Origin of the sequence: Gordonia sp. Swx-4, from assembly GCF_030316175.1 — a bacterium.
GTDB lineage: Bacteria > Actinomycetota > Actinomycetes > Mycobacteriales > Mycobacteriaceae > Gordonia > Gordonia alkanivorans.
In genome coordinates this window covers 1,204,838-1,435,523 of sequence record NZ_CP128197.1, presented here as the reverse complement: position 1 = coordinate 1,435,523, position 230,686 = coordinate 1,204,838, and the positions used below count along the sequence as shown (strand labels likewise).

Annotated in this window: 196 protein-coding genes, 1 tRNA gene, 3 rRNA genes, 6 pseudogenes and 1 riboswitch (2 of these 207 cut by a window edge); of the genes and pseudogenes, 90 read left to right on the top strand and 116 right to left on the bottom strand. The window is 67.5% G+C overall.

What is annotated here, in order from left to right:
• The 9 genes from PWF70_RS06560 to PWF70_RS06520 all read right to left on the bottom strand — a co-directional run.
• Positions 1-1,286, bottom strand: the 5' portion of a protein-coding gene (locus PWF70_RS06560) for a cell division protein PerM (RefSeq protein ID WP_051406017.1). It extends 310 nt beyond the left edge of the window; 1,286 of the gene's 1,596 nt are visible here — the first part of the coding sequence; it begins with the start codon at positions 1,284-1,286; the stop codon falls past the left edge of the window.
• 146 nt (positions 1,287-1,432) lie between these two features.
• Positions 1,433-2,536, bottom strand: a complete 1,104-nt coding sequence (locus PWF70_RS06555) for a DUF5336 domain-containing protein (protein WP_286352907.1) — start codon at positions 2,534-2,536, stop codon at positions 1,433-1,435.
• Between the two features lie 213 nt (positions 2,537-2,749).
• A complete protein-coding gene (locus PWF70_RS06550) occupies positions 2,750-4,717 on the bottom strand; it encodes an acetoacetate--CoA ligase (RefSeq protein WP_035755603.1) in 1,968 nt (655 codons plus the stop codon).
• Entirely contained in the window at positions 4,714-6,369 is a 1,656-nt protein-coding gene (locus PWF70_RS06545) for an AMP-binding protein (protein WP_035755602.1), read from the bottom strand. Before PWF70_RS06545 ends, PWF70_RS06550 begins: the two co-directional genes overlap by 4 nt.
• Before the next feature lie 81 nt (positions 6,370-6,450).
• Entirely contained in the window at positions 6,451-7,365 is a 915-nt protein-coding gene (locus PWF70_RS06540) for an HpcH/HpaI aldolase/citrate lyase family protein (protein WP_005201196.1), read from the bottom strand.
• Between the two features lie 5 nt (positions 7,366-7,370).
• The gene (locus tag PWF70_RS06535; RefSeq protein WP_035755601.1) at positions 7,371-7,871 is read right to left on the bottom strand and encodes a MaoC family dehydratase; all 501 of its coding nucleotides are present in this window, start codon (positions 7,869-7,871) and stop codon (positions 7,371-7,373) included.
• Positions 7,868-9,013 carry an acyl-CoA dehydrogenase family protein gene (locus PWF70_RS06530; protein ID WP_005201192.1) on the bottom strand — a complete coding sequence of 382 codons (1,146 nt, stop codon included), beginning with the start codon at positions 9,011-9,013 and terminating at the stop codon, positions 7,868-7,870. The genes PWF70_RS06535 and PWF70_RS06530 overlap by 4 nt, the downstream gene beginning before the upstream one ends.
• 85 nt (positions 9,014-9,098) lie before the next feature.
• The gene (locus PWF70_RS06525) at positions 9,099-11,159 is read right to left on the bottom strand and encodes an acetyl/propionyl/methylcrotonyl-CoA carboxylase subunit alpha (protein ID WP_035755600.1); all 2,061 of its coding nucleotides are present in this window, start codon (positions 11,157-11,159) and stop codon (positions 9,099-9,101) included.
• Positions 11,160-11,218: 59 nt separating this feature from the next.
• Positions 11,219-12,796, bottom strand: a complete 1,578-nt coding sequence (locus PWF70_RS06520) for a carboxyl transferase domain-containing protein (protein WP_035755599.1) — start codon at positions 12,794-12,796, stop codon at positions 11,219-11,221.
• Between the two features lie 213 nt (positions 12,797-13,009).
• On the opposite strand from PWF70_RS06520, the gene PWF70_RS06515 reads away from it, so the two are divergent.
• A complete protein-coding gene (locus PWF70_RS06515; RefSeq protein WP_035755598.1) occupies positions 13,010-16,588 on the top strand; it encodes an indolepyruvate ferredoxin oxidoreductase family protein in 3,579 nt (1,192 codons plus the stop codon).
• Between the two features lie 66 nt (positions 16,589-16,654).
• Here PWF70_RS06515 and PWF70_RS06510 read toward each other — a convergent pair whose 3' ends face one another.
• From PWF70_RS06510 to PWF70_RS06470, 8 genes and pseudogenes are all read right to left on the bottom strand, one after another.
• Positions 16,655-17,473, bottom strand: coding sequence for a class I SAM-dependent methyltransferase (locus PWF70_RS06510; RefSeq protein ID WP_051406013.1), 819 nt, complete (start codon positions 17,471-17,473; stop codon positions 16,655-16,657).
• The gene (locus PWF70_RS06505; protein WP_035755663.1) at positions 17,454-18,146 is read right to left on the bottom strand and encodes a DUF5336 domain-containing protein; all 693 of its coding nucleotides are present in this window, start codon (positions 18,144-18,146) and stop codon (positions 17,454-17,456) included. Before PWF70_RS06505 ends, PWF70_RS06510 begins: the two co-directional genes overlap by 20 nt.
• 257 nt (positions 18,147-18,403) lie before the next feature.
• A pseudogene (locus PWF70_RS06500) lies at positions 18,404-19,642 on the bottom strand (HNH endonuclease).
• Positions 19,643-19,693: 51 nt separating this feature from the next.
• Positions 19,694-20,933, bottom strand: a pseudogene (locus PWF70_RS06495) (ISL3 family transposase).
• Between the two features lie 347 nt (positions 20,934-21,280).
• Positions 21,281-22,516: an acyl-CoA dehydrogenase family protein gene (locus PWF70_RS06485; RefSeq protein WP_286352906.1), complete on the bottom strand. Its 1,236-nt coding sequence runs from the start codon at positions 22,514-22,516 to the stop codon at positions 21,281-21,283.
• Positions 22,513-24,174, bottom strand: coding sequence for a class I adenylate-forming enzyme family protein (locus PWF70_RS06480; protein ID WP_006359776.1), 1,662 nt, complete (start codon positions 24,172-24,174; stop codon positions 22,513-22,515). Before PWF70_RS06480 ends, PWF70_RS06485 begins: the two co-directional genes overlap by 4 nt.
• Before the next feature lie 39 nt (positions 24,175-24,213).
• On the bottom strand, positions 24,214-25,194 hold the full coding sequence (locus PWF70_RS06475) for a cyclase family protein (protein WP_006359775.1): 981 nt from the start codon (positions 25,192-25,194) through the stop codon (positions 24,214-24,216).
• A gap of 281 nt (positions 25,195-25,475) precedes the next feature.
• Positions 25,476-26,315 carry a TetR family transcriptional regulator gene (locus tag PWF70_RS06470; RefSeq protein WP_286352905.1) on the bottom strand — a complete coding sequence of 280 codons (840 nt, stop codon included), beginning with the start codon at positions 26,313-26,315 and terminating at the stop codon, positions 25,476-25,478.
• A gap of 97 nt (positions 26,316-26,412) precedes the next feature.
• Between PWF70_RS06470 and PWF70_RS06465 the strand changes: the two genes are divergently transcribed.
• Positions 26,413-28,044, top strand: a complete 1,632-nt coding sequence (locus tag PWF70_RS06465) for a class I adenylate-forming enzyme family protein (protein ID WP_280073129.1) — start codon at positions 26,413-26,415, stop codon at positions 28,042-28,044.
• Here PWF70_RS06465 and PWF70_RS06460 read toward each other — a convergent pair whose 3' ends face one another.
• The 10 genes from PWF70_RS06460 to PWF70_RS06415 all read right to left on the bottom strand — a co-directional run bounded on the left by PWF70_RS06460 (position 28,045) and on the right by PWF70_RS06415 (position 34,886).
• Positions 28,045-28,686 (bottom strand): TetR/AcrR family transcriptional regulator, encoded by a 642-nt coding sequence (locus PWF70_RS06460; protein WP_279939826.1) that lies wholly within the window; start codon positions 28,684-28,686, stop codon positions 28,045-28,047.
• Positions 28,687-28,703: 17 nt separating this feature from the next.
• On the bottom strand, positions 28,704-29,324 hold the full coding sequence (locus PWF70_RS06455; protein WP_035754793.1) for a nitroreductase family protein: 621 nt from the start codon (positions 29,322-29,324) through the stop codon (positions 28,704-28,706).
• Between the two features lie 80 nt (positions 29,325-29,404).
• On the bottom strand, positions 29,405-29,644 hold the full coding sequence (locus PWF70_RS06450) for a hypothetical protein (RefSeq protein WP_231380974.1): 240 nt from the start codon (positions 29,642-29,644) through the stop codon (positions 29,405-29,407).
• Positions 29,645-29,706: 62 nt separating this feature from the next.
• Positions 29,707-30,003, bottom strand: a complete 297-nt coding sequence (locus tag PWF70_RS06445; RefSeq protein WP_035754861.1) for a hypothetical protein — start codon at positions 30,001-30,003, stop codon at positions 29,707-29,709.
• An 11-nt stretch (positions 30,004-30,014) separates the two neighbouring features.
• Positions 30,015-31,370 carry a hypothetical protein gene (locus tag PWF70_RS06440; RefSeq protein ID WP_052362786.1) on the bottom strand — a complete coding sequence of 452 codons (1,356 nt, stop codon included), beginning with the start codon at positions 31,368-31,370 and terminating at the stop codon, positions 30,015-30,017.
• The gene (locus tag PWF70_RS06435; RefSeq protein ID WP_042376631.1) at positions 31,367-31,681 is read right to left on the bottom strand and encodes a hypothetical protein; all 315 of its coding nucleotides are present in this window, start codon (positions 31,679-31,681) and stop codon (positions 31,367-31,369) included. The genes PWF70_RS06440 and PWF70_RS06435 overlap by 4 nt, the downstream gene beginning before the upstream one ends.
• Before the next feature lie 89 nt (positions 31,682-31,770).
• On the bottom strand, positions 31,771-32,169 hold the full coding sequence (locus PWF70_RS06430) for an NUDIX hydrolase (protein ID WP_006359766.1): 399 nt from the start codon (positions 32,167-32,169) through the stop codon (positions 31,771-31,773).
• Entirely contained in the window at positions 32,166-33,635 is a 1,470-nt protein-coding gene (locus tag PWF70_RS06425; protein WP_042376629.1) for a carboxyl transferase domain-containing protein, read from the bottom strand. The genes PWF70_RS06430 and PWF70_RS06425 overlap by 4 nt, the downstream gene beginning before the upstream one ends.
• A 94-nt stretch (positions 33,636-33,729) precedes the next feature.
• Positions 33,730-34,206, bottom strand: coding sequence for an RDD family protein (locus tag PWF70_RS06420; RefSeq protein ID WP_006359764.1), 477 nt, complete (start codon positions 34,204-34,206; stop codon positions 33,730-33,732).
• Positions 34,203-34,886, bottom strand: a complete 684-nt coding sequence (locus PWF70_RS06415) for a hypothetical protein (protein ID WP_230461914.1) — start codon at positions 34,884-34,886, stop codon at positions 34,203-34,205. Before PWF70_RS06415 ends, PWF70_RS06420 begins: the two co-directional genes overlap by 4 nt.
• A 160-nt stretch (positions 34,887-35,046) precedes the next feature.
• On the opposite strand from PWF70_RS06415, the gene PWF70_RS06410 reads away from it, so the two are divergent.
• Complete coding sequence (locus PWF70_RS06410; protein WP_042376627.1) at positions 35,047-36,090, top strand: GmrSD restriction endonuclease domain-containing protein; 1,044 nt, start codon at positions 35,047-35,049, stop codon at positions 36,088-36,090.
• A 75-nt stretch (positions 36,091-36,165) separates the two neighbouring features.
• On the opposite strand, the gene sucD is transcribed toward PWF70_RS06410, so the two are convergent.
• Positions 36,166-37,068 carry a succinate--CoA ligase subunit alpha gene (gene sucD, locus PWF70_RS06405; RefSeq protein ID WP_035754800.1) on the bottom strand — a complete coding sequence of 301 codons (903 nt, stop codon included), beginning with the start codon at positions 37,066-37,068 and terminating at the stop codon, positions 36,166-36,168.
• A gap of 14 nt (positions 37,069-37,082) precedes the next feature.
• Positions 37,083-38,246 carry an ADP-forming succinate--CoA ligase subunit beta gene (gene sucC / locus PWF70_RS06400; RefSeq protein ID WP_006359760.1) on the bottom strand — a complete coding sequence of 388 codons (1,164 nt, stop codon included), beginning with the start codon at positions 38,244-38,246 and terminating at the stop codon, positions 37,083-37,085.
• 446 nt (positions 38,247-38,692) lie between these two features.
• Here sucC and PWF70_RS06395 point away from each other — a divergent pair, with 446 nt between their 5' ends.
• Positions 38,693-39,841: a M23 family metallopeptidase gene (locus PWF70_RS06395; protein WP_035754802.1), complete on the top strand. Its 1,149-nt coding sequence runs from the start codon at positions 38,693-38,695 to the stop codon at positions 39,839-39,841.
• A 145-nt stretch (positions 39,842-39,986) separates the two neighbouring features.
• Here PWF70_RS06395 and PWF70_RS06390 read toward each other — a convergent pair whose 3' ends face one another.
• Positions 39,987-42,497: a UvrD-helicase domain-containing protein gene (locus PWF70_RS06390; RefSeq protein WP_006359758.1), complete on the bottom strand. Its 2,511-nt coding sequence runs from the start codon at positions 42,495-42,497 to the stop codon at positions 39,987-39,989.
• Between the two features lie 194 nt (positions 42,498-42,691).
• On the opposite strand from PWF70_RS06390, the gene PWF70_RS06385 reads away from it, so the two are divergent.
• Positions 42,692-44,248 carry a hypothetical protein gene (locus PWF70_RS06385; RefSeq protein WP_286352904.1) on the top strand — a complete coding sequence of 519 codons (1,557 nt, stop codon included), beginning with the start codon at positions 42,692-42,694 and terminating at the stop codon, positions 44,246-44,248.
• A 1-nt stretch (position 44,249) separates the two neighbouring features.
• Here PWF70_RS06385 and PWF70_RS06380 read toward each other — a convergent pair whose 3' ends face one another.
• The gene (locus PWF70_RS06380; protein ID WP_286352903.1) at positions 44,250-46,052 is read right to left on the bottom strand and encodes a hypothetical protein; all 1,803 of its coding nucleotides are present in this window, start codon (positions 46,050-46,052) and stop codon (positions 44,250-44,252) included.
• A gap of 65 nt (positions 46,053-46,117) precedes the next feature.
• Between PWF70_RS06380 and PWF70_RS06375 the strand changes: the two genes are divergently transcribed.
• Both PWF70_RS06375 and pgi read left to right on the top strand, forming a co-directional pair.
• On the top strand, positions 46,118-46,477 hold the full coding sequence (locus tag PWF70_RS06375; RefSeq protein WP_006867808.1) for a chorismate mutase: 360 nt from the start codon (positions 46,118-46,120) through the stop codon (positions 46,475-46,477).
• Positions 46,478-46,550: 73 nt separating this feature from the next.
• A complete protein-coding gene (gene pgi / locus PWF70_RS06370) occupies positions 46,551-48,248 on the top strand; it encodes a glucose-6-phosphate isomerase (RefSeq protein ID WP_286352902.1) in 1,698 nt (565 codons plus the stop codon).
• 15 nt (positions 48,249-48,263) lie between these two features.
• On the opposite strand, the gene PWF70_RS06365 is transcribed toward pgi, so the two are convergent.
• Genes PWF70_RS06365 through PWF70_RS06335 form a run of 7 tightly spaced genes read right to left on the bottom strand, consistent with a single transcriptional unit; the run spans position 48,264 to position 54,611 of the window.
• Positions 48,264-48,797 carry a hypothetical protein gene (locus PWF70_RS06365; protein WP_241549063.1) on the bottom strand — a complete coding sequence of 178 codons (534 nt, stop codon included), beginning with the start codon at positions 48,795-48,797 and terminating at the stop codon, positions 48,264-48,266.
• A gap of 20 nt (positions 48,798-48,817) precedes the next feature.
• Complete coding sequence (locus tag PWF70_RS06360) at positions 48,818-49,336, bottom strand: hypothetical protein (RefSeq protein WP_127963563.1); 519 nt, start codon at positions 49,334-49,336, stop codon at positions 48,818-48,820.
• 34 nt (positions 49,337-49,370) lie between these two features.
• On the bottom strand, positions 49,371-50,120 hold the full coding sequence (locus tag PWF70_RS06355; RefSeq protein WP_286352901.1) for an SDR family oxidoreductase: 750 nt from the start codon (positions 50,118-50,120) through the stop codon (positions 49,371-49,373).
• 30 nt (positions 50,121-50,150) lie between these two features.
• Complete coding sequence (locus PWF70_RS06350) at positions 50,151-51,185, bottom strand: pyridoxal phosphate-dependent aminotransferase (RefSeq protein WP_127963565.1); 1,035 nt, start codon at positions 51,183-51,185, stop codon at positions 50,151-50,153.
• Complete coding sequence (locus tag PWF70_RS06345) at positions 51,182-52,207, bottom strand: 3-oxoacyl-ACP synthase III family protein (RefSeq protein ID WP_127963566.1); 1,026 nt, start codon at positions 52,205-52,207, stop codon at positions 51,182-51,184. Before PWF70_RS06345 ends, PWF70_RS06350 begins: the two co-directional genes overlap by 4 nt.
• Entirely contained in the window at positions 52,204-52,869 is a 666-nt protein-coding gene (locus tag PWF70_RS06340) for an SRPBCC family protein (RefSeq protein WP_127963567.1), read from the bottom strand. Before PWF70_RS06340 ends, PWF70_RS06345 begins: the two co-directional genes overlap by 4 nt.
• The gene (locus PWF70_RS06335) at positions 52,866-54,611 is read right to left on the bottom strand and encodes a thiamine pyrophosphate-binding protein (protein WP_286352900.1); all 1,746 of its coding nucleotides are present in this window, start codon (positions 54,609-54,611) and stop codon (positions 52,866-52,868) included. The genes PWF70_RS06340 and PWF70_RS06335 overlap by 4 nt, the downstream gene beginning before the upstream one ends.
• Before the next feature lie 151 nt (positions 54,612-54,762).
• Between PWF70_RS06335 and PWF70_RS06330 the strand changes: the two genes are divergently transcribed.
• On the top strand, positions 54,763-56,229 hold the full coding sequence (locus tag PWF70_RS06330) for a sensor histidine kinase (protein ID WP_286352899.1): 1,467 nt from the start codon (positions 54,763-54,765) through the stop codon (positions 56,227-56,229).
• Here the strand turns inward: PWF70_RS06330 and PWF70_RS06325 are convergent.
• Both PWF70_RS06325 and PWF70_RS06320 read right to left on the bottom strand, forming a co-directional pair.
• Entirely contained in the window at positions 56,214-56,882 is a 669-nt protein-coding gene (locus PWF70_RS06325; RefSeq protein ID WP_127963570.1) for a response regulator transcription factor, read from the bottom strand. The genes PWF70_RS06330 and PWF70_RS06325 overlap by 16 nt on opposite strands.
• Positions 56,883-56,885: 3 nt before the next feature.
• Positions 56,886-57,776, bottom strand: a complete 891-nt coding sequence (locus PWF70_RS06320; protein WP_127963571.1) for a DNA-formamidopyrimidine glycosylase family protein — start codon at positions 57,774-57,776, stop codon at positions 56,886-56,888.
• Positions 57,777-57,801: 25 nt separating this feature from the next.
• Between PWF70_RS06320 and PWF70_RS06315 the strand changes: the two genes are divergently transcribed.
• Together PWF70_RS06315 and PWF70_RS06310 are read left to right on the top strand one after the other, a co-directional pair.
• On the top strand, positions 57,802-58,542 hold the full coding sequence (locus tag PWF70_RS06315) for a 3'(2'),5'-bisphosphate nucleotidase CysQ (protein WP_127963572.1): 741 nt from the start codon (positions 57,802-57,804) through the stop codon (positions 58,540-58,542).
• 10 nt (positions 58,543-58,552) lie between these two features.
• Positions 58,553-59,302 (top strand): ABC transporter permease, encoded by a 750-nt coding sequence (locus tag PWF70_RS06310; RefSeq protein WP_286352898.1) that lies wholly within the window; start codon positions 58,553-58,555, stop codon positions 59,300-59,302.
• A 6-nt stretch (positions 59,303-59,308) separates the two neighbouring features.
• On the opposite strand, the gene PWF70_RS06305 is transcribed toward PWF70_RS06310, so the two are convergent.
• The 4 genes from PWF70_RS06305 to PWF70_RS06290 all read right to left on the bottom strand — a co-directional run bounded on the left by PWF70_RS06305 (position 59,309) and on the right by PWF70_RS06290 (position 62,887).
• Complete coding sequence (locus tag PWF70_RS06305; RefSeq protein ID WP_286352897.1) at positions 59,309-60,919, bottom strand: HNH endonuclease signature motif containing protein; 1,611 nt, start codon at positions 60,917-60,919, stop codon at positions 59,309-59,311.
• 146 nt (positions 60,920-61,065) lie between these two features.
• Positions 61,066-61,833: a precorrin-6A synthase (deacetylating) gene (cobF, locus tag PWF70_RS06300; protein WP_035754814.1), complete on the bottom strand. Its 768-nt coding sequence runs from the start codon at positions 61,831-61,833 to the stop codon at positions 61,066-61,068.
• A gap of 2 nt (positions 61,834-61,835) precedes the next feature.
• The gene (locus PWF70_RS06295; protein ID WP_286352896.1) at positions 61,836-62,645 is read right to left on the bottom strand and encodes an SDR family oxidoreductase; all 810 of its coding nucleotides are present in this window, start codon (positions 62,643-62,645) and stop codon (positions 61,836-61,838) included.
• A 26-nt stretch (positions 62,646-62,671) separates the two neighbouring features.
• A complete protein-coding gene (locus tag PWF70_RS06290) occupies positions 62,672-62,887 on the bottom strand; it encodes a hypothetical protein (RefSeq protein WP_127963577.1) in 216 nt (71 codons plus the stop codon).
• An 82-nt stretch (positions 62,888-62,969) separates the two neighbouring features.
• Between PWF70_RS06290 and PWF70_RS06285 the strand changes: the two genes are divergently transcribed.
• Entirely contained in the window at positions 62,970-63,932 is a 963-nt protein-coding gene (locus PWF70_RS06285; RefSeq protein WP_127963578.1) for a GlxA family transcriptional regulator, read from the top strand.
• A 44-nt stretch (positions 63,933-63,976) separates the two neighbouring features.
• On the opposite strand, the gene PWF70_RS06280 is transcribed toward PWF70_RS06285, so the two are convergent.
• Positions 63,977-64,052: transfer RNA gene (locus PWF70_RS06280), tRNA-Arg, on the bottom strand.
• 253 nt (positions 64,053-64,305) lie between these two features.
• Between PWF70_RS06280 and PWF70_RS06275 the strand changes: the two genes are divergently transcribed.
• Positions 64,306-65,598: an acyltransferase gene (locus tag PWF70_RS06275; RefSeq protein WP_006359732.1), complete on the top strand. Its 1,293-nt coding sequence runs from the start codon at positions 64,306-64,308 to the stop codon at positions 65,596-65,598.
• Between the two features lie 35 nt (positions 65,599-65,633).
• Here the strand turns inward: PWF70_RS06275 and PWF70_RS06270 are convergent, their stop codons facing one another.
• Positions 65,634-66,857: an oxygenase MpaB family protein gene (locus tag PWF70_RS06270; RefSeq protein ID WP_286352895.1), complete on the bottom strand. Its 1,224-nt coding sequence runs from the start codon at positions 66,855-66,857 to the stop codon at positions 65,634-65,636.
• A 150-nt stretch (positions 66,858-67,007) separates the two neighbouring features.
• Between PWF70_RS06270 and PWF70_RS06265 the strand changes: the two genes are divergently transcribed.
• Together PWF70_RS06265 and PWF70_RS06260 are read left to right on the top strand one after the other, a co-directional pair.
• Positions 67,008-67,700 (top strand): TetR/AcrR family transcriptional regulator, encoded by a 693-nt coding sequence (locus PWF70_RS06265; RefSeq protein WP_006359730.1) that lies wholly within the window; start codon positions 67,008-67,010, stop codon positions 67,698-67,700.
• A gap of 55 nt (positions 67,701-67,755) precedes the next feature.
• Positions 67,756-69,387 carry an MFS transporter gene (locus PWF70_RS06260; RefSeq protein WP_042376612.1) on the top strand — a complete coding sequence of 544 codons (1,632 nt, stop codon included), beginning with the start codon at positions 67,756-67,758 and terminating at the stop codon, positions 69,385-69,387.
• Between the two features lie 7 nt (positions 69,388-69,394).
• On the opposite strand, the gene PWF70_RS06255 is transcribed toward PWF70_RS06260, so the two are convergent.
• Positions 69,395-69,835 (bottom strand): SRPBCC family protein, encoded by a 441-nt coding sequence (locus tag PWF70_RS06255; RefSeq protein WP_042376611.1) that lies wholly within the window; start codon positions 69,833-69,835, stop codon positions 69,395-69,397.
• 139 nt (positions 69,836-69,974) lie between these two features.
• Between PWF70_RS06255 and PWF70_RS06250 the strand changes: the two genes are divergently transcribed.
• From PWF70_RS06250 to PWF70_RS06240, 3 genes are all read left to right on the top strand, one after another.
• A complete protein-coding gene (locus PWF70_RS06250; RefSeq protein ID WP_042376610.1) occupies positions 69,975-71,348 on the top strand; it encodes an MFS transporter in 1,374 nt (457 codons plus the stop codon).
• A 16-nt stretch (positions 71,349-71,364) separates the two neighbouring features.
• Positions 71,365-73,356 (top strand): gamma-glutamyltransferase family protein, encoded by a 1,992-nt coding sequence (locus PWF70_RS06245; RefSeq protein WP_042376608.1) that lies wholly within the window; start codon positions 71,365-71,367, stop codon positions 73,354-73,356.
• Positions 73,357-73,547: 191 nt separating this feature from the next.
• Positions 73,548-75,719 (top strand): glutamine synthetase III family protein, encoded by a 2,172-nt coding sequence (locus PWF70_RS06240; protein ID WP_006359725.1) that lies wholly within the window; start codon positions 73,548-73,550, stop codon positions 75,717-75,719.
• 121 nt (positions 75,720-75,840) lie between these two features.
• Here the strand turns inward: PWF70_RS06240 and PWF70_RS06235 are convergent, their stop codons facing one another.
• The gene (locus tag PWF70_RS06235) at positions 75,841-77,448 is read right to left on the bottom strand and encodes a PucR family transcriptional regulator (protein ID WP_006359724.1); all 1,608 of its coding nucleotides are present in this window, start codon (positions 77,446-77,448) and stop codon (positions 75,841-75,843) included.
• A 75-nt stretch (positions 77,449-77,523) separates the two neighbouring features.
• On the opposite strand from PWF70_RS06235, the gene pruA reads away from it, so the two are divergent.
• Complete coding sequence (gene pruA / locus PWF70_RS06230; protein ID WP_006359723.1) at positions 77,524-79,176, top strand: L-glutamate gamma-semialdehyde dehydrogenase; 1,653 nt, start codon at positions 77,524-77,526, stop codon at positions 79,174-79,176.
• Positions 79,173-80,123 (top strand): proline dehydrogenase family protein, encoded by a 951-nt coding sequence (locus PWF70_RS06225; RefSeq protein ID WP_286352894.1) that lies wholly within the window; start codon positions 79,173-79,175, stop codon positions 80,121-80,123. The genes pruA and PWF70_RS06225 overlap by 4 nt, the downstream gene beginning before the upstream one ends.
• A 54-nt stretch (positions 80,124-80,177) precedes the next feature.
• Here PWF70_RS06225 and PWF70_RS06220 read toward each other — a convergent pair whose 3' ends face one another.
• The 5 genes from PWF70_RS06220 to PWF70_RS06200 form a co-directional block, all read right to left on the bottom strand.
• Positions 80,178-81,773, bottom strand: coding sequence for an oxidoreductase (locus tag PWF70_RS06220; RefSeq protein ID WP_006359721.1), 1,596 nt, complete (start codon positions 81,771-81,773; stop codon positions 80,178-80,180).
• Positions 81,770-82,657: an FAD:protein FMN transferase gene (locus PWF70_RS06215; RefSeq protein ID WP_081474354.1), complete on the bottom strand. Its 888-nt coding sequence runs from the start codon at positions 82,655-82,657 to the stop codon at positions 81,770-81,772. The genes PWF70_RS06220 and PWF70_RS06215 overlap by 4 nt, the downstream gene beginning before the upstream one ends.
• A 26-nt stretch (positions 82,658-82,683) precedes the next feature.
• A complete protein-coding gene (locus PWF70_RS06210; RefSeq protein ID WP_006359719.1) occupies positions 82,684-83,190 on the bottom strand; it encodes an FMN-binding protein in 507 nt (168 codons plus the stop codon).
• Positions 83,191-83,250: 60 nt separating this feature from the next.
• Complete coding sequence (locus tag PWF70_RS06205) at positions 83,251-84,963, bottom strand: substrate-binding domain-containing protein (protein ID WP_006359718.1); 1,713 nt, start codon at positions 84,961-84,963, stop codon at positions 83,251-83,253.
• Positions 84,964-85,050: 87 nt separating this feature from the next.
• The gene (locus PWF70_RS06200) at positions 85,051-85,488 is read right to left on the bottom strand and encodes a type II toxin-antitoxin system Rv0910 family toxin (protein WP_006359717.1); all 438 of its coding nucleotides are present in this window, start codon (positions 85,486-85,488) and stop codon (positions 85,051-85,053) included.
• Between PWF70_RS06200 and PWF70_RS06195 the strand changes: the two genes are divergently transcribed.
• Positions 85,466-86,107, top strand: a complete 642-nt coding sequence (locus PWF70_RS06195; RefSeq protein WP_006359716.1) for a DNA-3-methyladenine glycosylase — start codon at positions 85,466-85,468, stop codon at positions 86,105-86,107. The genes PWF70_RS06200 and PWF70_RS06195 overlap by 23 nt on opposite strands.
• Positions 86,108-86,111: 4 nt before the next feature.
• Here PWF70_RS06195 and PWF70_RS06190 read toward each other — a convergent pair whose 3' ends face one another.
• From PWF70_RS06190 to PWF70_RS06180, 3 genes are all read right to left on the bottom strand, one after another.
• On the bottom strand, positions 86,112-86,351 hold the full coding sequence (locus PWF70_RS06190) for an antitoxin (protein WP_006359715.1): 240 nt from the start codon (positions 86,349-86,351) through the stop codon (positions 86,112-86,114).
• A 71-nt stretch (positions 86,352-86,422) separates the two neighbouring features.
• Positions 86,423-88,909 (bottom strand): HAD-IC family P-type ATPase, encoded by a 2,487-nt coding sequence (locus PWF70_RS06185; RefSeq protein WP_006359714.1) that lies wholly within the window; start codon positions 88,907-88,909, stop codon positions 86,423-86,425.
• Positions 88,906-90,090 carry an MBL fold metallo-hydrolase gene (locus tag PWF70_RS06180; RefSeq protein ID WP_035754900.1) on the bottom strand — a complete coding sequence of 395 codons (1,185 nt, stop codon included), beginning with the start codon at positions 90,088-90,090 and terminating at the stop codon, positions 88,906-88,908. The genes PWF70_RS06185 and PWF70_RS06180 overlap by 4 nt, the downstream gene beginning before the upstream one ends.
• Before the next feature lie 174 nt (positions 90,091-90,264).
• Here PWF70_RS06180 and PWF70_RS06175 point away from each other — a divergent pair, with 174 nt between their 5' ends.
• The 3 genes from PWF70_RS06175 to PWF70_RS06165 are packed head-to-tail and all read left to right on the top strand — an operon-like array spanning position 90,265 to position 93,519.
• The gene (locus PWF70_RS06175) at positions 90,265-90,924 is read left to right on the top strand and encodes a TetR/AcrR family transcriptional regulator (protein WP_230461911.1); all 660 of its coding nucleotides are present in this window, start codon (positions 90,265-90,267) and stop codon (positions 90,922-90,924) included.
• 49 nt (positions 90,925-90,973) lie between these two features.
• Positions 90,974-92,200, top strand: a complete 1,227-nt coding sequence (locus PWF70_RS06170) for an alanine racemase (protein ID WP_006359711.1) — start codon at positions 90,974-90,976, stop codon at positions 92,198-92,200.
• Complete coding sequence (locus tag PWF70_RS06165; RefSeq protein WP_042376604.1) at positions 92,188-93,519, top strand: D-arabinono-1,4-lactone oxidase; 1,332 nt, start codon at positions 92,188-92,190, stop codon at positions 93,517-93,519. The genes PWF70_RS06170 and PWF70_RS06165 overlap by 13 nt, the downstream gene beginning before the upstream one ends.
• A gap of 2 nt (positions 93,520-93,521) precedes the next feature.
• On the opposite strand, the gene PWF70_RS06160 is transcribed toward PWF70_RS06165, so the two are convergent.
• Both PWF70_RS06160 and PWF70_RS06155 read right to left on the bottom strand, forming a co-directional pair.
• Positions 93,522-94,631 carry an XdhC family protein gene (locus PWF70_RS06160; RefSeq protein WP_042376602.1) on the bottom strand — a complete coding sequence of 370 codons (1,110 nt, stop codon included), beginning with the start codon at positions 94,629-94,631 and terminating at the stop codon, positions 93,522-93,524.
• A gap of 121 nt (positions 94,632-94,752) precedes the next feature.
• Positions 94,753-95,484, bottom strand: coding sequence for an enoyl-CoA hydratase (locus PWF70_RS06155; RefSeq protein ID WP_006359708.1), 732 nt, complete (start codon positions 95,482-95,484; stop codon positions 94,753-94,755).
• A 54-nt stretch (positions 95,485-95,538) separates the two neighbouring features.
• Here PWF70_RS06155 and PWF70_RS06150 point away from each other — a divergent pair, with 54 nt between their 5' ends.
• The 5 genes from PWF70_RS06150 to PWF70_RS06130 all read left to right on the top strand — a co-directional run bounded on the left by PWF70_RS06150 (position 95,539) and on the right by PWF70_RS06130 (position 99,805).
• Positions 95,539-96,675: an NAD(P)-binding domain-containing protein gene (locus tag PWF70_RS06150; protein ID WP_006359707.1), complete on the top strand. Its 1,137-nt coding sequence runs from the start codon at positions 95,539-95,541 to the stop codon at positions 96,673-96,675.
• Positions 96,676-96,754: 79 nt separating this feature from the next.
• The gene (locus PWF70_RS06145) at positions 96,755-97,069 is read left to right on the top strand and encodes a helix-turn-helix transcriptional regulator (RefSeq protein ID WP_006359706.1); all 315 of its coding nucleotides are present in this window, start codon (positions 96,755-96,757) and stop codon (positions 97,067-97,069) included.
• Positions 97,066-97,686 carry a hypothetical protein gene (locus PWF70_RS06140; protein ID WP_035754851.1) on the top strand — a complete coding sequence of 207 codons (621 nt, stop codon included), beginning with the start codon at positions 97,066-97,068 and terminating at the stop codon, positions 97,684-97,686. The genes PWF70_RS06145 and PWF70_RS06140 overlap by 4 nt, the downstream gene beginning before the upstream one ends.
• Entirely contained in the window at positions 97,683-98,579 is an 897-nt protein-coding gene (locus tag PWF70_RS06135; RefSeq protein ID WP_035754854.1) for an ABC transporter ATP-binding protein, read from the top strand. Before PWF70_RS06140 ends, PWF70_RS06135 begins: the two co-directional genes overlap by 4 nt.
• On the top strand, positions 98,576-99,805 hold the full coding sequence (locus PWF70_RS06130; protein ID WP_035754856.1) for an ABC transporter permease: 1,230 nt from the start codon (positions 98,576-98,578) through the stop codon (positions 99,803-99,805). The genes PWF70_RS06135 and PWF70_RS06130 overlap by 4 nt, the downstream gene beginning before the upstream one ends.
• Positions 99,806-100,012: 207 nt before the next feature.
• On the opposite strand, the gene rrf is transcribed toward PWF70_RS06130, so the two are convergent.
• The 7 genes from rrf to PWF70_RS06095 all read right to left on the bottom strand — a co-directional run bounded on the left by rrf (position 100,013) and on the right by PWF70_RS06095 (position 109,996).
• A 5S ribosomal RNA gene (gene rrf / locus PWF70_RS06125) occupies positions 100,013-100,129 on the bottom strand.
• A 111-nt stretch (positions 100,130-100,240) separates the two neighbouring features.
• Positions 100,241-103,372, bottom strand: a 23S ribosomal RNA gene (locus PWF70_RS06120).
• Positions 103,373-103,843: 471 nt separating this feature from the next.
• A 16S ribosomal RNA gene (locus PWF70_RS06115) occupies positions 103,844-105,364 on the bottom strand.
• Together the 16S, 23S and 5S rRNA genes form the textbook arrangement of a ribosomal RNA operon.
• A 567-nt stretch (positions 105,365-105,931) precedes the next feature.
• On the bottom strand, positions 105,932-107,218 hold the full coding sequence (locus tag PWF70_RS06110; protein WP_035750968.1) for a cryptochrome/photolyase family protein: 1,287 nt from the start codon (positions 107,216-107,218) through the stop codon (positions 105,932-105,934).
• A gap of 14 nt (positions 107,219-107,232) precedes the next feature.
• The gene (locus tag PWF70_RS06105; RefSeq protein ID WP_005198205.1) at positions 107,233-107,601 is read right to left on the bottom strand and encodes an FKBP-type peptidyl-prolyl cis-trans isomerase; all 369 of its coding nucleotides are present in this window, start codon (positions 107,599-107,601) and stop codon (positions 107,233-107,235) included.
• A 73-nt stretch (positions 107,602-107,674) separates the two neighbouring features.
• A complete protein-coding gene (locus PWF70_RS06100; RefSeq protein WP_006361229.1) occupies positions 107,675-108,997 on the bottom strand; it encodes a citrate synthase in 1,323 nt (440 codons plus the stop codon).
• 60 nt (positions 108,998-109,057) lie between these two features.
• Complete coding sequence (locus PWF70_RS06095; RefSeq protein ID WP_006361230.1) at positions 109,058-109,996, bottom strand: carbohydrate kinase family protein; 939 nt, start codon at positions 109,994-109,996, stop codon at positions 109,058-109,060.
• 58 nt (positions 109,997-110,054) lie between these two features.
• Here PWF70_RS06095 and PWF70_RS06090 point away from each other — a divergent pair, with 58 nt between their 5' ends.
• The 6 genes from PWF70_RS06090 to PWF70_RS06065 all read left to right on the top strand — a co-directional run bounded on the left by PWF70_RS06090 (position 110,055) and on the right by PWF70_RS06065 (position 113,777).
• The gene (locus PWF70_RS06090) at positions 110,055-110,723 is read left to right on the top strand and encodes a 5-oxoprolinase subunit B family protein (RefSeq protein ID WP_006361231.1); all 669 of its coding nucleotides are present in this window, start codon (positions 110,055-110,057) and stop codon (positions 110,721-110,723) included.
• Positions 110,720-111,592, top strand: coding sequence for a 5-oxoprolinase subunit C family protein (locus tag PWF70_RS06085; RefSeq protein WP_035750965.1), 873 nt, complete (start codon positions 110,720-110,722; stop codon positions 111,590-111,592). Before PWF70_RS06090 ends, PWF70_RS06085 begins: the two co-directional genes overlap by 4 nt.
• 71 nt (positions 111,593-111,663) lie before the next feature.
• Positions 111,664-112,059 carry a phage holin family protein gene (locus tag PWF70_RS06080; RefSeq protein ID WP_035750963.1) on the top strand — a complete coding sequence of 132 codons (396 nt, stop codon included), beginning with the start codon at positions 111,664-111,666 and terminating at the stop codon, positions 112,057-112,059.
• The gene (locus PWF70_RS06075; protein ID WP_006361234.1) at positions 112,060-112,317 is read left to right on the top strand and encodes a DUF3618 domain-containing protein; all 258 of its coding nucleotides are present in this window, start codon (positions 112,060-112,062) and stop codon (positions 112,315-112,317) included.
• A gap of 23 nt (positions 112,318-112,340) precedes the next feature.
• On the top strand, positions 112,341-112,610 hold the full coding sequence (locus tag PWF70_RS06070) for a DUF4235 domain-containing protein (RefSeq protein WP_006361235.1): 270 nt from the start codon (positions 112,341-112,343) through the stop codon (positions 112,608-112,610).
• A gap of 45 nt (positions 112,611-112,655) precedes the next feature.
• Positions 112,656-113,777: an oxygenase MpaB family protein gene (locus PWF70_RS06065; RefSeq protein WP_286352893.1), complete on the top strand. Its 1,122-nt coding sequence runs from the start codon at positions 112,656-112,658 to the stop codon at positions 113,775-113,777.
• 103 nt (positions 113,778-113,880) lie between these two features.
• Here PWF70_RS06065 and PWF70_RS06060 read toward each other — a convergent pair whose 3' ends face one another.
• The 3 genes from PWF70_RS06060 to pdxH form a co-directional block, all read right to left on the bottom strand.
• Positions 113,881-114,954, bottom strand: a complete 1,074-nt coding sequence (locus tag PWF70_RS06060) for an isopenicillin N synthase family dioxygenase (protein ID WP_035751328.1) — start codon at positions 114,952-114,954, stop codon at positions 113,881-113,883.
• Positions 114,955-114,998: 44 nt separating this feature from the next.
• Positions 114,999-116,267: an MFS transporter gene (locus PWF70_RS06055; RefSeq protein ID WP_035750961.1), complete on the bottom strand. Its 1,269-nt coding sequence runs from the start codon at positions 116,265-116,267 to the stop codon at positions 114,999-115,001.
• 89 nt (positions 116,268-116,356) lie between these two features.
• Positions 116,357-117,052, bottom strand: coding sequence for a pyridoxamine 5'-phosphate oxidase (gene pdxH, locus PWF70_RS06050; RefSeq protein WP_281430958.1), 696 nt, complete (start codon positions 117,050-117,052; stop codon positions 116,357-116,359).
• 166 nt (positions 117,053-117,218) lie between these two features.
• On the opposite strand from pdxH, the gene PWF70_RS06045 reads away from it, so the two are divergent.
• The 8 genes from PWF70_RS06045 to PWF70_RS06010 all read left to right on the top strand — a co-directional run bounded on the left by PWF70_RS06045 (position 117,219) and on the right by PWF70_RS06010 (position 126,716).
• Positions 117,219-118,346, top strand: a complete 1,128-nt coding sequence (locus PWF70_RS06045) for a citrate synthase 2 (RefSeq protein WP_075863655.1) — start codon at positions 117,219-117,221, stop codon at positions 118,344-118,346.
• A 299-nt stretch (positions 118,347-118,645) separates the two neighbouring features.
• The gene (locus tag PWF70_RS06040) at positions 118,646-118,969 is read left to right on the top strand and encodes an invasin (protein ID WP_081724778.1); all 324 of its coding nucleotides are present in this window, start codon (positions 118,646-118,648) and stop codon (positions 118,967-118,969) included.
• 238 nt (positions 118,970-119,207) lie between these two features.
• Positions 119,208-121,331 carry a TPR repeat domain-containing protein gene (locus tag PWF70_RS06035; protein ID WP_279941283.1) on the top strand — a complete coding sequence of 708 codons (2,124 nt, stop codon included), beginning with the start codon at positions 119,208-119,210 and terminating at the stop codon, positions 121,329-121,331.
• Between the two features lie 197 nt (positions 121,332-121,528).
• Positions 121,529-122,212, top strand: a complete 684-nt coding sequence (locus PWF70_RS06030; RefSeq protein WP_231380815.1) for a hypothetical protein — start codon at positions 121,529-121,531, stop codon at positions 122,210-122,212.
• A gap of 168 nt (positions 122,213-122,380) precedes the next feature.
• Positions 122,381-123,298, top strand: coding sequence for a type IV toxin-antitoxin system AbiEi family antitoxin domain-containing protein (locus PWF70_RS06025; RefSeq protein WP_042378529.1), 918 nt, complete (start codon positions 122,381-122,383; stop codon positions 123,296-123,298).
• Between the two features lie 168 nt (positions 123,299-123,466).
• Complete coding sequence (gene serC, locus PWF70_RS06020) at positions 123,467-124,612, top strand: phosphoserine transaminase (RefSeq protein ID WP_075863653.1); 1,146 nt, start codon at positions 123,467-123,469, stop codon at positions 124,610-124,612.
• A 232-nt stretch (positions 124,613-124,844) separates the two neighbouring features.
• Positions 124,845-125,942, top strand: coding sequence for a septation protein SepH (sepH, locus tag PWF70_RS06015; protein ID WP_035751322.1), 1,098 nt, complete (start codon positions 124,845-124,847; stop codon positions 125,940-125,942).
• Positions 125,943-125,945: 3 nt separating this feature from the next.
• Positions 125,946-126,716 (top strand): DUF6928 family protein, encoded by a 771-nt coding sequence (locus tag PWF70_RS06010; protein WP_035750952.1) that lies wholly within the window; start codon positions 125,946-125,948, stop codon positions 126,714-126,716.
• A gap of 36 nt (positions 126,717-126,752) precedes the next feature.
• Here the strand turns inward: PWF70_RS06010 and PWF70_RS06005 are convergent, their stop codons facing one another.
• Complete coding sequence (locus PWF70_RS06005) at positions 126,753-128,054, bottom strand: DUF222 domain-containing protein (protein WP_230461908.1); 1,302 nt, start codon at positions 128,052-128,054, stop codon at positions 126,753-126,755.
• Between PWF70_RS06005 and PWF70_RS06000 the strand changes: the two are divergent.
• The 3 genes and pseudogenes from PWF70_RS06000 to PWF70_RS05990 all read left to right on the top strand — a co-directional run.
• Positions 128,053-129,023, top strand: a pseudogene (locus PWF70_RS06000) (IS3 family transposase); the annotation flags it as partial. The gene PWF70_RS06005 and the pseudogene PWF70_RS06000 overlap by 2 nt on opposite strands.
• Positions 129,024-129,159: 136 nt before the next feature.
• A complete protein-coding gene (locus tag PWF70_RS05995) occupies positions 129,160-130,509 on the top strand; it encodes an IS30 family transposase (RefSeq protein WP_462433825.1) in 1,350 nt (449 codons plus the stop codon).
• A 1-nt stretch (position 130,510) separates the two neighbouring features.
• A pseudogene (locus PWF70_RS05990) lies at positions 130,511-130,852 on the top strand (integrase core domain-containing protein); the annotation flags it as partial.
• A gap of 5 nt (positions 130,853-130,857) precedes the next feature.
• Here PWF70_RS05990 and PWF70_RS05985 read toward each other — a convergent pair.
• Positions 130,858-131,235: pseudogene (locus PWF70_RS05985) on the bottom strand (HNH endonuclease); the annotation flags it as partial.
• Between the two features lie 131 nt (positions 131,236-131,366).
• Between PWF70_RS05985 and PWF70_RS05980 the strand changes: the two are divergent.
• Positions 131,367-132,602 (top strand): ISL3 family transposase, encoded by a 1,236-nt coding sequence (locus PWF70_RS05980; RefSeq protein ID WP_040003908.1) that lies wholly within the window; start codon positions 131,367-131,369, stop codon positions 132,600-132,602.
• Between the two features lie 216 nt (positions 132,603-132,818).
• On the opposite strand, the gene PWF70_RS05975 is transcribed toward PWF70_RS05980, so the two are convergent.
• Entirely contained in the window at positions 132,819-133,118 is a 300-nt protein-coding gene (locus tag PWF70_RS05975; protein WP_006360677.1) for a DUF2537 domain-containing protein, read from the bottom strand.
• Complete coding sequence (locus tag PWF70_RS05970; protein ID WP_035753036.1) at positions 133,115-133,969, bottom strand: TrmH family RNA methyltransferase; 855 nt, start codon at positions 133,967-133,969, stop codon at positions 133,115-133,117. Before PWF70_RS05970 ends, PWF70_RS05975 begins: the two co-directional genes overlap by 4 nt.
• Before the next feature lie 96 nt (positions 133,970-134,065).
• Here PWF70_RS05970 and PWF70_RS05965 point away from each other — a divergent pair, with 96 nt between their 5' ends.
• Positions 134,066-135,316: a GNAT family N-acetyltransferase gene (locus PWF70_RS05965; protein ID WP_035753038.1), complete on the top strand. Its 1,251-nt coding sequence runs from the start codon at positions 134,066-134,068 to the stop codon at positions 135,314-135,316.
• Between the two features lie 2 nt (positions 135,317-135,318).
• On the opposite strand, the gene PWF70_RS05960 is transcribed toward PWF70_RS05965, so the two are convergent.
• A complete protein-coding gene (locus tag PWF70_RS05960) occupies positions 135,319-135,783 on the bottom strand; it encodes a MarR family winged helix-turn-helix transcriptional regulator (RefSeq protein WP_035753039.1) in 465 nt (154 codons plus the stop codon).
• A gap of 98 nt (positions 135,784-135,881) precedes the next feature.
• On the bottom strand, positions 135,882-137,480 hold the full coding sequence (locus tag PWF70_RS05955) for an NCS2 family permease (protein ID WP_035753041.1): 1,599 nt from the start codon (positions 137,478-137,480) through the stop codon (positions 135,882-135,884).
• Between the two features lie 24 nt (positions 137,481-137,504).
• On the opposite strand from PWF70_RS05955, the gene PWF70_RS05950 reads away from it, so the two are divergent.
• Positions 137,505-137,753 (top strand): DUF2530 domain-containing protein, encoded by a 249-nt coding sequence (locus tag PWF70_RS05950; protein ID WP_035753043.1) that lies wholly within the window; start codon positions 137,505-137,507, stop codon positions 137,751-137,753.
• 18 nt (positions 137,754-137,771) lie between these two features.
• On the opposite strand, the gene PWF70_RS05945 is transcribed toward PWF70_RS05950, so the two are convergent.
• Positions 137,772-138,374, bottom strand: a complete 603-nt coding sequence (locus PWF70_RS05945; protein ID WP_035753044.1) for a TetR/AcrR family transcriptional regulator — start codon at positions 138,372-138,374, stop codon at positions 137,772-137,774.
• Positions 138,375-138,427: 53 nt separating this feature from the next.
• Between PWF70_RS05945 and PWF70_RS05940 the strand changes: the two genes are divergently transcribed.
• Positions 138,428-139,399 (top strand): oxygenase MpaB family protein, encoded by a 972-nt coding sequence (locus tag PWF70_RS05940; RefSeq protein ID WP_035753046.1) that lies wholly within the window; start codon positions 138,428-138,430, stop codon positions 139,397-139,399.
• A gap of 3 nt (positions 139,400-139,402) precedes the next feature.
• On the opposite strand, the gene PWF70_RS05935 is transcribed toward PWF70_RS05940, so the two are convergent.
• The 4 genes from PWF70_RS05935 to PWF70_RS05920 form a co-directional block, all read right to left on the bottom strand.
• On the bottom strand, positions 139,403-140,476 hold the full coding sequence (locus PWF70_RS05935; RefSeq protein WP_035753048.1) for a phosphotransferase family protein: 1,074 nt from the start codon (positions 140,474-140,476) through the stop codon (positions 139,403-139,405).
• Between the two features lie 48 nt (positions 140,477-140,524).
• The gene (locus tag PWF70_RS05930) at positions 140,525-141,775 is read right to left on the bottom strand and encodes an acyl-CoA dehydrogenase family protein (RefSeq protein ID WP_035753050.1); all 1,251 of its coding nucleotides are present in this window, start codon (positions 141,773-141,775) and stop codon (positions 140,525-140,527) included.
• A 35-nt stretch (positions 141,776-141,810) separates the two neighbouring features.
• Positions 141,811-144,300, bottom strand: a complete 2,490-nt coding sequence (locus PWF70_RS05925; protein ID WP_075862746.1) for an outer membrane protein assembly factor BamB family protein — start codon at positions 144,298-144,300, stop codon at positions 141,811-141,813.
• A gap of 62 nt (positions 144,301-144,362) precedes the next feature.
• Positions 144,363-144,944: a phosphatase PAP2 family protein gene (locus PWF70_RS05920; RefSeq protein ID WP_006360655.1), complete on the bottom strand. Its 582-nt coding sequence runs from the start codon at positions 144,942-144,944 to the stop codon at positions 144,363-144,365.
• Positions 144,945-145,170: 226 nt separating this feature from the next.
• Here PWF70_RS05920 and PWF70_RS05915 point away from each other — a divergent pair, with 226 nt between their 5' ends.
• Positions 145,171-145,893, top strand: coding sequence for a hemerythrin domain-containing protein (locus tag PWF70_RS05915; protein ID WP_075862747.1), 723 nt, complete (start codon positions 145,171-145,173; stop codon positions 145,891-145,893).
• A gap of 126 nt (positions 145,894-146,019) precedes the next feature.
• Here PWF70_RS05915 and PWF70_RS05910 read toward each other — a convergent pair whose 3' ends face one another.
• Positions 146,020-147,159, bottom strand: a complete 1,140-nt coding sequence (locus tag PWF70_RS05910) for an acyl-CoA dehydrogenase family protein (protein ID WP_035753056.1) — start codon at positions 147,157-147,159, stop codon at positions 146,020-146,022.
• 109 nt (positions 147,160-147,268) lie between these two features.
• On the opposite strand from PWF70_RS05910, the gene PWF70_RS05905 reads away from it, so the two are divergent.
• The 5 genes from PWF70_RS05905 (at position 147,269) to PWF70_RS05885 (ending at position 152,919) form a co-directional block, all read left to right on the top strand.
• A complete protein-coding gene (locus PWF70_RS05905) occupies positions 147,269-147,847 on the top strand; it encodes a TetR/AcrR family transcriptional regulator (RefSeq protein WP_042378064.1) in 579 nt (192 codons plus the stop codon).
• Between the two features lie 226 nt (positions 147,848-148,073).
• Positions 148,074-149,294, top strand: coding sequence for an ABC transporter substrate-binding protein (locus PWF70_RS05900; RefSeq protein ID WP_139319419.1), 1,221 nt, complete (start codon positions 148,074-148,076; stop codon positions 149,292-149,294).
• 33 nt (positions 149,295-149,327) lie between these two features.
• On the top strand, positions 149,328-151,346 hold the full coding sequence (locus tag PWF70_RS05895; protein WP_042378066.1) for an ABC transporter permease: 2,019 nt from the start codon (positions 149,328-149,330) through the stop codon (positions 151,344-151,346).
• Complete coding sequence (locus PWF70_RS05890) at positions 151,343-152,194, top strand: ABC transporter ATP-binding protein (RefSeq protein ID WP_042378067.1); 852 nt, start codon at positions 151,343-151,345, stop codon at positions 152,192-152,194. The genes PWF70_RS05895 and PWF70_RS05890 overlap by 4 nt, the downstream gene beginning before the upstream one ends.
• Positions 152,191-152,919, top strand: coding sequence for an ABC transporter ATP-binding protein (locus PWF70_RS05885; RefSeq protein WP_035753068.1), 729 nt, complete (start codon positions 152,191-152,193; stop codon positions 152,917-152,919). Before PWF70_RS05890 ends, PWF70_RS05885 begins: the two co-directional genes overlap by 4 nt.
• Here PWF70_RS05885 and PWF70_RS05880 read toward each other — a convergent pair.
• The 5 genes from PWF70_RS05880 to PWF70_RS05860 all read right to left on the bottom strand — a co-directional run bounded on the left by PWF70_RS05880 (position 152,886) and on the right by PWF70_RS05860 (position 158,531).
• Positions 152,886-154,454, bottom strand: coding sequence for an MFS transporter (locus PWF70_RS05880; RefSeq protein WP_052362809.1), 1,569 nt, complete (start codon positions 154,452-154,454; stop codon positions 152,886-152,888). The genes PWF70_RS05885 and PWF70_RS05880 overlap by 34 nt on opposite strands.
• 17 nt (positions 154,455-154,471) lie before the next feature.
• Positions 154,472-155,401 carry an alpha/beta hydrolase gene (locus PWF70_RS05875; protein ID WP_042378068.1) on the bottom strand — a complete coding sequence of 310 codons (930 nt, stop codon included), beginning with the start codon at positions 155,399-155,401 and terminating at the stop codon, positions 154,472-154,474.
• 52 nt (positions 155,402-155,453) lie between these two features.
• Positions 155,454-155,936: a DoxX family protein gene (locus tag PWF70_RS05870; RefSeq protein WP_042378070.1), complete on the bottom strand. Its 483-nt coding sequence runs from the start codon at positions 155,934-155,936 to the stop codon at positions 155,454-155,456.
• 56 nt (positions 155,937-155,992) lie between these two features.
• On the bottom strand, positions 155,993-157,465 hold the full coding sequence (locus PWF70_RS05865) for an aldehyde dehydrogenase family protein (RefSeq protein WP_042378071.1): 1,473 nt from the start codon (positions 157,463-157,465) through the stop codon (positions 155,993-155,995).
• An 85-nt stretch (positions 157,466-157,550) separates the two neighbouring features.
• The gene (locus tag PWF70_RS05860) at positions 157,551-158,531 is read right to left on the bottom strand and encodes a cyclase family protein (protein WP_035753079.1); all 981 of its coding nucleotides are present in this window, start codon (positions 158,529-158,531) and stop codon (positions 157,551-157,553) included.
• Positions 158,532-158,645: 114 nt separating this feature from the next.
• Here PWF70_RS05860 and PWF70_RS05855 point away from each other — a divergent pair, with 114 nt between their 5' ends.
• The 3 genes from PWF70_RS05855 to PWF70_RS05845 are packed head-to-tail and all read left to right on the top strand — an operon-like array spanning position 158,646 to position 162,022.
• Positions 158,646-159,815, top strand: coding sequence for an acyl-CoA dehydrogenase family protein (locus PWF70_RS05855; protein ID WP_042378075.1), 1,170 nt, complete (start codon positions 158,646-158,648; stop codon positions 159,813-159,815).
• 42 nt (positions 159,816-159,857) lie between these two features.
• Complete coding sequence (locus PWF70_RS05850; protein ID WP_075862752.1) at positions 159,858-160,838, top strand: acyl-CoA dehydrogenase family protein; 981 nt, start codon at positions 159,858-159,860, stop codon at positions 160,836-160,838.
• Positions 160,835-162,022, top strand: coding sequence for an NAD(P)/FAD-dependent oxidoreductase (locus PWF70_RS05845; RefSeq protein WP_052362810.1), 1,188 nt, complete (start codon positions 160,835-160,837; stop codon positions 162,020-162,022). Before PWF70_RS05850 ends, PWF70_RS05845 begins: the two co-directional genes overlap by 4 nt.
• 81 nt (positions 162,023-162,103) lie before the next feature.
• Here PWF70_RS05845 and PWF70_RS05840 read toward each other — a convergent pair whose 3' ends face one another.
• The 3 genes from PWF70_RS05840 to PWF70_RS05830 form a co-directional block, all read right to left on the bottom strand.
• A complete protein-coding gene (locus tag PWF70_RS05840; RefSeq protein ID WP_042378078.1) occupies positions 162,104-162,409 on the bottom strand; it encodes a hypothetical protein in 306 nt (101 codons plus the stop codon).
• A gap of 4 nt (positions 162,410-162,413) precedes the next feature.
• Positions 162,414-163,568: an amidohydrolase family protein gene (locus PWF70_RS05835; RefSeq protein WP_042378079.1), complete on the bottom strand. Its 1,155-nt coding sequence runs from the start codon at positions 163,566-163,568 to the stop codon at positions 162,414-162,416.
• A 189-nt stretch (positions 163,569-163,757) separates the two neighbouring features.
• Entirely contained in the window at positions 163,758-164,402 is a 645-nt protein-coding gene (locus PWF70_RS05830) for a TetR/AcrR family transcriptional regulator (RefSeq protein WP_052362811.1), read from the bottom strand.
• A 224-nt stretch (positions 164,403-164,626) separates the two neighbouring features.
• On the opposite strand from PWF70_RS05830, the gene PWF70_RS05825 reads away from it, so the two are divergent.
• Entirely contained in the window at positions 164,627-165,904 is a 1,278-nt protein-coding gene (locus PWF70_RS05825) for a cytochrome P450 (protein ID WP_158037458.1), read from the top strand.
• 196 nt (positions 165,905-166,100) lie between these two features.
• On the opposite strand, the gene PWF70_RS05820 is transcribed toward PWF70_RS05825, so the two are convergent.
• The 4 genes from PWF70_RS05820 to PWF70_RS05805 form a co-directional block, all read right to left on the bottom strand.
• Positions 166,101-167,213, bottom strand: a complete 1,113-nt coding sequence (locus PWF70_RS05820) for a Zn-dependent alcohol dehydrogenase (protein ID WP_035753097.1) — start codon at positions 167,211-167,213, stop codon at positions 166,101-166,103.
• Between the two features lie 55 nt (positions 167,214-167,268).
• Positions 167,269-168,258 (bottom strand): cyclase family protein, encoded by a 990-nt coding sequence (locus PWF70_RS05815; protein WP_035753099.1) that lies wholly within the window; start codon positions 168,256-168,258, stop codon positions 167,269-167,271.
• A gap of 87 nt (positions 168,259-168,345) precedes the next feature.
• Complete coding sequence (locus PWF70_RS05810; RefSeq protein WP_155225088.1) at positions 168,346-169,821, bottom strand: aldehyde dehydrogenase family protein; 1,476 nt, start codon at positions 169,819-169,821, stop codon at positions 168,346-168,348.
• Positions 169,822-170,089: 268 nt separating this feature from the next.
• On the bottom strand, positions 170,090-171,268 hold the full coding sequence (locus PWF70_RS05805) for a thiolase C-terminal domain-containing protein (RefSeq protein ID WP_035753103.1): 1,179 nt from the start codon (positions 171,266-171,268) through the stop codon (positions 170,090-170,092).
• A 116-nt stretch (positions 171,269-171,384) separates the two neighbouring features.
• Between PWF70_RS05805 and PWF70_RS05800 the strand changes: the two genes are divergently transcribed.
• Positions 171,385-171,849 carry a Zn-ribbon domain-containing OB-fold protein gene (locus PWF70_RS05800; protein WP_230461905.1) on the top strand — a complete coding sequence of 155 codons (465 nt, stop codon included), beginning with the start codon at positions 171,385-171,387 and terminating at the stop codon, positions 171,847-171,849.
• Between the two features lie 39 nt (positions 171,850-171,888).
• On the opposite strand, the gene PWF70_RS05795 is transcribed toward PWF70_RS05800, so the two are convergent.
• Positions 171,889-173,067 (bottom strand): thiolase family protein, encoded by a 1,179-nt coding sequence (locus PWF70_RS05795; RefSeq protein ID WP_042378080.1) that lies wholly within the window; start codon positions 173,065-173,067, stop codon positions 171,889-171,891.
• 126 nt (positions 173,068-173,193) lie between these two features.
• On the opposite strand from PWF70_RS05795, the gene PWF70_RS05790 reads away from it, so the two are divergent.
• The 5 genes from PWF70_RS05790 to PWF70_RS05770 all read left to right on the top strand — a co-directional run bounded on the left by PWF70_RS05790 (position 173,194) and on the right by PWF70_RS05770 (position 178,196).
• The gene (locus tag PWF70_RS05790) at positions 173,194-173,964 is read left to right on the top strand and encodes an SDR family NAD(P)-dependent oxidoreductase (RefSeq protein ID WP_042378081.1); all 771 of its coding nucleotides are present in this window, start codon (positions 173,194-173,196) and stop codon (positions 173,962-173,964) included.
• Between the two features lie 67 nt (positions 173,965-174,031).
• Positions 174,032-175,600 carry an AMP-binding protein gene (locus PWF70_RS05785; protein WP_042378098.1) on the top strand — a complete coding sequence of 523 codons (1,569 nt, stop codon included), beginning with the start codon at positions 174,032-174,034 and terminating at the stop codon, positions 175,598-175,600.
• Between the two features lie 35 nt (positions 175,601-175,635).
• On the top strand, positions 175,636-176,421 hold the full coding sequence (locus PWF70_RS05780; RefSeq protein WP_035753111.1) for an enoyl-CoA hydratase-related protein: 786 nt from the start codon (positions 175,636-175,638) through the stop codon (positions 176,419-176,421).
• Positions 176,422-176,505: 84 nt separating this feature from the next.
• Positions 176,506-177,357 carry a mycofactocin-coupled SDR family oxidoreductase gene (locus PWF70_RS05775; RefSeq protein ID WP_042378082.1) on the top strand — a complete coding sequence of 284 codons (852 nt, stop codon included), beginning with the start codon at positions 176,506-176,508 and terminating at the stop codon, positions 177,355-177,357.
• Positions 177,354-178,196 (top strand): NAD(P)-dependent oxidoreductase, encoded by an 843-nt coding sequence (locus tag PWF70_RS05770; protein ID WP_035753114.1) that lies wholly within the window; start codon positions 177,354-177,356, stop codon positions 178,194-178,196. Before PWF70_RS05775 ends, PWF70_RS05770 begins: the two co-directional genes overlap by 4 nt.
• Positions 178,197-178,226: 30 nt before the next feature.
• Here the strand turns inward: PWF70_RS05770 and PWF70_RS05765 are convergent, their stop codons facing one another.
• Positions 178,227-179,087: an acyl-CoA thioesterase gene (locus PWF70_RS05765; protein ID WP_042378086.1), complete on the bottom strand. Its 861-nt coding sequence runs from the start codon at positions 179,085-179,087 to the stop codon at positions 178,227-178,229.
• 86 nt (positions 179,088-179,173) lie between these two features.
• On the opposite strand from PWF70_RS05765, the gene PWF70_RS05760 reads away from it, so the two are divergent.
• Positions 179,174-180,277, top strand: a complete 1,104-nt coding sequence (locus PWF70_RS05760) for a hotdog family protein (RefSeq protein WP_155225086.1) — start codon at positions 179,174-179,176, stop codon at positions 180,275-180,277.
• 21 nt (positions 180,278-180,298) lie between these two features.
• Here the strand turns inward: PWF70_RS05760 and PWF70_RS05755 are convergent, their stop codons facing one another.
• From PWF70_RS05755 to PWF70_RS05740, 4 genes are read right to left on the bottom strand one after another with little or no spacing between them, the layout of a single operon-like run.
• A complete protein-coding gene (locus PWF70_RS05755; protein ID WP_052362814.1) occupies positions 180,299-181,081 on the bottom strand; it encodes a FadR/GntR family transcriptional regulator in 783 nt (260 codons plus the stop codon).
• A 35-nt stretch (positions 181,082-181,116) separates the two neighbouring features.
• Positions 181,117-181,308, bottom strand: coding sequence for a ferredoxin (locus PWF70_RS05750; RefSeq protein ID WP_042378514.1), 192 nt, complete (start codon positions 181,306-181,308; stop codon positions 181,117-181,119).
• Between the two features lie 26 nt (positions 181,309-181,334).
• Positions 181,335-183,014 carry an AMP-binding protein gene (locus PWF70_RS05745; RefSeq protein WP_052362813.1) on the bottom strand — a complete coding sequence of 560 codons (1,680 nt, stop codon included), beginning with the start codon at positions 183,012-183,014 and terminating at the stop codon, positions 181,335-181,337.
• A gap of 35 nt (positions 183,015-183,049) precedes the next feature.
• Positions 183,050-185,350: an acyl-CoA dehydrogenase family protein gene (locus PWF70_RS05740; protein WP_139319420.1), complete on the bottom strand. Its 2,301-nt coding sequence runs from the start codon at positions 185,348-185,350 to the stop codon at positions 183,050-183,052.
• Positions 185,351-185,491: 141 nt separating this feature from the next.
• On the opposite strand from PWF70_RS05740, the gene PWF70_RS05735 reads away from it, so the two are divergent.
• Genes PWF70_RS05735 through PWF70_RS05725 form a run of 3 tightly spaced genes read left to right on the top strand, consistent with a single transcriptional unit; the run spans position 185,492 to position 188,354 of the window.
• Positions 185,492-186,232, top strand: a complete 741-nt coding sequence (locus tag PWF70_RS05735) for an enoyl-CoA hydratase/isomerase family protein (RefSeq protein ID WP_196222032.1) — start codon at positions 185,492-185,494, stop codon at positions 186,230-186,232.
• Positions 186,233-186,258: 26 nt separating this feature from the next.
• Positions 186,259-187,410, top strand: coding sequence for an acyl-CoA dehydrogenase family protein (locus PWF70_RS05730; protein ID WP_035753120.1), 1,152 nt, complete (start codon positions 186,259-186,261; stop codon positions 187,408-187,410).
• Positions 187,411-187,412: 2 nt separating this feature from the next.
• Positions 187,413-188,354 (top strand): acyl-CoA dehydrogenase family protein, encoded by a 942-nt coding sequence (locus PWF70_RS05725; protein ID WP_051405924.1) that lies wholly within the window; start codon positions 187,413-187,415, stop codon positions 188,352-188,354.
• A gap of 79 nt (positions 188,355-188,433) precedes the next feature.
• Here PWF70_RS05725 and PWF70_RS05720 read toward each other — a convergent pair whose 3' ends face one another.
• The gene (locus PWF70_RS05720) at positions 188,434-191,220 is read right to left on the bottom strand and encodes a sacsin N-terminal ATP-binding-like domain-containing protein (protein WP_075862756.1); all 2,787 of its coding nucleotides are present in this window, start codon (positions 191,218-191,220) and stop codon (positions 188,434-188,436) included.
• A 17-nt stretch (positions 191,221-191,237) separates the two neighbouring features.
• Complete coding sequence (locus tag PWF70_RS05715) at positions 191,238-192,026, bottom strand: DUF3027 domain-containing protein (protein ID WP_006360650.1); 789 nt, start codon at positions 192,024-192,026, stop codon at positions 191,238-191,240.
• Positions 192,027-192,112: 86 nt separating this feature from the next.
• On the opposite strand from PWF70_RS05715, the gene PWF70_RS05710 reads away from it, so the two are divergent.
• Both PWF70_RS05710 and PWF70_RS05705 read left to right on the top strand, forming a co-directional pair.
• Entirely contained in the window at positions 192,113-194,083 is a 1,971-nt protein-coding gene (locus tag PWF70_RS05710) for an MFS transporter (protein ID WP_035753122.1), read from the top strand.
• Positions 194,080-194,613, top strand: a complete 534-nt coding sequence (locus tag PWF70_RS05705; RefSeq protein ID WP_006360648.1) for a DUF2771 family protein — start codon at positions 194,080-194,082, stop codon at positions 194,611-194,613. Before PWF70_RS05710 ends, PWF70_RS05705 begins: the two co-directional genes overlap by 4 nt.
• 37 nt (positions 194,614-194,650) lie before the next feature.
• Here PWF70_RS05705 and PWF70_RS05700 read toward each other — a convergent pair whose 3' ends face one another.
• On the bottom strand, positions 194,651-195,064 hold the full coding sequence (locus tag PWF70_RS05700) for a cold-shock protein (protein ID WP_006360647.1): 414 nt from the start codon (positions 195,062-195,064) through the stop codon (positions 194,651-194,653).
• 241 nt (positions 195,065-195,305) lie between these two features.
• On the opposite strand from PWF70_RS05700, the gene PWF70_RS05695 reads away from it, so the two are divergent.
• The 5 genes from PWF70_RS05695 (at position 195,306) to PWF70_RS05675 (ending at position 198,525) form a co-directional block, all read left to right on the top strand.
• Positions 195,306-195,515 carry a hypothetical protein gene (locus tag PWF70_RS05695; RefSeq protein WP_006360646.1) on the top strand — a complete coding sequence of 70 codons (210 nt, stop codon included), beginning with the start codon at positions 195,306-195,308 and terminating at the stop codon, positions 195,513-195,515.
• A 7-nt stretch (positions 195,516-195,522) separates the two neighbouring features.
• Positions 195,523-196,068 (top strand): flavin reductase family protein, encoded by a 546-nt coding sequence (locus tag PWF70_RS05690; protein WP_035753382.1) that lies wholly within the window; start codon positions 195,523-195,525, stop codon positions 196,066-196,068.
• Between the two features lie 13 nt (positions 196,069-196,081).
• Positions 196,082-197,170: a GTP 3',8-cyclase MoaA gene (moaA, locus tag PWF70_RS05685; RefSeq protein ID WP_035753126.1), complete on the top strand. Its 1,089-nt coding sequence runs from the start codon at positions 196,082-196,084 to the stop codon at positions 197,168-197,170.
• A gap of 10 nt (positions 197,171-197,180) precedes the next feature.
• Complete coding sequence (locus tag PWF70_RS05680) at positions 197,181-197,429, top strand: MoaD/ThiS family protein (protein ID WP_035753127.1); 249 nt, start codon at positions 197,181-197,183, stop codon at positions 197,427-197,429.
• Positions 197,430-197,683: 254 nt separating this feature from the next.
• Positions 197,684-197,883, top strand: a riboswitch (cyclic di-AMP (ydaO/yuaA leader).
• Between the two features lie 6 nt (positions 197,884-197,889).
• Positions 197,890-198,525, top strand: a complete 636-nt coding sequence (locus tag PWF70_RS05675) for a transglycosylase family protein (RefSeq protein WP_006360642.1) — start codon at positions 197,890-197,892, stop codon at positions 198,523-198,525.
• 111 nt (positions 198,526-198,636) lie between these two features.
• Here the strand turns inward: PWF70_RS05675 and PWF70_RS05670 are convergent, their stop codons facing one another.
• Positions 198,637-199,488, bottom strand: coding sequence for a helix-turn-helix domain-containing protein (locus PWF70_RS05670; protein WP_006360641.1), 852 nt, complete (start codon positions 199,486-199,488; stop codon positions 198,637-198,639).
• Between the two features lie 53 nt (positions 199,489-199,541).
• On the opposite strand from PWF70_RS05670, the gene PWF70_RS05665 reads away from it, so the two are divergent.
• Together PWF70_RS05665 and PWF70_RS05660 are read left to right on the top strand one after the other, a co-directional pair.
• A complete protein-coding gene (locus PWF70_RS05665; protein ID WP_196813034.1) occupies positions 199,542-200,369 on the top strand; it encodes an SDR family NAD(P)-dependent oxidoreductase in 828 nt (275 codons plus the stop codon).
• Between the two features lie 126 nt (positions 200,370-200,495).
• A complete protein-coding gene (locus PWF70_RS05660; protein WP_286352892.1) occupies positions 200,496-201,488 on the top strand; it encodes an IS481 family transposase in 993 nt (330 codons plus the stop codon).
• Here PWF70_RS05660 and PWF70_RS05655 read toward each other — a convergent pair.
• Genes PWF70_RS05655 through PWF70_RS05640 form a run of 4 tightly spaced genes read right to left on the bottom strand, consistent with a single transcriptional unit; the run spans position 201,485 to position 203,223 of the window.
• The gene (locus tag PWF70_RS05655; RefSeq protein ID WP_035753129.1) at positions 201,485-201,916 is read right to left on the bottom strand and encodes a molybdenum cofactor biosynthesis protein MoaE; all 432 of its coding nucleotides are present in this window, start codon (positions 201,914-201,916) and stop codon (positions 201,485-201,487) included. The two genes, PWF70_RS05660 and PWF70_RS05655, sit on opposite strands and share 4 nt — an antisense overlap.
• Positions 201,917-201,954: 38 nt before the next feature.
• The gene (locus PWF70_RS05650; RefSeq protein ID WP_035753131.1) at positions 201,955-202,458 is read right to left on the bottom strand and encodes a MogA/MoaB family molybdenum cofactor biosynthesis protein; all 504 of its coding nucleotides are present in this window, start codon (positions 202,456-202,458) and stop codon (positions 201,955-201,957) included.
• Positions 202,451-202,987: a cyclic pyranopterin monophosphate synthase MoaC gene (gene moaC, locus PWF70_RS05645; protein WP_035753133.1), complete on the bottom strand. Its 537-nt coding sequence runs from the start codon at positions 202,985-202,987 to the stop codon at positions 202,451-202,453. Before moaC ends, PWF70_RS05650 begins: the two co-directional genes overlap by 8 nt.
• A gap of 5 nt (positions 202,988-202,992) precedes the next feature.
• On the bottom strand, positions 202,993-203,223 hold the full coding sequence (locus tag PWF70_RS05640; RefSeq protein ID WP_006360636.1) for a hypothetical protein: 231 nt from the start codon (positions 203,221-203,223) through the stop codon (positions 202,993-202,995).
• Between the two features lie 88 nt (positions 203,224-203,311).
• On the opposite strand from PWF70_RS05640, the gene PWF70_RS05635 reads away from it, so the two are divergent.
• Together PWF70_RS05635 and PWF70_RS05630 are read left to right on the top strand one after the other, a co-directional pair.
• Positions 203,312-205,510, top strand: a complete 2,199-nt coding sequence (locus PWF70_RS05635; RefSeq protein WP_155225084.1) for an RCC1 domain-containing protein — start codon at positions 203,312-203,314, stop codon at positions 205,508-205,510.
• A 141-nt stretch (positions 205,511-205,651) separates the two neighbouring features.
• Positions 205,652-208,021: a protein kinase domain-containing protein gene (locus PWF70_RS05630; RefSeq protein ID WP_035753138.1), complete on the top strand. Its 2,370-nt coding sequence runs from the start codon at positions 205,652-205,654 to the stop codon at positions 208,019-208,021.
• A 24-nt stretch (positions 208,022-208,045) separates the two neighbouring features.
• On the opposite strand, the gene PWF70_RS05625 is transcribed toward PWF70_RS05630, so the two are convergent.
• Positions 208,046-208,807 carry an IclR family transcriptional regulator gene (locus PWF70_RS05625; RefSeq protein ID WP_035753140.1) on the bottom strand — a complete coding sequence of 254 codons (762 nt, stop codon included), beginning with the start codon at positions 208,805-208,807 and terminating at the stop codon, positions 208,046-208,048.
• 150 nt (positions 208,808-208,957) lie between these two features.
• Here PWF70_RS05625 and PWF70_RS05620 point away from each other — a divergent pair, with 150 nt between their 5' ends.
• Both PWF70_RS05620 and PWF70_RS05615 read left to right on the top strand, forming a co-directional pair.
• Complete coding sequence (locus tag PWF70_RS05620; protein ID WP_035753142.1) at positions 208,958-210,232, top strand: DUF6986 family protein; 1,275 nt, start codon at positions 208,958-208,960, stop codon at positions 210,230-210,232.
• 56 nt (positions 210,233-210,288) lie between these two features.
• Positions 210,289-211,101, top strand: coding sequence for a bifunctional allantoicase/(S)-ureidoglycine aminohydrolase (locus PWF70_RS05615; protein WP_241549264.1), 813 nt, complete (start codon positions 210,289-210,291; stop codon positions 211,099-211,101).
• A gap of 168 nt (positions 211,102-211,269) precedes the next feature.
• On the opposite strand, the gene PWF70_RS05610 is transcribed toward PWF70_RS05615, so the two are convergent.
• From PWF70_RS05610 to PWF70_RS05590, 5 genes and pseudogenes are all read right to left on the bottom strand, one after another.
• The gene (locus tag PWF70_RS05610; RefSeq protein ID WP_006360630.1) at positions 211,270-211,560 is read right to left on the bottom strand and encodes a type II toxin-antitoxin system RelE family toxin; all 291 of its coding nucleotides are present in this window, start codon (positions 211,558-211,560) and stop codon (positions 211,270-211,272) included.
• Positions 211,557-211,832, bottom strand: a complete 276-nt coding sequence (locus tag PWF70_RS05605; RefSeq protein ID WP_035753144.1) for a type II toxin-antitoxin system Phd/YefM family antitoxin — start codon at positions 211,830-211,832, stop codon at positions 211,557-211,559. The genes PWF70_RS05610 and PWF70_RS05605 overlap by 4 nt, the downstream gene beginning before the upstream one ends.
• A gap of 228 nt (positions 211,833-212,060) precedes the next feature.
• Positions 212,061-212,231, bottom strand: a pseudogene (locus tag PWF70_RS05600) (type II toxin-antitoxin system Phd/YefM family antitoxin); the annotation flags it as partial.
• Positions 212,232-212,311: 80 nt separating this feature from the next.
• Positions 212,312-213,034 carry an aspartate/glutamate racemase family protein gene (locus PWF70_RS05595; protein WP_035753146.1) on the bottom strand — a complete coding sequence of 241 codons (723 nt, stop codon included), beginning with the start codon at positions 213,032-213,034 and terminating at the stop codon, positions 212,312-212,314.
• A 20-nt stretch (positions 213,035-213,054) separates the two neighbouring features.
• Complete coding sequence (locus PWF70_RS05590) at positions 213,055-214,608, bottom strand: NCS1 family nucleobase:cation symporter-1 (protein ID WP_035753147.1); 1,554 nt, start codon at positions 214,606-214,608, stop codon at positions 213,055-213,057.
• A gap of 249 nt (positions 214,609-214,857) precedes the next feature.
• On the opposite strand from PWF70_RS05590, the gene allB reads away from it, so the two are divergent.
• From allB to PWF70_RS05570, 4 genes are all read left to right on the top strand, one after another.
• Positions 214,858-216,252 (top strand): allantoinase AllB, encoded by a 1,395-nt coding sequence (gene allB, locus PWF70_RS05585; RefSeq protein WP_006360625.1) that lies wholly within the window; start codon positions 214,858-214,860, stop codon positions 216,250-216,252.
• Positions 216,253-216,304: 52 nt separating this feature from the next.
• Entirely contained in the window at positions 216,305-218,653 is a 2,349-nt protein-coding gene (locus PWF70_RS05580; RefSeq protein ID WP_035753149.1) for a helicase-associated domain-containing protein, read from the top strand.
• A 199-nt stretch (positions 218,654-218,852) separates the two neighbouring features.
• A complete protein-coding gene (locus tag PWF70_RS05575; protein ID WP_006360623.1) occupies positions 218,853-219,776 on the top strand; it encodes an oxygenase MpaB family protein in 924 nt (307 codons plus the stop codon).
• A 55-nt stretch (positions 219,777-219,831) separates the two neighbouring features.
• Positions 219,832-221,502 (top strand): DNA repair helicase XPB, encoded by a 1,671-nt coding sequence (locus PWF70_RS05570; RefSeq protein WP_329602405.1) that lies wholly within the window; start codon positions 219,832-219,834, stop codon positions 221,500-221,502.
• 128 nt (positions 221,503-221,630) lie between these two features.
• Here PWF70_RS05570 and PWF70_RS05565 read toward each other — a convergent pair whose 3' ends face one another.
• Both PWF70_RS05565 and PWF70_RS05560 read right to left on the bottom strand, forming a co-directional pair.
• Complete coding sequence (locus PWF70_RS05565) at positions 221,631-223,358, bottom strand: serine/threonine-protein kinase (RefSeq protein ID WP_035753156.1); 1,728 nt, start codon at positions 223,356-223,358, stop codon at positions 221,631-221,633.
• A gap of 130 nt (positions 223,359-223,488) precedes the next feature.
• On the bottom strand, positions 223,489-224,043 hold the full coding sequence (locus PWF70_RS05560) for a hypothetical protein (RefSeq protein ID WP_006360620.1): 555 nt from the start codon (positions 224,041-224,043) through the stop codon (positions 223,489-223,491).
• A 101-nt stretch (positions 224,044-224,144) separates the two neighbouring features.
• Between PWF70_RS05560 and PWF70_RS05555 the strand changes: the two genes are divergently transcribed.
• The gene (locus PWF70_RS05555; RefSeq protein ID WP_035753159.1) at positions 224,145-225,311 is read left to right on the top strand and encodes a pyridoxal phosphate-dependent aminotransferase; all 1,167 of its coding nucleotides are present in this window, start codon (positions 224,145-224,147) and stop codon (positions 225,309-225,311) included.
• A 248-nt stretch (positions 225,312-225,559) separates the two neighbouring features.
• On the opposite strand, the gene PWF70_RS05550 is transcribed toward PWF70_RS05555, so the two are convergent.
• Entirely contained in the window at positions 225,560-226,543 is a 984-nt protein-coding gene (locus PWF70_RS05550; RefSeq protein WP_035753161.1) for an LLM class F420-dependent oxidoreductase, read from the bottom strand.
• Between the two features lie 98 nt (positions 226,544-226,641).
• Here PWF70_RS05550 and PWF70_RS05545 point away from each other — a divergent pair, with 98 nt between their 5' ends.
• The 3 genes from PWF70_RS05545 to PWF70_RS05535 are packed head-to-tail and all read left to right on the top strand — an operon-like array spanning position 226,642 to position 230,472.
• Entirely contained in the window at positions 226,642-227,223 is a 582-nt protein-coding gene (locus PWF70_RS05545; protein ID WP_035753163.1) for a TetR/AcrR family transcriptional regulator, read from the top strand.
• Entirely contained in the window at positions 227,216-228,754 is a 1,539-nt protein-coding gene (locus PWF70_RS05540) for a flavin-containing monooxygenase (protein WP_286352891.1), read from the top strand. Before PWF70_RS05545 ends, PWF70_RS05540 begins: the two co-directional genes overlap by 8 nt.
• Complete coding sequence (locus PWF70_RS05535) at positions 228,751-230,472, top strand: GMC oxidoreductase (RefSeq protein ID WP_279957375.1); 1,722 nt, start codon at positions 228,751-228,753, stop codon at positions 230,470-230,472. The genes PWF70_RS05540 and PWF70_RS05535 overlap by 4 nt, the downstream gene beginning before the upstream one ends.
• A gap of 57 nt (positions 230,473-230,529) precedes the next feature.
• On the opposite strand, the gene PWF70_RS05530 is transcribed toward PWF70_RS05535, so the two are convergent.
• Positions 230,530-230,686, bottom strand: the final stretch of a protein-coding gene (locus PWF70_RS05530; protein WP_006360613.1) for an alpha-ketoglutarate-dependent dioxygenase AlkB. Its footprint extends 473 nt past the window's final position; 157 of the gene's 630 nt are visible here — the last part of the coding sequence; its start codon lies off the right edge, out of view — the gene reads right to left on this strand; its stop codon occupies positions 230,530-230,532.

Here is a 230,686-nt window from a genome sequence, read left to right as displayed (position 1 = left end):
ACGATGACGTACTCGTCCTCGAAGCCGAGGTCGTCGAAGTACTCGTCCCCGACCGCGGCGCGGGCGGCCCGGGTCGAGGGCAGGAAGGCGTAGACGATCGCGAGGAGGATGCCGATCACCGCGATCCAGCCGAGCGTGAACACGCCGGCCGCGGAGACGGTGACCGCGACGTCGCCGAATTCGCCCAGCGTTCCGCCGGCGGCCGCGGTCAGGATCGCCATCGCCGAGGCGGCAACGGCGGCTGCGACCCCGATCGAGCGCACGTGCGCGACCGGATTGAGGTCGCGGCAGCGCCAGCCCACGAAGCCCGCGACGGCGGCGGGGGCGATCAGGCCGAGGAAACCCCAGCTGCCCGCACCGGTTCCGTCGGGTAGGACCGCGAGTGCGGGGACGGGCGGCACCGCTCCCCCGCGGACGGTGAACAGGTCGACGGTCATCGCGCCGATCTGGACATCGGAACCGACGAGGATCGCGGTCGCACCGATCATCAGGTTCGGCAGATACATCAGCGACAGCAGGCTGAGCCCGAGGAAACCGTCGAAGTCGTAGCCGGTGTCGATCAGCTCGCCGATCTCGCCGTGCCGCATCAGCATGCGCAGACACACCAGCACCGCGCCCGCGACCACCAGGGCAAGCACGGCGACGAGGCCGTACCGGAAGCCGCGGCGGTCGGCGTAGGACATCCCCCACCGGGCCGCGAAGTCGTGCCGTCGTACCCATGTGACCCCGGCCAGCGCCGCACCGCCGTGGATGCCGATCGTGTAGGCGAAGGCGAGCAGCGCGTTGGGCGTCTGCACCGGCAGCACCGATCCGCCGTCCATCACGATGGCCAGCGACATCGCGGTGATCAGCAACGGGCCGACGATCGCCGAGCACACCACCGCTCCGACGTCGAACAGATCGTGCGCGGATCGTTGCGTGGGGCCGCTGCCGCCGATCGCGCGGGCCGTGAGGCGGGCGGTGCCGATCGCGACGACCAGGGTCGGCAGCAGCGGCAGGACACCGATCGTGACCCCGCTGATGGTGACCGGCACCTGGTGGATCGCCAGCCAGCTCGAGGCGATCGCACTGGGCAGGCCGGTGAGTCCGCTGCCCGCGAGCAGCAGCACCGTCAGCATCACGACGATGAGCGTGACCAGGGCGAGAGCGGGGACGGTGAACGCGACCACGGCCAGCTGCCGGGCCGACCCCTCGACGTCGTTGCGCTGGGCACGACGGGATCGTCGCAGTGCACGCAGCTGCGACGCCAGGTTCTCCGCGGTCGAGTCGGGCCTGAAGGTGGGCATCGTCATGAGCGTGGCATGGTCGGCCGCCGGGCCGTCGGAGACGCGCCGCGATGAGACGGAAAGCGTCTCACGTCACCGACCGCTGTGCCGAGAGACGACGGTGCCCCGCCGACGTGTGTCGGCGGGGCACCCCGGAGATACTTCGATTAGCTACCGCTGCTGGTGGGCGGTTCGGGCTTCTGGAAGACCGTGGTCGAGTGGTCGGCGGCCGGGCCGGCCTCCGACTCGGACGCACTCGCGGATGCGCCACCCGATCCCGCGCCGCCGGAGGCACCCGCCGAGTACTGGCCGGGGTTGTAGGCGCCGTAGCCGGACTCACCGGGCGCCGACGCCTGACCCGACTGAGCGCTGGAGTAACCGCTCTGACCGGTGCCGGACGTCTGCGAGTACGCGGACGGGTCGTAGTTCGCCGAGGACTGCTGGCCGTACTGCGACTGTCCGCTGTCTGCGCCATAGGCGGTGGCCTGGGCGTCGCCGTGGGCCTGGCCCTGTCCGGCGGCCTGCTGGCCCGCCGAGGCCTCGGTGCCCGACGTCGCGGCCGTGATCGGTCCCGTGGCCGATGACGGGGCCGCGAGCGCGGGCGCCACCTTGACGACGTCGGCTTCGACGAGCAGCCACACGATCGCGAGGAGCGCCGACAGCAGCGAGAAGATCAGCAGGACGATGGCGCCGGAGGCGTTGTTGTCCACGCTGAGGAACAGGAACAGCGTGATCAGGAAGGCCGGAATGGTCAGCGCTGCGACGATCGGAGCCGCCGCGACCTTGACGCCCGGGATCAACGAGATGAGCGCCAGGACACCGGCGACGGCGACGAGCGCGTACGGGGCGTTGAACGGCGTCTGGAACAGCTCCACCGAGAAGTCATAGGCCCGTGCGGCGGCGAGGAACCCGGAGAACAGCACGACGAGACCGAACAGACCGATGACACCGGCCAGGATCGTCGGGGTGATCGCGGGCAGACCCTGGCTCGGCGGCTTCGCCGGCTGCTGCTGGCCGTAGCCGTACTGTCCGTAGCCCTGCTGCTGGCCGTACTGCTGCTGTCCGTAACCCTGCTGCTGTTCGTAGCCCTGCTGCTGTCCGTACTGCTGGCCATAACCCTGCTGCGGATTCTGGCCGTACTGCTGTCCGTAGCCCTGCTGCGGATTCTGGCCGTAACTCTGCTGGCCGCCCTGCGGGTACTGCTGGCCGTACTGGCCGTGGGACTGGCCGGACTCGGGCTGCTGCCCGTAGCCCCCCGTTGGATACGTCATGGCGATCTCCTGGTCGGCTCGTCTGGGTTATCTGGCTCAGGTCGCGCGCCGGTGATGACAGCCTCGGCCGTCACCGCCCCGACGGGCACAACACCCGGCCCACGGTAGTACATGTGACCGGCGGGCCACATGGACCGTTCGGCGCCTGCCGTCGACGACACCGTCCACGCTAGGTCATGCGCGACGATGCCGTGGTGCGGCCGTGCACAGCCGTCACCAGCGATGAGCTCGGCCCTGTTCGGCGTACCAGTCGACAAGCGAATAATCGTCCACCGACTTCGGATCGATGTTGACCTCCGACCGGCCGGCCAGAATCGCCGTGACCGGAACCTCGAGCTTCTTCCCGGTGCGCGTGTGCGGGATACCCGGGGCCTCGATCACCTCATCGGGCACATGGCGTTTCGACAACCGGTCGCGGACCGCTGCGGCGATCCGCGCGGTGAGGGCGTCGTCGAGGACGGCACCGGGGACGAGGGTGACGAACAGCGGCATCCAGTAGGCGCCGTCGGGTCCGTCCACGCCGAGGACGAAGGCCTCCGCGATCTCGTCGAGCGCCTCCACGACCTCGTAGATGTCGGCTGATCCCATGCGGATTCCGTGACGGTTCAACGTCGCATCGCTGCGGCCGTGGATGACCAGGGAACCGCGTTCGGTCACGGTCACCCAGTCGCCGTGACGCCACACCGGCCCGTCGGGATGCGCTGTCGGCCCTTCCCACTCGTGGTCGAAGTAGGCGGAACGGTAACGCGCGCCGTCCCGATCGTCCCAGAAGTGCACCGGCATCGACGGCATCGGCGCGGTGACGACCAGCTCGCCGACCTCGCCGACGAGGGGCGTACCGTCCGGCGCCCAACTCTCCAGCGCGACACCGAGATAGCGCACCGACAGCTCACCGGGTACCACCGGCACCCCGACCGATCCGCCGGCGAAGGCCGACACGATGTCGGTGCCGCCGCTGATCGACGAGATCGGCAGTCCCTGCTTCACGTGGTCGTCGACCCAGGTGAACAGGTCGGCGGCGAGCGAGGAACCCGTACTGCCCAGGGCGCGAAGCGGAGCGAGGTCGTCGTCGCGGCCCGGTTCGAGCCCGGCCTTCCGCGAGGCCTGCAGCTGCCCGGGCGAGGTGCCGAAGTAGGTGACCTTCTCGTCGGCGACGATCTGCCAGAGCCTGTCGGCGTCGGGGTAGAGCGGCGAACCGCTGTAACAGACGATCCGCGCCCCGCAGAGGAGACCGGCGACCTGGTAGTTCCACATCATCCAGCTGAGCGCGGTCTGCCAGAAGAAGACGTCGTCCGACGACAGGTCACCGTGGAGCGCACCGGCTTTGAGGTGCTCGACGACGACGCCGCCGTGCCCGTGGACGATGCCCTTCGGGCGGCCGGTGGTGCCCGAGCTGAACAACACCCAGAGGGGATGGTCGAAGTCGACGAGCACAGGTTCCGCGTCGCCGGCCTCCGCGGTGAGCGCGTCGGCGTAGTCGATCCGCGTCGTGCTGTCCGCCGTCGGGTCGCCCGCGTCGCCGCCGATCGTGATGTGCGCGACGAGTTCCGGCAGCAGGCTCGCGAGTTCGGCGCTGTCCGAACGCTTGTCGATGTCCTTGCCGCCGTATCGGTATCCCGCGGCGCTGAACAGGATCTTCGGCCGGAGCTGCCCGAGCCGGCTCGCGGCGCCCTGCGGCGCATAGTCCTGGCCGCAACCCGACCAGATGGCGCCGAGGCTGGCGGTGGCGAGGAAGGCGACGACCGCCTCGGGGATGTCGGGCAGGTAGGCCGCGACAACATCGCCGGTTCCGATCCCCTGTGCCCGAAGCGTCGCGGCCAGGGAGGCGACCAGGCCGGGGAGTTCCGACCAGGCGATCTCGGTCCGTGCCCCGGCCTCGTCGAGTCCGACGACGGCGGCGCCCGGAAGGTCGGCGTGGCGCAGGATCTGGCTCACGTAGTTCAACCGGACACCCGGGAACCACTGGGCGCCGGGCATCCTCGGATCGGCGAGAACGGCTGCGTCACCCTCGGCGAGGGGTTCGGCGGCCAGGGCGTCGAGGTCGAAGAACTCCCACACCGCTCGCCAGAACTGCGCGGGCTCTCGTACCGACCACTCCCACAGCTCGTCGTAATCCGCGGCGGCCGTGCCGAACCGGTTCTCGACGTGCCGGCTGAACCGCTCGATCGCGGCACCGGTCATCGCAGGTCCTCCAGGATGTGCGTGGCCTCTTCGCGCATCGCGACCTTGCGCACCTTCCCGGTGACGGTCATCGGGAATTCCTTCACCACGTGGACGTATCGAGGGATCTTGTGCCGAGCGATCTTGCCGTCGGCGAAGGCTCGGACGTCCTCGACCGTGAGGTCGGTGGCGTGATCGCGGAGCCGGACCCACGCCATCAGTTCTTCGCCGTACTTCTCGTCGGGGACGCCGATCACCTGGGCGTCGAGGATGTCGGGATGGGTGTAGAGGAATTCCTCGATCTCTCGCGGATAGATGTTCTCGCCGCCACGGATCACCATGTCCTTGATCCGGCCGGTGATGCGCACGTACCCGGCGTCGTCCATCTCGGCGAGGTCGCCGGTGTGCATCCACCCGTCGGCGTCGATGGCCTCGGCGGTCTTCTCCGGATCGTTCCAGTAGCCGGTCATCACCGAGTAACCGCGCGTGCACAGTTCGCCGGTCTCGTTGCGGCCGAGGGTCTCCCCTGTACCGGGTGCGACGATCTTGATCTCGAGATGCGGACCGACCTGACCCACGGTGGTGACCCGGAGTTCGAGCGGGTCGTCGACCCTGGTCTGGGTGGACACCGGCGACGTCTCGGTCATGCCATAGCAGATCGAGACCTCGCTCATGTGCATCCGATCGACCACCTGACGCATCACCTGCTCCGGGCACGGCGAGCCGGCCATGATGCCGGTACGCAGCGACGACAAGTCGGGTGCGTAGCCGTCCGGGGCGGCGTCGAGCAGTGCGAGTTCGGCGATGAACATCGTCGGCACGCCGTAGAGGCTGGTGCAGCGGTACTCGGCGACCGCGTCGAGCGTGGCCTTCGGGTCGAAGGCGGGACCCGGGATCACCATGGCCGCACCGTGACTCGTGGCGGCGAGGTTGCCCATCACCATGCCGAAGCAGTGGTAGAACGGCACCGGCAGGCAGATGCGGTCGTCAGCGGTGTAGTCGAGCAGCTCACCGACGAGGTAACCGTTGTTGCCGATGTTTCGATGCGACAGAGTCGCGCCCTTGGGGAATCCCGTTGTGCCCGAGGTGTACTGAATGTTGATCGGGTCGTCGGCGGACAGCGAGGCGGCGATCTCGGCGACCCGTGCCAGTTCCTCGTCGGACGGGGCCGCGGTCAGTTCGGTCCACGCCGCGGACTCGAACGTCACCACCTCCCGCAGATCCGGACAGTCCGGACGGGCCTCCGCCAGCATCGACGCATAGCCGGAGTCCTTGAACCGTTCGGCCGCGAGGACGACGCTCGTGCCGGACTGTTTCAGGGCGTAGGAGACCTCGTTCTGCCGGTAGGCGGGGTTGAGGTTGACCAGGATCGCGCCGATCTCGGCGGTGGCGTACTGGACGAGCACCCACTCGAAGCGGTTGGGCGCCCACAGTCCGACCCGATCCCCCTTCTTCACGTCCGACCGCAGCAGACCCGCGGCCAGCGCCCGCACGTCGCGGTGGAACTCGACGTAGGTCCACCGACGCCCCGAGGGGGCGTCGATGAGCGCGACGCGATCGGCGTACTTCTCGACGGTCCGCGCCAGGGTCACGCCGATGGTGTCCGTCAGCAGAGCAGGACTCTGCGGCCCGTGGGTGTGGGCGAGGTTCTGGGGGTGAGCGTCATTGCTCATGAGCGGGCTCCGGTCTCTCGGTGGTGTCGGGGGAACGAGGGGTGTCGGAAAGCGTTTTGGCGCAGCGGGATCAGGCGTGGATCAGGCGTCGGCGTCGGCGGGGCGTTCGGCCACGCGGGACAGCACGACCTCCGCCTGCCGGAGCACCGGGCCGTCGATCATCTGACCGTCGAGGCTGAAGACCCCGCCACCGTGTTCGGCGGAGCCGTCGATGACCTTGCGCGCCCACGCGATCGACTCCTCGGACGGCTGGTAGCCGGCGCGGATGTGCTCGACCTGCGACGGGTGGATGCACGCGGTCGCGGTGTAACCGAGGGCCACCGCGTCGCGAACCTCGGCGACGAGACCGTCGACGTCGTCGATGTCGAGATGCACCGAGTCCACGGCGAACTTGCCGTGCGCCGCGGCCGCGATGCGGACCATCGACCGGACCCAGGCGGCGACGTCGCGGTACTCGCCTGCGCGCGGCTCCCCGGGCCCGAACCGGCTCGACGTCCCGCCGAGTCCGGCGACCAGGTCCTCGGCGCCCCACATGAGGCCGATGCAGTTCGACGTGGCGGCGATGTCGTTGGCGCGGGTGGCACCCAGCGGCGTCTCGATCAGCGCGATCGTCTGGAACGCGGTGTCGAGGATCGACGCCACGTCCTCCGACTTGGCCTGCATGACGACGCGGTAGTTCGTCTCCGAGACCGCGGCGAGGTCGCGGCGGTAGTCGCCGGTACCGGCCGGGTTGATCCGCACGATGGTGCGGTCCGGGTCGATCGGGTTGGCGATCAACGCTTCCCGTGCGGCGGCACGATTCTCCGGCGAGACCGCGTCCTCGAGGTCGAGGATCACGACGTCGGCACGGTCAAGGGCCTTCTGGTAGCGCTCGGGCCGGTCCGCGGGGCAGAACAGCAGTGCGGGCCCGGCCGGCAGCCAGGCGTTGGACAGCTGGGAATCGCCCAGGCTCGATCCGCTCACGAGCGAATTGTCGGCGGGTCCGTCGAAGAACATCGTCGTCACTCCGTAGGTTTCTTGCGCACCAACGTGGCCCGCGCGGCTCGCGCGACGACCTCGCCGTGCTGATTGCGTCCGATGTGGGTCAAGTTCACCACGCCCTCCCCCGGCCTCGACCGGGATTCGCGTTTACCGGTGCACAGTGTCTCGGCGTAGAGGGTGTCGCCGGCGAACAGCGGCGCGGGGAACGCAACCTCGGAAAAACCGAGGTTGGCCACCAGTGTGCCCTGTGTCAGCTGGCTGACCGAGAGACCCACGATCGTCGACAGCGTGAACATGGAGTTGATCAGTCGCTGTCCACCGAAACCGGGCTGCTGTGCCGACCACGCGGCGTCGAGGTGAAGCGCCTGGGTGTTCATCGTGAGCGTCGTGAACAGCACGTTGTCGGCCTCGGTCACGGTGCGTCCGGGACGGTGCTCGTAGAGCGTTTCCTCGGTGAACTCCTCGAACCACAGGCCGCGCTGAACGACCCGGTTCACGGGTGCCTGTTCGTTCTCGCTCATGCGAAACCCAGCTCACGGGCGATGAGCATGAGCTGCACCTCGGTGGTGCCCTCACCGATCTCGAGGATCTTCGAGTCGCGGTAGTGACGGGCGACGGGGTACTCGTTCATGAAGCCGTAGCCGCCGTGGATCTGCGTGGCGACGCGCGCGTTGTCCATGGCCGCCTCGCTGGCCACCAGCTTGGCGATCGACGCCTCCTTCTTGAAGGGCTTGCCCGCCAGCATCTTCGCGGCCGCGTCGTAGTAGGCGGTGCGGGCGACGTGGGCCCGGGCCTCCATCCGCGCGATGGCGAAGGACACCGACTGGTACTCCCCGATCGGCTTGCCGAACGACTGACGCTCCTTGGCGTACTTGACGCTCTCGTCGACGCAACCCTGCGCGGCACCGGTTGCGAGCGCCGCGATCGCGATGCGGCCCTCGTCGAGGATCGACAGGAAGTTGGCGTAGCCGCGGCCGCGCTCGCCGAGCAGATTCTCCTTCGGCACGCGCACATCGGTGAACGTGAGCGGGTGGGTGTCCGAGGCGTTCCAACCGACCTTGTTGTAGGCCGGTTCGGCGGTGAACCCGGGGGTTCCCGACGGCACGATGATCGTCGAGATCTCCTTCTTGCCGTTCTCCTTGACCCCGGTGACCGCGGTGACGGTGACCAGCGAGGTGATGTCGGTGCCCGAGTTGGTGATGAACTGCTTGCCGCCGTTGATGATCCACGAGTCACCGTCGTCGCGAGCGGTGGTCGCGGTGGCACCTGCGTCGGAGCCGGCCCCAGGCTCGGTCAGGCCGAAACCGGCAAGCGCGGTACCGGCGGTGAGGTCGGGCAGGTACTGCTGCTTCTGCTCCTCGGTGCCGAACCGGTAGATCGGCATCGCACCCAGGCTCACGCCGGCCTCGAGGGTGATGGCGACCGACTGGTCGATCTTACCGAGTTCCTCGAGCGCGAGGGCCAGCGCGAAGTAGTCGCCGCCCATGCCGCCGTACTCCTCGGGGAACGGCAGCCCGAAGAGTCCCATCTTGCCCATCTGGGCGATGACCTCGTACGGGAAGGTGTGGTCGGCATCGTGTTTCGCGGCCACCGGTGCCACCACCGTCTGCGCGAAGTCGCGCACCGTCTCGATGAGGTCTGTGTACTCCTGCGTGAGTTCCATGAGAGTCCTGTTCACTCTTGTAGCTTCGATTCGATTGGTAGCAAGCCTCCGCTCCCTGAGGAGGCCCGGAGCTTGCGGAGGGCCGTCACGAAGGGGCGGGAACGGGCTCCCGGCTCTCCGCGGGGGTGACCACGGCGAGGATCTGTCCCGCATCCACTTTGTCACCCACCTTCACCGTGATGTCGACGGTTCCGTCGACGGGTGCGGTCAGCGCGTGTTCCATCTTCATCGCCTCGACGACCACGACGGCCGCGCCGCTGCTCACCGCATCGCCGGACGCTGCTCCGACGGCGACCACGGTGCCGGGCATCGGGCTGGCGATCTCACCGGCACGATCGTCGGCGGCCTCGTCGAGCAGCGGACGGGCGAGGTCGAGGACCCAGGTGCCGGACGGTCCGGACACCCACCAGGATTCGCCGATCAGCGTCGACGACCAGGACTGGCTGATCCCGCCGACGATGAGACGGTCGGATTCGCGGCCGTCGCCCGATTGTGCGGGGAGGTAGACCACCTCGGCCGTCCAGGACTCGCCCTCGGCTCCGTCGCCACCCTCGGTGACCACGGTCGCCGAGGCCGAGATCGACTGCGCATCAGTGTGTTCGACGCTGATCGACACAGCGGAGTGGTGTCCGCCGCTCACGAGCCTGGTGATCACCGGAGCCGGTTCGCCGACGCGCCAGCCGACCGCCGACGACCAGACGTCGCCGCGGTCCCGGACCCCGATTCGGGCGAGGCCGACGAGGGCCTGCGCCTCCGGGGAGGGTTGCGGCACCACGTAATCGGCGACCAGGCGGTCGAGCAGTTCGGTGTCGAGTTCGGCGTCGACGACGGCCTGCTGCCGGAGCACGAAGCGGCAGAAGTCGATGTTCGTGACGACCCCGAGTACGCGGGTGTGTGCCAGCGCCTGGTCGAGGCGTTCGAGGGCCTCCTCGCGGTCGCTGCCGTGCGCGATGATCTTGGCGAGCATCGGGTCGTAGTCGCTGCCGACGCGCAGTCCCTCGAGCATGGCGGAGTCGACGCGGATGCCGCTGCCCGACGCCGTGTCCGGGTGGACGAGGTGCTCGATGGTGCCGCCCGTGGGGAGGAAGCCGCGGGCGGGATCCTCGGCGTACACGCGGGCCTCGACGGCGTGGCCGGTGAGCGTGATGTCGTCCTGGGCGAAGCCGAGGACCTCGCCGCGGGCGACGCGGATCTGCTGCTCCACCAGGTCGATTCCGGTGACGAGTTCGGTGACCGGGTGCTCGACCTGCAGTCGGGTGTTCATCTCCATGAAGAAGAACTCGTCCGGCTTGTGGGCCGAGACGATGAACTCGACGGTGCCGGCGCCGGTGTAGCCGACGCTGCGGGCGGCGTCGCAGGCCGCCTCGCCGATCCGGGCACGGGTGACGGCGTCGAGCAGCGCCGACGGTGCCTCCTCGATGACCTTCTGGTGCCGGCGCTGCAGCGAGCACTCGCGTTCGCCGAGATGGATGACGTTGCCGTGTGTGTCGGCGAGGACCTGCACTTCGATGTGGCGCGGGGTGTCGACGAAGTGCTCGAGGAACAGGGCGTCGTCGCCGAATGCGGCGCCCGCCTCTCGTCGTGCACGTTGGAGAGCCGCGGGCAGTTCGGCCGGGTCGGCGACGCGGTGCATGCCCTTGCCGCCGCCACCCGCGCTCGGCTTGATGAGGACCGGGAAGCCGATGTCGGGGGCGGCCGCGATCAGGTCCTCGTCGGTGAGACCGGGACGCGAGAGGCCAGGGACCACCGGCACGTCGCGCGCGGTGACCGCGGCGCGGGCGGTGATCTTGTCGCCCATCGTCGCGATGGCTTCCGCTGGCGGACCGATGAAGACGATGCCCGCCTCCGCCAGTGCGGCGGCGAATTTCTGGTTCTCCGAGAGGAATCCGTAACCGGGGTGGACGGCGTCGGCACCGGTCTTGCGGGCCGCGTCGACGACGGCGTCGATGTCGAGGTAGCTCTGGGCGGCCGCTGCCGGTCCGATCCGGACCGCGACGTCGGCCTCGCGGACGTGACGGGCCTGCGCGTCGGCGTCGGAGTAGACGGCGATGCTGCGGATTCCCAGGCGGCGCAGGGTGTCGATCACCCGGCAGGCGATCTCGCCGCGGTTCGCCACCAGGACGCTGCGAATGGGTCTGGTGCTCACGGTCTGGAGGTCCTCTGTCGTCGTGGGTGAACTCGGGGATGGCATGTCGGTCTCCGCTCTCACATCCGGAAGACGCCGTAGCGCACGTCGGCCAGCGGTGCGTACCGCGCGGTCTCGAGGGCGAGCCCGAGCAGCGTGCGGGTCTGGGCGGGGTCGACGATGCCGTCGTCCCAGAGGCGTGCGGTCGAGTAGTAGGCGTCGGACTGCCGCTCGAATTGTTCGCGGATGGGTGCCTTGAACGCCTCTTCGTCCTCCGCCGCCCAGGTGTCCCCGGATCGCTCGATCTGGTTGCGGCGCACCGTGCCCAGCGTGTCGGCGGCCTGCGGGCCACCCATCACGGAGATGCGAGCGTTGGGCCACATCCACAGGAACCGCGGCGAGTAGGCCCGGCCGCACATCGAGTAGTTGCCGGCGCCGAACGAGCCGCCGACCATGACGGTGAACTTCGGGACCCGCGCACACGCGACCGCATTGACCATCTTGGCGCCGTTCTTGGCGATGCCGCCCTGCTCGTAGGCCTTGCCGACCATGAACCCGGTGATGTTCTGCAGGAAGACCAACGGGATTCGGCGCTGATCGCAGAGCTCGATGAAATGCGCACCCTTGAGGGCGGATTCGCTGAAGAGGACGCCGTTGTTGGCGATGATGCCGACCGGGTGGCCATGGATGTGCGCGAACGCGGTCACCAGGGTCGTGCCGTAGTTGGCCTTGAACTCGGTGTATTCACCGGCGTCGCACATGATCTCGATGACCTCGCGCACGTCGTACGGGGTCCTGGAGTCGGTGGGCACCACGTCGTAGATGTCGGTCTGCGGACGGAGCGGCTCCCGCGACGGGATGGTCTCCCACTGCGGCGCCTCCCGCGGGCCGAGCGTGGCGACGATCTCACGGACCTTCGCCAAGGCCTGCTGATCGTTGTCGACAAGGTGGTCGGTGACGCCGGAGACCGACGAGTGCATCGCGCCGCCGCCGAGGTCCTCGGCCGAGACGTCCTCGCCGGTCGCGGCTTTCACCAGCGGCGGTCCGGCCAGGAAGATGGTGCCCTGGTTGCGGACGATGACCGTCTCGTCGCTCATCGCCGGGACGTAGGCGCCGCCGGCGGTCGAGGAACCGAGGACGGCAGCGATCTGCGGGATGCCCGCGGCGCTCATGTTCGCCTGGTTGTAGAAGATGCGGCCGAAGTGGTCGCGGTCCGGGAAGACCTCGTCCTGCTGAAGCAGCATCGCGCCGCCGGAGTCGACGAGGTAGATACACGGCAACCGGTTGGCGGCCGCGATCTCCTGCGCGCGCAGGTGCTTCTTCACCGTGACCGGATAGTAGGTGCCGCCGGAGACCGTGGCGTCGTTGGCGACGATCATGCATTCCCGGCCGGCCACGCGGCCGACACCGGCGATGACGCCCGCGGACGGCGCCTTGTCGTCGTACATCCCGAACGCGGCGAGCGGCGCCACCTCGATGAACGGTGAGCCGACATCGAGGAGGCCGTCGACGCGATCACGCGGCAGCAGCTTGCCGCGCGATACGTGGCGCTCACGCGCCTTGGCCCCGCCGCCGGCGGCCACGGTCGTCAGGCGCTGGTGGAGCAGGTCGAGATTCTGCTGGTGCGTGGCCCGGAAGCCGTCGAGCGTGCTGGTCACCGTCGACCCTTCAGTTAGTTGGGATTAACTGAACGGAATGGTACGCCATCGAGTGGCGCGTGTCACGCCCACGACTCGTGACCAGTCTGCGTGACGCGCGTCACGCCATCTCGTAGGGTGGTGGCAGGCCCACCACCCCCGGGCTCTCACAACCGATGCGTCGATCCGGCACGACCGGAGAAGGCCACCGCACATAGAAGGCCAGGTAATCCCATGACCCTCGCAGACGACCGCGCACGCTTCCAGCAGGTGCCGACCGCACAAACCGGCTTGTCAGCAACACGCTCGTCCGAGCCCCTTCCTGACGACTTCTCGCTCGACGATCGCTACGCCCGCGAGTCGGGCACCATCTACCTCTCCGGCATCCAGGCCCTGGTTCGCATCGTCCGCGACCGCGCTCGCGTCGACCGCCGCCAGAACCTGAACACCGCCTCGTTCATCTCCGGCTACGAGGGCTCTCCCCTCGCCGGTTACGACCTCGAACTCGCCCGGCGTCGCAAGCTGCTCGCGCCCTACGACATCACCCACCGGCCCGGCCTGAACGAGGAGATCGCCGCGACCTCGGTGATGGGCTCGCAGGTGGCCGCACAGGTTGCCGACCTTGCTCCCACCACCGACGGCACGCCCCGCGACGGCGTCGTCGGCTACTGGTACGGCAAGGCCCCCGGCCTCGACCGCGCCACCGACGCGATCCGGCACGCCAACCTCGTCGGCACGCATCCGTCCGGTGGCGCCGTCGCACTGGTCGGCGACGACCCCGGCGCCAAGTCCTCGACGGTGCCGTGCGCGTCGGAGATGGCCCTGGCCGACCTCTACATCCCGATCCTCTACCCCGCGGACTCGCAGGACATCCTCGACCTCGGCGTGCACGCGGCGATCATGAGCCGCGTCAGCGGACTATGGACGTCGCTGAAGATCTCGGCCCATGTCGCCGACGGCGCGTCGACCGCACACGTCCATCCCGACCGCGTCATCCCCACCTATGGCGACCTCGGACGCAGTCCGCACGTCCCGAGCGGTCGACTCCTGGGCGCCAATCTGATGGAGCTCGAACAGAATCAGCTCACCACGCGCATCCCCCGCGCGCTGGAGTACGCGCGGCTCAACGGGATCAACAAGATCGTGGTGTCGACCCCCGACGACCGGATCGGCATCGTCGCCGCGGGGAAGACCTACCTCGATCTCCGAGAGGCATTGCGCCTGATGAACATCGGCGACGACGACCTGCGGCGTCTCGGCATCCGCATCCTCAAGCTCGGGATGGTCTACCCGATCGAGCGGGACATCCTCGATCGCTTCATGTTCGGCACCGCGCGCGGTGATCTCGACGAGGTCATCGTCATCGAGGAGAAGCGCGACTTCATCGAGACGATGATGCGCGACATCCTCTACCGGCATCCGCGTGCACCGCGGATCGTCGGCAAGGTCCACGAGGACGGATCGACCCTGTTCTCCCGCTTCGGCGAACTCGACGTCGACGCCGTCACCCGCGGTCTCGCGGATCGTCTGGCACGCCATCACGTCGACGCGGCGCAGGCGTGGATCGACAAGAAGTCGCGGCGTCGTACCCGCATCGAACTCCCCCTCGCCGTGCGCACGCCGTACTTCTGCTCGGGATGCCCGCACAACAGCTCGACCAAGGTGTCCGAGGACACCCTCGTCGGCGCCGGAATCGGTTGCCACGCGATGGTTCTCCTGATGGACCCGCGCCAGGTCGGCGACGTCGCCGGGGTGACGCAGATGGGCGGCGAGGGTGCGCAGTGGATCGGCATGGCTCCGTTCGTCTCCGCCCGGCACTTCGTGCAGAACATCGGTGACGGCACATTCATGCATTCGGGCTCGCTGGCCCTCCGGGCCGCCGTCGCGTCCGGCGAGAACATCACCTACAAGCTGCTCTACAACGGCACCGTCGCCATGACCGGCGGCCAGGACCCGGTCGGTGAGATGGACCTGCCGCGGCTGACCTCCCTCCTCGTCGACGAGGGCGTCAGCAAGATCGTCGTGACCTCCGACGATCCGAAACGTACGCGCGCGCTGGGCCTTCCCAAGAAGGTGGAGGTCCGCCACCGCGACGAGTTGGTCGAGGTCCAGACCGAACTCGCCGGCGTACCCGGGGTGACGGTCCTCGTCCACGATCAGCACTGCGCCGCGGAGAAGCGCCGGAAGCGCAAGCGCGGCACCATGCCCACCCCCACCACGAGGGTGATGATCAACGAACGCATCTGTGAGGGTTGCGGCGACTGTGGCGAGAAGTCGAACTGTCTGTCCGTGCACCCGGTGCAGACCGAGTTCGGGCGCAAGACCCAGATCGACCAGAGTTCGTGCAACCTCGACTACTCGTGCCTGAAAGGCGACTGCCCGTCGTTCGTCACCGTGACCCCGGGAACGACGCGGACCAGGGCCCGCGCCACCGACCTCCCCGGCGCACTGCTTCCGGAACCAACGCTGCCCGCCGTGCGGGACACGTTCTCGCTGCGGGTCACCGGCATCGGCGGCACCGGTGTCGTGACCGTGTCGCAGGTGCTGGCCACGGCGGCGGTCCTCGACGGCCATGCCGCCCGCACCGTCGACATGACGGGCCTGGCACAGAAGGGCGGTGCCGTCGTCAGCGACATCAAGGTCGCGCCGCACGAGGTCGAGCAGGCCGCCAAGGTCGCCTCCGACGACTGCGATCTCTATCTCGTCTGCGACCCGCTGGTCGGCACCGATCCGGTCAATCTGAAGGTCGCGGCACCGGAGAAGACCGTCGCCGTGGTGTCCACGACGCAGGTTCCCACCGGGCTCATGGTCATCGACACCTCGGTGGGCTTCCCGGCGGAGACCGCGATCCACTCCGCGATCGACGCGAAGGTGACCCGCGGCCTCTACCTGGATTCCGGGGCGCTGTCGACCGCACTCTTCGGTGACGAGCAGTTCGCCAACATGCTCATGGTCGGTGCGGCGTATCAGGCAGGCGCACTGGCGATCTCGGCCTCGTCGATCGAGCGCGCGATCGAACTGAACGGCGTGGCGGTCGACGCCAACGTGCAGGCCTTCCGGCGCGGACGTCAGGCGGTGGCCGACGCCGATGCCGTGTCCGCGACGATCGCCTCGCTGCACGGCGCCGCGTCCACGGAACCGGAGCCGTCCGACCACGCGATGAGCGTGGTCCGTGCGAGCGGTTTCGGCGACGAGCTCACGCGTACCGTGGCACTCCGCTACGACGAGCTGATCGCCTACGCCGACGAGCGTTACGCGCGTGAGTATCTCGACGTCGTCGAACGGGTGCACCGCGGCGCGGACAACGACGCGTTGACCGATGCGGTCGCGCGCAACCTGTACAAGCTGTTGGCCTACAAGGACGAGTACGAGGTCGCTCGCCTGACGCAGGATGCCGCTTTCGCGGCGAAGGTCGCCGATCAGTTCGGTGAGGACGCCGGGGTCTCGATCCGGCTGCATCCGCCGACACTGCGCCAGATGGGCATGCGGGAGAAGATGTCCCTCGGTGCCTGGGCGAACCGTCCGATGAGCACGCTCGCGAAGATGAAGAAGCTTCGCGGAACACCGCTCGACCCGTTCGGCCGCAACGAGATCCGTCGTACCGAACGTGCGCTGATCGTCGAGTACCGGGAGATCGTCGACCAACTGCTGGCCGCCGTGCAGGGCGGACGCGTCGGCGACGCCGAGATGCCGGCCGTGGTGGAACTCGCCGGCCTCCCCGACATGGTGCGCGGCTACGAGAGCGTGAAGATGCGCAACGTCGAGAAGTACCGGGCGGAGGTCAGCCGGCTGCGGGGCGGCCTCGGAATCTGACACCCCGCCCCGGAAGCCACCCGTCGCTGAACACCGCTCCTGGAATCGGCTCTCCAGGAGCGGGTTTCAGCGATGCCGCCGGAAGCGCGCGACGACGGTCTGGCCGTCCTCGCCGGGGACGGCGTCGATCACGAACGGCGACGAGTGACCATCGCGGGAGGCGACGGCGTCGAACTGCCCGACGTTCATCTCGATGAGCAGGACCCCGTCACCGGACAGCCATGTCTGGGCGCCGGTGATCAGTGCGTCGACGTGATCGAGGCCGTCCGCTCCCCCGGTCAGGGCACGCCGGGGCTCGTGGTCACGCGCTTCCGGCGCGAGCAGTCCGAAGGCGTGATCGGGAACGTACGGCGGGACGGCTGCGATCACATCCACGCGACCGCGGAGTGACTCGGGAACGGCGTCGAAACCGATGCCGTGATGGATCTGCGCGTCGACGGGCAGGTTCCGCCGGGCGTGGACGAGCGCATCGGCGGCGATGTCGGCAGCGTGCACCTGCACACCATCGACGGCTGCGGCGACTGCGGAGGCGATCGGCGCCACTCCGCAGAACGCCTCGAGGACAACGGCTCCGGGCCGCCCCGTCGCGGCGTCGACGGCTTCCTGCGCCAGCAGCAGGGATCGCTGCCGCGGCACGAACACACCGAACCCGACGCTGAGCCGGAGGTTCCCGAACTGGACCCACCCCAGCAGATGTTCGAGTGGCTCACCCGCAATCCGGCGTGCGCACAGGTCGGCGAGTTCGTTTGGACCGGCGGCGTGCCGGCTTAGCAGCTCGGCCTCGTCCTCGGCGAACACGCAGCCCGCACGACGAAGAGCATCCGCCAGCGGGTCTCCGAGAAGTCCGGCCGGCTGCACGTGTACGTCAGGAGATTGCGGCGTCATCCTTCTTGAGACCGTACAAGAACGATGCGGTCATCAGGAGCGCCACCTGCACGAATCCGAAGATCAGCCCGAGAATGGCGCCGGCCCCGAGTTCGACGGACGGCGGCATGATCAACGCCGAGGCGAACAGTGCCAGCCACCCGGCGAGCGCGATCACGGCGAGGAAGGGCAGGGCCTTTCGATATCGGGGAACCAGCATGAACGTCGTCGCGACCCCGACGACGCCGAGCACGACGAAGAACTTGCCGGGGTTCAGCACGATGTCGTCGGAGAAGAACCCGGGGATACTGTCCCGCCCTTCCATGAAATCGCGTTCCCACGAATCGAGCCCCTGCTGCGCCCCGGGCAACGCGGTGATCCAGCTGACGAAGCCCATGCAGTAGGTGACGATCCCGGCGACCGCCGCACCGAGGGCAAAGATCACCGACCGATCGGGCCGCGGCCCCATTCGCTGAGGACCCATGCCGGACGCGGGACCCCAACCACCTGTCGAGTGCTGGTACGCCGGTGGATTTTCACCCCACTGCTGGCCGGGAACCCCTCCGGTGGGCCGTCCGCCCTGGAACTGCCCGGTCTCACCGTGATTGCCGGGGAATCCGCCGGTCTGCGGCTGCCCGGGTGGGGCCGGTGACCGCTGAACGCCCTGCTGCTGGTTGGGATCGCCTGAATTCACGGTGCACTCCTCGTCCTTCACCCCCGAACGATCGCGCCTCGTCGTCGCGACCTGCGGGCCAGGGTAAGCCGACCAGAACCCCGATGCACCTGCGGCGACGAGATTCATTCGACCGGTCGTCGCACGGAACCAGACCCCGCTCGTGCCGATGGCCACGGATCGGAGATTCGGTGTTCACACTGTGGACTTGTCACGGGACGGATGCGGTCCCGGTTGGTGGCCGGGGCGCGGAAGGTGCTGCGCGAAAGTCTGCTGTGTCAGGCGGCGTCGTCGAGTCGCATGGTGCGGCGGTTGTAGGCGGGTAACGGGCGGCGTCGGGGGTCGATGTCGGCCGGTGGGATCAGCCACGGGTGTCGGTCGAAGCCCATCATGATGTCCCAGCCGTTGTGGTGAACCTGGGTGTGGCAGCGTTGGCAGAGCAGGCAGCCGTTGTCGAGGTCGGTGTCGCCGTCGTCGGACCAGTGCTCGATGTGGTGCACCTGCGTGTGCGATGGTGGCGCGCCGCATTTGATGCAACTCTGGTCGCGGATGATGATCGCTTTGCGTAGGTGCGGTGGGAAGAGTCGTCGTTCGCGACCCATCTGTAGCGGCACGGTATCACCGTCGATGACGATCTCGGTCAGGGTTCCGTCGCAGGACAGTTGTCGGGCGATGGCGTGGGTGGTCGGGCCGGTCCAGGGCAGGGATGCGGGGTCACCACCGTCGGCGGGGATGGTCAGCAATATCTGGGCGCGTGGTGTGCCGATGGTGTCCATCGCAGCGCCGACTGCGGCTTGATCCAACAGCACCTCCATTGCGTCGGCACGGATCTGGGTTGCTGAGCGTCGGTCTGGGGAGCCGTCGGGTTCGGGGCACGGCACCGAGCGTTCGTCGATCATCGCGATGAACTTCTCGCCGACGGCCTGGGTGACGTTGGCGTTGATCTCCACGCGGCTGTCATCGGTCACCCGGTGCGACAACGTATCCAGTGACCGGTCGTCGCACGCGGGGATACCGCCCTCGTCGTCGGCGATGGTGTTGCCGATCGTCTGCGCGTGCTTTTGTATCTCGGCGGGTGTGGCACCTGACAGGGCTTGGGCGAGGAGTCCGCTCTCGTAGGTGCCACGGTCGTTGCCGGAAAGCGCGGCGGGTGAACGCTTCTCGATGATTGTCATGCCACGGACAATGGCGTCGGCGACCTCTCCCGAGAGGTTTCCGTCGGCCGCGCAACTCTCGAGCCTGCTCAAGGTGCCGATGCTGTCGGCGATACGAATCGCCCGAGTGGCGACCACCGGCGGGAATCACATCTCGATCAGCAGCTTCTTGGTGGTCGACCCTGCCTTCTCCGCGACACGCAGATCATCGAGATCGCCTGCACAAGTGGCGATTCGGTGATCAGCCAGATTCCGGACCTTTCTCCAGAGCTCCAGTTCGGAAATTGTCGTGCGACCAGTGGGATCGTCTGTGGGTGGAGTGATTCCCGCGAGCTGGTCGAGGAGGGATTCGAGCGGTGCCATGACGCCATGGTAATCGAACATCCGTGGTCCTCCTGACGGTTTCGTGGGTCACTACTGGTGTGGCAGAACAGGACACGCCCCTCCTCGCGTGAGTGAGTGTCGACATCGCGATGAGTGCTTCTGGTGAGTGGAATCCGTAGGCCCGCTTGGTCAGTGCCCTCAGATGCGTGTTGGTGGCCTCCACCCGGGCGTTCGATAGGCCCACGACAACGGAGTTGTAGATCTGAATCTGTTGCTGTCGTACCGATCTGGAGAGACCGACGAGTTCGATGATTCGACTACGATCAGCTCGATGTAACCAGTGCTCGAGCCGTCGCCACGTGCCAGAATGCTCCCCGGTAACGATGTGGCGGAGTTCCTCTTTCAGTTGATACGCGCGAGCGAGTTCACTATTGGCGCGTTTGACGATCAGCTCACGGGTCCGCTGTTGACCTGGGGTGAGGTTCTCAGGGTTCTTCAACAGTGCCCACCTCAGATTCCTACGATCGTCGTTGGACAGACCGTGGATCCGGTTGAGGACCCGGCTACGACAACGGTCCACGGCACGGGTGGCCCACTGGACGACATGAAACGGATCCATGCATCGAATGGCATCCGGAGCACGTTCTGCAACAACCGTTTCGATGTACTGACCCGCGTCGGCGCTCACATGGGTCAGCTGTGCACTGCGCGTGGCGCCGAGCTCGTCGAAGAACTGGCGAAGCGTCTTCTTGGTTGCACCCTCACGCGCCCACACCAACCTGCCGGTGTCGTGGTCGACGATCACCGTCAGATATCGCCGACCTTTTCGGTAGGCGATATCATCGATACCAATCCTGCGCAACCCATCCATTCGGTCGGCCTGTCCGGTGTGATCGGCAACGACTCGAGCGATGATGCGTTGCACTGTTCGCCACGACACCCTCATGTACTCACACACCGCGGATGATGGACTGTGCGCGGCGAGCCAGGCGACCGTGTCGTCGAATCGGCGCGTCATCTTTGCTGCCGGCCGTGCCCACGGCACATGTTCGGTGACGACGCCGTGCAGGCTGCAGTCAACCCGTCCAATGTGTCCTTGCAGGTAGCAGCGCATCCCGCCCAGGTCGAGGTGTCGCCAACGGCGCGGATGGTGTGGACGGTCATAGCCTGGTCGACGCCGTCGGCAGTGTGGACACCGCGAGTCCTGCCTGCGTTTCGCACGGACCGAGACGACCAACAACTGGCCGTCATCGTCGTCTTCAATGGCGACATCAAGAACCACCAGGTTCTCGATCTTCAGCAACTTCTGCAGTAGTCTAGTAGCGCGCAACGCCCTGCTCCTCGGTTTAGTCTTCGCAAACCAAACCTTAAGTGAGACAGGGCGTTGCGCGCTTCAGGCGCACCGGGAGGCACCCACAGAACCGTCAAGAGTGCCACATCCGTTTGAGTACTGTAGGTATTCCACAGCAGTTTTCGGTGATTTGTCAGTGGCGGCAGGATAGTTCGCGACCCTGAGAACTGGAGGTTTGCAACACATCTCCCCCCGTCACCCCGCTAACCAAGGAGCGAGCGCCACGAAGGGCTGGCGACATCTGCTCACCAGACCTTCGTGGCTCGTCGCTTGCGCTCCTCGCACCTCAGGCAGCAAGGGTGAAGGAAACCGCTACGCGGCAACCATCACCGACGCAGCTCCGACTTCGCGATCGTGCGGAGATGCACCTCGTCCGGACCGTCGAAGATGCGCATCGCGCGGTGCCATCCGTACATCGCGGCCAGCGGCACGTCGTCGCTGACGCCGGCGCCGCCGTGGACCTGGATCGCCCGGTCGATGACCTCGAGCGCCACGCGCGGTACCGACACCTTGGCGGCCGAGACATACGGCGCGGCGGCCTTGTTGCCGAGTTCGTCGATCGTCTTGGCGGCCAGCCGGCACAGCAGGCGGGCCTGGTCGATCGCGACACGGGACTCGGCGATCTGCTGCTGGACGACACCTTGCTCGGCCAGCGGCTTGCCGAAGGCGACGCGCCCCTTCGACCGCTGGACCAGGTGGTGCAGGGCGCGTTCGGCAGCGCCGAGCGCGCGCATGCAGTGGTGGATGCGGCCGGGGCCGAGCCGCGCCTGCGCCATGGCGAACCCGCCGCCTTCCTCACCGAGCAGGTTCTCGACGGGCACCCGGACGTTCTCGTAGACGATCTCGACGTGGCCGTGCTGGTCGTGACGACCGAACACCGGCACGTCGCGGACAACGGTGACGCCCGGGGTGTCGATCGGGACGAGCACCATCGACTGCTGCCGATGGGTCGCCGCCCCGGGATCGGTCTTGCCCATGACGATGAGCACCTTGCAGCGCGGGTCGGCTGCGCCGCTCGTCCACCACTTCCGGCCGTTGATGACGTAGGAGTCGCCGTCGCGTTCGATGCTGGTCTCGATGTTCGTCGCATCCGAACTGGCGACGTCCTTCTCGGTCATCGAGAACGCCGACCGGATTCGGCCGTCGAGCAGCGGTTCCAGCCAGGTCTGTTTCTGCTCGTCGGTGCCGAACAGGTGCAGCAGCTCCATGTTCCCGGTGTCAGGTGCCGCACCGTTGAGGGCCTCGGGCGCCAGATGCAGGCTCCACCCGGTGATCTCGGCCAGACCGGCGTAGTCGAGCTGGCTGATCCCGGATTCCGACGGCAGGAAGAGATTCCACAGGCCGCGTGCGCGGGCCCGCTTCTTCAGCTCCTCGACGACGGGCGGCACGTCGTGATCGTCGGGTCCGGCGAAGCCGCGCTCCTCTTCGTAGCGTTGCTCCGCCGGGAAGACGTCGGAGTGCATGAACGCGATGAGCTCCTCGCGCAACTCCGACGCCTTCGCCGACGGCCGGAGATCGAGCGTCTCGTCCGGGATGCGGCCGGTCAGATCTGGCTGGATCACTGTGCCACCGTCCGCAGTTCACGACGCAACAGTTTGCCCGTGGCGGTCTTCGGGATGTCGCCCATCACCACCACCTCACGCGGGTACTTGTAGGCAGCCATCCGCGTCTTGCAGTGGTCGATCAGCTCCTCCGGCGTCGCCTCGGTTCCCGGCCGCAGGCTCACGAACGCCTTCACGGTCTCGCCGCGGTAGGAGTCGGGCACGCCGACGACCGCTGCTTCCCGCACCGAAGGATGCTCGTACAGAACGTCTTCGACCTCGCGTGGCCACACCTTGAAACCGCTGGTGTTGATCTGGTCCTTCTTCCGATCGACGATGTAGAACCATCCGTCGGCGTCCATGTAACCGACGTCGCCGGTGTGCAGCACGCCGTTCGGGATGCCCTTCGCGGTCGCCTCCGGCTTGTTCCAGTAGCCGGCGACCACCTGTGGGCCGGCCGTGACCAGCTCGCCGACCTCGCCCGCGGGCAGGTCGTTGCCCTGCTCGTCGACGATCCGGACGACCGTGTCGTACACCGGGATTCCCACCGAGGTGGCCCCGGTCTCCTCGTCGGCCGGGGCCGTCACGCCGAACGGCACCGCATGCGACGGGGAGGTGGTCTCGGTCAGGCCGTACACGTTGTGGATGTAGTGACCGAACCGCTTCTGGAACTCGGCGATCGTGCTCGGCGGGATCGGCGCGCCGCCGGAGTAGATCTTCGACAGACTCGCCAGCGACGCCGGGTCGATGTCCGGCACGTTCATCAGGGCGATGAACACCGTGATCGATCCGACCGTGAACGTCGCCTTCTCGCGGGCGATCGTCGCGATGGTGTCGGCCGGGTCCATCCGGTACATCAGCACGAGCGGCGCCCCGGTGAGTTCGGCCAGCGCGATGTGCGCGATGAGACCGGTGATGTGGAACAGCGGTGCCACGCCGAGGATCACGTCGTCGCTGTCGACGCCGACCCAGTCGCGGTAGGTCTGCGCGTTGAACACGACGTTGCGATGGGTGGTCATCGCACCCTTGGGCGGCCCGGTGGTTCCCGACGTGTAGGTCAGGAAGGCGACGCTGTCCCCGGTGAGATCGGCCTTCGGCGGACGCTGTCCCCGGTAATTCGCGAGCATCGTCGCCAGGTCGACGGTGCCCGGGCAGTCGATCTTCTCGACGCCCGCCAGGGTTCCGCTGTTCGCGGTCTGGTACTCCAGCTCCGAGGTGGTAATCACGGTCCGCACCGCGGTCTTGTTGTCGCGCAACGCCTCCTGCGCGACGTCCCGGTACAGCGACTGCATCGCGACCAGTACCGTGGCGCCGGAATCGACCAGGATCTCGGCGAGTTCGCGGCTGCGGTACATCGGGTTGGCCGACACGGCGATGCCGCCGGCCTTCCAGATACCCAGCTGGGCGATGACGAACTGCGGGATGTTCTGGGCGTAGACCACCGCGCGATCGCCCGGGGTGAAGCCCAGGTCCAGGATGCCGACCGCGAACGCGTCGGTCAGCTCGTCGAGCTCACCGGCGGTGACCGATCCGTCGAAGTAACGGATCAGGTCGGCATCCGGGGTGCGCGCAGCGGTGGCCGCGAACATGTCCAGCGCGGTGTCGAATTCGATGCTCCGCGGCGCGAGATCCTGCTCGCGGTAGTGGCTGCGCCACACCTTGTCGTCGTAGACACTCATGTCTGACGTTCCTCTTTCGGCGAATGACTCGTGGGCGAGTCAGCGGATGACGACGGGGTTCACCGGCGCACCGGTGCCGCTGACGACCTTGAGCGGGGCCGCGACGTACAGGAAGCTCCAGCGGTTGTCGGCGGCACACGCCTCGGCCAGCTCCTCGAGCCAGACGATCTCGGTGAACACGACACCCAGGTTGCGCATGAGCGCGTTGTGGAGCGGAAGCGCCACACCGGATTCCGGGTCGGTGGTGACCTCGTTGGCGATAGTGTCGGTGACCAGGTTCGGGATCTCCTTGTCCTGGAACCACTGCACGAGTTCACGCGAGTAGGTCAGGCCGGGCTCGCAGAAGCCGTCGTAGAACTGTTCCGGGTTGTTCAGCTCGTACCAGTAAGTCAGCCAGCCGGTGCGGATGATCAGGATGTCGTGCGGTTCGATGGTGACACCCTGTGCGGCGGCCGCGGCTTCGAGATCGTTGTGGTCGAAGGTCTCACCCTTCTCCAGGTACTTCTTGCCGCGGTAACGGGCCATGTCGATCAGCACGCCGCGGCCGACGACACCCTTCTCGGCGATCGGCAGGACCGACGCCTTGTCCAATGCGTCGACGGTGCTGCGGGCGTCGTAGCCGTTGTAGAGCTTGCCGTCATACCAGACGTGGCCGAGGGCGTCGTACTGCGTGGAGCCCTGCAGGAAAATGTTCGCGGTGTCGTCGGCATAGTGCAGGCCACCGGGGAACTGCGGTGCGCCCTCACCGTCCCACGACGACTCGTCGAGGATGTTCTTCCGGTTGATGCCCTCGCGGCCCGGCCACAGCGGATCGCCGGGGCTCTCCGTGCGCCCCATCTCGATCTGGAGGGTGAAGGTCTCCCCCGACTTGATGTGGCCGACACCGCGCAGAACCTCACTCGCGTCCAGGTAGTTCAGGGCACCCACCTCGTCGTCGGGCCCCCACTTGCCCCAGTTCGACGGGGTGTCGGCGCCCAACAGGTCACCCATGGACGGCGCAGCGGTCTCGATCTCGGTCATCTCGTCTCCTTTGATTCGATCCAGAGCGGAACCGACGGTTCCGGGTCGCACACTGAACGGTGCGAACTGAATTTCTCGACTGAACTTTGTGAGCGCTCGCTCGGTAGGTTCATTGTGACGAGCATCGCACTCGTTCGCAGCGCCGTCAAGAGGCGAAATCGGTGATGTCTCAGCATTTGTCAGCAAGAGAAGGGAAAGCCCAGTACACACGGCAGGTTCAGCAAAGCTGAACTTCCCCTGTCCAGGGGTAGGCCGCCTGGACGCGCCGAAGGTCGGGGGGCCTAGCGGTCGGCCCGGAAACCCACCATGCCGAGAGCGAGATTCGCGTACTCGCGAGCGATGCGACGTCCCTGAGCGGCGTCGGAGTCATCGGTCCAGGTCGGGACGGCCAGGCACATCGTGACGATCGCCTTGGTCGCCACGGACAGGTCACCCGACCGGAAGGCGCCGAGTTCGGCGGCGCGCCGGGCCGTGTCGAGCAGGCGACCCTCGATCTGCGCCATCGACGCCTGCAGGTGCGTGCGGTTGGGTTCCTCGAGGCGCCGGAGCTCCGCCGCCAGGACGAGCGCCAGCGCGCGACGCTCGACATGGAAGAGCGTGAGCGCCTCCACCATGTTGGCGAAGGCGGTCACCGCGTCGACGCCGTCGCCGGCTGCGTCGAGACGTCGCGCCAGGTCAGCGTGGGCGATGTTGACCAGCGCGACGAGCAGGTGCTGCTTGCTCGGGTAGTGGTGATAGATGCCTGCGACACTGATGTCGGCGCCGGCGGCGATGAGGCGCATCGTCGCACCGTGATAGCCGAGTTCCTCGAAGACGTCGATCGCCGACTCCAGCACCGGGTCGAGGGTCAGCGGGGCGAACACACGCCAGTCCGTCGGGTCCCCGGCGGCCTCCGCCTTCTCCGGTTGCGGCGACTCGAGGAAACGAGCGACGGGCACGTCCAGGCACTGCGCGATCTGGCGCAACCGGTCGACGGTGAGCCCGACCTTCCCGTTCTCGATGGCGCTCATGGTCCCGACGCTCACCCCGATACCGGCCGCCAGCCCACGCAGCGTCACGCCCGCCTGCTTACGCAACTCACGCACGGCGGCGCCGCTGTCGGTCACCGGTTGTTCGACCACGCTGAACAGCTTATGGGGAGCCGCGCATTTTTCGTAGACTCATCCTCGTGGTCCACAACCTGCCGCCTCGCTCGCGTCACCCCGAACGCTCGTACGCATGAACGCCTACGAGAGCCGTCCCTGGCTGGCCCACTACCCGTCCGGACTCTCCGAGCACCTCGACGTCGAGTTCGGATCCCCACTCGAGATGTTCGACGCCGCGCTCGCCGCATCCCCCGACGCTCCGGCCGTCCACTACTTCGGCGCGACGCTGAGCTGGGCCGACCTCGACGCCGCATCCGACGCCCTCGCCCACGCATTGCAGGAACACGGCTTCGCGGTCGGCGACCTGCTGGGCATCGCCGTCCAGAACGAGCCCGCGATCGTGCTCGGGCTCCTCGCGGCCTGGAAGGTCGGCGGTGTCGCCGCCCTCATCAGCCCCATGTACAAGCGCGGCGAATTCCGCAGGGCCCTGGACGATTTCACTCCGGCCGCCCTCCTCGTGCTCGACGAGGTCCACGCGGAGGTCGCCGACGAGCTCGGGTCGATCGGACTCGTCGTCACGGCCTCGCCGCTCGACTTCGCCGGCAGCGACGATCTGCAGCGCGTGTTCGACGTGTCCCGGGTTTCCACGGCAGGCACCGTCGAACTCCTCGACCTGATCGGCACCGGCTCGCGTGCGGTCACCCGGCACGCACCCGCACCGGATGATGTCGCGGTGCTGGCACCGACGTCGGGAACCACCGGTCCACCCAAGGGCGCCAAGCTGACGCACCGCAATCTGACGTTCAGCGCGCAGGCCTATCGCACCTGGACGGGCCTGCAATCCGGCGAGCCGATCCTGTGCATGTCGCCGATCTTCCACGTCACCGGCCTGGTGGGCTCGGTGATGCTGGCGCTGTCCCTGCGCTCGCCGCTCATCCTCACCCACCGATTCGACGCCGGCCTGGTCCTCGACGCGGTGCGCGCCTGGCGTCCGGCCTTCTCCGTCGCCTCGATCACCGCCTACATCGCGCTCGCCGACCACCCCGACGCGTCGCCCGAGGCGTTCGGATCACTCCGACTCCGCTATTCGGGCGGCGCACCGGTCCTCCCCGACGTCGCCGAACGGATCTCCGAACGTCTGGGCGGGATGATCCACAACGTGTACGGGCAGACCGAGTCCACCTCGCCGACCCATATGGTGCCGCCCGGTGTCCTCGCGCCCGTCGATCCCGAAACCGGCGCCCTCTCAGTGGGTCTGCCGATCTTCGACACGATGGCGCGGGTCGTCGACGAGCGCGGCGAACCGCTGCCGCCGGGGACGTTCGGCGAGATCGTCACGGCCGGACCGCAGATCGCCGCCGGCTACTGGGGTCAGGTCGACGACGGCTCGGCGCTGCGTAACGGTGAGATGCGCACCGGCGACGTGGGTTTCATGGATGCCGACGGTTGGTTCTACGTCATCGACCGCAGCAACGACCTGATCAACGCGTCCGGGTACAAGATCTGGCCGTTCGAGATCGAGCAGGTGCTGCAGTCGCATCCGGCGGTACTCGAGACGGCAGTCGTCGGAATCCCCGACGACTACCGCGGCGAGTCGACCCGCGCCTACGTCGCCCTGCAACCGGGTGCGGAGGTGACGCCGACCGAACTCATCGAGTACTGCCGGGATCGGATGGCGGCCTACAAATATCCGCGCGAGGTCGAGATCGTCGGCGCACTGCCGCGCAGCGCGACCGGCAAGCTGCTGCGTCGCGAACTGCGCTGATCAGACCGGGCAGCCGAGCGCGGCCAGGGCCATCGCGGTGAGCAGACGCCGCAGTTCGGACTCGTCGTAGGCGGGCAACCGGGGCGAGGAGTTCAGCAGGCCGAACGTCGCGTGCACGCGGACGCGGGCCTCGGCCCGGTCGAGTGTGCGGCCCTCCTGCTCGTAGACGGCGATCACGACGTCGACCCAGCGTTCGACGTAGCGCCGCTGCAACAGTCGGACGCGGTGATTGGCCTCCGGCGTCATCGACGACAGATCGCGATCCTGGACGACGATCAGATCTGGTTTCGTGACGAGGACGTCGATGTGAAACCCGATGAGCGCCAACAGGGTCTCGGACGGCGGCCCGCCGCGGTCGACGACCTCGGCACCGCCGTCGTGCAGCCGCTGGCTGATGTCGACGAGCATCTCGTCGAGCAGTTCGGTCTTCGACGCGAAGTGCCGGTACATGGCCGGTCCGCTGATCCCGACCGCGCGCCCGATGTCCTCGAGACGCACACCGGCGAAGCCGCGTTCGGCCATCTGCCGCGCGGCCGCGGTCAGCAACTCGGCGCGCCGAGCGGCTTTCGCCTGGGTGCGACGGGTCGGCGGGCGGGGAACGTCCCCCGTCTCGACCGGTGGGGTGTCACTGGTGGCGGACATGGTGATCCGCACTCTACTCACCAGCCGTCGATGTGGAGCACCGAGTCGAGGGGCTTGCGCGGAGCCGGCTTGAAGTCGGTGCCGGTGTAGTAGGCCACCGGCAGCAGCACACCCTGGTGGATGCCCGCGGGGATGCCGAGCAGCTCGGCGATCTCCTTCTCATAGGCCAGGTGCAGCGTGGTCCACGCGGACCCGAGGCCGCGGGCACGCAGCGCGAGCTGCAGACTCCAGGCGCCCGGCAGCAGCGAGCCCCAGACGCCGGCCTGGTTGCCCTCGGGCAGGTCGCCGCCGGTGTAGATCGCGCCGATGACCAGCACCGGGACCTGTCCCATCGTGTCGGCGAGGTACTGCGCACTCGACGCGACCCGCTTGCCGGTCTCGTCGCGCGGCTGCTGGGCGGCGTAGTACTTCGAGAAGGACTGCGCGTAGTAGTCGGCGACCTTCTGCTTGAGTTCGGGGTCGGTGAGCACGATCCAGTGCCAGGTCTGGCTGTTGCTCCCGGTCGGCGCCTGCAATGCGACCTCGAGCGCTTCCTTGACCACGTCGAGCGGGACCGGGCGGTCGTAGTCCAGACGTTTGCGCACCGAGCGCGTCGTCGTGAGCAGCTGGTCGGGATCGAGCGGCAGGAGTTCGGTCATGTCCCCCATCTTCCACACGTCGGGCGGTGGGCACCACCAGCCGTGGTCAGGTCACGCGCGGACCGGGCGGCTTCATCGGTTCAGGCGATGGCCGATCCGAGCGCGGCCCCGGCCAGGAGAACAGGTATCGAGATGATCGCTCCGGCGCCACCCGCCACAAGTCCCGTTCCGACCCGCCGTACCGATCGCACGCCCCGAACAGGTGCCGTGCTCAGCGCGAGCAGAACCAGCCCGGTCAGCGGCGGCCCGATGATCAGCCATAGCGCCTCTCTGGAGGCCAATCCGGTGTAGGGCAACGACATCAGGAGCATACCGATCACCACTGCACCGAACGATTCCGGCCCGAACCAGTCCTCACGTCGATACCTCGTCGACGGCGTCCTCACCACAGTGTCACCAACGCGACATACGCGACCACCACGCTCGCGGCCAAGACACCCAGAGCTGCTCCCGCACACCGCGGCGTTCGGCGCCACCACAGGCCGACAGCGATCGCTAGAAGGATCACGCCTGCAATGCCTATCACCACACCCAGCGACGACGACCACTCCGGATTCAGGCGGTCGGTGATCCCGGCCAGAATCATGAAGACGAAAATGGCGAATACCACCGACACCGGTACGGCCACGGTGGCTGCCTGCCAGAACCGGGAATCCGCGAAGAGCGCACGATGCTGCATCGGCCGCGACACTATCGCACCATGACAACGGTAGGGGGACTGTCCGGATCTCCGAGGTTCGTCGGTCTGTTCCGTTCCCAGCCCGCGTCGTCGAAGTCGGCCTTGAAGGGGTCCATCATCGCTCGGCCCCCGCCGACCTCGTGGTAGCCCGGCAGGTTGAACAACGGCCCCACTGCACTGCCGGAGTCGGCCGCGTCGACCAGCACGGGGCGGCTCTGTCCGGCCGAATTGTCCTGGTAGATCTCGACCGACGGATAATCGGTGATCTCACCGCCGGCGATGATCCGAGCAGTGCCGGGGTTTCCGCTGGTCGGTTGAAGGACAAGCGAGCCGTTGACGGTGTGGCCGGTGACCGAGGCACCGGGCGGCGCGAACGGATTGACCGCGTCGTACTGAATCATGATCGACCCATCGGGTCGCTGCTGCGCCTGAACCTCGGGCTCACCGACTCGGACCTGACCAGTGGAGTCGACCGAGGGATTCTGTCTCGTGACAATCAGGCCGTTCTCGTAGTCCACGTACATGACCACACGGGCATGCTCCGGGTCGAAGGTGGGAGCCTCTGCCCGATTGTCCCCCAGGTCGTAGTGCGGTGCATTGAACACCTCGACCGCTGGTATATACAGTGCCGCGCGGACAACACCTTGCCCGGGCACAGGTTTGATGCGCGCAACTTTGATTCCGGGTTTCACGCCTTGGTATTTCGGGTCGTAACTGTTCGGATTCAACGCCTCGGCAGTCTTCCAGTCGACCGGGCCAGATGGCTCGCGCCCGAAAATCTCCTCGAAGGCAGCCGCAGAGGCACGCAGGCGCTCAGGTTCTGCGCGCGGACTCTGACGTTTGGAGTCCGTGATCACCGCGAGCGCAGACATCAGCGCTTGCTCTGGCGCCATGGTCGCGAGAGTCTGGTTCGCCTCGGCGACCTCGGCACCCCAGGCGGCGTCGGCGCCAATGAGAACGGACACCAATCCGCCGAGCCGAGCGAGCTGCCGTCCTGCCTCGGAACTCCAGTCCTCGACGCCGTCGACGACCCACGAATCCGACAGTGTGACAGGGGGAATCACGTAGTTCTGAATGATCGAACGAATCTCGGAAACAGGATGCGACATCGCACTATGCGCGCCGGCTGCGGCGGCGGAGAGCGCGTCGTAGCCGGACGCCACCGCGCCGATCTGTTCTCTTTCTCGCTCGGCCCGGTCTTCAGCAGCACGTCGCCCATCGCCTGTCCAGGCAAGTTCATAGATCGTGTCTCGCATCGTCTTTGACGTTCCGACCATTGCATCGGCGATCGCCGCGGCCCGTGTGGACAACTCTCGCAGGGAGTCGATGTTCCAACTCAGAACGTCACTTGGGGTGGCCACACTCACCCACCGCTTGTCGCGGAGTTGATGTCGGGGACACCCGCGATGCGAGCTGCGGCCTCTGCGTCAGAGTCGCCGTAGGTGTCCGCCGACAGCGACAAGAGACTTGCGAACTGGTCATACCTCACCTTGAGCACCTGCTTGGCGCAGGTACTCGCCGTATTCGATTCACCCAGTGCAGAACCCACATTGCTGCCAACTAGTTGTGCGGCGACTTCGACGGCGCCCAGGAAAGGAGCCGAATCGACATCTCCAGAAAGCTGAGCCAGCGTGCCCGACGCCACTCTCAGGCTGTCCGGATTCACTTCAACCGACAAGACAATCCCCTCCCCGCGCCCTGATTCGGAAGAATATACCGCTGGACGTATCGGCACTGTCGCAGCAGTCCACACCCGACCGAGGCTCCCTAGCCCAACACTCCGTGCTTGCGAAGGTGCTTCAGCAACCCGCGGGTCACCGGGAGTTCGGTCAGGTCTTCAGCCGTGAACCAACCGGCGTCCACGGCGTCGTCACCGGCGCACAGGGTGCCGGACACGATCCGCGCGGCGAAGTCATGGACCTCGAACACCACGTCGTCAGGGCCGGGGATGTCGACGGTCCACAGCAACTCCCCCACTTCGACGTGAAAGCCGGTTTCCTCCAGCATCTCCCGCGCGACTGCCGCCTCGATGGACTCGCCGGGTTCGACCTTTCCGCCCGGCACGGTCCACTTCCCGGCCTGCGGCGGGTTTCGCCGTTGGATGAGCAAGACGCGTCCCTCGCCGTCGGTCAGCACAGCACCGACCGCGACGATGCGCGTGGTCATCGGACGTCCGCCGCGGGCACCCGGGTGCGCGCCCGCGGATCCGGCGCCGGCGAACTTGCGAGATACCGGCCGATCGCCTCGCGGATCCGGTCCAGCGCGTCCGCATCGGAGTCCGCGTCGACGATCACGTCGACCATGCCCTGAACCGCGAGCCGGCCGGCGAGAATGCCCTGGCGCGTGGCCATCTCGCCGGCATGTTCGAGGTCGCGGTGGACGATGAGACTCGCCCCCTCCGGCGGTAGCGGCGACAACCACGCGTCCGCGCGGGCCACCCGCAGGTCGGCCGGGAACAGCGCCAACGCCGCACCGCCGGCACCCTGGCCGAGCATCACCGAGACGGTCGGTACCGGCACCGTGATCAATTCGACCGTGCAGCGGGCGATCTGGGCGGCGAGTCCGCCCTCCTCGGCGACCACCGACAGCTCCGCCCCCGGCGTGTCGATGACGGTGACCACGGGCAACCCGAGATCGCCTGCCGCGATGATCGCCCGGCGCGCCTCACGCAGATGCCGGGGACCGGGCAGCTCGCCGTTGTCCTGGGACACCCTGTCGTAGCCGACGACCATCGCCACGCGGCCGCCGAAGTCGCTGAGTGCGAAGCGAAGTGGCCCGGCGTCGGACAGCGCTGCCGAATCCCCTTGCGAGAGGAACTCGATCAACCCCGCCCGACCCGGTTCACGGGTCGCGAGGACGCTGGCCCAGGCGTGGTGCGCCGGCGTGCCCGAATCGTCGGGCGCGGTCTGCGGAGCCTGCGTCGGCGGCGCGCCACCGTGCAGGGTGAGCAGTCGCAACACCGCCGCGAGCCGCCCGGCCAGAGCGTCCGGTTCCACCACATCGTCGACGACCGTTGTGCGGAAGAGATTCTCGGCCGTCTGTACCCCGTCGGGAAACGGTTCGCCGTAGAGTCCTTCATAGACACGGGGCCCGAGGAACCCGACGAGCGCGCCGGGTTGCGCCCACGTGACGTGACCGAGCGACCCCCAGGAGGCGAACACCCCGCCGGTCGTGGGGTGCCGCAGATAGACGAGGTACGGCAGCCCGGCCGCCTTGTGCGCGGTGACGGCTCCGGTGATCGCGACCATCTGGAGGAACGCCGCGGTCCCCTCCTGCATGCGGGTGCCGCCCGACGCGGGCAACGCAATCAGCGGAATCCGTTCCCTTGTGGCCCGGCCGATCGCCTCGACGATGCGCGCGCCGGCATCACGGCCGATAGACCCGCCGAGAAAGCCGAACTCGCTGAGGACGATCGCCGCGCGGTGACCGCCGATCAGACCGGCGCCGGTGATCACCGATTCGTCGGAATCGCTACGCACCCGGGCGCGGGCCAGGTCGTCGGCGTAGGCACGGTCGTCGCCGTCAGAGGTGACCGCGGGGCGGACGATCGCGGTGTCCCACGACTCCCACGACCCGTCGTCGACGATCATCCCCCGCAGCTCCACGGCCGACAGCCGTGCCCGTTCACCCATGCCTCACACCGTATCCCGCTCGTGCACTGCCTCCCGGGAGATCAGCCTCCAGAGGAGAGAGCCGATGAACTCCGTCTGGCCCTGTTGAAGTCGGTCAGCGAGAGTAGATGACGCGGGTGCGCAGGACGACGTCGGCGACCGAGCGTCGTCGGCGATCGACCACCGCCCACGCCAGTCCGATCGCGAAGAGCGTGCAGATCAGCGCCCGCAGAACCGCGACCGCCGGCCGGATGCGCTCGCCCTTGCTGTTCACCACGCGGAGTCCCATCACCACCGAGCCGAGCGTGCGCCCCGACACCTCCCAGCACGTGGCCAGGTAGAGCACCGAGGTGACCACGAAACCCGTTGTGGTGAAAAACAGATTGACCTCGGGAAACCGGTACTCACTGACCGAGACCACGAATTTCATCAGCGCGAGTCCCGCGTAGCAGGCTCCCAGGATCGTCCAGACGACGAGCAGGTCGAGGAATGCCGCGATTCCGCGACTCACGATCCCGGCGTTCTTGTCCCGGTCCTGCACGGCATGCGCCCGATGGACCGCCGGGTGAGCAGGTTTGGGTTCAGCGGTCATTCGGTCGCCCCGTCCTGCCTGGTGGCCTCGACCGCCTCGGCACCACGGCGACGCAGGAAGCGGTTGACCGCGTTGGCGACCGCGTCGTCGGCACGTTCACTGGTGCTGCGCACGTCTGTCATCACGTCGGCGGTGACCGAGGTGCTGGCCTCGCGGATGATGTCGGGGAGGTCGACGCCGTCGATGATCTCCTCGGCCAGCTCGACGAGGTCGACACGGTCGAGGACCGCGTCGATGTCGAGTTTGGCGGCCACCGCGTCGAGGTCGACCTTCCCGATCACCTCGTCGAGGTCGACCAGGTCGATCGCCTTCATCAGATCCACCTGCGCGACAGCACGATCGAGGTCGACGGTTTCGATCACGGCGTTGAGGTCGATGACCGCGAGGACCTCGGCGATGAGCCGCTCGAGATCGACGTGGTTCAGCACGAGGTCGGTGAGATCCACCTCTTCGGTGAGCACCTCGACGACCTCGCGGATGACCGCACCGAGGATCGTTCGGGTCGTCGTGGCGACCCAGGCGCGGGTGTCGACGACGAACTCCTGCACGCCGGTACGCGCCGAGCCGACCACTCCGCCCACGACCGGTAGACGCTCGGCGACGTCGATGACGACACCCGCGAAATGCAGCGACTCCCTCGTCAATTGGGATAGCGCGCTGCGCCGCGCCTCGGGGTTCACCGACGAATTATCGCACGAGGGGATGAGCCCCGACCGTCGCAATCGTGTCACGTCGAGTGTCATGTAACGGCACCGGTTCAGGACCGATATGGTGCCCGAGGCCCGTCGAGACAAGTGCGCGTCATGATGGTGATCAGTCCTATGAGAGGTTTGCTCGACGATGCCCGAATCCGTACCCCCACGCGCGCACCCGGTGTCCCGATGGCTGCTCGCGGCCCCCGTCGCGGCGTTCACACTCGTCGTCGCCGGTTGCGGCATCAGCCAGCAGACCGCGGCGACGCCGCCGACGCCCGAGATCACCTCCGCCGTGGCGGCGCCGACCACCGACGCACCGCTGCCCACCCCCTCGCCCGTGATCACCGTGGCCTCGGCACCGGCTGCGGACGACGCACTGAGGACGCTCAACACCCTGGCCGTCAAGGGTCGCGCACCCAAGACCGGATACGACCGCGACCTGTTCGGCCAGGCCTGGTCCGATGACGTCACCGTCGACGGCGGGCACAACGGGTGCGACACCCGCAACGACATCCTGCGTCGCGACCTGACCGGCATCACCCTCAAGCCGGGGTCCAACGGCTGCGCCGTCCTGTCGGGCACGCTCGACGATCCCTACACCGGCACGACGATCCGGTTCGTCCGCGGTCAGGGGACGTCCTCGGCGGTCCAGATCGATCACGTCGTCGCACTCTCGGACGCGTGGCAGAAGGGCGCGCAGCAACTCTCCCCGCAGCAGCGCATCGACTTCGCCAACGACCCGCGCAACCTGCAGGCCGTCGATGGTCCGACGAACCAGAAGAAGGGTGCCGGCGACGCCGCGACCTGGCTGCCGCCGAACAGGGGCTACCGGTGCACCTACGTGTCCCGTCAGGTCGAGGTGAAGGCGGCCTACCGGCTCTGGATGACCCAGGCGGAGAAGGACGCGATCATCCGTGTCCTGTCCTCGTGCGGCGCCACGGCACCGACGACCACCGAGCGCACCGCGACGCGCACCTCAACGGCGACCCCGGTCCCCGAGACGACCTACACGCCCCCACGGCTCTACGCCCCGCCGGCCGAGACGACGCCGCCGGTGGACGCGCCGTCCTCGGCGTACTACGCCAACTGCTCGGCGGCCCGTGCGGCCGGAGCGGCCCCGCTGTACGCGGGTCAGCCCGGTTACCGCGCCAAGCTCGACCGTGACGGCGACGGGGTCGCCTGCGAGTAATCCCGCTCAGAACGACGAACGCACGAAAAAACCCGAGCGGATGATCCCGCTCGGGTTTTTCGGTGTCGAGACGACTTACAGGGCCTCGTAGAGCTCCCGTGCCAGCGCCGCGGTCTCGGACGGCGTCTTGCCGACCTTCACGCCTGCGGCTTCGAGGGCCTCCTTCTTGGCCTGTGCGGTGCCGGAGCTACCGGACACGATCGCACCGGCGTGACCCATGGTCTTGCCCTCCGGCGCGGTGAAGCCCGCGACGTAGCCGACGACCGGCTTGGAGACGTTGGCCTTGATGTAGTCGGCGGCCCGCTCCTCGGCGTCGCCACCGATCTCACCGATCATCACGATCAGCTTGGTCTCGGGGTCCTTCTCGAACGCCTCGATGGCGTCGATGTGGGTGGTGCCGATGACCGGGTCGCCGCCGATGCCGATGGCGGTCGAGAAGCCGAGGTCGCGCAGCTCGTACATCATCTGGTACGTCAGGGTGCCCGACTTGGAGACCAGACCGATCGGGCCCTTGCCGGTGATGTTGTTCGGCGTGATGCCGACCAGAGCCTCACCCGGGGTGATGATGCCGGGGCAGTTCGGACCGATGATGCGGGTCTTGGCGCCCTTCTCCACGTTGTAGGCCCACGCGTAAGCGCTGTCCTGTACCGGGATGCCCTCGGTGATGACGACCAGCAGCGGGATCTCCGCGTCGATCGCCTCGATGATGGCGTCCTTGGAGAACTTCGGCGGGACGAAGGCGATCGAGGTGTCGGCCCCGGTCTCCTTCATGGCCTCGGCGACGGAGGCGAACACCGGCAGTTCGACGTTGTTGCCGTCGGCGTCGACATGCGAGACCGTGGTGCCGGCCTTGCGGGCGTTGACGCCACCGACGACGTTGGTGCCGGCCTTGAGCATCAGGGCGGTGTGCTTGGTTCCCTCACCACCGGTGATGCCCTGGACGATGACCTTGTTGTCCTTGTTCAGAAAGATCGACATATTCCGTGGCTCCCTTACTTGCTCGCCAGCTCGGCGGCCTTGTCGGCGCCCGAGTCCATGGTTTCGGCGAGCGTGACCAGCGGGTGGTTCGCATCGGCCAGGATCTTGCGACCTTCGTCGACCTTGTTGCCGTCGAGGCGGACGACGAGAGGCTTGTTGGCCTCCGACCCCAGCTTCTCCAGGGCGCCGACGATGCCGTTGGCGACAGCGTCACACGCGGTGATGCCACCGAAGACGTTCACGAAGACGCTCTTGACCTGATCGTCGTTGAGGATGACGTCCAGGCCGGCGGCCATGACCTCGGCCGAGGCACCGCCACCGATGTCGAGGAAGTTGGCCGGCTTCACACCGTTGTGCTTCTCACCGGCGTAGGCGACGACGTCGAGGGTCGACATGACCAGACCCGCACCGTTACCGATGATGCCGACCTGTCCGTCGAGCTTGACGTAGTTGAGGTCGTTCTCCTTGGCCTTGAGCTCGAGCGGGTCGGTCGCCTCGATGTCGGCGAACTCCGCATGGCCGGGCTGACGGAAATCGGCGTTCTCGTCGAGGGTGACCTTGCCGTCGAGGGCCAGGATCTGATCGTCCGGCGTGCGGACGAGCGGGTTGACCTCCACCAGGGTGGCGTCTTCGGCGACGAAGACCTCCCACAGCTTCTGGATGGTCACGGCCGCGGCGTCGAGGACCTCGGCAGGCAGATGGCCCTGCTCGGCGATCGAGCGGGCGGTCTCCAGGTCGACACCCTTCACGGCGTCGACGGCGACCTTGGCGAGACGCTCGGGCTTGGTCGCGGCGACCTCTTCGATCTCCATGCCGCCCTCGACCGAGCACATGGCCAGGTAGGTGCGGTTGGAACGATCGAGGAGGAAGGAGATGTAGTACTCCTCCGCGATGTCGCTGGCCTCGGCGACCAGCAGCTTCTTCACGACATGGCCCTTGATGTCGAGGCCAAGGATGTTGGAGGCGTAGGACTGCGCGTCGTCCGGGGTAGCGGCGTACTTCACGCCACCTGCCTTGCCACGTCCGCCGGTCTTGACCTGCGCCTTGATCATCACAGGCCTGCCGATTTCCTCGGCAATCGCCCGCGCGTCGGCGGCATCATCGGTCACCCGACCGGGTGTGGTGGGAACCCCGTGCTTGGCGAACAGTTCCTTCGCCTGGTATTCGAAGAGATCCATTCAGCTCACCATCTCGTAGATTTGCCCGCCTAAGGGTGTAACGCGGGCCATATCGGACTTTAAACCCGTGCTTTATCGCCCCTTCGCGCGCACCCTGCCCATGTGCGACAGATCACTCGCTCGGTACGAACCTACTCCCGAGTACGTCTCGATACCTCTCACCTGGCAGATTCGCCGGACGCCGGACCCGGCCGGACACGCCCGCGGCCCGGGGTGTTGAATCGATCGCGGCGACAAACCCGGGGAAGCCACGCATCCAGGTCGGCAAACCCAAGATTCGACGGTTTGACGAAGTTGGAAATATCTTGTGACTCAGCTCACAAATTTCCGATTAGCGGCTTTCTACGGTTGGACTTGCCGCAATCATTTCGTTACCGTCGGCTCTCAGAGTTGGTCACAGAAGGATTACGGACATTACGTCGGATCCGCGGTAGCGAAGAGATGAGGTGGACGATTTGGCGGGACCCGGAGTCTCACGCGGATCGAGCCGCGTCCGATCGGGCGGGTTGGTCGACGACCTCACAGCAGAGGAGATGACCACCATCATCCCCTTCGTCGACGACGACACGGACTACGACCTCAGCGATTACGACTTCGGCTACGAAGCCCCCCGCTCGTCTGCTTCCACCACCCGGACACCGTCCGAAGAGACCACCTGGACCCCCTCGTCCTGGAAGGGCTACTACCGCCCGACCCACTCGGAGATCACCCAGGACATCCTGATCCCCGAGCACGAGTTCGATCAGTACGAACACGACGAGCCGTTCGACGTCGAGGGCGCCGAGCTCGACATTCTCGTCGACGACGAGAACGAGTCCGACTCCGACCTCCGTCCGTTCCGCACCAATCCGGCCGGCCAGCGCGTCCGTCGCCGCGGCAAGCACCGCATCGCGGCCCCGCCGAACGCCCTCAAGGGTGGGCGCGCCGCCCTGATCGCCATGGCGGCCGGCGCAGCCGTTGCCGCGGTCTCCCAGGTGGGTGCCACCGACGACCCGTCGACCACCACCGCCACCACCAACGCCGCAGCTGTCAACGACGCCACGGCCCCCGTCGACCTCGGCCCGGGAGTGGCCACCGCGTCGCCGGTCACCGACCAGATGAACGTCTTCACCGACCAGCTCGGCGTCGGCGCCAAGATGGCCGCCGACGAGGCGCAGCGCGAGGCCCTGGCCCGTCGCCCACTCTTCACCTCGCCGATCCCGCTCGGCAAGTACGACTTCACCTCCGCCTTCGCGATGCGCTGGGGCACCATGCACGGCGGCATCGACATGGCCGCCCCGCTCGGTACCCCGATCCACGCGGCGACCGACGGCGTCGTCATCAAGGCCGAACCGGCCTCCGGTTACGGCCACTGGGTTCAGATCCGCGCCGACGACGGCACGGTGACCATGTACGGCCACATGTCCTCGTCGGGCGTCCTCGTCAGCGCGGGACAGAAGGTCACCGCCGGCGACGTCATCGCACTCGTGGGCAACGAGGGCTTCTCGTTCGGCCCGCACCTCCACTTCGAGGTGTGGAAGGACGGCAACACCAAGATCGATCCGGTGCCGTGGCTCGCCGCCAAGGGCGTCAAGCTCTCCGGCTACACCGGCTAGATCCTCTCTCCGCCATCTGAGGCGTGCGACGCGCTCACGCCCGCCCCGTCGCTCCCTGAAATCACTGCCGGCACGATCACATTGCGATCTGTCCCGGATCAGACCATCCCGGCATGCGGGACCAAACGCAACGTGATCGTGCTGCTCAGAGCTTTTCTCCCGGGATGCCACCTGCGGTCAGCAAGGTGACGCGTCCGGCACTGCCGCCGTAGTCGATGGTGACGCGTTCGGTGGCGCCACTGCCCTCCTTGGCCACGACCTTGCCCATGCCGTACTTGGGATGGTTGTGCCGGTCGCCGATGTCGAGGTGGACCTGCTTGTTGCGTCCGCGGGCCGGGTCGGAGGAGTACGACGACCGGCCGCGACCGAACGACGAACCGCCGCCACTGCCCGAGAACGAGTCGTCGCGACCGAACACGCCGCCCGACGATCCGCCGAAGCCACGTACCGAACGACGCGGCTCGGTGCGCCGCCAGTCGATCAGGTGCTGCGGGATCTCCGGCAGGAAGCGGGATTCCGGATTCGACACCGGCTGCCCCCATGATGCACGGGTCACCGATCGGGTCAGGTACAGACGCTGCTTGGCGCGGGTGATGCCCACGTAGGCGAGGCGGCGTTCCTCACTCAGTTCGTTCGGGTCACCGAGTGCACGCATGTGCGGGAAATGCCCGTCCTCCCAGCCTGTCACGAACACGACCGGGAACTCCAGGCCCTTCGCGGTGTGCAGCGTCATCATCGTGACGACGCCGTCACCCTCGTCGGGCACCTGGTCGGCATCGGCGACCAGCGAGACCCGCTCGAGAAATGCTGCAAGAGAACCGGGTTCGGGTTCACCCTCGCGGTCCACCTCGATGGACGGATCATCGTCCGCCTCCAGATCGACCTGGGCGGCATCGGCGCTGAACTCCCGTGCGACGGCGACGAGTTCGTTGATGTTGTCGAGCCGGGCGCCGTCCTGGGGATCGTTCGACGCCTCCAGCTCGGACCGGTAACCGGTGCGTTCGACGATCGCGTCGACGAGTTCACCGATGTCGGCGGACTCCTCGGTGGCGTCGAGGAAGGCGGTGTCGGCGTCGTCGGTGTCGGATTCGCCGAAGTGCGTGAGGAAGTCGGCGCGCAGGCCCTCGATGAGTTCGACGAAGCCGCCGATCTGCTTGACCGCGCGTGTGTTCAGTAGCGCGACCTTGCCCTCGGCGGCGTCGACGAGCGACTCGTAGAAGCTGCGGCCGGTGTTCTCCGAATGCACGGCGACACAGGCCTCGGCGCGATCGCCGATTCCGCGTCGGGGGGTGTTGAGGATGCGCCGCAGGCTCACCGAGTCGTCGGGGTTGGCGACCACCCGCAGGTAGGCGACCACGTCCCGGACCTCTTTGCGCTCATAGAACTTGGTGCCGCCGACCACCTTGTAGGGGATGCCGTGGCGGACGAACACCTCCTCGATCGCACGGGAGCCGGTGTTGGTGCGGTAGAAGACCGCGATGTCGGAGTACTTGTAGCTCGATGACCCGCCGATCGAGTAGTCGGTGAGTTCCTCGATCTCCTTGGCGATGAACGTCGACTCCTCACGATCGGAGTCGGCGACATAGCCGACGATGAGCTCGCCGTCGCCGGAGTCGGTCCAGAGCTTCTTCTCGCGACGGCCGGTGTTGCGCGCGATGACCGCGTTGGCAGCCGACAGGATCGTCTGCGTCGAGCGGTAGTTCTGTTCGAGCAGAACTGTTTCGGCGTTCGTGAAGTCACGCTCGAACTCTTCGATGTTGCGGATGGTGGCGCCGCGGAAGGCGTAGATCGACTGATCGGCGTCACCGACGACGCACAGTTCGGAGGGTTCGAGGCCGCTCGCGGTGGTCTGCTCCCCCACCAGTTCGCGGATGAGGACGTACTGGGCGTGGTTGGTGTCCTGGTACTCGTCGACGAGGACGTGCCGGAAGCGGCGCCGATAGTACTCGGCGACCTGCGGGTGACGGTGCAGCAACGCGACGGTCTCGCCGATCAGGTCGTCGAAGTCGAAGGCGTTGGCCGCCCGCAGCCGGCGCTGGTACTCGGCGAAGATCTTCGCGATCGTCGCCGCGGTGAAGTCGTCCTCGTTTACCGAGGCCGCGGCCGCGTCGGGCGAGATCAGCTCGTTCTTGAAGTTCGAGATGGCCACCGAGACGCCGCGCGGACTGAACTTCTTCGGGTCCAGGTCGAGGTCGCGGATGATCATGCCCAACAACCGCTTCGAGTCGTCGGCGTCGTAGATGGAGAAGTTGGAGTTCATCCCCTCCAGCAGGCCCGACTGCGCCCGCAGGATGCGGACGCACGTCGAGTGGAAGGTCGAGACCCACATGTAGGCGGCCCGCGGCCCGACCAGGTCGATGACACGCTCGCGCATCTCGGCGGCGGCCTTGTTGGTGAAGGTGATGGCCAGGATCTGCCCGGGCGTCACGTCGCGGGCCGCCAGCAGGTAGGCGATGCGGCGAGTCAGGACCGAGGTCTTGCCCGAACCCGCGCCGGCGACGATCAGCAGCGGCGCGCCCGCGTGGAGGACCGCGGCGCGCTGCTGCGGGTTGAGGCCCTCGAGCAGGCGGGCGACACGGTCGTCGGCGGCAGTCGTCCCCGAAGACGAGGAAGACGTGCGACCGGCGAGGAGAGGGGCAGAAGAAGAGCTGTTCATCGGTAGTCCAGGCTACCCGCCCGCCCCGACACCGCCCCGTCGGCCTTGGGCCGGATGCCCGTCGTCCGATCGCTCGACCGCCCCGTGCGTTGGCACCCGAGACGCAGGGTCCCGCGGCTACGATGACCCGGTATCACTGGTTCGGGGCACCCGTCGATGCGGTTGACAAGCCTCGGCGACCGAAAGAGGCAACCATGAAGAGACCGTCGATTGCCCCCGCCGCCATCGTCCTCGGTGTCGGAGCGCTGGCTCTCGTGGTCGCCCTGATCCTGTCGTTCGTGCCGTTCAGCAGTGCGGGCACGGTCGAGCCCACCGCCGCGTTCCGCGCCCAGAAGAGCCTCGACGAGGTCCTCTTCAAGATGGCGACGAGCCCCGCGGCCAAGTACACCGGCAAGGTCGCCTACAAGTACGACGACGCCCGCGGCGAGGGCACGGTCGAGTTCAGCGATCTCATCGTGACGACGTCGAACTCCGCCGAGGGCACGGTGTCGTTGGGTTCCGAGCAGGGCGAGTACCGCCAGATCAGCAACAACCCGTACATCAGCGCGCCCACCTCACTGTGGAACGAGCTTCTCGTCGCCGACGAGAAACTGAATCTCGACATGGCACCGCTGGACAACAAGTGGGCGTCGACGCGGTTCACCAGCCTCCCCCGCTTCGGCACCATCCTCGGCCCGGACAACCTGGCCGGCGACATCGGCAACGTCGAATCCGATTCCGAACCGCAGCTCGGCGTCGAACTGCCCACCCCGAACAAGGGCACCCCCGACGCCCGCCGCTGGCCGACGAGCGATCCACCCATCGAGTTCATCGGCGACAACAAGGTGAAGATCGGCAGCTGGGAGGTCACCTTCGACCCCGAGTCCAAGAACGTCACCAACGTCAAGGGTCAGTCCAAGCAGGGATCGGCGACCTACGACATCGACACCTCGGTGAGCCTGCAGCCGGCCGACCAGGCGCAGAAGGTGTTCGCCAATCAGCGCGCCCTCGTCGGCGACCTGCAGTCGGCACCGGCGCCGGGCCTGTGGGCCAAGCAACCGGTCGTCACCCCGCGACTTGTAGGCGAGTGCACCACCGCGGCCTGCGCCTACGACTTCACCGTCTCCGGCATCCCGTGGGCCGACGACGTCACCGGCCACTTCAACTACGGCATGACCCTCAACTTCGCCGTCGGCGGTCGTCCCGCGGGCGCGCTGGGCGGCGAGTGCAAGCCGGTCGTGCGCGTCGACTTCGGCCGCACCGCCACGACACGATGCACGGCGACCAACCTGCCGGCGAACTCGTCGATCGGACCGCGGTCGGCCTACACGTACCTGGCCTTCCTGGACACCACCGAGGCCGATCTCAACAAGCTGATCGACGACAACGAGAAGCAGACCAACACCGAGGTCGTGTACGTCCGCACCGGCAACAAGAGCCCCGACCAGGCCCGCTACGGCGCCGGGATCACCGGCCTCCCCAGCTACTACGCGGTGAAGCGCGGCGAGTACCTGTTCGACGGCATCGGCACCGACGGGAATCTGCACATCACTTTCGGTCCGGGCTACTCCGAGCACATCAGCGGAGGCAGCTTCGACCCGAGCTGGGAGGGCACCGAGGTGCTCAAGAAGCAGATCGGCGAGCAGGTCAAGGCCGCCGGCGACGTGAAGGTCGTCTACTTCGTCAACGAACCGCAGGCCGCTTCGGCACTGCGTGCGCTGATCGCCTCCGAGGGGCAGACCGACAACGTCAGCGCCTACTTCTACGAGTAGGTCAGCCCCCGGCGAAGCGCGCCTCGACGGCCTCGCCGACCCGGCCGGCACCGGTGTGGAGTCGTAGGCCTGCGGTCACCGGGCGCACCGAGATCGCGTCGCCGCCGCCGTCGAGGCGGACGTAGATGGAGCCGAGACCCGACCGGACCGGTACGCGCACGGCCTTTCCGCCGTCGAGCTTCATCTCGACCTCGCCGTCGCGGGTGGCGCAGTAACTGAGTGCGACGGTCCACGGCCACGGGAACAGCGGGCCGTCGAGTGCCAGGCGCGTCGGCCCGGAGATCTCCGGCCGGGCGCAGTTGCCGAGTCCCGCCCCGACGAGCCGCCGCTGGGTCACCCCGCCGGGCACCGCATTGCCTGCGGTGTCGAGGACGAGGAGCCGGTCGGTGCTGGTGCCGAACTCCGGCCGCGAGTCGACGCGACCGAAGATGCGGCTGATCTGGTTGTCCGGGTAGACCACCGGTTGCAGGATCTCCAGCGGAACCGACTGGTCCAGCAGCGTTGCGTCGGCGTTGTCGTGCAGGGTCGCGACCGCTGTCTTCAGGTAGTCGCCGGTGGGATTGTCCCGCCACGACGCGGAGAACGACACGAGCGAGACCACCGCCGACACCATCGCGAGCGCGGCGACGACCGGCAGGAGCAGCACGGCGGGCGACTTCTCCTCGGCGGCGTGGCCGCGTTCCGATGCGGGCGCGGTCGTCGACCGGGCACCGACCAGCAGCGCGATCGCGATGGCGAACACGAGCGCGGTGTCCGGGAGGTACCGCATGTGCTGGGCGAGGGCGACCGCGGTCTCCGGGCTCGACCGGTTCCACATCACCGGGATCTGGGCGGCCACCGCGTACAGCACGGCGAACGCGATGATCGGCACCGCTCCACGCCTGCGGGTGACCGCCCACCACGTGACCGCCGTCAGCACCAGCCAGCCGGCGACGATCATCCAGGTCGCGGGAAAGCCGGTGGGCGGGCTCGGCGTCCACCGGTCCCACTCCCACGGACCACCCACCAACGAGGGCACGATGGCGTGGTTCACCGACCGCCACACCAGTCGCGCGGTCTGGCCGACCGAGTGGTTGCCCGCGAACGGATCGGCGGTGACGAAGTACACCACGACCCAGAACGCGGTCACCGTCGCGAGCGAGGTCCACAGCTCCCGACCGGCGCGCAGGGTCGATGTCAACGCGGTCCGTCCGGCGCCGCTCGCCAGCACCGCGGCGACGAAGGCGACCGGGAGGATGAACAGCGACTTCTCGAAGAAGGCCAGCGCGACCACGAAGACCACCGTCGACCGAATCCACACCGCGCGGCGTCGTGCCGGGTCGATGTCGTCCCGCGCGAGTCCCACGGCGTCGGCGACGATCCAGGCCAGTGCCGCCTGCATCGGCAACGTGTTGAGGCCCGATGCCCACCATGCGAAGGCGGGCACCGTCATCGGGCTGAACAGATAGAACGCCAGCGCCACCAGAGCACCGCCGCGGGCCGCGGGTGCGATGACGCGGATCATCCGCCACACCGCGACCGACGCGATCGCCTGCAGCGCGATCAGCGTCAGCGCCGGCAGCACCCAGTTGACCGGCGCCAGCCACGTGGCCACTCCGGCCAGCAGGAAGGCCGCCGGCATGAAATGGCCGTCGTGGCTGTGCCCCAAGTACTCCCAGGACAAGATCGGATTCGACGAGGCCCGGGCGATCAGCACCAGATCGTCCCAGTAGAAGTCGCCGGTCGCGACGAGCCACCCCCGGATGATCAGCTGTCCGGCGATCAGGGCCACCGCGATCATCGACATCATGCGCGCGTTGAGCATGCGCTCCAGTGTCCATGTCGTGGGCACCGGCGGGCCGGGGAGGTGCACCGTGGCAAAATCAGGCCGTGACCGATCGCAGCCCGAGCTCCGGATCCGACGAACCCCAGCAGTCGACTCCGACTTCCTTCGAGAACACGATCGATCTCGAGAAGTACCAGCTGACCTCCGACGTCGACGACCTGCCGGACGACATCGACGAGCTGCGCCTCGAGATCGACCGGCTCGATGCCGTCATCCTCGGTGCGATCAAACGACGCTCGGCGGTCTCGAAGAAGATCGGCGCCGCGCGCATGGCGTCGGGCGGTCCGCGACTCGTGCACAGCCGCGAAGTGAAGGTCATCGACCGGTTCGCCGAACTCGGCAAGGAGGGTCACACCCTCGCGATGCTCCTCCTCCGACTCGGGCGGGGCCCCCTCGGTCGCTGACGCGATCGCGAAGTTGTGCCGACGGTGTGACGAGCGTCGCGGCGGAGACGCCGACCACATAGGGTTGGGTGTCATGAGCACGCAGGCACCCGGCAGCGACTTCACCGGCACCGACCACGGCGACATCACCGCAACGCAGTCCTGGCAGGCTCTCGCCGCGCACCAGCCGCATGTGTACGCGATGCATCTGCGCGAGGTCTTCGCGATCGATCCCGAACGCGGCCGCGAACTGACCGTCGACGTCGGCGATCTGCACATCGACTACTCCAAGCACCGGGTGACGCGGGAGACGCTCGAACTGCTGATGAGCCTGGCGCGCGAGGTCGGGCTGGAGGAGAGCCGCGACGACATGTTCGCCGGCGCGCACATCAACACCTCCGAGGACCGCGCCGTGCTGCACACCGCTCTTCGTCTTCCCGCCGATGCGACGCTCACCGTCGACGGACAGGACGTCGTCGCCGACGTGCACGAGGTCCTCACCCGGATGGGCGAGTTCACCGACCGTCTCCGTAGCGGAGAATGGAAGGGCCACACCGGAAAACGCATCACCGATGTGGTGAACATCGGCATCGGCGGATCGGATCTCGGACCCGTCATGGTGTACCAGGCGCTGCGCCACTACGTCGACGCCGGCATCCGGTGCCACTTCGTCTCGAACGTCGATCCCGCGGACATGGTCGGCACCCTCGACGGTCTCGACCCCGAGACCACCCTGTTCATCATCGCGTCGAAGACCTTCACCACGCTCGAGACGCTGACCAACGCGGCCGCCGCGCGCAGCTGGCTGCTCGAGGCCCTCGACGCCGGGACCGAGGCGGTGGCAAAGCATTTCGTCGCGGTGAGCACCAACGCCGATGAGGTGGCGAAGTTCGGGATCGACACCACCCACATGTTCGGCTTCTGGGATTGGGTCGGCGGACGCTACTCCGTGGACTCGGCGATCGGCCTGTCGGTGATGGCCGCGATCGGCAAGGAGCGCTTCGCCGAGTTCCTCGACGGCTTCCATCTCGTCGACGAGCATTTCCGCACCCAGCCGCTGGAACAGAACGTGCCGGTCATCCTGGGCCTGATCGGGCTCTGGTACAACAACTTCTGGGACATCGCCACCCGGGCGGTCCTCCCCTACAGCAACGACATGGCCCGCTTCGCCGCCTACCTGCAGCAGCTGACCATGGAGTCGAACGGCAAGTCGGTGACCGCGAGCGGGCACCACGTCACCACCGACACCGGCGAGATCTTCTGGGGCGAGCCAGGAACCAACGGGCAGCACGCCTTCTATCAGTTGCTGCACCAGGGCACGCGGATCGTCCCGGCCGACTTCATCGGGTTCGCCGAGCCCACCGACGACCTACCCGCCGGACCCGACGGGTCGGGGTCGATGCACGACCTGCTGATGAGCAACTACTTCGCGCAGACCAAGGTGCTCGCCTTCGGCAAGACCGCCGACGAGATCGCCGACGAGGGGGTGCCCGCACAAGTGGTGGCTCACAAGGTCATGCCGGGCAACCGTCCCAGCACCTCGATCCTCGCTCCCCGTCTCACGCCGTCGGTGATCGGTCAGCTGATCGCGCTGTACGAACACCAGGTCTTCGTCGAGGGCGCCATCTGGGGGATCAACCCGTTCGACCAGTGGGGTGTCGAACTCGGCAAGACCCAGGCAAAGGCGCTGCTGGGCACCATCACCCAGTCCGACGCACCCCAGGACGACGACGATTCGTCGACGAACGAGCTGGTCGCCTGGTATCGCAGGCACCGGGGTCGCGCGGTCTGATCTCAGGTACGGGAACTACTTCCAGTAGTCCTCGTCGAACACTTCGTCGGGGATCTCGTCGCCCGGTTCGACGCCGAGTTTCTCGAGTCGTCCCATGATCGCGGCGGCGGTGGCCACGAAGGTCACGAGATCTTCTGAGTCGACCGATCTTTCGGCCGGATCACCGCCGAGGAACTCGTACAGCGCCGGCGGTACGCAGGCGCCCATGTCGAGTGCGCGGGTTCCCGTGGCGGTCCGCCAGGCGTCGAAGCTCGCCACGTCGACGGCTTCGGCGACCTCGCCCGTCCGAACCGCGGCCAGGACGTCGTCGAGGGTCGCCAGCTCACCCGACGATCCGCTGGACGCGTCGAACCCGAGTACCGTTTCGGCGTCGACGGACTCGTCCTCGGCGAGGGTGAAGTAGACGACCCCACGCCAGTCCGAGGCCAGCGCCTCGATGTCGGTCCGTCCGAAGATGTCGCCCAGCAACTCGCTGACCTGCTCGCGACGGCGACTCCCGAACAGCTGGAATGCGCCCGACGCCACGATCTGTCCCTGCTTGTTCGCCACAGACCGTCACCTTACGCACGTCAGTCGTCGATGCCGAGCACGACCACGCGGCCTGTCGACGGCGACAGATACACGGTCGCCCGCCACTCGTCCGACGAGAACGCGTCGTCGAGGTGCGGGCCGCCGACGAGGTCACCGGTGGGTACGAGGTCGCGCACGTCGGCGGCCACCGACACGGGCGCCGGCACCGGTTCCGCGTGGTACTCGTCGGCCCAGGCCGTGGCACGGCCGGGTCCGACGTCGACGACGGCGTCGAACCAGTACGTCGTGGGGCCGGGCACCCGCTCCGAGGCGCCCGGCGCGGACCCGAGGGTTCCGGCGGCCCAGCCGTCGACGTTCCCGTCGGCCAGCAACGGGAAGCGGCGCGCAACCGGTTCGATGTCCCGGCCGGGACCCGCGGTCACGACCTTGGCCCCTTCGGACGCGGTCGTACTCGGTCGACGGTCGACGGGCGCGTCGGCCGAACAGCCGGCCATCGTGAAAGTCACCGCGGCGACGGCGAATACAGCCGCCGAACGTCGGATGAGGCGCGGGAGCATTCCGCCACGCTAACCCGCAGCATGGCCCCGGGGCTCAGATCATCCGTCGACTGATCGACCCCGGCAGGTACTTGAGGGCCGCCGCGATCGGCGTCCACGGCCAGGCGGGGACCGGTGCCCAGGCCTTCTCGGCCTCGATCGCGGCGACCATGGCGTCGACGCCCTTGTCGGTGTCGACCATCAGCGAGGTCTTCACGCCCCGGTTGATGTCGGTCTCGATGTAGCCGGGCGCGACGATCGAGACCGAGATCGGTGAGTTCGCGAACTCGGCCTGCAACCCCTGCCCGAGCGCGGTGAGACCGGCCTTCGACGCCGAGTACGCCGCCTGGGCCTTGGGCATGCCGCGAACACCCGAGATGGAGCTGACGAGCACGAGGTGACCGCTGTTCTGTTCGCGGAAGATCTCGAGCGCGGCTTCGGCCTGCGCGAGCGCGCCGACGAGGTTGGTCTGCACGGTCTCGACGTTGGCGGCTGCCTTACCGGTGCCGATCGGTGCGCCCTTGCCGAGGCCGGCGTTGACGACGACGCGATCGAGGCCGCCGAGTTCGTCGGCCAGTGCGCGGAAGACGACCGGTACGGCGTCGAGGTCGGTCACGTCGAGCTGTGCGATCGCGACCTGAGCCGCCGACGGGCGGAGTTCGGTGGCCAGGGCTTCGAGGTTGTCGAGGCGTCGCGCGGCGAGCGCCAGCGAACGCCCCTCGGCGGCGAATCGTCGGGCCATGCCCTCGCCGAGTCCCGAACTCGCACCGGTGATGAGGATCTTCTGCCGTGTCGTCGCGGTCATGGACCCGAACCTACCGGCATCGGCCCCCGGCTACGCGGACCGCGACGTCAGGCGCAGTGCGCCGAGGACCTGATCGGTGCCGGAGCGGTCGCCCACGGTGATGCGGGTTCCGGCCGCGCCGCACTCCTTCACCGCGACCCCGATCCCCCGGAGTATCCGTCCGACGGCCACGCCCTCCGCGCCGGGGAGGAAGACGAAGTTGGCGTGGCTGGGCACGACGCGGACGCCCAGGTGCGCCAGCAAGGCGGTCAATCGCTCCCGCTCACCCCTCATGGAGCGGACTCGTTGTGCCAGCTCGAGTTCCGCGTCGAGCGCGACCGGAACCGCGGCCATCGCGGCGCGACCGACCGCGAACGGCACCTCGTGGCCGCGCAGCTCGGTGATCAGTTCGGTGGAGCCGATGCCGTATCCGACGCGGAGCGCCGCCAGACCGTACGCCTTCGAGAAGGTCCGCAGCACCACGACGCCGGGGTTCCGGATCAGCCGGTGGAGATCGGACGCCGTCTCGCTGAACTCCACATACGCCTCGTCGACGACGGTCATCACGTGAGGTGGCACCGCTCCGAGAAATCGGTTGAGGTCGCCCCCGTTCACCACGGACCCGGTCGGGTTGTGCGGCGAGCAGATCACCACGACCGCAGTCTCTGGTGTGATCGACGCGAGCAGTCGGTCGAGGTCGACCGCGCCGGCGTCGTCGAGGTCGACCGCGTCGAATCGCATCCCGACCATCCGCGCGAGGATCGGATAACCGTCGAAGGTCGGTGTGGAGGTGAGCAGTGCGGGTGTCGCGATGCCGGCGTCCGCGGCCCGACGGACCGCACACTGCAACGCCGACAGTGCAACTCCGGTGGCACCCGGCCCCACCGTGACCCGTTCCGGTACGACCCCGAGATGGCAGGCGATCTGCCCGCGCGTCCGGTCCGGCAGGAAGTCGGGATACCGATGGGACTCGAGGATCTCGTGCTGCAGGGCTGCCGCGACCGACGGCAGCGGCGGGTAGGCCGATTCGTTGAGATCCAGGCGGAGACTCGGCCAGGTCGCCCCGCCGGCGAGCGGCGGGCTCATGGCCGGCCGGCCCATCTCATCGCGGCCGCCCCGGAGAAGTCGCCGGCGTGGGCGAAGGCGGCCATCATCACGACGTCGCCCTCGCCGATGCGTCCGTCGGAGATGGCCGCGTCGAGCGTGACCGGGATGGCGACGGCGAACAGGTTGCCGCATTCGTCGAAGGTGTCCGGGTGATGGCTGTCCGGGAGTTCGAGTGCCTCACGCCAGTTGCGCAGGAAGATCCGGCTGGGCTGGTTGGTCACGAACCAGTCGAGGTCCGACGGCGAGATGCCGACCTCGTCGGCGACCTCGATGGCGACCTCGGGCACCATGCGGTTCCCTCGAGCGAGCACCTTCGCGATCTTGGAGTCGGTGAACCCGATGTGCATCTGGCCCGATCCGGCCTCCCAGTACTTGCGCGGCGGGTCGGAGACGCCGGTCATGTCACCGGAGTACTGGCCGAACGAGTGGCAGCGGAGACCCAGGATCGGACTCGCGTCGACGTCGTCGATGGTCAGGACGGCCACCGCCGCACCGTCTCCCGGGATGGCGGCCTGCGCCTTGCCGCGGACCTGCTCCTGGGTGAACACCTGGCCCGCGCTGTTCTGCGCCAGCCCCAGCAACGCCTTGTGACCTCCCCCGGCCCGCAGCAGGGCTTCGGCGATCTGAATCATGAAGATGAACGCGGCACACCCTCCGTTGTGCACGTCCAGCACCGTCGACGGCCGGATGCCGAGCCGGTGGGCCAGCTCCCCGCCGCATCCGCGCACAGGTACTTCGGGCAGCTGGCTGTGGGTCAGGACCACGTCGACGTCGTCGAGGAAATCGTCGCCGTGCCGCTCCAGCAGATCGCGCGTCGCCGAGATCATCATGTCCGCCGACGTCTCCCCGTCCGCCGCGTGATGACGGAATGCCGGTGCGCGGAACATCACGTTGTCCGCGAGGGTGTCGTCTTCCGCGTACTGCGCGTAATACGCTGCGGGAACGACCTTCTCGGGTAGATAGGTGGCGAGGTCGACGAGGCTGACCGGGTTCGGTGTCATGATCGCATCCATTCTGGGGTGAGCGGGAGTCCGTTGCGGTGCCGGTATTCGGCGATGGCGGTGAGGTTGTCGAGTTCGATCTGGTGGCCGGGGGCGAAGGTGTCCCAGAAGTCCCCCACCCACACCGGGCGATCGGGCGGGGCGGTCTCCGGGAAGGGGTTCTCGTCGTAGAACGGGTGATGGCAATTCACCCACAGCACAACCGAACCGGGCTTGTCGAAGACGACCTGCGCGTCGACGACCCGCATCAGGTAGATCATCCACAGGTGACGACCCTGGTCCCATGCGCAGTGGTAGTCGACCGTCATCGCCTCGGGCGAGGCGATCGTGCGGACGTAGATCTCGGTGTCGGCTCCCAACCGGTCCTGCGCGACCCACAGTCCCGGTTCCTCGGTCTCGGTGAATCCGCGGAGGCTGTAACTCCATTCCTCCAGCGACCGGGTGTGGGAGAGCCAGTCGAACACTTCCCGGGGCGGGGCGTCGACGTAACCCTGTATCGGGCAGAAGTCACCGTAGATCTGGTCGTGCGGGTACACGGACCGCAGCTTGTCGAGGACGAGGGGCGTCGCGATCGGCCGCGGATGCGATTCGATGCGGACGAGACCGGCGAGGGTCGAGGCATCCTCGCCGAGGTCGGAGAGGGCGGTTGGTAGCACTGTCATGACTGTCCTTTCGGGATGAGCGGGGCGAACGGTGGGATCTCGTCGGGATCGACGTCGACGACGAGACAGTTGGGGCCCGGCTGCGACAACAGCTCGATGGCCGCCGTGCGCACGGACTCGGGATCGGAGGTACGGGCGACGAGGAGGCCGTCGAACATGGCGGCCAATCCGCCGGCCAGGTCACTGGGTCGAAACCTGTTGACGCTGGGCGTGTTCGGGAAGAAGAGGTGTTCCCGGGTGATGCACATCGCGTGCGCGTTGTTGTTGAGCAGCACGAGGGTGACGGGGGCGTCGTGTTCGACGGCCGTGTGAATCTCCATGCCGTGCATGAAGAAGGCGCCGTCACCGGCGATCACGACGGTACGTCTCGGCTGTCCGTCGGTCATCGTGGAGCCCACCGCCTCGCGGATGGCATTGCCGACACCGGCCGCGATCGCGTATCCCATGCCGCCCATGCCCAGCGCCACCACGAACCGGCCGTGACCGAACGGGAGATGATGGATGGCTGCGGCTCCGGCGTTGCCGGCGTCGGCGAAGACCGGGGTGTCCGGTGGCAACGCGCGCCCGATCTCCTCGATCGCGGTGCGCATGTCCAGTCCCGATCGGCCTGCCGGCACCGTCAGGTGGGTCACCTCGACCGCCTCACACGGACGGTCGTGGCCGAGGCGTCGTCGAACCTCACCGGCGAACCGTGCGATCGCGGCCGCGAGGTCGGTGCACCGCACATGGTCGACGTCGCCGGGCATCCGCGGCGGCTCGGACCCGAGGTGGACGATCCGGAGCTGCCCCAACGCCTCGTCGAGGCCGGCGCGATCGGTCATCGTCATCCGACACCCGAGGACGAGGCAAAGATCCGCGTCGGCGACGGCACGATGCGCCGACGGATGCCCCATCACCCCGGTGACGCCCGCGCATCCGCCGCCGTCCCGGAGCAGGTCACGGCCGCCGGGAGCTGCGACGACGACCGCACCAAGCGCGGCGGCGAGAGCCTCGACCTGCGGACCGACGCCCGCGCGGGAGGCCTCGTCACCCACCCAGATCACCAGCCGGGCATCGGATTCCGCGAGCTCGCACAGGCTGTCGGTCAGGGCGAACAACGCCGGCCCCGGTGCCTCGACGTCGTGGTGTACCCACTCCCCTGGATGCAGCTGCCGCAGTTCGGGGGCCGGCGCGGACTGGATGTCCTTGGGCAGCAGGACGGCCGCCGGCAGGCCCCGGTGGAGCGTGGCGAACGCCGTCGCCAGCGCGGCGGGCACCTCACCGGCGTGGCCGACGACCGAACACGAACCCGTGACGGCCGACAGGACACCCTTGATGTCGACCGTGTCGGGCGGCGCGAGCATGTCCTGGAACGCTCCCCGACCGACCAACGACGATGGCGCGGTCCCGATGAGTGCGAGAACCGGCACCCTGCTGTCGTATGCCTCGGCGAGGGCGGGGACGACGTTCATCGCCCCGCCACCCGAGGTGGTCATCACGATTCCGGGCGTACCGGACATCCGGGCCGTCCCGTCGGCCATCGCACCGGCGGCGAACTCGTGTTTGGCGACGACGGCCGTCATCCCCGGAGCCCGCGTCGCGGCGTCGTACAGGTCTTCGATGTTGGCTCCGTGCACCCCGAACGCGACGCTCATCGACGACGAGATGAGCTGTTCCACAATGTATTCGGCCACGGTAGGGGTGGCGGCGCGTCCGGTGCCGGCGGGGGCTCCCCGGTGCCTGCGATCTGCGGTCAAGGTCATGCCGACAACTCTGCGACCCCGAACCTGAAGAACCGCTGAAGTAGTACACCGATCGAACACTTCTCCGACGACCCCGTGACAACCTACGCTGAGTGATCAGCAGGTGCTGTCGCCGGATGGCTGTCGCTGTACGCACCGGCGAGGAGTTGCGATGTCCGGTCTTCCACGCCCCGCTCTTCTACGACGCAACCAGGGCGTCCGCATCCGGTCCACGATCGTCGGGACACTCCTCGTCACCATCGCCCTCCTGATCGGCGGCGCGGTGATGCTGTTCATGCTGAATCGCGCCGACAGCAGGACCATGTACGACGAGACCGGCTACCGGGCGTATGAGATCGCGGCCGAGATCCGGGAGGGCGGGATCGCGGCGATCTCGCCGGAGTCGTTCGGGATGGGTTACGGCGCCGACATCGTGCAGGTGATCGACGGGAACGGTCGGGTGGTGACGTCATCTCCCGGCGCGGCCGGCGATCCGGTGACGTCCGAGCGTCCGGCGATCTGGGCGTCGACGCAGGTCCAGGACCGGTTGGTCCCCGGCAGCGAGGTGGAGTTCTGCGCGACCGTCACCTCCACCTCGCACGACGGGGCCGTGTACACGGTGGTCGTCGCGGTCTCGGCGGACGCGTATCGGCAGAGTCTGATCAACACCGCGCTCGTGCTCGCCGTCGAACTCCCCGTCCTGGTGCTGCTGTCCGCGGTGGCCATCTGGTTCTTCGTGGGTCGCGCGCTGCGACCGGTCGGGCGGATCACCGAGCAGGTCACCGCGATCACCGCGTCCGATCTGTCCCGCCGGGTGCCGGTCCCGTCCACCGACGACGAGGTGACGCGCCTGGCCACGACGATGAACTCGATGCTCGAACGTCTCGAACAGAGCCGGGCCGCGCAGCTGCGGTTCGTCGGCGATGCCTCCCACGAGATGCGCAGTCCGCTGACCACGGTGGTCGGCCTGCTCGACCTTGCCGACGACACCGACTCCCCGATCGATGTGCGAACACTTCGCACGCTGCTGCTCCCTGAGGCCCGCCGACTCCAGAACATGGTCGACGACCTGCTGCTTCTCGCCCGCTCCGACGAACACGGTGTGCCGCTGCACGTCCGGGACATCGACCTCGACGACATCGTCGCCGGCGAGGCGCGTCGCCTGCGGTCGCTGGGTCTGGCCGCGGTCGCCACCACGATCATCCCGATCCGGATGGCCGGCGATCCGGAGAAGCTGTCGCGAGCCATCCGGAATCTGGCCGAGAACGCCGTCCGCTACGCGGCGTCGACGGTCCGGTTCGACATGTCCTTCGATCCGACGACCGGCGTCGCGTCGATCGCGGTGACCGACGACGGCCCGGGGATCCCGCGCGACCTTCGCGACATCATCTTCGACCGCTTCACGAGGCTCGACGGGGATCGCCGCAATCGCGGCGGTTCCGGACTCGGACTGTCCATCGTCCGCGAGATCGTCCGAGCGCACGGAGGTTCGGTGTCCGTGCAGGACCCGCCCGCGCGGTTCGGACACGGCGTCACCTTCGTCGTCTCGCTGCCGACGGCGCGTCGCCTACCCGACGGCGCAGGTGACGGTGCGGTCAGCACGGCGCTCGCGATGCCGCCGCGTCAGCCGATGCGATAGCCGACCCCGCGGACGGTCTTGATACTGCGCACGCCGAAAGGCTGGTCGATCCGCTTGCGCAGGTAGGCGATGTACACCTCGATGATGTTGGGGTCGCCCTCGTAGTTCTCGTCCCAGACCGAGTGCAGGATGTCGGCTTTGGAGACGACGGTGCCGGCGTGACGGATGAGGCACTCGAGCACCGCGTACTCCCGCGGGGTCAGGGTGATGGGTGTTTCACCGCGCCGCACGAGATGTTCCGCCGGGTCGAGGGAGAGGTCGCCGACGCACAGGGTCACCGGACGCTCGGGCGCACCGCGACGCACCAGCGCACGCAGCCGTGCTTTGAGGACGACGACCGAGAACGGTTTGACCAGGTAATCGTCGGCGCCGCAGTCGAGTGCCTCCGCCTGGTCGTACTCGCCGTCCTTCGCGCTCAGCATCATGACCGGTGTCCAGATCTCGCGTTCCCGAAGGCTCTGCAGCACGCGGTACCCGTTCATCCCGGGCATCATGATGTCGAGCACGATCACGTCGTAGCTGCCCTCGGTGGCCCGCCACAGCCCGTCCGGACCGTCGAAGGCCACCGTGACCGCCCACCCGTCACTGACGAGCATCCGGCGGACGGTCTCAGCTGCCCTGATGTCATCGTCGACGACGAGCGCGTGCACCATCGCTCATTTCAGTAGCCGTGACATCCGGCGGTCGGCAAGGACCTTGCCACCGGTCTGGCAGGTCGGGCAGTACTGGAAGGACCGGTCGGCGAAGGAGACCTCGCGGACGGTGTCGCCGCAGACCGGACACGGCAGTCCGGTGCGCGCGTGCACGCGGAGTCCGGTGCGTTTCTCCGACTTCAGCCGGGCGACGGTCTGCCCTTCGAGGCGGCCTGTGGCGTCGGTGAGTACTCCGCGCATCGCGTCGTACAAGGCGCTGACCTGATCCGGTTTGAGGGTTTTCGACGACGCGAACGGCGACAGTCGCGCGGTGTGCAAGATCTCGTCGGAGTAGGCGTTGCCGATCCCGGCGATGGTGTGCTGGTCGGTGAGCACGTTCTTCACGCGTCCGGTGGTGCCGGCGAGGATCTCGGCGAACTGTTCCCCGGTCAGTTCCAGGGCGTCGGGGCCGAGTCCGGCGATGCGGTCGATCTCGCCGGGGTCGCGTACGAGCCACACCGCCAGGCGCTTCTGGGTGCCCGCCTCGGTGACGTCGAATCCCTCGCCGGGCAGGCCGCAGTGCACCCGCAGCGCGATCGGCGACTTGCCGCCCGGGCGCAGCGGCTTGGGTGAGAGATCCTCGCTCCACCGCACCCAGCCGGCGCGCGACAGGTGGATGACCAGGGCCAGCGTCGGCTCGGACGTCGTCGCTTCCGAACCCGGGATCGTGCGGATGACCAGGTACTTGCCCACGCGGCCGACCGATTCGACAATGCGGTCGGTGAGCGCGGTGTACGGCGGATCGGCCGTCTTGAGCACGGACAGGGACGCGACGTCGACTCGCCGGATCGGGAGTCCGGCCGCGCGACCGTCGACATAGTCGGCGATGGCGGCCACCTCAGGGAGCTCGGGCATGCCACCAGTGTGCTCTAGTAAAGGGATGACTTCCCGACTTTCCGACGCCGAGCTGGCCGCCCGGATCGCCCAGGGAGCCGGGGAGATCCTCCTCGGGATTCGTCATGGCGACCTGTTGACCGGCAGCATGCTCGGCGATGCCGGCGATGCTCTCGCCCAGGCGTGGATCTCGACCGTCCTGCGCAAACACCGTCCGCGCGACGCTGTTCTGTCCGAAGAAGCGGCCGATGTCGGCGACCGCGCGACGGCCCGGCGCGTGTGGATCATCGACCCGCTCGACGGCACAAGGGAATTCGCCGCGGGCAGTGCGGACTGGGCTGTGCACGTGGCGTTGACGGAGAACGGGACCGTCACCGAGGCTGCGGTGTCGCTACCCGCGACCGGTGAACTGTTCCGCGCCGACACCGTCGAGAAACCCGGCGGCGAACTGACCCGCCGCATGGTGACCTCGCGATGGGGCGGCTCGTACGAGACGAGCTATGTGTCCAACCGACTCGGCCTGCAGATGGTTCCGGTCGGGTCGGCGGGCGCCAAGGCGATGGCCGTCGTCCGTGGCGACGCCGACGCCTACGTCCACGCCGGAGGCCAGTACGAGTGGGACAACGCGGCACCGGTCGGGGTCGCCCTGGCGGCGGGCCTGCACTGCAGTCGCCTGGACGGTTCGGAGATCGTTTACAACAACCGCCACCCCTACATGCCCGATTTCGTGATCTGCCGCAGCGAGATCCGCGACGACATGCTCGCAGCCCTGCAGCAGATCTGGTGAACTTGCCGGTGTGAACGGAATCGGCGACGCCGTCGTCCGGATCGGCCCGGTCCTGGCGGTCGCCATCGTCGTGCTCGCCGTCGTCGCGGTGCTGGTGAACCGCCGAAGTGGTTTGGCCACTGACACTTTGGTGGCGACGCTCCGCGCGGTCGTCCAATTGGCGGCGTTGGCCGGCGTGCTGGCCGTGGTGGTTCCGCATCTGTGGGCGTCGGCGCTGTTCGTCGTGGTCATGGCGGTGGCCGCGGCGTGGACGTCGGCTCGGCGGATACGGCCTCGGCACGCCGGGTTCCCGGCCATCATGCGATGTCTCGGGCCGGTCGCCGCGCCGACGATCGTCATCGTGGTCGTTCTCGCCCTGATCGGTGTCCTACCCGCGAGGGGGATCGCCATCATCCCCACCGCGGGCATCCTGCTCGGCGGGGCGATGGTCACCACGTCGCTCGCGGGGCGTCGGGCCCACGACGAACTGAACACTCGCCACGGCGAGGTCGAGGCGGCGCTGTCGCTGGGCCTGCTCCCCCGCGATGCCCGCCTCGAGATCTGCGCCGCCGCGTCGGCGAGCGCACTCATCCCCGGACTCGATCAGACCCGGGCGGTCGGACTGGTCACCATCCCCGGTGCCTTCGTGGGCATGGTCCTCGGCGGCGCGTCGGTGTGGGCGGCCGCGGCCATGCAGTTGTTTGTGCTCATCGCACTACTCGCCGTCAGTTCGATCGCCATGCTCGTCACCGTGGAATTGGTGGCGCGCGAAGATCTGTGATGCCCGTCAGAATGGCGGCGGGTCGGCCTGGTCGGCGAGGCGCTGAGCCTTGTTGCGGGCACGTTCGGCCCGCCGGCGCGCGTGTTTCTGTGCGAGCCGGTTGGGTGTGGGCGGGGTGTCGTCGCCCGCGATCACCCGTGGTGTGGGTGGGGCCTGGGGTGGTTGCTCGTAGCGAATGCGCCGCAGGTTGGGGAACGAGTCTTCGAGGTTTTCGGCGTCGCCGGGGATGACGAACCCCTCCGGAGTGCGGTATTCGGTGACCAGGCGACCCTCGTCGTCGCGATACTGAACATCGACCCAATCACCGAACGTCTTGTGCAGGTGCCCGAACCGGCACTTCGCGTTCAGATTCTCACTCGACGTCGACCCACCCTGGGTGGGGTTGGTGCGGTCGTATTCGGTGACATGGTCGAGATCGGAGTCGAAAGCCGAACATCCGCAACCGGGTTCGGTGCAGTAGCCGTCACGAACACGCACGAAGTCGGAGCACGCAGCGGTGGGTCGATACGGATCGGCGGATTGTGCACCGGGATAGACGATCACCATGCCTGCCGGCGGGGCATCGGCCGATCTCGGCTCGACGGGGCTATCCGGACCGTCGGAAGTCTTTGTCGTCGGCCGCTCTGCGACAACGCGCGTCGGTGCGGTGCGGACCGGGGTGACGGGTGTGATGGTCGCGTCGACCCGTTCGGCGAGATCACGCACATGCTCATCAGAGATGATCCCGTGGCCGTCGACCCAACCGATCCCCGAAGCCCCGGCGAGGGTGGCGGCATCGGTGACCACGTGGACGACGACCTCGGTACTCACCGACCGGACCACCTCGGCGGGGTCGGGGATCTCGGCGTCACAATCCTCACGCCCGCATTGGCAGTCGAAGATGGTGCCGGTCAACAGCGCGAACATGGCATCGGAGTTGCGCTGGTTACGGTTCCGGCCGTCGTGCGCACACACGGTATCGGCCAACGCTTTCACCGCTTGTGCCGCGATGCGAATGTTCTCCGCGGCCATCACGCCGGTGATCTCACCGGTCCCGTCGGTGAAGTTCTCGGTCCACATACCGCGCTTGTCCAACGCTTCACGACGCCGCTCCCGCACCGCATCAGGATCGTGACGGAACACCAGGCGATCGACCATGTCACGCAGCTTCGGCGTGGTCCACGCGCCCTTGCGAGTCCGCACGATGCGTTCGATCTCGGTATCGAGGTCCGCGATGACCGCGGCGTCGGAAATGAGGTCGGTGCGGGAGATGACCGTCTGGATCAACTGGCGCGACAGGATGCCGTCGCGCAGGGTGGTCAGCACTTTCGGTAACCGGTCCCGCAGGGCGAGCGCTTCACCCACCCACTGATCAGCCTGGTAGCGCGTAATGGCGGCTTCACGGCAGACCCGGGTCACCATCTCGGTGTAGCGGTCGATGAAGAACCCGCCCTGAGTGTTGACCACGAGCTGGTCGTAGACGGTGACGATCGACTCATACCGGCACCACGCCAGATACGCCTCACCATGGCGGATCGAACCGAACCGTTCCATATGGGTTGCGGTGTCAGACAATTCGGGGTGGGCAGCATCGACCCCGGCGAGAAACCCGCCCGGAAGATCGGTCCACTTGCTCACGCTGCCCCCACAACGTCTACAGCCCAACCTGGATGGCTGAATCTGTTACCAACCAATGTAGATCAACCCACCGACAAGATCGGATCGTCATCCACAGCCGGACGAATGTAAGAATTTGCGCAGCAGACGGTTACACCGAGCTGCGATCATGCGGGGCGGGAAGCCTTGCGCAACAGGTAGATGTCCATGATCCACCCGATGCGTTCGCGGGCGTCGGCTCGGGCTTCGACGATCTGCCCGGTCACGTCGCCCACCCGTCCGCTGATGAGGATCTCGTCGTCGGTGCCGACGTATGCGCCCCACCAGATGTGGTCGTCGGGGTCGGCGGTGTGGCGGAAGGCGAGATCGGCGTCGAGCATGACGATCTGGTTGGCGTCGGCACCGGCGGGGGTGTCGGCGAGGCGACGACCGGTGGTGATGTGGATCGGTTCCCCGACGCGGTTGGCGACGATGCCGTGCGCGGCGGTGAGCGCGCTGGCGCTTGTCACACCGGGGATCACCTCGACCGTGAGTTCGAGGTCGTCGCGTGCGGAGAGATCGTCGACGATGCGCAGCGTGCTGTCGTAGAGGGCGGGATCACCCCACACGAGGAAGGCCGCGACGCCGCCGTCGCCGACCTCGTCGCGCAGTGCGGTTGCGATCAGGTCCGCGCGTGCGGCGTGCCAGCGTCGGACCTCTGCGTCGTAGTCGGCGGGCGCGCGGTCGCGCGGTGGGTCGGGGATCTCGACGAGCGAATAGCCCTCGCGCGCATGGGCGTCGAGGATCACCCGGCGCGCGTCGAGAAGTCCGCTCTTCGCCGTTCCCTTTTCGAGGGCGAGGAACGCATCGACGTCGGACATCGCGTCGATGGCCTGCAGCGTGACCTGGCGTGGGCCGCCGGGACCGATCCCGATGACCCGCAGCGTGATTCGCACGGTCAGATGTTCACCTTGGGCAGTCCGTGTTTGCGTGCGGTTATGTCCAGGATCAGCTGGCGGGGCGCGAGCCGACGCAGGAAGAACACTACGCCGGCCTGATTACCTCTGGCGTAGAACGGTTTCGGATGTTCGGCGAGCGCGGCGTCGACGATCTGGGTGGCCATGTCCTCCGCACTTATCCCGGCGTCCTCGTTGCGGCGGGTGGCCGCGGCGAGGGTCTCGTACTCGGCGCGATACGGCGAGTTCTCACCGATGTGGATGGACCGGCGGTCGCCGATACCGGTCGCGATGGTGCCCGGTTCGACCGAGATCATCCGAATCCCGTACGGCGCCACCTCACGACGCGCAGCCAGCGCGAAGGCCTTCAGCGCCGACTTGGTCGCCGCGTAGTTGGACCGGAACGCGACCGGGAAGCTCGACAGCATCGACCCGACCATGACGACCGTGCCCCGTCGCCGCTCACGCATCCCGGGGAGGACCGCCTTGGTGAGGGCGACCGGCCCGAACACGTTGACACGGAACAGCTCTTCGATGGCCTGCATCGAGGTGTCCTCGAGTGCGCCCGCCTGCGATTCGCCGGCGTTGTTGACCAGGATGTCGACCGGACCGACGAGGTCGGCGCAGGCGGTGGCGGAGTCGTAATCGGCGTTGTCGAGGCGGACGTAGGTGACGCCGGGCATCGGGTTGCGCACGGCGTCCGGGTTCCGGGTGGTGCCGTAGACCCGAAGGCCGCGGGCGACGAACTGTCGGGCGACTTCGGCGCCGATGCCGCTGGTCGCACCGGTGACGAGAACGGTCTGGGAGCTCACGCCCGCTACGGTATCGCAGCCCCTCGTCAGACGAGACGGTCGTAGCGGCGCGTGAGGATGCTCAGTTCGGCCGCGACCCGGTCGGTGTCGGGCCCGTAGGGACGCCTCGGATCGCGGGTCCACCAGTCGATGAAACGCTGGAGCGGCGTACGACTTCCGGCAGGCGTACGGCGGGTGAAGAACACGAGCGCGGCGACGGCCGGAACGACCACGGCGGCGAGAACGATGAGGGTGATTGCCATGGCAGTAATTCTCTGTCCGACTGATTACCGCCAACAGTGGCACAAACGTCAATGTCCGCAAATCTTCTGCCATACTGGCTTCATGCTGAAAACGGTCGGGGTTCTCCTCCACGGCAACGTCGCGATGTTCGAGTTCGGCGTCGTCCACGAGGTGTTCGGCCTCGACCGCACCGACGACGGCGTCCCCGGCTTCGACTTCCGTGTCGCCTCCCCCGACCCGTCGGTGCCGCTGCCCGTCGGGAACGGCGTGTCGATCCAGGTCTCGCACTCTGTCGACGAGTGCCGCGACGTCGACCTCGTCGCCATCCCCGGCGGAATGGTCGACGGCGACTACCCCGCGGAGATCCTCGACACCGTGCGCGCGGTGGTCGACAACGGCGGCCGCGTGCTGACGGTGTGTTCGGGCGCCTTCGTCGCCGGCGCCGCGGGCCTGCTCGACGGCCGACGCTGCACGACGCACTGGCGCTTCGGCAAGGAGCTGGCACGACAGTTCCCGAAGGCGAAGGTCGACACCGACGTCCTCTTCGTCGACGACGGCCCCATCACCACCAGCGCCGGCACCGCAGCCGGGATCGACGCGTCGCTGCACCTGGTCCGCGAGGCGTGGGGTCCTGGCGTCGCGAACCGGATCGCCCGTCGCATGGTCGTCTCACCGCACCGCGACGGCGGACAGCGACAGTTCGTCGATGCACCGATGCCCGCCTGCTCCGACGAAGGTTTCGGCGCACTGCTCAGTTGGCTACTCGAACACCTCGACCGTGACATCAGCGTCGACGACATGGCGGAGCGGATGCACATGTCCGGCCGGACGTTCGCGCGGCGGTTCGTCGACGAGGTCGGGGTGTCACCGCGACGATGGCTCACCGAACAGCGCGTACTGGCCGCGAAAAACCTGCTCGAATCGACGGACGCGCCGGTCGAAGAGGTCGCGCGGCTGGTCGGATTCACCTCGGCAACCCTGCTCCGTCACCACTTCGCGGCATCCGTGGGGGTCTCGCCGCTGGTATATCGGCGTCGCTTCACGAAATCCGCCGCGACCTCATAGCTCGAACCCGCGCAGAGCACAGGTTCGAGCCAGGAAATGGCAAGTGGTGCCCTCGGTAGGATTCGAACCTACGACCTACCCTTTAGGAGAGGGTTGCTCTATCCCCTGAGCTACGAAGGCGCAGTAACCAGGCCGGCGCGCGGCACCGCGTGACGACCACACGGCAGTCTACGTCAGCGCTCGACGCCGACCGCACCATCTCCATCCGGCACCCGCTTCCGATCGTCGCTATAGTCGACAGGAGGCACGAACCGGGCAATTCGGGCTGTGATTGTCGCCACTGGATCCACCCCGGCATTGGGGTTCCTGCCAGATTCGGCCCGTACACTTCGGTCGGGTAACAGTTTGGTCAACCGGGGAGGTCTTTGCGTTGGTGCACGCAGCGGGCTCGGCGCGCACCGCCGACAGCGAGACCGGCACGTCTGCGGAGTCGGACACGACCGGCGTCGCGCCGGCGACGACGACCCCGGCTGCCACCCCGTTCGGGAAATCGCGCTCTCGCGCTCACACCGCCGACTTCGTGCGCGTGTTCTTGTTCACCTTCGTGGTGGTCGCGCACAGTGTGAACGCGATCAACGGCGGACCCGACGAGGTCCGCGGCGCCAATCTGGTCGGCACCCTGTGCCACCTCACCCGTTACGGGTTCGTCGCAGTGACGCTCTACGTCCTCGTGCTGAGCATGCAGGGGCGCGAGATGTCGCCGGTGCAGTTCTGGCGTCGTCGCTTCGGCCTGGTCGTCGGCCCCTATCTCGCCTGGACGCTCATCTACGCGGTCACCGATCACGTGATCATCCGGGACAACCCTTTCCCGCCCGCCGGCGAGTGGCTCTCCGGGCTCGTGCACGACCTGTTCGTCGGCGAGGGCAAGTACCAGCTGTACTTCCTGCTGATCTCGATGCAGATCTATCTGTTCTTCCCGCTCATCTCATGGATCTTCGACCGCGGCCGCAACCGGCCGTGGCTCCTGCTGTCCGGTGGCGCGCTCATCCAGATCACGATGTTCGTCATCTACCAGTACCTGCCGCGGCCGTCGGGCGCCGCCTGGGACGTCGCCTATCACCACCTCTGGAAGACGCTGCCGATGTACGCGCTGTTCGTCGCCATGGGTGTGCTCGCGGCGCAGCACCAGCAGGCCGTGGACAAGTGGCTGCGTGAACACATGGCCACGGTGGTGCTCGTCGCCGCGGGATGTGCGGCCTTCACCGTCGCCGGTTACCTGCTGGCGACCTCGCCGGGCAATGTCCCGTGGAAGGCGAACACCGCCTGGAATCCGGTGTCGCTGCCGTGGCTCGTGGGCGGGTTCGCCCTGCTGTGGCTGATCGGTCTCGTCTGGGACGATCGGCGCGCAGCGGGACGACCGGCCGCGGCGAAGTTCGTCTCGCAGGCGACACTGCGCGCGTTCGGCGTGTTCGCCGTGCACCCGCTCATCCTCGACGTCCTCGGGCGCGTCGGCTTCCTCAGCGGACTGTTCGAGTGGTTCCCGCACTCCGCGATCCTGCGGTCGCTGATCCTCATCGCGGTCGTTCTCAGCAGTTCGCTGATCGTCGTCGACCTGCTGCTGCGTCTCCCGTTCAGCAAATGGCTGACCGCCCGGCCCCGCATCCCCCTGCTGCCGAAACGGCGCGAGAAGAAACAGGACCGAGCGGTCGGAGCCGAAACCTCGTAGCCTCGTCGGCGGTCAAAAGGAGTCGATCGCCGCAGTCACCGGTACTTGGGGTTGTTGAACACCGGGATCCCGATGTTGATCGGCATCCGCAGTTCCGACATGTAGAAGAGGACGAACTGGCGGAGGAATTCGTCGATCATCCAGTACGCCTCGCGCGGCATGCCGACGTTCAACAGGCCTTCACGGACCAGGACATACGGCGTCCAGGCGGTCTCCAGCAGCGGCGTCCACACGGGTTCGCGCGGGATGTTCAGCCCGTCGGCGGCCTTGTCGCCGAGCATGAACCGGGTCAATGCCCCGAGCACTCCGCGCGAGAGCAGGGTCAGGTCCAGATTCATGCCGAGGTCGAGCAACATGTCCGCGAGCTTGCGGCCCTCCGGCGTGGGGTGCTGGATCGGGTCGAGCACCTGCTTCGCCTGGGATTCGGCCGCATTCCACGACGCCGGGATGTATTCGTCCTTGACGCCCAGCATGTGTGCGGTGATCTGCCACGAGTGCAGGAATCCTGCCGATTCGTCGGCGGCGATCGGCACCTGCCATTTGCGGAAGTTGCGCATCACGGTGGTCGGCAGGCTGTGCCAGGTCACCATGATGTCGGCCTGGCTGATCGGCACGTCCTCCGACGCGGAGTGCACCCAGTGCGGCGACTGCGGAAGGAGATGTCGGACGCCGGCATGCGCCATCCGGGTCTTCAGGCAGGTCACGACCATCTCGCCGCCGGGCTGGTAGGCGTTGAGCGAGCCGATGTCGTAGCCGAGTTTGGCGGTCTTGGAGATGCGGTCCTTCAGATCCCATCCGCCCTTGGAGTAGTAGACCGCACGCGCTTCCTTGGGGATGAGGGTGCTCATCATGCCGCTCGCGAACCCGTAGATGATGCCGAGATACGTGCCGCGCTTCTGGTTGAACTTCACCGCGTCGGCCAGCTTGGACTGGTCGGTCCACGACGGGAGCTGCCGTGCGTGCTCCATGAAGTCGCGCAGCTCCGGCGGCAGCCCGGCCGGCAGCGGCTGCGAGTTCTTGTGCCAGGTCCGCAGCAGCTTGTTGACCTTCGGCGCCTGACCACTGTCGATGACCTTGGCGATCACCGGGTCGGCCTCGTCGTCCCAGAGTGTGCGCGGGTCGGTGCCCGCGCCGCGGCCCGGCAGCGAGTTCGCGGGCGACCACGTCCACGGTGTCGCCGGAGCCACCGCGGCCACCGCGCCGGCTGCCCCGACCACCCCTCCGGCCTTGAGTAGCCTGCGTCTGTTCAGATCTTCCATGACCCCGTCCCATCTAGTCCGATGTATCAATGTGACAATTCTCGTAACCTTGTATCCTTGATAGCATCGAGTGACTCAGGACACACCGACATTCTCGGATTTGCGATCATTGATCCGGGCAGATCGATCGCCACAGGAAGGGAATCGCCGATGCAGTTGTCCGCAGCAGACATCCCGAATCCGGGCATGATGCCGGCCGGCTCGTCGTCGAGTTCGGTCATCCACCGCGCGTTCCTCGGGTCGGTGAACCCCACCGACACCGAATCCGATCCGACCGCCGAACGCCTCCTCGACGCCGCCTTCGACCTCTTCTGCCGCCTCGGCATCCAGCGGACCCCGATGGAGAAGGTCGCCAAGAACGCGGGCGTGACGCGAGTGACCCTCTACCGGAAGTTCGCCACCAAGGACGCCTTGGTGGACGAGGTGGTGCTGCGCGAGTTCCGGCGCTACTTCGACCAGTTCCGCACCGACATCCCGGCCGCGCAGACGGTCGCCGAGCGCGTGGTCGTCGGATTTGTCGGATCATTGCGGGCCGTCGCGAGCAACCCCCTGATCAGCGGAATGGCCGACTCCGAATCGAGCATGCTCATCGAATCGATGATCGGCGACGACGGCCTCCTGCTGTCCGTGGTGCAACAGTTCGTGGCCGCCCAGCTACGGCGAGAACAGTTGGCCGGCAACATCTCCGAGGACCTCGATGTCGAGATCGTGGCCGAGATGATGGTGCGCATCTCGGCGTCGTTCCTCACCGTGCCGAGTCGCGTCGTCGACATCACCGACGACGCCCAGCTGGCCGACATCGCGAGACGATTCCTCGTCCCGATGCTCGATCCGCCACGCTGACGGCTCCCGGCTGGGACAATCGTCGGATCACTTTCCAGCTGAGGGGAGTTCCGCGATGCGTTCGTGGTCGGTCATCGTCATCCTCGCGGTCTCCCAATTCGTGATGGTGCTCGACAGCACCGTCATGAACGTGTCGATCTCGGTCGTGGCAGCCGATCTCGACACTTCGATCACCGGCATGCAGGCCGCGATCACGTTCTACGCTCTGACGATGGCGGCGTTCATGTTGACCGGCGGCAAACTCGGCGACCTCATGGGTCGCGCGCGGGCCTTCAAGATCGGTGCCGTCATCTACGGGATCGGTTCCCTCACGACCGCTTTGAGCCCCAACCTGACCGTCCTGATGCTGGGCTGGTCCCTGGTCGAGGGACTCGGCGCAGTGCTCGTGATCCCCGCGATCGCCTCCCTGGCCGCCATCAACTACACCGGAAAGGCACGGGTCACCGCGTTCTCGGTCCTCGGCGCGGTGACCGGACTCGCCGCCGCCGTCGGCCCGTTGCTCGGCGGCCTGATGACCACCTACGCCTCGTGGCGTTACGTCTTCGTCGCCGAGACGGTGGTCATGGTCGTCGTCCTGTTCGCGGCGGGCCTCATCCACGACGTCGAGCGCGACCGCGACGTACGGATCGACCCGCTCAGCGTCCTCGCATCCTCCGGCGGCCTGGCCCTCATCGTCTACGGAGTGCTGCAGTCGAAGACCTGGGGGTGGCTGAAGCCGCAGCACCCGCCGGAGGTCGGCGGCACCGAGATCGCCCCGCTGGGCGTCTCGCCGGTCGCCTACCTGTTGCTGATCGGTGTCGTCGTGCTCTGGTTGTTCGTCGATCGTCAACGCACGCTTGCCCGTACCGGCCGGCAGCCACTGCTCCGCGTCGAACTGCTACGGATACCCGCACTGCGCAGCGGCCTCGGCGGATTCCTCGCCCAGTACTTCGCGATCGCCGCCCTGTTCTTCGTGGTGCCGGTCTACCTGCAGACGATGCTGGGGCGCGATGCGCTGCAGACCGGGGTCAAGATCCTGCCGCTCTCGGTGGGCCTGGTCTTGTTCTCGGTTCTCGGATCGTGGCTCACCGCACGACGCTCCGCCCGCTTCATCGCCCGCGGCGGACAGATCATCATGGCCCTCGGCGTCCTCTTCGTGATCGCCGCGGTCGGGGTCGACCTGCGGAGTGTGGCCTTCGCCATCGGGATGTTCGTCGTCGGAGCGGGTTTCGGCCTTCTCGCCTCCCAGCTCGGCAACGTCAACATGTCCGCGGTCGAGGAGAAGGACACCTCCGAGGTCGGCGGGCTGCAGGGCACCTTCCAGAACCTCGGCTCGTCGTTCGGGACGGCGGTGGCGGGTTCGGTGTTCATCCTCCTGCTGTCGTCGGGTTTCCTCTCCGCCGTCGGCAACACCGAATCACTGTCCGCCACAGAGCAACAGCAGATCACCTCGACCGTCGACGACGCCGGGGTACCGATCATCTCGGCGGATCAGGCACGCACCCTGGTCCTGGACTCCGGCGGCTTGGAGTCCGGCGCCCAGGCCGTGTCCGACGCCTATGCCGACGCGCAGGTCGCCGCAATCCAGCAGGCCCTGTTCATCGTGTTCGTCCTGCTCGTGCTGGCTCTGCTCTTCTCGAAGAACCTGCCGAACCGCGTCGTCACGCACGACGACGACGACGCGGCCGACGGGGTCACCGGAACCTGAGGCGTGCTCAGCCCCGGGCAGCCACGTTCTTCACGATGGTGGACTCCGTGTGCTTGATGGCCTGGGCGGCGAACGGCCCGACGATGCCACCGAGCACTCGACCCGCGATACCGCCCGGCAGGGTGTAGCTGAACTCCACCTGCAGCTCGGTGCCCGTGTCGGCGTCGAGGAACCGCCAGGTGGTGTCGGCCTGGAAACCCTCGATCGCCTTGAGCTCGATCAGTTCGTCGACGACGTACCGGGTGCATTCCACAACCGACTTGAGCTTCTTGGGACCGACGTCGATCGACAGCTCGAAGACGGAGCCCAGGCCCTGGGTCTGTTCGGTCCTCGGCTCGAAGCGGGTCACCCCCATCAGGTACTCGGGAACGTTCTGGTACCCGTCGACGTACTGGAAGACCTTGTCCCGAGGTGCATCGACCACGGCCTGATGACGTACCACTCCCACGCTCTACCCCGTTCTCGCGTGCCCGGCCGGTGTGGCCGTGCTGTTCCCGATCGACACTATCCGGTCGGCACCGCCTCCGGGTGCGGGACACGGCCGACCGATTTGACCGCCGCCGACGCGTCGGATATTCCTGCAGACGATGTCGACGTCATCGGGCGGATGGTCCGAACTCCTCGCCCGTGAACACCGCGCCGCGGTGTCGGTCTTCGCCGGCGGCATCCTCGTCTTCGCGATCAACACCTTCCTGACCTCGGCCTCGCTGCCCAGCACCATCGCCGACATCGGTGGCGAACAGTTCTACGCCTGGGTCGTCACGGTCTTCCTGATCGCCTCCGTCGTGGCGTCGATGTTGGTGACACGCGCGCTGGCGCAGTTCGGCGCGCGGGGCGCCTATCTGATCGGGTTCTCCGCGTTCGCCGTGGGTTCACTGGTCTGCGCCCTCACCCCGACCATGCCGATCCTGTTGGCCGGCAGGTTGATCCAGGGACTCGGCGGCGGGTTGCTCACGGGCCTGGCGTTCGCCGTCGTGCAGATCGCGCTGCCGCAGCGCACCTGGGGCCGGGCAGTGGCTCTCATCTCGGCGATGTGGGGTGTCGGGAACATCGTGGGTCCCGCGATCGGCGGCCTGTTCGCCGAGGTCGGACTGTGGCGCGGCTCTTTCTGGTTCCTGACGGTCGTCACGCTGGCCATCGCGGCGGTCGCCGCGCGGGTGTTGCCGCGTGGTCGCGGTTCGGACGAACGGCACCCGTTGCCGTGGGCGTCGCTGGCCGCGGTGACCGTCGCCGCCGGCGCGGTCTCGGTGGCGGCGGTCTCCGGTTCGACGACGTTGCTCGTGGTGCTCGGCGGCGTCGCGCTGCTCGCCCTGGTCGGGTTCGTCGCCGTGGACCGGCGCGGCGGCACCGGCCTGCTCCCCCGGCTCACGTATTCGGTGGGCAATCCCCTCAAGTGGATCTACCTCTCGATCGCGGTGTTGGCGGCCGGGTCGACCGCCGAGGCCTTCCTCCCGCTGTTCGGTCAGCAGGTCGGCGGTCTGTCCCCCTTCACCGCGGGGCTGCTGCCGGCCGCGCTGTCCACCGGGTGGACGATCGCGCAGATCGCCAGCAGCACGTGGGCCCACGGACGATCGGCGTCGGCCGCCCGCATCGCGGGTCCGGCGTTCCTCGCCATCGGTATGGCCGGCTACGGCCTCCTCCAGTCGTCGACCGCATCGATCGCGATCGCCGGCTGGTACGCCTGCCTCGTGGTCGCCGGCATGGGCATCGGCATGGCCTTCCCGCACATCGCGACCGCCGCCATGGGCATCACCACCGACCAGGCCGAGGCCGCCCGCGCGTCGGCCGGCATCAACTCCGTGCAGATGGTCGCCAACACCATCGGGTCGGCCGCCGCGGGCCTGCTCGTCAGTTTGGGCTCCGACGCGGTCGGTTCGGCACGGTTGCTGTCCTTCGGTTTCGCCTGCCTCGCCGTGACCGGGGTGGGCATCGCCGTTCGGTCGGTCCGGTCTGCCCGGTGACCGTACGCTGAGGTCCATGAGACGCCGTCGGGGAAGTCCTCATCCCGGATCCCGGGGCCTCCGGCTGACGGTGGCCGCGGTCGCCGCAGCACTGGTCGTCGCCTCGTGCGGAACCGACACCGACGAGCCTTCCGCCGCGCCGGTCACCTGCGCGGAGATCCCGAACGGCGAACTGATCGACGCGCAGGAGGTCTCGGCCGCCCCCACCGACATCGCGACCCGACCCGAGATCGCTTCGGGCTACCGGAGCGGGATGAAACCGGTCGTCACCGGGACCTACGCCGCGGCGACGGCCAATCCGCTGGCCACCCGCGCGGCGTGCGAGGTGTTGCGCGACGGTGGGACTGCGGCCGATGCCCTGGTGACCGCGCAGATGGTGCTCGGTCTCGTAGAACCGCAGTCGTCGGGTATCGGCGGCGGCGCCTTCGCCCTCTACTACGATGCGGCGTCGAACTCGGTGCGCGCCTTCGACGGCCGCGAGACGGCCCCCGCGGCTGCCACCGAGACCTACCTGACGCAGATCTCCCCCACCGACCCCGCACCACCCGTGCCGAGTGCCCGCGCCTCGGGACGATCGATCGGCGTCCCCGGCGTGCTGCGGATGCTCGACATGGTCCACGGCGAGTACGGCAAGCAGACCTGGCGTGACCTGTTCACCCCGGCGATCACTCTGGCGGACAGCGGTTTCGAGATCAGCCCGCGGCTGGCCGGGGCGATCGCCGCCTCCGCGCCTGACCTGAAGGCCGACCAGGAAGCCCGCACCTACTTCCTGACCGACGAGGGCACGGCGAAGCCCGCGGGCACCGACCTGGTCAACCCCGCCTACGCGAAAACCCTTGGTGTACTCGCCACCGACGGCGCCGACGCGATGTACGACGGCCCGCTCGCGCAGGCGATCGTCGCCGAGGCGGGCAGCACCGCGGGCGGTCTGACGCCCAGCCTCATGACCGTCGACGACCTCCGCAACTACCGGGCGGTCACCCGCGATCCCATCGTGACGGGATACCGCGGCCGCCAGATCGTGGCGATGCCCGGACCATCGTCGGGCGGCATCGCCGTCGCCTCCACGCTGGGCATCCTGGAGAACTTCGACCTGCCGTCGATGCGACCCACCGAGTCAGACGGCGACGCCGAGGCGAGCCGGGACGGTGGCCGGCCGGATCCCGCAGCGGTGCACCTGATCACCGAGGCCGAGCGACTCGCCTATGCCGACCGTGACAAGTACGTCGCCGACCCGGATTTCGTGCCGCTGCCGGGACGCGGCGTCGAGACCATCCTCGATCCCGCATATCTGCAGGCGCGCGCCGGGTTGATCAAACCCGATTCCTCCCTGGGTGAGGCACCGGCCGGGGACCTCGGTCCGGTCCCGCTCGGTTCGCATCCCGGCACCGAACACGGCACCAGCCACATCACCGTCGCCGACCGCTACGGCAACGTCGCATCGATGACGACGACCATCGAATCGGCGTTCGGCAGCTACCACATGGTCGACGGCTTCCTGCTCAACAACCAGCTCACCGACTTCGCGGCCGAACCGCGCGACGACGACGGCGCCCTGCTCGCCAACCGGGTGTCCCCCGGTAAGCGTCCGCGGTCGTCGATGGCGCCGACCCTGGTGATGCAACCGGGCACCGACGGCGCGCCGGCACAGGTGATCGCCGCGCTGGGTTCGCCGGGCGGATCGGTCATCATCCAGTTCGTCGTGAAAACCCTTGTCGGAATGCTGGACTGGGGCCTGAACCCGCAGCAGGCGGTGTCGATGATCGACTTCGGCTCGGCCAACACCCCGACGTCGAATGTCGGTGGCGAACACCCACTGGTCGACACCGCCGACGACGGCGCGCACGATCCGCTGGTGCGGGGCCTCCGCGAACGGGGCGAAGAGGTGTCCGTCGACGAACAGTCCAGCGGTCTCAGCGCGATCATGCGCCACGACTCCGGGTGGATCGGCGGCGCCGACCCGCGTCGTGAAGGTGCCGTGATGGGCGACGACGCCACGCTGCAGTGACCTGCTGAGTCGTCCGAACGGACGAATTGTGCCGAGACACCTGCCGGGACACTAGTTTTCCTCAGCGTCACACGGGGGCAACGGGGCGCATACACCCAGCTCATAGCGTCGAGTCGCTCGCAACCAGCGACAACCTAGCGACGTCGTCGTGCCGACCTGCCGGTGGTCGACGATAAACACCAGGAGTAACCATGAGTGGCAGCATGTCCCGCCGTCAGGCCATCGAGGCCGTGACGACCTACGAGGTGTCGGCACCCGGATTCACCGAGCCGTTGGCAGACACCTTCGGACGCAACGTGTTCAGCTTGTCGGTCATGAAGAAGCGCCTGCCGAAGCATGTCTTCAAGGCGGTCGCGGCAACGATCGACACCGGCTGCCCGATGGACCCGACCCTCGCCGACTACGTCGCGGTCGCGATGAAGGACTGGGCCATCGAGAAGGGCGCCACCCACTACGCGCACGTCTTCTACCCACTCACCGGATTCACGGCGGAGAAGCACGACTCGTTCCTCGAACCCGATTCGAGCGGTGCGTCGCTCGCCGAGTTCGCCGGCAAGACGCTGCTGCAGGGTGAGCCCGACGCGTCGAGCTTCCCCAACGGCGGTCTGCGCGGCACCTTCGAGGCCCGCGGTTACACCGGCTGGGACGTCACGAGCCCGGCGTACATCCTGGAGAACCCGAACGGCAACACCCTGTGCATCCCCACGATCTTCATCTCGTGGACCGGTGAGGCACTGGACAAGAAGACCCCGCTCCTGCGCAGCCAGCAGGCCATGAGCAAGCAGGCAATGCGTCTGCTGAAGCTCTTCGGCCACGAGAACGTCGACACCGTCGTCTCCTACGCCGGCGCGGAGCAGGAGTACTTCCTGATCGACGAGCACTTCTTCTACGCGCGCCCCGACCTGATGACCTCCAACCGCACCCTGTTCGGCGCCCCGCCGTCGAAGGGTCAGGAGTTCGACGACCACTACTTCGGCGCCATCCCCGAACGCGTGCTGTCGTTCATGATCGAACTCGACCGCGAGCTGTTCAAGCAGGGCATCCCGGCCAAGACCCGCCACAACGAAGTCGCCCCCGGCCAGTTCGAGATCGCACCGGTCTTCGAGCGCTCGGTGCTGGCCCATGATCACCAGCAGCTGATGATGACCACGATGAAGGCGGTCGCGGAGAAGTACGGCATGAAGTGCCTGCTGCACGAGAAGCCGTTCTCCGGCGTCAACGGCTCGGGCAAGCACGTCAACTTCTCACTCGGAAATGCCAACCAGGGCAACCTGCTCAACCCCGGCGACACCCCGCACGAGAACATGCAGTTCCTCACCTTCTGCGGTGCGATCATCCGCGCCGTCCACTCCTACGGCGGCCTGCTGCGCGCCGCCGTCGCGTCGGCGTCGAACGATCATCGTCTGGGTGCGAACGAGGCTCCGCCGGCGATCATCTCGATCTTCCTCGGCGAGCAGCTGATGGACGTCTTCGAGCAGATCGCCAAGGGTGGCGCCACCGGTTCCAAGACGGCCGGCGTCCTCGAGCTCGGCGTCGACACCCTACCGCCGCTGAAGGCCGACCCGGGCGACCGCAACCGCACCAGCCCGTTCGCGTTCACCGGCAACCGATTCGAGTATCGCGCACCGGGTTCCAACCAATCGATCTCCGACCCGATGGTCGCGATCAACACCATCCTGGCCGACTCCATCGACTACATCTCCTCCGAACTGGAGAAATTGCTCGCCGACGGCGCCGACCTCAACGACGCCGTGCAGAAGGTGCTGCAGGAGATCGTCAACGCCCACGGTGCCGTGATCTTCAACGGCAACGGCTACTCCGACGAGTGGCAGGAAGAGGCCGCCGCGCGCGGTCTCAAGAACCTCCGCACCACCGTCGACGCCGTCACCGAGTACACCGCACCCGAGGTCGTCGAGATCTTCGAGAAGTACGGGGTGCTGTCGGCCCGTGAACTCGAGGCCCGCGAGGACGTCATCTTCGAGTACTACGGGCTCACCATCCTCGTCGAGGCCAAGGAGACCGCGGAGATCGCGAAGACGATGATCATGCCGGCCGCGATCCGCTACCAGGGCGAGCTCGCCGGCACCGCCGCGTCACTGAAGATGGCCGGGATCGAATCTCCCACACCGCTTCTCACCGAGATCACCGAACTGATCGGCACACTGCACGCCGCCGTGGTCACCCTCGACGAGGGCATCGCGGGTATGCACGGCGAGAGCACCTACGAGGAGTCGAAGTACGCACTCGAGACGCTGATCCCGGCGATGGCCGCGGTGCGCGAGGTCGCGGACACGCTCGAGAGCATCGTCGCCGACGACCTCTGGCCGCTGCCCACCTACAACGAGATGCTCACGATCCTCTGACATCTCGGGTACTCACCCGAGCTGGAAACCGCCCCTGAGGTCGACCCTCCACGGCGGCGCCGAAGACATAGTGTCGTCGGTGCCGCTGCACAGGGTGGTTTTCGGGGGCGGTTTTCAGCTCCTACCGCACCCGCAACGACAATGCCACGACGAGCCGGGTCGCCGGGTCCTCGAGGTCCATCCCGGTGAGGGTCTCGATGCGTCGGATGCGGTAGCGCAACGTGTTCGGGTGGACGTGCAGATCGTTGGCGGCCGACCGGACGTCGCCGAAACGGTCGAGGTAGGCGCGCAGGGAGACGGTGAAGTCGCTACCGGTGCGGGCGTCGAGGTCGGCGAGGTCAGAGACCCGCGGGTCGACGAGGTCGGGGTTCTCGGCGAGGAGCGCGACGATCTCGCCGAGCAGGACCCCGGTGCGTGAGCCCGCGACGGTGGTGACGTCGTCGATCAGTTCGCCTTCGAGGGAAGCCGCGTCGAGCACGCGGTCGATCTGGCTGCGCAGTTCGGGTACCGCGGCGAGGGTGTGGGGTCCGGCGACCACCGCGCGGATGCGCAAACCGAACTGCCGCTGCGTCACCTCGACGGACACCTGCGCCCATTCGACCGCGGCATCGTCCGTCACACCGGGGAGCACCACGTAGGCACGGTCGCCGATGGTCGAGGTCACCGACAGCGGACTGAACGCGCTGGCGTGCAGGGTGAGCGCGGAGATGCGAGTGGCGTTCTCCGACAACGGCACCGAGGCGTCTTCGGCCGAACCGGTCGTCGCGAATCCGACGAGGACCACTGCGACGGACGGGTCGACGCCGAGCTGAGCGGCGAGTGCGTCGACGTCGATGATGTCGCCGCGCGCGCCGAGGAGCCGACGGACCAGTTCGTCGTGTTCGGTGCCCGCGGATCGACGACGGGCGATCACCCGGGCGGCGACCGCGGCCGCTCCGGTGAGCACCTCGTCAGTGTCGTCGGCGAACGGTCCGGCACCGCGCTGCAACCAGACGACCCCCAGAAACTCGGCCGTGCCCGGGGCCCGGATCGCGACCGCGCGGCGTTCCCGCAGGCCGAGGTCGGTTCGCGCGTCGACCGCGACCACCCGCGCCGACGTGCGCAGCGCGTCCATCACACCCCACTGCCGAAGCCAGGCGAGCATCTCCGGCGGGCCCTCGCGGCCGAGGATCGACAACCGTCGCAGATCGTCGGCCTCGTCGCCGGCCGTGCTGTAGGCCAGCACGTGCGATCGCTCGTCCTCGATGCTGACCAGTCCGCCGGTGCGCCGTGCGACCTCGGCCGCGAGTTCGAAGAGATCACCGGTGGCGCCCGACTCCATCGACTCGCCGTCGTCCGGCGAACGCCGCGCGGTGTCGAGGACGCGCGACACGAGGTTGTAGATGCGCTCCCACCGGGCGTGCGGGTCGATGGCGACGACCGCGATACCGAGTCGATCGGCGAGGTCGGTGAGGGTCGCCGACGACGTCTTGCTCATGACGGCGACGGGGCGATGGATGCCGAGGCCGGCCAGCAGTTCGGTGCTCACCTCGTCGGGCAGGCCGACCAGCAGGAACACATCGGCCGACCGTGCCGCGCGACCGAGGCCGAAGTGGACGTCGTCGATGTCGATCATCGCGAGGCTCCGCACCGGCACGTCGAGTCCCTGCGGTGCGGTGACCAGGGTCGCCACCGTCCGGTCCAGGGCCAGGATGAGACGCCCGAGCGCGACGCCCGGAGATTTGTCCATACGGACAAGGCTACGGCTGTCCGGTTTGCCGATCGGCCATATCGCGGGAACGCCCTCCGCAGGTGAACTGACGTCATGGACGCCATCACCACTCCCCCTCGCCCGGTCAACGAGCCGGTGCACACCTACGCCCCCGGGTCGCCCGAGCGCACCCGGATCGTCAACGAACTCACCCGCCAGTCCAGCGCCGGCCGGCGCGAGCTGCCGCACATCATCGGCGGTCGCCTGCATCTCGGGCACGGCGATCAGATCGACGTCGTGCAGCCGCATGCGCACCACGAGGTGCTCGGATTCCTCACCAACGCCACGCACGACGACGCCCGTGCGGCCGTCGACGCCGCGATGGACGCAAAGGACGACTGGGCGCACACCAGCTTCGACGACCGGGCCGCGGTGATCCTGCGCGCGGCCGAACTGCTGTCGGGGCCGTGGCGTGAACGGATCGCCGCCGCGACGATGCTCGGCCAGTCGAAGTCGGTGCAGCAGGCCGAGATCGACGCGCCCTGCGAGCTCGCCGACTTCTGGCGGTTCAACGTCGCTTTCGCACGCGAGATACTCGCCGAACAACCGGTGTCGTCACCGGGTGTCTGGAATCGGCTCGATCAGCGTCCGCTCGACGGATTCGTCTACGCGGTCACCCCGTTCAACTTCACCGCCATCGCCGCGAATCTGCCGACGGCGCCGATGCTGATGGGCAACACCGTGATCTGGAAGCCCTCTCCCACACAGGCGTATTCGGCGCAGTACACGATGGCACTCCTCGAAGCCGCCGGACTGCCTCCCGGAGTCATCAACCTCGTCCACGGCGACGGACGTGCCGTGTCGGATGTGGTTCTCGCCGACGAGAACCTGGCCGGAATCCACTTCACCGGATCGACCACGACCTTCCAGTACCTGTGGCGAGCGGTCGGCAACAACATCGACAAGTACCGCAATTACCCGCGCCTGGTCGGCGAGACGGGCGGCAAGGACTTCATCGTCGCCCATTCCTCCGCCGAACCGCACGCTCTCCGAACGGCATTGATCCGCGGCGCGTTCGAGTACCAGGGCCAGAAGTGCTCGGCCGCCTCACGCGCCTACATCGCCCGGTCGGTGTGGGACAAGATGGGTAACGACTTCCTCGGCGAGACAGCCGAAATCACCTACGGTGACGTCCGCGACCTGTCGAACTTCGGTGGCGCCCTGATCGATCAGCGTGCCTTCGACAAGAACATCGCGGCGCTGCGGCGCGCCAAGTCCTCGCCGCAGGTCACCGTCGCCGTCGGCGGGCAGGTCGACGACACGGTCGGGTACTTCGTGCGCCCCACCGTGTTGCTGTCCGACGACCCGCGGGACGAGTCGTTCTCCACGGAGTACTTCGGCCCGATCCTGGCGGTGTACGTCTACGACGACGCCGACTACGAGACCGTGCTCGACCTGGTCGACACGACGGCGAAGTACGCGCTGACCGGCGCGGTCATGGCGACCGACGTCGCGGCGGTCGCTCTCGCGTCGGACCGGCTCCGCAATGCGGCCGGAAACTTCTACATCAACGACAAGCCGACCGGTGCCGTCGTCGGCCAACAGCCGTTCGGTGGCGGTCGGGCGTCGGGCACGAACGACAAGGCGGGGTCGAAGCAGAACCTGTTGCGCTGGACGTCGAGCCGCACGATCAAGGAGACGTTCACACCGCCGACCACGACCCGGTACCCGCACATGAGCACCGACTTCACGGGGGTCTCCAGTTGAGCACGCTCTTCGACACCCTCCTGCGCCCGACGATCACCGCCGCGGCGCGCAGCGAACGGATCAAACAGACCTCGCAGCGATGGTCGGTGACCGAGAAGGTCGTGCGCCGGTTCGTGCCCGGCGAAACGCTCGACGACGTCCTCGCCGCCATCCGAGGAGAACTCGACGACGGGCTGGCGGTGACCATCGACTTCCTCGGCGAGGACACCGTCGACGAATCACAGGCCGACGCCACGGTCGCCGCCTATGTGTCTCTGCTGGAAGCGATGCCGGGCCTGGGTCCGGTACGTCCGGGTACGCTGGAGGTGTCGGTGAAACTCACTGCGCTGGGTCAACGGCTGCCCGAACACGGCGCCAAGATCGCCGAGGAGAACGCCCGGACCATCGCCGCGGCAGCGCACCACGCCGGGGCACTGATCACCATCGACGCCGAGGATCACGCGACCGTCGACGAGCGTCTGGCCATCGTGCGGTCACTGCGACAGGATTTCCCCGAGGTCGGGACCGTGCTGCAGGCGTATCTGCGTCGTACCGAGGCCGACTGCGCCGAGTTCGCGGCAACGGGCGCACGAATCCGGTTGTGCAAGGGCGCCTATGCCGAACCGCCGGCGGTCGCCTACCCCGACCGTCACCAGGTCGACGAGGCCTACCTCCGCTGCCTGCGAATCCTGATGAAGGGCAACGGCTATCCGATGGTCGCCAGCCACGACCCGACGATGATCGAGGAGGCCTCGATCCTGGCGGCGGAGTTCGACCGCGCCCCCGGCACGTGGGAGCACCAGATGCTGTACGGCATCCGGGTTGACGAGCAGCGACGGCTCGTCGAGTCGGGCGCCCGAGTGCGCGTGTACATCCCATACGGCACCGAGTGGTACGGCTACTTCGTCCGTCGCCTCGCGGAGAGACCGGCGAATCTCGGCTTCTTCTTGCGGGCGCTGGCCGGGTAGAGCGCCGAACTCCCGCGTCAGGGGTGACGATCTCGCAGGGATATTCGAAGCCCATCAGTAACCGGTGAACGAGTCGGTGTGGATACGCCACGGACGCAACCTGGTCGACGGATCGAGATGCCGGATCGTCGACGAGGTGCGTTCGACGAATCCCGGTGTGCCCGACACGTAGTAGTGCGCACCCGCGATGTCCGGACCGACGAGCTCCGCCAGACGGTCGGGATCGTCGACGCCGTCGGCGAGTTCCGGCGCGATGACCGTGACCACCCGTGCCGAGGCCCCTCTGGCAGAGTCCAACTCGTCGTCGTAGACGGTCCGTTCCGACGAGCGCAAGACATGGACCACGGTCAGTCCCGACAGGTCGGCGCCGTCAAGCGACCGCACCATCGACACGAACGGCGTGATCCCGATACCCGACGCGAGGAGCACGACCCTGCCCTTGGCCGGAAACACCCGCGGGAGGACGAAGTCGCCACCGATCTCGTCGACCCACGCGCGCCGGGCACGGCCGTCGATGAGGGCGGCCTTGAACGACGACGGCACCCCCGCGACCGTGAAACCGAACTCGACCGGCGCCTCCCTCGGCGCGGACACGAACGAGAACACCCGGCGCGAACCGGTCCACACCGGCGCCGACCACCGCGGCACACTCACACTCGACCACTGCCCCGCCCGGAACGACGGTGCGCCACCGGCGGGTTCACCGCGCAACACGTAGGTGCGGTCGGCCAGTGACGCGGTCTCGACGTCGAGGCGCACCCGGCGCGCGGTGCGCGTCGCCAGGCGTACTGCGAAGGCGTACAGGCTGCCGACGAGCAGAGCGATCTCCGGCACGAAAGCCAGTGTGTACGAGTCGGTCACCTCGACCGTGTACTGGCAGTGCATCAGCACCCCGACCAGGGCCGCGTAGATCAGCCGATGCGGCTGTCGCGCCGGAGATGTCAGCGGTTCGGGCAGCATGACGGCCGCGACGAAGAGCATCGGCGACGACACGACCCACGTCGACAGATCCTGGCCGCCGCGAACCAGTTCGACCACGCCGATCGTCACCAGCGACGCGACGAGGAACACGGCCACGAGGAGCCACTCGCGGACCAGGGTGACCACGGCCGCGCCGATGACGATCATCGGGATCAGCAGCGGCTCGGCCGCCACCCACCAGAACGGGTAGCTCAGTCCGTCGACACCGGCGTAGGCCAGCGCATAACAGCCGACGGCGCCGGCGACCGCCGGGTTCAGGATCAGCCGTCGACGCCATGCCAGAACGTATTTCGACGCCGCGGCGATCACCGCCGCCGTTGCGACGGTCGCGACCGCGGTGTCTACCGAACCGCCGGGCACCACGAAGAACAGGATCAGTCCGGTGATGAGCCACGAATCGGAATTCGGCGGCACCCGGAACACGGCCGCTAACAGATAGGTGGCCAGGCCGCTCACCCCGACCGCCACCAGCAGCCACACCGCGAGTTCGTCTGGTCCGTAACCGAAGTCGGCGTCGACCGCAGACACCACGAAGGCCGCGACCGCGAGAAGGACCAGCCCGCACAACACCGCCCGGTACGGGGTCAGGTGTCGCCGCGTGGCATCGAACGGCGCGAGGATCCGCGGGAAGAACGCGGTGGGTCTGGTCGTCGAAACGCCGGTCGTCACAGGAACAACTCCAATCCGGGGATCGCGGTGTGTTCGACACTGCCGTTGCGCCGGACGGTCACGTGATGAAAACCCTCCGCGTGATGGTCGAAGTCGCCGCGCAGGAACGCGGCCGGGGTGAAGAACAGCGCGGTCGCCAGCCCGTCGGCCTCCATCGCCGACGGTGCGATCACCCACGTGGCCAGCACCTCCCTTGCAGGTGAGGCGGTGCGGGGGTCGACGATGTGATGCCAGTCCGCCCACACCCGACGATTGCTCGCCGACGCGCAGATCGCCCCGGCGTCGAGCGTGACCACGCCGATCGCCTTGGTCGGGTCCATCGGGTGCTCCAGCGCCACCCTCAGCCCGCGGGTGCGGGGTGAGACGACCATGTCGCCACCGGCGTCGACGACGAAGTCATCGGTGGCCCGCCCAACGATCTCCGCCACCCGGTCGGCCGCGAAACCCTTTCCCGCCGCACCGACATCGAGCAGCGCGGGTTGGCGCAGTTCCAGCGCGCCGTCATGCCCGGCGATCACCTCGTCCCAACCCGGGATCCCGGCCACCCGGGCGGCGGGCCGCAGGGTGTAGTCCGCGTCGTAACCGGCGTCGGCAAGGGTCTGTCCGACCAGCGGTGTGACCGCACCGCGGGTCAGCCGATAGAGCCTGCGGTACCAGTCGACGAGCGGCTGATCCGACTCCGCGATCGGGTGGCGTCCGGCCGTCCGCGCCATCTCGGCGACCGCCGAGTCGTCGCGGAATCTCGACCACGCCAGGTCGATTCGGTCGATCTCGGCGCGCACCGCGTCGACGACGTCGTCGGGCAGTGGCGCCGGTGTCGTGACCGTCCACCGGGTACCGATGGCGTCGAACACCCAGTCATGGATGGCTGCAGGAGAATTCATGCCGGGGGTGGTCACGCCGGTCGAACTCAGTTGATGGCTTCCTGTTTGATCTTCTCGATCGCCTCGTTGAAGCCACCCGAGGTCAGCGACGAGCCGGAGACCTTGTCGACATCGATGTCGTTGATGTTCTTGCCCACGACGACATCCGAGATCCCGCCGGCGAACTTGCCCTGGTACTCCACCGACGGGCCCTTGGTCTGGCTCGTGTCGACCGACACCGCGGTGATGACGTCGTTCGACAGGGTGACGGTGACGCCGACCTTCTGCGGTCCGCCGGGTGAGATGTACCCGCCTTCCGCGGTGTACTCGCCGTCTTTGTACTCCTCGCCCGTGGCGCCGTCGGTGACTGTCGCGGTGGAGGTGTCCGCAGCGGTGGTGCTGCCGGAGCCGGAGTCGTCGGAGGAACAGGCCCCGGCGGCGAGACCGACGGCCGCCATCGCCGCGAGGACGCCGCCGGTACGCAGCAGAACCGACGAACGGCTCGAACCGGACAGCTCAGATTCGGACGGGGCAGGGTTCGAAGTGGAGGTCATCGGCCCATTGTCCCTGATCGCCCGGCGCGCCGCCCCGCTGGCTCGCCGAATCGCCGCCGGTCAGCGACCGGCCGCAGCGACACGCGCCTGGATGGCGTCGACGAACACGGTCCGGATGTCGGCGGCGTTCTCGGCGACATAGGTGGTGCCGCCGGTGGCCTCGGCGATCTGCTTGAGCGCGTCGGAGTCGGCGTCGTCGGAGATGCCGATGGTCAGTACCAGCACCGGCCGTGCCGGGTCTTCGAGTCGCTTCAGCTCGGCCAGCAGTTCGTCCAGGCTGATGCTGTTCGGATCCTCGTTCTGGCCGTCGGTCATGATGATGACGCTGTTGGAGTAGTTCGGGTCGTAGGTGTCCTGGACCTTCTTGAACGCCGCGAGCGTGGTGTCGTAGAGGCCCGTACCGCCACCCAGGTCGGACAGGCCTTCCTCCACCGCCCGGCTGAGCGCATCACGGTGCGTCCCACTGCCCGAACGCGCGTCGAGCCGCCGGATGGGCGCCATCTCCAGCCAGTCCTGACCGTCGCCGCCCTTGTCGACGCCGAATGCCCAGCCACCGATCATCGTGTTGTTGGGGAACAGCTTCAGGCCCGTCTGGGAGGCGTCGATGAGCAGACCCGCGCGGGTGGTGCCACCGGCAGGTGTCTCCATGGACCCCGAGGTGTCCTGGACGACGAGGCTGCGGATCGGCACGCCGAGGACCTGCCACTGACGCAGCGCCTTGTCGACCGACGACGGGTCGCGCAGCTGCAGCTCCTTGACCGGCTCGCCGACCCCGTTGCCGTCGGCGTCGCGGTAGCCCGCGTCGGTCAGCGCCTTGCGACCGGAATCGGTGCCCAGCGCCGCGACGAGCGCGGCCCCCGCCTCGTCGGCCACCTGCTGGCGAGCCGCAGATGCGGTGTTCACCAGGGGGTAGTCGAGCATGACGGTGCCCGAGGCGGGGATGGTCGACGTCAGCTTCGACCCCTGATGGGTGCGCATGAAGAGCTCGTACTGCTGCTCGGTCGTCACGACCGGCACACCCGAGGTGTTCGCCAGGTTGAGTCGGGTGCCCTCGTTGTCGTTGGTCAGACGCGCGTTGTTCTGCTGGATCGCCAAGATCGTCATGGCCTCGGTGAACTTCTCTTCCGGAAGCTCGCCGGCGTCGACGGCCGCGAGCGCACCGATGATCGGGGCATCGCCGGTGCTGGTGTCGACGGGGCTACCGGTCCTGAGGTCGGGGAGCTTCATGACCTCGACCCACGTGCCCAGTTCGGGGACGTTCTCCCCGGCGACGACGGTCGGGGTCGAGGCGATGGAGGGTGCCACCAGATCGAGGTCGCGGCGGACCTGCGTCGTCACGCGGCGTGCCTGCACCTGAGAGTCGGCGACCCAGAGGTCGGGCGCCGCGGCGCCCTGCGTCAACAGGCCGGGCACGTCGGCGCCGGCGGCGGTCTGGACGTCGTAGTCGTAGCAGGAGTCCGCGGATGCCTGTCGTGCCACCTCGCGGAGGGGGCCGGTCATCGCGGCGTCGGAGGCGACGGCGACCCGGGTGCGATCACCGCAACCCCCGGAGCCGGCCTGCCAGATGATCACCCCGGTGACGAGGGCGACGACCGCGACCAGGGCGACGATCGCCCACAGCCAGCCGCCGCGGCGACCGCTGCCGGCCTCGCGGTGCTCGAAGCCGAAGTCGTCATCGGACCGGCTCGCGCCGCTCGCGGGTCCCCCGCTGCTCGCGGCAGCCCGGGTCCATTCGTTCCCGCCGCGATCGGCATCTGAGCTGTGACGCCCCATAGTTACTCTCGTTCCCCTCGTATGGCGGTGTCCTCACACCGCCTGACGCATCGCCGTCATCCGCCCCCGCGTGACGTCACGCACGGGTCAGCCGAAGATCTCTCGGAATTGCTGCAGCGACTTCCGCAGATCTCCCGACACCGCCAGGGCCGCGGTCTTACCCACGGGCCCGATCAGCGGCAACCCACCCAGATCAACAGTGAAGGTTACTTCCGATCCGATCGAAGTGGGAAGGATGCCCAGATCGAGCTTGGCCTTCACGCCGCCTTTGCCGCTCCCCTTGAGGCGTACGTGCGACACCGGGTCGAACTTCTCGACGACCCAGTCGAAGCGGACCCGGGTGCCCTTCACGACGACGATCGAGGCGATCTGCGTGCCCTTGGCCAGGTCCTCGTAGGCCGGGAGCGGGCTGCGCCAGGAGTCGTGGATCAGCAACCATTCGTCGTACCGGGACAGGTCCGAGGCGGCCGCCCAGGTATCTTCCGGAGACAGTTCAACCTCGATGGAGTCACTCGTCTTCGCCATGGTCCCAGAGCCTAGTGTCCGCACCTCCGACTTTCCCGCGCCGGTGGCCGATCAGGCCCGGGCGCTGCTCGGCGCGCACCTGACGGGTCACGGCGTGACGATCCTGGTCACCGAGGTGGAGGCCTACGCCGGACCCGACGATCCGGCGTCGCACGCGTACACGCGAACGGCCCGATCGGAGATCATGTACGGCCCGCCGGGCCGCCTGTACGTCTACCGCATCCACGGCCATCACTGCGCGAACATCGTGGTGCGGGGGCCGGGACCTGCGGCGGCGGTCCTGCTGAGGGCCGGCGAGGTGGTCGACGGGGTCGAGCTGGCACGTGACCGACGCGGTGCCGCGCGCTCCAGGCCGGTGTCCGACGACCGGCTCGCCAGCGGCCCCGGGAACCTCTGCCGCGCGCTCGGGATCACGATGGCCGATCTCGGCACCGTTCTCGCCGATCCGCACACCCCTGTGACTCTCGACACATCTCCGGGCGGGCCGCTCCCCGACCTGCCGGTGGCCGCCGGACCGCGCGTCGGCGTACGACGCGCGGCCGACGTTTCGTGGCGATTCTTCTTCGACGGTCACCCGACCGTGTCGGGGTACCGCCGTCACCCGCGCGCCGGCGGCTGACCGGCTACTGCTGAGGAGCGTCCGGCTTGTTCTCGGGCGCCTTGTTGTTCTCGGGCGTCTTGTTGTTCTGGGCGGCCGTGTTCTGGGCTCCGACGGCCTTGCGGACCGCGTCCTGCGCCTTGTCGACCTGCCCGGCGTACTTGTTGCCGGTGGCCTTGTCGATGGCGTCGCCGCCCTTCTCGATCAGATTCGGGTTCTTGCGCAGCGTGTCGCGCGCCTTGTTGACGAGTCCCTTGAGATCCATGACGTCTCCTGTGTCCGAGCCGGATGTCTTCCGGCCGCCCGTGGCAGAGTTTAGTCGCCTACACGGCGTCTTTACGCGGCTGCCACCTCGACGTCCGCGGAGTGCCCTTCAGAACTGCTGTGGTTCGCGATCCACCGCGGCACGATCCGCGAAACCGCTTCCACGAGCACGATTCCGACGGCCGCCGAGGTGAGCGCGACCGAGTTCATCGTCCAGTTCGACGAGTCGAGGTGGAAGAGGTCCTGGGTGAACGGCCACCCAAAGATCAGCATGTAGGCACCCGCTGAGACGACGAGCAGGAGAACCTTCCACCAGTTGTAGGGCCGGGCGACCACCGCGAGCACGTAGACCGCGATCGCGATGAGCGTCATCAGCGACGCGGTGGCCGCCTGGGTCTGCGCCGGCGACAGGTCGACGGCGTCGCCCCCGACCTCGACACCCGGCCCGCCCGGGTTGACGATCACATAGGTGACGAAGGTGCACAGGCCGACGATGATGCCGTTGGGGACCGCGGTGAGCAGGACGCGACGCACGAAGCCTCGGCGGGCTCGCTCGTTGTTGGGTGCCAGCGACAGCACGAAGGCGGGGATGCCGATCGTGAACCACGCCGAGATCGTCACGTGGATCGGCTGGAACGGGTAGCTCAGCGGGTCCGAGCCGAACAGCTTGCCCAGCACGCCGCCGACGCCGACGAACAGCGCCAGCAGCACCGCGTAGACCGTCTTGGTGAGAAACAGGTTGGAGACGCGTTCGATGTTGCCGATCACGCGACGACCCTCGCCCACCACATACGGGAGGGTCGCGAACTTGTTGTCCAGCAACACGATCTGCGCCACCGACCGGGCGGCCGAACTGCCCGATCCCATCGCGACACCGATGTCGGCGTCCTTGAGGGCGAGCACGTCGTTGACGCCGTCGCCGGTCATCGCGACGGTGTTGTCCCGCGACTGCAACGCCTTGACCATGGCGCGTTTCTGATCGGGACGGACACGACCGAAGGTCACGCCGTGTTCGACCACGTCGGCCAGTTCGTCGGTCTCCTCTGGCAGTCTGCGCGCGTCGACGGAGGTGTCGGCCGAGCCGAGGCCGAGCGACTCGGCGACCGCACCGACCGAGCGAGCGTTGTCGCCGGAGATCACCTTGACGGCGACGTTCTGCTGTTCGAAGTAGTCGATGGTGCCGCGGGCGTCGGGCCGGATCCGCTGTTCGAGCACGACGAGCCCGACCGGGGTCACGGTGCCCGGGGCGACCGCGCCGGCGGCCGGTTCGGTGTCGACGGGGACGTCGGTGCGCGCGAGCAGCAGCACGCGCAGTCCGGCCGCGCCGATGTCGGAGGCCAGTTGAGCGGTCTCCCCGGCCGGGTCGAGCAGCACGTCGGGTGCGCCGATCAACCAGTTGCCTACGTCGGTGCCGGACGCGTCGTCGAACGACATCCCGCTCCACTTGGTGGCCGAGGTGAACGGCTTGATCGCGGACACGGTCCACGACGGCGGGGTCGGATACGCCTCGGCGACGGCGATCATGCTGGCGTTGGGACGCGGATCGTGGGCGGCGAGTGCCGCGAGCACCTCTCCGGCCAGGTCTGGCGGATCGTCGCCGACGACGCGCAGTTCGGACAGGCGCATCCCGTTCTCGGTGAGGGTGCCGGTCTTGTCGGCGCACACGACGTTGACGCGGGCCAGGCCCTCGATCGCGGGGAGTTCGTTCACGAGGCACTGCCGCTGCCCGAGGCGAACGACGCCGACCGCGAAGGCGATCGAGGTCATCAGCACCAGACCTTCGGGCACCATGGGCACGAGCGCGGCGACCATGCCCAGCAGCGCCTGCTTGAGACTGTTGTCGCTGATGAACAGCTGGTTGACGATCGTCAGGATGCCGGCGGGGATCAACAGCCAGGTGATGACCCGCAGGATCTGGTCGATTCCCGAGCGGAGTTCGGAGGAGACCAGGGTGAACTTCGACGCCTCGGCCGCGAGCTGCGCGGCGTACGCGTCGGCCCCGACCTTGGTCGCCCGGTAGGCGCCGCCGCCGGCGACCACGAAGCTGCCGGACATGACCTGCGCGCCCGGGTCCTTGTCGATCGGATCGGCCTCACCGGTCAGCAGCGACTCGTCGACGTCCAGTGCGGTGGCCTCGATGACCTCGCCGTCGACGACGATCTGGTCGCCGGCACCGATCTCGATGATGTCGTCGAGCACGACCTCGTCGGGCGCGACCTCCACGACCTCACCGTCGCGTCGGACCCGCGGCCGGGTCTGACCGACGATGGCGAGCTTGTCGAGGGTGCGCTTGGCGCGGACCTCCTGGACGATGCCGATCGTCGAGTTGGCGATGATCAGCAGACCGAACAGGCCGTTGATGAGCGAACCGGTGAACGCGACGATGGCGAACAGAACACCGAGGATCGCGTTGATGCGCGTGAAGACGTTGGCGCGCACGATGTCCGCGACGCTGCGGCCCGAGCGGTCGGGCATGGAGTTGACCTTGCCCTCGGCGACCCGCTGGGCCACCTCTGCCGCGGTAAGACCGGGCTCGATCGTCTCCGTCGTGGTGCTCACGCCGAAACCTCCCACCAACTCGAATGCGCCACACCGGTTCCGGTGCGGTGTTCGAGGTCGATCGAACCACCGGGCTGCGGGACGAGCACAGTCGGGTCGCCGTGGTGTGCGGCGGCTTGCAGCCGCGCGATCGGCTCACCCCATGGGTGACGGGCGAGATTGAAGGTGCCCCAGTGGATCGGGACCAGAACCGAATCGGCCCCGGAAGCCGGCGAGACCATCCGATGCACCGACAGCGCCTCCTCCGGGTTGACGTGGATGTCGGGCCACATCACGTCGTAGGCGCCGACGGCGATGAGCGTCAGGTCGAAGGGGCCGAGCCGGGCGCCGACGTCGGAGAATCGCTCGGTGTGGCCGGTGTCGCCGGAGAAGAAGACGCGGTGGGTGTGGCCGGCGATCGCCCAGCTCCCCCACTGGGTGAGGTTGCGTGCCAGCCACCGTCCGGAGAAGTGGCGTGCCGGTCCGCAGGTGAACCGCAGCTCTCCGCCGCGTGTGGCGACGACGACCTCGTCCCACCAATCCGCCTGCCGGATGCGGTCTTCGGCGATCCCCCAGGACATCAGATGTGCGGCGACGCCGAGGGTCGTGACGAACACGGCGTCCGGCTGTGTCGCCGCGATGGTGGTGACCGTGTCCATGTCGAGATGGTCGTAGTGGTCGTGGCTGATGACCACGACGTCGATCGGGGGCAGCTCGCGCGCGGCCAGCGGGGCGGCGTGCATGCGTCCCGGACCGACGAGTTGGCTCGGCGAACACCGGCGGCTCAGGACGGGGTCGGTGATGATGCGCGCGCCGTCGATGTCGACGATCGCGGTGGCATGTCCCAGCCAGGTGACCGCGAGGGGCGACGGGGCGTCGAAGGTCGGGACGGTGACCATCACCGGACGTCGGGGCCGGCCCGGGCGGCGCGCCATGTCGGCGAGCACCTGGCGGTCCGGGGCGACGGAACCCTCCGGCGGCTCGGGGTTGTCGAAGACCCCGTCTCGCAGGTGGGGGGACGTGCGCACGTGCGGCACGATCTCCTCGCGGGTGGCGCCGAGTGCGCGAGCCGGGCCGAGACCACCGGCGGCGAGCCGTTCGGCCACCGCGTCGGCCATCATCGCCCCAGCCGATGTCACCCGCCCCAGCACCCGCGAGGTCGCGTCGGGGCCGCTTCTTTCGGGATCCGTGGTCACATCCACACAGTAATCCGATCGGGTGAGGTTCGACGCGAAGCGCAACGGCGTCGGACCAGAAGGCTCTCACGGCGACCATCGAGATGTGAGCATCAACAAACATCGGCACGTTTCGGGCGGTCAACCGTGCAAACGCGGACAACGGCACTGATAGGCTGCGGCGAACATTGTCCATTGCACATGCGCAAGCGCATGTTGGCCAAGGGGTTGACCGTCTTGCCACGGATGTCCGTCGAACAGCGTCGAAGCGCGCTCATCGAGTCGGCGTACCGAGTGATCGCCGATCACGGAGTCGAGGGTGCCACCACCCGCCGGATCTGCGCTCACGCCGGAATGCCCCTCGCGAGTTTCCATTACGCATTCGAGAGCCGCACGGCGCTGTTGTGCGCGGTGATGGATCATGCGGTGCCCGTCGACATCGAGCGCATGCTGCATTCGGTCATGCCTGCCGCCGACTTCGGCCCGGAGCCAGACATCGACGCGCTCAAACAGAACATGGTGCGGCAGTTCCATGCCTTCGTCGACCTGCTCAAGGCCGATCCCGGCCGGATGCAGGCGACCATCGCGCTCGGCATCTACGCGCACAACCATCCGGAACTGCAGCAAGTCGGCAAGGTCATGTACGAGCAGCTCTATCGGGTTGCGGCGTCCGGCATGCGGGAGATAGCCGAACTCGCGGGTCTGACCTGGACCCGGCCGACGGAGGAACTCGGCCCGCTCATCATCGCCGCGACCAACTCGATCACCCTGATCTACCTGAGCACCGGCGACGACAAGGTGGTCGACTCCCTCATCGCGGCAGTCGCAGAGCAGCTCGCCACCTATGTCACGTTCGAGTGACCCTCGTTCCCACGCCTCGTCCGGAACATCCCCCGTCGACGGTCTGTGGGTGACCGACCCCGACCGGTACTGGGCGTCGATCGACGACGCGGTCACCGACGCAGGGCTCGATGCCCCGGTCCTCGCACTCGACCGCGCGGCGCTCGAACACAATGCCGCAGATCTGTTGCGCCGCTCCGCCGGTGTCCCCATCCGGGTCGCCAGCAAATCCCTCCGGGTGCGTTCGGTGATCACCGATCTCGCCACCCGTCGCGGCTTCCACGGCGTACTCGCCTACGACCTCGCCGAGGCGCACTGGCTGGCGACGACGACGGAGATCACCGACATCCTGATCGGTTATCCGAGCGTCCGACGGGAAGCACTGGCAGGCTTCGTGTCCGACGAGGTGGCGGCGAGCCGGGTGAGCCTGCTCGTCGACTCGGTCGAGCAGCTCGACATCATCGACGCCGTCGCCCCACCCGCATCACGACGACCGATTCGGGTCGCCATCGACCTCGACGCGTCGTACCGGCTCCTCGGCGGCCGCGTACACGTCGGGGTCCGGCGTTCCCCGGTGCATTCCCGGCGCGACGTCCTCGATCTCGCCCGGACCATCGTCGCGCGGAACGGTTTCGACCTGGTCGGCGTGATGTCGTACGAGGCGCAGGTCGCCGGTGTCGCCGACGCGGTTCCGGGGAAGGCAGTCGTCAACCGGGCGATCGGGATGATGCAGCGCCGGTCGATGGCCGAACTGCGCCGCCGGCGCGGGAAGATCATCGGCGAGCTGCGGCAGATCGCCGACCTGGAGTTCGTCAACGGCGGCGGCACCGGCTCGCTCGAGGAGACCGCCCGCGACCGGTCGATCACCGACATCGCCGCGGGCAGCGGACTTTTCGGTGGCCATCTCTTCGACGGTTATGCACGGTTCCGACCGGCCCCTGCGCTGTCGTTCGGACTCGACGTCGTCCGGCGTCCGGCCCGCGACATCGTCACCTGCGCCGGCGGCGGCTGGATCGCCTCCGGACCGCCAGCACCCGATCGCCTCCCGAAACCGGTGTGGCCGAGCGGACTCGAGTTCGTCGGCACCGAGGCCGCCGGCGAGGTGCAGACCCCGCTCCGCGGGAAGGCTGCGCCGGGCATCGCGATCGGCGATCGAGTATGGTTCCGGCACACCAAGTCCGGCGAGGTCTGCGAACGCGCCCGGCACGTCGCGATCATCGACCGCGACGACGCTGGTCACGCGGTGGTCAGTGAGGTCGTGCCGACCTACCGAGGCGAGGGGAAATGCTTTCTGTGAGCGGTACGTCGACTGCCGCCGGGCACGGCTGGCGCAACTGGGGTGGTACCGCGTCGTGCACACCGAGACGAGTGGTGCATCCGACGAGTGTGGGCGCGATCGCCGACATCGTGCGGGAGACCGCCGAGCGGGGCGGCACGGTCAAGACCGTCGGTGCCGGACACAGCTTCTCCCCCATCGCCGTCGCCGACGACGTCCAGCTCGAACTGTCCGGCCTGCGCGGTCTGGCCGGCGCCGACGGCCACCGGGTGACGCTGCACGCGGGCACCCACCTGCACGAGATCCCCGCGCTACTGGCACCGAGGGGTCTGGCGATGGCCAACCTCGGTGACGTCGACCGGCAGACCATCGCGGGCGCGACCTCCACCGGAACCCACGGCACCGGACTGGCATTCGGCGGCATCAGTACGCAGATCGCCGGCGTCACCCTCGTGAACGGCAAGGGCGAGATCGTCACCATCGGTCCCGCCGACCCCGAACTACCCGCTGCCGCACTGGGTCTCGGCGCACTCGGGGTGCTCGTCGAGATCACGCTCGACTGCGTCGACAACTTCCGGTTGCATGCCGTCGAAGGGCCGGCCTCCGCCGACGATGCGATCGCCGGCTTCCTCGACCACGTCGCCGAGTCCGACCATCACGAGTTCTACATGTTCCCGCACACCAATTGCGCACTCGTGAAGACCAATACGCGGCTCGGGACGGATGCACCGATCACCGGACCGTCGCGATTCCGCCGCTACGTCGACGACGAACTGTTGAGCAACAAGGTGTTCCGGCTGCTGTGCGAGGTCGGTGTCCGCGCACCCCGGCTCGTTCCCGCCATCAACGCGGTGGCCGGCCGCAGCCTGTCGTCCCGCGAGCTGACCGACACGTCGACCAAGATCTTCGTCTCCGACCGCGACGTACGCTTCCGCGAGATGGAGTACGCGATCCCCCTCGAGGACGTCCCGGCGGCGTTGCGCGAGCTCCGCGCCCTGCTGGACCGCCGCGAGTACCGCGTCAGCTTCCCCATCGAGGTGCGCGCCGCCGCGGCCGACGACCTGATGCTCTCCACCGCCACCGGACGCCGCAGCGGCTACATCGCCGTCCACCGCTACCACCGCGACGACCCGGCCGACTCCGCCGCGTACTTCGCCGACGTCGAATCGATCCTCACCGGCTTCGGCGGACGCCCCCACTGGGGCAAGATGCACACCCGCGACGCCGACTACCTGCGCAGCGTCTACCCGCGCTTCGACGAGTTCCGTGCGGTGCGCGATCGGTTCGATCCGTCTCGAGTGTTCGCGAACGACTACCTGCGGCGGGTGCTGGGGGACTGAGCTCAGCGCCGATGGATCGGCCCGCTTCCTTCGTGCAGTGGGCTCGCCTGTGCGCCATGACGTTCGGCGATGATCTGTGCTGCGATCGCCACCGCCACCTCCGCCGGTGTGTGCCCGCCGAGGTCGAGCCCGAGGGGCGACCGCAAGCGCGCGAGCTGTGCCTCGTCGACGCCCTCCTCGCGAAGACGACGGTTGCGGTCGTCAGCGGTCCGGCGAGATCCGAGGGCACCGATGAAACCGAGGGTCGGCGCCTGCAGGGCGGTGCGGAGAGTCGGCACGTCGAACTTGGTGTCGTGGGTCATCACGCACAGTGCCGTGGTCGAGCGGACCTCCCGGTCCCGGATCTGGTCGGCGAGATAGCGATCGGGCCAGCCGACGATCACCTCGTCGGCGTCGGGGAATCGTTCCGGGGTCGCGAACACCGGTCGGGCGTCGACAACGGTGACACGCATTCCGAGCGTCGACCCCAGTGAACTGAGCGCGCGCACGAAGTCGTTGGCGCCCACCAGGATCAGACGTGCCGGCGGGGCGAAGGTCTGCACGAAGGTGCGTGGCCGGTCCTCGGTCGGCGCAGCGGGATCGGTGGCCTCGCAGTCGTCGAGGCCGATGACGCCGGTGCGGCCGGTGTCGAGCATGTCGGCGACGTCGTGGTCGAGGCGTCGCCACGGCGGCCGGGAGGCCTCGGTCGCGACATACCAGTCCGGGTGGGCGTTCAGCGTCGTGGCGACCGCGATCGGTTCATCGGCCGCGAGTGCGTCGGCGAGGCGTCGGAGCTGACCCAGCCGTTCGGGCGTCGGCTCGATGCGTTCGACGGCGACGTCGATCTGACCACCGCACGTCAGGCCGGGCGCGGGATCACGAGGGTCCTCGATGCCGAACTGCTCGACGACTGCGAGCCCGTCTTCGAGCACCTGCTGCGCGGTGTGGACCAGGGCCGACTCGACGCACCCACCGGAGACCGAGCCGATGACGGTGTCGTCGTGTGTGACGACCATCGACGCCCCGACCTCGCGTGGCGCCGACCCGGACGTCGCGATGACCCGACACAGCGCGACGGGGCGTGCATCCGGCCGGCCGAGGACGGCCAGCAGGTCGGGCAGGATATCGCGCATGCTCTCCAGTTGACCAGATGTTCCGGTGACCGGCCACCTCGCCACCACCGGCCGATCTCATCTCGACAAGCAGACGTCGATCGAAGTCGGCACGTCGAAGCGAGGTTCGCCGGTCGGGATCTCAGTGCCCGACGAACTTCGGCTGCCGCTTCTCGTTGCGTGCGGCACGCCCCTCGGCCATGTCGTCGCTCTGCCAGGCGCGGACCATCGCGGCGACCCGGTCCTCGGGTGCGGTGTCGCGGGCGCCGTCGCCGTTGAGCACCAGCTTGTAGTGCTGCAGGGTGAGCGGGGCGAGATCGGCGATGGTGGCCGCCCAGTGCTGGGCGTCGGCGAGATCGCCGATGCGGTTGGCGAATCCGAGAGTGTGGGCACGGTCGGCGTTCAACGGGTCGCAGCCGATGAGCATGCCGCGCGCCTGGCCGGCACCGACGAGCGACACGAGCCGGCGGATGGTCCACTCATCCACGGCGACACCGATTTTGGCGGCCGGGATGGCAGCGATCGCGTCGGGCGCCATCACGCGGAGGTCGGCGGCCATGGCCAGCTGGAGTCCACCGCCGATCGCGGAACCGTTGAGAGCCGCGATGACCGGCACCGGCGTCTGCTCGATGCGATGCAGCGTCGAGACCAGCTTGTCGAGGAAGCCGGGGTCGTAGACCGGCCCGGACAGATCGGCACCCGCACTGAACACCGGACCACGTCCGGTCACCACGATGGCCCGCGCACCGGCATCGACCGCGGCGCCGAAGGCGTCGGCCAGCCCGCTGAGCATCTCCTCGTTGAGGGCGTTGCGCTTGTCGACACGGTCGAGCTCGATGGTGACGACGGCGCCGTCGGTGGTGGAGTGAATCATGGGGGCCAAGCCTACCGATGACACTGTCGAGCCGACTCGTGACAGGGTGGTGACGTGCCGAACACCACGCCGAGCAGCGCCACGCCGATCGACGTCGAGGGCCACTCGGACGTCCTGATAATCGGCGGCGGGCAGGCAGCACTGTCGTCGGCCTACTTCCTGCACCGCTTCGGCCTCGGGGAGCGCTATCAGATGCTCGACCATGCGCCCGGCCCCGGCGGAGCCTGGCAGTTCCGCTGGCCGACGCTGACCCTCGCCACCGCCAATCGGGTCCACGACCTGCCTGGGTGGGGGCTCGTCGAGGCACTCGGACTCGACTGCGACCGGCTCCCCGCCGCCACCGCGGTCCCGGACTACTTCGGCCGATACGAGCAGAGGTTCGGCCTCAACGTCCATCGGCCGGTACACGTGCGGGCGGTTCGACGGGACGGTGAGGGTTTCCGTGTCGAGTTGGCCGACGGCCGTACCCTCACCACCAACGTCATCATCAACGCCACCGGCACATGGGACCGGCCGTTCATCCCGCACATCCCCGGCGCCGCGGATTTCCGTGGCCGCCAACTGCACACGCACGACTACAAGACCCCGGCGGAGTTCGCCGGCAAACGCGCCCTGGTGGTGGGTGCCGGCATCTCGGCGATCCAGTTGCTCATCGAGATCGCCCGCGAGGCGCCCGGCGTCGAGACGTTCTGGTGCTCTCGACGCGAGCCGGTCTTCAGTACCGAACCGTTTACGCCCGAACAGGGACGCGAAGCCGTGGCGCGGGTCGAACGCCGCGTCCGCGCGGGGCTGCCCCCGACCTCGGTGGTCTCGGTGACCGGACTCGCCCTGACACCCGCGATCGCGGCCGCCCAGCGCGACGGCATCCTGTCGTGGCGCCCGATGTTCACCCGCATCACCGAGACCGGCGTCTGCTGGGACTGCGGCCCGGAAGGCGGTGAACACCTCGATCTCGACGTCATCTTCTGGAACACCGGCTTCCGCAGCTCGCTCGATCATCTGACGCCGCTGCGGCTGCGCGCACCGGGTGGCGGCATCACCATGACCGGCCGTCTCGCGACGGTCGTCGAGGCCGATCCGCGGATTCAACTGATCGGATACGGGCCGTCGGCATCGACGATCGGGGCCAACCGGGCGGGCCGCGAGGCCGCGAGAGTGGCCGCTGACCTGCTCGGAGTCGCCGCTCACTGACCCGCCACCGCCGCGACGACGCTCACGTCGCCGTTATTGGGGATTGACAGATTGTTGTGTTTTCCTAACACTTGGTGGGGTGAGTCCAATACGCCGTGGGGAAAAACTCCCCATCTTCAACCGCATCGGCGTCCTGCGTGCGGAACGGCAGATGTCGCGGGCCGAGCTCGCGAATCTAGTCGGCATCAACGTCCAGTCCGTCGGCGCACTCGAGCGGGGCGACAACTACCCCAGCCTCGACCTCGCCTTCCGCATCTGCGACGTCTTCGACCTCCCCGTCGAAGCCGTGTTCAGCCGAACCCCGTTCGGCGCCATGTCCGCCGAGCTCTACCGGCGCGACACGCGTCCGGCCGCGAACGGCTCACCCACCAACGACACCGGAGGTGATCGATGAACGACCCGAACTCGGCGTTCCCGGAGGAGGCCAAACCCGCGATCTGGCGCCGTTACGAGAACTGGCGTGGGCGCCGGCACGAGGAGTTCAACGCCAAGCACGCCCACCGCCTGACCACGTGGCGTAACCAGCGCGCATACCGGCGGCTGGTCATCACGCTGCTCTGCGCACTGGCGTTGATCATCGCCAGCTCCTACCTGGCCTTCCACTCGTCGGGATGGTTCCTGCTGCCGTTCGGCATCGGGTTGGTCTCGGTCATCACCATCCAGACCGCACTGCGCATCGTCACCGGCTCCATCGCCGACGCACCGGTGTCGGCGCTCGACGAGATCCAGCTGGCCCAACGTAATTCGGCGCGGTCATTCGGCTTCTTCGTGCTCTACGCGGTGATGTTCATCCCGTACTTCGTCCTCGTCGCGATCAGCATGCGCGACGAGGTACCCGGCCAGTGGGTCTACGGGAGCGCCATCCTGCTGATCTCCCTGGTCCTCACCGCGATCTGCGTGCCCACCATGCTGATCGCCTGGTGGATGGCCGATCCCGACCCGGAAGACCTGGTCGAGCCCCGACAGACACCCTCCGACACCGCCACGGGCGGAAAGGGACGTGACTCATGAACGCACCACTCATCGTGGACGGCCTGAACAAGCGCTACGGGGATCTGGTCGCATTGCGCGACATGACCTTTCACGTCGACCCGGGAGAGATCTTCGGCTTCGTCGGCAGCAACGGCGCCGGCAAGTCGACCACCATGCGCATCATTCTCGGAGTCCTCTCCGCCGACGCCGGCGAGGTCCGGCTCGGCAACCGACCCATCGATCTCGACCTGCGTCGTCGTATCGGCTACATGCCCGAGGAACGCGGCCTCTACCCGAAGATGAAGGTCGGCGAACAACTCACCTTCCTCGCGAAACTCCACGGCATGGACACCGCGGAGGCCGAGGAATCGGTGCGGCGCTGGACCGATCGCCTCGGCGTCGGCAGTCGGTACGACGACAACGTCGCCGACCTCAGCCTCGGCAACCAGCAGCGCGTCCAGCTCGCGGCCGCGCTGGTCCATGATCCCGAGGTGCTGGTGCTCGACGAGCCGTTCTCCGGGCTCGACCCGGTGGCCGTCGACGTGATGAGTGACGTACTCAAGGAGAAGGCCGCCGAGGGTATCCCGGTGATCTTCTCCTCGCATCAGCTCGATCTCGTGCAACGACTGTGCGACCGCGTCGGCATCGTCACCCGCGGCGAAATGCGTGCCCTGGGCACGGTCGACGCACTGCGTTCCCGCGACGGCATCACCCTCGAGGTCACCGGACCGCGTGCCGACGTCGCGTGGGCCGACGCCCTGCCCGGCGTCCGCGAGGCCGCCTACGGCGAGACCATACGACTCCTCGTCGACCCGGATGTGGTCGACGACCAGCAGATCCTGGCTGCGGCACTCGATCACGGTCCGGTCCACCGCTTCACGACGTCCACCCCGTCCCTCACCGACATGTTCCGAGAGGTCGTTTCGGCATGACCACACTGCACGACATCCCCACCACCACACCGAGCCCGTCCCCCAAGGCCTCGGCTGCGCAGGCCATCCGGCTCGTCGCCGAACGCGAGATCACCACTCGAGCCAAGACCCGGTCCTTCGTCGTCAGCACCGTGCTCCTGATGGTCGTGATCATCGTCGGCGCCATCGTCATCAACCTGCTCGCCGGTGGCGAGGACGTCGAGAAGGTCGCCGTCGTCGGACAACCGGCGGCGATCAGCGAGTCGATCGTCGAACTCGGCGACTCCGCCGGCACGTCCATCGCGACCGAAACCGTGGACACCGTCGAGCAGGCACGCGCCAAGGTCGCCGACGGCGATGTCGCGGCGGCACTCGTGCCGGGTGAGAACCCCGGGTCCTACGTGATCCTGACCAAGGACGGCGCCGACCCGGCTGTCGAGGCCCCCATGCGGACCGCCGTCTCCCAGGCCGGCCTCACCGACGCACTCGCTGCCCGCGGAGTCGACGCGGCGTCCCTCCCCGCGATGGCCATCTCGGTGACGCAGCTCGAACCTGCCCGCCCGGATGAGGGAGAGCGGCTTGTCATCGCCCTCGTCGGAGTCATCCTGTTGATCACCGCGATCATGATGGGCGGCACGATGGTGGCCGTCGGCGTCGTCGAGGAGAAGACCTCGCGGGTCGTCGAACTGCTGCTGGCGACGATCAAGCCGCTGCACCTGCTGTGGGGCAAGATCATCGGTATCGGTGCGGTCGCCCTCACACAGGTCGTGCTGCTCGGTGCGACGGCGCTGATCGCCGGTACCGCCACCGGAATCCTCACGTTGCCCGGAGCAGCGGTCGGGATGTTCGCGGCCGTCATTGCGTGGTTCGTGCTCGGCTTCCTCTTCTTCGCCTCTCTCTACGCCGCGACCGGCGCGATCGTGTCGCGCCAGGAGGAACTGAGCTCGGCGTCGTTCCCGTTGACTGTTCTGGCCATGGCGGTCATGTACGCCGGCATCTTCGGAGTGCAGGCACTCGATTCGACGCTGATCAAGACCCTCAGCTGGATTCCGCCGTTCAGCGCGGCACTGATGCCGATGCGGATCGCCAGCGGCGACACCAACACCCTCCAGATCGTGCTCACGTTCCTGATCATGGTTGCGGTCTGCGCGCTCGCCACCTGGCTCGCGGCACGTATCTATCAGCGCTCGATCCTCCGTACCGGTTCCCGCCTGGGCTGGGGCGAGGTGCTCAAGCTGGCTCGCTGACAAGGGATTTCGTAGAGGCAGCGGACGGAGAGACGACAGATGTCTGTGGGCCGAGCCGGCCGCACACCCACCCTTTTTCCGTAGATCCACCACCCGGTCAGGGGGTGGAAGTACGGAAAACCGGTGGGTTTCCTCTATCAGCGACAGCCCCGGAAATGCATTGTGGCCCTACACGATTACTCGTGTAGGGCCACAATGGGATGTTGTGTTCGGCGGTGTCCTACTCTCCCACACTGATTAAGGTGCAGTACCATTGGCGCTGGAGGGCTTAGCTTCCGGGTTCGGAATGGGGCCGGGCGTTTCCCCTCCGCTATGGCCGCCGTAACTTTATGAAACAATCCACAACGGTTTGTTTGTTTGTTGTGTGTTGTCTCAGAAGATGCATAGTGGATGCGAACACACCAAAACCTGTTGTTTGGTGATGTTGTGGGTGTTGTTGGTAAGTCCTCGGCCGATTAGTACCAGTCACCTGAACACATTGCTGTGCGTACAGTTCTGGCCTATCAACCCCATGGTCTGTAGGGGCCTTAACCCCGCAAAAGGGGTGAGAAACCTCATCTTGGAACAGGCTTCCCGCTTAGATGCTTTCAGCGGTTATCCCTTCCGAACGTAGCTAACCAGCAGTGCCCCTGGCGGGACAACTGGCACACCAGAGGTTCGTCCGTCCCGGTCCTCTCGTACTAGGGACAGGTTTCCTCAAGTTTCTTACGCGCGCGGCGGATAGAGACCGAACTGTCTCACGACGTTCTAAACCCAGCTCGCGTGCCGCTTTAATGGGCGAACAGCCCAACCCTTGGGACCTACTCCAGCCCCAGGATGCGACGAGCCGACATCGAGGTGCCAAACCATCCCGTCGATATGGACTCTTGGGGAAGATCAGCCTGTTATCCCCGGGGTACCTTTTATCCGTTGAGCGACACCGCTTCCACTTGCCGGTGCCGGATCACTAGTCCCGACTTTCGTCCCTGCTCGACATGTACGTCTCACAGTCAAGCTCCCTTGTGCACTTACACTCAACACCTGATTGCCAACCAGGCTGAGGGAACCTTTGGGCGCCTCCGTTACTTTTTAGGAGGCAACCGCCCCAGTTAAACTACCCACCAGGCACTGTCCCTGAACCCGATCAGGGTCCGAGGTTAGAAGTCCAATACGATCAGAGTGGTATTTCAACAACGACTCCATGAACACTGGCGTGCCCACTTCACAGTCTCCCACCTATCCTACACAAACCGAACCGAACACCAATACCAAGTTATAGTGAAGGTCCCGGGGTCTTTTCGTCCTGCCGCGCGTAACGAGCATCTTTACTCGTACTGCAATTTCGCCGAGTCTGTGGTTGAGACAGCAGAGAAGTCGTTACGCCATTCGTGCAGGTCGGAACTTACCCGACAAGGAATTTCGCTACCTTAGGATGGTTATAGTTACCACCGCCGTTTACTGGGGCTTAAATTCTCAGCTTCGCCACCCAAAGGTGACTAACCGGTCCTCTTAACCTTCCAGCACCGGGCAGGCGTCAGTCCGTATACATCGTCTTACGACTTCGCACGGACCTGTGTTTTTAGTAAACAGTCGCTTCTCTCTGGTCTCTGCGACCCACACCCGCTCAGAGAGTAAATCTCGTCACCGGTCTGGGTCCCCTTCTCCCGAAGTTACGGGGGCATTTTGCCGAGTTCCTTAACCACAGTTCTCTCGATCGCCTTAGTATTCTCTACCTGACCACCTGTGTTGGTTTGGGGTACGGGCCGTGTACCAACTCACTAGAGGCTTTTCTCGGCAGCATAGGATCATGGAATTCGCCGCAACGGCTACGCATCACCTCTCAGGCTATATGTGTTCCGGATTTGCCTAGAACACGCCCTACAGGCTTACACCAGTACAACCACTGACTGGCCCCACTACCTTCCTGCGTCACCCCATCGCTTGCCTACTACCAGCCAAGGTCCCATGCATCACCCCACCCGGCACCCGAAGGTGCTCCTGGGGGATCTGGATGGTTAGTACAACTGATTCAGCATGGGCGCGGATACACGGGTACGGGAATATCAACCCGTTGTCCATCGACTACGCCTGTCGGCCTCGCCTTAGGTCCCGACTCACCCTGGGCGGATTAGCCTGGCCCAGGAACCCTTGGTCATTCGGCGGAAGAGTTTCTCACTCTTCTTTCGCTACTCATGCCTGCATTCTCACTCCCACACCCTCCACCACTAGATCACTCTGTGGCTTCCACGGATGCAGGACGCTCCCCTACCCACCCACACACCTGGTTGACACTCCGTAGAACATCAACGGGCTAACGTGTGAGTGCCGCGGCTTCGGCGGTGTACTTGAGCCCCGCTACATTGTCGGCGCAGGATCACTTGACCAGTGAGCTATTACGCACTCTTTCAAGGGTGGCTGCTTCTAAGCCAACCTCCTGGTTGTCTTCGCGACCCCACATCCTTTTCCACTTAGTACACGCTTAGGGGCCTTAGCCGGCGATCTGGGCTGTTTCCCTCTCGACTACGAACCTTATCGCCCGCAGTCTCACTGCCACACTCTCACTTACCGGCATTCGGAGTTTGGCTGACGTCAGTAACCCTGTGGGGCCCATCGGCCATCCAGTAGCTCTACCTCCGGTAAGAAACATGTGACGCTGCACCTAAATGCATTTCGGGGAGAACCAGCTATCACGGAGTTTGATTGGCCTTTCACCCCTACCCACAACTCATCCCCTCCATTTTCAACTGAAGTGGGTTCGGGCCTCCACGACGTCTTACCGTCGCTTCACCCTGGCCATGGGTAGATCACTCCGCTTCGGGTCTAGACCCGGCGACTCAAACGCCCTATTCAGACTCGCTTTCGCTACGGCTACCCCACACGGGTTAACCTCGCCACCGAGCACTAACTCGCAGGCTCATTCTTCAAAAGGCACGCCATCACCCACCCTCCGAAGAGGCACAGGCTTTGACGGATTGTAAGCGTCCGGTTTCAGGTACTATTTCACTCCCCTCCCGGGGTACTTTTCACCTTTCCCTCACGGTACTTGTCCGCTATCGGTCACCAGGAAGTATTCAGGCTTACCGGGTGGTCCCGGCAGATTCACAGCAGATTCCACGAGCCCGCTGCTACTTGGGCACCCATCACGCAAGACCATGTGTTTTCAGCTACCGGACTCTCACCGTCTACGGCAGACCATTCCAGGCCACTTCACCTAACACACGATTTTCCGACTCACGCTTCCACAGGTAGATGGAAGAAGATGAACCCCACAACACCACACACACAACCCCTACCCGGTATCACATGCGCATGGTTTAGCCTCATCCGCTTTCGCTCGCCACTACTCACGGAATCACTTTTGTTTTCTCTTCCTATGGGTACTGAGATGTTTCACTTCCCCACGTTCCCTCCACACCCCCTATACATTCAGAGGTGGGTAACACGACATCACTCGTGCTGGGTTTCCCCATTCGGACACCCTCGGATCACAGCTCGTTTGACAACTCCCCGAGGACTATCGCGGCCTACCACGTCCTTCATCGGCTCCTGGTACCAAGGCATCCACCGAACGCCCTTACACACTTACAACAACACCTACAAACCACCCCCACACCACAACCAGACCACCCGAAGATGACCCAACCGCGTCACGAGGATCGAATGTAGACATCACAAAACAAACAAATTTCTGCTAAATCACAGACCAACGTCAACGTTGATTTGAAATAAAGATGCTCGCATCCACTATGCACTTCTCAAACAACACACACCGTCTGACCGCCCACACCTCCGCGCCCCATCACAGGACACCTCACCAGCATGATTGACCGAACAGCTAGGTCAGAGACAACCCGACACACACCCGAAGGCATGCCGCGTGTTCTCTCAGAACCCCGATAGTGTGACGTGAACCCACCGGCCTCACAGCCAAAGCGGTACCCCCAACATTCCGTCCTGTGACAGAACATCGAACAGGGCTGTCTGATGTTTCACCCTCGAACACACACCCACCGCACAGACATACGCCGGCAGAAATGGGTGATGTTGTGTGCTCCTTAGAAAGGAGGTGATCCAGCCGCACCTTCCGGTACGGCTACCTTGTTACGACTTCGTCCCAATCGCCGATCCCACCTTCGACAGCTCCCTCCCACAAGGGGTTAGGCCACCGGCTTCGGGTGTTACCGACTTTCATGACGTGACGGGCGGTGTGTACAAGGCCCGGGAACGTATTCACCGCAGCGTTGCTGATCTGCGATTACTAGCGACTCCGACTTCATGGGGTCGAGTTGCAGACCCCAATCCGAACTGAGACTGGCTTTAAGGGATTCGCTCCACCTCACGGTATCGCAGCCCTCTGTACCAGCCATTGTAGCATGTGTGAAGCCCTGGACATAAGGGGCATGATGACTTGACGTCATCCCCACCTTCCTCCGAGTTGACCCCGGCAGTCTCCTGCAAGTCCCCGGCATAACCCGCTGGCAATACAGGACAAGGGTTGCGCTCGTTGCGGGACTTAACCCAACATCTCACGACACGAGCTGACGACAGCCATGCACCACCTGTACACCAACCACAAGGGAACATGTATCTCTACATGCGTCTGGTGTATGTCAAACCCAGGTAAGGTTCTTCGCGTTGCATCGAATTAATCCACATGCTCCGCCGCTTGTGCGGCCCCCGTCAATTCCTTTGAGTTTTAGCCTTGCGGCCGTACTCCCCAGGCGGGGTACTTAATGCGTTAGCTACGGCACGGAACTCGTGAAATGAGCCCCACACCTAGTACCCACCGTTTACGGCGCGGACTACCAGGGTATCTAATCCTGTTCGCTACCCACGCTTTCGCTCCTCAGCGTCAGTTACTACCCAGAGACCCGCCTTCGCCACCGGTGTTCCTCCTGATATCTGCGCATTTCACCGCTACACCAGGAATTCCAGTCTCCCCTGTAGTACTCAAGTCTGCCCGTATCGCCTGCACGCCTACAATTGAGTTGCAGAATTTCACAGACGACGCGACAAACCGCCTACGGCTCTTTACGCCCAGTAATTCCGGACAACGCTCGCACCCTACGTATTACCGCGGCTGCTGGCACGTAGTTGGCCGGTGCTTCTTCTCCAGGTACCGTCACTTGCGCTTCGTCCCTGGTGAAAGAGGTTTACAACCCGAAGGCCGTCATCCCTCACGCGGCGTCGCTGCATCAGGCTTGCGCCCATTGTGCAATATTCCCCACTGCTGCCTCCCGTAGGAGTCTGGGCCGTGTCTCAGTCCCAGTGTGGCCGATCACCCTCTCAGGTCGGCTACCCGTCGTCGCCTTGGTAGGCCATTACCCCACCAACAAGCTGATAGGCCGCGGGCCCATCCTGAACCGCAAAAGCTTTCCACCCCAGAGCATGCACTCCAAGGTCATATCCGGTATTAGACCCAGTTTCCCAGGCTTATCCCAAAGTTCAGGGCAGATCACCCACGTGTTACTCACCCGTTCGCCACTCGAGTACCCAGCAAGCTGGGCCTTTCCGTTCGACTTGCATGTGTTAAGCACGCCGCCAGCGTTCGTCCTGAGCCAGGATCAAACTCTCCATGAAAAAATAGCGAAACAAAACCAACACCCACAAGGCGCCAGCGTTTCAACACAATCAGGAAAGCAAAACCTGACCAATCCAAAACTAGCAAAACATGTGACACCCAGACAAAGCCGAGCGCCACACAAAAAAACAAACATCTACATCCATAAAGAATGCACGATGCCAAAATGGCATCAGACAATTCATCATCACACTATCGAGTTCTCAAAGAACACACACCCACCAGCCACTCACCCCCACAAGGGCTTTCACCAGCAGACTTCGTTCTGACTTTCCACCGCCACCCCGTCTCCGGGGCAACTCTTCCAGCCTACCAGACCCAAACCCCGCCCGCAAAATCCGAAGATCCGCGCACCAGGACAGTCCAGCAACCCCACACACCCAGCCCGAGACACCAAGTCTCAAACCAGAAGATCAGGGGCGGCCAACGAAAAACCCGGTCTCCACTCCCCACCAGTCAGACCCTCTCAGGTCCTCCGGGGCGGCGCCGTGGCTCGCTGACTCGACATAAGTTACGCACAGTTTACCCTCAACACAAATCGGCTGGTCAGAGGCTTCTCTGTGCGGTCAGATCTGGCCGAACCGTCGCAGTGCTTCCTCACGTTCGGCTTTGTGGTCGACGATCGGTTCCGGGTAGTCGTCGGCGTCGACATCCCCTACCCAACGCCGGACGTACTCCCCCTCGGGGTCGAACTTCTTGGCCTGCGCTTCCGGGTTGAACACCCGGAAGTACGGCGCCGCGTCGGTTCCGGTGCCGGCCGCCCACTGCCACCCGTGGTTGTTCGACGCCATGTCGCCGTCGACGAGCTGTTCGAGGAACCATTCCGCACCCCACCACCACGGCAGGTGGAGGTCCTTCACGAGGAACGACGCGGTGACCATGCGGACCCGGTTGTGCATCCAGCCCGTCTCAGCCAACTGCCGCATACCGGCGTCGACGAGAGGAAAGCCGGTGCGTCCGGCCTTCCACGCCTCGAAGCGTTCGTAGGCCTCGTCGTCGGTGTCCAGCTCGATGTCGTCGAACTGCCGATTCCAGTTGTGCCACAGGCTGTGTGGCCAGTGGAAGAGGACATCGGCGTAGAAGTCGCGGAACGCCAGCTCGCGAAGGTAGGCCTGACCGCCGGCAGAGCGGCCGAGGTCGGCGGCGAGCGTGCGCGGGTGGATGTTGCCGTACTTCAGGTACGCCGACATCCGACTGGTCACGTCGGCAGCCGGGTCGTTGCGGCCGGTGTCGTAATCGGCGAGATCGTCGTCGACGAATTCTGCCCATCGGGCCAGGGCGGCGTCCTCGCCGGCGGGGAAGGACAGCGTCGTCGGCGCCTTCGGGGTCTTGATCCGGCCGGACTTCTTCACCCCCGACGGGTCGAGGACTGCAGAACCCGGGATCGAGGAATCGGCTGGTTGACGCCAGCCGTGTTCACGCCACCGGCGGAAGTACGGGGTGAACACCTTGTACGGTTCGCCGTCGTCCTTGGTGATCCGACCCGGTGAGACCAGATACGGCGAGCCGGTGGCCTCCAGTGGGACGTCGCCGAGCGCCTCGGCGACGGCCTCGTCGCGGCGTCGGCCGAAGGGGGTGAAGTCCCCGGAGATGTGGACGGCCTCGGCGTCCACGGCTTTCGCCAGACGCGGGATCTCCTCGTCGGGGCGGCCCCGCACGATGAGCAACTTCCCGTCGAGCTTGGCGTCGAGCTCGCGGAGCGAATCGAAGAGGAACGCGAGTCGTCTCTCGCCCGATGATCTCTCGAGCCGAGGATCCACCACAAAGCACAGAAGGACCGACGAATCGTCGGTCCCTCTGGCTGTGGCTAGTGCTGGTAGGTCGCTCAGACGCAGGTCGCGTCTGAGCCACACCAGGTTGGTGGACGTCAGCCCACTCCGAGCAGATCGATGACGAACACGAGGGTCCGTCCCGAGAGGCGGTGCCCCGCGCCGGCCGGTCCGTAGGCCAGCTCCGGCGGAACGGTCAGCTGGCGACGGCCGCCGACCTTCATTCCGGGGATGCCCTCCTGCCAGCCCGGGATCAGCCGGTCCAGCGGGAAGTTGGCCGACTGGCCGCGGTCCCACGAAGAGTCGAACTCTTCGCCGGTCTCGTAGTCGACACCCACGTAGTGGACGTCGACCACGCCCCCGCGGACGGCCTCTGCGCCGTCGCCGACGATCAGGTCGGTGATGGTGAGATCGGCCGGCGGAGGACCCGCCTGGAACTCGACTTCGGGCTTCTCAGTGCTGGTCACAGGACTCTCCTTTGAGTCGGGCGGTCAGTCGGGGTTCCGGGTGGTCGGCGGCCCGACCCGGCGGGGCGTTCGCTCAGCGATCGCCCATCTGCACGTAGTCGCGCTCGGTATAGCCGGTGTAGAGCTGACGCGGACGGCCGATCTTGGTGGTCGGGTCCTCGTGCATCTCACGCCAGTGGGCGATCCAGCCCGGCAGGCGGCCAAGCGCAAACAGGACGGTGAACATCCGCGTCGGGAAGCCCATCGCACGGTAGATGACACCCGTGTAGAAGTCCACGTTCGGGTACAGCTTGCGCTCGATGAAGTAGTCGTCGGACAGCGCGACCTCTTCGAGGCCCTTCGCGATGTCGAGCAGCTCGTCCTCGACACCGAGGGTCTGGAGGATCGAGTCGGCGGTCTTCTTCACGATCGCGGCGCGCGGATCGTAATTCTTGTAGACGCGGTGACCGAAGCCCATCAGCTTGACGCCGGCTTCCTTGTTCTTCACCCGCTTCATGAAGTCCTTGGTGTCGCCACCGTCGGCGCGGATGGCGTCGAGCATCTCGAGCACCGCCTGGTTGGCGCCACCGTGCAGCGGACCCCAGAGGGCGTTGATGCCACCGGAGATCGAGGTGAACAGGTTGGCCTGCGACGAGCCGACGAGCCGGACCGTCGAGGTCGAACAGTTCTGCTCGTGATCGGCATGCAGGATGAACAGCATGTCGAGGGCCTTCGCGACATCCGGGTTGACCTCGTAGGGCTCGGCCGGGAAGCCGAAGGTCATGCGCAGGAAGTTCTCGACGAGGCTCAGCGAGTTGTCCGGGTACAGGAACGGCTGGCCGGCCGACTTCTTGTAGGCGTAGGCGGCGATGGTCGGCAGCTTCGCCAGGAGCCGGATCGTCGACAGCTCGACCTGCTCGTCGTCCTTGGGATCGAGCGAGTCCTGGTAGTACGCCGAGAGGGCGTTGACCGCACTCGACAGCACCGGCATCGGGTGCGCGTTACGGGGGAAGCCGTCGAAGAAGCGCTTGAGATCCTCGTGCAGCAGGGTGTGCCGCTGGATCTTGGTGGTGAAATCCTCGAGCTGCGACGGGGTCGGGAGCTCGCCGTAGATGAGCAGGTAGCTCACCTCGATGAAGGTCGACTTCTCCGCGAGCTGGTCGATCGGGATACCGCGGTACCGCAGGATGCCGGCGTCGCCGTCGATGTAGGTGATGGCCGACTTGGTCGACGCGGTGTTCACGAAACCACCGTCGAAGGTGGTCAGATTTGTCTCGGCAAGGAGCTTGCCGAGTGCGACCGAGTCGGTGCCCTCGGTGGCCTTCAGGATCGGGAGCTCCAGCTGTCCACCGGGGTAGGTGAAGGTCGCTGAGGCCGTGTCGGACGCCTGGTCGGCTGGGACTGTTTCAGCAGACACACGAACCCCTTATTCAGATCAGAGTATTGACAGTGTCCGGATAGGACACACAGGTACAAACTAGTCGCTTCTCAGCTCGCTTGCCCAAGGAGGGTCGGCGCCGGGCCTCGAGACCGTGACCGCAGCGACGTGAGCTGCGAATTCGGCGACCTCACGCCACTGATCGGTCGTCAGTGAGCGAACGGAACGCGGTGACAGCGCACCCAGACGGTCGAGCTGGTGGACGATGCCTCCCAGGACGCTGTCGCCGGCCCCGATCGTGTCGACGACGTCGACATCCCGGGCGGGCACGGTGACCTCGTCATCCGCGGTGGTCACGGTGATCCCGGACGCCCCGGCGGTGGTGATCACCGCGGCGACACCGTCGGCGAGCCAGTCCTTCACGCTGCTCCCGCCGGCGCCTTCGCCGAGCCATGCGGCGTCCTCGTCGGACAGCTTCACCACGTCGACGGACGGCATCCAACTGCGGAAACGGCTCCGGTAGGCGTCGGCGTCGGGGATGACGACCGAGCGAATGTTCGGGTCCAGCACGACGAGTCGGCGTTCGGCGTGACAACGCCGCATCAGGTCCTCGTAAACGGTCGCACCGGGTTCGAGCACGAGCGAGAGGGTTCCGAAGGTCACCGCCGCGACGGTCGGGGCCAGCGAACCCGGGTCGGTGACAGCGCGATCCGCGGTGCCCTCGACGTAGAAGGAGTACTGCGCGGAACCGTCGTCGGCGATGGTGGCCAGGGCCAGCGACGTCGGCTCCTCACGCCGCTGCAGCATCGCGGTGCCCACCCCGGCGCCCTGCAGTGCGCCGACGATCGCCTGGCCGTAGTTGTCGGTGGACACCGCCGACAGCAACGACACGGCACTCCCCAAGCGTCCCAAGGTGATCGCGACGTTGAAGGGCCCGCCACCCAGCGCCGGCTGCAGCGGCGCCAGCGTCGCGCCGGATGCCGCCTTCTCCTGCACCACGTCGACGAGCGCCTCGCCGCAGACGACGATCTCTCTCATGGGACCCCTCTTCTCTGTGTGACACAGTCTGCCATTCCCGCGGCGGTAGATTCGGTGCATGCGTGAGTTGCCGGCGGGCCCTGATGCGGTCGTGCTCGACTTCTCGGCCGACGAGTCCCCGTCGGCCGCAGTGCTCGACGCGACGGTCGCCCTGCGTGATGCGGTGGACCGAGGAGAGTTGCCGGAGATCGCCGACCTGGTGCCGAGCGCGCACACATTGTTGGTGCAGGCCCGGCCCGGTCGCGGCGTCGACGAACTCGGTGTGCGGCGGGCGTTGCGCCGCCGACGTTCCGGTGTCGATCGCGGTACCGGATCTGCCGATGAGATCGTGATCCCCGTCCATTACGACGGCGAGGACCTCGCGGATGTCGCTGACACACTGGACATCTCGGCCGACGAGGTGATCGGCCTGCACTGCAGCACGCGCTGGCGAGTGCAGTTCATGGGCTTCGCACCAGGGTTCGGATATCTGGTCGCCGACGGGCCGACACCGCACCCGTTCGACGCGGTGGGCAGGCGCGCGGAGGCACGTCCACGCGTTCCGGAAGGTGCGGTGGCGATCGCCGCCGGTTACAGCGCTGTCTACCCGAAGGCGAGTCCGGGTGGATGGCAGTTGTTGGGCCGCACCGATGTTCGCCTGTGGGACGAGAAGGCCGACCCGCCTGCACTGTTCGCGACCGGGCGGATCGTGCGGTTCGTCGACGCCGGGACGGGCCACCGCGGATGACCGCTGTCACCGTGCTCGCGACCGGCCCCCTCGCGACCTTCCAGGACCTCGGCCGCCCCGGCTACGCGCATCTCGGGGTGCCCGCGTCCGGCGGCGCGGATCGCGGCTCGCTGACCTTGGCCAATCGTCTCGTCGGCAACGACGAATCGGCGGCCACGATCGAGACGACCCTCGGCGGCCTGCGCATCCACGCGCACGGCGACGTACTGGCCGCGGTGACCGGAGCCCACACCGAGGTGCGTCACAACGGCATTCCGGTCGGACTCGCCGCGACCGTCGTGCTGCACGAGGGTGATGAACTGGCCGTCGACCCACCGGCGTGGGGACTGCGCAACTACCTGGCGGTCCGCGGCGGGTTCGACGTCGAGCCGGTTCTGGGGTCTCGGTCGACCGACACCCTGTCGGGGCTGGGGCCTCCGGTGCTCACCGCGAACGTGACCGTGAAGGTGGGTCGTGCCGCCGGCGAATGGCCCCCGGTGGAGTCGGCGCCGTCGAACACCACGCATCCGCGGGTCGTCGTACTCGAGGTGGACGAGGGACCACGCGCCGAGCTGTTGGCGGTTCCCGCGAATCTGCGTTCGGGAACGTGGGTCGTCGGCGCAGACAGCAACCGCGTCGGCGTGCGCATCGACCGCGCCTCGGGATCGTCGCACCCCCTGCTGACGCATCGGGAGGACGCCGGCGAATTGCGTTCGGAGGGCGTCGCACACGGGGCGGTGCAGGTGCCGCCGAGCGGGCGGCCGGTGCTGTTCCTCGCCGACCATCCGGTCACCGGCGGTTATCCCGTCGTGGCCGTTCTGACCGATGCCGCGGTCGATCTCGCGGCTCAGCTCGTCCCCGGTTCGGAGGTCCGCTTCCGGCGGCGATAGCGTCCGGCGCTCAGGTTTGGGACCGCGGACGGCAGGGAACGCGGGGGACGTCCCCGAATGGAGGTACCAACGTGAGCGATCCTTCAGTGAACGACCTGTCGACCGTGCAACTCATCGAGCGCCTACAGAGTCAGACGACAACCCTGGTCAAGACCGAGTTGCAGCATGCGGTGGCGGAGATGAAGGGCAAGGGCACCCGGATCGGAGTCGGCGCGGGGATATCCGGCGCGGGCACCCTGCTGGTGCTGTTCGGCCTCGGAACATTGGTCGCGGCCGCCGTCCTGGGCTTGGCCAACGCGGTTCCGGCGTGGCTGGCCGCGGTGATCGTCGGCGTGGTGCTGCTGGTGATCGGCGGAGCGGCTGCGGCCATCGGTGCGAAGCGTGCGAAATCGGCCGTCCCGCCCGCCCCCGAGCACACCGTCGAAAGCGTCCAGCGCGACATCGCAACCGTGAAGGAGCACCTGTAGATGAGTGACACGCAACCTGACCGGAACCCGGCCGGCGACCCGCCGCTGGTGGAACAGCAGCGCGAGGAACTCGCCGAGACGGTCGATGCGCTGGCCGCGAAGCTCGACGTTCCGGCCCGGGTGAACACGGCTGCCGCGGAGACCGCCCACACCGCGAAGGTGAAGGCCGAGGAGAACCGGACGACGCTGATCGGCGTCGCGGTGGCCGCGGTTCTCGCGATCGGAACCGTCATCGTCGTCAAACGCCGTCGCCGCTGACCCGACTCACAAGGAGTTACGACATGAGTGCCGTGTCCAAGACGTTCTACAAACCGCTCTCCCTGGCGACGAGCGTGCTCGGCGGTATCGCCGCCGGGGCCGTCTTCGGTCAGATCTGGAAGCGGATCTCCGACGACGCCGAAGCCCCCGACCCCAAGGACCTCGAACGCAGCAATGTCGAGGTCTTGGCCGCCGCTGCGCTGCAGGGACTCGTCTTCGGGCTGGTCCGCGCGGCCGTCGACCGGGCCGGAGCACGCGGCTACAAGGCGGTCACACACGAGAACCCCGACTAGGCGAATGGTTGACACCCACCTGAGACGAACCTAGGGTTCTGTCTCATGACTGAGGTACTGAACGACGCACAGAACACCTGTCCCGTTCACGCCACCGACTCCGGGCCGGCCGGGGCCGACTGCCCGGCCGGGCACTCCCCTGATGCCCAGTTGTCGGAAGACGGCTACGAGATCAACGCCTCGGGAGTCAAAGCCGCGCACGAGTACGAACCGCTCGGTCCGGACTCGCTGACCTGGCAGATCTGGGGCACCTGGACCGGCATGTTCCAAGGGCTGTGGGCCGGCTCGATCCAGAACATGCACCCCAAGCTGGGTGCGGCCGTCTGGGACCACTCCGACTTCTTCGGCGAACGCTGGCAGCGCCTCATGCGGTCGCTGTACCCGATCAGCGGCGTCGTCTTCGATTCCGTCGTCCCCGGCGCGCAAACCGGTCTCGAGGTGCGCGACTACCACAAGACGGTCAAGGGCACGATGGAGGACGGATCGCGGTACCACGCACTCGATCCCGATGTCTTCTACTGGGCGCACGCGACGTTCTGGTACGGCAACGTCCGACTGTGTGAGCGGCTCGGACCGTTCCTCACCGAGGATCAGAAACGTCAGCTGTTCGAGGAGTCCAAGGCCTGGTACGCGCAGTACGGTGTCTCGATGCGCCCCGTCCCGGAGACCTACGAGGATTTCCTCGAGTACTGGGATTACATGTGCCGCAACGTTCTTCGTGACCACGTCTCGGTACGCACCGTCCTCGACATCACCCAGCTGCCGCCGCCGCCGTTCCTGAGCTTCGTCCCGAAGTCGGTCTGGGACCGCTACCTCGTCCCGCAGAACCAGAAGCTGTTCATGTGGCTGACGACGGGTTTCTACGACGAGCCGATCCGCGAGATCCTCGGGCTCGAGTGGACTGATGCGGACGAGCGTCGATTCCGCCTGCTGGGCAAGGGCATCAACCTCGTCATGCACAAGATGTTGCCGAAACGCCTCCTGCGCCACCCGCGGCCGCGCGACGCCTGGGACCGCGTCAACGGCAAGGTCGCGACGGACGCACCGATCGTCCACACGCCCAAGCGCAACCTGCCGCCGCTGGACCAGCGCGACAATCCGATGCACTACTGCCCGGTGACCGCCGCTCGTCGGGCTACCTATCCGACGGTGCTGACCTCGGACTGAGTCCTTCACTATTGTCGTCGGGGGCGGTTCCCGCTCACGAGTTCCGTTGCCGCTCACGCCCTTCGTGTGAGCGGGAACGGACTGAGTGAGCGGGAACTGTCGTCTACTGCTGTCCCAGTCCCCGACGCATCGCGTGCCGCACTCGTTCCGCCTCCCGCTGGGCGTACGGGTTCGGCCGTCCGGCCCGTGATCCGGCGAGTTTGGCACCGATGTGTTCCCCGACCGTGATCGGCGAATACCGGCTTCCCGCACCGACACACGACGGCAGGGTCGCGATCATCGCGTCGATGTTGCCGTCGTGGAAGTACGCGGCGGAGCGTCGACGTTCGATCGAGCCGTCGACGATCGGCGGTTTCACCCGATGCAGCGTCGACATCCACCGCTCATTGGTCCAGCGGGCCATCAGGTCCCCGAGATTGATCAGCAGTGCACCGTCTTCGGGACTGACGTCGTGCCATCGCCCCTGACGGTCGAGAACCTGCAGACCCTTCACCTGGTCCGCCCACAAGACGGTGACGATGCCGTAGTCGGTGTGTTCCCCCATTCCGGTCAGCTCCCCGTCGAGTTCGATCTCGCCGGGCGGGAGGGCGTAGTTGTTCATTCGCAGGACGTCGAGCGAGTGGTCGGTGAAGCCCTCGAAGAAGTCGGCAGGAAGGTCGAGGGCGTCCGCGAAGATGCGGGTCAGGGTGTGCGCGACGCGTCGTGCCTCGGCGAAGTACGCCGACACCGCCGCCTCGAAATGGTCGACGGCCGGCCACGTGTTCGCGGCGTAATGGTCCTCGGGAAGGGCGAGGTCGGGGTACTCGCGGGCCTCGACGCCGACGTTGAACGCCTCGAAGAAGTCGTTCATCCGGTCCGCCTGCTCGACGCCCAGCGACAACGACAAGGACTCCGATCTCGGTGGCGCATAGCCGCGATTGATCTCGGGTGGCGTGCGGTAAGCCTTCTTCACCTCGAGTGGCAGCGCGAAGAAATCGTCCATGACCGCGGTGAATTCCTCGATGACCGCCGACGGGATCTCGTGGCCGACGATCTGCATGAAACCCACCGAGCAGGCGGCGGCGTCGACCTTGGCCGCGACGACGGCCCGATCGGCGGGGTCACCGTTGCGGATGTAGGGCGAGATGTCGATGATCGGCACTCCGAAACCCTCGGTGGCGGCGGTCATGGCGTCAATGGTGACACCGAAACGCCGAAACCGCTGGCCAGGGGTCGAACAGGTCAGGTGCGCTGACCTGCCCGGTACTGGACGAAGGCCGGGATCAGCAGCGCCGCGATGATCGTCGCGATCACCACCGCGACGCCACCGAAAGCCGTTGCCGCCGCGACGCCGATCGATGCGGCGGCGGTGCCGTGCGCGACGTCGGCGATGCGGGGTCCGCCGGCGACCACCACGATGAACACGCCCTGCAGGCGTCCGCGCACCTCGTCGTTGGCCGCCGCGAGCAGGATGGTCTGCCGGAATGCGGCCGACGCCATGTCGGCGGCACCGCCGATCATCAGCAGCACCACCGCGACGACGAGCATCGGCATCGTCGAGCCGTCGGCGAAGGACACCGCGATGCCCGTGCCGGTGATCGCCAGGCCCCAGATGATGATGCACACGACGACGGCCAGACCTTGCCGTTCGACGCGCGTGACCCAGCCCGAGAAGATGCCGCCGACCACGGCGCCCGCCGAGATCGCGGTGAACAGCAGGGCGAAGGCGATGCCGCCGCCCTCGGGCCCGCCGAAGTTCTCGTGTGCCATCTGCGGGAAGAGCGCACGGGGCATGCCGAAGATCATCGCGATGAGGTCCACGAGGAAGGACGCCATCAGGATCTTGTGGCCGGTCAGGTATCGGAGACCTTCGATGACCGATCGCAGGCCCGCGACCTTCGGTGCCGCGTCGCTCTCGGGACGCAGCGACGGCAGCATGACGACCGCGATCAGTGTCGGCAACAGCAACAGGGTGTCGGCGAAGTAGAGCCACGAGTAGCCGAGGATCGGGATCAGCGCGCCACCGACGAGCGGCCCGGCGATCGCGCCCGCCTGCATGACCGTCATGTTCAGCGACAACGCCGCGGGGAGGTCCTTGGCGTCGATCAGGCGCGGCAGCACCGCCGTTCGTGTCGGCTGGTTCACCGCGAAGAACGCCTGCTGAACGGCGAAGAGCACCAACAAGATCCACACGTTGTCGCCGCCGGCCGCGGCCTGCGCCCAGAACAGCAGGCTGCAGACGATGAGGCCGATCGTGGTGACGACCAGCAGTGTCCGACGGTCGACGACGTCGGCGAGCGCACCGCCCCACAGCCCGAACACGACGAGCGGGACGAGCCCGAACACGCCGGTCAGACCGACGTACGCAGAGCTGCCGGTGACCTCGTAGATCTGCGCGGGCACCGCGATGATCGTGAGCTGGGCCCCGATGACCGTGACGATGTTCGCGATCCACAGCCGTCGGAAATACCGGTTCCGCAGGGGCGTCGTGTCTGCGAGGAGCCGTGACATTTTCACGATGCTAGGAGGCCCCTCGGGTGTGACCTCCGTCCGGTCCGCCGGGCCGCCACGAACCCCCGGGAATCACCAGTGGACCCGTCTCAGGGCTGCAACCGCTCGATTCGCCATTCGTGGTCGACGTGGGTGAGTCGCACCCGGTTGTGCAGGCGGTTCGCCCGCCCCTGCCAGAACTCGACCTCCACCGGCTCGATGCGATAGCCACCCCAGTCCGACGGGACGGGGATCTCGTCGCCGGCGTCGAATCCGCCGTACCGGTCGGCCAGATCGGCGGCCTTCTGTTCGAGTTCGAGGCGGCTGCCGATCGGCCGGGACTGATCCGACGCGGCGGCCGACAACTGCGAGCCGCGCGGCCGGAGCTCCCAGTAGGCCTGTGTCTCCTCGGCGCTGAGATGTTCGACGGGACCGCGGAAATGGACCTGACGCTCCAACGCGATCCACGGGAATGTCACGGATGCGTAGGGATTGTCGGCCAGATGCCGACCTTTGTCCGACTCGTAGCCGGTGAAGAAGACCACCCCGTTGGCGTCGACACCCTTGCACAGCACGGTGCGGGTCGACGGCCGACCGTCGGCGTCGGCGGTACCCAGGACCATCGCGTTGGGCTCGGCGATCCGGGCGTCGAGCGCTTCCTTCAGCCAGACACTGAACAAGTCGAGCCACGGCGGGTCGCCGCGGAGCCAGCTGGGGTCGAGGTTCTCGCGAATTCCGTCTGCTCCCGCCGCGCGATCGCCCTCTCCGATGTTGGGCGGAATACCTCCGCCGTAGCCGACGCGCATGTTCGGCAGATCAATCGGATCGAGCGGTTTCTCCAACACTCGCCTGAATTTACTCCGCCGACATCGTCACTCCCTGATACACGCGGGGTGTCGTGCTGATCTACAGTTCGATCTGGATCGACGCACGTGATTGCAGGACACAGTTGTCTGGAGTGAGGTGGTTGTCATGGCCAACGCGGTTCCCGAGGATTTCGTCCCAGGTCTCGAAGGCGTGGTGGCTTTCACCACCGAGATCGCCGAACCCGACAAGAACGGCGGCAACCTGCGTTATCGCGGCGTCGACATCGAGGATCTCGTCGAGAACAAAGTGACCTTCGCCGACGTCTGGGCACTTCTCGTCGACGGCAAGTTCGGCGACGGACTGCCCCCGGCCGAACCGTTCCCGCTGCCCATCCACACCGGTGACGTGCGCGTCGACGTGCAGGCCGCACTCGCGATGCTCGCCCCGATCTGGGGTTATGAGCCGCTCCTCGACATCGACGACGAGACCGCTCGCGAAAACCTGGCCCGCGCATCGGTGATGGCGCTGTCCTACGTGGCGCAGTCGGCTCGAGGCATCCATCAGCCCGCGGTCCCGCAGCACGTCATCGACGAATGCTCCACCGTCACCGAACGGTTCATGACCCGCTGGAAGGGCGACCCGGACCCCAAGCACGTCGCCGCCATCGACGCCTACTGGGTCAGCGCCGCCGAGCACGGCATGAATGCGTCGACCTTCACCGCACGAGTCATCGCCTCCACCGGCGCCGACGTCGCCGCGTCGCTGTCGGGAGCGATCGGCGCCATGTCCGGACCGCTCCATGGTGGTGCGCCGGCCCGCGTGCTGCCGATGATCGAAGAGGTCGAGAGCACCGGTGACGCACGAGGATTGGTGAAGGGAATCCTCGACCGCAAGGAGAAGCTGATGGGCTTCGGGCACCGCGTGTACCGCGCCGAGGACCCCCGGGCCCGCGTGCTCCGACGCACCGCCCAGGAACTCGGGGTACCGCGTTTCGAGGTGGCCGCCGCGCTCGAGCAGGCCGCGCTCACCGAACTTCGCGAACGACGCCCCGACCGCGCGATCGAGACGAATGTCGAGTTCTGGGCCGCGGTCATCCTCGACTTCGCCGAGGTCCCGCCGCACATGATGCCCGCGATGTTCACCTGCGGGCGCACCGCGGGCTGGTGTGCCCACATCCTGGAGCAGAAGCGCCTCGGCAAGCTGGTCCGCCCTGCGGCGATCTACACCGGCGCCGCACCCCGCCGTCCCGAGGACGTCGCCGGCTGGGGTGATCTGGTGAAGCCGGGGCTTTAGCCGCCGCAGCAACCGACTGCCCGTTACTGTCGCGCGCTGGCGGCCAGGAGAACCCGCTCAACGTCGTGGCCATCACGTCCTGCGGAGGCCCAGTCGCCTTCTCGGAGTCGAACCCGCAGAGCGGTTAGGTATTCCTCGATCAGTTCGTCGAGACGATCGAACGGATCGTCGGATCTGAAAAGCACGATGAGATTCAACGGCCACCCGACGCCGCCTGTGGATGCCTCTCAGCCGGCCGGCCTGCGGCATCGTAAAGTCTTGCGTGGGTAACGCCGTATGCACGACGTTTGGGGGAGAAAGTGAGTGGGGAATTCACGGTCGACGCCGGTGCGATGGACAGCATCGCCGGGGCGCTCGAGGGTATGTCGGCTTTCATCGAATCCGCGCCGAGCCCCGACCTGTCCGCCGATGTGGCAGCCGCGATGCCGAACTCTCCTCTGGTCGCGGCAACAGCTGACGCAACCAAGATGGTCAAGCAGTCCAAGACTGCGGTGTCGGGGCAGTGGGAGACCTTCGCCTCTGCGGTTCGCGCCGCTCGCACGATCGCCGAGAGCGCGGACGAGGGGAATGCGACGAAGTTCCAGAACTTGTCGACCCTCCCCGGCATCGAGTTCCCACAGTGAGCGATGCGCTGCCGTTGACCAAGGCGATCATGGATTCGTGGAACCCTTGGGACATGGCGGAGCATTCTCTGACAACTCTTGCCACTGACATCCGTGAGAATTCCGTTGCGGCTCACTCAACCGTCGATCAGATGCCGAGCACCTCATGGGAGGCCAGGCGCGAGACGCAGCGAATTGGCGTGCCGCCGACCAAGCCTCCTGGGCGAAGAAGGTCGCGGACGGTGTCGACGATCTCCAGGTGGCGCTCACCGACGCCGCCGAGGCGATCAGTACCTCGCAGGCCGTCGTCAACGGCGCGCTCCTAGGCGCAACCCTGCAGCGTTGTTTCCTGGTGAGCGACACCGATCCCACCTGGGCGATGCGTTATGTCCCGAAAGAGGACGACGACCTGACTCCGGCAGAGATCGCCGAGCGAGAACGTCAGATGACCAGCTTCGTCAAATCCAAGGCCGACGAACTGGCGACGACGGCGGCCGACCACGCCGCCCTGATCAAGGGGGCCGTCGATGCGCTCAACACCGTCGCACCGCCGGCGCTGACCATCAGCGCGCAGGACGGTCGCCGGGACGCCGACCTGGCCGAGAACGGCTGGACCGACGAAGAAGCCGCGTTCGTCGGCCGCAACCTGCGCGCCGCCGGACTCTCCGAAGATCAGATTCAACAACTACTCAACGGCGAGAAACTCACCGACGTCCCTGCGGGAGTGCAGGAATACCTGCACATGTTCTACGGGAACCTGGACTCCGACGAACTGTTCAGCCTGAAGTCGAAGTTCGACGGCATGGAAACGCCTGACGGCGCTTCATGGTCCAGGGCCCTCGGCCAAGGTTTGGTCACGCTCTCGAACGAGAACGTCGGAAACAACGCCGGTTATCAGTACCTACCGTCGTGGGTTCGCGACTGGTCGGAGAATTACAACTCGAACGACGGCAAACGGATCCGCGACATCGATGTCCCACTCGCTGGACTCATCGGCAACAGCGGATCCGCGCCTCCCGGGGAACGGTTCGGCACCGAGCTCATACGGAAGGCGGCCGGAGGCGCGAGCCGAAGCGCCGAGGACAGCGGCCTCCTGGCACCCGAAAGCAATTACGGCAACCTACACGATGTTCCGGACGCCGCACGATCGAAGTACGAGGAAACGATCCGTCGTTTCCTAGATGTCGGCGGTCGAAGCCAGGTTGCGGCGACTGCGTTCCTCACCGGCGAGTACGCCGATGGGACAGCGCTTGTCGACTTCGACCGCGACGACATGGTCGGCTACGCCTTCAGGCACGACTGGAATGACGGGGGCGTTGCCGCGGGGAGCCTGGTCGACTGGATTCGCGATTATGGGGGAAGCGGGAATCCGACCAACGTAGCGCTCGCAGACCGTGCGTTCAGCGGGTTGTTCGATTGCACGACGTCCACCGGCGGAGACAACACCTTCTCCGATCTGATGAACGCGAATTCCTCGGGTGATGCGATCGGAAAGATCAACCCGCACCTTGCGGGAGCCCTGCGAGAGGCTTCGCTCCCATACCTCAACATCCTCGCCGGTGGTGATTCGGCCGTGTACGGCCACTCCGGATTCGATCCGGACATCCCACCCGATGAGATGCAGCGTCGAACCGCGCGACTGTTCACGCTGATCGCCAGCGACAACACATACGGTGAGCCCACGGCCGAGAATCCCGATGGGACGGGCGCTGGAGCAGACCTGTACCGAGACATCCTCGACCAAACCGTTCGTAACGGCGCCACCGCCGGCGAACTGGCGGCCTCAGAGCCTCACCGCGCTCGTTCACTAGCCGAGCTCAGCGCAAACCTGAGGGCGCTGGGGCAGTCCGGTCTGTATGGCGCCGAGTACGACCTGCAACGTGATGAGGATGCCAACACAGACGAGCGGAACGATGCGAACACCAAAGTCCGGAACATCGTCAGTTCTGCGTCGGCGGGCTTGACTGCTGTTCCTCACCCTGCCGCAATCGGAGTCGGCGCCGCTGGGACTGCCGCTACCCCGTGGCTCCTTCCCGCCGAATCACCCGGGGACGTCCCGTTTCGACCTCCGACAGTCGCTGGCGGCGGTGGCACCGCAGCGGAAGACGAGATGCACCTGGTCTATGGCGCCCTGCGCGGGCTCGAAATTGCGCCTGAACCAGGCGCCCTCGCGGAGTCTTGGTATCGCGAAGACGGACAACTCAAGCCACTCGCGCACATTCTCTCCGAGCACAAAGGTGACAGCGGCGAACTGCTGAGCGCGATGGAACGCGCTCTCGGCGATGACGATCTGCTGGAGTCACTGCGGGCTGGTACGAGTACTGGAAACCATCAGGGACGGATGAACTTCGACCCCACCGACCTGACAACTATGACGACATGATCCTGAATGGCTCAGATTAAATGACAATCAGACGGACCGCCTCAGTCCTCCTCGCCGTCTTGACACTTGCGGTAGCCGGTTGTTCCACTGCGAGCACCCCCGCCGAGAATGCGTTCACATCAGCGAAATCGACAACGCTGAGCACTGTCGCCCCTCAGGACTACCAATACCCCGCCGGCCTCGCCGGACCCTACAGCGTGGTCTGGTCAGCCGCCGAACCGATCGACTTGCACAGCAGGCCCGCCGAGCTGGCACGCGCATACCTGGAGTCCTGTCAATTGTCGGTGTTCGGCCGTCCGAACGTCTACCCGGGCGCAGTCGCCGCGGCCCCCGAACCCAGCCTCGAGAACCAAGTCGGTTGCCTCTACGCCACGAAACGACCCGAAGCCACGTTTCCGGCCTACTACGGCACCTTGTATGCACGCATCACAGAACTCATCGTGTCCGACAAAACCATCTCAGCGGGGGGCTGCTACACCAGAATCGGGCGCGCCGAAGTCGAGACACATGAACCCGACACCACCTCTGCCACCGCGCAGGAATTCAGTTTCACCGCCGACCTGCCCGACGGGTCAATCGACCCCAGAAGGAACGTGAACCGGACAGCTCGGCCGGGGTCGGGTACGCGCGCACCCCAGTTCGACGTCTTCTACCCGTGGAAGTTCCGCGCTGTCCCCTGGGGCACTCCGCAGCCTGCCGAGGGTCCGCCCAACAATCGTGATTGCGCCCGATGGGCAGCATCACTCGTCGACCAGGTCCCCGCCTTTTCCGGACAGAAGCCCTTCACCTCGACCGGCCGGAGCGCAACCCTGACACCGAGGATGTTCGGCGAGCGAGGTTTTCCGACCTTCCCTCAAACCCCGGCCTGGCCCTCCCCCTAGCCTCCACAGAGTCGCTGGTTCCAGTGCAGCAGCGCCAGTTCTAGCTGGCGCATCTATGCTCAAGTCGCGATTCTGCGGGAGCGGCGGAGATGTGGACAACGCCGGAAACCCTCCACAACCAGGCCCGACACGACGGCAAGACGCGGAGGTCGGGGCACCATCGGACCCATGACCTCCGACAACCCCGTCGTGCGACGATCCGCACTGAGCACGGTCCTCGGCAACGAGGAACTCAAGCTACGGCAAGACGAGGGGACCCTGACCAGCGTCTGGCGCGGCGCGGTACATCTCGGGCCGACGCCCGACGACGCGACCGAGAAGTACCGCCTCACCGTCATCGGCGCCGCGACGGTCGGAGGCGAGCAACGCGTCGTCAGCCATCAGTCAGCCGCTGCGCTGCACGGCATTCCACTCCTGCGCCCCGATCTGACGAAGGTCCACTTCACCACTGCCAAGACCGGCCGGGCCGGCGCGAAGATCCACCTTCACCGCCACAAGCTCCTGCCCGAACACGTCACCGTCGTCGACGGCGTGCGGGTGACGACTCCGGCACGCACGGTCGCCGACATCGCGCGACGGGGCACCTTCGAACAGGCCGTGTGTTGCCTCGACAGCGGACTGCGGCTCGGCGTCGATGCCGCAGACCTCGGCGAGCTCGCCGCATCTGCAACCCGGATGAAAGGCGTGGCCTGCCTGCGTCGGGCGCTTGCCGTTGCTGATGGGAGGTCGGAGTCCGTCGGGGAATCATTCAGTCGCGCAACGATGCTCACCCTCGGTATCCCTCCGCCCGACCTCCAGGTCACCGTCCTCGACGACGCGGGCCGGTTTGTCGCACGCGGCGACTTCGGTTGGGAGGACAAGGTGATCGGCGAGTTCGACGGAAGGGTCAAGTACTCCGGACAGTTCGGGACGTCGGCGTCGGAGACGGTCTTCGCCGAGAAGCGTCGCGAAGACGCGATACGACGGACCGGACGCATCGTCGTGCGCTGGACCTGGGACGACCTGCTGAAGCCCATGCACTTTCGAAAGCTCATCCTCGACGCCCTGCTCGACGCCAAGGTGTTTCCGGCGCCCACAGAATCTTGACCTGCAATCAGAAGCGCGAGTTCCATCCAGCGCCCCTGGGCGCAAGTAGCGATTCTCGGGAAAGACAAGCCCACACGTGCCCGAAATCGGCGAATCCCTGGACGGCCGGGATCGCGTAAGCCGAGGTGGCCCGAAGGTGGCCTCCGCCACAACCCTAGAATTGACGCCATGAGCGATACCGCAACCGCACCCATCACCCTGCCCGCCGACCTGCTGCCGTCGGACGGCCGCTTCGGTTGCGGACCGTCGAAGGTGCGCCCCGAGCAGTTGCAGTCCCTCGTCGACACCGGCGCATCGGTGTTCGGCACCAGCCACCGGCAGGCACCGGTCAAGAACGTGGTCGGCTCGATCCGTGAGGGTCTGGCCAACCTGTTCTCGCTGCCCGAGGGCTATGAGGTCGTCCTCTCCAACGGCGGCACCACCGCCTTCTGGGATGCCGCCGCGTTCGGCCTGATCAAGCAGCGTTCGCTGCACCTCACCTACGGTGAGTTCTCGTCGAAGTTCGCGACCGTAGCCAAGAAGGCGCCGTTCCTGGACTCGCCCGCGGTCATCTCCACCGATCCCGGCACCGCTCCCGATCCGGCCGCACTGACCGCTGACGATTTCGGCGGCGTCGACCTCATCGGATGGGCCCACAACGAGACCTCGACCGGCGTGTCCGTGCCGGTCGTGCGCCCCGCCGGCTCCGACGACGCGCTCATCGCCATCGACGCCACCTCGGGTGCAGGCGGCCTGCCCGTCAACGTCGCCGACGCCGACGTCTACTACTTCGCGCCGCAGAAGTGCTTCGCCTCCGACGGTGGCCTGTGGGTCGCGCTGATGAGCCCCCGCGCCCTCGCCCGCGTCGCCGAGATCGCCGAGACCGACCGCTGGTGCCCCGAGTTCCTGTCGCTGCCGACCGCCGTCGACAACAGCAGCAAGAACCAGACCTACAACACCCCCGCAGTCGGCTCGCTGCTGCTGTTCGCCAACCAGATCGAGTGGATGAACAACAACGGCGGCCTCGACTGGTGCGTCTCGCGCACCGCCGATTCGAGCTCGCGCCTGTACCAGTGGGCCGAGGCCAGCGAGTACGCGACGCCGTTCGTCGCCGAGCCGGCCAACCGCAGCCAGGTCGTCGGCACCATCGACTTCAACGATGACGTCGACGCCGCCGCGGTCGCCAAGACCCTGCGCGCCAACGGCGTCGTCGACACCGAGCCGTACCGCAAGCTCGGCCGCAACCAGCTGCGTATCGGCATGTTCCCGGCCATCGATCCCGAGGACGTCACCAGGCTCACCAACTGCATCGACTACATCGTCGAGCGCCTCTGAGCTCGGCCAGAACCAACCGTCACCGGCGCGTCGCACCTTCGGGTCGACGCGCCGGTGGCGTTCGGGCCAGCGGGTAGCCTGGACAACACAGACCACATACGACGCACCCATCGCTGGTGTCGCAGCGGCCCCACGCGTTCTGAACTGCGGTTTTACCGCGTGTCCCACAGTGAATCGGCAGATCGGTGAGTTAATGTGACCCCAATGCGTGCACCCACCGGAGGAGGAGCAGATGCGTGAGCTCCGCGTCGTCGGGGTGGAAACCGACGGTTCCCACGTCATCTGCCAGGACCCTCAATCGGGTGAGAAATTCCGGATCGCCTCCGACGAACGCCTTCGCGCCGCGGCCCGCGGCGACATCACCAGGCTGGGACAGATCGAGATCGAGATGGAAAGTGCATTGAGGCCACGAGAGATCCAGGCACGCATCCGCGCAGGCGCCTCCGTCGCCGAGGTCGCCGCCGCGGCCGGGGTTGGTGTGGACAAGATCGAACGATTCGCCCACCCGGTGCTGCTCGAGCGCAGCCGCGCGAGCGAACTCGCCGGTGCCGCCCACCCGATCCGGCACGACGGCCCGGCCGTCGCGACCCTCGCCGAATCCGTGGCGGAAGGGCTCGTCGCATACGGCCACAACCCCGCCGACGCCGACTGGGACGCCTGGAAGGACGACGGCGGCTACTGGGTCGTGCAGGTCGCCTGGAGCGTCGGACGCACCGACAACCTCGCGCACTGGCGCTACCAGCCCGGCACCCACGGCGGCACAGTCGACCCGCTCGACGACCTCGCCGACGAACTGACCCACCCCGAGACGATCGCGCCGCGACGCCGGCTCACGCCGGTCGCCGCACCGGAGGTCGCCGTTGAGACCACGTCCGACGGCCGCGAGGAAGTCACCATCGACGCCAACTCCCTCATCGGTGCGCAGCGTGCGCGGCAGGAACGTCGCGCGACGCACGACGACCACGGCACCGTCCCCCTCGATTTCGGGTTCGACGACGAGACCGACGCGCACACTCCGCCGGCTGCGGTCACCCCGATCTCGGCTCCCGTCGCACAGGCTCCCGACACACAGGCTCCCGACGAAGTAGCTCCCGTCGAACGGGCCGTCGACGACGAGGAGCCCGCCGAATCGGCAGTCCGGGAGACCACCGAAGCCGACGCCGCCCCGGCGACCGCCGAGGACAGCACTCACGATCCGTCGGAATCGTCTGCGTCCGGCGAGCCCGGACCGGCCCATGCTGACCGTCCGCGCAAGAAGAAGACCCGCAAGCCCGCCGTGCCCGCCTGGGAGGACGTCCTGCTCGGCGTACGTAGCAACGGGAACAGCTGATCGATGTCGGCACGCGCGGCCACCGTCTGGTTCATCGACTCCCCTGACCCGGCCGACGACCTACGAACCATCGTGCGCGCACAGCAGCACGATCATCAGCACGCCCAGCAGCTTGCGACGAAGATCTATGGCGACAGCGTGCTCGTCCCGCTCGTCGACACCGACCTCGCGACCGCGGCCGCCGCGAAGGATCACCACGTCTACGCCGGTTATTACGGTTCGCTCGCGGTGATCTCGTGCTCGCTGTTCGAGACGGCGACCCCCTCGACGCTGACCCGGACGCTGGCCGCGGTCCGACCGAGTGCGGTGACGACGCTGCTGTACACCGAACCCGAGACGTCGTTCGGTGCGTTCGCCCGCTGGGAGTCGGGTTCACTTCGACGTTCGTTCTCCGCCGACCCGGTGACCATCCACGAGGACGACGGCCTCCCGTTCACCTTCGAGAAGCCGTTCTGGGGCGGCGAATACCCGCTCACCTACGCCGAGGGTGTGCCGAACCAGGGGATGGCGCTGCCCTTCCACCCGGCGCAGCTCGCCGAGGAGGCCAACCGGTCCTGGCTCGGGTTCCGCTACACCCATCCCCTCGCGCCGACCGACCTCGACCCGGCCGACATCACCGTCACCTGCTTCGCGCTTCACCCCGCGGAGTACGAACCCACCGCCGCCGACTTCGAGAACTACCGCAGAGCCACCGCCGCGCGTAGTGCGGAACGCACCGCGCACGAGGGCACGCCACGCAAGCGCGGAAGATTCCGGGAGTACTTCGGTTTCTGATCCGGGTGGCTTCTGTTCCCGGACGACTTGTCGCCCTCAGTCGTACAACGTCACCTTGCCGAGGAGTGCCGCCAGTTCCAGTTCGACAGCAGACAGCTCGGAGCTCGACAGCTTGCGGGCAGTCGGCCTCGCCGGCCGATAGTCGATGACCCTGCGTGCGACAAGGCGCACTCCATCGCCGGACTGCTCGTCTGGTCCGTGAATCTCGTTGCGTACCTGTTTGAGTTGTTCGGCGAACCGGCGGGGGATGTCGGGTCGCCGGTTGATGCGCTCGGGGTTGGGTGGTGCGCCGGGTTCGGCGTTCAACCGCCAGGCGCAGCGGCCTTCGTCGGGACCTTCACGGACCATGCGGGTGGTGTAGCCGCCGGGTTCATTGCTGACCATCCGATTGTGTTTCGGGCACGCCGGTGCGAGGTCGGTGATGTCGGTGAGTCCACCGAGACCCCAATCCAGTTGCGCGTGGTGCATTTCCACGTGCGCGGCGGATATGCCGCAGTCGGGGGTGGAACAGACCTCGCCGTCGGGTCGGGCGAAGGACACGAGACGTTGTTCACGGGTGGCCAACCTCTTGCCGCGTCCGAAGTAGAGCGGGATTGCGGTGGCGTCTTTGAACACCGCCAGCCAGGGCTGGGTGTCGGCGGCCATGTTGACGAGGTCGGTGATCGGGATCAGGGTGCCGGTCGCGGTGGTGGCGAACCCGGCTTCGCGTCGTAGGTCGTTGACGTCGGCTTTGATGATCAGCTGGATGGGTAACCCGCGGTGGCTCTTACCCAGGAGTCCGTCGTCGAACACGGCTTTCAGGAGTGCGTTGAGGGCGTCGTGGTTGAGCTGGGCGGGGGTGCGGTCGTCGCGTGCGGCTGCGGCTTCGACCGCCTCGGGGTCGGCGTCCTCGATGGAACCGTGGGGGGAGTCGGGGTCGTCGGGGTTGTTCATGCCGGGTTTGGCCCAGACGGCGAGCAGCATGGTGATGCGGGCGAGGAGTTCGGGGGTGAGGTTGGCGGTCATCTTGGCGGTGCCGTCGGCGCGTTGCCGGTTGACCGACAGATTGCGGCGACGTTTGCGGTCGGTGTCGTCGGTCAGTGTGCCGTCTGGGTCGAGGTGGGCCAGCAGTCGTGCACCGAGGGCGGTGATGTCGGCGGGGGTGTGGTCGACGGCGATCTCGGCCATCTGTCGTTCGGCGGCGACCTTTACGTCGTGGTCGACGGCGTGTGGGATCTGGTCGAGGACGTCGAGTACTGCCCGGACGTGGGAGGTGCTGACCTTGCCGTCGGCCAATGCCTCTGTGAACCACCCCTGGTTTGATGCCGCTTCCTTCTGAGTCAGGAAGGATGAGCTCATGCCTAAGAAAATCGATCCGGAGGTCCGTTCGAGGGCCTTGCGGTTGCTGGAGGTGCACGGCGGCGAGTACACGTCGTTGACTGCCGCTGCCGAAGCGATCGCCAAGCAGGTCGGTGTCGGCGGGGAGACGGTACGTCGGTGGGCAGTGCAGGCACAGGTCGATGCCGGCGCCCGCGCGGGGACCACCTCGAAGGAGTCCGCCGAGATCAAGCGACTCAAGGCGGAGAACAAGCAGTTACGCGAAGACGTCGCCATTTTGAAAGCGGCGACAACTTTCTTCGCGGGGGAACTCGACCCCCGCAACCGATGATCGTGGCGTTCATTGATCAGATGCGCGCCAACGGTTTTGCGGTCGAGTCGATCTGCCGGGTCTTGCGGGAGCAGGGCTGCATGGTTGCCGCACGAACCTACCGGGCGTGGCGAACCCGGGCACCTGCCGCACGGACCGTCTCTGATGCTCACGTCGTCGAGGCGGTGCGCAATGTCGTCTGGCGCACCGATGACGACGGCCGGCGGAAGATGACTCCGGAGGGCCTCTACGGGCGGGTGAAGATGCGCGCCCATCTGCACCGGACAACCCTGCCTGGGGTGTCCTATGGCGCCGTTGATCGAGCGATGAAAGTGTTAGGCCACAATGGAATTCGAAGGTCCAAGGGAGTCCGCACGACCGTCAGATCCGCTGATGGTGTACGCGCGGAGGACCTGCTGAACCGACAGTTCAGTGCCGCCGAACCCAACCGGGTCTGGGTGACCGATTTCACGTACTGCCGGACATGGGCTGGGTGGGTGTACGTGGTGTTCATCATCGACGTGTTCTCGCGCCGAATCGTGGCGTGGCACGCATCGACATCGAAGACAGTGGAGCTGGTGACGGTCCCGCTTCGGATGGCACTGTGACAGCGGAATCGGGAAGGGCATCCGGTGAAAGCTGCTGAGCTGATTCATCATTCGGATGCCGGTAGTCAGGGTGAATTCAACTGGTCGTCGCAACACCTTGATCTTGGAGGTGTTGGCTTTGGCTACAGCAGACTGGAGCAAGAAGACCAGCGATGCGCCCACGGGGGTTCGTCGGCAGTGGCGAGCTGATCGTGCGTTGCGGCCGGCGATGCGTTCGCCGGGCCGGCCCGAGCCGTCGCGGGCGGTGCGACGTCAGTTTTGGGGGTTGATCGCGACGGGGATGAGCACGGCGGAGGCGTCGGTGGCGGTCGGCGTGTCGGTGCCGGTGGGGTCGCGGTGGTTCCGCCACGCTGGCGGAATGACGCCACTGAGTCTGGACGACCCGGCGGGTCGTTACCTGTCGTTCGCTGAACGGGAAGAGATCGCGCTGCTCCGCGCCCAACAGTGTGGTGTGAGAGAGATTGCTCGGCAGATCGGACGCAGTCCGGCAACGATTTCGCGTGAGTTGCGCCGCAACTCCGCTACCAGGAGTGGGAAACGTGAGTATCGAGCCTCGGTGGCGCAGTGGAAAGCGCAGCAGGCCGCCAAGCGCCCGAAAACAGCGAAACTCGTGGCCAACGTCGAGTTGCGGGAGTACGTGCAGGAGCGGTTGGCGGGCACTGTCCGTAGCCCCGACGGCACGATCGTCGCCGGCCCCACGCCGCCGCCGTGGAAGGGGCTCAACAAGCCGCACCGGGCCGACCGGCGGTGGTCTCTGGCATGGAGTCCGGAGCAGATCTCCCAGCGCCTGCGGGTCGATTTCCCCGATGATGAATCCATGCGCATCAGTCATGAGGCAATCTATCAATCCCTGTTCATCGAGGGCCGTGGCGCGCTCAAACGCGAGTTGGTGGCGTGCCTGCGGACCGGGCGGGCATTGCGGGAGCCCCGTGCTCGCTCACGCAACAAGCCGCAGGGTCACGTCACCTCCGATGTCGTCCTCAGCCAGCGCCCGCCTGAGGCCCACGACCGTGCTGTCCCCGGCCACTGGGAGGGTGATCTCATCATCGGTGTGGGTCGGTCGGCTATCGGCACTGTTGTCGAACGGCGCAGTCGCGCAACGATTCTAGTCCATCTCCCACGCTTGCAAGGGTGGGGTGAGCAACCGCCGGTGAAGAACGGGCCGGCACTCGGTGGCTACGGCGCCATCGCGATGAACGCGGCACTGACGGCGTCGATAGCGGCGCTGCCGCAGCAGTTGCGCAAGACGTTAACGTGGGATCGCGGTAAGGAACTGTCCGCTCATGCCCAGTTCGCGATGGATACCGGAACGCAGGTGTTCTTCGCCGATCCGCATTCACCGTGGCAGCGACCGTCCAACGAGAACACTAATGGGCTGCTGCGCCAATATTTTCCGAAGGGAACTGACCTGTCACGGTGGTCTGCAAACGACCTCGAAGCCATCGCATACACCCTCAACAACCGTCCCCGAAAGGCCCTCGGCTGGAAGACCCCCGCCGAAGTCTTTGAAGGACAGTTACACTCACTACAACAACCCGGTGTTGCATGGACCGATTGAACCCGCCCAGTACACATCGGTTACACTGACTGAGCGTCTGCGCCTGGAAGACATCGCCGCGTCGATCGGAACGGTCGGGGACGCCTACGATAACGCGCTGGCCGAGTCGGTGAACGGCTTGTACAAGACAGAGTGCATCCGGACCACGATCTTCCACTCCGGTCCGTACAAGACCGTCTCCGACGTCGAGTTCGCGACCGCCGGTTGGGTCGACTGGTACAACAACAGCAGGCTGCACTCGAGTATCGGCCAGATACCCCCGACCGAGTTCGAAACGCTCCACTACTCTGGCCTCGGCCCCGAGGACCAGCCCACATTGGAGGCGGCACAGAACCTAGGGTGATTCACTGCCAGAGCGGGGCGTTCGGGTTCGAGTGGTTCGCCGGTCGGGCTGAGGTGGGTGGCGGTCGCGTGGCGTTGTTTGGTGCGGCGCATGGGGTCGGCCATGCGTAGGCGGTGGGTCATGAACTGGGTGATGCTGCGGTGGCCGGTCTTGTGGGGTAGGTCGCGGTCGGCGATCTCGATGAGCTGTCGGTCGCCGGCGAAAGTGAGTCGGGCGATGGCGCGTTCGGTTCCGGCGGCGACGTCGATGAGTTCGGCATCGGAGCACTGTGTCAGATCGACGGCCTGGAGTTCGGTGGTGATCCGGTGCAGTTCCTGCACGAGCTCGGAGGGGCGGGTCGACGGCCCGACGTCGGTCTGCGAGATTTCCGTCAAGACGGTCACCCCCCGATGCCGTGTTCGAATTTATGTGGCACTCTTGACGGTTCTGTGGGTGCCCCCGGTGCGCCTGAAGCGCGCAACGCCCTGTCTCACTTAAGGTTTGGTTTGCGAAGACTAAACCGAGGAGCAGGGCGTTGCGCGCTACCAGACTACTGCAGAAGTTGCTGAAGATCGAGAACCTGGTGGTTCTTGATGTCGGCGTTGAAGACGACGATGACGGCCAGTTGTTGGTCGTCTCGGTCCGTGCGAAACGCGGGCAGGACTCGCGGTGTCCACACTGCCGACGGCGTCGACCAGGCTATGACCGCTCACACCATCCGCGCCGTTGGCGACACCTCGACCTGGGCGGGATGCGCTGCTACCTGCAAGGACACATTGGACGGGTTGACTGCAGCCTGCACGGCGTCGTCACCGAACATGTGCCGTGGGCACGGCCGGCAGCAAAGATGACGCGCCGATTCGACGACACGGTCGCCTGGCTCGCCGCGCACAGTCCATCATCCGCGGTGTGTGAGTACATGAGGGTGTCGTGGCGAACAGTGCAACGCATCATCGCTCGAGTCGTTGCCGATCACACCGGACAGACCGACCGAATGGATGGGTTGCGCAGGATAGGTATCGATGAAATCGCCTACCGAAAAGGCCGGCGATATCTGACGGTGATCGTCGACCACGACACCGGCAGGTTGGTGTGGGCGCGTGAGGGTGCAACCAAGAAGACGCTTCGCCAGTTCTTCGACGAGCTCGGCGCCACGCGCAGTGCACAGCTGACCCATGTGAGCGCCGACGCGGGTCAGTACATCGAAACGGTTGTTGCAGAACGTGCTCCGGATGCCATTCGATGCATGGATCCGTTTCATGTCGTCCAGTGGGCCACCCGCGCCGTGGACCGTTGTCGCAGCCGGGTCCTCAACCGGATCCACGGTCTGTCCAACGACGATCGTAGGAATCTGAGGTGGGCACTGTTGAAGAACCCTGAGAACCTCACCCCAGGTCAACAGCGGACCCGCGAGCTGATCGTCAAACGCGCCAATAGTGAACTCGCTCGCGCGTATCAACTGAAAGAGGAACTCCGCCATATCGTTACCGGGGAGCATTCTGGCACGTGGCGACGGCTCGAGCACTGGTTACATCGAGCTGATCGTAGTCGAATCATCGAACTCGTCGGTCTCTCCAGATCGGTACGACAGCAACAGATCCAGATCTACAACTCCGTTGTCGTGGGCCTATCGAACGCCCGGGTGGAGGCCACCAACACACATCTGAGGGCACTGACCAAGCGGGCCTACGGATTCCACTCACCAGAAGCACTCATCGCGATGTCGACACTCACGCGAGGAGGGGCGTGTCCTGTTCTGCCACACCAGTAGTGACCCACGAAACCGTCAGGAGGACCATTTATGTTCGACTGTACTCGCAATCCCATTGCCGCGCAACGCGTATCGAACATCGATCGATCGCGGGGATTGTCGGTGGCGTCTGGTAATGGGCGGCGTGGTGCTGCCGTCCCTTCGATACGCTCGCAAGCTCGCTACTCACGGAACAGAACGACGCTCGCAAGCTCGCTACTCACGGAGCAGAACCGGTCAGCGCCCCATGATCAGCAACGCGACCGACGATGTGATCCCGGCGAGGAAGCCGATGAGCAGGCCCCACACGATCCAGCGCCACACCTGGCGGTAGCGGAACTCCCAGAGGGTCCAGCCGAGGCCGCCGGCGACGATCAGCACCGCCGCGATGCCGAGGAACTCGAGGATGCCGCCGATGAGTTCGTAGATCCCGACGAGCACGAAGGCACCGAAGAGCGCACACACCGCGGACACGATGATCCCGAGCGCCCAGGGCGTGGGCTCCGCGGCCCGATCGAACGGTTCGGGGGTGTTCACTCCCCCATCGTGCCCGACCGGACGCGTTCGTAGAACGCAACGGCCGCGGCTGTCGCGACGTTGAGCGAATCGGTTCCGCGACTCATCGGGATGCGGGCCTTCACGTCCGTCGCCGCCATCGCCGACGCGGTGAGCCCTGGCCCCTCGGCGCCCACGAGGAAACCGACCTTCTCGGCATCGACCGCCTCGGCGAGCGTGACGGCGTCGGGATCGGGGGTCATCGAGACGAGACGGAAGTCGCGCGAACGCAGTTCGTCGAGTCCGCGCGGCCACTCGTCGAACTTCGCGAAGGGCACCAGCAGCGCGTGACCCATCGAGACGCGCACGCAGCGCCGGTACAGCGGGTCGGCGCAGCCCTGACCGAACAGGACGGCATCCACACCGAGGCCGGCGGCGTTGCGGAAGATCGAGCCGATGTTCTCGTGGTCGTTGACGCCTTCGAGGATCGCGACGGTGCGCGCGGTCTCCAGGATGTCGGACACCGACAACACCTCGGGGCGTCGCGCGACGGCGAGCACGCCGCGGTTGAGGTGGAAACCGACGATCTCGGCCATCACCTCGGCCGACGCCCGGAAGAACGGGACTCCCGACAGCGACGGGTCGCGCAGATCGTCGTCGAGTTCCTCGAGGCGTTTGTCGACGCCGAGGAAGGCGTGGGCGGAGAACCGCGAGGCGATCATGCGCTGCGCGACGAGCACGCCCTCCGCGATCACCAGGCCGCGTCCCGGCCGGCCGCCGGGCAGAACCGGAAGGTCGGGTCGGCGGTCCACCGAGTTGAGGTCCCGAAAGTCCTCGACCCGGGGATCCTGCGGGTCGTCGATGTCGATCACTTCCACTGCGAGCCCGGGCACCGCAACAGTGTGCCACCCGCCACCGCCGTGACCTGCGACACCCGGTACAGAACCCAATGAGTGCCCGAGTCGCAGTGATGTGAAAACGTTGAAGTCGTGACCAACAGCGGCTCGACACCTCAGTCACGTCTGTCCCTCAAGCGCGCCACCGACGCCGACTGGGACGACATCATCACCACGGATGCCCGCGCATTCGCGATGCGCAATCCGCTGCCCGACGACGAACGCGCCGACCTTCGCGGCAAGGTCGCCGACGACGACATCGTCCTGGTACGCGACACCGGCCTGCCGTCGAAGCCCCTTGTCGGGGTGTCGATGTTCTACCGGATGTCGATGTCGCTGCCGGGCGCGGGTGTCGCCGACACCGTCGGCCTGTCGTGGGTCTCCGTGGCATCGACGCATCGCCGTCGTGGAATTCTGCGCACGATGCTGACCGAACTCTTCGAGCAATGGGAGGCCGAGAACTACACGTTCGCGACCCTGACCGCGAGCGAGGGCACCATCTACGAGCGCTTCGGGTTCGGTCCGGCCTGCTTCTCCAACACCGTGTCGATCACGCCCGGACAGGCTCCGCTCCGCGGCGACCAGCCGAAGGACGCGACCGTGCGGTTCGCGGACGCCGCCGAGGTCGCCGCGGCCGTCCCCGATCTCCACGCACGCTGGACGCTCACCACTCCCGGTGCGCTCACCCGCACCCCCGCCTGGTGGGCGCCGATCCTCGCCGACCGTCCGTCGGAGCGTCCGCTGCCCGCGAGCGGACTGCACTACCTGCTCCACGACGACGGCTACGCCAGCTACCGCATCTACAAGAACGAGAACGGCGGCGTTCGCGGCGAGGTCAACGAGGTCTTCGCCGTCACCGACGAGGCCCACACCGACCTGTGGCGGGTGCTCACCAGCCTCGACCTGATCCCGTCGCTCACCGCGACCATCCCGGTCGACGATCCGTTGCGGCACAAACTCATCGACGCCCGCGCGGTGTCGATCACCGGTCTGCGTGACGAGATGTGGCTGCGTATCCTCGACATCCCGGCCGCGCTGGGGTCGCGGAAGTACGCCGCCGACCTCGATGTGGTCATCGAGGTCACCGACGAGTTCCGTGGTCGCGGAGGGGTATTCACGGTGTCCGCGCGCGGGGGCGACGCGATCGTCGCCCCCGCACCCGACACCGCAACGCCCACGGTGAGGATGGACACCTCGGTGCTGTCGAGCATCTACCTCGGCGGCATCCGCCCGTCGGCGTTTGCGGCGGCCGGCCGGCTCCGCGTTGACTCCCCGACAACGCTTCGAGCTCTGGACCAGGCCTTCACCACCGATCGAGCACCGTTCTCCGGCACCTTCTTCTAGTGTTAGATCGCCCGGGAGCGAGGTATCTCGGTGTCGGGCTGGTTGAGGATCTTGTTGAAGATCTGCACGCCCTCCCGGAGGGTGTCCCGTTCGCTGGGCGTGAGTTCGCGTAGACGGTCACTCAGCCAGGCCTCGCGTGCCGCCAACTCCTCCTTGATGACCTCGACCCCCGAGGCCGAGAGCGTCACGATCGCCTGGCGGCCATCCGTCGGGTGCGGTTCACGCTTGATCATCCCGAGGTCCGACAGCGACGCGATCACTCTCGTCATGGAGGGCGGGCGAACCCGCTCGGCCGCGGCGAGGGCGCCGGGTGTCATCGGGCCTTCGTGATGCAACGTGTAGAGGGCCGAGAGCTGCGTCAGCGAGACCAACTTGTTCTCGCGCCGCCCTCTCAGACGGCGCGCGAGTCGTACGACGGCGAGGGACAAGTCGCCAGAGAGACTTCCGTCACCATACGGTGAATGCATTGCCCCAGCGTAGGGCATGTAAATCACCGTCGAACCCTAAGCATTGCAAATTGACCCGGCTGGATGACAAAACCGGTCGCAAATTTTGACTACACGCGTTAGCCGATGAGGTCGGAGATCGGTCCCCGCGCGAAATAGGCGACGAAGACCGCGGCCACCAGCCACAGCAGCGGATGGACCGTGCGCGCCTTGCCCGCGGCGGTGGCCATCACCACCCAGCTGATGAAGCCGATGCCGATGCCGTTGGCGATCGAGTAGGTGAACGGCATCGTCACGACGGTCAGGAAGGCAGGTATCGCGAAGTCGAGGCGACGGAAGTCGACGGCCGTCAACTGCCCGATCATCATCGCACCCACCACCACGAGAGCCGGCGCGATCGCCTCGAGCGGGATCACCTCGTAGATCGGGGTGAGGAACATGGCGACCAGGAACAACACGCCGGTGACGACGTTCGCCAGACCGGTTCGTGCACCTTCGGCGATACCCGAGGCCGATTCGACGAACACAGTGTTCGACGACGCCGACGCGGCACCGCCGGCGATGGCACCGGTCCCCTCGACCACCAGCGCACGCCCGATACCGGGGAGGTTGCCCTTGTCATCGGCCAGACCGGCCTCCTTGCCGAGGCCCGTCATCGTGCCCATCGCGTCGAAGAAGTTCGACAGGACGAGCGCGAACACGAAGACCGACGCCGCCAGCACACCGATCCGGGTGAAGGCGCCGAACAGGTCGACGTCGCCGACGAGGCTCAGGTCGGGCAATCCGCCCAGCGCGGTGGGGATGTCGGGCACGGTGAGGCCCCAGCCCGAGGGGTTGTCCATGCTGGAGCCGTAGTCGAAGATGCGCTCGAGCACGAGCGACAGGACGGTGGTGATCGCAATGCCGATCAGCAGACCGCCGGGGACCTTTCGCACCACCAGGACACCCATGATGAGAACACCGAGAGCGAAGATGAGCGTCGGAACGGTGGCGATCGAGTTGTCACTGCCCAGCTGGACCGGGACCGTGGTTCCGGCGGCGTCCGGGATGCGTTTGACGAAGCCGGCGTCGACGAAGCCGATGAAGGCGATGAACGCGCCGATACCGGCGGCGATGGCCGCCTTGAGTTCGCTCGGGACCGCGTTGAACACCGCCGTGCGGAAGCCTGTCACCGCCAGCAGCACGATGATGATGCCGTCGACCACGACGAGGCCCATCGCCTCCGGCCATGTCACCTCGGGTGCGATCGACACCGCGAGAAGACTGTTGATGCCGAGACCCGCGGCGATCGCGAACGGGTAGTTGGCGACGAGGCCGAACAGGATCGACATCACGCCCGCGACGAGTGCGGTGACCGCGGCGACCTGCGCCAGCGGCAGCACGTTGCCGAGCACGTCGGCGTTCTTCTCGCCGCCGGGGATGCCGCCGATGATGATCGGGTTGAGCACCACGATGTAGGCCATCGTGAAGAACGTGACCAGGCCTCCGCGGAACTCGCGGTTGAGCGTCGAGCCGCGCTCGGAGATCTTGAAGAAACGATCGATCGCGCCGTTCGGCGTCGCCGTCCTCGCTCCCCTGGTGGTCGAGGGGCCGGTGTCCTCGGGTGGCGCTTCGGCAGCACCCGTGTCGGCCGCGTCGGTCGTCGTCTTGGACGAGTTGTCAGCGGGGTCGTCGGCGGGTGTCAGATCGCGGGACTCACTCGGGACGTCTTTTGGCACCTGTCGAAAGCTACTCTTTGTCTCATGCCGGATACAGTCGACGTCCCCGAACTGCCCCGCGCGCTGCGTGCGCCCGAGCCGGTGATCGTGGTCGGGATGGTCGCCTGGCTGGTCGCGACGGTGGTCGTCGCGGTCGCCGATCTCGGCGGCGGCAACGCGCTGACGATCTGCCTGGTCGGGCTGGGCGTGGGACTTCTCGGCACCACGATCGTGCTGGTCCAGCGGGCGGGAGTCCGACGCGGGGCCCGCGGCGCACAGGAGGGTCTGGACTAGAACGGGCCGTCGAACGCGTCAGTCCGCCGAGAAGAGAATCCACCCGACGTGTTCGCGTCCCCACGCGCCCACCTCGCCGCGGTTCGCGAACGGACGTGTCTCGAGCGTGGTCAGCAGGAGCGAATGTGTGATGCGGACCATGACCTCGGCGACCCGCCGCGCCTCGTCGTCGCCGATCGGGGCGTCCCCGGTCATCAGACCCGCCACCCGGGCGGCCAGATAGTCCACGGCACGGTCGAAGACCGGCGCCGACGACACCGTGAGCACCCGCAGCGTCGTCGCCGGGTCCGCCGCGTACTCGCGGGCCAGTAGTGGGTGGTCGTAGAACGACCAGAAGATCGCCGCGAACCCCTCGATGAGCCGCTCCCGCGGATCCCCTGTTCCCGCCAGTTCCCGGTCGACGCGGGCGAACAACTCGTCGGCCTCACGCGAGAGCAGGTCGGAGAAGAGATCCTCCTTGTGCGGCCAGCGACGGTAGACGGTCATGTGGGACACACCGGCCAGCGCGGCGATCGCCTCGATCGACGTCCGTTTGAGCCCCTTCGCGAGCAACGATGTCATCGCCGCATCGAGGATCTTCTGCCCCGTCCGCTCGGCCCGGGACGCGCTCGGCGTCTTCACACCGCCATCATTGCAATGTTAGTGTTCGGCCGAACTACTAACATTGGAGTTTCATGACCGCCACCGAGAACCCGGACGCGTCCGTCGCCGACACTTCGGCGCCGCCCGCAGTCGACCTCGCCGACCTGCCACCGGCCGTCGAGCAGTTCCGGTGGCATCTGGGCAGTGTCCTGTTCGGGTTCTTCGGCGCCTCCTTCTTCGACCAGGTGGCGCTCGTCCCGGTGGCCGCGGCCGTCGACCGTACCGGCCGCTTCGCCGAGAACTTCGTCGATCGCGGACTCCGCAGCTTCAGTGCCGAACAACTCGTGCTGTGGGGCGACGAGAGGACGCGCCACGCGTTCGCCGACCGGTTGAGGTTCCTGCATCGTGAGGTCCGGGGCACCGGACGCGACGACTTCGACGAGATCCGGTACAGCGCACTCGATCCCACGCTGTGGAACTGGATCGCGATGAGCGCGATCATGGGCTACCTCAACACGTTCACGGCGTGCACGGGCATCGAACTGTCGCCGGAGGAGGAAGAACTCGCCTACGCGGTCGCACTCGAACGCCTGGGCATCCTCTCGCTGCCGGGGAAGTCTGCCCAGCTCCCACCAACGCTCGCCGATGCGCGCCGCTGGTACGACGGCGTCGTCGACGAACACCTGCAACCCAATCCGTTCCTCGACGCCGTCACCGACCAGCTGGCCCGCCTCCCCCTTCCGACGATCGGCATGCCGCCACTCCTGCGCATCGCGCTCACGCCGCCCTGGTTCGTAATCCGCCCATTGGCCGGCCACGTCGTCAAGGTCTGCTCGTTCAGCGTCATGCACCCCGGCGTCCGAGAGCTGACGTCGGTACGCCTCGGCCGCCGCGAACAGGGGGAGTTCCGGATCTACAAGCGACTGCTGCAAACCGCGTGGCGCCGGCTCCCTCGTCGGATCGTGCTCACGCCCATGGCGTATCACGAGTACCGCCGCGACCAGCTGGCACGTACGTACCATTCGATCCAGCTGGAATCATTCGCACCGACGTGCCCGGTGTAGTTCTCAGCCGGCGACGATCTCGTTCAACCGCTTTCCGATGATCCCCACCGCGAAACCCAGCCGTTCGAAGTCCTTGTTGGTGGTCTGCCCGTGATAGAAGCGGTAGTAGATCTGCTGGGCGATGACCACGGCCCGGAAGAGGCCGAAGGCCTCGTACCACCGCCACCTCTCGGGTGACATCTCGAAACCCATACGCTCGCAGTACCGTTCGACGAACTCGGCGCGGGTGATCATCCCCGGCATGTTCGTCGGGACGCGGCGCATGAGTTGCAGCTCGTCGGTGTCGTCGGCCTGAATCCAGTAGGCCATCGAGCCGGCGAGGTCCATCAGCGGATCGCCGAGGGTCGCCATCTCCCAGTCGAGGATGCCGATGACCCTGGTCGGGTCGTCCTTGTCCAGCACCACGTTGTCGAGCTTGAAGTCGTTGTGGATGATGCAATTCGCCACGTCCTCGGGCTGGTTCTCGGCCAGCCAGGACATCGCCTCCTCGAAGTCGGGGACGTCGTCGGTGTGTGCGTTGCGGAATCGGGTGGTCCAGCCGTCGACCTGCCGTCGGACGTAACCGAGCCCCTTACCGAGGTCGCCGAGCCCGGTCTTCGACGGGTCGACCGAATGTACTTCGACGAGCGTGTCGATGAAGTTGAAGCAGAGCTGCCGCGCCTGATCGGCGTCCAGCGGAACGTCGGCCGGCCACTCCTTGCGCGGGATGACACCGTCGATGCGACCCATGACGTAGAAGTCGGCGCCGAGGACCGAGTCGTCGTCGCAGAAGGCGATCATCGGTGCGATGTAGCGGATCACCCCGGCGAGCTCGGATTGGATGCGGTACTCGCGGCGCATGTCGTGCGCCCCGCGGGCCTTGGTGCCGCGCGGTGCCCGACGCAGGATCAGGTCCCGCGTCGGATACCGCAGCAGGAAGGTGAGATTGGAAGCGCCACCGGCGAATTGCCGTACCTCGGGCACCGCGTCGAGTCCCTCGACATCCGGGGCCGCGGTGCGCAACCACGCGGCCACCGCCTCGACGTCGAACGCGTCCTCTTCCCGGACCTCGCGCGCCTCGGTCACCTGGTCAGCCATTGTGGGAGTTCACCCTTCTCGTTCGTGGATGTGTGGATACCACCGCGGTCAGCGGTACTTACCGAGTTCGAGACGCGCAACGACGTTGCGGTGGACCTCATCCGGGCCGTCGGCCAGGCGGAGCGAGCGTGCTCCGACCCAGGCCTGGGCGAGCGGGAAGTCGTCGGTCATACCGGCGCCGCCGTGCAGCTGGATGGCCATGTCGATGACCGACAGGGCCATGTTGGGCACCTCGACCTTGATCTCGCTGACCGCCGACAACGCCTCGGCCGACATGCCCTGGTCGAGCAGCCAGGCGGCGTGGTGGACGAGCAGTCGTGAGCGGTTGATCGCGATGCGGGCGTCGGCGATGCGTTCGCTGTTGCCGCCGAGCCGGGCCAGCTGCTTGCCGAAGGCCTCACGTGAGAGTGCCCGCTTCACACCGAGTTCCAGCGCCCGCTCCGCCAGGCCGATGGCCCGCATGCAGTGGTGGACGCGTCCCGGCCCGAGGCGGCCCTGGGCGATCTCGAAGGCGCGGCCGGGTCCGAGGAGGATGTTCGACGCCGGAACACGCACGTCGGTGAAGGACACCTCGCCGTGGCCGAACGGTTCGTCGAAATAGCCCATGGTGGTGAGAATCCGGTCGACCTTGACGCCGGGGGTGTCGATCGGGATGAGCACCATGGTGTGCTGCGACTTGCGGTCGGCTTCGGCGTCGGTGACGCCCATGAAGATCAGGACCTTGCAGTCGGGATGCCCGACGCCGGTGGAGAACCACTTGGTGCCGTTGATGACGACGTCGTCGCCGTCGAGGACAGCGGTCGCGGCCATGTTGGTGGCGTCCGACGACGCGACGGCCGGTTCGGTCATGCAGAAGGCGCTGCGGATGTCGGCGCGCAGCAACGGTTCCAGCCAGCGCTCGCGCTGCTCCTCGGAGCCGTAGCGCAGCAGGACCTCCATGTTGCCGGTGTCCGGAGCGTTGCAGTTGAAGATGACCGGCGACAGCGCCGACGATCCCATCGCCTCGGCGATCGGGGCGTAGTCGACGTTGGACAGGCCCTCTCCCCCGTCGGTGCCGAAATCCGCGGCGTAGCGACCGGCGTGCGCGGCCGGCAGGAAGAGGTTCCACAGACCCTCGGACCGGGCTTTCGCCTGCAGTTCGGCGATGATCGGCGACGGCGTCCAGGGATTTCCGTCCCCGTCGCGTCGTTCCTTGATGTCCCGGTGGATCTCGGGTTCGGCGGGTTCGATCTCGTTGGTGACGAACGCCCGCACGCGCTCGGTGAGTTCGGCGGACCGCGGTGACGGAGAGAAATCCATTCCCCGACCGTATCGCGGAGCCCTCTGTCCGGGGGCTAGTTCCGGTACAGCGTCGAGCCCTCCGGGCCGGCCGTGGTGCTCACCAGTTTGGCGAAGCAGTGGTCAGGGTCGAATCCCTGCGTTCGGCACCAGCTGTTCGCCTCGACCGGGCCCGGGAATGTCGCCGCCGCGACCGTCACCCACCAGCCCCTATACGAGAACACCGGCCACTCGTCACTCCACAGCAGGCGAACATCGTTGAACCGCAGACGAAGTGCCAGGAACTCGTCGAGGATGGCCTGGTCGGTCCACGTACGACCGTCGGCGACGAGACCGGCGTGCTTGGAACTGAGCTGCGCGACCCACCGGTTGTTCAGGTTCGCCAGGATGAACGCGCGGTCGGCGTCGGCCTGCAGGCGCAGGGCGTTGACACTGGTGGCGGTGACGTCGGCGCCGGCCGGGAACACCGTGTCGGTGGCCTCCGACGACGCCGACGACCTGCCCGACGCCGGTGCGGTCACGGCCGGGGCCCGCTCCGGCGTCGAACCCCGGTCGCACTCGACGAGGTATTGTCCGCCAGCCGAATTCGCGTCGTTCAAGGTGTCGGGCAGGCGGAAGAAGCTACCCGGCGGGTAGGTCAGTTCCAGGTTGAGGGCCGCTCCGCCGTCGGGTGCCGGGACGGCGAGCGGGGATCGTCGGAAGTCGAAGCTGCCCGAGGCGACGAGACCACCGCCGTCGGAGATGGTGATACGGGTCTGCGGACCGAACAGGACGTCCCCGTCGGGGCACTTCGCGGTGACGTTCATCGTGACGACGAGGCCACCGGCAGCGGTGCGGAACGACTGGGGTGTGAACACGGGCGGCGAACCGCACGGTGTCACGTACTGCGTTCCCCCGCCGCCGGATCCGCTGTTGCCCGCCCGGGTGGTGCCCGGCACGATCGCCCGCGGACCCGTCGGGGCGAACCCGGTGATGGTGGTCGAGGTCAGGGTCACCAGACGGTCGCCGAGGGCGAAGGTCAGCGCCGGACCGGGTTCGTCGCCGACGCGGACATTGCCGATCACATTCGGCGGCAGCGACCAGGCCGGTGATCCGCTGTACAGGTCGAGTGCGGCGATCCCGCCGTCGGGTGTCGGGGTGATCAGCCGTTCGCCGTCGGTGACGGCATGGCCGCTGACCGCGGCGTTCCGGCCCGCGGACGCACGCCACAGCAGGCGCCCGGTCTCGGTGTCGAGGGCGAGGTACTCGCTGCCGGATCGGTCGAAGACGATCACCTCGCGGTCGTCGGCGAGCACCACCCGCGACCCGAAGACGTCGACCTCCGGTATCGCCGCGGTCCACGGCGAGGTCCCGTTCCGGACGTCGGTGTACCGGCCGTCGACGAGCATCCGACTTCGCTGGCCGGTCGTCGCCGACGCCGGGACGATCGCGTTGTCCCCGGAGAGCTCCGCTGTCGTACCGTCGGGCCGCAGCACCACGAGCCTGCGGTTCGCGACCGCCATCCCGTCGGAGTCGCCCGTCTCGAGGACCAGGGTCCCGTCGTCGAACCGGCCGATCTCGCTGGTGCCCGCCTTCGCGACCAGGCGATCGCCGTCGTCGGCCGAGACGCCGACGACCCGCAGAGCGGAGGTGACGACAGTGGTGTCGGTCGCAGTGAACGCCGAGGCGTCACCGCTGCCGGGTGCCGCCGTGGGCAGGTTGTCGACCGGCCGCGACCAGAGAGGACCGTCCCGGGTGATCTTGTGGAACACGACCGAATCGGTCGCCGGCACGTACTCGACGACGAAGGCCGCGTCCCCGTTGTAGGCGACGCCGCCGGTGTTGGGCGGCGCCGGCACGGTCGCGAGTGCGGCGCCGGACCGGACGTCGATGAAGTGCAGTGTGTCGGCGTCGCGGCAGACGAGGGAGTCGTCGACGATCGTGTCCGCGCAGGTGGACACGGGTTCGCCGAAGCGCCAGCGTTCGCCGGTGCGCGCGTTGACGCCCACGGCCCAGTGCGAACCGCCAACACTCGTGTACGGATCGCCGACGATCGTCACGAGCGTCTCACCGTCGGCGATCGCGCCCACCGTGCCGTAGCGCCCCTCGGACGGGATGACCGAGTTGAACTTCTGCCCGCCCATCGACGCCGCGGTGATCGACCATTCCGCGCCGGGCGCCACCGGATACGACGCCGCCAGCTGACCGTCGACGAGGTCGGGGTCGTCGGCCTGCGACAACCTCCACCAGACGACGCCGCCGACGACCAGTGCGACCACGCACAGCAGTGCGACGCCGATGATGAGATAGGCCGTGGTGTTCGACCGTCGCGGCGGCGGACCGGCCATCGGATACCCCGGTGGACCCACTCCTGGAGGGCCCATTCCCGGCGGTCCGGTCGGTGGGGTCGGGTACATGCCCGGGTACGGGTACTGCCACGACGGCGGGGAGGATCCGGGGAATGCCCCGGGCACCACCGTCGGATGCGCGGGTTGGCTCGTCCTCGGCGGCTCGTCGGGCCGGGGCGCGCCGGAACCACCTTCGAACGGCGGCGCCGGATGCGACATCACCCCAGTCAAGCTCAGTTCACGATCGCGGGACTATCCTTCGCGCAGACGAATCCCGTGAGTCAGCCCGCGTGTGCGGCGGGAACGTCTGCACGCCTCCGCGTTTCGTACCGCACCAGCACCCACGTGCAGAGCGCGACCCACAGCACACCGACGATCCAGCCGGACACCACATCCGTCGTCCAGTGCACCGCGAGCTGAATGCGGGTGAGCCCCACCAGGATCGACATCAGTGGCGCGAGCAGCAGAATCCACCGGTGGTCGCGCACCCACGCGAAGCAGCGGTAGGCGACGACCGCGAAGAGGCCGAACACGACCATCGTCATCATCGCGTGGCCCGACGGGTAAGAGAACGAGTCGATGTTCAGCAGCCGGTCCTCGATGGGCGGGCGGTTGCGCGCGAACCCGAACTTGAGGCTCTGCATCAGCACGTAGCCCAGGATCGTGCCGAGGGCGACGTACACGGCGTCGACGCGGCGTCCGGCGTACGCCAGTGCGACCACGGCCAGAACGGTGAGGGCGGTGACCACCAGGGTGTTGCCGAGGGTGGTGATCACCTGGGCGATCGTGATCCAGGGCTCGGAGCGGTTCTGGACGACCCAGTCCCACGCGTTCTCGTCGATCGTCGTCGGCGAAATGAACATCCGCTGCCGGCCTTTCTCCACCGCGGTCGCGCTGTCCGTCGCAACCGATCCCACACGTCAGCCACTTTATCCGGGGCTTCGCAACCGTTCGTCGCCACCGCCACCGGACCGGCTGTGACCTGCCGGAATCCGATGCTCAAGCCGTCCTCAAGTGCACTGCAAGAGGCCAGACCGACAGTGGTCTCCGTCAGCCCGAACCCCGACCCCTGAGATGAGGACCCACCCGATGACGACCCATCCCGCTGCCACCGCGTTCCCGATCCAGCTCCGCCTCCCCGGTCAGGCCGCCGCGCCCGAGGGTCCGATCGACCCGTTCATGATGTACGTCCTCCACCACGCGTTCCGCCGCGATCTCGCCGACTTCGCCGCGGCCGTCCCGCGCACCAAGCTCGACGACCCCGGCACCTGGCGAGCCCTCGCCGACCGGTGGACGATGTTCGCCACGGCGCTGCATCACCACCACAACGGTGAGGACCTGGAGCTGTGGCCGCTGCTCGAGGAACGCTGCGACGAGACCGAGAAGCGGGTCCTCGAGGCGATGGACGCCGAACACGATCAGATCGACCCGATCCTCGAGGAGTGCGCTGCCGGTTTCACCATGATGGCCGCGCACCCGAACGAACAGACCCGTGCCGAGCTGGTCGACGCACTCGTCCGCGCCCAGCCGATTCTCGGCGATCACCTCGCGCACGAGGAGGCCGACGCCCTCGCCATCGTGCAGCGTCGGATGACCATGCACGACTGGGAGGAGTTCGAGGCCAAGATGAGCAAGCAGTCGGGCCTCGGCGAGATGCTGAAGATGAGCCCGATGATGGTCAAGGGGCTGTCCGACGCCGACCGCGAGGTGGTGTTCGCCCGCCTCCCCGGCATCCTCAAGCTGCTCGTCAGGCTCGGCGGCCCGCGGTTCCGTCGCCTCGACAGCCGCGCGTTCTACTACCTGAACCGATGAGCGCGTGCTGGTCGGGCGGTCCCGGCCGCCCGCGGGATCGCTACCTCACCCCGGAGGCGCAGGCTGCGAACAGCGCTTCCGAGCGGAGGGCGCGATCCTGCAGCGGGTCCGGGCCACGCCGAGACGTCACTTCGCGAGCGCGCGCCCGATCACGAGACGCTGGATCTGGTTGGTCCCCTCGAAGATCTGCGTGATCTTGGCCTCGCGCATGTAGCGCTCGACCGGGAAGTCGCGGGTGTAACCGTAGCCGCCGAAGACCTGCACCGCATCGGTGGTGACCTTCATGGCGGCGTCGGTCGCGACGAGCTTCGCAGTCGCCGCGGCCCGCGAGTACTCCATGCCCGCATCACGACGACGCGCCGCGTCGAGGTAGGTGGCACGTGCGGAGTCGACGGCGGCGGCCATGTCGGCCAGCACGAACGACAGACCCTGGTGATCGATGATCTTGCGGCCGAACGCGGCTCGCTCCTGCGCGTACTCGACCGCCGCGTCGAGCGCTGCCTGCGCCAGACCGGTCGCCACCGCGGCGATGCCGAGTCGCCCGGAATCCAAGGCGGAGAACGCGATCTGCAGGCCTTGTCCTTCGGCGCCGAGACGGCGGCCCTCGTCGATGAAGGCGTTGTCGTACGACGCGCCGGTGGTGGGGACCGCGTGTAGGCCCATCTTGTCCTCGGGCTTGCCGAAGGTCAGGCCCTCGGTGTCCCGGGCGACGAAAAGACAGGAGATGCCCTTCGAGCCCTCGCCGGTACGCGCGAAGACGTTGTAGACGTCGGCGATGCCGCCATGGGTGATCCACGCCTTGGAGCCGGTCATCGTGTAACCGCCCTCGGTGGGCGTCGCGCGGCACGCCAATGCCGCCGCGTCGGAACCGGCCTGCGGTTCACTCAGGCTGTAGGCACCGATCAGCTTGCCGTTCAACAAGTCCGGGAGCCAGCGCTGCTTCTGCTCCTCGGTGCCGAAGTTGAACAACGGGTGACACGCGAGTCCGTGGACGCTGACCGCGACCGCGACCGACGCCCAGCGTGCGCCGAGCTCTTCGAGCACCTGCAGGTACACCTCGTACGGCTGTCCGCCGCCGTCCCACTCGGTCGGGTACGGCAGGCCGAGGAGACCGGCCTCACCGAGCTCGGCGAACAGGCCTTCCGGGTACTTCCGCTCCTTCTCGTACTCACTCGCGATCGGCGCCATCCGCTTGTCGGCGATGTCGCGGACCAGCGCGATCAGGTCGCGAGCGTCGTCGTTGGGGAGCAGACGGTCGACCGGCATCGGTACCTCCAGGTGAAAGAGCTCAGGTAACTGAACTAGTACTCAAGTCCTCTGCACAGTACTATTTTGGCAGCGGTCAGTACAGCTGACGACATCGGTGAGGAGTCCCATGCCACGCGAGGGGTTCGCGACGCGGCGTCGCGCCGCCCTGTTCGACGCCCTGCTCGAACTCATCCTGCGCGACGGCTTCGCCCATCTGTCTATCGCCGACATCGCCGCCGAACTGAGATGCTCCAAGTCGACGCTCTACACCCTCGCGGCCAGTAAGGAACAACTGGTCACGGCCACCGTGACCCACTTCTTCCGCACCGCGACCGAACAGGTCGAAGCAAGGGTCGAGTCGTCGAAAACTCCCCGGGAGCGGGTCATCGCCTACCTGGTGGCCGTCGGCGAAGCGCTGTCACCGGCGTCGGAGGCGTTCATGCGGGACCTCGACGCCTTCCCGCCGACCCGCTCGCTCTACGAACTCAACACCGCCGCGGCCGCGGCCCGCGTTCAGAAGCTGATCGCCGAAGGTGTCGCCGCGGGCGACTTCCGAAATGTCGACGCCGCCTTCGCCGCCGACCTCGCCGCCTCGATGATGAGCCGCATCCAGCGCCGCGAGGTCTGGGCCGCCACCGGTCTCGACGACGCCGCCGCGTACCGACAGCTCGCGAGCATTCTCACGGCCGGGATCGACGCGGGATAGTCGCCACTACCGGCTCAAATCCGGGACGCGCACGTGCCGCGTCGCTGGGGCCGGCAATCACGCCCATCAACAGTAGGTATCCCCCGGCGATACCTACTGCCGAACCACGCCATCACCCCCGAAGCCCTCGACGCACCGGTTGACAATCCGCTTAATAAATCACAGTATCTACGTGATTCTGGTCACGCGTCGCATCCCGGGCGGCGCGCATTACAACGGAGGTCCTGTGAAGCGCAGATTCGTCAATACGGTGGCCGCGGTCGCCGCGGTCTCTCTGTTCGCGGCCGGTTGCGCCGACAACGGCAGCGGCGGAGGGGATTCGGTCGGCGAGGGGGACACCATCAAGGTCGGCCTCATGTACGACGTGACCGGTCCCGCGGCCGCCGGCAGCGTCGGCACCGACACCGGAGCCAAGGCCCGCATCGACACGATCAACGCCGCCGGCGGAATCAACGGCCGCAAGCTCGAGCTGGTCATCGGCGACTCCGCCTCGACCCCTGCCGGCGCCCAGTCGGCCGCCAAGACGCTCGTCGAGCAGCACGGCGTGTTCGCCGTCATGACCTGGACCTACACCGCGAACGCTGCGGCCCCCTACCTGGAGCAGCAGAAGGTGCCGGTGATCGGCGGTAGCTGGGATTCGGCGCCGCAGTGGGCCCACGGCGAGAACTTCTTCGGTACGCAACCGGCGAACACCGAGGCATCGGTGGTCACCACCTATGGAAACTGGTTCAAGCAGGCCGGCGTCACCAAGGCCGCGTCGATCGGATTGAACACGGCCTCGGGCAAGACGGCCGCGGAGAAGGTCGCCGAGTCGATCAGATCGGCCGGGATCGACGTCCCGCTGGTCAATACGTCCATCGACCAGACCACCGCCGACTTCGGACCCACTGCCATCGCGGTCAAGAACTCCGGTGTGGACGGGCTCTACGTCGCACTCGCGCCGAACGGAATCTACGCTCTTGCAGCCGCATTGAAACAGCAGAACGTCAACGTGAAACTGGCCATGGCCGGCACCGGCTACGGTCAGGACCTGCTGGACAACCCGTCGGCACGGCAGGGCGCCGACGGCATGCAGTTCGTCATGCACTACCAGCCGAAGGAGCTGAACACCGACGCCACAAAGGCGATGGTGACGGCACTCGAAGGCCAGGGTTTCACCGGCTCGCCCGGGTTCGCCGTCGCCGGTGGTTACACCGACGTCGATCTGTTCGCCCACGGCCTGCGGCTCGCCGGTGACGACGTCACCCGCGAGAACTTCATCAGCAAACTGCGGGACGACACCAGCTGGAACGGCGAGGGATTGATGGCGGGCACCGCGTCGTTCCCCGAGTTCGTTCCCGCCGGTCCCGGCCTGAACTACGGCAACTGCATGTACGTGTCCGAACTCCGCGGCGAGAGCTTCGTCCCGGTCGTGGACACCCCCTACTGCGGCGACAACATCGGCTGATCAAAACCGACGAACGACGGATTGGGTTGACCCATGCTTGAATTCACGGTGGCCGGACTCGCTCTGGGCTCGATCTACGCGATCGTCGCCTCAGGGCTGGTCATCACCTATGTATCTGCCGGCGTACTGAACTTCGCATTCGGTCCGATGGCGTTCTTCCTGGCACGCTTCTACTATTTCCTGCACAGCGAACAGGGCATGGGCATCCTCCCGTCGTTCGTCATAGCGGTGGTCATCGGCGGTCCGGCGCTGGGCGTCGTGCTCTATTACGCCTTGTTCCAACACATCCGACGGTCGTCGACGCTCATCAAGATCGTCGCGACGATCGGGCTCTCGGTAGCCCTCCCCGCTGCCAGCCGGCTCATCTTCGGCGACCTCGCGGTGACCGTTGTCCCTGGCCTCGCTCCCGAGCCGGTCGCGGTGTACCGGATCGGCGGCGTCGCCATCAACCTCAACCAGGTGCTGATGATGGGCGCCCTGGTGCTGCTGGTGGTCGCCGGCGGACTGGTGCTGAAGTTCACCCAGGTCGGCCTGGTGGTGCGGGCGATGGTCGACACCGAGGCGATGTCGCAGCTCGTCGGGGTCAACACGCGGCTGGTGTCGGTGGGGGTCTGGGCATTCAGCTCATTCCTCGCCGGTGTCGCCGGGGTCCTCGTGGCGCCGACCGTCGGATTGTCGTCGGATCAGTTCGTCCTCCTGGTGAGCGCTGCATTCGCGGCGGTGGTCATCGCACGATTCGTCAAGATCGGCATCGCCATCGCGGCCGGTCTGCTCATCGGATGGCTGACGACCGTCATCCAGAGCCAGCTGCCCTCCGACAGCAGCTGGACCACCGCCGTAGTTGCCAGCACGCCGTTCGCGCTGATGCTCGCGGTGCTGCTCTACTATCGCGTCACCGGCAAGGGCGCCGACGAGGACACCGGTGTCGGCGGCGCACTGGACCGTGCGATCGCGGTGGTGGACACCGGAACCGCGAAGGTCGCCGAGGGAGCTTCGCGGCGCCTCTCGCACGGTTCCCGTGGACCCCTCTTCGCCCCCGGCGTGCTGATCGCGATCGTGTGCGTGGCCCTGCTGCCCCAGGTCCTTCCGAACTACTGGGTAGGCCTTGTCGCCCAGGGCATCTGCATGGCCGTCGTCTTCCTCTCCTTCACCCTGCTGACCGGCCAGGGCGGCATGGTGTGGCTGTGTCAGGCGGCGCTCGCCGGGATCGGCGCGGTCACCACGGCACAACTGGTGACCGAGTTCGAGTGGCCCGTCATCGGGGCACTGCTCGCGGCGGGTGTGGTCACCTCCCTGTTCGGCCTCGTGATCGGTCTCGTCACGATCCGCCTGGGCAATCTGTACATCGCGCTGGTGACGCTGAGTTTCGCCCTGTTGATCCAGACGATGATGTTCACCCGAGAGTGGATCGAGAACAGTGGTGCAGGAATTGCCCTGCTGCGACCGGACTGGCTCGACGGCGACGCGGACTTCCTGTACTTCGGGTTGATCATCTTCTCTCTCGCCTCCCTCGTGGTCCTCAACTTCCGTCGGTCCACGGCCGGCCTGGCCCTGGCCGCGGTCCGATCCAGCGAAGCCGGCGCGCGGTCGATCGCGATCAACGTGGTGCAGGCCAAGCTGATGGTCGCGGTACTCGCCTCGGCAACAGCAGGTGTCGGCGGCGGGATGATGGCGCTGTACGCAGGGGCGGCCACCCCGCTGACCTACTCGGCCATCCTCGGCATGGTCTGGCTCGCGGTCCTCGTCACCATGGGTGTGCGTTCGAACGTCGCGGCACTCTTCGCCGGCATGGCACTCACGGTGTTCCCCGGGATCTTCACAACCTACTTCCCGCACGAGATCGGCGACCTGCCGACCGTCCTGTTCGGTGTCGGCGCGATCCTCGTCGCGCGTGACCCCGACGGGGTCGTCGCGACCCAGGCACGTCAGATCGCCGGTCTCGCAAGTCGGTTGCGGGCACGGGTCGGCGGACCACCCTCCGCCACGCCTCCGCCCGGTGACGACATGATCACGCCCGCACCACAACCCGCCCGGGAAGGGGTAGCACGGTGAAACACACCGAGAGCCGAACGACCGGTGACCTCGTGTTGTCCACCGCCGACATCACGAAGAAGTTCGGTGGCCTGGTGGCCCTCGCCGACGTCAGCGTGCGCGTGGCGCCCGCCTCGATCGTCGGCCTGGTCGGGCCCAACGGCGCCGGCAAGAGCACCCTGTTCAACGTCATGTCCGGGTACCTCCGGCCGACGTCGGGCTCGGTCTTCATCGACGGCGTCGAGCAGACACGCCGCAGCGGACCCCAACATCGCGCGACAATGGGCGTCGCCCGCACCTTCCAGCATCCAGAGTTGTTCTCGGACCTGACGATCCGCGAACACCTGGTGCTGGCCAAGCGGGTCCGGTCGGCCCCGCGACGGCTTTGGACCGACCTGCTCAAAGTGTCGGGTCTGCGGATGTCGACGGCCACCCGGGACGACACGGTCGACGCACTGCTCGAGGATCTGTCGCTGACCGACGACGCCGAACGACTCGCCGTCGGCCTGCCCCTCGGCGTCGCGCGCCGGGTGGAGGTCGGCAGAGCGCTCATCACCGATCCACGAGTGGTGCTGCTCGACGACCCGTCATCCGGTCTCGACGAATCCGAGACACGCGACCTCGCACAGGTCCTGCGGGACGCGAGGATCCGCCATTCGGTGGCCCTGGTCCTCGTCGAACACGACGTCGACCTGGTGCTCGGGCTGTCCGATGAGGTGTACGTGCTCGACTTCGGCAAGCTCATCGCGCACGGCACACCGGAGGAGATCCGTCGTGACCCGGCCGTCCGCGCCGCCTACCTCGGCGACGACCCCGGCACAGCAGCACCCGACTCGCCCGCACCCGAACCGGCAGGACTCCCCCGATGACAACCGACCACGTCCTCGAAGTACGCAACCTCTCCGTGCGGTACGGCCCGGCACTCGCACTGCACGACGTGTCGTTCGACGTCCGGGCCGGTTCCGTCACGGCCGTTCTGGGTACCAACGGCGCGGGAAAGACGACCCTGGCCCGAGCACTCTGCGGACTCGTCCGTCCCAGCGCGGGATCCATCCTGTTCGACGGGACCGACCTCGTCGGCAGGCGAGCCGACCAGATCGCTCGAGCGGGACTGATGTACCTGCCCGAGGGCCGCGGCATCTTCCCCGGGCTCAGCGTGGGCGACAACCTCCGCATGGCCACGGTGAGCCACCCTCGCGAGCAGCGGTCTGAGAACATCGATCGGGCCGTCGAGTACTTCCCCGTGCTCGCCGAGCGACTGGGACAGCGTGCCGGCACGCTGTCCGGTGGTGAGCAGCAGATGCTCTCGCTGGCAAGGGCATTGGCGTTGCGCCCGCCGCTCGTCATCGCCGACGAGATGTCGCTGGGCCTGGCCCCGAAAATGGTGGACATGGTGTTCGAGGGGCTCGCGGCCGCTGCTGCGGCCGGCACCTCGATCCTCATGATCGAGCAGTTCGTCCACCGGAGTCTGGCGATGGCCGACTCCGCACTGGTCATCCGACGCGGGGGCCTCGCTTGGCAGGGTCCCGCCGACGGAGCAGCGGAGGCGGTCGAGGAACACTACGTCCCCTCCGGACGCACGTCGTCCGCGTAGTCCTCCTCGTCCGACCGAAGACGGCGAACCCCACCACTTCTCGAGGAGCGGTGGGGTTCTTCGTCTCCTGGTTCTTCGCTCACCGGGCGCGTCGTGCTCGGCGTCAATCCGACGGCCGCCGGGTGACCGGCGCGGATGAGGGGTTGTTCGGTGGACCGCCGACGCGGTCGACGTGGAAGAAGCGTTGCGGCACAGACGGAGGCGACGATCGCCACGGCCGCCAGCACCGCGAAGCCGACCGCGAATCCGGTTCGTGTACCCACCGAGGCGGCCATGGTCAGGATTCCGGTCACCGCTACCGTGCCGACCGCACCGCCGATCGTGCGCAGATTGGCGTTGACGCCGCTCGCCTGAGCAGTGTCTCCGGGGTCGACCGACATCACCACGACCGTGGATATCGCCGGGAAACAGCAGCCGAAGCCGAGCCCCATGACGAGTGTGAGGGCCCAGCGCACCGACGAGCCGTGCTCGGCGAGCGCCAGTGTCAGCAGCACCGAGGCGACCACCGCCGAGCCGAGCGCGACCATGGCCCGTGACCGGAGGCGCCGGATCAATCTGCCCGCCACGAAACCCACGACGAACATACCGAGGCTCAAAGCCACCATGTACAGCCCCACGGACGCACTCGACAGTCCGAAGCCGCCGCCCGAATCCTGTAGGTAGGCAGGCAGAAGAGCGAAGACACCGAACAGTACGAACCCGATCAGCAACGAGATCGTGTGCGAGGCAGCGACTGCACGAGTGGACACCATCAGGCGCACGTCGATGAGCGCATGCCTCGACCTCAGTTCGGACACAATCCAGGCCGCGAACGCCACGACGCTCAGCACCGCAGCCAGGATCGTCGTCCGCGATGTCCATCCCCACGAGCTTCCCTGGCCGAGGACGATGAGCGCAGTCGACAGCCACCCGGCCAGGAGGACGGCCGCGGCGACATTGATCTTCGTGTCGCTCTTTGCACGAATGGACGGCACCACGATGGCCACCACGATTCCCGAGATGACGCAGAGCAGAGCGGGTATCAGGAACAGCCAGGCATAGCCGAGGTACTGCAGGATCGGCCCGGCGAGCACGGTTCCGGTCGCGTTGCCCATACCCGCGACTCCCCCGACCACACCGATCATGGCCGGAAGCCGGTGGGACGGCAGGATCGCTCGCAGGATGCCGTATGCCAGCGGGATGATACCGCCGCCCACCCCCTGCAGAATTCGACCGGCGACCGACACGGCGAGGGTCGGCGCACACGCGGCGATCAACGCACCGGCGGCCAGGCACGCCAGCGCGAACAGGTACATCCGCTTGAGCCCGCGGATGTCTCCGAGCCGCCCGACCACCGGTGTGCTGACGGCAGACGACAGCAGGAAGCCCGTCAGTATCCAGGCCACATCCGATGTGGTGACCCCGAATTTCTCCCGTAGCGAGGGGAGGACGGGTACGAGCATCGCCTGCAGCAGCGAGTATGCGACCACGCCGCCGATCGCGGCGCCCACAGCAAGGTACTCGGCGAGCGGCCGGTTGCCCTGTTCGGTGGCCACCGATCGGCGACGGCCGGTCAGGCCAACGCTCTTGCGAGAGCGGTGGTCTGGACGGCCGCGAAGTGCGCGCTACGGGATCCCGGCAGCGATGTGAACCCATGGCACACATCGGGCGCCACATGGAGCTCGGTCGGCACCCCGGCGTCGATCATCCGTTGCGCGTATGCGATTCCCTCATCCCTGAGCGGATCGAGTCCCGCCACGAGTACGAAGCTCGGTGGAAGCCCGGACAGGTCGTCGACGCGTGCCGGCGCACCGTAGCTGCCGAGGTGCCGGCGATCGTTGCCCGCGTACAGGTTCCACGACTGCACCACCTTGGCGCGGTTCCACACCGGGGTGTCGGTGAAGCGCATCGCCGACTCCGTCGTCGCTCGATCGTCGGTCACGGGGCAACCGAGCATCTGGAACGCCAGCGACGGCCCGCCCCGATCACGGGCCATCAGCGCGACCCCGGCCGCGATACACGCTCCCGCACTGCTGCCTGCCACGGCGAGCCGGTCGACGTCGAAGCCGTTCGCGCGGTCGTCCGCCCACCGCAGCGTCGCATAACAGTCCTCGAGCGCTCCGGGACACGGACGTTCGGGAGCGAGGCCGTAGTCGGGGTTCACCACCGCGATCCCGAGCTCGCGGGTCCAGGAGACGCACTGGGCCTCAATGGATTCCCGGTCTCCCATCACGAACCCACCGCCGTGGATGTTGATCACGGCGGCGGGCTTGTCCACCCCCACCGGTCGGTAGACGGTCACCGCGACCGGCCCGTCGGGAGCCGCGACCTCGATCTCCTCGCAGACGATGCCGGACAGGTCCAGCGGCGGCGCACCGGCACTCGCCTGTTCGACGAGTGCCCGCCCGGCGGCACGCGCGGCGACGGGGTCGTCGAGTGCCAGATCCGGGAGATGCGGCGCGATCGCCGCGAGTTCCGGGTGGAGTCCGGTGGTGTCGATCATCCGGGGATGCCTCTCGAGTCGTGGTGCAGGGAAACGGAAACGGCGCGAACGGTCACGCGAGCGCAGGCGTGGTCGGTCGGTAGAACGCGAGGAGCAGGCCGATCCCGGCGAGGAGCCCGCCGCCGAGTCCGATGACCAGTCCCCACCAACTGTCGAACAGCGGCGCGGACCCGAGGAGATGATCGACGGACAGCCCGCCGGGGCCGGTGATCGCGACGCCGACGGCCATCGCGGCGAGGATCATGTTGTACTCCCAGCCGTTGCCGTTGACGAAGAACCCGCCGTCGCGGTGCACTGTGCAGGCGGCGACGAGCATCACCGCGACGACACCGGCCGCGGCGAAGGAGGTCAGCAGCCCGGCCGCCAGCAGCAGCCCAGCGATCACCTCCGTCGACGCGGCGAGCAGAGCCTGCATCCGGCCGGGGCGCATCCCGATCGAATCGAACCACCGCCCGGTGCCGGGTATGCGGCCGCCGCCGAAGAACTTGTTGAATCCGTGTGCCGCGAAGGTCAGCCCCACCGCGATGCGTATCATCGCGAGGCCGATGTCGATGGCGTCGATCGTCGTACTCCTCTCTGGCGCAGGCCGAATCAGCCTGCGTGGTATTTGATGGTCTTGATCTCGGAGTAGTCGGCGATGCCCGCGTCCCCGAGTTCGCGGCCGAGGCCCGACCGCTTGTAACCGCCGAACGGATCCCAGCCCGGGGAGGCACCGGAGCCGCCGTTGATGTGAACCTGGCCGGTGCGGATGCGGCGCGCCATCTCGAAGGCGCGTCCGGCGTCGGCGGAGAAGATCGCTCCGCCCAGCCCGTAGTTCGAGTCGTTGGCCAGCGCGACCGCCTCGTCGTCGTCGCGGAAGGACATCACCGCCGCGACCGGTCCGAAGACCTCCTCCTGCGCCAGGCGGGACGAGTTGTCGACGTCGGCGAACACCGTGGGCTCGACGAAGAACCCCTTGTCCAGATCCGCGGGCCGACCACCGCCCGCCACGAGCCTCGAGCCAGCAGCCGTGGCGTCGCCGATGAACCCTTCGACCTTCTCCCGCTGCACGGCGCTGATGAGAGGACCCATCGCGGTCGACGGATCGGTCGGGTCGCCCACCTGGATCGCGCGCACGCGGTCGGCGAGGCCTGCGACGTAGTCGTCATAGATGTCGGCGTGCACCAGATGCCTTGTCGTCAGAGCGCATCCCTGTCCTGACTGGGTCACCACGCTGCCCAGGCCCATCGCCAGTGCGGCGTCGAGGTCGGCGTCGGCACGCACGATCATCGCCGACTTCCCACCCAGTTCGAGGAGCACACGCTTGATGGTCGGGGCCGCCTGCGCGGACACAGCGGCCCCGACAGCCTCTGAGCCGGTGAACGAGACGAGGTCGACGCGGGGGTCCGTGCACATCAACGCACCGACATCTGCGCCCCCGTTGACCACGTTGACGACGCCCGGCGGGAAGCCCGCCGCCTCGGCAGCCTCGGCCATCAGCGCGGCGGTGAGCGGGGTGTTCGGCGACGGTTTGAGCACCACGGTGTTGCCGCACGCGAGAGCCGGGCCGAGCTTGGCGATGTTGAGATGGAACGGGAAATTGTACGCGGTGATGGCCGAGACGACCCCCACTGGCTCACGGACCAGGACCGACCCACCCAGCCACGATGATCCGTCCGGTCGCGGATTGACTTGCAGCGGAAGCGATGTGGTGTCCGGCTGACGCGCCTGCTCGACGTAGTGGTCCAGGTGGCCCAGCGGTGCGAGCAGGTGGACGGCACGCACCGAGGCCGACGGCGCACCGGTCTCGGCGGTGACGGCCTCGGCGAGTGCGTCGACACGCGCACGCAGTTCCACGGCGAACCGGCCCAGCATCTCCGAACGTTCCGGCCTGCTCATCGCCGGCCACGGCCCGGAGCCGAAGGCGCGCCGCGCCGCGGCGATCGCGCGGTCACAGTCGGCGGCCGAACCCACCGCGGCGGTCGCGAACTCCTCTTCGGTGGCCGGGTTGACCACCACCATCCGACGGCCCTCGGCCCCGTCGGTCCACTGCCCGTCGATGTACAGCTGCGCCTTGTCGATCACGGTTGTCTCCTCTTGTCGAAAGATTCCTGGCAGGGGGTCGGCGACCCCGGGGCCGTCGGTCGCCGGAACGCGGCGCTCGTCGGACTCACTTCAGCACCAACGGGTTGAGGGGAGATCCCACTCCCCCGACCACCGGCAGCGGCGCCGCGACGAACATGCCGGTGTAGACGCCGTCCTCGGCACAGTCCCGCGCCCAGTCGTCGAGGTCGAAGAGCTCGCCGAGCAGCAGGCCAAGGTCTCGCAGTGCCGCGATGTGGAGTGGCAGGACGGCGTCGCCCTCCGGGTTGGGCAGCGCCTCGACGGTGCGGGTGTCGGTGGCGACCAGCGCCACGTCGGCGTCGGCCAGCCACTGCGCGGTGGACGGGGCCAGCCCGGCCGACCGGGTACGCGGCGACTTCTCCGCCGACAGGAACGCACCCAGCCATCCCGTTCTGATGAGCAGGATGTCACCGGGCTCCACCGTCACCCCGGCTGCCGCGAGCGTCGATTCCAGTCCGTCGACGTCGACCACGCCGGTGTAGGGATCGAGCTGGAGGTGACGTCCGGCGTCGACGAGCACGGCACGCCCGACCAGGCCGTTCGCCAGGTGATGAATACCCAGACGACGCGCCCCGGAGCGCGCCGTGGTGAGTCCCGCCCAGTAGCCGTTGTACATGGTGTCGTCCGCGGCGACGTGGGCGAGACCGTCGAGTTGGGTCGCACCCTGCAGCGGCATCACGACGACGTCGTCGGAGGTCTGGAACCCGAGCGCCGATGAATCGCCGACGATGTCGTCGACGGTGGAGCTGGTGAAGGTGTGGATCGTCGCCACCCGGCTGCCCACCAACGGGGATCGTTTGCCGATCGGGAGTGCCAGCGAGAAGGACTTGCCGGTACGGATCTCCCGGCCGGCCTCGACGACGCGATCGGCGGTGAGGAGGTTGGCGGTGCCACGCTGGTCGTGGTCGCCCCATCGACCCCAGTTGTTGGGTGTGCCGGCGCGCGCGCCGTCGACCTTGCCGTCGGCCGACACGGTGTAGGTGGGTGGACGCCATGCGTCGAGCTGTTCATCTCCTGGAAGCCGCATAGTAGCCATATTAATTATCTAATTAGACTAATAACAATGGATCCGGCATGATCGATCCAACCCGCCGGTCAGGCGCCTCGTGTGCCGCCGGCTCCGGCCGAGTGAGGAGGTCACGTGGACCTGCATTTCGATCCCGAGGACATCGAGTTCCGGGAGTCAGCCCGCGTCTGGCTGCGGGACAACGTCCCCGCCGAGCGACGGCCCGAGGACGGCCAGGCGATGCGGGACTTCGACAACGCCTGGCAACGCACACAATTCGACGGCGGGTGGGCCGGGGTGTCCTGGCCGCGCGAGTACGGCGGCCTCGGACTCTCGGTGGTCAAGCAACTCATCTGGTACGAGGAGTACGCGCGGGCGAAGGCCCCGTACACCGGCACCTCGTTCCCGGCGGTCTTCTACGGCGGCCCGACGCTGGCGCTGCGCGGCACGGATGAGCAGCGCGCCGAACACCTCCCCAGGATCCTGCGCGGCGAGGAGATCTGGTCGCAAGGATTCTCCGAGCCCTCCGGCGGCTCCGACCTCGCCTCGGTGCGGACCCGCGCCGTCGTCGACGGCGACGAGCTCGTGGTGAACGGCCAGAAGGTGTGGTCGAGCTACGCCGACGTCGCCGACTACCACTTCTGCCTGTTCCGCACCGATCCCGATGCCCCCAAACGCCAGGGACTCTCGTGGGTGCTCGTGCCGCTGGACTCCCCCGGCATCGAGATCCGGCGCATCAAGACACTCGCCCGCAACCATCACTTCTGCGAGGTCTTCTACGACGACGTTCGCGTTCCGCTCGCCAATGTGGTCGGCGGACTGGGCAACGGATGGACGGTCGCGATGAACACGCTCGGTTTCGAGCGCGGGTCGGCCTTCCTCACCGAACAGCTCGAACTGTCCCACGCCGTCGACGAACTCATCGAGCTGTGCACACGCTACGACGCGCCGTCGGGTAACCGCCGGGCCATCGACGACGAGACCGTCGCAGCCGAACTCGCCGACCTGCGTGCGAGCGTCGCCGCGCTGCGCGCGATGAGCTACCGCAGCGTGTCGAAGTCGGTCCGCGGCGGTGTACCCGGACCCGAGGGGTCCATCATCCGGCTGTACTTCGCCGAACTGCGGCAGCAGGTCGCGAGCCTGGCGATGAAGGTGCTCGCCGCCGACGGTCTGGAGTTCACTCCGTACTGGGAGGACGGCTGGTCAGGCCTGTGGCTCTGGGACTTCGCGCGCACCGTCGGTGCCGGAACCTCCGAGATCCAGCGCAACATCATCGGCGACCGCGTACTCGGACTGCCCAGATGACCCGACGCCACGCCAACCACACCCGAACCTGATTGGAAGATCATGGACCTACTACTCGACGACGAACGCGCGATCGCCGACCTCGCGCGGGACTATTTCGCCGCGAACGCCGGTGCGGCACCGGCCCATTCCATCGCCGACGGCGCCGAGGTCGGCTCGCCGGTCGCCAGCAGCGCCGAACTCGGCTGGTTCGGGCTGACCGTCGCCGAATCGGCCGGCGGCCTGGGCCTGTCGACGAAGGAACTGGCCATCGCCCACCGCGAAGCGGGTCGCGCCCTCGCACCGCTGCGATTGCTGGCCACCACGGTCGCGGCGACGGCGGCCGCCGTCGCCGGCGACGAGGCCCTGCTCAAGCGACTGCTCGCCGGCGATGCGGTGGCGGCCATCGCACTGTCGACGAGCACCGGGTACCTTCTGCTCGACGCCGATACCGAAACCTCCCTTGCGGTCTCGGTACTCGCCGATTCGACGACGGTCACCGCCGTAACGGCCGGCGATGCCCGGCCCGCCGACCTCATCGACCCCGCGACACCTGCACTGAAGGTCGCCACGCTCGGGGAGGTGCTGGTGAGCGCCGACGCGTCGGTCAGCTCGCAGGCAACCCTCGCCATCGCCGCGGCGCAGATCGGCATCGCCTCGGCAAGTCTGGACATGGCCGTCGACTATGCGCGAGACCGTGAGGCTTTCGGCAAACCGATCGGCTCCTTCCAGGCGATCAAGCATCGTCTCGCCGACGTCGGCGTGGCGCTCGAGGCCGCCGATGCCCAGCTGTTCTTCGCGGCGACGGCCGCCGCCGAGAACCGGGAGGGTGCGGGCTGGGAGATCGCCGCAGCTCGTCTGCTCGCGACCCGCGCCGCGACCGCCGCCACCTCGGCGGCCATCCAGACCCACGGCGCCATGGGCATCACCTGGGACCACGACGCTCATCTGTATCTCGAACGCGCGACCCTGCTCGACCGGATCGGCCCACGCGGCGCGGTTCTGGCGCGAGAGCTGATCGCCGGCGAGGGCGTGACCCCGTGAGCGCCGGCCGCGTCGTGATCGCGGGCGGCGGACTGGCCGGTATGCGGACCGCCGAAACGTTGCGTACCAAGGGCTTCGACGGTGACGTGGTCATCGTGTCTCAGGAGGAGCTCCCGGCCTACAACCGTCCTCCCCTGTCCAAGTCCGCACTCCACCGCGACATCACCGCCGCCGATGTCGGACTGCGGATGCGCAAAGGCGTCGAATTCGAGTGGCGCCTGGGCACGAGCGTCGTCGAAGCCGACCTCGCCGCCGCCCGGGTCCGATTGAGCGACGACACCACGGTGGAGTACGACCACCTCGTCGCGGCGACCGGCGTGCGTCCGCGCCGTCTTGATCTACCCGGGCCAGACCTGTCCGGTCCGACGGGCGGGCGCCACGTCTTGCGAACTGTCGCGGATGCGCAGGCGCTGGCTCGCACTCTGGACGGCCCGCGCGTCGTCGCGATCCTCGGTGCGGGATTCCTCGGCACCGAACTCGCCTGGACCCTGGCGGGACAGGGCCACACCGTCACCGTCGTCGCACCTGAGGCCGAACCGCTCGTCGGGGCTCTCGGGGCAGCCGCCGCGACGTCGCTGCGTCGCCGATCCGAGGCCGCGGGGGTGACCTTCCGGACGGGACGCACCGCGTCGCATCTGCTCGGCGACAACGCTCTTCGTTCCGTGGTGCTCGACGACGGGTCCGAGGTCGTCGCCTCGATCGTGATCGAGGCGGTCGGCTCCGTCCCCAATGTCGAATGGCTGGCGACGACGCCACTGGACGTGAACTTCGGGGTTCCGGTCGACGACACGTTACGCGTGGTCGACGCACTGAACGTCTGGGCCGTCGGCGACGTCGCGTGGGCACCGCAGTCGCTCCTCGGCGGGCTACGCCGGCGGCTCGAGCACTGGACACACGCGGGCGAGTCGGCTCGGCACGTCGCCTCGTCGATCATCGGCACGTCGTCCACCTTCGGTTCCGTACCGGGGTTCTGGACCGAACAGGGTGGCATCCGACTCGACGGCTACGGATTCCCCGGCGCCGCAGACGATCACATCCTCACCGCCGGTGACTGGGACGGACAGTTCCTGGCCCGCTGCGAGAAGGACGGCGAACTCGTCGGTGTCCTGTCGGTCGGCTTCGTGAAGGAATCGGCACCTCTGGTCCGGGAGCTGACCGAACAGGTCGCCGCCGCACCGGCCTGAACGTCAGCTTCCACGACAACGACGTCGGCCTGGCCCCCGATAGGGAGCCAGGCCGCTGCCGTGTGGATCCGGTCGCCCGTGTCAGGTGAGCGGGTGCGGAGTGGTCGCGGGCGCATCCGCCGCCGCGGCGAGGTCGGAACGGACCGAACGCATCGCCTCGATCCGGCGCTGCCGCAACATGATCGCCGACTCGCGCTGCTCGTCGGTCAGCCCCGGATCGTCGGTCACCGCCGCCACCCGCTTCTCCTCCGCCTCGATCTCGCCGTCGAGCAGCTCTCCGGCGAGATCCCGGGTGAGCAGATCCATGTCGGTCCAGTCCGCGGCCTTGATCTGTTCGACCTGTTCGATCTGCTCGCGGTTGTTGTTCGCCGATGCCTGTGCGCTCATGGCCTCACGCGTCCAGACGCGGGAAGTCGAAGAGCTTGCGCGCGTTGGTCTCCACCATCTTCTCGACGTCCTCGTCGGGCACGTCGAGCATGGCCTCGGTGACGACCTTGCGGCTGTTGGGCCAGTTGGAGTCCGAATGGGGGTAGTCGCATTCCCACGTGATGTTGTCGATGCCGACCAGGTGACGGTTCGCGATGCCGTGGTCGTCCTCGATGAAGCAGCCGTACATGTGCTTGCGGAACAGGTCCGACGGCCGCACCGTCTGATTGACGTTCTGATAGAAGCGGTGCTTCTCCCAGGTGGCGTCGATGCGCTCGAGCATGTAGGGCACCCAGCCGATACCCCCTTCGGAGAGCGCGAACTTCAGCTTCGGGTGGCGGTGGAAGACCGGCGAGAACAACAGGTCCGCGGTCGCGTACATCGAGTTGCAGCCGAACAGTGCGATCATGACCGCCATCGGCGCTTCCTCCGCGGTGATCGGGGGCTTGCCGGACGTACCGAAGTGCACGCACAGTGGCAGGCCGGTCTCCTCACATGCCGAGAAGACACCGTCCCAGTGATCGGTGTGGAACGAGGGAAGTCCCAGCGGCACCGGATTTTCGGGGAAGGAGATGGCCTTCGCACCCTTGGCCGCGACCCGATGGATCTCTTGCACGCACAGATCGGCATCCCACAGCGGGAGGATCGACAAGGGGATGAACCGGTCCGGAGCAGTGGGGCACCACTCGTCGAGCACGTAGTCGTTCCACGCCTGCACGCACAGCAGTGCCAACTCACGATCCTGCGCCTGCAGGAAGATGGTGCCGGCGAACTTCGGGAAGGACGGGAACGACAGCGCCGCCTGTACACCGTCGATGTCCATGTCGATGACGCGCGCCTTCGGGTCGTAGCAGCCCGGCAGCATGTCGTCGAAGCGAACCGGTTCGGCACCGAACTCCTCGGGCTTCTTCCCCGCCACCGCATTCAGTCCGATGTACGGGTAGATCTTGCCCTCCATCGTCCAGACGTGTGCCGGACGGTTGGGGTCGTTCATGACCTTCTCGATGATCCGGGGTCCGGGCTCGATGAATCTGCGCGGGAGGCGATCGGTCCACAGATTCGCCGGCTCGATCAGATGGTCGTCAGTCGAGATGAGTTGCATGTGGTCTTGCAATGGCATGGGACGTCCTCACTGACTCGGCCCCCGTTGGCTGCGGAATCCGGTGCGGAATTCCTGCCAATCCTCTGGCCTGAATAGCTATCTATTTGAGTGTCACAAACTGACACTATTGGAGTGTGCCAGATCACTCATCATTCGCCAAGCCGGGGCCACCCCCGCATCGTCAGGCGTCAGGCCGCCCCCGCATCGTCAGGCGTCAGGCCGGTCGCTCAGAATCGGCGCCAATGCCCGGATCGCCTCGGCGAGCACATCCGCGAGTTCCCGACGCCCGGAGGAGCGAACCCACACCTCGTGAGCGGTCACGATGGAGTTCAGGAGCGCCGCGGCGCGCAACTGCCAGATCGCGTCGATCGCCTCCTCCTCCGGCCGCCCGTCGGCGCGACACATGAGCCGCGCCAGTGCGTCGTGCTGACGATGCGCAGCCCAGAGCCACTGCGCCCAGAGTTCCCCCTCGTCCGACGCCGCCGCGACCAGACCCTCGGTGTGCTCGGACGCGTCGAGGAAGCCGCTGCGCGCCGCGTTCTCGAGGCTCGCGGTGAGGCCCATTCCGCCGTCGAGCAGATCAGACACCCGTGCAAGGTAATCCGAGATCCGGACCGCGAATCCGGCTGCGAGCAACGCACCCTTGCTCCCGAAATGCCGGTACACCGTGCGCGCCGACACCGAGGCGCGTTCGGCCACCGCGTCGACCGTCGTCTCGACGAAGCCGAGTTCGGCGAACACCTGGGCGGCGGCCTCCGCGATCTGACGGCGGGCGAGGGATCGACGCGGAGACGGCGACTCGGCACGGCGTGCGTCGATGCGCACGCCGGCGATGTGGTCGGGATCAGGCATGCCCGTACCGTGCCACCCCCCGCGACCCGACCGCAACGACGTGCGGTTCCCCGCAGGACTGGACCTTTGTGAGCGCTGTCACTAGTATTAGCTATATGATCTAGCGCATTATCGTCGTCCATGAGACGCGAAGCGCCCGACTTCGCAGTTTCTCAGCCCCCGTCGCGACATCTGTCCCGACCTCGTTTCACCGATCTGCAATACACCCCGAGAAAGGCATGTCCATGAGTGAGAACGCGACCGCAGCAACCACAGCTGCGGGCACTGTCCCTCCCGAGCGCGTGGAAGTGCCGCCGCACGTCCCGGAGGAGCTGGTCCACTGGGTGGATCACCACAACGACGAGATCGTCCACATCGACCCGATCGGGCTCATGGACGAACTCCGGGAGAAGTACCGCGTCTTCTACAGCCCCGCGTACGAGGGCTTCTGGGCGGTCACGCGATGGGAAGACCAACGCGAGGTGTTCCAGCGTCCGGAGGACTTCTCCAGCTCCCCGGTCGGACTCCCGGGCGGACCCGGCTACGGCGGAGTGAAGATGCTCCCGATCGAACTCGACCCGCCGGAGCACAAGAAGTACCGCGCGCTGATCAACCCGGTCTTCGGACCCAAGCGGATCGGCGCCATGGAGGACCACATCCGCTCGACCGCCAATGCGCTGATCGACGATATCCTCGAAAACAACGGCGACAAAATCGAATTCATGGAGGCCTACGCCGAGCAGCTGCCCGTGCGGATCTTCACCGAGATGCTCGGTCTGCCGTTCGAGGAGCACAAGAAGTTCATCGGCTGGGTGAGCGCGATCCTACACAGCTCGCAGATCGGCGACGGATTGGTGCGCAAGCGCGAAGCCGGCGGCGAGGTCACCAAGTACCTGACGCAGCTGATCGGCGAGCGTGCCGCCGACATCGACTCGGGCGTCGAGAACGATGACCTGATCACGATCCTGCTCAACAGCGAGGTCGATGGCGAGAAGCTCACGCACGACGAAGTGCTGCGGATGTCCTTCCTGCTGTTCATCGCCGGACTCGACACCGTAACGGCCGCCCACGGACTGATGTTCAGGTTCCTCGCGGATAACCCCGAGCACCGCGCCCAGATCGTCTCGGACCCTGAGTTCATCCCGAACGCGATCGAGGAGTTGTTGCGCTACAACAGCTTCGTCAACGACGCCCGCACGGTGACCCACGATCTCGAGTTCGCCGGCGTCGCGATGAAGAAGGGCGACCGCGTGTGGCTGCACAGCGGCTCGGCCTGCCGCGACCCACGGGAGTTCGACGATCCGCTGATCGTCGACTTCCTCCGCCGGCCCAACCGTCACCTCGCGTTCGCCGCAGGTGCGCACCGCTGCGCGGGTTCGAACCTGGCACGTCTCGAGCTGCGGATCAGCTTCGAGGAGTGGCACCGTCGGATTCCCGACTACCAGGTGACCCCCGGTACCGAGCTACGCATGCACTGCGGTGGTGTCGCGGGCCTGGAGAGCCTGCCGCTGACACTGGGCTGATCGCCGTGACCTGATGCGCCACTACGACGGTGCCCCGGTGAGGATTTCCTCACCGGGGCACCGTCATCTGGACAGCGCCGCCTGGAATCCCGTCGAGACGAGTCTCCCTCCGCGGGATCACCTTTCGCGCAACGACGTCAGGGCCAGGGACGTCGGTCCCTGGCCCTGAGATATGCCGGTTGTAGCCGATAGTCGACTAGTCGTCGAAGATGATCACGCCACGGATGTTCTCACCGTCGAGCAGGTCGTCGAATCCGGTGTTGACCTCGTCGAGAGAGTAACGCCTGGTGACCAGATCCTCGAGGTTCAGCTTGCTGTTTCGCGCCATCGCGAGGAGTCGCGGGACATCGGAGTGCGGGTTGCAGTGTCCGAACAGTGTTCCCACGATCGTCTTCTGGAAGAAGGTGAGCAACGACCCGGGGAGCACGATGGTGTTCTCGGTCATGTCGTCGGCGGTCGAGACGAGCACGATCTTGCCGCCCTTGCGGGTCAGCTCGAACGCCTGCCCGGTCACCTCTGCCGAAGCGACGCCGGTGGTGACGACCGCGATGTCGACACCGACACCCCCGGTCCGCTCCCACACCTCTGCCTGTGCCTGCGCCGCGTCGGCGAAGACCAGATCGGCCCCTTGCCGTTTGGCGAAGTCGCGCTTCCACTCGACGGGTTCGATCACCACGAGCAGATCGGGACTCAGCGATGCTGCGGCACGCACCGCGTTGGTGCCGATGCCGCCGCAGCCGTAGATCGCGATGGTGTCGCCCGGACGGGCGCCGCCGGCGTTGACGACGGCTCCCCAACCGGTGGTCACACCACAACTGACCAGCGAAGCGTGCTCGAGCGGGGTGTCCTCGGCGATCTTCACCACCGAGCGCTCGTTGACGACGGTGTACTCGGAGAAGGTGCCGACGGCGCCCTCGCCACCGAGATCCTCGCCCTCGTAATGGAAACGGAAGCCGCCGGCAGCGAGCTCACCGGTCAACATGTTGGCACCGAGGTCGCACAGGTTGGACTGGCCGTCGTTGCACCAGCGGCACCGGCCACACGCCGGAATCCAGGAGATGGCGACGGGGTCGCCCGTCTTCACCGACTCCACGCCCTCGCCGACGGCGTCGACGACGCCGGCACCCTCGTGGCCGGCGACGATCGGGAACCGCGCCCCGCCACCGACTTTCACGTGCTTGTCGGAATGGCACAGGCCGGCGACCTTCATCTTGACACGGACCTCACCGGGACCCGGGTCGTCGAGGTCGAGTTCGAGGATCTCCCAGGGTTTCCCCTGCTCGCGGAGCACTGCCGCACGTGTCTTCATCGGTGTCCGTTCATCATCGTCCGTTCTCATGGAAAAGGTTGTGGTGTGACCGCACTCAGCGAATCGCGATCGCGTTCGGCGGAGATCCGATGCCGCCGTCGACCCATAGCGGAGCCGAGGTGAGCAGGAAGTCGTAGCGGCCGTCCGCGGCACACGCTTCGGCGAGGGCGTCGAGGTCGAAGAACTCTCCGAGATGCACTCCGAGAGCGGTCAGAAGGTGCGTGTGTACCAGGTTCTCGGTGTCCGGGCCGGGCTGGGGTTCGAGGACCATGGGCGGCGGGAACGGTTCGACACCGGGGTTGTCGACGGCCACGGCGACGGTGCCCGTTTCCCAGACGAGTCGCGCGATTCCCTCGGCGGGTCCGAGACCCGCGGTCTCGAAGGCGAGGCGGTGACTGGCCTCGGCGAGGTCGCGGCGTGCCGCGGCGTCGAGTCCCTTGTAGTATCCGACCCATCCGGTCCGGACACAGAGGATGTCGCCCGCCCGCAGTTCGACTCCTTGCGCCGCGGCGATCTCGGCCAGGAGATCGGCACTGATCTCGAAGCGCTTCTCGGGTCCGTATGCCTGGCCGGTCTTCTCGAGATGACGCGGCACATCGAGCAGTACACCGCGTGTCACGATGCCGCGGGACGCGGGACCGTCGATCCCGAGCTCGCCCTTCTCGAGCACGTCGGCCTCGGTGCGGCCGTTGTAGTATCCGCGTTCGGCCGGGTATCCATGGTGGCCCAACGCATCCCACTGACTTCCGGACTGGGGGTAGAAGTTGTCCAGCCGGTCGTCGGTGACGTCGGGGTAGGTGGTGAACGACTCGTGCTTGAGCGGTTCCCGGCCGAAGAACGGCGGGTCCGGAAGCGACAGCGGCATCGACAGGACGAACCGCTCGCCGCTGTGGACGAGATCTGCGGCGGCGCGGACCACGTCCGGGGTGATGAGGTTGAGGGCGCCGAGGGCGTCGGTGGCGCCGTAGTGGCCCCACGCCGACCGTATCTTCATCCCGTCGAGGAAGGGCAGGTCGTCGTATGCGGGACGATCAGGAGCGGACATTGGTGATGCTCACTTTCTGTTCAGGGCAAGCTGTTGCGGGACAGTGCTGTTCGGGTGGGGACCGGTGGGGAGTGCTGAGCTGCGAGCTCACTCCGGCACCCGGATCTGCTTGACCTCGAAAAAGTGGTCGAGTCCCTCCGGACCACCTTCGCGCCCGATGCCCGACTGCTTGTATCCACCGAAGGGCTGGGCCATGGCGGTGCCGGGTGTGTTGACCGCCACCACACCGGCGTCGAGACGGTCGGCGAGGCCGAGGGCGCGATCGACGTCGGTGCCGAAGACCGCGGCAGCCAAGCCGAAGTCGGTCCCGTTCGCGATCCGCACCGCGTCGTCGACGTCGGTGTAGGTGATCAGGCTGATGACCGGGCCGAACACCTCGTTCTGGGCGACGGTCGAGTCGGGCCGCACGCCGTCGAGCAGGGTCGGGGCGAAGAAGTAGCCGTTCTCCATGCCCGGCAACGAGAGTCGCTCTCCGCCGGTGAGGACGGTGGCCCCTTCCTCGACGGCCTCGGCGACGAACCGCTCGCAGCGCGTGACCGCGTCGGCGTTGACCAGCGGCCCGATCACCGTGTCGGGTGAGGCGGGGTCGCCGACCGGGAGCGACGCGAACGCGCCGGCCAGCAGTTCGGCCCACATGTCGTGGTTCTCCTCGGAGACGAGGAGACGCGTGAGAGCGGTGCACACCTGGCTCGATTGTCCCAATGCCAGCGGGACCAGCATCGGCAGGACCGCAGCGGGATCGGCGTCGTCGAGGATCACCGCAGCGCTCTTGCCGCCGAGTTCCAGGGTCATCCGGGCCATGTGGTCGGCCGCGGACTTCATCACCGCGCGCCCCGAGACGGTGCTTCCGGTGAAGCTGACGAAGTCGACGCCGGGATGTGCGACGAGGTGTGCGCCCACCTCCCGGCCCGCCGGCAGCACGGAGATGACGCCGGGCGGCAACCCGACCTCGTCGAAGACCTCGGCGAGGATGTAGGACGCCAACGGTGTGTACGGATCCGCCTTGACCACAACGGAACACCCGGCCAGGAGGGCGGGGGCGATCTTGGCCGCGGCCAGTGCCGTCGGCGCGTTGAACGGCACGATGGCGGCGACCACGCCAACCGGCTCACGACGGATGAGGGTCTTGTAGCCCGCTCCGGTGCGAACCTCCTCGGTGCGCAGCTCGGTCGCGAGATCCGCGACGTCGCGCCAGATCTGCGCGGCCGTCTGGTTGACGAACTCGGCGAAGGAACGCGGCAACCCGAGGTCGGCGATCAGCACCGACACCAGCGAGTCCGTGCGGGCGTCGAGCGCGTCGGCGATGGCGACGAGCGTCGCGGCACGCTCGGTGGCGTCCCGATCGGCCCAGACTCCGGAGTCCAGGGCCTCCCGGGCTGCGACGACCGCGCGGTCCGCCTCGTCGATACCCGCGGCGGCGAGTTTCGCGACCGGCGACCCGGTTGCCGGGTTGACCACGGTGATCTGCTCACCCGCGACCGGTTCCTGCCATCGGCCGGCCAGGTAGATCGCGGCCTTGTCCGCCACGGGCCCGGCGGATGTCGGCTCGAGGGTGCTTGTCATCGGCTCTCCTTGTGTGGTCGCCCCGGCGTGGCGAATCGACTAAACATTTAAGTTCTTTAGTGTGATTAAAGCCATAACCCGGGGTGGCGTCAAGGAGTTGAGGTGATTCGCCCCAGAACCATCCCCACAGCGGCGCGTTCCACGTCGACCAGGATGCACGACCCCGCGCTGAAGGTTCGAATATCGTTGCAGCACTGAACCTCCTGTCGGTGCCGTGCGCACAACCGGAGGGTGACGCGACATCAGCGGTCACGCCATACGAGCGACGTCAGGCCGGCGCGGAGACCAGCAGGCACCCCGCCAGCGGACCTCCGCCGGCGGACGCCACGGCGAGCTCGGCGCCGGACACCTGGCGCCGATCGGCGTCGCCCCGCACCTGGAGACACGCTTCGTGCAGCATCCCGAAGCCGTGCAGGCGACCGCCCGAGAGGTGGCCGCCCTGGGTGTTCAGCGGCAGCTCACCGCCCAGCGAGATGCGTTCGCCGCCTTCGACGAACGCCGCTCCTTCACCGCGCCCGCAGAAACCGAGGGCCTCGAGCCAGGCGATGGCGAGATAGCTGAAGCCGTCGTAGAGCAGCGCGACGTCGACATCCGAAGGCCGCAGGTCGGTGCGTTCCCACAGGCGACGGGCCGCCCCGGTTGCGGCCATCTCGATCATGTCGGGCGACTGATCCCAGTAGGCGCTGACCCGCATACCCGCTCCGGCCGCCTCGACGTTCACGGCGTTCTCGGGACGCGGGCACGCGCCCTTGCGCGACAAGATGATCACGGTACTGCCGTCGATGGGCGCATCGCAGTCGTAGAGGCCGACCGGGTCGGAGATCATGCGCGCGCCGAGATAGTCGTCGAGAGTCATCTCCGCCCGGTAGATCGCCTTCGGGTTCAGCGCCGCATGCCTGCGCTCGGTCATCGCGAGGCCCGCGAACTGCTCTCTGGTGGCACCGAATTCGTGCATGTACCGCTGCATGTACAGCGCCACCCACGACGACGCACTCGCCAGGCCGTAGGGCATGAAGTACTCGATCGTCTGATTCAACGACGCCCGCGGGCGGCCGGTGACCGACGATCGGCTCGCGGCGCCCTGAGCCGTCGACTCGGTCATCGTGCGGTAACAAAGCACGTGGTCGGCGAGACCAGACGAGATCGCCATCGCACCCTCGAGGATCGGACCGAACTGGCCCATCGAGTGCGGCATCCCGACGATCCAGTCCAGCTCCAGACGCATGGCCTCTTTGAGCTCGTACACGCTGACGGGCCCGAATCCCGGATCGTCGTGCATCGACGGATATGCCGAGAGCCCGTTGACGTCGGCCCGCGTCAGCCCGGCGTCGGCCAGTGCAACACGAGCCGCTTCGACGGTGAGGTCCAGACCCGAGCGCCCCAACCGCCGCCCCACGGCCGACTGGCCGATACCGCTGATCACCACATCGGATTCGAAGAGATGCACCGTCGACCTTCCGTCGGACGCCGTCGCGAACCACCCAGGACTCGCATAATCATATAGCGATTTATAGGCTAGCAGTCACCGCCGCTCCGGCGACACGAACGACCCCAGGAGATCCTGTGAAGCACACCGACGAGAAGCCCACCCGTGACAGCAACCCGCGCCTGCTGAGCGCGGATCCGATCGCCGAGACCCACATCCTCCCGCCGGTCACGGAGGCCAACGCGGCGTTCTGGACGTCCGGCGCGTCGGGAACATGGCAGCTCCCCCGCTGCGGCGACTGCCGGACCTTCATCCACCCCGGGCAACCGCTCTGCCCGCTCTGCCTCACCGACACCCTGCGCCCCGAGCCGGTCACCGGCAACGGCACGGTCTTCACCTACACGATCAACCGCTACCCGTGGCTGCCCGGCTGGAAGGTCCCGTTCGTCGCCGCCGTGGTCGAACTCGACGATCAACCGCGCCTGCGGGTGACCGCCAATCTGGTCGACGTCGAGCCCGAGGATGTCACCATCGGGATGCGGGTCACCGTGGCCTTCATCCACACCGACGACCGGTGGGTCCCGGTGTTCCGCCCGGCATGACCCACCCGGCCGCCGGAAACCGGCTCCCGGCGCCGTCGGTCAGAACACCTCGAGGACGACCGCGCCGGCCTGTCCGCCGCCGGCGCACATGGCGGCCACACCCACACCGCCGCCGCTTCGTCGGAGCTGGTGGGTGAGGGTGGTGAGCATCCGGGCGCCCGACGCCGCGACCGGGTGTCCGAGGCTGCATCCGCTGCCGAGCATGTTGACCTTGTCCTCATCGATCCCGAGACGACGGCACGCGGCGATGGGCACCGAGGCGAAGGCCTCGTTGATCTCCCACACGGCCACGTCGTCGAGTTCCACCCCGGCCTTGCGCAGGGCCAACGGCACCACGTCGACGACACCGAGACCCATGAGTGCCGGTTCGATGCCGACGGCGGCCCAGGACCGGATCCGGGCGAGGACCGGCCAGCCCTCGGCTTCCGCGAGCTCGGCGTTGGCCAGCGTCAGAGCCGCCGCCGCGTCGTTGACCCCACTGGCGTTGCCTGCAGTGATCGAGAAGCCGTCGATCTCGGGATGCAGCGGCGCCAGCGAGGCGAGCTTCTCGTACGTAGAACTCCGACGCGGATGCTCGTCGACGCCGAAGTCGCGGTAGGAGCCGTCGAGCTGCAACGCCTTGACCGCTACGATCTCGTCGTCGAACAGACCGGCGTCGATGGCTGCGACGGCCCGCTGATGCGAGCGCAGCGCCCACCGATCCATGGCCTCCCGATCGATGTCGGCGGCGCGCGCGGTGTTCCATCCGACGGTGATCGACATGTCACGGTTGGGCGCCTCGGTGGAGTCCGGATGCGTCGGGCTCAACCAGTTGTCGACGTACTCGTCGGCGGTGCCGGGAACCCGCCAGCGCATGGTCGGTGCCGTCGATGTCGACTGGACGCCACCGGCGATCACCACGTCGTTCATGTCCGCGCGGATGGCCGCGGCGGCGTTGCCCACCGAGGCGAGACTGCCGGCGCAGTGGCGGTTGATCGCCTGGCCGGGCACCCGCGGCATCCCGTTGGTCACCGCCGCGTGGCGTGCGATGTCGCCTCCGCCCCAGCCCGACTCGGCGAAGATGATGTCTTCGACCCGCCCGGGGTCCACAGTAGAGCGACGCAGGGTCTCGCCGACGACCTCGTGTGCCAGTTCCAGCGCGGTGGTGTTGGCCAGTGCCCCCTTGCGGGCGGTGCCGATCGGTGTACGGACTGCACTGACGATGACTGCCTCGGTCACATTCCCTCGTTTCGCTTCGCGGCGACGTCTGCCGGCGGTGGCTGTTTCGGTGAGCCTTGTGCCCGGCCGAGATTAGGTATAAAAAGCTAACCATATTTTCGTTCACAATCGGTAGGAGACCTCGACGTGATTCTTGATGGCGGTTCGGCGATCGTGACCGGTGGCGCCGGCGGATTCGGCGCGGCGACGGTACGCCGTCTCGTCGCCGCCGGGATGAAGGTCGTCGTCGCCGACCTGGCCGCGGACCGGGGCCGCGAGCTCGCCGACGACCTCGGCGACGCGGCGGTGTTCCGCAGCACCGACGTCACGAGTGAGGAGTCGGTTCGCGACGCCATCGCCGCTGCGACGGAGCTCGGCCCCCTCCGGGTCGCCGTCATCGTCCACGGCGGGTCCGCCGCCCGCGCCCGCATCGTCGACCGCGAGGGAAAGACTTACGGCCTCGAGCGTTTCCGCAAGACCGTCGACATCTTCCTGTCGGGGACGTTCAACGTGATGAGTCAGGCCGCGGCCGCCATGGTCGGCAACGAGCCGCTCGGGTCGGGTCAGCGCGGCGTCGTCATCTCCACCGCCAGCATCGCCGGCTACGAGGGTGCACCCGGACAAACCGACTACTCGGCGGCCAAGGGTGGCGTGATCGGCCTGAACCTGACCGCTGCGCGCGATCTCGCTCCCGTCGGAGTGCGGGTCATGTCGATCGCGCCCGGCACCTTCTTCACCCCGGCCTACGGGATGAGCGAGGAGGACGCGCAGGCGAAATTCGGTCCGGGCGTGCCGAACCCGAAGCGGATGGGCGACGTGGAAGAGTACGCCTCACTGGCCTTGCACATCGCCGAGAACGACTACCTGAACGGCGAGGTGATCCGCATCGACGGCGCCCAGCGGTTCAACGCGCGCTGACACGAAAGCCGGCGACCGGCCTCCGTGCCGACCGGTGATGGTGTGGCACGCGATGGATGGAGAGAACATGACTGAACCCGACCTCGACTCGTCCTTCGAGCCACTGACCCCGGTCAGCTACCTCGAACGGGCGGCCGTCGTGCACGGCCACCGCATCGCTGTCGTCGACGGCCCGGTGCGACGCACCTACGCCGACCTGCTGCAGCGGTGCCGCAGACAGGCAGGACTGCTCACCGAACTCGGCGTCGAACCCGGCGATCGGGTGGCCGTACTCGCACCGAACAGCGCGATGCTCCTCGAAGCCCACTACGGCGTGGCCATGGCCGGCGGCGTGCTCGTCGCGCTCAACACCCGGCTGGCCCCGGCGGAGCTGCGCTACATCGTCGAGCACTCCGGTGCCCGTGTGCTGCTCTACGACGACAGTCTGGCGGCTGCGGCCGAGCAGACCGCCGCCGCGACGATGCTGGATTCGACCGCCTACGAACACCGGCTCGCCGGTGCCCCGGAGGTGCACCGGCGCCTGACCGATGAACGGACGCCGATCGCCCTCAACTACACCAGCGGCACCACCGGTAAGCCGAAAGGCGTTGTCTACCACCATCGCGGCGCCTACCTGCAGGCCTTGTCGATGGCCTTCCACGCGCGGCTGGGACCCGAGACGGTCCACCTGTGGGTGCTGCCGATGTTCCACTGCAACGGGTGGTCGTTCCCTTGGGCCCTCACCGCGGCCGGAGCGACACACGTCTGCCTGCGCAAGGTCGATGCGGGCGAGATCTGGACCAGGATCCTGGACGAGGGTGCCACGAGCATGAACGCCGCTCCGACGGTGCTCATCGACCTCGCAGCGCACCCGCGCGCCACCCGGCTCGACCATCCGATGTCCGTCGGCACCGGCGGCGCCCCTCCGTCGCCGTCGCTGCTCGCGGCCCTCGCCGACCTCGACATCTCCGTCACCCACCTGTACGGACTCACCGAGACCTTCGGACCGTCGGTGCTGCGGGACTGGCAACCGGAGTGGGACGACCTGCCCATCGGCGAGCAGGCCGCACTGAAAGCCCGGCAGGGCAATGCGAGCGTCGTCGCGCAGTTGCTGCGGGTGGTCGGTGACGGCGATCCGGCGAAGCCCGACGTCCCCGCCGACGGCGAGACCGTGGGCGAGGTCCTCATCCGCGGCAACACCGTCGCCGGCGGTTACCACGACGACCCCGAGGGCACACGAGAAGCGTTCGGCGGCGGATGGTTTCGTACCGGCGACCTGGCTGTGGTGCATCCCGCAGGCGAGATCGAGCTCCGTGACCGACGCAAGGACGTCATCATCTCGGGCGGCGAGAACATCGCCTCCATCGAGGTCGAGCAAGCCATGTCACGCCATCCCGCGGTCTCCGAGGTCGCCGTTGTCGGCGCGCCACACGAGCGATGGGGCGAGGTGCCCGTCGCGTTCGTCACCCCCCGGGCCGGTGCCGAGGTGAGCCCCGAGGAACTCATCGAGTTCTCGCGCTCTCATCTCGCCGGCTACAAGGTGCCACGACGCATCGTCTTCACCGACCTCCCGAAGACCGGCACCGGCAAGATCCAGAAGTTCGCGCTGCGCCACCGCATCCGGGACGACTCCGATGCGTCCGGTCCCGGCATCTGAGATCATCCTCGACCGACACGAAAGGGGTTGGCACTGTGAATGACTCGGTGCTACTCGACCGCGAGGGTCACACCCTCGTGATCACGATCAACCGTCCTGAGGTCCGCAATGCGGTGGACATGGGCGTGTGCCTGGCGATCGGCGACGCCCTCTCCGACGCCGAGGCCGATCCCGACATCCGTGCGGTGATCCTCACCGGCGCCGGCGAGCAAGCGTTCTGTTCCGGCGCCGACCTGAAGGCGATCGGCCGCGGCGAACCCATCATCCCGCCCGGACGCGAGGCGTGGGGTCTGGCCGGCTACGTCAACCACCCGATCAGCAAACCGACGATCGCCGCGGTCAACGGCCTCGCCCTCGGCGGTGGTACCGAGCTGGCGCTCGCCAGCGACCTCATCGTCGCGTCGGAGAACGCGGTCTTCGGCCTGCCCGAGGTGAAGCGCGGACGAGTCGCGGGCGCCGGTGGCGCATTCCGGTGGACACGGCAACTCCCCGAACGCCTCGCCCTCGAGCTGCTGTTCACCGGCGAATCCCTGACCGCCGCAAAGGCGCTCGAGCACCACCTCGTCAACCGCGTCGTCCCTGCCGCCCTGGTACGCGCCGAGGCCCTCCGACTCGCCGCGAAGATCGGCGAGAACGGACCGGTGGCCGTGCAGGCGACCAAGCGGATCGCCAAGGGCATCCGTGACGGAGCCGTACCGGCCGAGACCGACTTCTGGACGCACACCGCACGGGAAGCCGTGACGGTGAACGCCTCCGACGATGCCCGCGAGGGTCTGGCGGCCTTCGCGGAGAAGCGGCCGCCGAGGTGGACCGGCCGCTGATCGTCTGGATTCCAGCGAAAGCCGGACGCCACAACGACACTCGCCCCACCCGATGGGGCACGAGAACGAACAGAGGAGAACGCAATGACAGGTAGGGTCGCGGGCAAGGTCGCCCTCATCACCGGTGCCGCACGAGGCCAGGGGCGCAGTCATGCGCTCGCCCTGGCTCGCGAGGGCGCCGACATCATCGCCGTCGACATCTGCGCGCAGCCGGAGTGGATGAATTATCCGCTCGCGACGCCCGATGATCTCGCCGAAACGGTCGACATGGTCAAAGGTCTCGACGGCCGGATCAGTCCCCACATCGTGGACGTCCGGGACAAGACCGCCCTCGCCGACGCCGTCGACGCCGGAGTCGCCGAACTCGGTCGTCTCGACATCGTCATCGCCAACGCCGGCGTCTGCCCCCTCGGGGAGAACGAGCCCGAATCGGTGTGGCTGGAAACGGTCTCGACCAACCTCACCGGCGTGATGAACGCGATCGACGTGGCACTCCCCCATCTCGGCGCCGGCGCGTCGATCATCGCCACGGGTTCCTTCGCGGGTCTCACCCCGCAGGGAGTCAAGAACGGCCCCGGCGGAACCGGCTACTCCTACGCCAAGCGAGGGGTCGCGTCCCTGGTCAACTCCCTCGCGATCCAGCTGGGACCGAGAAACATCCGCGTCAACGCCGTGCACCCGGGCAACTGCAACACCCCCATGCTGCACAGTGCGCCCATGTACAAGGTCTTCCGGCCCGACCTCGACGACCCCAAGCGCGAGGACGTGCTCGACGCCTTCGCCTCGACGCAGATCATGCCGGTGCCGTACGTGGAGCCGGAGGACATCAGCAACGCGGTGCTCTTCCTGTCTTCCGACGAATCGCGCTATGTCACCGGACTGCAGCTCAAGGTCGACGCGGGTGCGCTCCTCAAAGCCGGAGTGACCGGTCTGTGAGCACTGGATCACATGGTGGCGGAGTCGGTTTCATCGGGGCGGGCAGCATGGGCGCCCCGATGATCGACCGTCTCCTCGGCGCCGACGTGCCGGTGACCGTGTCGGTACGACGCCCCGAGGTCGCCGAGCGGCTGCGGGACGCGGGGGCTCAGGTGGTGGACACGCCGGCAGCCGCGACCCGCGGCCACGCGGTGGTCGTCGTGTGTCTCTTCGACGAGAAGCAGCTCGACGAGGTGATCCTCGGCGAGGGCGGCATCGCCTCGCACCTCGACAACGACGCGATCCTCGTCATCCACACCACCGCCGGGCCACAGATGATCCGTGCGATCGCCGACGCGGCAGCCCGACGTGCTGCGCGGGTTCTCGACGCCCCGATCAGCGGCAGTGCCACCGACATTCGCGACGGTCGGCTGACCGTTCTGGCCGGTGGCGATCCCGACGTGGTCGCCGCTGCCGAGCAGACGGTGTCGACGTACGCCGGTCGTTACCTCCCGACCGGCGCGCTCGGCACCGCGAGCACGATCAAGCTCATCAACAACCTGCTGTTCACCGCCAACGTGCAGCTCGTGGCCGAGGCCGCACGCATCGGGGACGCTCTCGGAGTCGACGAGTCCGCGCTCCTGGCGACGATCGGCCAGTGCAGCGGCGCATCCGATGCCATGCGTCGGATGGCACTCGAGTCCAGCGTGGCCGCCTTCGGCGACCGCGTCGGCAAGTACCTCTCCAAGGACTCCGATTCGGCTCTCGCACTGGCATCCTCACTCGGAGTTCCCTCGCCGCTGCTCCGGCATGTCGCCGTCGAAGGTCCCCTCCCCCTCGGGGTGACGACGCCGGCATAGGCGCGTCCGCCACGCCGGCCCGCGCGGGTTCTACGGTTCCAGCACCAGCGCACTCTGGGTCAGCGTGGCGACGCGCACACCGCTGGTCGTGTACACCCCGGCGACGACGTAGACCGTACCGTCGAATGCCGAGACGAGTTCGCGGTCGAACAGCAACCAGTCTCCGACGAGACCCGGCCGATGGACGACCATCGAGTGCGTGAGGGTCGCGGGGACCGCGGATTCCTGCCAGATCAGGGATGCGTGGTACGCGAGCGGGTCCAGCATGGACAGGTCACTCGCGTAACCGAGTGCAGCTGTGGCCAAACGTGGTTCGATGCCTCGCAGGTCGCAGTACCCACGGCTCCGCTCCGGGGTGCGGCCGGTGCCGGCGGCAACTCGCGGCGGGTCGTCGACGAACCGCATCCCGGTCCTGACGTACCGCGGGATCGCCTGCGCCGGAACCTCGACCCCTCGAACCCGATGCTGTTCGACCGCCGACAGGGGCGGGATCGGCGGGACGGCCGACATGGGTTCCTCGACCGGGAGCGTCACCGCCCCGGTGGGCTCGGCGTTCCCGAAGAGCACTGTCGCGGTGAACAGGAGCTTCCTGTCCTGAAATCGGTCCACGCGACGGCTCGCCAGACGCCGGCCGGTGAGCAACCGCGCGACGCGGTACTCGACCTCGTGCTCTTCGAGACCGGGGCGAAGGAAGTCGATCCGCACGGAGCGCAGGGGTTCACCCGAGACCGTCTCGGTTGCGGCGACGATGCTCTGGGCGATCGCATGGCCGCCGTAGAGCCGCCTGCTGCCGTCGGCGACCGCCGGCCCGGCGAACTCGTCGTCACCGGTCAGGCGCAGATCGAGGATGTCCGTCAACGGACGGTGGGCGGTGAGCCGGTCCTGTGACATGCCACTCCCATGGCTCGATTATCGTTGTATTATCTATACGATAATACGGCGCATTGTCTCCGAGCGACCGACCCCGGAAGTACTCCATGACAGATCTTCACGAACGAATCGCCCTGCTGCGCACAACCATCGGGATCCGAGTTCCGGTCGTGGGCTGGAACAGGCAGGTCACCCCCGAGTCGGTGCGACACTTCGCCGCTGGCATCGGTGATGATTCACCGCGCTGGGCCCGGGACGGACGGGTGCCCCCGACGTATCTCTACAGTTGCAGCAGCGTCGGACGAGCCGACGATGCGTCGACGCCGTCGCCGGCATCGTGCCTGGCCGGCTACGCAGCGCTGTGGCGGGGCGACCGCTGGACGTTCCACTCAGCGGTCGAGGTCGATCGCCGGGTCACGACGACGGTCGAACTGTCCGCCGTTGAGGTGCGGTCGTCGCGTCGGCGAGGCGAGGTCGTCGAACTGGAAGAGTTGTTCCGCCATCACGACGACACGGGCACGCTCCTCGCGGAGTGCCGGAAGCGCACCATGCGCTTCCCGCGCGGGGACCGCGCCGGCACAGCCGATTCGGCGCCTCCCGCATTCGGAGAGCCACCGACGTACAGGCCCGAGGACATCGATGCGTTGATGCGGGAGTCATTGCGGGAGAACATCCCCGGGCCCAGGGCGACCTTGGGTCCGGATGTACGGACGGGCGACGGTCTGGGCACCCTCGTCAAGGGGCCGCTGACCGTCACCTCCATCATCGCCTGGCTGCTCGGCTGGGGATCACCGCTGGTCCTCACCGACCGGTGCGCGCACCGGCTGTGGTCCGCCGACCCGGCCACACGCCTCTTCGGTGAACACGGTTACCCCGACACCGCGGAGGCCGGCCACTGGGACACCTCGATCGCACGCCAGAACGGACTCACACGCGGCTATGACTTCGGCGCGCAACGGATCTCGTGGCTGGCGCAGCTCGTCACCGACTGGTGCGGCGACGCCGGACGGATCGTCGAACTCGACACAGACCTGTTGGCCCCGAACCTGATCGGCGACGTCACCCGCATCGGCGGCGAGGTATGCGCGGTCCACGACGACGGCCGGGTGGAGTGCGAGGTCACCGCACGCAACCAGCGCGACGAGACCACCGCGAGCGCCCGGGTCGTCGTGCGCCGCAGGAGCACTGACAGCGGGGAGTTCTCCGGGTGAGGTCGGCACCCCCGGTGTGACTCAGCTCAGCAGGTCGATGACGGTACCCGGCACCACGTCGGCCATGGTCTCCGACACGCCTTCGAGATGGCGGCGCCACAGGGCATCTGCGCCTTCGACGTCACCGGCCGCGATCAGCCGGTAGAGCTTCTTGTGCGCGCGGAGAGCCGTGGCGCTCGACTTGGTCCCCCGCGACGGCGCCTGCGACGTCACATAGTTCTTGCTGGCGAGGTCGATGATCACGCCGAGCATCGAGTCGAACAGGGTCAGCGTCTTGTTGCCGCTCATCTCCACCACGATCGAGTGGAACCCGCGCGACAGGACCGGCAGCCGACTCTGATCCGCGTCGGGATCGGCCAGGATGCGTTCGGCCTCGGCGATGTTCTCCTCGAGCCGCCGGAGATCCTCCGGATCGGGGTTCTGCGCGGCGAGCGCCCCCGCCGGCGCCTCCATGACCGAGCGGGCGAAGTACACATCACTCAGTTCGGTGCGTTCGAACTGCAGCATCAACCCCGCATGCTGTGCGGCGACGTCGGCATCCGGCAGCCGGACCCGGGCACCGCCCTTGGCACCACGACGCACCTCGATGAGGCGCTCCGACTCGAGGATGCGGTAGGCCTCCCGCAGCGTCGGCCGCGATACCTGATACTTCTCGGTGAGCAGGTGCTCCGGGGGCAGGCTGTCGCCCTCGACGAGCTCGCCGCGGATGATCTGGCGTCGTAGATTGGCCGCGACGAGCTCGGCGGTCTTCGGCACACGAAACCCGCCGTGCGGTACGGAGGTCTCCACCGGCTGCATCGTCATGGGGTTGATCGTAACCGACATGGGAGCGAACTCGCTTAATCTATAACCTCAATGGCATTTTCCGGGCATGCGTCGGCACCAGACGCGGCAGCATCCTCCTGGTCGGCGGGAACGAGCAGGTCGGTGATGGCGCAGTACCCTTCGTCATCGAGTTCGTAGACCTCGGGCGCGTACACCGCGCATCGCCCATGGCCCTGGCACGTGTCGCGGTCGACGACGATCTTCATCTGTTTCTCCTCCACGGAAGGGGTTGTCACCGGCGGACCTCGAGATCGGACTGCTCGCGGTCCCAGGTCGAGGACGTCACGCCCTCGTCCCGCAGTTCGTACTTCAGGATCTTGCCGAGTGCGTTCTTGGGCAGTTCGTCGCGGATCTCGACATATCGCGGCACCGCGAAGTAGGGCAGGCGGTCGAGCGACCACTCGCATAGGTCGTAGGGGGTCACCGTGGCACCCTCACGCAGTGTGACGGTCACCTTCACCTCGTCCTCGGTGAGGTCGCTCGGTACGGCGTGCACGGCGCATTCGCGGACCGCGGGGTGCTGATGGAACGTCGACTCGAGCTCGTACGACGAGATGTTCTCCCCTCGCCGCCGGAGATAGTCCTTCTTGCGGTCGGCGAAGTACAGCCAGTCGTCGTCATCGAAGTAGCCGAGGTCGCCGGTGTGGAACCACAGGTTGCGCATGACCTCCGCGGTCGCGTCGGGACGTCGCCAGTACCCGGCGAACATGATGTTGGGGCGCCGCGGCCGGACGACGATCTCGCCGACCTCGCCGGTGGGCACCTCGCAGTCCTGGGCGTCGACGATCCGCACGTCGAAGTCCGGTCCGCGTCGACCCGCGCTCCCCGGCGGCGGGGTCGCCGCGGCGTCGGCCATGGTGACGAGCGATGCCTCGGTCAGCCCGAAGGCGTTCGAGCCGAAGATCTCTCCCCCGAACCGCTGTTTCCAGTGCTCCTGCAGCGACGCCGGGAACGGGGCGCCGCGCACGACGCGCAACTGGCCGAAGCACCGCTTCTCGGCCTCGGTCTCCGGTGCGTTGGCGACCATCGTCAGCATGGCGCCGAGCAGGGTGGCGATGCGTGCACCGCTCTCCTCGATCTCCCGCCAGAATCCCGACACGCTGAACCGGGTGGCGAGATAGACCTTGCTGCCGATCATCAGTGTCGAGAGCACGGCGGTCGATGCCGCGTTCATGTGGAACAGCGGGAGCGCGGTCCAGGCCACCTCCTCGGGCGTACGTGCGGTACCGGCCAGATACTGGCGAGCCAGATTGCAGACGTAGTTGTGGCTGATCATGCAGCCCTTCGACGGCCCGGTGGTGCCCGAGGTGTAGATGAACATCGCCAGGTCACCCGGGGCCACGGTGACCATCGGCACGTGCGGCCGGTCGGCGGTCAACAGTACGGCGAGTGTTTCTGCGCGCCAGGGCATATCGTGGCCGACAGGTTCGCGGGTGACGACCGTGGTGACCTCGGGGATGCCGTCGGCGATCGGCACGAGGCGTTCGACGAACCTGGATTCGGTGATCACCACGGCCGCACCCGCATTGTGGATCTGGTGACGCAGGAACTCGCCCTTGTTCGCGGTGTTCAACGGCACCCAGATGGCACCGAGCCAGTTCACCGCGAACCACACCTGCGCACATTCGACGCTGTTGTCGAGCAACATCACCACGCGATCGCCGCGCTGCACACCGAGAGCGGCGAGACCGGCGGCGAGGGATGCCGCCGACTCGGCGATCTCGGAGTAGGTGTGAACCACACCGTTGTTCTCGAGGTAGGGACGATCCGGCCACTGACCTGCCGCCCGGGCGAGCAACTCATTGACGGTCTCCTGGACACCGGCAGACCATTCCGGCTGCGGTGCAACGCGCACCTCGTCCGCCGGTGCGTGCTGCACCCGGTCCGCGTCGTGGACGGCTGTGTCAATCATCGGGAGTTCTCCTCTTGTGTGCTGTGCGGCCACCGTCATCGGGGTAGGCCCAGCACTCTCTGGGCGATGACGTTCTTCATGATCTCGGTGGTACCACCGGCGATGGACGCCGAGCGGGACCGCAGGTACGCCACCTCGGTGGCCGCGTCGGGTTCGAGTGCGCCGGCACCGGCCGCGGCGAGCCGCAACTCCCCCAGCGACTGGGTGACCTGGCTCCAGGCCAGTTTGACGACGGACTGTTCGGGTCCCGGTGGCGTGCCGGCCTCGATGGCGGACAGAATCCTGGTTCCGTGGAGGTCCAGTAATCGGGCGCGGGCCGCGGTGTCGGCCAGTGCACGTGCCACGTCGTCGTCGAGACGTGTGCCGTCGACGATGCCGTCGGTGTCGTTGACGTCGACGATGCCGTCGAGGACGTCCTGCACCGACTGCTGCAGACGCGCCGCGAGCGCGACGACGCCGGTCCGTTCGTAGGCCAGCGTGGTGCGACTGACCGCCCAACCCTCGCCTTCGACACCCAGCAGCGCCGACGCCGGGACCGCGACGTCGTCGAAGAAGACCTCGGCGTACCCGACCGAGCCATCGAGCTGGACGATCGGGCGACGGGTGATTCCCGGGGTGTCGAGCGGCACCAGCAGCACGGTGATACCGGCATGCCGTGTGGACTCGGGATCGGTACGCACCATCAGTTCGATGTGGGTGGCGTCCATGCCGTCGGTCGTCCAGATCTTCTGTCCGTTGATCACATACTCGTCACCGACACGGGTGGCACGGCAGCGCAGGCCGGCGAGGTCGCTGCCGGCGCCCGGTTCGCTGAACCCCTGGCACCACACCTCGTCGGTGGACAGGATCGCCGGGAGGTGCCGCTGCTGCTCGGGCGTACCGTGCGCGATCAGGGTGGGCCCCACGTTGTTGATGCCGAGGACGCCTGCGAGGGAGGGCGCACCCGCGGCGGCCAGCTCGCGTTCGCAGTCGACCTGCTGTCGGACCGTGAGTCCGCGTCCGCCATGGCTTTCCGGCCATCCCAGGCCGATCCATCCGCCGTCGTGCAGCCGTCGCTGCCAGGCCCGCCGGGCGCCGAAGGTCTCGTCGACGCCCCATTCTCGTCGATGCTGAGCCACCGCGGTCGACAAGAACTCACGGAACGCCGCGACCACCGGGTCCGTCGGCGGCGCACCCGTCGCGTCGTTCCGACGTCGGACGGCCGGCGCGGTGGCCGGACCCAGGAGCCGGGCATGCGCGCCCGCCCTACGGAAGGCGTGGTGCGCCGTCGCCTCCCAGGTGAAGCCGAGACCGCCGAGGACCTGGATGACCGACGCCGACGCCATCCGCAGCGCCTTGACGGCCTGGTGATGTGCCAGCTGTGCGGGTTCGGTGACGTCGTGACCGCCCGTATCGAGGACGACCGCCAGGTGACGCACCGCGCTCGTGGCCAACTCCGTCTCGACGAAGACGTCGGCGAGTCGATGGGAGACACCTTGGAAGCTGCCGATCGGCGCCCCGAACTGTGTGCGGTCCCTCGCATGCGCGACCGCGTGGCGCAGTACGCGCCGACACAGGCCGACGTGTTCGGCGGCGAGCGCCAGGGTCGCGACCGCGTGCGCGGTGCGCAGCGCACCCGAGGCCTCCGACGCCTGCAACACGATGGTCGCCTCAGCGGATTCCAAGGCCACCGCGGCGAGCGGGGTCAGCACATCCAGACCCGTGCGCGCGGTGAGGACCGCTCGCTCGGCCGGGACCATCGCCACGACCACGTCGTCACCGAGCACAGCGGGCACCAGCAACAACTCGGCCGCGGGCCGGAGGAAACAGTCGACGTGGCCGGACAAGGTCACTGTGCCGGCACCCGAGGCCTGCGCCTCCACCTTCAGGGCGTCGGTATCCGCCCAGTCCGCGGTGGTCCAGTCGGCGGCGACGCCCGCCCGCAGCGAGCCGTCGGCGACACGTCCGGCGAGGCCGGTGTCGGCGACATCGCTGTGGGACAGCAGCACCGTGGCCGCATACGACGTGGCCAGCGGGTTGGGCACCAGGGTTTCTCCGATGCGTTCGATCGCGGACACGACGTCGAGCCATCGTCCGCCGAACCCTCCGCGGTGTTCGGGGACCGGCACGCCCGGCATACCGACTCCGGCCAGCGCCGCCCATGCGACCTCGGCGTCGGCGTCCCGACCGTCGCGACCGATGCCCCGCAATGTCTCGTCGTCCCACACCGAAGCGACCGCCGCGGCGACGGCAGCTGCGAATGAGCGGTGCTCATCGGTCTCGATGGTCGACTCCAGCTGATCGGGCGCGGCCGCGCTCGACGTCGCGGACTCGGCCGCCACCTGCGTGGGGGTCACTGCGCCTCCTCGGGTTTGTCAGTGTTCAAGAATTAGCATAAATAGGTAGATAAAACATAGACTTATTGGGCCTCGGCGATCCATACTCGACCGAGAGTTCCGAGCGGGCCGCGCTACGGCCGGGAAGAGGAGTTGAGCAACGTGGGTGTGATCTTGGATGTTGAATCCGACGCAGCGGTGGTGACTTTCGACTGGCCGGAGAAGCGCAACTCCCTCAACCCCGAGGACGCCGACCAGATCGTCGACGCCATCGAGGAAGCGGGCCGGTCCGACGTCGGACTGGTCATCGTCACCGGGAACGGGGCCTTCTGCTCGGGAGGCGATCTACCCGCATTCGCCGAGATCTCCGCGACTCACACCCCGGAGCAGGTCCGCGACACCGTCTACAGCCGCATGCAGCGCATCATCCGCGCCTTCCAGCACTGTCCGCTGCCCACCGCCGCGGCGGTCGACGGCGCCGCGATCGGACTCGGTCTCGACATCGCCCTCGCCGCCGACATGCGCTTCGTCGGTCCCCGCGGCTGGTTCCGCCAGGGCTGGGCCAATGCGGGCCTGATCCACGGCGTGGGCGGGATCGGACTGCTGCGCCGGTTGGACGGCTCACTGCTGTGGCGGCTGCTCGCGGACCAGGAACGCATCGACGCCGACCTCGCCGCACAGTTGGGTCTCGGCGAGAAGGCCGAACCAACCGCCCTCGACGCCGCCCGCGTCCGCGCCGCCAAGCTCGCCGCGCATCCCGGGCACCTCCTGGAGTCCTACGCCCGCCTCGCCCGCGAGGACTGGCCGTCCGACGGCCATTTCGACACCGCCGCCGACATCCAGGGACAACTGATCGGCTCCGCCGAGTTCCGCGCACTGACCGCTCAGGTCCTGGGCAAATAAGTCGCCCGGCACGAACGAAGGACATCATGGATCTGGATTTCTCCGAAGAACAGGAGCAGTTCCGCGCCGAACTCCGGGCGCTGCTGGAATCGCGCCTGCCCGACGACTGGGTCGGGATCTTCCACGGACCGGACGAGTATCTCGACCTCAGCTTCTCGATCACGCGCGAGATGGCCGAACGCGGATGGCTCACCCAGACATGGCCCGAGGAGTACGGCGGTCGGGGCGCATCGAACTGGCGGCAGGTGGTGCTCCAAGAGGAGACGTGGGCCTACTTCGAACCTCGCGGCGGCCAGTACATGGGAGTCAACTGGATCGGACCGGCGATCATCAGGTTCGGCACCGACGAACAAAAGATGCGATTCCTCCCGCGTATTGCCGCCGGCGACGTGCAGTGGGCGCAGCTCTTCTCCGAGCCGGGGGCCGGATCCGACCTCGCCGCGCTGCGGACCAAGGCCACGCCCACCGGTGACGCGTTCATCGTCAACGGCGAGAAGATCTGGACCAGCTACGGCGACTACGCCGAGTACGGCGTCCTCCTCGCTCGATGCGAAGCAGGCTCGGAACGTCACGCGGGACTCGTCGTGCTCCTCATCGACATGTCGACGCCCGGCATCGAGGTCAAGCCCATCGCGACCCCATTGGGCAAACACAAGCTCAACTCCGTCGTCTTCACCGACGCGGTGATCCCCGCCGACGCCGTTCTCGGCGCGCCAGGCGACGGATGGCGAGTCGCCATGGCGTCGTTGGCCTTCGAACGGGTCGGTGTGGCGCGATATGCGCGCTCCACGCGCATCCTCGGTGAGCTCGAGCGTCTTCCGGAGGCGGACCGGCCCGAGATCCAGCGCGACATCGCGACCGCACTCGCCGGTGCGCGCGTCGCCGAACTGATGAGCTACCTCGTCGTCGACATGAAGGAGCGGGGCGAGGTGCCGACGTGGCAGGGCAGTGCAGCCCGCGTGCACAACGTCACTCTCGAACAACGGGTCTCGGCCATCGCGGATCGGGTACTGGGACCGATGGCGATCGTCGACTCCCACGACACCGCCGCGGTCGAGGGCGGCGAGATCGAGGACTTCACCCGCCTGGCACCCACCGGCACCGTCACCGCCGGTGCCTACGAGATCCAGATGGGGATCATCGCCCAGCGCGGACTGGGCCTGGAAAGGATTCGCTGACCATGGATTTCGTCCTCCCCGACCACACCGTCGGCCTCGTCGACGAACTGCGTCGATGGGCCAGGGACCGGCCCATCTTCGAGGTGTCCGATGCCGACGACGCCACCGGCTGGAAGCAGCTGGTCGAGTTCGGCATCTTCGACCTCGAGGCGCATGGCGGCGACATGCTCGACCTGGTGTGTGCCATCAGCGCGGTCTCCCGCGCTCCCCTACCCGGGCCGCTCGTCGAAGCCGAACTAGCCGCCCGCGCCAATCCCACTGTGGCGCCCGACGTCCTGGGGCGTGGCGGTGTCATCAGCAGCATTGGCCCCGGCGGTCCGGCCCGCCGCGTCGTCGGCTGGGGCGCCCGCGCCGAGGCGGTCGTGTCCACGGTCGACGGCGCGGTACTGACCGATCGGCCGTGCGAACCGGTCCACAACGCCTACCATCTGCCGCACGGCTGGCTCGAGCACGATGGGCAGGGCGCCGACGAGATGGCATCCCGCCGTTGGCTACTCGCCTCCGCGGCCACTCTCGGACTGGCGTCCGGGGCATATGAGATGACCATGCGGCATACCAAGGACCGTGAGGTCTTCGGCCGGCCGCTCGCATCCCGGCAAGCCGTGCAGGTCCGGCTCGCGGAGTGCTCGATGCTCCTGCAAGGCGCCGAGGTCGCCGTCCTCGATGCCGCTTGGCGGTGGTCGGGAGACGACGTCCGATCGCCCACCGCGGCCGCACTCACCTGGCTCTACACGCGGGAGGCGACCGAGAAGGTTCTGGCACACGCACACCAACTGTTCGGCGCGCTGGGATTCTGCGACGAGACCGGACTCGTGCGCCTGAGTTCCCAAGCGCGATGGTTACGCCTGTCGGTGCCGGAGGGCCCCGCCGTCGACCACGTGGTCTCCACACGCGCCCGTGCCGCCGGTACGCCGCCGTCGTTGGTGTTGCGAGGTTTTCGCTGACACCGCCCGGAAATCGAGGCCACGCAGGCCGGTGGTTCCGCACTCCCCGGTGAGGGCGCGCCATCAGGTGCTCGGCGAATCAGCGAACTCGGCGAGCACGCTCGAGGTGTGTGGCCCCGCCCTCGACCCACCAGCGCACGCGCACATCCTTATGAGAGTCCCCGTCGCGCAGCGAGATCCACAACTCGTCGTGGAGGCGCACCTGGCCGCGGGGGACCTCGACCCCGCGTTCGGCACCGAACCGCACCGCCTCGGGGTGAGCCCAGGTCGCCGCGTCGCCCGGGTCGCGGACGGTCGCGGCGTACTCCTCGGAGGCCGGTGGCAGGTCGAGCAGCGTAGCGAGCATCTCGGCATCGGCCGCGGTCACCGTCGGTCCGGCGAGGACCGCTTCGTCGTCGGGTAGCGCTTGGAGGAACCACGGTCGGTCGACCACCACCGCGCGGTCGGTGACGGTGCCGGCGATCGTCCGGACCTGTTCGGGCACTTCGACATCGGCCGCATCGAGATCGCCCCGGCGGCATGCCGCGACCACGGCGGCGTGCACCATCACCGCGGCACCGGCGGAGATGTCCCGGTCGGGGTCGCCGAGGCGGGTGAGAAGCAGCGCGGCATCGTCGGCGGTGTCGGGTTCGAGGCGTGCGAGCGCGCCTACCAGCGCGTCGGCGTGCGGATGATCGAGCGGGTCGATGATCCCGGCGAGGATCTCATCCGAGGGTGCGCGGTACTCCCCCAGCAACAATCCGTCGACCTCGGCATGCCGCCGCAACCACCAGGCGGTGTACCCGTCGCGGTCGGCGAGCAGCGGTGCAATGTCCGCGTCGGTCGCCATCATGGTCAGCGCCTCGGACCAGGACCGGTCGTCGATCAGGTCGAGATCCCGGACCGCCGTGAGCCTTTCGGGTGCGTCGGGCAGCGTGTCCCACCAGTCCTCCTCGTCGGGGAGGTCGTGGTCGGGACCGACCGGCAGGTCGTCGACGACGGTGAGGAATCCCCACCCGACGCCCAGGCGCCGCAATTCTTCTGCGCCACACTCGGACACGACCTCGTCGTCGACGACACCGAACGGATGGTCGTCGACGAGGACCGACAGCAGCGGACTGTCGGGCAGCAGCAGTTCATCGGCGGGGCGGAGCTCGCCGTCGCTGTCGAGCAGCGGCAGGGTGGCCAGCCACGGCGGTACGGACGCATCCGGATCGGCCCGTAGGACCGCACAGATCTCGGCGGCCAGCCCGTCGTCGCCGGCACCGTCGAGGTCGATGTCCTCGACCAGCACCCGAAGTGCCGGGTCGGCCAGTGCGTCGGCGACGGAGAGTTCCCGCACGCCCAGGCGTTCGAGGAGCGAATGCCGGGCGTCTGGGTGGACGGTGGGCATCCATCGCATCGGCGTGGCGATGCGATCGCTCACGAACAGTCCGCGGACCCCGACCGACATCCGTCCGTCGGATCGCGGGATCGGCAGCGCGCCCAGTTCCTCGACCTCGCGTCCCGTCGACACGAGCGGCGCGAGCGCGTCGTACAGGTCGTGCCACCAGGACGGCTCGTGGTGCAGGCCGCCGAGCCGCTCGGCCAGCGCCGCCAGCCCGAGTTCCTCGACGCCCAGCCGCCCGAGCGTCGGAAGATGCTGGGCGAGTGAGATGTCGGGGTGGACGAGATCCGCGAAGTGTTCGGACAGCATCCCGGCCAGGCGATCGGTCAGCCCGATCAGGACCACCGACCGCGACGGCAGCAACGGCTCGCCGTCCGCACCCGGCAGCCACGCGACGTCGCGGAGCTGTACGCGCACGGCCTCGATCAGCCTGGCGTCGTCGCGATTTCGCGCGAGATGCAGCTCCGGCACGAGCTGTAGCCGACGAACCGGGTCGACGAGGAGCAGAAGGTCCACATAACCGGCTGCGGCATCGCCGATCTCGGCACCCGGGTGAAGGTGCCGACGGTCGGGGGTGAGCGCGAGGTCGGTGATGCACCGGCACGGCAGGCTCAGTTCGATGTCGGTGGGCGTGGGTGCGCGCAGCACATCGTGCTCAGGTGCGCGACCGCCGTCGGCGTCGACGAGCCAGCGCGTCCCGCCGCGGGTGACCTCCAGCCAGCGTTGGGTCGACACCGAACCGGAGCCGTCCACGGACACGGTGACGATCGCGGACGAGGCCTGATCGTCACCGATCTCGGGCCCGGCGGACCGCTCGACCGTGACCTCCACGCCGTCCACGGTGATCCGTTGCAATGCAGCGAGTTCCACGACAAGATCCGGCGCCTGGACGAGCATCGCGTCGATGAGCGGCCCGGACGGCTCACGCAGACTCAGGACCACCTCGGTGTCGAAGCCCGCTGTGCTGGAACCCACCCCCGCCCCCGGCACGGCATCGGTCGGCCACACAAGCCGTAGGACCGGAACGGTGTCCGCCGAGAGCCCGGCATCGTCGACGGCTTCGGCGGTGGCGGCGCGGTCGAAGACGATCGACCCGGTACGAGACCGGACCTCGACGCGGTCGGCGACCGTTGCGGTGGCGGTGAATCCGACGCCGAATCGTCCGATCTGACCGTCGGTGGGCGCCTTCGCCGACACCCGCAGCGCGGCCAGCGATCGGACGCCGTCGACACTCAGCGGCTCACCGGTGTTCGCGACATGTAGCTCGTCACCGTCGACCCAGACGGCGAGCTCCCCCGCGATCCCCGCCGCGGCCGCGGCATCGGCGGCATTCGCGGCGAGTTCGGTGAGCAGCCGATCGCGGTATCCGACGGTCACCAGATCCGACTCGGCAGCCGCGTCCTCGGCGAGACGGGTCGGCGAGGCCGTCCAGGCGTCGAGCGTCGACGACCGCAGTGCGGCGGTGCCAAACGGGTCCGGGCCGAACGGATCGGCGCTCATGGATGGTGGCGAGTCGTTCAGGAGCGGGCCGGTTCGGCGTCCCGGGTGACCGAGATGACCTCGAGGGCGCCGTCGTCGTAGGCGTCGTAGGCGGGTGAGCCCTCACCCTTGGGCGCCTGGACATCGGAGTGCGCTCCGCAGCCGTACTCGGCGGAGACCACCCGGCCGTCGGCTGCGTATTCGTTGGTGCAGGCACCGAATCCGGCGCGCAGCGCACCCGCGAGGGGCACATAGAAACCACAGGTGCAGCAGGGGAACGGGGCCGCCTGAGCCATCTCCGACGACGGACCGAAGTCGCCGTCGTACCAGCGCTGCGCGGCGTCGGCGCGACCGTCGTAGCTCAGCAGTCGGCGACGGCCGAGGCCGATCTCGCCGGCGATCTGACCGATGTCGTCGGGGTCCTCGGACTCGGAGTCGAAGCGGAACTCGTCGCCGGTGTCGATCTGGTTGGGCACCAGACGCGGATCGTCGGGTTCGGCGGCCAGCAGGTCACCGGGCGCGAGGTCGCCGGAGGCGACACGCTCGGCCCACGGCACCCACGGCGGTGCGAGCAACGAGCCGTCGCCCGGCAGCAGCACGACCTCACTGAGGGTGATCTCGTCGCTGCCCGGGGAACCGGCCAGCACGACGCACCACTGCCATCCGCGATAGCCTGCGAGCTCGGCGTCGAAGTAATGCGCAGCGGCCCACTCGCCCTCGGCGACGCTGCGCCGATGCGCGCCGGGCTGCTGTCCTTCGTCGACCAGCGCGGCTCGTGCGATGTCGACGGCCGCCAGCAGTCGTCCGCCCTCACTTACGTCAGTCACGCTTCCAGTGTGCAATATCGCCGACGTGTGCCACACAACGACCCGCTTCAAGCGGCACCGGCACGAGATGAGGAACAATCGGGGGCGTGATCCCACGGAGTTCCCGACACGACGATGGGCGCGGGGCCCCCAGGGGTCCGGCGAGCCAGCATTCTCGACCGCCGACAGACGATCGCGGCCGTCGCGCCGCGCAGCACCCCGGGTCGGCCAACTACCCGGCCGACGAGACCCGCCAGATGCGCGGCCGCCGGCCCGCACCCGGCTGGGGACCGCCACCCGGACCGGGTCCCGGCCGCAATGCCTACCTGCCCCCGCCCACCCACAATCCGCATCTGCCGCCGCTCGACGAGCGAGGTCAGCCGCAGTACGACGAGTCGGCGACCCGGGCGATGCCCGCCGACCACGGGCCGCGAACGCCCAAGAAGCTGACCGTGATGCGCGTCGCCGCGATGCGCAGCCGCGAGCTGACGGGCAAGGGCATCGGCAAGATCCACCGGGCCGCGACCGCCGACGGCGCCGACCAGTCCGGCCTCACTGCGCTCACCCTGCCGGTGATCGCGAACTTCGCCGCCGACGCCGCGATGGCCGTCGCGCTGGCCAACACCCTGTTCTTCGCCGCCGCGTCGGGTGAATCCAAGACCAACGTCGCGCTGTATCTGGCGCTGACGATCGCGCCGTTCGCACTCATCGCTCCCCTGATCGGTCCGCTGCTCGACCGACTCCAGCGCGGGCGTCGTATCGCGATGGCCACGACCTTCGGTCTGCGCGTCATCCTGGCGCTGCTGATCATGTCGAACGTCCAGTGGAACGACGCCACCCAGCAACTCGAGTACGACCCGTGGGTGCTCTATCCCTGCGCGCTGGGCCTGCTGGTGCTGTCGAAATCTTTCGGCGTGCTCAAATCGGCGGTCACCCCACGTGTGGTGCCCCCGACCATCGACCTGCCGCGGGTGAACTCCCGCCTGACCACCTTCGGCCTGATCGGCGGCACGATCGTCGGCGGTGCGGTGGCCGCGCTGATCGAGATGCTGCTCGGCAAACTGCTGCCGCTGCATCTGCCGGGAGCCATGGTGTGGCTGGCGATCGTCGCCGCGGCCGGCGCCTACCTGTGCATGCGCATCCCGTCGTGGGTCGAGTCGACCGAGGGCGAGATCCCCACGACCCTGACCTATCACGGCGAACCGGCCCGCTCGGCGATGCCCGAACACGAGCCGACCAGCGCTCGCGAGGGTGCCAAGATGCTCGCCGCGAAGATGCGTCAGCCGCTGGGCCGCACGGTGGTGGCCGGTCTGTGGGGCAACGGCACCATCCGCATCCTGACCGGCTTCCTGACGCTGTTCGTGGCCTTCTACGCCAAGGCCCAGCAGGGCGACGCATCGGACTGGACGCAGCTGCTGCTGCTCGGCGCCGTCGGTGCCGCCGCCGGCGTCGGCAACATGATCGGCAACGGCGTCGGCACCCGGCTGGAGCTGAAGAACCCGCCGGGCATCATCGTCTGGGCCACCGTGGCCTGCTTCGTCGTCGCGGTCCTCGCGGCGATCTTCGGCAACATCCTCTTCGCGGCGGTCGCCGCGCTGGTCGCCTCGGGCGCCAGCGCGATCGGCAAGGTGTGCCTCGACTCGTCGATCCAGGACGACCTGCCCGACGAGTCACGCGCCTCGGCCTTCGGCCGTTCGGAGACGGTCCTGCAGTTGTCGTGGGTGTTCGGCGCCTCACTCGGGGTGCTGCTGCCCCCGACCCTGTGGATCGGCTTCACCGTCGTCGCCGTGCTGCTCGGGCTGGGCCTGCTCCAGACCGTGATGACGACCCGCGGCACATCGCTGGTGCCGGGTCTGGGCGGTCGACGCCCCGACCACGCCGCACCGACTGTCGCCTTCCGGGCCGCCGGTTCGGACGATGCCGCACGCCGGACCGGACCGGGGTCGGCACCGACCCGGGCGCATTCCCAGCGGCCGACGACCACGCGGATGCCGTCGACGGCACCGTTCCCGAACTCCGGTCACCGGCCACCCGGTGACCGCTCCACCCCCGACGAGACAGGACAACGCCGACCGTGATCAGCAGTGGTGAGAAGAAGGCACTTTCGATCATCGCGATCGTCGTGGTGGCGTTCGTCGCAGTCGTCGGCGTCTCGGTGTTCCTGCTGACCCGCAACTCCACGCACGACGACCGGCCGTACGTGCACATCGCCGTCGGCAAGAACCTCTACACCGTCGAACCGGTGCGGTGGTGCGACCTGATGCTCGACGAGTGCGACCCGCCGCTCGGCACGTCGCAGCGCGAGGCGCCCCGGGTTCCGGTGGCGGTCGGCGACACGGTGATGCTGTCGGTCTCCGGCGACATCGCGAAGGGACCCTGGAACCTCGCGGCCGTCTACTGGACGCCGAAGGGGCTCGTCGAAGACGAGCAGCCCCAGGCGTCGGGTGAGACGTACACGGTCACGCTGAAGACGGCACCCGAATTCGTCCTGCTGGGGGTCACCGTCTACCCGGCGTCGGCCCGGTTGACGCAGAACGACGAGATCATCCCGCGCGGAGTGCTGGCAGCACAGACCGCACCGGAGAATTTCCTGCAGTACCTCGGCTGACACCGCGGCGTCGAGGTCGGCGCTCGACGACCGGGGTTCAGCTCTCGAGTTCGCGGGCGACCGCGCGCACGACCTCGGAGATCCGCTGCGCGGTCTTGCGGTCGGGGTAGCGCCCCTTGCGCAGGTCCGGCTGCACCTTGCCCTCGAGCAGGGTGATCAGATCGGCGACCATGCCGTGCAGTTCATCGGGGGTGTGCCGCTTGGTGTCCTTGCGGGCGGCCTCGCGCACGTTCTTGGACACGCTCGGCGCGGGTTCGAGAACCTTGACGCTCAGTGCCTGCGGCCCGCGGCGACCGGCGGCCATGCCGAACTCCACCCGCTGCCCCGGCTTGAGGGCCTCCACCCCTTCGGGCAGGGCGGACGAACGGACGTAGACGTCCTCACCGCTCTCCTGAGCGAGGAAGCCGAAGCCCTTGTCCGCGTCGTACCACTTCACCTTGCCGGTCGGCACTGTGCTCACCCTCATCTGTACGTCGTAGATCTCTTGCGGATCTGCCTGTCACAACAAAAGACGCCGTCACCCATCACACGACCCACGGCGGAAAGTCCGTATGGGCCCAGACGGATGCAAGGCGCCTGCTGCGCCCCATGGTAGCCAACACCCCACCCCGCGGTCACACCATTACCTCAGCCCAACCCGTCACACCCTTGCGCGACGTCGCCCTCCCGGAGAGTGCACTACCGTAGACGGCATGCAGAAGACGACGTCCCCGCGGCTGCTGCAGGTGGCCATGGTGATCTTCGCGATCGGACTCATCGCCCTCGTGGCCTTGTTCGTGACCCCGCTGGTCACCGACGGCGACACGGCACCGACCTTCGTCTACCTGCTGACCATGTGCGCACCCCTGGGTTTTCTCCTCGGCCTGGTGTACGCACTCCGTGCCGGACGCCGAGCCAGGTGAGGACCCCGTGACAGCGACCATCGACACCACCCCAGACCTCGCCCCCGTCTCCGACGCCAAGGCTCTCCGGGCAGCGTTCAGCTGCTTCCCCAGCGGCGTCGTCGCGGTGTGTTGCCTACAGGGTGAGGGAGATTCGACCACGCTGATCGGAATGGCGGCGAGTTCTTTCACCACCGTCTCCCTCGACCCTCCGCTGGTGTCGGTGTGCGTTCAGAACACGTCGACGACGTGGCCGCAGATCCGTACCGCGCCGGCCATCGGGGTCAGCGTCTTCGCCGGCGACCAGACCGACGTCTGCAAACAGCTCGCCGGTCCGTCGGAGCGCCGTTTCGACGGCATCACACCGCTGCGCACCGACGCCGGGGCCGTCTTCGTCCCGAACGCCGCCGCCCATCTGTCGTGCACCATCCACAACGAGATCCAGGCCGGCGACCACACCGTCGTGCTGCTGGAGATCAGCACCCTGCGCGCCGATCCCGGCGTCGAGCCGCTTGTGTTCCACGCCAGCACCTTCCGTGCTCTCGAGGCCCGTAAAGACCCGAACGCCACGTGATCTGCAGGACAGCATGAGCACGGTCGGCCTCGGGATCCCCACGCCACGGTCGATGACGGCCGCGGCACCATCGGACGTGCCCACGCAGGGACCCCTGCGCGACACGTTCGGGCGGGTCGCGAAGGACCTGCGGGTCTCGGTGACCGACCGATGCAATCTGCGCTGTACCTACTGCATGCCGGCCGAGGGACTCGACTGGATGCCCAACGACGCGGTGCTGAGCGCCGACGAACTGATCCGTGTGCTGACGGTCGCGGTCCGGGATCTGGGGATAGAACGCATCCGCTTCACCGGCGGGGAGCCCCTGCTGCGCCGCGACCTCGAGCAGGTCATCGGCGCCGTCGCCGCCCTGCCCCGGCGACCCGAGATCGCGATCACCACCAACGGTCTGGGTCTCACGCGGCGGATCGACGGTCTCGTCGCCGCCGGGCTCAGCCGCATCAACATCTCCCTCGACACCGTCGACCGGGAACGGTTCGCCCAGATCACCCGGCGCGATCGGCTCGACGACGTGTTGGCCGGTCTCGCCGCCGCCAAACGCGCGGGTCTCGACCCCGTCAAGGTCAACGCCGTGCTCCCCGACCGCGCCGACCTCGACGCCATCCCCGACCTGCTCGCCTACTGCCTGGAACAGGGCTACGAACTCCGCATCATCGAACAGATGCCCCTCGACGCCGACCACGCCTGGCAACGGGCCCGGATGGTGACCGCCGACGAGATCCTGGCGACGCTTCGCACACGGTTCGATCTGCTGCCCGATCCGGCACCGCGCGGCAGCGCCCCGGCGGCCACCTGGATCGTCGACGGCCATCGGACGTCACGGGGCCCGGCCAAGGTCGGGGTGATCGCCTCGGTCACCCGCCCGTTCTGCGGCGACTGCGACCGCACCCGGCTCACCGCCGACGGGTCGCTGCGCAACTGCCTGTTCGCGTCGTCGGAGACCGATCTGCGCGCTGTGCTGCGCACGCTGCCCGACGACGAGGTCGACGCCGCCATCGCGGCGCTGTGGCGCACCGACATGTGGCAGAAGGCTCCCGGACACGAGGTGAACGCGGCCGGCTTCGTGCAGCCGACGCGGCCCATGTCCGCCATCGGCGGATAGGCTCGCCCCGATGAACCTCACCGTCCGCTTCTTCGCCGCTGCTCGCGCCGCCGCCGGCACCGAGTCGCGCGTCGTCGACATCGAGCCCGCGGCCACCCTCGGAGACCTCGAGTCGACGCTGTCCGCCGGCAACCCCGAATTGGCGACGGTCCTCGAGCGGTGTTCCTACCTCCGCGACGAAACGGCCTTCACTGACCGTTCACTACAGCTCGGCATCTGCTCGACACTCGACGTCCTCCCCCCGTTCGCCGGTGGTTGACACCACAGCCGCCCTGTGACCTTTCTCACATAACGGAGCGGTAACGAGATGGCCACGGGACCGCATCCGGCGCGATGAACTGCGAGGACGCCGAAAGTTGGTCGGGAGACCAGGTTCTGGAGAAAAAATAAGTTGTGGACAAGCAGGTGAATCGGCCGATCGAAGGACGTACTGTACGAAGCGACCTTCTCGAAGGTCACGGTAAGGAAACAGAACATACGTCCCGCCGGCCGCGCCGAGCCTCGCTCCGCCGGTGGGAACGACCGCACGAAATCTAGGAGCGAGGACGGGGGACCCAACCTCATCCCCTGAGACCGGGCACCACACACGGTGTCCTCGGGGTTAAGTCCCAGGCGCAGAACCGTGGTTAACAAATCATGGTGACGCACTGGGGCCGAGCAGCCTCTCGCTCGAACCCGACAGCTGACTTCGTAGGCGCGTGGAGAGAGGAATTCGATCTATGTCCGGACGTCACCGCAAGCAGACGACCAACTCGACCACCAAGACCATCACCAAGGTCGCCCTCACCGGCGCCGTCCTCGGTGGCGGAGCCGCACTCCTGGGCACCGGTACCGCGAATGCCGCGACCGACGCCGAGTGGAACCAGGTCGCCCAGTGCGAGTCCGGCGGTAACTGGGCCATCAACACCGGCAACGGCTACCACGGCGGCCTGCAGTTCTCGCCGAGCACCTGGAGCGGCCACGGCGGCGGCGAGTTCGCCCCGACCGCCGAGCAGGCCACCCGCGAGGAGCAGATCGTCGTCGCCGAGCGCGTGCTCGCCTCGCAGGGCAAGGGCGCATGGCCCACCTGTGGCGTCGGCCTGTCGGGCCACACCCCGCGCACCGCGCCGAGCGATGTCCCGGCCCCGATCGTCAAGAAGCTCCAGGACGGCAACGGCAGCTTCAGCCTCGTCAAGGCCCCTGAGGCCAGGACCACCGACGACGTCGCCAAGCAGGTCACCTCGGTTCTCACCGATGCCGGTGTGAGCCCCGAGGTCGAGAACCTCTGGAACGCGGCCAAGAACAGCGGTGTCTCGCTGAGCCCCGATCAGATCAAGATGTTCAACGACAACAAGCACCTGCTGCCCAACCCCTGACGAGTAGCAACCCTTACCTGTAGCAGCTCGGACACAATCCGCAGCGCACAGAGGGACCCAGACGAAGGGCCCCGCACGATGACTGATCCGTGCGGGGCCCTTTTCCAATTCTCAGCTGGTTTCCGACAACCCCGCAGCGTCGGAACCGAGAACCTGCAGCAGGGCGAGCGCCTCGGCGTCCGCCGAACCCGCCGGCGCACTGTAGAGAACCAGATGCTGATCCCGCTCGGCGAGCTCCAGCGAATCGCAGTCGACCGTGATCTTTCCGACGACGGGATGCTGCAGACTCTTCCGGAGCGTCGGTGCAGCTGCGACGTCGTGCTGATCCCACAGCCGGGCGAACTGTGCGCTGCCTTCCCGGAGATCCTCGATGAGACCGGCGACCGTCGGGTCGGAGGGATAGCGGGTCGCCGCGAGCCGCAACCTGGCGACGACGTGGTGACGGAACTCCGCGCCGTCGGAGATCCCGTACAGCGGCGCGGCGTCGTCGGTGAGGAACGCCCGACGCGCGAGATTGCGTTCGGCCGGGCCGAGTTCGCCGAAGTCCTCCAGAAGCGCAGCCGCCAGATCGTTCCACGCGAGAACCTCGAAGATCGCCGACATCACGAACCCCGCGGTCTGCGGCATGCGGCCCAACAGGGCGACGATGCTCGGACGCACGTCCCGCCGATGAAGGGCGGTGCGGAGTGGGGCTGTCCCGGCGAGCATGTGCAGGTGATCGGACTCCTCATCGGTGAGCAGCAGCGCACCGGCGATGCCGACGAGCACCTCCGCCGACGGGCGGGGTGCGCGACCCTGCTCGAGGCGTACGTAGTACTCGGTCGAGATGTGTGCGAGCACTGCGACCTCTTCCCGCCTCAGCCCGGGAGTCCGACGCCGGGTACCGGCCGGCAGACCGACGTCCTCCGGCTGCAAACGCTCGCGTCGACTCCGCAGGAAGGAGGCGAGCCCGTGTTTGTCCATACCTCGAGTGTGCGTCCGGTCGGCCGGCGGAGAGTAGTACAGCCTGTGCCTGAATGAGCTCGTCTGTCGCGGCCACGCTGAACGGCATGACACACAACCCCGACATCCGGTCCACCCCGTCCATCGGCCTGCTCCGCGGCAAGGTCGTCTTCATCAGTGGCGCCAGCCGCGGAATCGGCGCCGCCGCAGCTCATCTGTTCGCCCACGAGGGCGCCTCGGTCGTCCTCGGTGCGCGCGGCCTCGATGCCCTCGAGCAGATCGTCGACGACATCCGGTCGACCGGCGGCACCGCCGACGCGGTGGCCCTCGACCTGGCCGACGACGCGAGTGTCCACGCCGCGATCGACCGTGTCGAGGAGCTGCACGGCCGCCTCGACGGCGCGTTCAACAACGGTGCCGTCGTCCAGGAGGTACCCGGTCAGCTGCAGGACACCACGGCAACCGACATCGACCGGCAGTTCGCGGTGAACTTCCGCGCGCACTGGATCGCGATGAACGCCGAAGCGGCGCTGATGCGGCGCAGTCGCGGCGGCGCGATCGTGAACACCTCGAGCATCGGGTCACGACGCGCCAACCCCGACCTGCCCGCCTACGGCGCGATGAAGCGCGCGCTGAACAGCATCACCGAGACCGCGGCCGTGAGCTGGGCCCGCGACGGCATCCGCGTCAACGGGCTCACGCCCGGGGGCACCGCCACCGAGATGATCGACGAGTGGGAGGCGGCCAGCCCGGGCGTCACCCGCTGGATCAGCGACTCCACCCCGCTCGGCCGGATGGCCGAACCGCGGGAGATCGCCGAGGTCGCCGCGTTCCTGCTCAGCGACCGCGCCTCCTTCGTCACCGGCGCGATCGTGCCCGTCGACGGTGGCGCCGGGGCCTAGGTGTACTGCCCAGGCAGGTTGGTTGAGGGATTGCGACGACACGCGGTAGTGGGTCGTTGAACAGCGAAGGTCTCCCGTCGTGAAGTGGAGCTGCTACGACACACACTTCACAACCGGGAGACCTTCGTGGTTCACGCTAACGCACCTTTGACCCCCAAGGGCCGACTACTGCTGGCCCTTCGCATCGTCGATGACGGCTGGCCCATCGTCAGGGCAGCCGAACACTTCAACGTTTCGTGGCCGACCGCCAAACGCTGGGCCACTCGCTATGTCGAGATGGGCCCAGAGGGCATGTACGACCGCTCGAGTCGTCCTCATCGCAGTCCGAACCGCACCCCCGAGCCGATCAAACGCAAGATCGTGGCCCTGCGGTGGCGTCAGCGCCTCTCACCCCAGGCGATCGGCTCCCGACTGTCGATGCCGGCCTCGACCGTGCACGCGGTGCTGGTCCGATGCCGGCTCAACCGGCTCTCCCACATCGACATCCGCACTGGGGAAGTGATCCGCCGCTACGAGCACCCTCATCCGGGCTCGATGATCCACGTCGACGTCAAGAAACTCGGCAACATCCCCGTCGGTGGCGGCTGGCGGTTCGTCGGACGCGCCAAAGGACGCAAGAATCGGCAGGCCACGCCGGGAACCCGCCGGAGCAAGCACCACAACGAACTACTCGGACATGCCTTCGTGCACACCGTCATCGACGATCACTCTCGCGTCGCCTATGCCGAGATCCATGACGACGAAACCGCTGTCACCGCAGCCGGAGTCCTTCAGCGAGCCGTGGGCTGGTTCGCGGCCCGCGGCGTCACTGTCGAACGAGTCTTGTCCGACAACGGTGGCTGCTACCGCTCAGCGTTGTGGAAGCGCACCTGCACCGAGCTCGGAGTCACGGCGAAGTACACACGCCCCTACCGGCCGCAAACCAACGGCAAGATCGAACGGTTCCACCGGACCATGGCCGCCGAATGGGCTTTCGCCCGGCACTACCGGTCCGAACAAGCCCGACGCGCAGCGTTGCCAGGATGGTTGCACACCTACAATCACCACCGGCAACACTCCGCCATCGGCCGGAACGTTCCCTTCAGCCGCTTGACCAACGTCCCTGGGCAGTACACCTAGGCCGAGTTGATCCACTCCTCGGTGCCGTCGTCGTAGTACTGGTGCTTCCACACCGGGATACGCGCCTTGACCTCGTCGACGAGCCGGGCACACGTCTCGAACGCGGCGCGGCGATGGTCGGCGGCCACGGCCACCACGAAGGCGACGTCGCCGATCTCGAGTTCGCCGACGCGGTGCGAGACGGCGACCGCGCGGACACCCTCGACCGCCGACACCTCTTCGACGACCTCGGCGAGCACCTTCGGCGCCGTCGGATGGGCGGAATAGTCCAGTTCGGCGACGGTCCGGCCGCCGTCGTGATCGCGGACCGCCCCGACGAAGCCGACGATCGCGCCGGCCTTACCGTCCGAGGCGTCGGCGACCATCGCCTCGTGATCGGCGAGCCCGATCGGGGTGTCCGACACCGCGGTGTGTACAACCACTGCCATTTCGAGAGTCCTGTCCTGTCGCGGCGATCGGGGGACGATCAGTGATCCCCGCCGCGGATCTGGTCGAGAGCATGGTGCACGACGCCGGTGAGCACGGTCAGGCCGTCCCGCACACCGCCGGTCGAGCCCGGCAGGTTCACCACCAGTGTGGTCCCGGCGATGCCGGCGAGGCCGCGGGAGAGCACGGCCGTCGGCACCTTCGGCAATCCCGCTGCGCGGATGGCGTCGGCGAGGCCGGGGATCTCGACGTCGAGCAGCGGCCGTGTCTCCTCGGGGGTGCGGTCGGTGGGTGACAGACCTGTTCCGCCGGTGGTGAGCACGAGGTCGACGCCGGCGTAGACCGCGGCGCGGATCGCGGCGCCCACCGGTGGACCGTCGGCCACCACATCGCGTTCGGCGACGCGGAAACCCTGCTCGGCGAGCCAGTCCTCGATGATCGGGCCGGTGCGGTCGGGATAGACCCCGGTGCTCGCCCGCGTCGAGGCCACGACGATCTGCGCGACGCGTTGCCGCGCGGGGTCGGGCGAGGGGTTCTCAGCCATCGGCCGGGTCGTCCCGCAGCCAATCGCCGGATTTGCCGCCGGTCTTCTCGAGCAGACGGATGCCGTCCATGTGTGCACGCTTGTCCACGGCCTTGACCATGTCGTGCAGCGTCAGCCCGGCGACGGCGACCGCGGTCAGTGCCTCCATCTCGACGCCCGTCTGGCCGGAGGTGGCTACGGTCGCGGTCACGTCGATGGAGTCGGTGCCGATGGTGAAGTCGACCTCCACCGACGACAACGCCAGCTGATGGCACAGCGGGATCAACTCATCGGTGCGCTTGGCCGCCATGATCCCGGCGATGCGGGCGGTCGCCAGCACATCGCCTTTGGGCAGCTTCGACTCACTGAGGAGACCGATCACCTCGGTCGTGGTGTGAAAGGTGCCGCCGGCGATCGCGCGACGCTTCGTCGGCGCCTTGTGCCCGACGTCGACCATGCGCGCCGTGCCGCTGCTGTCGATGTGCGACAGGCGGCCGGCACCTTGCCTCGGAGATACCGACCCGCCGCTGTTGGTTCCGGTGGTCGGCATCGGCGTCAGCGGTTGACGACCGTCTTCGACTGCACGAACGGCAGGTCGTCGACCGGGAGCGGGAACTGGGTGTCACCGAACGGGGACAGCGCACCCGAGATGTGCGTCGCGAGCTCGGAGACCGCGTGGTCGGGATGGTTGCCGTCCTCGTCCTTCGGCCAGCCGTTGTCGACGTAGTGCTTCTTGTCGGCTTTGTCACCACTGTTGTTTGCCACGGGAGCATTGTGCCACGCCATTCGAATGAAAGAAGTGCGGTGTCCGGGCATGGCGGCCGGACCGGGGCTATCGTCGTCGCATCACAGGTCACGCCACCAGGAGGCGCTGATGGCCCACCACCCGGAAGAGGTCGCCGGCTACCGCGTGATCAGCCGCCTGGGCACGGGCGGCATGGGCACGGTCTACCTGGTGGAGAACCGGCCACTCCGACGCCGCGAGGCACTGAAGGTCATCTCGGTCGCCGAGACCGTCGACGAGGATTTCGTCCGCCGGTTCAGCCGGGAGGCACAGACCGCGGCATCCCTCGACCACCCGAACATCGTCACGATTTATCACTACGGCGTCACCGACGACGACCCGTGGTTCACCATGGCCTACCTCGACGGACGCGACCTGCGGAGCAGCTCGTTCCGGCCGGACGAGATCCTGACGATCGTCGACCGCGTCGCCGACGCCCTCGACTACGCGCACGCCCACGGCGTCGTGCACCGCGACATCAAGCCGGGCAACATCCTCGTCACCCGGCGGGCGATGGACGACGCTCTCGACCGGGTCGTGGTCCTCGACTTCGGGATCGCGAAACTGGCCACCGCCACCACGCTCACCGCACCGTCGTCGTTCGTGGGCACGCTGGTCTACGCCGCGCCGGAGATCCTCGACGGCAAACCGGCCGGTCCGGCGTCAGATCAGTACGCGCTCGCCTGCACCGCCTACGAGCTGTTGTCCGGCACGACGCCGTTCGAGGCCGACACCCAGACCCGGCACATCGTCGCGAAGCTGACGTCACCGCCGGAGCGGATCAGCCGGTACCGGCCCGACCTCGCCGCACTCGATCCCGTCTTCGACCGCGCCCTGGCCCGCGGGCCGCTGGACCGCTACCCCACGTGCACCGACTTCGCCGTGGAACTGCGGCGGGCACTCACCGCGGCCGGCGTCGGCACCGCGGCGACGCAGATCGTCCCACCGCCCTCCGGTACGGAGACCCTGCCACCGGAGACCCAGCAGCGGCGGCCGTATCCCGGTCCGCCGCCGCCTCTGTACGCGCAGGGCCCGCCGCCGGATACCCATCACCTCTCCGCACCGGGCTTCACTCCCCCGCTGCCCGCCCACTCCGCACCCACCCGGGCCGCGACGCCGGGCCGCCGACGCCGCCTGCCGTTGCTCGCCGGCGCGATCGGCGTGGTCGCGCTGCTGGCGGTGGTCGCGGCCGTCGTCCTGCTCACCCGCGGCGACGACAAAGGCGGCGACGGTGGTTCGAGCCCGCAGGCAGCCGCAACCGAGGAGATGCGACTCAGTGCCGGTCTCGGTGCCTCCTGTTCGATCCGGGACGGCACCGCCTGGTGCTGGGGTGACAACCAGGCCGGACAACTCGGCGACGGCACCACGACAAACCGCTGGACACCCACCCGCGTCGCCGACCTCACCGGCGTCACCTCGATCACCACCGGCGGCCCCAACACCTGCGCCATCGCCGAGAGCGTCGCCTACTGCTGGGGCAACAACGACTACGGACAGATCGGCGACGGCACGACGACCAGCCGCTGGAAGCCGGCCCGGGTGGCCGACCTCGCCGACGTCACCGCGATCTCCACCGCGAACTGGGCCACGTGCGCCATCGCGGCCGGAACCGCCTACTGTTGGGGCACAAACGATTTCGATCAGCTGGGCGATGGATCGACGGCCAACCAGTACCGTCCGGTGCGCGTCGCCGGGCTGGCGGACGTGACCTCGATCAGCGTCGGCGTCAACTTCGCGTGTGCGGTCGCCGGCGGCGACGCGTACTGCTGGGGACTCAACGACAACGGGCAGGTCGGTGACGGCACCACCTACAACCAGTCCAAGCCCACCCGCGTGGCCGACCTCGACGCCGCGACCTCGGTGTCGGCGGGCGATCAGGCTGCCTGCGCCGTCGCCGGCGGCAGCGCGTATTGCTGGGGCAACAACGCTTTCGGGCAACTCGGTGACGGCACCAAGGACTCCCGCACCTCCGCGACGCTCGTGTCCGGCGTCGACGACGTGACCGCGATCAGCACCGGAACCGGGCACACCACCTGCGCGATCGCCGGCGGCGTCGGCTGGTGCTGGGGCGCCAACGCCTGGGGGTCGGTCGGAGACGGCACCCTGGAGGACCGCCCGAATCCCACGCGGCTCAACGGGTTGTCCGATGTCACCGCGATCTCGACGGGCGAACGGACGACGTGCGCACTCGCGTCGTCGAACGTCTGGTGCTGGGGCTTCAACGCGACCGGTCAGCTCGGCATCGGCACCACCGACGACAAGCTCACACCCACGCAGATCGGGTACTAGACATGGCCGTCATCGGATCGGCAGTCATCCGGTTGAAGGGTGCCCCGCACCAACGCCGCTTGGGTATCGTCCCAGCGTACGTCCGCCAGGAGTCCGAGTTCTCCCCGTAAGTGATTCTCACCGTAAGAAAGAGGTGTCGCCGTGCCACTGAGTCCGGGCACCCACATCGCCGGCTACCGCGTGATCTCCCAGCTGGGTGCCGGTGGCATGGGCGAGGTGTATCTCGTCGAGAACCTGCAACTCGAACGGCGAGAGGCGTTGAAGGTCATCTCGACCGCCGTCAGCGCCCAGCCCGGGTTCAACCAGCGCTTCACCAACGAGGCGAAGACCACCGCGAAACTCGACCACCGCAGCATCATCACGATCCACCAGTACGGCATCGAGGACGGTTCGCCGTGGTTCTCGATGAGCTACGTGGAGGGCAAGGACCTCACCGAGGAGCGCCTGAAGCCGGCCGAGGTCTCGACGGTCGTCACCCAGGTCGCCGACGCCCTCGACTACGCGCACCGTCATCAGGTGGTGCACCGGGACATCAAGCCCGCCAACATCCTCGTCACCCGCGACCCCGCCTCCGGCACGATCGACCGTGCCCTGGTGCTCGACTTCGGCATCGCGAAACTCGCCGGCTCGGCCAACCTGACCGGCACCCACTCGTTCATCGGGACCGTCGCGTTCTCCGCACCGGAAACCCTCGAAGGTGCCGACGCCACAGCACGTTCCGACCAGTACTCGCTGGCGTGCACAGCCTATGCACTGCTCGCCGGACAACCGCCGTTCGTCGGGCAGTCCGAACCGTCGGTGATGCTCGGCCACATCCAGCGGCCGGTCCCCCACATCGGCCAGTTGCGCGGCGACCTCGCGCACCTCGACCCGGTCTTCCAGCGCGCACTCGCCAAGGACCCGGCGGCCCGCTACCCCGACTGCCGCAGCTTCGCCGCCGCCCTGAAGTCGGCGATCGAATCGCCGTCGGCACAGGGCAACACGATCGCGGCCGCACCGGTTCCCCCACCCACGCTCGTCGGCGGCAGCACCGGCGCACCGTCGGCACCGCAACCGCCGTACGGCCGGCCCTACGGGCAGTACACCCCGCCGCCGCAGCCGACGATGACCGGACCGTCCGGCCCACAGCCGCTGATGAACCACCCCTCGGGGCCCGGCGCGACCGCGAACATCTCCGGGCCGCAACCGCTTTACAGCTCACAGCCGCACGGCGCGATGCCACACGCGCCGGCCGGCCATCCGGGCGCAACGGGTACACCGCCGAAGAAGAAGCGCACCGGCCTGATCATCGCCGGCGTCCTGGGCGCCGTGCTGATCGTCGTCATCGGTGCGATCACCGGGCTGGTCCTCCTGAGCAGCACCGCCGACGATCCCGAAAAGGCCACCGTCGCACAACCGTTGGTCAGCACCAACTTCGGCACCAGCTGCGCGATCGTCAACGAGGCCGTGAACTGCTGGGGTGACAACACGACCGGCCAGCTCGGCGACGGGACGACCACTCCGCACAGTCGTCCGGCCACGGTCGGCGGTGTCACCGACGCGACGTCGGTCTCCGTCGGCGGCTACCTCACCGGTGAGAACAAGTACGTCGGCACGGCGTGCGCGGTCGCCGCCGGCGAGGCGTGGTGCTGGGGCAACAACCACTACGGCGAGGTCGGCAACGGCTCCGACGGCAACACCGTCGAGACCGCGACCAAGGTCGGCACCCTCTCCGACGTCAAGGCGATCACCACCGGCTGGGGCACCAGCTGCGCGGTCGCCGGGACCGACGCCTACTGCTGGGGCAACAACGAATACGGACAGCTGGGCACCGGCGGCACCGAGGCCGTCTCGGTCCCCGCCAAGGTCCCGGGCCTCGGAGTCGTCACCGAGATCACCACCGCCTACGGCACCACCTGCGCGGTGTCCGACGGTTCGGCGTTCTGCTGGGGCAACAACGACAGCGGCCAGATCGGCGACGGCAGCACCACCGAACGGTCGGCGCCGGTGAAGGTCGGCGGGCTGGGCGAGGTCACCGACATCTCCCTCGGCGGCTACCACGAGTCGGCCCCCGACGACGACAACGACCCGAGCACCAACACCAGCACGTACTTCCAGACGGCCTGCGCGATCGCCGGCGGAGACGCGTACTGCTGGGGCGCCAACGCCTACGGCCAGATCGGCAACGGCACCGCCGAACCGCGCAAGACACCCACCAAGGTGAACGACATCTCCAAGGCCTCGGCCATCTCCACCGACTGGGGGACCACCTGTGCGGTCGCCGACGGAAAGGCCTGGTGCTGGGGCGACAACGACCGCAGCCAGCTCGGCTCCAGCGGCGGCTCGGTGAAGATCCCCCGCGAGGTCAGCAGCCTGACCGACGTCACCTCGATCTCGACCGGCAACGGCACGTCGTGCGCGATGGCCTCCGGTTCGGTCTGGTGCTGGGGCTTCAACAACGACGGCCAGATCGGTGACGGCTCGAGCGGCGACTCGGCCAATCGCACGACGCCGACGAAGCTCACCATCTGACACCACCGCGCGATTCTGCGTCGGCTACGACTCCTTCGCGCCGACGAGGGCTTCGGAGATGGTCTCGGCCGCTGCTCGCAGGGCGCCGACCGCCCGCGTACGCAGGTCCTCGTCGAACCGGGCGACCGGCCCCGAGATGCCGACCGCCATGGGCGTCGGCGCACCGGGCACCGCGACGGCCATACCGCAGACCCCGACCTCGTACTCCTGTTCGTCGGTGGCGACACCCTCTGCGCGCACCTGTTCGACGGCCGCGAAGACGCCGGACAGCGAGGTGACGCTCCACTCGGTGGCGGGCGTGAGGCCGGCCTGGGTGACGTGCTTGAGGATTCGCGCGTCGTCGAGTTCGGCGAGGACCGCCTTGCCGACCGCGGTGTTGTGCATCGTCACCCGACGCCCGACCTCGTTGTTGGTGCGCATGCTGTGTGGCGACGGGACCTGCGCCACGTAGATGACCATGTCGCCGTCGAGCACGGCGAGACTCGCGGTTTCACTCAGTCCGGCGACGAGCGAGCCGAGTACGGGCGCGGCCACCGCGCCGAGTTGCCGGTTGGCCACCTCGCCGAGTCGGATGAGGCGCGGGCCCAGCGCATATGACCGGTTCGGCAGTTGCCGGACGTATCCGATGCCCACGAGAGTGCGCAGCAACCGGTGGATGGTCGGCGGCGGCAGCGGCGACTCCGACGACAGATGGCTCAGGGAGCACTCACCACCGGCGCGTCCGATGAGTTCGAGCAGCTCGAAAGCCCGCTCGACCGACTGGACACCACCCGAGTTCCCCGCCATTGCCACCTCCACAGTTCGGCGCAAGATTACGTTCCATGATGTGAAACCACAATCGGAGTCCATGCCCACCTGCGACTGGCGACGTGGACTATTTAAGGTAAACTCCACTCTGCGGAATTATTTTTCCATCAGATCGACGGAGGACTCCTCATGAGCGTGCAGCCCGGCCGCCTCGGTGCGGCCTTCCTGGCCGAGGTCGAGGCAGCCCTCGCCCCGGCGGACGCCCTCCTGTCCGAGAGGTACCCCGGTGACGACGGCAGCCGGCAGCCGGTCCACACCGTCTACGTCCCCGCCGACCGGTATTCCGCGGACCTCGCCCGGGAGTGGGGCCGCACGGCGCTGGAGACGGCCGCCGAACACGGTGGCCTCGACGCGATCGCCCGCGCGACCGTCGCCCGAACCGATTCGACCGCAACCGAACTCGCGACTCTCGTCGAGGCGAAGCTGCGCACCGAGCCCATCGAGGATCTGCGCGTCGACTTCGAGGACGGTTACGGCGTCCGCGCCGACGACGAGGAGGACGCAGCCGTGGCGGCTGCCGTCGCCGCGATCCGCGACTCCGGCGACAGCTCGCCGCCGTTCCTCGGTATCCGCTTCAAGTGCTTCGAGGCCGATGTGCGAGCTCGTGGCCTGCGCACCCTCGACCTGTTCGTCTCCGGACTCGCCGACACCGGCGACCTCCCGGCCGGCCTGACGCTGACACTGCCGAAGGTGACCTCGACCGATCAGGTGGCCGCGATGGTCACCGTCGCCCGCGAGCTCGAGCGCGTCCATGGACTGCCGGACGGACGGATCGGGTTCGAGATCCAGGTGGAGACCCCGCAATCGGTGATGGGCATCGACGGTTCGGCGCCGGTCGCGAAGATGATCCACGCCGGCGAGGGTCGAGTGACCGCGCTGCACTACGGAACCTACGACTACTCCGCGTCCCTCGGCATCGCCGCCGCCTACCAGTCGATGGAACATCCGGCCGCCGATCACGCGAAGGCCGTGATGCAGCTGGCCGCAGCCGGCACCGGTGTGCGCCTGTCGGACGGATCGACCAACATCCTCCCGGTCGGCGACCGCGAGGCCGTCGAAGCCGGTTGGGCATTGCACTCGCGACTGGTCCGCCGCCACCTCGAACGCGGTTTCTATCAGGGCTGGGATCTCCACCCCGCCCAGCTGGTGACCCGCTTCCTGGCCACGTACGCCTTCTACCGTGACGGATTCGATTCCGCCGCAGAGCGTCTGCGCAACTACGCCCACCAGATCACGTCGTCGGTGCTCGACGAACCCGCGACCGCCCGCGCCCTCGCCGGCTTCATCCGCCGCGGTGAGGTGTGCGGCGCGCTGACCGTCGACGAGGTGGAGACCGCAACCGATCTGCCCATCGCGAAGGTGCGTGAACTCGCACTCCACCGGCCGCCAGCACCGAGTAACTGAGCCGAGACCAACAGCCCGACATGACCATTGACCCATCCATCGAGAAGGACACCCCGATGACCGCGTCGCCGTACCACACCCCCGCGGGCGGACTCCCGCCGCAGACCGATCTGCTCTCCGACCGCGCAGTGGTCACCGAGGCCTACACCGTGATCCCGCGCGGCGTGCTCCGCGACATCGTCACCTCGGTCTTCCCCGAGTGGACCGGCACCCGCGCGTGGGTGCTCAACAGCCCGGTACCCGGTGGCGCGCAGACCTTCTCGCAGTCGATCGTCGAGGTCGCGCCGGGCGGCGGATCGGAGGCACCGGAGCCGCAGCCGGAGGTCGAAGGATTCCTCTTCGTCACCGCGGGCACGCTGACCGTCTCCGTCGACGGCGTGGAACACACACTGACAGAGGGCGGGTTCGCCTTCCTGCCCGCGGGCACCGCATGGTCGGCGCACAACCGCAGCGACGCCACCACGACCTTCCACTGGATCCGCAAGCGCTATCAGCCGATCGCGGGCCACGCCCCGGCCCCGATGTTCGGCAACGAGCGCGACATCGAACCCTCCCCGATGCCCGACACCGACGCGTGGAGCACCACCCGGATGCTCGACCCGCAGGATCTCGCGTACGACATGCACGTCAACGTCGTCACCTTCAAGCCCGGCGGCTCGATTCCCTTCGCCGAGACCCACGTGATGGAGCACGGCCTGTACGTCCTCGAGGGCAAGGCCGTCTACCGGCTCAACGAGGACTGGGTCGAGGTCCAGGCCGGCGACTACATGTCGCTGCGCGCCTTCTGCCCGCAGGCCTGCTACGCCGGCGGGCCGTCGAACTTCCGCTACCTGCTCTACAAGGACGTGAATCGGCAGATCGTGCTCTGAGTCAGGCGATTGAAGAACAATGAGGCGCCCCGGTGTGGGTCGACGGCCAGATCGTCGCGGTGGGCGAGGTCACGGTAGTCGCGCTCGGTGTCGAGGGCCTGGCGAGCGTGTTCCCGGGGTCGTTCACGACGTTCTCCCCTTCGTTTAGGTATGCAGCGCCACAGTCAGTCAGGTGCGATATGCGTGGGCACGGTGGTCGATTCTGACGACGACGATGGTGTGGTTGGGGTCGTCGATGCGCAGCAGGACCCGGTAGTCACCGCGGCGGGCGCTGTGGAGGCCTCCGAGGTCGTCGCGCAGCGGTTTGCTGAGCCGGTGCGGGTTCTCGGCGAGGGGTCCGGAGATGAACTCGATGACGGCGTGGACGATCCGGGATGGAAGGCGTTGAAGGTCGCGGCGAGCTGGGGATGCGACCTCGACCCGGTAGGGGGCGGGCGAGTCTGTCGGAGCGTCGTTCATTTCGGCGGCAGGCCGTGTTCGGCGCGCAGGTCGTCGATGGAGACGGTGTGGCCGGCGGCGTACTCGGCGTCGGCGGTGGCGACGTCGTCGCGGAGACCGGCACGTGAGAGCCAGTAGATCGTCTCGTGCAACGATTCGAGGTCGTCGGCCGACATCAGCACCGCGGCGGGTTTGCCGTGCTTGGTGATCGTGATGATGTCGTGCGTGGTCTCGGCGCTGTCGATGAGCGCGGAGAGCTTGTCCTTGGCCTCGCCGAGTGGCACTGTAGTCATGGTTACAGTGTAGCCGCGATACTGGCCTTCCATTAGCCAGACTTTTAGCCGGGCTGTGCGGCGTGTGGCTGGCGGCGAGCGGCGGCCGCCGCGCCCACCTGTGACAACAACAGTTCGCGGCGCATCGGTCCGAACTCATGCGCATGAGGGATCTCACCGACGAACCCCACTTCGTGGTCGTCAGGATCGGCGGTTTGGACCGACACCGTTATCGAGCTCCCGTAGAGGATGTCGAGAGCGTTGGATCGTCTCGCGCAGCGATTCGAGGTCGTCGGCCGACATCAGCACTGCGGCCGGTTTGCCGTGCTTGCTGATCGTGATGATGTCGTGGGTGGTCTCGGCGCTGTCGATGAGCGCTGAGAACTTGTCCCTGGCTTCGCCGAGTGGCTGTGTCGTCATGGCTACAGATGGCTTGTCTCGAGAGACAACGACAGCGCCCCGGTTTCGGCCACCGGGGCGCTGTCGTGTTCAGATGTCCGTCAGATCTTGAACGGCCACCCCGTGACCTTCTTCTCCCGCGGCTTCGCGTAGGTCCGGACCTTCGACGTCGAGAGTCCCATCCGGACAAGCCCTTCGGCGATCGTGACGGCCGAGCGCACACCGTCGACGATCGGGACGCCGGTCGCGGCGCGGACCTGCTCCTCGAGCTCGGCCATGCCGCCGCAGCCGAGGCAGATCACCTCGGCCTTGTCGTCGGCGACCGCCTGCCTTGACTGTTCGACGATCGCCTCGACCGCCCGCACGGGATCCGACTCGAGTTCCAGCACACCGAGTCCCGACGCCCGGACCGACGCACATCGCGCATCGAGGCCGGCGAGCTTGAGCCTGTCCTCGATCAGCGGGACCGTGCGGTCCAGCGTCGTCACGACCGAGAACCGGTGTCCCAGATACATCGCCGTCGACGCCGCAGCCTCGGTGATGTCGACGACCGGGACCTCGAGGAGTTCTTGCAGACCTTCCCGACCGTGTTCGCCGTACCCGGCCTGGATGACGGCGTCGTACGGCTCGGGGTAGGCGAGGATCGCGTCCATCACCGCGATCGCCGCGAGATAGGACTCGAAGTTGCCCTCGCACGAGTCGGCGCCGAATCGCGGTGTGATGCCGACGATCTCAGTACCCGGTGAAGCGACCGAACGAGCCGAGGCGGCGATCGCCTCGGTCATCGACTCGGTCGTGTTGACGTTGGCGACGAGAATGCGCATCGGGATCTACCTCCTGGCGATCAGTGGGTGCTGGCGACGGAGATCGGCTCGCCCGACACCTCGGCGAACGGTCCGCGACGGTCGGCGACCAGCAGGTAGACGACCGCGCCGAGACCGGCACCGATGAACCAGGAGAACTCCGAGACCACTTCGAAGGCCGGAACGAAAGCCATCACCAGGGCGAAGGCTGCCGTCGGGACCAGCGCGACGATGGCCCGCAGGTTCACGCCGTTCCGGTAATGGTAGGCGGCGTCGGGCGCTTCGGAGAACAACGCGGGCACGTCGATCCGCGAACGGCGGACGAGCCAGTAGTCGGCCATGACGATGCCGAACAGCGGTCCGAGCAGCGCACCCAGCCCGCCGAGGAAGTAGTTGATCACCGCAGGCGAGTTGTAGAGATTCCACGGCAGGATGACCAGCCCGATGATGGCGGTCACGAGCGCCGCGCGGCGGAAGTCCAGGTAGCGCGGGAACAGGTTGGACAGTGCGTAGATCGGCGCGACGAAGTTGGCCATCAGGTTCACCGCGACCGTGAGGATCAGCAGCGCCAGGCAGGCCAGCACCAGCAGGAAGGTGTTGGGCACGGTCTGGACGATGTCCGACGGCGACTCGATGACCCGGCCGTCGATCCGGAACTGCGCGCCGGCCAGCACGACCACGATGCCGCCGAAGAGCAGCATGTTGAGCGGGATGCCCCAGAAGTTGCCGCGCACGATGGCTTTTCGCGATTCCGCGTTGCGGGTGAAGTCACAGAAGTTCAGGACGAAGGTGCCGTAGATGGCGACCCACAGGCTCGCGCCGCCGATGATCTGCAGCCACATGTCCACGCCGGTCAGCGAGTCGGGAGTGGTCCACGCGATGGTCCAGTCCGCGTTGCTGAGCATCCAGATGGCCAGCGCCACCATCGTGAACAGGATGACCGGGCCGGCGAAGGCCTCGTACCGACGGATCATCTCCATGCCGTAGCTGACGATGATCACCTGGATGACCCACAGCGAGACGAAGGAGATCCAGCCCAGGGTCGAGAGGCCGAGGAAGCGGTTGGCGTCCAGGTCCTCCGCGCCGGGGAACAGCGCGACCAGCATGATCCGGAGGACGACCGACGCGAGGTAGGTCTGGATGCCGAACCACGCGATCGCCACGCCACCGCGGATGAGGGCGGGGATCTGCGCGCCGCGGATGCCGAACGAGATGCGACTCATCACCGGGAACGGGACACCCGTCTTCTCGCCCATGAAGCCGGACAGGTTGAGCAGCAGGAAGAGGAAGACACCGCCGAGCACCAGCGCCGTCAGGATCTGCCAGCCGCCCAACCCGAGGGCGAAGAGTCCGATGGCGAAGGCGTAGTTGCCCAGGCTGTGGACGTCGTTGGCCCACAGCGTGAAGATGTTGTAGCTCTTCCAGCGACGACCTTCGCGGCTCGTGGGCGCCAGGTCGTCGTTGTACAGCTTGGGACTCAATCCGGCCGGGACGGTTCCGGTCACGCCGTGGCTCTCCTCGCCGGCGGACACGCCGATCGTGGACGTCATCGGCGTCGCCTCGTCACGTTGGATCGTGGGCGGTTCAGTGCTCATCTCTGCACTTTCGTCGGACGGTCATCGATGACCGCGCTCCTACACTCGTGGAACTTCCGTGATGTGGAATCAGGGTTCCGCGTTGGTGAAGGTTAGCGCCCGCGTGCGGGGCGTTGTCAATAGCATCGCTCAGCGCTACTCGCGAGTCACGTTTCCGAAATCGCGACGCGACATTCCACGATGAGGAATCTGCTGGGTTAGTCTCTGGAACGAACCCAGGACACGGCGATCAGCAAGGAGTCCCGCCCCATGACCTCAGAAACCGGTGCCCCGGCCCCTCTCTCCGACGCCGCCACGGACTCGACCGCTGCGCCGTTCGACCTGGTCGTCCGCGGTGAACAGACCCTGACGACCGCGGGCATCGTGGCGCGCGAGATCGGAATCCGCGACGGCCGCGTGGTCGCCATCGAGCCGCTCGGCAGCGGGCTCGTCGGCACCGAGGTCATCGAACTGGCCGACGACCAGGTGATGATCCCCGGATTGGTGGACACCCATGTCCACGTCAACGAGCCCGGCCGCACCGAATGGGAGGGCTTCGACTCGGCCACCCGCGCGGCCGCCGCCGGTGGCGTTACCACGCTCATCGACATGCCGCTCAACTCGATCCCGCCGACCGTCAACGTCGACGCCCTCGCCGAGAAGCGCGCCGCCGCGCAGGGCAAGACCCACATCGACGTCGGCTTCTGGGGTGGCGCCATCCCCGGCAACTCCGACGACCTGCGCGGCCTGCACGACGCGGGCGTGTTCGGCTTCAAGTGCTTCCTGCTGCATTCGGGCGTCGACGAGTTCCCGCACCTGACGGCCGACGAGATGGAAGCCGACATGGCCGAGCTCGCCGAGTTCGACTCGCTGATGATCGTCCACGCCGAGGACTCCCGCGCCATCGACCACGCGCCGTCCCCCGAGGGCGACGAGTACGCCCGCTTCCTCGCCTCACGCCCGCGCGGCGCCGAGAACCTGGCCATCGCCGAGGTCATCGAGCGTGCCCGCTGGACCGGCGTCCGCGCACACGTGCTGCACCTGTCGTCGTCGGATGCCCTGCCGATGCTGGCCAGCGCCAAGCGCGACGGCGTGAAGATCACGGTCGAGACCTGCCCGCACTACCTCACCCTGCTGGCCGAAGAGGTCCCCAACGGCGCGACCGCCTTCAAGTGCTGCCCGCCCATCCGCGAGGCCGGCAACCGTGAGTTGCTGTGGGAGGGACTGCTCGACGGCACGATCGACTGCATCGTCTCCGACCACTCGCCGTCGACCATCGACCTCAAGGACCCCGAGAACGGTGACTTCGGCGTCGCCTGGGGCGGGGTGGCCTCACTGCAGCTCGGACTGTCGCTGATCTGGTCGGAGGCCAAGAAGCGCGGCATCGGCCTGCCGCAGGTCATCGAGTGGATGGCGTCGAAGCCCGCTGATCTCGCCGGCCTGCCGACCAAGGGCCGCATCGCCCTCGGCTGCGACGCCGACTTCGCCGTCTTCGAGCCGGAGTCCGCGCAGATCGTCGACGTCAACCGACTGCACCACAAGAACGCGATCAGTCCGTACGACGGCCGCGCACTGGCCGGCGTGGTCAAGGGGACCTGGGTTCGCGGGCAGAAGGTGGACTTCGAAACGGCTCGCGGCCGGATGCTGCGCCGCGGCGACGTCTGAGGGCTGCCGCACCGGAGGTGGCGATTACACACCGACCGGTAAAGTCGATCGAATGAGTTCGGATGACCAGCACGCCGGCCTGGCCGAGGAGTTGGCCGCGCGTTCCGACGACGAGCTCACCGAGCTGCTGATCGAACGCCCCGACCTCGCCTCCCCCACCCCGCAGGGCACGCGTGTGCTGGCGCAGCGTGCGCTGTCCGCGGCGTCGCTGGCGCTGGCCGGTGAGGATCTCGACGTCTTGGCGATCGCCGTCCTCGAGCAGGCGATCGCCCTGGGCAGCCGCAAGGCCACGAAGACCAAGCGCCCGTCGGAAACCATGATCGTCAAGTCGTTGTCCGGGCGCGCCGCGGCCAGGGACGTCCGCGCCCGCATCGACCTCCTTCGACGCCGCGCGATCCTGTGGGGCGACAAGACCTCGCTCTGCGCGGGCGAGCACGTCGACTCCGCGATGCCCTGGCGGTCACCACATCTCACCGGACCGCTCGCGGGCCGGAGCGGCGAGGAGATCGCCGCGATGGTCGCCGACCTCGACGAGCGGCCGAAAGAACTCCTGGAGACCCTCGCCCGCGGTCCGGCGCTGGGCCGCAGCCGCGACGCCGATCCCGACGCCGACCCGAGCACACCCGTCGCGCAACTGATCTCGTCGGGTCTGCTGGCCCGCGTCGACAATCAGACCGTCGAACTCCCGCCGATGGTCGGCGCGGTGATCCGCGACGAACCCGCTTGGCGCACCGACGATCTCACTCCCCCACCGCTGCACGAGGCCGGCCTCAAGCCGCGTTTCCCGGCGAAAGCGGTCGACGCCGCGGCGGGCGGCGAGGCACTCGAACTCATCCGCCACCTCACCTCGCTGATCAACATCCTCGGCGCCACCCCCGCGACGGTCCTGCGGTCGGGGGCGCTCGGTGTCCGCGAACTCCGGCGCCTGTCGAAGCTCTCCGGCATCGAGACGCAGCGCGTCGCATTCCTGATCGAGCTCGCCGGCTACCTGCGAATCATCGACGCCGGGTTCCCGGAACCGCCGCCGCCCAACGACTCCGGCGAACAATCCTTCGCGCCGACCTCCACCGCGGACACCTGGCTGCACCAGCCACGTGAGCGTCAATGGTTGTCCCTCGCCGACGCCTGGCTGCACATGCCCCGACGCGCCTGGCAGGTCGGCGACCCCGACCGCGACGGCAACGCGATGGCCACCCTGTCCGCCGATCTCCACGACGCGTACGCGCCGATCCAGCGGCAGCTCATCCTGTCGACGCTGGCCCACGCCGACCCCGCGGTCGCGGTGACGCCCGACGCCGTGCTGGCGAGCCTGCACTGGCACCGTCCCCGCCAGATCCGACGCTTCAGCAAACGCCTCGTCGCCGAAACCCTGCGTGAGGCACGCGAGATCGGGCTCGTCGCACACGATGCGCTGACCACCGTCGGCCGGGCATACACCGTCGATCCGCCGGACGATGCCGATCCCGCCGACGCCGACGCAGCGGTGCTGGCGGCGATGCGCGCCGTGCTGCCCGAACCGGTGGACCACTTCCTCACCCAGGCCGACCTGACCCTCACCGTGCCGGGTCCGATGACGCCCGAACTCGCGGAGCAGGTCGAACTCGTCGCCGACCTCGAATCCGGCGGCGCCGCATCGGTGTACCGGATCACCCCGGAGAGCGTTCGACGCGCCCTCGACGCCGGACGCAGCAGCAACGAGCTGTTGTCGATGTTCACCACGCACTCGAGAACTCCGGTGCCGCAGTCGCTCTCGTACCTCATCGAGGACGTCGCCCGGAAACACGGGCAACTCCGCGTCGGCGTCGCGTCGGCGTTCATCCGCTGCGAGGACCCGACGGTCCTGGCCGCGGTGCTACGCAGCCCGGCCGCCGAGCCGCTCGCACTGCGGGCACTCGCCCCAACCGTGGCGATCTCACCGTCCGAGGTGCGCGAGGTCATCGACCAGTTGCGTGCCGCGGGTTTCGCTCCGGCAGGCGAGGATTCGACAGGCGCCGTCGTCGACCTCCGCGAACGCGGCAGCCGCGTCACCGTGTCGCGGGCCCGCCGCCAGGCCCAGCCGCGTCGCAGCGCGCCGTCGGAGGAACAACTCCGGTCCGTGGTCGGCCGCATCCGTTCGACCGACCGCGCCGCCGCGGCCACCCCGGTTCGCAGCACCTCGGCGTCGACGCCGGTGCGCGCCACCGGCAGCGGCGAGTCGGCCACCGCACTCATCCAGCTCGCACTGCGCGCCAAGCGCCGGCTCCGCGTCGGCTATGTCGACGCCCAGGGGTCGGCCAGCCGCCACGTCGTGACCCCGAAGGTCCTCGGCGCCGGTCAGCTCGTCGCCGTCGAAGAGGGCAGCGACACCGAGCAGCGATTCTCGCTCCACCGCCTGACCAGCGTCGAACTGCTCGACGCCTAGCCTCCGAGGGCCGATCCTCACCCGCTGCCCACCCAACCACCGGTCGACTTCAACCCGACCTGCAGACTTCGATCGACGTCTGCCGGTCGAGTTGAGGTTCGGCAGTCGGGATCCCCACCGCAATGACACGACCTGTGACATCCGTCTCACAATCTTGGTAGGCTCGCGGATACTCAGCGCCGAGGAAAGCTGGCCCGTCATGACCGCTGTACGCCACCTCACCGACGCCTCCGCCGGGGTACCGGACACCTACCAGCACGATCTCGTACATCGGATCAAGCCACCGTCACGACGCCGCCGCGTGAAACGTCCGGTCGACCTCGTCACCGTCATCGGTCCGACGCTCTCCGTCGCGAACGTGATCATGCAGCTGTCCAACCCTAAGGTCGGGTACGGCGTGCACGAGAGCCGCGTTCCGCAGGGCAACGCCATCAAGCGCCCGGTCAAGCGGGCCCGCACCACCGGTACGTACCTGGCCGTCGCGCTGGTGGGCAGCGACTCCGACAAGGAGTACATCCACAACTGCGTCGGCCGTGTGCACGACCAGGTGTATTCGACCGGGACCAGCCCGGTTCGCTACAGCGCCAACGACTCGCGCCTGCAGCTGTGGGTGGCGGTGTGCCTGCTCAAGTACTTCATCGACCAGTACGAGCTGATCTACGGACCGCTCTCCGCCGCCGAACGGCACATGGTCCTCACCGAGGCGCATCCGCTCGGCACCGCGCTCAACGTGCCCCGGGACAAGTGGCCGGCCACCTACGACGAGCTCCTCGTCTACTGGAACAGCCAGCTGGCCGAACTCCGGATCGACGAGCCGGTGCGGCAGGAACTGCAGAGCCTCGCCGACCTCTCGTTCCTCGAGTTCCGCGCCGGCGTCGTCGGCACCATCGCCCACAAGACCCTCGGTGGTTTCCTCACCTATGCCATCAACGCCGGGCTCCCACCGGAGTTCCGGTCGATGATGGGCTGGACGTGGACCGAGGACGACGCCCGTCGCTACCAGGCACTTCTCTCCGCACTGCGCGTCGTCGACCCGGTCGTGGCGCCGGTATTGCGCGGCATCTTCCGGCTGAACATCGTCGACCTGCGGGTGCGCCGCCGCCTCGGCATCCCCGTGTTCTGACCCACAAAGAGGCCCGTCGCTGACAATCACCGCTCCTATCTGGACAATGGAGCGGGTGACCGATGGACCCCTGATCGTGCAATCCGACAAGACCCTGCTGCTCGAGGTCGACCACCCCGATGCGCAGGCGGCTCGTCAGGCGATCGCACCTTTCGCCGAACTCGAACGTGCCCCCGAGCACGTCCACACCTACCGGGTCACCCCGCTCGCGCTGTGGAACGCCCGCGCCGCCGGTCACGACGCCGAACAGGTCGTCGACGCGCTGGTCACCTTCTCGCGCTACGCCGTCCCGCAGCCGCTGCTGATGGACGTCGTCGACACGATGGGACGCTTCGGCCGGCTGCAGCTGGTCAAGCATCCCGCGCACGGACTGACCCTCGTCAGCCTCGACCGTGCCGTGCTGCTCGAGGTCATGAGGCACAAGAAGGTCGCCCCGATGCTCGGTGCGCAGATCGACGACGACACGGTCATCGTGCATCCGTCCGAGCGCGGACGCCTCAAACAGGTCCTGTTGAAGGTCGGCTGGCCGGCCGAGGACCTCGCCGGGTACGTCGACGGCGAGGCGCACCCCATCGAGCTGGACCAGGACGACTGGCACCTGCGCGACTACCAGGAGATGGCGGCCGACTCGTTCTGGGCCGGCGGCTCCGGTGTCGTCGTGCTGCCGTGTGGTGCGGGTAAGACGATGGTCGGCGCGGCCGCGATGGCCAAGGCCGGTGCCACCACCCTCATCCTGGTGACCAACACCGTCGCCGGCCGGCAGTGGAAGCGCGAGCTCATCGCGCGGACCACGCTGACCGAGGAGGAGATCGGCGAGTACTCCGGCGAGCGCAAGGAGATCCGTCCGGTCACCATCGCGACCTATCAGGTGATGACGCGAAAGTCGAAGGGCGAGTATCGGAATCTCGACCTCTTCGACTCCCGCGACTGGGGCCTGATCATCTACGACGAGGTGCACCTGCTGCCCGCACCGGTCTTCCGGATGACCGCCGACCTGCAGTCGCGCCGACGCCTCGGCCTCACCGCAACGCTCGTTCGTGAGGACGGCCGCGAGGGTGACGTCTTCTCCCTCATCGGCCCCAAGCGCTACGACGCCCCGTGGAAGGACATCGAAGCGCAGGGCTGGATCGCACCGGCCGAGTGCATCGAGGTCCGGGTGACCCTCACCGACGAGGAGCGTCTGCAGTACGCGGTCGCCGAGCCGGAGGAGAAGTACAAGCTCTGCTCCACCGCGCACACCAAGGTCAACGTCGTGAAGGCGATCCTGAACAAGCACAAGGGTCAGCAGACGCTGGTCATCGGCGCCTACATCGACCAGCTCGAAGAGCTCGGCCGCGAACTCGACTGCCCGGTCATCCAGGGGTCGACGAAGAACAAGGAGCGCGAGATCCTGTTCGACCGCTTCCGTTCCGGCGAGCTGCAGACCCTCGTCGTGTCGAAGGTCGCCAACTTCTCCATCGACCTGCCCGAGGCGTCCGTTGCCGTCCAGGTGTCGGGCACGTTCGGCTCGCGCCAAGAGGAGGCCCAGCGCCTCGGTCGCCTGCTGCGGCCGAAACACGATGGCGGACAGGCACACTTCTACTCGGTGGTCTCTCGCGACACCCTCGACGCCGACTACGCCGCCCACCGGCAGCGCTTCCTCGCCGAACAGGGCTACGCGTACCGCATCACCGACGCCGACGACCTCCTCGGCCCGACCATCGGCGACACCACCCCGGCGGACTGACCGGGGTTCCCCCTCCCTGACCTGCTGAAACACGCCCCTGGGAACCACCCTGCACAGGCGGGCCGGTGACATGGTGTCGCCGGGTCGCCTGCGCAGGGCGGATCCTGGGGGCGCTTTTCGGTGGCCCCTCACACCTCCATCAAGCAGTACCCGATCGACTCGGGCTGGAAGAACGTCCAGCGGGCCTCGCCGGCAGCGCAGGTGACGGTCGACGCGCCTCGCCTGGTCACCTGCGCGAGCACCGTCCGCAACGCGGGTGCACTCGTGCACGGGACCTCGCGATAATCGGCCAGCGATCCGTCCTCATTCGGGATCAGGTAGCAGAGTCCTTCGTAGAAGTTCGGGGTGAGGCACAGCTTCCGGGTGCTGTTCGGGAAGGTCAGCGTCGAATTCTGTTCGCTGGCACAGGGAGTCGCGGTGGCGATGATCGACGCGGTGTAGAAGTTCATGCCCGACGAGTCGCAGTCCACCTCCGATGCGAGCACCGTCGCCGACGACCCAGCCTGCATGGCGATGGTGACGCACTCGCCGACCTGAACGTCGTCGGGACCCGTGACCGACAGCGGCGTCGTGTCGGTGGTGCGCGCCGCGGGGCTCTGGCTCGGAGTGGTCGCGGTGGTCACCACCGGCGCCGAAGCGGTCGTCGACGTCCCGGCGGCTTCCGGTGCGGACGACACCTTGGTCGCCACGTAGACGACGCCGGCGACGATCGCGAGCACGAGGACCAGCGCCAGCGCACCGAGCGCGATCAGCACCCCCGACCCCTTCTTCTCGGGCGGCGGCGGGTAGCCGGGTTGCGACGAATAGCCCTGGTAGCCGCCGGGATACGTGCCCGGCGGTGGTTGCCCGGGCGGAGTGCCCTGCGTACCCGGTGGAGTGCCCTGCGTACCCGGTGGAGAGGCGGCGTACGACGGCTGCCCCGCATACGGCGGGTGCGATGGCCGCGCGGGTGGGGGTGGCTGCTGAATGCCCGGCTGCCGATAGGGAGCGCCCGGCGGTGGTGGTGCCGGTTCGCGGGTGGTCAGTGCATTCTCGAGTGCGACGCCGAACTCCCGGCACGACGGGTAGCGACGCTCGGGCTCCTTGGCCAACGCGCGACTGAACACCGCGTCGGCGGCGGGTGAGATCCCGGGACGCAGGCTCGACAGTCGCGGGGGCATCGACTGCAGGTGGTGGGCGATGATCGACGCCGTGCTCGCGCCCTGGAACGGCGGCCGGCCGGTGAGGAGTTCGAAGACGGTGGCGGCGAGCGCGTACTGGTCGGCGCGGGCGTCGACCGCGTCGCCCAGTAGTTGCTCCGGCGCCGCGTAAGCCACGGTGCCGAGGAAGACGTTCGTCGACGTCAGGTGGCTGACGTCCTGCTCGGACTTGGCGATCCCGAAGTCCGCGAGCAACACTCGCGGTTCCGGACCGTCGAGGCCCTGCAGCAGGATGTTGGCGGGTTTGACGTCGCGGTGCAGCAGACCGGTCGCGTGGGCACGGTCGAGGGCGGCGCCGACGGACCGGACGATGGCGATCACGATCTGGGGATCGAGGCCCTGCGGGGTCTTCCGCAGCAGTTTGAGGGCGTCGATACCGTCGATGAACTCCATCGCGATCCACAGATGACCGTCGTACTCACCGGAGTTGAAGATCGTGACGATCGACGGATGCACGACGCTCGACGCATGTTCGGCCTCTTTGACGAAGCGCTGCCGGTACATCGGGTCGCGGCTGAGTTCTGCGGGAAGGACCTTCAGCGCCTCGTTGCGCGGCAGATGCGGGTGCCGGGCCAAGTAGATCTCGCCCATACCGCCTCGACCGATGAGTCGGATGATCGTGTAACCGGCGAAGTGCTCGCCGGGATTCCGCGGCATCGCCCCTCCTCATCCTCCTCGGGCAGGTTCGCTCAGTCTGCACCGCCAGATCGTGCGCGGCGACCACAATGCGTCCCGACGTCACGCAACGCCCACCACCCCGGGCCGCCGGCTTCAGACGGCGACGGCGTCAGGCACCCGAGAGCGACGCCAGGCAGAACACGCGCGGTTCGGGCTTGTCATAGGTGGCCTTGACCTGGCCTTCGGCGCATTCGAGGGAGCCGTCGCCGTCCGTCTCGACGCGATAGATCACCGCTTCCGAGCCGGCATCGGCGTTGCAGTCGACCTCCTTGAAGTCGACCAGCGAGCCACCTGCCGACTGCGGGATCTCGTAGCACTGGCCCTCCACGAAGTTCGGCATCAAACAGAGGCGATCGGAGGTGTCCGGGAAGGTCAGGTAGTTCTCGAACTCGCCGCACTCGCCGGGCACGACCTGCGACGCGATGAAGGTCATCCCGTCGGCGTCACACTCCGCCTTCGTCGCCTCGACGTTCGACTTGTCTCCATCGGTCGATCTGACCTGCACACATTGCCCGATCGCCACATCCGTGGGCTTGGAGACGTTGTTGGTCACGCGGTCGACCGAGGAACACGCGCCCACGAGGAACAGCGCGGCACACGCCACGATCGCGATGACGGTACGTCCCGCACGACCATGCTGGTGACCCACTACCGGCGCTGCCATGCGAGGGATCGTACGCTGCAGCGACGTTGCAAAGCGCAGAAATCGGGCAGGTCGGATCGAGTCCCGATTCTGCGCCCCGGCCGATGTGCCACCCTGGACCCATGTCATTCGAGAGCAGGACCGCAACCCGCTTGCGGCCGTTCATGACCACGATCTTCGCCGAGATGTCGGCCCTCGCCGTGGAGCACGGCGCCATCAATCTGGGGCAGGGCTTCCCCGACACCGACGGGCCGGAGTCGATGCTCGAGGCCGCCCGCCGCGCCATCACCGACGGCCACAACCAGTATCCGCCCGGGATCGGCGTCCCGGAGCTGCGGCATGCGGTCGCGCGCCATCAGCGCGAGCAGTACGGCCTCGACTACGACCCCGACCGCGAGGTGCTCATCACCGTCGGGGCCACCGAGGCGATTGCCGGCGCCGTCGTCGGGCTCATCGAACCGGGCGACGAGGTCATCATGATCGAGCCCTACTACGACGCCTACGCGGCGACCGCGGCAATGGCCGTAGGTGTTCGACGCGTCGTGCCACTCATCCCCGACGGCGACGGTTTCCGTCTGGACCGCGAACGCCTCGCGGATGCCTTCGGACCGAAAAGCGCGGTGTTCATGCTGAATACACCGCACAACCCGACCGGCACCGTGCTCTCCGACGACGATCTCGCCGAGATCGCGCGACTCTGCATCGAATTCGACGTGATCGTGGTGGCCGACGAGGTGTACGAACACCTGGTGTTCGACGGCCGCATCCACACGCCGATCGCGACACTGCCCGGAATGAAGGAGCGGACGCTCCGGATCTCGAGCGCCGCCAAGACATTCAACTGCACCGGCTGGAAGGTCGGCTGGATCAGCGGACCACCCGAGCTGATCGCCGCGACGAAAACGGCCAAGCAGTACATGTCCTACGTCGGGTCCGGGCCGTTCCAGCCGGCCGTTGCGCACGCCCTCGACAACGAACTCGGTTGGGTCCGGGCGTCGGCCGCCGCGCTGCAGAGCAAGCGCGACATGATCACCGCCGCCCTCCTCGACGCCGGTTTCGACGTCCATCGCAGCGAGGCAACGTATTTCGTTTGCGCCGACCCACGCCCCCTCGGTGTCGACAACGGCATCGAGTTCTGTCGGTCCCTACCGGAACGGATCGGCGTCGCCGCGGTCCCGGTCAGCGTGTTCGCCGACGACCGCGAGCCCTGGCACCACCTCGTCCGCTTCGCCTTCGCCAAACGCGACGACGTCATCGCCGACGCCGCGGAGCGGTTGCGCAAGCTGTGAAGCCTGCTCCTCTGGTAGAGAGCCCCCACTGCTCCTTGAGTAGCGAGCTTGCGAGCGTATCGAAAGGGAGCGACACGGCCCCCGCTCCCTGAGCTGAGGTGCGAGGAGCGCAAGCGACGAGCCTCGAAGCGCCGGTGAGACACCGTCGCCCACCCAACCACCGGTCGACGTCAACCCGACCCGCAGACTTCGATCGACGTCTGCCGGTCGAGTTGAGGTTCGGCAGTCGGGGCTCCGGACGTCCCAGCTCACCGCAACGCGGGCACCACGTGCTCCTCGAACAACTCGAGGTCCTCGCGGTCGTGGGCGATGTTCGGGAAGTAGAAGATCCCGTAGGTCATACCGGCTGCCCTGAGCCCACGAAGGTTGTCCGCGACCTGCTCCGGGGTCCCGACCGCAGGCATCCCGCGAAACGCGCCCATGCTGCCCGACGCCGCTTCCGGCCCGACGATCTTCGCCATCCCCGCCTCGAGGTCGGCGAGCTTACGCTCGACGTCGGCATCGGTCTCACCGAGTATGACGTTGTAGTTCGACGACCGGACGATCGAATCGAAGTCGCGTCCGAGGTCGGCGCAATGCTGTTGCAGCACCGACGATTTGTGGGCGAATCCTTCGGGAGTGCCGTCGAAGTTGGTGTAATCGGCATACTGCGCCGCGATCCGCAGCGTCTTCTTCTCACCACCGCCGGCGATCCACAGCGGCAGCTTCCCGGCGGTCGGTTGCGGCTGACAGATCGCGTCGTTGACGGTGTAGTGCTTGCCGTCGAGGGTGGCGCGGCCGGTTTCCCACGCCTGCTTCATGATCTGCACGCCCTCGTCGAGCCGGGCGAGACGCTCACCGGCCGAAGGGAATCCATATCCGTAGGCGCGCCATTCGTGTTCGTACCAGCCGCCGCCGATGCCCATCTGCACGCGTCCACCGGAGATCAGGTCCGCGGTGGCGGCGACCTTCGCCAGGTACATCGGGTTGCGGTAGCTCATCGCGGTGCACATCTGTCCGATGTCGACGCGACTCGTGGTCGCGGCCAGCGCGGAAACGAGCGTCCACGCCTCATGCGTGGCCTCGTCGGTCGGCAGCGGGACGGTGTGGAAGTGGTCGTAGACCCAGACCGAGTCCCAGCCGGCGGATTCAGCACGGTTCGCCACCGACGACATCACCTCCCACTGGTTCGCCGGGTCGATGCCCACGAGATCAAGCCGCCAGCCCTGGGGAATGAAGAGTCCGAATCGCATGCCGTCGAACCTACCCCGCCCCCTCTGCCCCTCCAGGTCAGCGACAACGTGCCACATTTACAAGCAGTCCGGACTGTTTGTGTGTTACGCTCACCACTGTGACCGAGCCCACCAGCACCCCGCGACGGCGTACCCAGGCCGAGCGCACCGCGGCGACCCGCACCCGGGTCCTCGACGCCGCGGTCGAAGCACTGGTCGAGGTCGGCTATGCGGCCACCACCACCCAGGAGGTCAACCGGCGTGCGGGCGTCTCCCGCGGCGCGCTGCTGCACCACTTCCCCACCCGGGAATCCCTCGTCGTCGCGGCCGTCGGGCACCTCGTCGACCGCCGCCTCGAAGAAGTCCTGTCTCGCCCGCGCACCGGCGACGAGGGACTCGAGGTCCTGATCGAGTCGTTCAGCGGACCGCTGTTCGACGCCGCACTCGAACTCTGGGTGGCCGCACGCTGCGACGTCGAGCTGCGCACCGCGCTGATCCCGCTCGAACAGCGGGTGTCCGACGCCCTGGCCGTGGGTTGCGCCGAACTGTTCGGCGACCGCTACACCCCGGCCGAACTCGAACTCTCCATCGAACTCGCACGCGGCCTCGCGGTGTCGCGCATCCTGCGATCCCCCGACGCCGACCGCGAATACCTCGACCGACTTCTGCCCATCTGGAAGGACCTGTTGAACCATGGCTGACATCTCGCTGCCCGACCACGTCGACGTTCTCGTCGTCGGCGTCGGATTCGGCGGCCTCGCCGCACTGCACCGGCTCCGCAAGGACCATCCCGGTCTGACGACCCTCGCGATCGAGCGCGCCGAGGGCGCCGGCGGGGTCTGGCGCGAGAACGACTACCCGGGTGCGGCCTGCGACGTCCCGACCTCGCTCTACTCGCTGTCCTTCGCCCCGAACCCGGACTGGTCGCACACCTACGGTCGACGCCACGAGATCCACAACTACCTGCGTTCCGTCGCCGCCGATTACGACGATCAGATCCGCTACAACTGCGCCCTGACCGCCGCCTGTTGGGACGGCGCCGCGCAGGAGTGGGTCGTCGACACGACGCAGGGTCAGATCCGGACCCGCTTTCTCGTCGCCGCGCCGGGCGCACTGTCCGAGCCGGGCCTGCCCGAGGTTCCGGGTGCCGACGAGTTCACCGGCACGATGTTCCACTCCGCCAAGTGGGATCACACCCACGACCTGCGCGGACGCAAGGTCGCCATCGTCGGCACCGGGGCGTCGGCGATCCAGATCGTGCCCGAGATCGTCGACACCGTCGAACATCTCACCGTCTTCCAGCGCACCCCCGCCTGGGTGGTGCCACGCCTCGACCGCAACATCGGCCCGATGGAACGCGCCCTCTACAAGCGCGTCCCCGGCGTCCACCGCCTGGTCCGCAAGATGGTGTGGGCCTACCGCGAGGCCTACGTGCTGATGATGGCACGCAACCCCAAGCTGCTGCCGATCGCGAAAACCCTTGCCCTGGCGCAGCTGCGGGTCCAGGTCCGCGACCGCGCCCTGCGCAAGCGTCTCACCCCCGAGTACACCATCGGCTGCAAGCGGATGCTGTTGACCAACAAGTGGTTCCCCGCCCTGCAGCGCGACAACGCCACCGTGACCGGCGCCATCACCCGCCTCACCGCGAACGGCGCCGTCGACGATCAGGGTCGTGAGCACGAGGTCGACACCGTCGTCTTCGCCACCGGGTTCACCCCCACCCAGCCGCCCATCGCGAAGGCCCTCACCGGTCGCGACGGACGTACCCTGTCCGAGGCCTGGCAGGGATCGCCGCGCGCCTACCGCGGTGTCGAGGTCCACGGCTTCCCGAATCTGTTCTTCCTGTACGGCCCCAACACCAACCTGGGCCACAGCTCGATCGTGCTGATGCTCGAGCCGCAGGCGTACTACATGTCGAAGACGATCGCCGAGGTCATCGGCTCCGGACACTCGACGTTCGAGGTCACCCAGGCCGCCCAGGACGCCTACAACGCCGACCTCGACCCCGAACTGGAACGCACCGTGTGGAATTCGGGCGGCTGCTCGAGCTGGTACCTCGACTCCACCGGCCGCAACTCGGTGATGTGGCCCAAGTTCACCAGCGACTTCCGCCGCCAGATGGCGTCCTTCGTGGCCGCCGACCACCGCTTCGACGACGCCATCCCGGCCGTCGCCGACACCGTCGAGACCACCGCCACCGACACCGATCCCGAAAGGACCCTCGCCCAGTGACCAGGACCGCGCGCACTGACGCCGACCACTACGACGCCATCGTCATCGGTTCCGGTTTCGGCGGCTCGGTGGCCGCCCTCCGGTTGACCGAGAAGGGATACCGAGTCGCGGTCGTCGAGTCGGGCCGTCGTTTCGCCGACGCCGACCTGCCCAAGACCAGTTGGCGCCTCAGGGATTACGTGTGGGCCCCGGCCCTGGGCATGTTCGGCGTGCAGCGGATGCACCTGCTGCGCGACGTGCTGGTCATGGCCGGTGCCGGCGTCGGCGGCGGCTCGCTGAACTACGCGAACACGCTCTACCGACCTCTCCCCGCGTTCTTCGACGACCCGCACTGGGGCCGGATCACCGACTGGGCCGCCGAACTCGACCCCTACTACGACCAGGCATCGCGCATGCTCGGCGTGACCACCTACCCGAAGGTCACGCCCGCCGACCGCGTCATGCGCAAGGTCGCCGAGGACATGGGCGCCGGCGACACCTTCGTCCACACCCCCGTCGGCGTCTTCTTCGGCGAGCCGGGCAAGACCGTCGAGGACCCGTTCTTCGGCGGTGCCGGACCCGCCCGCACGGGTTGCACCGACTGCGGCGCCTGCATGACCGGCTGCCCGGTCGGCGCAAAGAACACCCTGGTCAAGAACTATCTGTATCTCGCCGAACAGGCCGGTGCGACCGTCATCCCGATGACGACCGTCGACACCGTCCGCCCGCGCGCCGAGGGCGGGTACACCGTCGGCGCGCATCGGACCGGTCGACGCTGGTCACGTCGTGGCCGCCGCTCGTTCACCGCCGATCACGTGGTGTTCGCGGCCGGCACGTACGGCACCAACAAGTTGCTGCTGGACATGCAGCAGAGCGGCAACCTGCCCGGTCTCTCGTCGCGCCTGGGCAAGGTGGTGCGCACCAACTCGGAGGCCGTCCTGGCCGCGACCGCCACCGACCTGAAGGTCGACTACACCGAGGGTGTGGCGATCACGTCGTCGTTCCATCCCAACGAGCACACCCATATCGAGCCGGTGCGATACGGCAAGGGCAGCAACCTGATCGGGCTGTTACAGGCGATGCTCATCGACGGTGACGGCCGCCTGCCGCGCCCGCTCGCGGCGCTCGTGGAGATGATCAAGCACCCGCTGGTCACCCTGCGTGGACTCTCGGTTCGACGCTGGTCGGAGCGCACGATCATCGCCCTGGTGATGCAGACCGCCGACAACTCCCTCGAACTGTTCGCCCGCCGTGGCCGTTTTGGTCCGATGTTGCGCAGCAAGCAGGGTGCCGGCGATCCCCCGCCGACCTGGATCCCGGTCGGCCACGACGCCGTCCGCAAGATGGCCGACGAGATCGACGGCGACGCCGGGGGTTCCATCGTCGACTGGCTGAACATCCCGATGACCGCGCACTTCTTGGGCGGTTGCTCGATCGGCCGGTCCGCCGCCGACGGCGTCGTCGACTCGTATCACCGCGTGTTCAACCACCCCGGCCTGCACATCGTCGACGGTTCGACGGTGTCGGCGAACCTGGGCGTGAACCCGTCGCTGACGATCACCGCTCAGGCCGAACGCGCACTCGCGATGTGGCCGAATGCCGGTGAGGCCGATCCCCGTCCGGAGCTCGGTGCGTCGTACCAGCCGATCGCCCCGGTGCCACCGGTCCACCCGACGGTGCCCGAATACGCACCCGCCGCGCTGAGATTGCCGATCACGCCGATCTCCAACGCCGGCTGAGGTTCTCGTAGAAGTTGTGGGCGTATGACGTCCACAACTTCTACAAAGCCCAGTAAGTCACCACACCCCCGGCGGCCGCAGCTGGATGCTGATCCGGGCGCCGACGCCGCGCACCTTGGGAACCGCGTGTTCCCAGGTGCGTTGGCAGCTGCCACCCATGACGAGCAGGTCACCGGTCGACAGCGTGAACTTCAACGACTTCCCGCCGCCCCGC

Excerpts from the sequence above, each read along its gene's own strand:
- PWF70_RS05610 (WP_006360630.1), bottom strand. The coding sequence starts at position 211,560 with ATGAACGACGCTCCGACAGACTCGCCCGCCCCCTACCGGGTCGAGGTC.
- PWF70_RS05675 (WP_006360642.1), top strand. The coding sequence starts at position 197,890 with ATGTCCGGACGTCACCGCAAGCAGACGACCAACTCGACCACCAAGACC.
- PWF70_RS05960 (WP_035753039.1), bottom strand. The coding sequence starts at position 135,783 with ATGCATTCACCGTATGGTGACGGAAGTCTCTCTGGCGACTTGTCCCTC.
- PWF70_RS06265 (WP_006359730.1), top strand. The coding sequence starts at position 67,008 with ATGCAGTTGTCCGCAGCAGACATCCCGAATCCGGGCATGATGCCGGCC.
- PWF70_RS05875 (WP_042378068.1), bottom strand. The coding sequence starts at position 155,401 with ATGATCGACACCACCGGACTCCACCCGGAACTCGCGGCGATCGCGCCG.
- PWF70_RS06515 (WP_035755598.1), top strand. The coding sequence starts at position 13,010 with ATGACCCTCGCAGACGACCGCGCACGCTTCCAGCAGGTGCCGACCGCA.
- PWF70_RS06340 (WP_127963567.1), bottom strand. The coding sequence starts at position 52,869 with ATGACAGTGCTACCAACCGCCCTCTCCGACCTCGGCGAGGATGCCTCG.
- PWF70_RS06075 (WP_006361234.1), top strand. The coding sequence starts at position 112,060 with ATGAGTGACACGCAACCTGACCGGAACCCGGCCGGCGACCCGCCGCTG.
- PWF70_RS06190 (WP_006359715.1), bottom strand. The coding sequence starts at position 86,351 with ATGGATCTCAAGGGACTCGTCAACAAGGCGCGCGACACGCTGCGCAAG.
- PWF70_RS06480 (WP_006359776.1), bottom strand. The coding sequence starts at position 24,174 with ATGAGTGTCTACGACGACAAGGTGTGGCGCAGCCACTACCGCGAGCAG.
- PWF70_RS05850 (WP_075862752.1), top strand. The coding sequence starts at position 159,858 with ATGGACCTACTACTCGACGACGAACGCGCGATCGCCGACCTCGCGCGG.
- pruA (WP_006359723.1), top strand. The coding sequence starts at position 77,524 with ATGGACGCCATCACCACTCCCCCTCGCCCGGTCAACGAGCCGGTGCAC.
- PWF70_RS06545 (WP_035755602.1), bottom strand. The coding sequence starts at position 6,369 with ATGAGCAATGACGCTCACCCCCAGAACCTCGCCCACACCCACGGGCCG.
- PWF70_RS06330 (WP_286352899.1), top strand. The coding sequence starts at position 54,763 with ATGTCCGGTCTTCCACGCCCCGCTCTTCTACGACGCAACCAGGGCGTC.
- PWF70_RS05590 (WP_035753147.1), bottom strand. The coding sequence starts at position 214,608 with ATGAGCACTGAACCGCCCACGATCCAACGTGACGAGGCGACGCCGATG.
- PWF70_RS06445 (WP_035754861.1), bottom strand. The coding sequence starts at position 30,003 with ATGCAGCATCGTGCGCTCTTCGCGGATTCCCGGTTCTGGCAGGCAGCC.
- PWF70_RS05720 (WP_075862756.1), bottom strand. The coding sequence starts at position 191,220 with ATGAGCGCCGATCCGTTCGGCCCGGACCCGTTTGGCACCGCCGCACTG.
- PWF70_RS05950 (WP_035753043.1), top strand. The coding sequence starts at position 137,505 with ATGCCGGATACAGTCGACGTCCCCGAACTGCCCCGCGCGCTGCGTGCG.
- PWF70_RS05565 (WP_035753156.1), bottom strand. The coding sequence starts at position 223,358 with ATGCCGCGGAATCCCGGCGAGCACTTCGCCGGTTACACGATCATCCGA.
- PWF70_RS06140 (WP_035754851.1), top strand. The coding sequence starts at position 97,066 with ATGAACGACCCGAACTCGGCGTTCCCGGAGGAGGCCAAACCCGCGATC.
- moaC (WP_035753133.1), bottom strand. The coding sequence starts at position 202,987 with ATGCCGACCACCGGAACCAACAGCGGCGGGTCGGTATCTCCGAGGCAA.
- PWF70_RS05825 (WP_158037458.1), top strand. The coding sequence starts at position 164,627 with ATGAGTGAGAACGCGACCGCAGCAACCACAGCTGCGGGCACTGTCCCT.
- PWF70_RS06025 (WP_042378529.1), top strand. The coding sequence starts at position 122,381 with ATGACCTCCGACAACCCCGTCGTGCGACGATCCGCACTGAGCACGGTC.
- PWF70_RS05760 (WP_155225086.1), top strand. The coding sequence starts at position 179,174 with ATGACAGATCTTCACGAACGAATCGCCCTGCTGCGCACAACCATCGGG.
- PWF70_RS06245 (WP_042376608.1), top strand. The coding sequence starts at position 71,365 with ATGAGACGCCGTCGGGGAAGTCCTCATCCCGGATCCCGGGGCCTCCGG.
- PWF70_RS06065 (WP_286352893.1), top strand. The coding sequence starts at position 112,656 with ATGACTGAGGTACTGAACGACGCACAGAACACCTGTCCCGTTCACGCC.
- PWF70_RS05665 (WP_196813034.1), top strand. The coding sequence starts at position 199,542 with ATGAGCTCGTCTGTCGCGGCCACGCTGAACGGCATGACACACAACCCC.
- sucD (WP_035754800.1), bottom strand. The coding sequence starts at position 37,068 with ATGTCGATCTTTCTGAACAAGGACAACAAGGTCATCGTCCAGGGCATC.
- PWF70_RS05905 (WP_042378064.1), top strand. The coding sequence starts at position 147,269 with ATGCCACGCGAGGGGTTCGCGACGCGGCGTCGCGCCGCCCTGTTCGAC.
- PWF70_RS06175 (WP_230461911.1), top strand. The coding sequence starts at position 90,265 with ATGCGCAAGCGCATGTTGGCCAAGGGGTTGACCGTCTTGCCACGGATG.
- PWF70_RS05620 (WP_035753142.1), top strand. The coding sequence starts at position 208,958 with ATGAGCGTGCAGCCCGGCCGCCTCGGTGCGGCCTTCCTGGCCGAGGTC.
- PWF70_RS06540 (WP_005201196.1), bottom strand. The coding sequence starts at position 7,365 with ATGTTCTTCGACGGACCCGCCGACAATTCGCTCGTGAGCGGATCGAGC.
- PWF70_RS05925 (WP_075862746.1), bottom strand. The coding sequence starts at position 144,300 with ATGTCGCATCCGGCGCCGCCGTTCGAAGGTGGTTCCGGCGCGCCCCGG.
- PWF70_RS05560 (WP_006360620.1), bottom strand. The coding sequence starts at position 224,043 with ATGGCAGCGCCGGTAGTGGGTCACCAGCATGGTCGTGCGGGACGTACC.
- PWF70_RS06325 (WP_127963570.1), bottom strand. The coding sequence starts at position 56,882 with ATGGTGCACGCGCTCGTCGTCGACGATGACATCAGGGCAGCTGAGACC.
- PWF70_RS06055 (WP_035750961.1), bottom strand. The coding sequence starts at position 116,267 with ATGTCACGGCTCCTCGCAGACACGACGCCCCTGCGGAACCGGTATTTC.
- PWF70_RS06475 (WP_006359775.1), bottom strand. The coding sequence starts at position 25,194 with ATGACCGAGATCGAGACCGCTGCGCCGTCCATGGGTGACCTGTTGGGC.
- PWF70_RS06335 (WP_286352900.1), bottom strand. The coding sequence starts at position 54,611 with ATGACCTTGACCGCAGATCGCAGGCACCGGGGAGCCCCCGCCGGCACC.
- PWF70_RS06235 (WP_006359724.1), bottom strand. The coding sequence starts at position 77,448 with ATGGACAAATCTCCGGGCGTCGCGCTCGGGCGTCTCATCCTGGCCCTG.
- PWF70_RS06410 (WP_042376627.1), top strand. The coding sequence starts at position 35,047 with ATGCCCGAATCCGTACCCCCACGCGCGCACCCGGTGTCCCGATGGCTG.
- PWF70_RS05910 (WP_035753056.1), bottom strand. The coding sequence starts at position 147,159 with ATGCCGGTCGACCGTCTGCTCCCCAACGACGACGCTCGCGACCTGATC.
- PWF70_RS06155 (WP_006359708.1), bottom strand. The coding sequence starts at position 95,484 with ATGATTCACTCCACCACCGACGGCGCCGTCGTCACCATCGAGCTCGAC.
- PWF70_RS06090 (WP_006361231.1), top strand. The coding sequence starts at position 110,055 with ATGCGTGAGTTGCCGGCGGGCCCTGATGCGGTCGTGCTCGACTTCTCG.
- PWF70_RS06430 (WP_006359766.1), bottom strand. The coding sequence starts at position 32,169 with ATGACCACGCGCATCGTCGCGGTCGGTGCTGTGCTGACCGACGGCGAG.
- sucC (WP_006359760.1), bottom strand. The coding sequence starts at position 38,246 with ATGGATCTCTTCGAATACCAGGCGAAGGAACTGTTCGCCAAGCACGGG.
- PWF70_RS05830 (WP_052362811.1), bottom strand. The coding sequence starts at position 164,402 with ATGCCTGATCCCGACCACATCGCCGGCGTGCGCATCGACGCACGCCGT.
- PWF70_RS06535 (WP_035755601.1), bottom strand. The coding sequence starts at position 7,871 with ATGAGCGAGAACGAACAGGCACCCGTGAACCGGGTCGTTCAGCGCGGC.
- PWF70_RS06360 (WP_127963563.1), bottom strand. The coding sequence starts at position 49,336 with ATGCTCCCGCGCCTCATCCGACGTTCGGCGGCTGTATTCGCCGTCGCC.
- PWF70_RS06550 (WP_035755603.1), bottom strand. The coding sequence starts at position 4,717 with ATGACCGGTGCCGCGATCGAGCGGTTCAGCCGGCACGTCGAGAACCGG.
- PWF70_RS06195 (WP_006359716.1), top strand. The coding sequence starts at position 85,466 with ATGGAGTCACTCGTCTTCGCCATGGTCCCAGAGCCTAGTGTCCGCACC.
- pgi (WP_286352902.1), top strand. The coding sequence starts at position 46,551 with ATGAGCACGCAGGCACCCGGCAGCGACTTCACCGGCACCGACCACGGC.
- PWF70_RS06005 (WP_230461908.1), bottom strand. The coding sequence starts at position 128,054 with ATGAGCTCATCCTTCCTGACTCAGAAGGAAGCGGCATCAAACCAGGGG.
- PWF70_RS06530 (WP_005201192.1), bottom strand. The coding sequence starts at position 9,013 with ATGGAACTCACGCAGGAGTACACAGACCTCATCGAGACGGTGCGCGAC.
- PWF70_RS05930 (WP_035753050.1), bottom strand. The coding sequence starts at position 141,775 with ATGGATTTCTCTCCGTCACCGCGGTCCGCCGAACTCACCGAGCGCGTG.
- PWF70_RS06425 (WP_042376629.1), bottom strand. The coding sequence starts at position 33,635 with ATGGGTGAACGGGCACGGCTGTCGGCCGTGGAGCTGCGGGGGATGATC.
- PWF70_RS06165 (WP_042376604.1), top strand. The coding sequence starts at position 92,188 with ATGCTTTCTGTGAGCGGTACGTCGACTGCCGCCGGGCACGGCTGGCGC.
- PWF70_RS05650 (WP_035753131.1), bottom strand. The coding sequence starts at position 202,458 with ATGGCTGAGAACCCCTCGCCCGACCCCGCGCGGCAACGCGTCGCGCAG.
- PWF70_RS05550 (WP_035753161.1), bottom strand. The coding sequence starts at position 226,543 with ATGCGATTCGGACTCTTCATTCCCCAGGGCTGGCGGCTTGATCTCGTG.
- PWF70_RS06455 (WP_035754793.1), bottom strand. The coding sequence starts at position 29,324 with ATGACCGAACTCCTGCCGCTCGATCCCGACCAGCTGCTCACGACGACG.
- PWF70_RS06270 (WP_286352895.1), bottom strand. The coding sequence starts at position 66,857 with ATGGAAGATCTGAACAGACGCAGGCTACTCAAGGCCGGAGGGGTGGTC.
- PWF70_RS05920 (WP_006360655.1), bottom strand. The coding sequence starts at position 144,944 with ATGTTCATTTCGCCGACGACGATCGACGAGAACGCGTGGGACTGGGTC.
- PWF70_RS05730 (WP_035753120.1), top strand. The coding sequence starts at position 186,259 with ATGGATCTGGATTTCTCCGAAGAACAGGAGCAGTTCCGCGCCGAACTC.
- PWF70_RS05615 (WP_241549264.1), top strand. The coding sequence starts at position 210,289 with ATGACCGCGTCGCCGTACCACACCCCCGCGGGCGGACTCCCGCCGCAG.
- moaA (WP_035753126.1), top strand. The coding sequence starts at position 196,082 with ATGAGCACGGTCGGCCTCGGGATCCCCACGCCACGGTCGATGACGGCC.
- PWF70_RS05580 (WP_035753149.1), top strand. The coding sequence starts at position 216,305 with ATGAGTTCGGATGACCAGCACGCCGGCCTGGCCGAGGAGTTGGCCGCG.
- PWF70_RS06285 (WP_127963578.1), top strand. The coding sequence starts at position 62,970 with ATGCTGAAAACGGTCGGGGTTCTCCTCCACGGCAACGTCGCGATGTTC.
- serC (WP_075863653.1), top strand. The coding sequence starts at position 123,467 with ATGAGCGATACCGCAACCGCACCCATCACCCTGCCCGCCGACCTGCTG.
- PWF70_RS06380 (WP_286352903.1), bottom strand. The coding sequence starts at position 46,052 with ATGCTCAACGCGCGCATGATGTCGATGATCGCGGTGGCCCTGATCGCC.
- PWF70_RS06345 (WP_127963566.1), bottom strand. The coding sequence starts at position 52,207 with ATGACACCGAACCCGGTCAGCCTCGTCGACCTCGCCACCTATCTACCC.
- PWF70_RS06210 (WP_006359719.1), bottom strand. The coding sequence starts at position 83,190 with ATGACCTCCACTTCGAACCCTGCCCCGTCCGAATCTGAGCTGTCCGGT.
- PWF70_RS06290 (WP_127963577.1), bottom strand. The coding sequence starts at position 62,887 with ATGGCAATCACCCTCATCGTTCTCGCCGCCGTGGTCGTTCCGGCCGTC.
- PWF70_RS05940 (WP_035753046.1), top strand. The coding sequence starts at position 138,428 with ATGACCGCCACCGAGAACCCGGACGCGTCCGTCGCCGACACTTCGGCG.
- PWF70_RS06355 (WP_286352901.1), bottom strand. The coding sequence starts at position 50,120 with ATGACCGCGACGACACGGCAGAAGATCCTCATCACCGGTGCGAGTTCG.
- PWF70_RS06315 (WP_127963572.1), top strand. The coding sequence starts at position 57,802 with ATGACTTCCCGACTTTCCGACGCCGAGCTGGCCGCCCGGATCGCCCAG.
- PWF70_RS06045 (WP_075863655.1), top strand. The coding sequence starts at position 117,219 with ATGGCCAACGCGGTTCCCGAGGATTTCGTCCCAGGTCTCGAAGGCGTG.
- PWF70_RS06385 (WP_286352904.1), top strand. The coding sequence starts at position 42,692 with ATGAAGAGACCGTCGATTGCCCCCGCCGCCATCGTCCTCGGTGTCGGA.
- PWF70_RS05555 (WP_035753159.1), top strand. The coding sequence starts at position 224,145 with ATGTCATTCGAGAGCAGGACCGCAACCCGCTTGCGGCCGTTCATGACC.
- PWF70_RS05765 (WP_042378086.1), bottom strand. The coding sequence starts at position 179,087 with ATGTCACAGGACCGGCTCACCGCCCACCGTCCGTTGACGGACATCCTC.
- PWF70_RS06465 (WP_280073129.1), top strand. The coding sequence starts at position 26,413 with ATGAACGCCTACGAGAGCCGTCCCTGGCTGGCCCACTACCCGTCCGGA.
- PWF70_RS05605 (WP_035753144.1), bottom strand. The coding sequence starts at position 211,832 with ATGACTACAGTGCCACTCGGCGAGGCCAAGGACAAGCTCTCCGCGCTC.
- PWF70_RS05915 (WP_075862747.1), top strand. The coding sequence starts at position 145,171 with ATGACGACCCATCCCGCTGCCACCGCGTTCCCGATCCAGCTCCGCCTC.
- PWF70_RS05870 (WP_042378070.1), bottom strand. The coding sequence starts at position 155,936 with ATGATACGCATCGCGGTGGGGCTGACCTTCGCGGCACACGGATTCAAC.
- PWF70_RS05595 (WP_035753146.1), bottom strand. The coding sequence starts at position 213,034 with ATGCGCATTCTCGTCGCCAACGTCAACACGACCGAGTCGATGACCGAG.
- PWF70_RS05775 (WP_042378082.1), top strand. The coding sequence starts at position 176,506 with ATGACAGGTAGGGTCGCGGGCAAGGTCGCCCTCATCACCGGTGCCGCA.
- PWF70_RS06205 (WP_006359718.1), bottom strand. The coding sequence starts at position 84,963 with ATGGGGCGTCACAGCTCAGATGCCGATCGCGGCGGGAACGAATGGACC.
- PWF70_RS05725 (WP_051405924.1), top strand. The coding sequence starts at position 187,413 with ATGGATTTCGTCCTCCCCGACCACACCGTCGGCCTCGTCGACGAACTG.
- PWF70_RS06095 (WP_006361230.1), bottom strand. The coding sequence starts at position 109,996 with ATGAGAGAGATCGTCGTCTGCGGCGAGGCGCTCGTCGACGTGGTGCAG.
- PWF70_RS05755 (WP_052362814.1), bottom strand. The coding sequence starts at position 181,081 with ATGACGATGCAGCCGGTGGAGACCTCCGTACCGCACGGCGGGTTTCGT.
- PWF70_RS06200 (WP_006359717.1), bottom strand. The coding sequence starts at position 85,488 with ATGGCGAAGACGAGTGACTCCATCGAGGTTGAACTGTCTCCGGAAGAT.
- PWF70_RS06010 (WP_035750952.1), top strand. The coding sequence starts at position 125,946 with ATGTCGGCACGCGCGGCCACCGTCTGGTTCATCGACTCCCCTGACCCG.
- PWF70_RS05575 (WP_006360623.1), top strand. The coding sequence starts at position 218,853 with ATGACCGCTGTACGCCACCTCACCGACGCCTCCGCCGGGGTACCGGAC.
- PWF70_RS05820 (WP_035753097.1), bottom strand. The coding sequence starts at position 167,213 with ATGAAGACACGTGCGGCAGTGCTCCGCGAGCAGGGGAAACCCTGGGAG.
- pdxH (WP_281430958.1), bottom strand. The coding sequence starts at position 117,052 with ATGCGCGTCGGCTACGGCGGAGGTATTCCGCCCAACATCGGAGAGGGC.
- PWF70_RS05670 (WP_006360641.1), bottom strand. The coding sequence starts at position 199,488 with ATGGACAAACACGGGCTCGCCTCCTTCCTGCGGAGTCGACGCGAGCGT.
- PWF70_RS06555 (WP_286352907.1), bottom strand. The coding sequence starts at position 2,536 with ATGACGTATCCAACGGGGGGCTACGGGCAGCAGCCCGAGTCCGGCCAG.
- PWF70_RS05815 (WP_035753099.1), bottom strand. The coding sequence starts at position 168,258 with ATGTCCGCTCCTGATCGTCCCGCATACGACGACCTGCCCTTCCTCGAC.
- allB (WP_006360625.1), top strand. The coding sequence starts at position 214,858 with ATGACCTCAGAAACCGGTGCCCCGGCCCCTCTCTCCGACGCCGCCACG.
- PWF70_RS06460 (WP_279939826.1), bottom strand. The coding sequence starts at position 28,686 with ATGTCCGCCACCAGTGACACCCCACCGGTCGAGACGGGGGACGTTCCC.
- PWF70_RS06420 (WP_006359764.1), bottom strand. The coding sequence starts at position 34,206 with ATGACCGCTGAACCCAAACCTGCTCACCCGGCGGTCCATCGGGCGCAT.
- PWF70_RS05810 (WP_155225088.1), bottom strand. The coding sequence starts at position 169,821 with ATGACAAGCACCCTCGAGCCGACATCCGCCGGGCCCGTGGCGGACAAG.
- PWF70_RS06070 (WP_006361235.1), top strand. The coding sequence starts at position 112,341 with ATGAGTGCCGTGTCCAAGACGTTCTACAAACCGCTCTCCCTGGCGACG.
- PWF70_RS05840 (WP_042378078.1), bottom strand. The coding sequence starts at position 162,409 with ATGAGCGCACAGGCATCGGCGAACAACAACCGCGAGCAGATCGAACAG.
- PWF70_RS05750 (WP_042378514.1), bottom strand. The coding sequence starts at position 181,308 with ATGAAGATCGTCGTCGACCGCGACACGTGCCAGGGCCATGGGCGATGC.
- PWF70_RS05625 (WP_035753140.1), bottom strand. The coding sequence starts at position 208,807 with ATGGCGGGGAACTCGGGTGGTGTCCAGTCGGTCGAGCGGGCTTTCGAG.
- PWF70_RS05995 (WP_462433825.1), top strand. The coding sequence starts at position 129,160 with ATGCGTTCGCCGGGCCGGCCCGAGCCGTCGCGGGCGGTGCGACGTCAG.
- PWF70_RS05540 (WP_286352891.1), top strand. The coding sequence starts at position 227,216 with ATGGCTGACATCTCGCTGCCCGACCACGTCGACGTTCTCGTCGTCGGC.
- sepH (WP_035751322.1), top strand. The coding sequence starts at position 124,845 with ATGCGTGAGCTCCGCGTCGTCGGGGTGGAAACCGACGGTTCCCACGTC.
- PWF70_RS05680 (WP_035753127.1), top strand. The coding sequence starts at position 197,181 with ATGAACCTCACCGTCCGCTTCTTCGCCGCTGCTCGCGCCGCCGCCGGC.
- PWF70_RS06320 (WP_127963571.1), bottom strand. The coding sequence starts at position 57,776 with ATGCCCGAGCTCCCTGAGGTGGCCGCCATCGCCGACTATGTCGACGGT.
- PWF70_RS05785 (WP_042378098.1), top strand. The coding sequence starts at position 174,032 with ATGACTGAACCCGACCTCGACTCGTCCTTCGAGCCACTGACCCCGGTC.
- PWF70_RS05695 (WP_006360646.1), top strand. The coding sequence starts at position 195,306 with ATGCAGAAGACGACGTCCCCGCGGCTGCTGCAGGTGGCCATGGTGATC.
- PWF70_RS06390 (WP_006359758.1), bottom strand. The coding sequence starts at position 42,497 with ATGAACAGCTCTTCTTCTGCCCCTCTCCTCGCCGGTCGCACGTCTTCC.
- PWF70_RS05640 (WP_006360636.1), bottom strand. The coding sequence starts at position 203,223 with ATGGCGTGGCACAATGCTCCCGTGGCAAACAACAGTGGTGACAAAGCC.
- PWF70_RS06510 (WP_051406013.1), bottom strand. The coding sequence starts at position 17,473 with ATGACGCCGCAATCTCCTGACGTACACGTGCAGCCGGCCGGACTTCTC.
- PWF70_RS05635 (WP_155225084.1), top strand. The coding sequence starts at position 203,312 with ATGGCCCACCACCCGGAAGAGGTCGCCGGCTACCGCGTGATCAGCCGC.
- PWF70_RS06260 (WP_042376612.1), top strand. The coding sequence starts at position 67,756 with ATGCGTTCGTGGTCGGTCATCGTCATCCTCGCGGTCTCCCAATTCGTG.
- PWF70_RS06350 (WP_127963565.1), bottom strand. The coding sequence starts at position 51,185 with ATGAGCCCGCCGCTCGCCGGCGGGGCGACCTGGCCGAGTCTCCGCCTG.
- PWF70_RS06135 (WP_035754854.1), top strand. The coding sequence starts at position 97,683 with ATGAACGCACCACTCATCGTGGACGGCCTGAACAAGCGCTACGGGGAT.
- PWF70_RS06130 (WP_035754856.1), top strand. The coding sequence starts at position 98,576 with ATGACCACACTGCACGACATCCCCACCACCACACCGAGCCCGTCCCCC.
- PWF70_RS06250 (WP_042376610.1), top strand. The coding sequence starts at position 69,975 with ATGTCGACGTCATCGGGCGGATGGTCCGAACTCCTCGCCCGTGAACAC.
- PWF70_RS05885 (WP_035753068.1), top strand. The coding sequence starts at position 152,191 with ATGACAACCGACCACGTCCTCGAAGTACGCAACCTCTCCGTGCGGTAC.
- PWF70_RS05745 (WP_052362813.1), bottom strand. The coding sequence starts at position 183,014 with ATGATTGACACAGCCGTCCACGACGCGGACCGGGTGCAGCACGCACCG.
- PWF70_RS05860 (WP_035753079.1), bottom strand. The coding sequence starts at position 158,531 with ATGCGGCTTCCAGGAGATGAACAGCTCGACGCATGGCGTCCACCCACC.
- PWF70_RS06160 (WP_042376602.1), bottom strand. The coding sequence starts at position 94,631 with ATGCGCGATATCCTGCCCGACCTGCTGGCCGTCCTCGGCCGGCCGGAT.
- PWF70_RS05895 (WP_042378066.1), top strand. The coding sequence starts at position 149,328 with ATGCTTGAATTCACGGTGGCCGGACTCGCTCTGGGCTCGATCTACGCG.
- PWF70_RS06240 (WP_006359725.1), top strand. The coding sequence starts at position 73,548 with ATGAGTGGCAGCATGTCCCGCCGTCAGGCCATCGAGGCCGTGACGACC.
- PWF70_RS05935 (WP_035753048.1), bottom strand. The coding sequence starts at position 140,476 with ATGGCTGACCAGGTGACCGAGGCGCGCGAGGTCCGGGAAGAGGACGCG.
- PWF70_RS06085 (WP_035750965.1), top strand. The coding sequence starts at position 110,720 with ATGACCGCTGTCACCGTGCTCGCGACCGGCCCCCTCGCGACCTTCCAG.
- PWF70_RS05835 (WP_042378079.1), bottom strand. The coding sequence starts at position 163,568 with ATGCCATTGCAAGACCACATGCAACTCATCTCGACTGACGACCATCTG.
- PWF70_RS06215 (WP_081474354.1), bottom strand. The coding sequence starts at position 82,657 with ATGAATTCTCCTGCAGCCATCCATGACTGGGTGTTCGACGCCATCGGT.
- PWF70_RS05655 (WP_035753129.1), bottom strand. The coding sequence starts at position 201,916 with ATGGCAGTGGTTGTACACACCGCGGTGTCGGACACCCCGATCGGGCTC.